At 73.5% G+C, this 230,686-nt stretch carries 180 protein-coding genes, 7 tRNA genes and 3 pseudogenes (2 of these 190 cut by a window edge); 78 read left to right on the forward strand and 112 right to left on the reverse strand.

The genetic code is table 11. From position 1 onward, the window contains the following. Window positions 1-409: the 5' portion of an IclR family transcriptional regulator gene (locus ACH499_RS02950; protein WP_356197001.1), read on the reverse strand. 365 nt of this gene lie to the left of the window's left edge; the window shows 409 of its 774 coding nt (coding positions 1-409); it begins with the start codon at window positions 407-409; its stop codon lies beyond the left edge, outside the window. A 158-nt stretch (window positions 410-567) separates the two neighbouring features. On the opposite strand from ACH499_RS02950, the gene ACH499_RS02955 reads away from it, so the two are divergent. The 3 genes from ACH499_RS02955 to ACH499_RS02965 all read left to right on the forward strand — a co-directional run bounded on the left by ACH499_RS02955 (window position 568) and on the right by ACH499_RS02965 (window position 4,231). After that, window positions 568-1,167 (forward strand): hypothetical protein, encoded by a 600-nt coding sequence (locus ACH499_RS02955; protein WP_399013472.1) that lies wholly within the window; start codon window positions 568-570, stop codon window positions 1,165-1,167. A 228-nt stretch (window positions 1,168-1,395) separates the two neighbouring features. Beyond that, window positions 1,396-2,874 carry an acyl-CoA synthetase gene (locus tag ACH499_RS02960; protein ID WP_399013474.1) on the forward strand — a complete coding sequence of 493 codons (1,479 nt, stop codon included), beginning with the start codon at window positions 1,396-1,398 and terminating at the stop codon, window positions 2,872-2,874. Next, on the forward strand, window positions 2,867-4,231 hold the full coding sequence (locus ACH499_RS02965) for a carboxyl transferase domain-containing protein (protein WP_399013475.1): 1,365 nt from the start codon (window positions 2,867-2,869) through the stop codon (window positions 4,229-4,231). Before ACH499_RS02960 ends, ACH499_RS02965 begins: the two co-directional genes overlap by 8 nt. Window positions 4,232-4,462: 231 nt before the next feature. On the opposite strand, the gene ACH499_RS02970 is transcribed toward ACH499_RS02965, so the two are convergent. After that, the gene (locus ACH499_RS02970; protein ID WP_399013477.1) at window positions 4,463-8,101 is read right to left on the reverse strand and encodes a S8 family serine peptidase; all 3,639 of its coding nucleotides are present in this window, start codon (window positions 8,099-8,101) and stop codon (window positions 4,463-4,465) included. A gap of 407 nt (window positions 8,102-8,508) precedes the next feature. On the opposite strand from ACH499_RS02970, the gene ACH499_RS02975 reads away from it, so the two are divergent. The 4 genes from ACH499_RS02975 (at window position 8,509) to ACH499_RS02990 (ending at window position 12,064) form a co-directional block, all read left to right on the forward strand. After that, window positions 8,509-9,546 (forward strand): rod shape-determining protein, encoded by a 1,038-nt coding sequence (locus ACH499_RS02975; protein ID WP_356196988.1) that lies wholly within the window; start codon window positions 8,509-8,511, stop codon window positions 9,544-9,546. Window positions 9,547-9,567: 21 nt separating this feature from the next. Beyond that, a complete protein-coding gene (locus tag ACH499_RS02980) occupies window positions 9,568-11,013 on the forward strand; it encodes a GAF domain-containing protein (protein WP_399013479.1) in 1,446 nt (481 codons plus the stop codon). A gap of 147 nt (window positions 11,014-11,160) precedes the next feature. Further along, on the forward strand, window positions 11,161-11,838 hold the full coding sequence (locus ACH499_RS02985; protein WP_399013480.1) for an ANTAR domain-containing response regulator: 678 nt from the start codon (window positions 11,161-11,163) through the stop codon (window positions 11,836-11,838). Between the two features lie 79 nt (window positions 11,839-11,917). Next, complete coding sequence (locus tag ACH499_RS02990; protein WP_356196981.1) at window positions 11,918-12,064, forward strand: hypothetical protein; 147 nt, start codon at window positions 11,918-11,920, stop codon at window positions 12,062-12,064. Between the two features lie 100 nt (window positions 12,065-12,164). Here the strand turns inward: ACH499_RS02990 and ACH499_RS02995 are convergent, their stop codons facing one another. Together ACH499_RS02995 and ACH499_RS03000 are read right to left on the reverse strand one after the other, a co-directional pair. After that, a complete protein-coding gene (locus ACH499_RS02995) occupies window positions 12,165-12,881 on the reverse strand; it encodes a hypothetical protein (RefSeq protein WP_356196979.1) in 717 nt (238 codons plus the stop codon). A gap of 102 nt (window positions 12,882-12,983) precedes the next feature. Then, window positions 12,984-13,838 (reverse strand): hypothetical protein, encoded by an 855-nt coding sequence (locus ACH499_RS03000; protein ID WP_399013482.1) that lies wholly within the window; start codon window positions 13,836-13,838, stop codon window positions 12,984-12,986. Between the two features lie 288 nt (window positions 13,839-14,126). On the opposite strand from ACH499_RS03000, the gene ACH499_RS03005 reads away from it, so the two are divergent. From ACH499_RS03005 to ACH499_RS03020, 4 genes are all read left to right on the forward strand, one after another. Continuing rightward, window positions 14,127-16,907, forward strand: coding sequence for a TIR domain-containing protein (locus ACH499_RS03005; protein ID WP_399013483.1), 2,781 nt, complete (start codon window positions 14,127-14,129; stop codon window positions 16,905-16,907). Between the two features lie 247 nt (window positions 16,908-17,154). Then, the gene (locus ACH499_RS03010) at window positions 17,155-17,628 is read left to right on the forward strand and encodes a hypothetical protein (protein ID WP_399013484.1); all 474 of its coding nucleotides are present in this window, start codon (window positions 17,155-17,157) and stop codon (window positions 17,626-17,628) included. Beyond that, a complete protein-coding gene (locus ACH499_RS03015) occupies window positions 17,625-20,519 on the forward strand; it encodes a hypothetical protein (RefSeq protein ID WP_399013486.1) in 2,895 nt (964 codons plus the stop codon). The genes ACH499_RS03010 and ACH499_RS03015 overlap by 4 nt, the downstream gene beginning before the upstream one ends. 41 nt (window positions 20,520-20,560) lie before the next feature. Further along, window positions 20,561-21,232, forward strand: a complete 672-nt coding sequence (locus ACH499_RS03020; protein WP_399013487.1) for a hypothetical protein — start codon at window positions 20,561-20,563, stop codon at window positions 21,230-21,232. 1 nt (window position 21,233) lies between these two features. Here the strand turns inward: ACH499_RS03020 and ACH499_RS03025 are convergent. The 3 genes from ACH499_RS03025 to ACH499_RS03035 all read right to left on the reverse strand — a co-directional run bounded on the left by ACH499_RS03025 (window position 21,234) and on the right by ACH499_RS03035 (window position 21,672). Continuing rightward, window positions 21,234-21,310 (reverse strand) — tRNA-Ile (locus tag ACH499_RS03025). Between the two features lie 211 nt (window positions 21,311-21,521). After that, window positions 21,522-21,594 (reverse strand) — tRNA-Asn (locus tag ACH499_RS03030). A gap of 5 nt (window positions 21,595-21,599) precedes the next feature. Then, a tRNA-Asn gene (locus ACH499_RS03035) sits at window positions 21,600-21,672 on the reverse strand. Between the two features lie 148 nt (window positions 21,673-21,820). On the opposite strand from ACH499_RS03035, the gene ACH499_RS03040 reads away from it, so the two are divergent. The 4 genes from ACH499_RS03040 to ACH499_RS03055 all read left to right on the forward strand — a co-directional run bounded on the left by ACH499_RS03040 (window position 21,821) and on the right by ACH499_RS03055 (window position 27,427). Then, the gene (locus ACH499_RS03040; protein WP_356196966.1) at window positions 21,821-22,126 is read left to right on the forward strand and encodes a YtxH domain-containing protein; all 306 of its coding nucleotides are present in this window, start codon (window positions 21,821-21,823) and stop codon (window positions 22,124-22,126) included. Between the two features lie 55 nt (window positions 22,127-22,181). Then, on the forward strand, window positions 22,182-23,636 hold the full coding sequence (locus tag ACH499_RS03045) for an FGGY-family carbohydrate kinase (protein WP_399013490.1): 1,455 nt from the start codon (window positions 22,182-22,184) through the stop codon (window positions 23,634-23,636). Between the two features lie 129 nt (window positions 23,637-23,765). Then, window positions 23,766-25,499: an ABC transporter ATP-binding protein gene (locus tag ACH499_RS03050; RefSeq protein ID WP_399013492.1), complete on the forward strand. Its 1,734-nt coding sequence runs from the start codon at window positions 23,766-23,768 to the stop codon at window positions 25,497-25,499. Then, window positions 25,499-27,427 (forward strand): ABC transporter ATP-binding protein, encoded by a 1,929-nt coding sequence (locus tag ACH499_RS03055; RefSeq protein ID WP_399013493.1) that lies wholly within the window; start codon window positions 25,499-25,501, stop codon window positions 27,425-27,427. Before ACH499_RS03050 ends, ACH499_RS03055 begins: the two co-directional genes overlap by 1 nt. 64 nt (window positions 27,428-27,491) lie before the next feature. On the opposite strand, the gene ACH499_RS03060 is transcribed toward ACH499_RS03055, so the two are convergent. The 5 genes from ACH499_RS03060 to ACH499_RS03080 form a co-directional block, all read right to left on the reverse strand. Beyond that, window positions 27,492-28,793: a sigma-70 family RNA polymerase sigma factor gene (locus ACH499_RS03060; RefSeq protein WP_399013495.1), complete on the reverse strand. Its 1,302-nt coding sequence runs from the start codon at window positions 28,791-28,793 to the stop codon at window positions 27,492-27,494. A gap of 66 nt (window positions 28,794-28,859) precedes the next feature. Next, a complete protein-coding gene (dnaG, locus tag ACH499_RS03065) occupies window positions 28,860-30,788 on the reverse strand; it encodes a DNA primase (protein ID WP_356196960.1) in 1,929 nt (642 codons plus the stop codon). Window positions 30,789-30,817: 29 nt separating this feature from the next. Further along, window positions 30,818-32,083 carry an FAD-dependent oxidoreductase gene (locus ACH499_RS03070; protein ID WP_356196958.1) on the reverse strand — a complete coding sequence of 422 codons (1,266 nt, stop codon included), beginning with the start codon at window positions 32,081-32,083 and terminating at the stop codon, window positions 30,818-30,820. A 93-nt stretch (window positions 32,084-32,176) separates the two neighbouring features. Further along, on the reverse strand, window positions 32,177-33,451 hold the full coding sequence (locus ACH499_RS03075; RefSeq protein ID WP_399013498.1) for a deoxyguanosinetriphosphate triphosphohydrolase: 1,275 nt from the start codon (window positions 33,449-33,451) through the stop codon (window positions 32,177-32,179). A 132-nt stretch (window positions 33,452-33,583) separates the two neighbouring features. Next, the gene (locus ACH499_RS03080; RefSeq protein WP_399013499.1) at window positions 33,584-34,423 is read right to left on the reverse strand and encodes a sirohydrochlorin chelatase; all 840 of its coding nucleotides are present in this window, start codon (window positions 34,421-34,423) and stop codon (window positions 33,584-33,586) included. 380 nt (window positions 34,424-34,803) lie between these two features. On the opposite strand from ACH499_RS03080, the gene ACH499_RS03085 reads away from it, so the two are divergent. After that, entirely contained in the window at window positions 34,804-35,490 is a 687-nt protein-coding gene (locus tag ACH499_RS03085) for a vancomycin high temperature exclusion protein (RefSeq protein WP_399013501.1), read from the forward strand. A gap of 102 nt (window positions 35,491-35,592) precedes the next feature. Beyond that, window positions 35,593-37,698 carry a molybdopterin oxidoreductase family protein gene (locus ACH499_RS03090; protein WP_399013503.1) on the forward strand — a complete coding sequence of 702 codons (2,106 nt, stop codon included), beginning with the start codon at window positions 35,593-35,595 and terminating at the stop codon, window positions 37,696-37,698. Here the strand turns inward: ACH499_RS03090 and ACH499_RS03095 are convergent. Next, the gene (locus tag ACH499_RS03095) at window positions 37,649-38,149 is read right to left on the reverse strand and encodes a gamma-glutamylcyclotransferase family protein (RefSeq protein ID WP_399013810.1); all 501 of its coding nucleotides are present in this window, start codon (window positions 38,147-38,149) and stop codon (window positions 37,649-37,651) included. The two genes, ACH499_RS03090 and ACH499_RS03095, sit on opposite strands and share 50 nt — an antisense overlap. A 52-nt stretch (window positions 38,150-38,201) precedes the next feature. Next, window positions 38,202-38,789, reverse strand: coding sequence for an NAD(P)H-dependent oxidoreductase (locus ACH499_RS03100; RefSeq protein ID WP_356196945.1), 588 nt, complete (start codon window positions 38,787-38,789; stop codon window positions 38,202-38,204). A gap of 285 nt (window positions 38,790-39,074) precedes the next feature. On the opposite strand from ACH499_RS03100, the gene ACH499_RS03105 reads away from it, so the two are divergent. Together ACH499_RS03105 and ACH499_RS03110 are read left to right on the forward strand one after the other, a co-directional pair. Further along, window positions 39,075-39,608: a hypothetical protein gene (locus tag ACH499_RS03105; protein ID WP_356196942.1), complete on the forward strand. Its 534-nt coding sequence runs from the start codon at window positions 39,075-39,077 to the stop codon at window positions 39,606-39,608. A 110-nt stretch (window positions 39,609-39,718) separates the two neighbouring features. Continuing rightward, window positions 39,719-40,339, forward strand: coding sequence for a class F sortase (locus ACH499_RS03110; protein WP_365592036.1), 621 nt, complete (start codon window positions 39,719-39,721; stop codon window positions 40,337-40,339). Window positions 40,340-40,372: 33 nt separating this feature from the next. On the opposite strand, the gene ACH499_RS03115 is transcribed toward ACH499_RS03110, so the two are convergent. After that, window positions 40,373-41,155: a TSUP family transporter gene (locus tag ACH499_RS03115; protein ID WP_356196937.1), complete on the reverse strand. Its 783-nt coding sequence runs from the start codon at window positions 41,153-41,155 to the stop codon at window positions 40,373-40,375. A 223-nt stretch (window positions 41,156-41,378) separates the two neighbouring features. On the opposite strand from ACH499_RS03115, the gene ACH499_RS03120 reads away from it, so the two are divergent. The 3 genes from ACH499_RS03120 to nirD are packed head-to-tail and all read left to right on the forward strand — an operon-like array spanning window position 41,379 to window position 45,552. Next, window positions 41,379-42,596, forward strand: a complete 1,218-nt coding sequence (locus ACH499_RS03120; protein ID WP_399013505.1) for an NAD(P)/FAD-dependent oxidoreductase — start codon at window positions 41,379-41,381, stop codon at window positions 42,594-42,596. Continuing rightward, a complete protein-coding gene (nirB, locus tag ACH499_RS03125; protein WP_399013508.1) occupies window positions 42,596-45,199 on the forward strand; it encodes a nitrite reductase large subunit NirB in 2,604 nt (867 codons plus the stop codon). Before ACH499_RS03120 ends, nirB begins: the two co-directional genes overlap by 1 nt. Beyond that, window positions 45,196-45,552, forward strand: coding sequence for a nitrite reductase small subunit NirD (gene nirD / locus ACH499_RS03130; protein ID WP_399013509.1), 357 nt, complete (start codon window positions 45,196-45,198; stop codon window positions 45,550-45,552). The genes nirB and nirD overlap by 4 nt, the downstream gene beginning before the upstream one ends. Window positions 45,553-45,986: 434 nt before the next feature. Here nirD and ppdK read toward each other — a convergent pair whose 3' ends face one another. Together ppdK and dusB are read right to left on the reverse strand one after the other, a co-directional pair. Next, a complete protein-coding gene (gene ppdK, locus ACH499_RS03135) occupies window positions 45,987-48,734 on the reverse strand; it encodes a pyruvate, phosphate dikinase (protein ID WP_365592053.1) in 2,748 nt (915 codons plus the stop codon). 576 nt (window positions 48,735-49,310) lie between these two features. Beyond that, window positions 49,311-50,477: a tRNA dihydrouridine synthase DusB gene (gene dusB, locus ACH499_RS03140; RefSeq protein WP_399013511.1), complete on the reverse strand. Its 1,167-nt coding sequence runs from the start codon at window positions 50,475-50,477 to the stop codon at window positions 49,311-49,313. A gap of 116 nt (window positions 50,478-50,593) precedes the next feature. On the opposite strand from dusB, the gene ACH499_RS03145 reads away from it, so the two are divergent. Further along, a complete protein-coding gene (locus ACH499_RS03145) occupies window positions 50,594-52,039 on the forward strand; it encodes an MFS transporter (RefSeq protein ID WP_399013512.1) in 1,446 nt (481 codons plus the stop codon). Between the two features lie 411 nt (window positions 52,040-52,450). On the opposite strand, the gene ACH499_RS03150 is transcribed toward ACH499_RS03145, so the two are convergent. Beyond that, a complete protein-coding gene (locus ACH499_RS03150) occupies window positions 52,451-56,782 on the reverse strand; it encodes an HAD-IC family P-type ATPase (RefSeq protein WP_399013514.1) in 4,332 nt (1,443 codons plus the stop codon). Between the two features lie 9 nt (window positions 56,783-56,791). Beyond that, on the reverse strand, window positions 56,792-57,622 hold the full coding sequence (locus tag ACH499_RS03155) for a hypothetical protein (protein ID WP_399013516.1): 831 nt from the start codon (window positions 57,620-57,622) through the stop codon (window positions 56,792-56,794). Window positions 57,623-58,195: 573 nt separating this feature from the next. Between ACH499_RS03155 and ACH499_RS03160 the strand changes: the two genes are divergently transcribed. Further along, the gene (locus ACH499_RS03160; protein WP_356196916.1) at window positions 58,196-59,260 is read left to right on the forward strand and encodes a chitinase; all 1,065 of its coding nucleotides are present in this window, start codon (window positions 58,196-58,198) and stop codon (window positions 59,258-59,260) included. A 75-nt stretch (window positions 59,261-59,335) separates the two neighbouring features. Here ACH499_RS03160 and ACH499_RS03165 read toward each other — a convergent pair whose 3' ends face one another. Next, the gene (locus ACH499_RS03165; RefSeq protein ID WP_356196915.1) at window positions 59,336-60,718 is read right to left on the reverse strand and encodes a glycine--tRNA ligase; all 1,383 of its coding nucleotides are present in this window, start codon (window positions 60,716-60,718) and stop codon (window positions 59,336-59,338) included. Window positions 60,719-60,867: 149 nt separating this feature from the next. Between ACH499_RS03165 and ACH499_RS03170 the strand changes: the two genes are divergently transcribed. From ACH499_RS03170 to ACH499_RS03185, 4 genes are read left to right on the forward strand one after another with little or no spacing between them, the layout of a single operon-like run. After that, window positions 60,868-61,860: a metal ABC transporter substrate-binding protein gene (locus tag ACH499_RS03170; protein ID WP_399013519.1), complete on the forward strand. Its 993-nt coding sequence runs from the start codon at window positions 60,868-60,870 to the stop codon at window positions 61,858-61,860. Window positions 61,861-61,889: 29 nt separating this feature from the next. Further along, window positions 61,890-62,657 carry a metal ABC transporter ATP-binding protein gene (locus ACH499_RS03175; RefSeq protein WP_399013521.1) on the forward strand — a complete coding sequence of 256 codons (768 nt, stop codon included), beginning with the start codon at window positions 61,890-61,892 and terminating at the stop codon, window positions 62,655-62,657. Then, the gene (locus tag ACH499_RS03180; protein WP_356196908.1) at window positions 62,657-63,559 is read left to right on the forward strand and encodes a metal ABC transporter permease; all 903 of its coding nucleotides are present in this window, start codon (window positions 62,657-62,659) and stop codon (window positions 63,557-63,559) included. Before ACH499_RS03175 ends, ACH499_RS03180 begins: the two co-directional genes overlap by 1 nt. A 60-nt stretch (window positions 63,560-63,619) precedes the next feature. Continuing rightward, on the forward strand, window positions 63,620-64,039 hold the full coding sequence (locus tag ACH499_RS03185) for a transcriptional repressor (protein ID WP_356196906.1): 420 nt from the start codon (window positions 63,620-63,622) through the stop codon (window positions 64,037-64,039). A gap of 75 nt (window positions 64,040-64,114) precedes the next feature. Here the strand turns inward: ACH499_RS03185 and ACH499_RS03190 are convergent, their stop codons facing one another. From ACH499_RS03190 to ACH499_RS03235, 10 genes are all read right to left on the reverse strand, one after another. Continuing rightward, window positions 64,115-64,951 carry an isoprenyl transferase gene (locus tag ACH499_RS03190; RefSeq protein ID WP_356196905.1) on the reverse strand — a complete coding sequence of 279 codons (837 nt, stop codon included), beginning with the start codon at window positions 64,949-64,951 and terminating at the stop codon, window positions 64,115-64,117. A 31-nt stretch (window positions 64,952-64,982) separates the two neighbouring features. Then, window positions 64,983-65,732 (reverse strand): DNA repair protein RecO, encoded by a 750-nt coding sequence (gene recO, locus ACH499_RS03195; RefSeq protein WP_356196902.1) that lies wholly within the window; start codon window positions 65,730-65,732, stop codon window positions 64,983-64,985. A 22-nt stretch (window positions 65,733-65,754) separates the two neighbouring features. Continuing rightward, window positions 65,755-65,967, reverse strand: a complete 213-nt coding sequence (locus tag ACH499_RS03200; RefSeq protein ID WP_365592084.1) for a hypothetical protein — start codon at window positions 65,965-65,967, stop codon at window positions 65,755-65,757. After that, window positions 65,967-66,173 (reverse strand): hypothetical protein, encoded by a 207-nt coding sequence (locus ACH499_RS03205; RefSeq protein WP_356196896.1) that lies wholly within the window; start codon window positions 66,171-66,173, stop codon window positions 65,967-65,969. Before ACH499_RS03205 ends, ACH499_RS03200 begins: the two co-directional genes overlap by 1 nt. A 297-nt stretch (window positions 66,174-66,470) precedes the next feature. Then, entirely contained in the window at window positions 66,471-67,661 is a 1,191-nt protein-coding gene (locus tag ACH499_RS03210) for a hypothetical protein (protein ID WP_399013524.1), read from the reverse strand. 68 nt (window positions 67,662-67,729) lie between these two features. Then, window positions 67,730-68,707, reverse strand: coding sequence for an SCO2521 family protein (locus ACH499_RS03215; protein ID WP_399013525.1), 978 nt, complete (start codon window positions 68,705-68,707; stop codon window positions 67,730-67,732). Window position 68,708: 1 nt separating this feature from the next. Next, window positions 68,709-69,674: an SCO2522 family protein gene (locus ACH499_RS03220; RefSeq protein ID WP_356196889.1), complete on the reverse strand. Its 966-nt coding sequence runs from the start codon at window positions 69,672-69,674 to the stop codon at window positions 68,709-68,711. Further along, window positions 69,671-70,588 carry an SCO2523 family variant P-loop protein gene (locus tag ACH499_RS03225; RefSeq protein ID WP_356197441.1) on the reverse strand — a complete coding sequence of 306 codons (918 nt, stop codon included), beginning with the start codon at window positions 70,586-70,588 and terminating at the stop codon, window positions 69,671-69,673. The genes ACH499_RS03220 and ACH499_RS03225 overlap by 4 nt, the downstream gene beginning before the upstream one ends. A gap of 2 nt (window positions 70,589-70,590) precedes the next feature. After that, on the reverse strand, window positions 70,591-72,435 hold the full coding sequence (locus ACH499_RS03230) for an SCO2524 family protein (protein ID WP_356196887.1): 1,845 nt from the start codon (window positions 72,433-72,435) through the stop codon (window positions 70,591-70,593). A gap of 71 nt (window positions 72,436-72,506) precedes the next feature. Beyond that, window positions 72,507-73,256, reverse strand: coding sequence for an SCO2525 family SAM-dependent methyltransferase (locus ACH499_RS03235; protein WP_356197439.1), 750 nt, complete (start codon window positions 73,254-73,256; stop codon window positions 72,507-72,509). 331 nt (window positions 73,257-73,587) lie between these two features. Here ACH499_RS03235 and ACH499_RS03240 point away from each other — a divergent pair, with 331 nt between their 5' ends. Next, the gene (locus ACH499_RS03240) at window positions 73,588-74,142 is read left to right on the forward strand and encodes a GNAT family N-acetyltransferase (RefSeq protein ID WP_356196884.1); all 555 of its coding nucleotides are present in this window, start codon (window positions 73,588-73,590) and stop codon (window positions 74,140-74,142) included. A 32-nt stretch (window positions 74,143-74,174) separates the two neighbouring features. Here ACH499_RS03240 and ACH499_RS03245 read toward each other — a convergent pair whose 3' ends face one another. Further along, complete coding sequence (locus ACH499_RS03245) at window positions 74,175-74,870, reverse strand: TerB family tellurite resistance protein (protein ID WP_356196881.1); 696 nt, start codon at window positions 74,868-74,870, stop codon at window positions 74,175-74,177. Between the two features lie 184 nt (window positions 74,871-75,054). Then, a complete protein-coding gene (leuA, locus tag ACH499_RS03250) occupies window positions 75,055-76,776 on the reverse strand; it encodes a 2-isopropylmalate synthase (RefSeq protein ID WP_356196879.1) in 1,722 nt (573 codons plus the stop codon). A gap of 333 nt (window positions 76,777-77,109) precedes the next feature. Here leuA and ACH499_RS03255 point away from each other — a divergent pair, with 333 nt between their 5' ends. From ACH499_RS03255 to era, 9 genes and pseudogenes are all read left to right on the forward strand, one after another. Next, a complete protein-coding gene (locus ACH499_RS03255; protein ID WP_356196877.1) occupies window positions 77,110-78,180 on the forward strand; it encodes a M4 family metallopeptidase in 1,071 nt (356 codons plus the stop codon). A gap of 21 nt (window positions 78,181-78,201) precedes the next feature. Beyond that, window positions 78,202-78,468, forward strand: a complete 267-nt coding sequence (locus tag ACH499_RS03260) for a protealysin inhibitor emfourin (protein ID WP_356196874.1) — start codon at window positions 78,202-78,204, stop codon at window positions 78,466-78,468. A 57-nt stretch (window positions 78,469-78,525) separates the two neighbouring features. Beyond that, a pseudogene (locus tag ACH499_RS03265) lies at window positions 78,526-78,899 on the forward strand (family 1 glycosylhydrolase); the annotation flags it as partial. A 245-nt stretch (window positions 78,900-79,144) separates the two neighbouring features. Then, entirely contained in the window at window positions 79,145-80,224 is a 1,080-nt protein-coding gene (locus ACH499_RS03270; RefSeq protein WP_356196871.1) for a PhoH family protein, read from the forward strand. Between the two features lie 12 nt (window positions 80,225-80,236). Then, entirely contained in the window at window positions 80,237-80,734 is a 498-nt protein-coding gene (gene ybeY / locus ACH499_RS03275) for an rRNA maturation RNase YbeY (protein ID WP_356196870.1), read from the forward strand. Further along, window positions 80,731-82,035: a hemolysin family protein gene (locus ACH499_RS03280; protein ID WP_356196868.1), complete on the forward strand. Its 1,305-nt coding sequence runs from the start codon at window positions 80,731-80,733 to the stop codon at window positions 82,033-82,035. Before ybeY ends, ACH499_RS03280 begins: the two co-directional genes overlap by 4 nt. Continuing rightward, on the forward strand, window positions 82,032-82,391 hold the full coding sequence (locus ACH499_RS03285; RefSeq protein WP_399013529.1) for an MmcQ/YjbR family DNA-binding protein: 360 nt from the start codon (window positions 82,032-82,034) through the stop codon (window positions 82,389-82,391). The genes ACH499_RS03280 and ACH499_RS03285 overlap by 4 nt, the downstream gene beginning before the upstream one ends. A 67-nt stretch (window positions 82,392-82,458) precedes the next feature. Further along, entirely contained in the window at window positions 82,459-82,812 is a 354-nt protein-coding gene (locus ACH499_RS03290; protein WP_399013531.1) for a cytidine deaminase, read from the forward strand. Between the two features lie 72 nt (window positions 82,813-82,884). Next, window positions 82,885-83,838, forward strand: a complete 954-nt coding sequence (era, locus tag ACH499_RS03295; RefSeq protein ID WP_356196862.1) for a GTPase Era — start codon at window positions 82,885-82,887, stop codon at window positions 83,836-83,838. Window positions 83,839-83,877: 39 nt separating this feature from the next. Here the strand turns inward: era and ACH499_RS03300 are convergent, their stop codons facing one another. Beyond that, window positions 83,878-85,062, reverse strand: coding sequence for a carbohydrate kinase family protein (locus tag ACH499_RS03300; RefSeq protein ID WP_399013534.1), 1,185 nt, complete (start codon window positions 85,060-85,062; stop codon window positions 83,878-83,880). Window positions 85,063-85,375: 313 nt separating this feature from the next. Here ACH499_RS03300 and ACH499_RS03305 point away from each other — a divergent pair, with 313 nt between their 5' ends. Then, complete coding sequence (locus tag ACH499_RS03305) at window positions 85,376-86,719, forward strand: MFS transporter (protein ID WP_399013535.1); 1,344 nt, start codon at window positions 85,376-85,378, stop codon at window positions 86,717-86,719. Between the two features lie 18 nt (window positions 86,720-86,737). Here ACH499_RS03305 and ACH499_RS03310 read toward each other — a convergent pair whose 3' ends face one another. From ACH499_RS03310 to ACH499_RS03330, 5 genes are all read right to left on the reverse strand, one after another. Then, on the reverse strand, window positions 86,738-87,736 hold the full coding sequence (locus ACH499_RS03310; protein WP_356196856.1) for an adenosine deaminase: 999 nt from the start codon (window positions 87,734-87,736) through the stop codon (window positions 86,738-86,740). A gap of 20 nt (window positions 87,737-87,756) precedes the next feature. Continuing rightward, window positions 87,757-88,662, reverse strand: coding sequence for a ribonuclease Z (locus ACH499_RS03315; RefSeq protein WP_399013536.1), 906 nt, complete (start codon window positions 88,660-88,662; stop codon window positions 87,757-87,759). 16 nt (window positions 88,663-88,678) lie between these two features. Beyond that, a complete protein-coding gene (locus ACH499_RS03320) occupies window positions 88,679-89,032 on the reverse strand; it encodes a histidine triad nucleotide-binding protein (RefSeq protein ID WP_356196852.1) in 354 nt (117 codons plus the stop codon). Between the two features lie 213 nt (window positions 89,033-89,245). Continuing rightward, the gene (locus ACH499_RS03325; RefSeq protein ID WP_399013811.1) at window positions 89,246-92,392 is read right to left on the reverse strand and encodes a S41 family peptidase; all 3,147 of its coding nucleotides are present in this window, start codon (window positions 92,390-92,392) and stop codon (window positions 89,246-89,248) included. Between the two features lie 147 nt (window positions 92,393-92,539). Next, a complete protein-coding gene (locus tag ACH499_RS03330) occupies window positions 92,540-93,073 on the reverse strand; it encodes a hypothetical protein (protein WP_356197435.1) in 534 nt (177 codons plus the stop codon). A gap of 71 nt (window positions 93,074-93,144) precedes the next feature. Here ACH499_RS03330 and ACH499_RS03335 point away from each other — a divergent pair, with 71 nt between their 5' ends. Beyond that, window positions 93,145-93,501: a hypothetical protein gene (locus ACH499_RS03335; RefSeq protein WP_399013538.1), complete on the forward strand. Its 357-nt coding sequence runs from the start codon at window positions 93,145-93,147 to the stop codon at window positions 93,499-93,501. Between the two features lie 9 nt (window positions 93,502-93,510). Here the strand turns inward: ACH499_RS03335 and ACH499_RS03340 are convergent, their stop codons facing one another. The 4 genes from ACH499_RS03340 to hrcA all read right to left on the reverse strand — a co-directional run bounded on the left by ACH499_RS03340 (window position 93,511) and on the right by hrcA (window position 97,612). Further along, complete coding sequence (locus ACH499_RS03340; protein ID WP_399013540.1) at window positions 93,511-94,260, reverse strand: 16S rRNA (uracil(1498)-N(3))-methyltransferase; 750 nt, start codon at window positions 94,258-94,260, stop codon at window positions 93,511-93,513. Then, a complete protein-coding gene (locus tag ACH499_RS03345; RefSeq protein WP_356196844.1) occupies window positions 94,257-95,342 on the reverse strand; it encodes a nitronate monooxygenase in 1,086 nt (361 codons plus the stop codon). The genes ACH499_RS03340 and ACH499_RS03345 overlap by 4 nt, the downstream gene beginning before the upstream one ends. A gap of 113 nt (window positions 95,343-95,455) precedes the next feature. After that, on the reverse strand, window positions 95,456-96,595 hold the full coding sequence (gene dnaJ / locus ACH499_RS03350) for a molecular chaperone DnaJ (protein WP_356196842.1): 1,140 nt from the start codon (window positions 96,593-96,595) through the stop codon (window positions 95,456-95,458). After that, window positions 96,596-97,612, reverse strand: a complete 1,017-nt coding sequence (gene hrcA, locus ACH499_RS03355) for a heat-inducible transcriptional repressor HrcA (protein ID WP_356196838.1) — start codon at window positions 97,610-97,612, stop codon at window positions 96,596-96,598. A 161-nt stretch (window positions 97,613-97,773) separates the two neighbouring features. On the opposite strand from hrcA, the gene ACH499_RS03360 reads away from it, so the two are divergent. Continuing rightward, window positions 97,774-98,499 (forward strand): MBL fold metallo-hydrolase, encoded by a 726-nt coding sequence (locus tag ACH499_RS03360; protein WP_399013544.1) that lies wholly within the window; start codon window positions 97,774-97,776, stop codon window positions 98,497-98,499. A 34-nt stretch (window positions 98,500-98,533) separates the two neighbouring features. After that, entirely contained in the window at window positions 98,534-99,346 is an 813-nt protein-coding gene (locus tag ACH499_RS03365; RefSeq protein WP_399013545.1) for a DUF3097 domain-containing protein, read from the forward strand. Window positions 99,347-99,439: 93 nt separating this feature from the next. Here the strand turns inward: ACH499_RS03365 and hemW are convergent, their stop codons facing one another. The 4 genes from hemW to lepA form a co-directional block, all read right to left on the reverse strand. Continuing rightward, window positions 99,440-100,672 carry a radical SAM family heme chaperone HemW gene (gene hemW / locus ACH499_RS03370; protein ID WP_399013547.1) on the reverse strand — a complete coding sequence of 411 codons (1,233 nt, stop codon included), beginning with the start codon at window positions 100,670-100,672 and terminating at the stop codon, window positions 99,440-99,442. A gap of 52 nt (window positions 100,673-100,724) precedes the next feature. Next, the gene (locus ACH499_RS03375; protein WP_399013548.1) at window positions 100,725-102,899 is read right to left on the reverse strand and encodes a SpoIIE family protein phosphatase; all 2,175 of its coding nucleotides are present in this window, start codon (window positions 102,897-102,899) and stop codon (window positions 100,725-100,727) included. 195 nt (window positions 102,900-103,094) lie between these two features. Continuing rightward, window positions 103,095-104,972 (reverse strand): AMP-dependent synthetase/ligase, encoded by a 1,878-nt coding sequence (locus ACH499_RS03380; protein WP_399013550.1) that lies wholly within the window; start codon window positions 104,970-104,972, stop codon window positions 103,095-103,097. Window positions 104,973-105,298: 326 nt separating this feature from the next. Beyond that, window positions 105,299-107,167 (reverse strand): translation elongation factor 4, encoded by a 1,869-nt coding sequence (gene lepA, locus ACH499_RS03385; protein WP_356196824.1) that lies wholly within the window; start codon window positions 107,165-107,167, stop codon window positions 105,299-105,301. Window positions 107,168-107,418: 251 nt separating this feature from the next. On the opposite strand from lepA, the gene rpsT reads away from it, so the two are divergent. Then, complete coding sequence (gene rpsT, locus ACH499_RS03390; protein WP_019326438.1) at window positions 107,419-107,685, forward strand: 30S ribosomal protein S20; 267 nt, start codon at window positions 107,419-107,421, stop codon at window positions 107,683-107,685. Window positions 107,686-108,174: 489 nt separating this feature from the next. Here the strand turns inward: rpsT and holA are convergent, their stop codons facing one another. The 18 genes from holA to ACH499_RS03480 all read right to left on the reverse strand — a co-directional run bounded on the left by holA (window position 108,175) and on the right by ACH499_RS03480 (window position 125,025). After that, window positions 108,175-109,164, reverse strand: coding sequence for a DNA polymerase III subunit delta (gene holA, locus ACH499_RS03395; RefSeq protein WP_399013552.1), 990 nt, complete (start codon window positions 109,162-109,164; stop codon window positions 108,175-108,177). Window positions 109,165-109,273: 109 nt separating this feature from the next. Continuing rightward, window positions 109,274-109,519, reverse strand: coding sequence for a hypothetical protein (locus ACH499_RS03400; RefSeq protein WP_399013554.1), 246 nt, complete (start codon window positions 109,517-109,519; stop codon window positions 109,274-109,276). Window positions 109,520-109,561: 42 nt separating this feature from the next. Beyond that, on the reverse strand, window positions 109,562-110,443 hold the full coding sequence (locus ACH499_RS03405) for a YceI family protein (protein ID WP_399013555.1): 882 nt from the start codon (window positions 110,441-110,443) through the stop codon (window positions 109,562-109,564). A gap of 207 nt (window positions 110,444-110,650) precedes the next feature. Continuing rightward, the gene (locus ACH499_RS03410; RefSeq protein ID WP_399013557.1) at window positions 110,651-113,407 is read right to left on the reverse strand and encodes a ComEC/Rec2 family competence protein; all 2,757 of its coding nucleotides are present in this window, start codon (window positions 113,405-113,407) and stop codon (window positions 110,651-110,653) included. Then, window positions 113,404-114,507 carry a helix-hairpin-helix domain-containing protein gene (locus tag ACH499_RS03415; protein WP_399013559.1) on the reverse strand — a complete coding sequence of 368 codons (1,104 nt, stop codon included), beginning with the start codon at window positions 114,505-114,507 and terminating at the stop codon, window positions 113,404-113,406. The genes ACH499_RS03410 and ACH499_RS03415 overlap by 4 nt, the downstream gene beginning before the upstream one ends. A 138-nt stretch (window positions 114,508-114,645) precedes the next feature. Then, window positions 114,646-115,491: a DegV family protein gene (locus tag ACH499_RS03420; protein WP_356196817.1), complete on the reverse strand. Its 846-nt coding sequence runs from the start codon at window positions 115,489-115,491 to the stop codon at window positions 114,646-114,648. Between the two features lie 81 nt (window positions 115,492-115,572). Beyond that, entirely contained in the window at window positions 115,573-116,301 is a 729-nt protein-coding gene (locus ACH499_RS03425) for a hypothetical protein (protein ID WP_399013560.1), read from the reverse strand. Between the two features lie 168 nt (window positions 116,302-116,469). Next, window positions 116,470-119,355, reverse strand: a complete 2,886-nt coding sequence (gene leuS, locus ACH499_RS03430) for a leucine--tRNA ligase (protein ID WP_356196813.1) — start codon at window positions 119,353-119,355, stop codon at window positions 116,470-116,472. 421 nt (window positions 119,356-119,776) lie between these two features. Beyond that, a tRNA-Ala gene (locus ACH499_RS03435) sits at window positions 119,777-119,849 on the reverse strand. 139 nt (window positions 119,850-119,988) lie between these two features. After that, entirely contained in the window at window positions 119,989-120,222 is a 234-nt protein-coding gene (locus tag ACH499_RS03440; RefSeq protein WP_003976229.1) for a hypothetical protein, read from the reverse strand. A gap of 3 nt (window positions 120,223-120,225) precedes the next feature. Continuing rightward, window positions 120,226-120,399: a hypothetical protein gene (locus ACH499_RS03445; protein ID WP_356196812.1), complete on the reverse strand. Its 174-nt coding sequence runs from the start codon at window positions 120,397-120,399 to the stop codon at window positions 120,226-120,228. Between the two features lie 197 nt (window positions 120,400-120,596). Continuing rightward, window positions 120,597-120,669, reverse strand: a tRNA-Ala gene (locus ACH499_RS03450). 120 nt (window positions 120,670-120,789) lie between these two features. Further along, window positions 120,790-121,467, reverse strand: a complete 678-nt coding sequence (locus tag ACH499_RS03455; protein WP_399013812.1) for a histidine phosphatase family protein — start codon at window positions 121,465-121,467, stop codon at window positions 120,790-120,792. After that, a complete protein-coding gene (gene rsfS, locus ACH499_RS03460; protein WP_356196810.1) occupies window positions 121,458-121,904 on the reverse strand; it encodes a ribosome silencing factor in 447 nt (148 codons plus the stop codon). The genes ACH499_RS03455 and rsfS overlap by 10 nt, the downstream gene beginning before the upstream one ends. Window positions 121,905-122,005: 101 nt before the next feature. After that, window positions 122,006-123,811 (reverse strand): LCP family protein, encoded by a 1,806-nt coding sequence (locus tag ACH499_RS03465; RefSeq protein ID WP_399013564.1) that lies wholly within the window; start codon window positions 123,809-123,811, stop codon window positions 122,006-122,008. Between the two features lie 16 nt (window positions 123,812-123,827). Then, complete coding sequence (gene nadD, locus ACH499_RS03470) at window positions 123,828-124,514, reverse strand: nicotinate-nucleotide adenylyltransferase (RefSeq protein WP_356196808.1); 687 nt, start codon at window positions 124,512-124,514, stop codon at window positions 123,828-123,830. Window positions 124,515-124,571: 57 nt separating this feature from the next. Continuing rightward, on the reverse strand, window positions 124,572-124,736 hold the full coding sequence (locus ACH499_RS03475; protein ID WP_356196805.1) for a hypothetical protein: 165 nt from the start codon (window positions 124,734-124,736) through the stop codon (window positions 124,572-124,574). Window positions 124,737-124,863: 127 nt separating this feature from the next. Continuing rightward, complete coding sequence (locus tag ACH499_RS03480) at window positions 124,864-125,025, reverse strand: hypothetical protein (RefSeq protein ID WP_356196803.1); 162 nt, start codon at window positions 125,023-125,025, stop codon at window positions 124,864-124,866. Window positions 125,026-125,167: 142 nt separating this feature from the next. On the opposite strand from ACH499_RS03480, the gene ACH499_RS03485 reads away from it, so the two are divergent. Next, window positions 125,168-126,334, forward strand: a complete 1,167-nt coding sequence (locus tag ACH499_RS03485; RefSeq protein WP_399013813.1) for a M48 family metallopeptidase — start codon at window positions 125,168-125,170, stop codon at window positions 126,332-126,334. 13 nt (window positions 126,335-126,347) lie between these two features. Here ACH499_RS03485 and ACH499_RS03490 read toward each other — a convergent pair whose 3' ends face one another. The 5 genes from ACH499_RS03490 to proB all read right to left on the reverse strand — a co-directional run bounded on the left by ACH499_RS03490 (window position 126,348) and on the right by proB (window position 131,366). Then, on the reverse strand, window positions 126,348-127,412 hold the full coding sequence (locus tag ACH499_RS03490; RefSeq protein ID WP_399013567.1) for a hypothetical protein: 1,065 nt from the start codon (window positions 127,410-127,412) through the stop codon (window positions 126,348-126,350). Between the two features lie 85 nt (window positions 127,413-127,497). Then, window positions 127,498-128,067: a hypothetical protein gene (locus ACH499_RS03495; RefSeq protein ID WP_399013568.1), complete on the reverse strand. Its 570-nt coding sequence runs from the start codon at window positions 128,065-128,067 to the stop codon at window positions 127,498-127,500. Window positions 128,068-128,269: 202 nt separating this feature from the next. Then, complete coding sequence (locus ACH499_RS03500; protein WP_356196796.1) at window positions 128,270-129,556, reverse strand: glutamate-5-semialdehyde dehydrogenase; 1,287 nt, start codon at window positions 129,554-129,556, stop codon at window positions 128,270-128,272. Window positions 129,557-129,616: 60 nt separating this feature from the next. Beyond that, window positions 129,617-130,129, reverse strand: a complete 513-nt coding sequence (locus ACH499_RS03505) for a hypothetical protein (protein WP_356196794.1) — start codon at window positions 130,127-130,129, stop codon at window positions 129,617-129,619. Between the two features lie 133 nt (window positions 130,130-130,262). After that, window positions 130,263-131,366: a glutamate 5-kinase gene (proB, locus tag ACH499_RS03510; RefSeq protein WP_399013814.1), complete on the reverse strand. Its 1,104-nt coding sequence runs from the start codon at window positions 131,364-131,366 to the stop codon at window positions 130,263-130,265. 545 nt (window positions 131,367-131,911) lie between these two features. Between proB and ACH499_RS03515 the strand changes: the two genes are divergently transcribed. Next, window positions 131,912-134,257, forward strand: coding sequence for a CDP-glycerol glycerophosphotransferase family protein (locus ACH499_RS03515; protein WP_399013571.1), 2,346 nt, complete (start codon window positions 131,912-131,914; stop codon window positions 134,255-134,257). A gap of 82 nt (window positions 134,258-134,339) precedes the next feature. Here ACH499_RS03515 and obgE read toward each other — a convergent pair whose 3' ends face one another. The 18 genes and pseudogenes from obgE to ACH499_RS03605 form a co-directional block, all read right to left on the reverse strand. After that, on the reverse strand, window positions 134,340-135,776 hold the full coding sequence (gene obgE / locus ACH499_RS03520) for a GTPase ObgE (protein WP_356196790.1): 1,437 nt from the start codon (window positions 135,774-135,776) through the stop codon (window positions 134,340-134,342). Between the two features lie 103 nt (window positions 135,777-135,879). Further along, window positions 135,880-136,134 (reverse strand): 50S ribosomal protein L27, encoded by a 255-nt coding sequence (rpmA, locus tag ACH499_RS03525; protein WP_003976205.1) that lies wholly within the window; start codon window positions 136,132-136,134, stop codon window positions 135,880-135,882. A gap of 14 nt (window positions 136,135-136,148) precedes the next feature. Then, a complete protein-coding gene (gene rplU / locus ACH499_RS03530) occupies window positions 136,149-136,469 on the reverse strand; it encodes a 50S ribosomal protein L21 (RefSeq protein ID WP_004931419.1) in 321 nt (106 codons plus the stop codon). A 301-nt stretch (window positions 136,470-136,770) separates the two neighbouring features. Continuing rightward, a pseudogene (locus tag ACH499_RS03535) lies at window positions 136,771-137,082 on the reverse strand (iron-containing alcohol dehydrogenase); the annotation flags it as partial. 120 nt (window positions 137,083-137,202) lie between these two features. After that, window positions 137,203-141,333, reverse strand: a complete 4,131-nt coding sequence (locus ACH499_RS03540; protein ID WP_399013573.1) for a ribonuclease E/G — start codon at window positions 141,331-141,333, stop codon at window positions 137,203-137,205. Window positions 141,334-141,608: 275 nt separating this feature from the next. Next, window positions 141,609-142,391, reverse strand: coding sequence for a TIGR03936 family radical SAM-associated protein (locus ACH499_RS03545; protein WP_356196786.1), 783 nt, complete (start codon window positions 142,389-142,391; stop codon window positions 141,609-141,611). 48 nt (window positions 142,392-142,439) lie between these two features. Continuing rightward, window positions 142,440-143,498 (reverse strand): hypothetical protein, encoded by a 1,059-nt coding sequence (locus ACH499_RS03550; protein WP_399013575.1) that lies wholly within the window; start codon window positions 143,496-143,498, stop codon window positions 142,440-142,442. A gap of 65 nt (window positions 143,499-143,563) precedes the next feature. After that, on the reverse strand, window positions 143,564-145,507 hold the full coding sequence (locus tag ACH499_RS03555) for a TIGR03960 family B12-binding radical SAM protein (protein WP_399013577.1): 1,944 nt from the start codon (window positions 145,505-145,507) through the stop codon (window positions 143,564-143,566). Beyond that, on the reverse strand, window positions 145,480-147,078 hold the full coding sequence (locus ACH499_RS03560) for a CHAD domain-containing protein (protein WP_399013579.1): 1,599 nt from the start codon (window positions 147,076-147,078) through the stop codon (window positions 145,480-145,482). The genes ACH499_RS03555 and ACH499_RS03560 overlap by 28 nt, the downstream gene beginning before the upstream one ends. A 92-nt stretch (window positions 147,079-147,170) precedes the next feature. Then, a complete protein-coding gene (rodA, locus tag ACH499_RS03565) occupies window positions 147,171-148,370 on the reverse strand; it encodes a rod shape-determining protein RodA (protein ID WP_356196777.1) in 1,200 nt (399 codons plus the stop codon). Then, window positions 148,367-150,616 (reverse strand): penicillin-binding protein 2, encoded by a 2,250-nt coding sequence (gene mrdA / locus ACH499_RS03570; RefSeq protein WP_399013582.1) that lies wholly within the window; start codon window positions 150,614-150,616, stop codon window positions 148,367-148,369. Before mrdA ends, rodA begins: the two co-directional genes overlap by 4 nt. A 110-nt stretch (window positions 150,617-150,726) precedes the next feature. Beyond that, window positions 150,727-151,398, reverse strand: coding sequence for a rod shape-determining protein MreD (gene mreD / locus ACH499_RS03575; RefSeq protein ID WP_356196772.1), 672 nt, complete (start codon window positions 151,396-151,398; stop codon window positions 150,727-150,729). A 13-nt stretch (window positions 151,399-151,411) separates the two neighbouring features. After that, window positions 151,412-152,368: a rod shape-determining protein MreC gene (gene mreC / locus ACH499_RS03580; RefSeq protein ID WP_356196770.1), complete on the reverse strand. Its 957-nt coding sequence runs from the start codon at window positions 152,366-152,368 to the stop codon at window positions 151,412-151,414. Between the two features lie 197 nt (window positions 152,369-152,565). Then, the gene (locus ACH499_RS03585; RefSeq protein ID WP_030381728.1) at window positions 152,566-153,585 is read right to left on the reverse strand and encodes a rod shape-determining protein; all 1,020 of its coding nucleotides are present in this window, start codon (window positions 153,583-153,585) and stop codon (window positions 152,566-152,568) included. Window positions 153,586-153,903: 318 nt separating this feature from the next. Then, window positions 153,904-154,317, reverse strand: coding sequence for a nucleoside-diphosphate kinase (ndk, locus tag ACH499_RS03590; protein ID WP_365592236.1), 414 nt, complete (start codon window positions 154,315-154,317; stop codon window positions 153,904-153,906). A gap of 76 nt (window positions 154,318-154,393) precedes the next feature. Then, window positions 154,394-154,750 (reverse strand): DUF4233 domain-containing protein, encoded by a 357-nt coding sequence (locus ACH499_RS03595; RefSeq protein WP_356196765.1) that lies wholly within the window; start codon window positions 154,748-154,750, stop codon window positions 154,394-154,396. 6 nt (window positions 154,751-154,756) lie between these two features. Continuing rightward, entirely contained in the window at window positions 154,757-156,277 is a 1,521-nt protein-coding gene (locus ACH499_RS03600) for a bifunctional folylpolyglutamate synthase/dihydrofolate synthase (protein WP_399013585.1), read from the reverse strand. A gap of 239 nt (window positions 156,278-156,516) precedes the next feature. Next, entirely contained in the window at window positions 156,517-159,141 is a 2,625-nt protein-coding gene (locus ACH499_RS03605; protein ID WP_356196761.1) for a valine--tRNA ligase, read from the reverse strand. A gap of 137 nt (window positions 159,142-159,278) precedes the next feature. On the opposite strand from ACH499_RS03605, the gene ACH499_RS03610 reads away from it, so the two are divergent. Beyond that, window positions 159,279-160,244, forward strand: a complete 966-nt coding sequence (locus tag ACH499_RS03610) for a hypothetical protein (RefSeq protein WP_356196758.1) — start codon at window positions 159,279-159,281, stop codon at window positions 160,242-160,244. A gap of 69 nt (window positions 160,245-160,313) precedes the next feature. On the opposite strand, the gene clpX is transcribed toward ACH499_RS03610, so the two are convergent. The 5 genes from clpX to ACH499_RS03635 form a co-directional block, all read right to left on the reverse strand. Further along, window positions 160,314-161,600 (reverse strand): ATP-dependent Clp protease ATP-binding subunit ClpX, encoded by a 1,287-nt coding sequence (gene clpX / locus ACH499_RS03615; protein ID WP_356196757.1) that lies wholly within the window; start codon window positions 161,598-161,600, stop codon window positions 160,314-160,316. Window positions 161,601-161,788: 188 nt separating this feature from the next. Next, window positions 161,789-162,469, reverse strand: coding sequence for an ATP-dependent Clp protease proteolytic subunit (locus ACH499_RS03620; RefSeq protein ID WP_356196755.1), 681 nt, complete (start codon window positions 162,467-162,469; stop codon window positions 161,789-161,791). A gap of 50 nt (window positions 162,470-162,519) precedes the next feature. Continuing rightward, on the reverse strand, window positions 162,520-163,125 hold the full coding sequence (locus tag ACH499_RS03625) for an ATP-dependent Clp protease proteolytic subunit (protein WP_029393242.1): 606 nt from the start codon (window positions 163,123-163,125) through the stop codon (window positions 162,520-162,522). 359 nt (window positions 163,126-163,484) lie between these two features. Beyond that, window positions 163,485-164,879, reverse strand: coding sequence for a trigger factor (gene tig, locus ACH499_RS03630; RefSeq protein WP_399013589.1), 1,395 nt, complete (start codon window positions 164,877-164,879; stop codon window positions 163,485-163,487). A 205-nt stretch (window positions 164,880-165,084) separates the two neighbouring features. Next, window positions 165,085-165,161 (reverse strand) — tRNA-Pro (locus ACH499_RS03635). Between the two features lie 163 nt (window positions 165,162-165,324). On the opposite strand from ACH499_RS03635, the gene ACH499_RS03640 reads away from it, so the two are divergent. Continuing rightward, window positions 165,325-165,395: transfer RNA gene (locus ACH499_RS03640), tRNA-Gly, on the forward strand. A 96-nt stretch (window positions 165,396-165,491) separates the two neighbouring features. On the opposite strand, the gene ACH499_RS03645 is transcribed toward ACH499_RS03640, so the two are convergent. Continuing rightward, window positions 165,492-165,686 carry a hypothetical protein gene (locus tag ACH499_RS03645; protein WP_167998140.1) on the reverse strand — a complete coding sequence of 65 codons (195 nt, stop codon included), beginning with the start codon at window positions 165,684-165,686 and terminating at the stop codon, window positions 165,492-165,494. A 666-nt stretch (window positions 165,687-166,352) separates the two neighbouring features. On the opposite strand from ACH499_RS03645, the gene ACH499_RS03650 reads away from it, so the two are divergent. Then, window positions 166,353-167,525 (forward strand): acyltransferase family protein, encoded by a 1,173-nt coding sequence (locus tag ACH499_RS03650; protein WP_356196712.1) that lies wholly within the window; start codon window positions 166,353-166,355, stop codon window positions 167,523-167,525. Between the two features lie 27 nt (window positions 167,526-167,552). Here ACH499_RS03650 and ACH499_RS03655 read toward each other — a convergent pair whose 3' ends face one another. After that, on the reverse strand, window positions 167,553-168,044 hold the full coding sequence (locus ACH499_RS03655; RefSeq protein ID WP_356196709.1) for an HD domain-containing protein: 492 nt from the start codon (window positions 168,042-168,044) through the stop codon (window positions 167,553-167,555). Window position 168,045: 1 nt separating this feature from the next. Beyond that, window positions 168,046-169,233 (reverse strand): PP2C family protein-serine/threonine phosphatase, encoded by a 1,188-nt coding sequence (locus ACH499_RS03660; protein ID WP_356196707.1) that lies wholly within the window; start codon window positions 169,231-169,233, stop codon window positions 168,046-168,048. 162 nt (window positions 169,234-169,395) lie between these two features. Here ACH499_RS03660 and ACH499_RS03665 point away from each other — a divergent pair, with 162 nt between their 5' ends. Next, window positions 169,396-170,664 carry a GNAT family N-acetyltransferase gene (locus tag ACH499_RS03665; RefSeq protein WP_356196704.1) on the forward strand — a complete coding sequence of 423 codons (1,269 nt, stop codon included), beginning with the start codon at window positions 169,396-169,398 and terminating at the stop codon, window positions 170,662-170,664. A gap of 48 nt (window positions 170,665-170,712) precedes the next feature. Here ACH499_RS03665 and ACH499_RS03670 read toward each other — a convergent pair whose 3' ends face one another. Both ACH499_RS03670 and ACH499_RS03675 read right to left on the reverse strand, forming a co-directional pair. Next, entirely contained in the window at window positions 170,713-171,546 is an 834-nt protein-coding gene (locus ACH499_RS03670; RefSeq protein ID WP_399013590.1) for an Fpg/Nei family DNA glycosylase, read from the reverse strand. Window positions 171,547-171,658: 112 nt separating this feature from the next. Then, window positions 171,659-172,144: a ribose-5-phosphate isomerase gene (locus ACH499_RS03675; protein WP_399013592.1), complete on the reverse strand. Its 486-nt coding sequence runs from the start codon at window positions 172,142-172,144 to the stop codon at window positions 171,659-171,661. A gap of 206 nt (window positions 172,145-172,350) precedes the next feature. On the opposite strand from ACH499_RS03675, the gene ACH499_RS03680 reads away from it, so the two are divergent. Further along, window positions 172,351-173,778 (forward strand): amino acid permease, encoded by a 1,428-nt coding sequence (locus tag ACH499_RS03680; RefSeq protein ID WP_356196698.1) that lies wholly within the window; start codon window positions 172,351-172,353, stop codon window positions 173,776-173,778. A gap of 91 nt (window positions 173,779-173,869) precedes the next feature. Here the strand turns inward: ACH499_RS03680 and ACH499_RS03685 are convergent, their stop codons facing one another. Beyond that, window positions 173,870-174,451 (reverse strand): biotin transporter BioY, encoded by a 582-nt coding sequence (locus ACH499_RS03685; RefSeq protein WP_356196696.1) that lies wholly within the window; start codon window positions 174,449-174,451, stop codon window positions 173,870-173,872. Window positions 174,452-174,841: 390 nt separating this feature from the next. On the opposite strand from ACH499_RS03685, the gene ACH499_RS03690 reads away from it, so the two are divergent. Both ACH499_RS03690 and ACH499_RS03695 read left to right on the forward strand, forming a co-directional pair. Continuing rightward, on the forward strand, window positions 174,842-176,224 hold the full coding sequence (locus tag ACH499_RS03690; protein ID WP_356196694.1) for an amino acid permease: 1,383 nt from the start codon (window positions 174,842-174,844) through the stop codon (window positions 176,222-176,224). A gap of 145 nt (window positions 176,225-176,369) precedes the next feature. Further along, window positions 176,370-176,746: pseudogene (locus tag ACH499_RS03695) on the forward strand (superoxide dismutase). 125 nt (window positions 176,747-176,871) lie between these two features. Here the strand turns inward: ACH499_RS03695 and ACH499_RS03700 are convergent. Continuing rightward, window positions 176,872-177,657, reverse strand: a complete 786-nt coding sequence (locus tag ACH499_RS03700) for an SAM-dependent methyltransferase (protein WP_356196690.1) — start codon at window positions 177,655-177,657, stop codon at window positions 176,872-176,874. A 122-nt stretch (window positions 177,658-177,779) separates the two neighbouring features. On the opposite strand from ACH499_RS03700, the gene ACH499_RS03705 reads away from it, so the two are divergent. Next, the gene (locus tag ACH499_RS03705; RefSeq protein ID WP_399013595.1) at window positions 177,780-178,007 is read left to right on the forward strand and encodes a hypothetical protein; all 228 of its coding nucleotides are present in this window, start codon (window positions 177,780-177,782) and stop codon (window positions 178,005-178,007) included. Here ACH499_RS03705 and ACH499_RS03710 read toward each other — a convergent pair. Beyond that, window positions 177,994-178,632, reverse strand: a complete 639-nt coding sequence (locus tag ACH499_RS03710) for a DsbA family protein (RefSeq protein ID WP_356196684.1) — start codon at window positions 178,630-178,632, stop codon at window positions 177,994-177,996. The genes ACH499_RS03705 and ACH499_RS03710 overlap by 14 nt on opposite strands. 148 nt (window positions 178,633-178,780) lie before the next feature. Between ACH499_RS03710 and pepN (ACH499_RS03715) the strand changes: the two genes are divergently transcribed. The 3 genes from pepN (ACH499_RS03715) to ACH499_RS03725 all read left to right on the forward strand — a co-directional run bounded on the left by pepN (ACH499_RS03715) (window position 178,781) and on the right by ACH499_RS03725 (window position 186,277). Then, window positions 178,781-181,363: an aminopeptidase N gene (gene pepN, locus ACH499_RS03715; RefSeq protein ID WP_356196681.1), complete on the forward strand. Its 2,583-nt coding sequence runs from the start codon at window positions 178,781-178,783 to the stop codon at window positions 181,361-181,363. 253 nt (window positions 181,364-181,616) lie between these two features. Next, complete coding sequence (locus ACH499_RS03720) at window positions 181,617-182,663, forward strand: hypothetical protein (protein ID WP_399013597.1); 1,047 nt, start codon at window positions 181,617-181,619, stop codon at window positions 182,661-182,663. A gap of 314 nt (window positions 182,664-182,977) precedes the next feature. Beyond that, window positions 182,978-186,277, forward strand: coding sequence for a S8 family serine peptidase (locus ACH499_RS03725; protein WP_399013599.1), 3,300 nt, complete (start codon window positions 182,978-182,980; stop codon window positions 186,275-186,277). Between the two features lie 68 nt (window positions 186,278-186,345). Here the strand turns inward: ACH499_RS03725 and ACH499_RS03730 are convergent, their stop codons facing one another. Both ACH499_RS03730 and ACH499_RS03735 read right to left on the reverse strand, forming a co-directional pair. Then, window positions 186,346-187,074, reverse strand: a complete 729-nt coding sequence (locus ACH499_RS03730; protein ID WP_356196674.1) for a hypothetical protein — start codon at window positions 187,072-187,074, stop codon at window positions 186,346-186,348. 1 nt (window position 187,075) lies between these two features. After that, window positions 187,076-187,606, reverse strand: coding sequence for an RNA polymerase sigma factor (locus ACH499_RS03735; RefSeq protein ID WP_399013601.1), 531 nt, complete (start codon window positions 187,604-187,606; stop codon window positions 187,076-187,078). A gap of 112 nt (window positions 187,607-187,718) precedes the next feature. On the opposite strand from ACH499_RS03735, the gene ACH499_RS03740 reads away from it, so the two are divergent. Both ACH499_RS03740 and ACH499_RS03745 read left to right on the forward strand, forming a co-directional pair. Further along, window positions 187,719-190,064 (forward strand): TerD family protein, encoded by a 2,346-nt coding sequence (locus ACH499_RS03740; RefSeq protein WP_399013602.1) that lies wholly within the window; start codon window positions 187,719-187,721, stop codon window positions 190,062-190,064. A gap of 118 nt (window positions 190,065-190,182) precedes the next feature. Next, window positions 190,183-191,202 (forward strand): aspartate-semialdehyde dehydrogenase, encoded by a 1,020-nt coding sequence (locus ACH499_RS03745; protein ID WP_356196668.1) that lies wholly within the window; start codon window positions 190,183-190,185, stop codon window positions 191,200-191,202. Window positions 191,203-191,241: 39 nt separating this feature from the next. Here ACH499_RS03745 and ACH499_RS03750 read toward each other — a convergent pair whose 3' ends face one another. After that, the gene (locus ACH499_RS03750) at window positions 191,242-192,456 is read right to left on the reverse strand and encodes an MFS transporter (RefSeq protein WP_399013603.1); all 1,215 of its coding nucleotides are present in this window, start codon (window positions 192,454-192,456) and stop codon (window positions 191,242-191,244) included. Window positions 192,457-192,554: 98 nt separating this feature from the next. Here ACH499_RS03750 and ACH499_RS03755 point away from each other — a divergent pair, with 98 nt between their 5' ends. Next, entirely contained in the window at window positions 192,555-193,424 is an 870-nt protein-coding gene (locus ACH499_RS03755; protein WP_399013604.1) for a LysR family transcriptional regulator, read from the forward strand. A 21-nt stretch (window positions 193,425-193,445) separates the two neighbouring features. Here ACH499_RS03755 and ACH499_RS03760 read toward each other — a convergent pair whose 3' ends face one another. Further along, window positions 193,446-193,925: a DUF1203 domain-containing protein gene (locus ACH499_RS03760; protein ID WP_356196660.1), complete on the reverse strand. Its 480-nt coding sequence runs from the start codon at window positions 193,923-193,925 to the stop codon at window positions 193,446-193,448. A gap of 112 nt (window positions 193,926-194,037) precedes the next feature. On the opposite strand from ACH499_RS03760, the gene pepN (ACH499_RS03765) reads away from it, so the two are divergent. Beyond that, window positions 194,038-196,611 carry an aminopeptidase N gene (gene pepN, locus ACH499_RS03765; protein WP_399013605.1) on the forward strand — a complete coding sequence of 858 codons (2,574 nt, stop codon included), beginning with the start codon at window positions 194,038-194,040 and terminating at the stop codon, window positions 196,609-196,611. A 90-nt stretch (window positions 196,612-196,701) separates the two neighbouring features. On the opposite strand, the gene ACH499_RS03770 is transcribed toward pepN (ACH499_RS03765), so the two are convergent. The 3 genes from ACH499_RS03770 to ACH499_RS03780 are packed head-to-tail and all read right to left on the reverse strand — an operon-like array spanning window position 196,702 to window position 199,579. Continuing rightward, complete coding sequence (locus ACH499_RS03770) at window positions 196,702-197,607, reverse strand: LysR family transcriptional regulator (RefSeq protein WP_356196656.1); 906 nt, start codon at window positions 197,605-197,607, stop codon at window positions 196,702-196,704. 9 nt (window positions 197,608-197,616) lie between these two features. Continuing rightward, a complete protein-coding gene (locus ACH499_RS03775) occupies window positions 197,617-198,591 on the reverse strand; it encodes a DMT family transporter (protein ID WP_399013815.1) in 975 nt (324 codons plus the stop codon). Window positions 198,592-198,631: 40 nt separating this feature from the next. Further along, window positions 198,632-199,579, reverse strand: coding sequence for an EamA family transporter (locus tag ACH499_RS03780; RefSeq protein ID WP_399013606.1), 948 nt, complete (start codon window positions 199,577-199,579; stop codon window positions 198,632-198,634). Between the two features lie 135 nt (window positions 199,580-199,714). On the opposite strand from ACH499_RS03780, the gene ACH499_RS03785 reads away from it, so the two are divergent. Further along, entirely contained in the window at window positions 199,715-200,236 is a 522-nt protein-coding gene (locus tag ACH499_RS03785) for a MarR family transcriptional regulator (protein WP_356196651.1), read from the forward strand. A 123-nt stretch (window positions 200,237-200,359) separates the two neighbouring features. On the opposite strand, the gene ACH499_RS03790 is transcribed toward ACH499_RS03785, so the two are convergent. The 3 genes from ACH499_RS03790 to ACH499_RS03800 form a co-directional block, all read right to left on the reverse strand. Beyond that, entirely contained in the window at window positions 200,360-200,635 is a 276-nt protein-coding gene (locus tag ACH499_RS03790; RefSeq protein ID WP_356196649.1) for a hypothetical protein, read from the reverse strand. Window positions 200,636-200,706: 71 nt separating this feature from the next. Further along, window positions 200,707-202,809, reverse strand: coding sequence for a 4-alpha-glucanotransferase (gene malQ, locus ACH499_RS03795; protein WP_356196647.1), 2,103 nt, complete (start codon window positions 202,807-202,809; stop codon window positions 200,707-200,709). Then, on the reverse strand, window positions 202,810-203,124 hold the full coding sequence (locus tag ACH499_RS03800) for a hypothetical protein (RefSeq protein ID WP_356196644.1): 315 nt from the start codon (window positions 203,122-203,124) through the stop codon (window positions 202,810-202,812). A gap of 339 nt (window positions 203,125-203,463) precedes the next feature. Here ACH499_RS03800 and ACH499_RS03805 point away from each other — a divergent pair, with 339 nt between their 5' ends. The 4 genes from ACH499_RS03805 to ACH499_RS03820 all read left to right on the forward strand — a co-directional run bounded on the left by ACH499_RS03805 (window position 203,464) and on the right by ACH499_RS03820 (window position 209,093). Then, window positions 203,464-206,346 carry a beta-N-acetylglucosaminidase domain-containing protein gene (locus ACH499_RS03805; RefSeq protein WP_399013609.1) on the forward strand — a complete coding sequence of 961 codons (2,883 nt, stop codon included), beginning with the start codon at window positions 203,464-203,466 and terminating at the stop codon, window positions 206,344-206,346. Window positions 206,347-206,503: 157 nt separating this feature from the next. Next, window positions 206,504-207,037, forward strand: a complete 534-nt coding sequence (locus ACH499_RS03810; RefSeq protein WP_365592335.1) for a PadR family transcriptional regulator — start codon at window positions 206,504-206,506, stop codon at window positions 207,035-207,037. After that, complete coding sequence (locus ACH499_RS03815) at window positions 207,034-207,729, forward strand: ATP-binding cassette domain-containing protein (RefSeq protein WP_356196637.1); 696 nt, start codon at window positions 207,034-207,036, stop codon at window positions 207,727-207,729. The genes ACH499_RS03810 and ACH499_RS03815 overlap by 4 nt, the downstream gene beginning before the upstream one ends. Then, window positions 207,726-209,093: an FtsX-like permease family protein gene (locus ACH499_RS03820; RefSeq protein ID WP_399013612.1), complete on the forward strand. Its 1,368-nt coding sequence runs from the start codon at window positions 207,726-207,728 to the stop codon at window positions 209,091-209,093. Before ACH499_RS03815 ends, ACH499_RS03820 begins: the two co-directional genes overlap by 4 nt. A 159-nt stretch (window positions 209,094-209,252) precedes the next feature. Here ACH499_RS03820 and ACH499_RS03825 read toward each other — a convergent pair whose 3' ends face one another. Beyond that, a complete protein-coding gene (locus ACH499_RS03825; protein WP_356196632.1) occupies window positions 209,253-209,789 on the reverse strand; it encodes an HNH endonuclease in 537 nt (178 codons plus the stop codon). Between the two features lie 331 nt (window positions 209,790-210,120). On the opposite strand from ACH499_RS03825, the gene ACH499_RS03830 reads away from it, so the two are divergent. The 11 genes from ACH499_RS03830 (at window position 210,121) to ACH499_RS03880 (ending at window position 226,882) form a co-directional block, all read left to right on the forward strand. Continuing rightward, window positions 210,121-211,215 carry a mechanosensitive ion channel family protein gene (locus ACH499_RS03830; protein WP_356196629.1) on the forward strand — a complete coding sequence of 365 codons (1,095 nt, stop codon included), beginning with the start codon at window positions 210,121-210,123 and terminating at the stop codon, window positions 211,213-211,215. A gap of 445 nt (window positions 211,216-211,660) precedes the next feature. Further along, window positions 211,661-212,872 carry an ROK family protein gene (locus tag ACH499_RS03835; RefSeq protein WP_399013614.1) on the forward strand — a complete coding sequence of 404 codons (1,212 nt, stop codon included), beginning with the start codon at window positions 211,661-211,663 and terminating at the stop codon, window positions 212,870-212,872. 43 nt (window positions 212,873-212,915) lie between these two features. Then, entirely contained in the window at window positions 212,916-214,181 is a 1,266-nt protein-coding gene (locus ACH499_RS03840) for a 6-phospho-beta-glucosidase (RefSeq protein ID WP_399013615.1), read from the forward strand. Further along, window positions 214,172-215,143 (forward strand): N-acetylglucosamine kinase, encoded by a 972-nt coding sequence (locus ACH499_RS03845; RefSeq protein WP_399013617.1) that lies wholly within the window; start codon window positions 214,172-214,174, stop codon window positions 215,141-215,143. The genes ACH499_RS03840 and ACH499_RS03845 overlap by 10 nt, the downstream gene beginning before the upstream one ends. Window positions 215,144-215,335: 192 nt before the next feature. Beyond that, complete coding sequence (locus ACH499_RS03850; protein WP_399013619.1) at window positions 215,336-216,784, forward strand: hypothetical protein; 1,449 nt, start codon at window positions 215,336-215,338, stop codon at window positions 216,782-216,784. A gap of 59 nt (window positions 216,785-216,843) precedes the next feature. Next, complete coding sequence (locus ACH499_RS03855; RefSeq protein ID WP_356196616.1) at window positions 216,844-217,890, forward strand: glutamate ABC transporter substrate-binding protein; 1,047 nt, start codon at window positions 216,844-216,846, stop codon at window positions 217,888-217,890. Between the two features lie 58 nt (window positions 217,891-217,948). Beyond that, window positions 217,949-219,283: a hypothetical protein gene (locus tag ACH499_RS03860; protein ID WP_356196613.1), complete on the forward strand. Its 1,335-nt coding sequence runs from the start codon at window positions 217,949-217,951 to the stop codon at window positions 219,281-219,283. 61 nt (window positions 219,284-219,344) lie between these two features. Next, on the forward strand, window positions 219,345-222,065 hold the full coding sequence (locus tag ACH499_RS03865; RefSeq protein ID WP_399013622.1) for a tetratricopeptide repeat protein: 2,721 nt from the start codon (window positions 219,345-219,347) through the stop codon (window positions 222,063-222,065). A 3-nt stretch (window positions 222,066-222,068) separates the two neighbouring features. Then, window positions 222,069-223,568, forward strand: coding sequence for a PP2C family serine/threonine-protein phosphatase (locus ACH499_RS03870; RefSeq protein ID WP_399013625.1), 1,500 nt, complete (start codon window positions 222,069-222,071; stop codon window positions 223,566-223,568). Window positions 223,569-223,695: 127 nt separating this feature from the next. Continuing rightward, entirely contained in the window at window positions 223,696-225,042 is a 1,347-nt protein-coding gene (locus ACH499_RS03875) for a VWA domain-containing protein (protein WP_356196606.1), read from the forward strand. Window positions 225,043-225,097: 55 nt separating this feature from the next. Then, entirely contained in the window at window positions 225,098-226,882 is a 1,785-nt protein-coding gene (locus ACH499_RS03880) for an FHA domain-containing protein (RefSeq protein ID WP_399013627.1), read from the forward strand. A gap of 16 nt (window positions 226,883-226,898) precedes the next feature. Here the strand turns inward: ACH499_RS03880 and ACH499_RS03885 are convergent, their stop codons facing one another. Further along, a complete protein-coding gene (locus ACH499_RS03885) occupies window positions 226,899-227,873 on the reverse strand; it encodes a methyltransferase domain-containing protein (RefSeq protein ID WP_399013630.1) in 975 nt (324 codons plus the stop codon). A gap of 85 nt (window positions 227,874-227,958) precedes the next feature. On the opposite strand from ACH499_RS03885, the gene ACH499_RS03890 reads away from it, so the two are divergent. Then, entirely contained in the window at window positions 227,959-228,372 is a 414-nt protein-coding gene (locus ACH499_RS03890; RefSeq protein ID WP_356196598.1) for a globin, read from the forward strand. Between the two features lie 147 nt (window positions 228,373-228,519). Beyond that, a protein-coding gene (locus ACH499_RS03895; RefSeq protein WP_399013632.1) for an FtsX-like permease family protein crosses the window boundary here: on the forward strand, window positions 228,520-230,686 show its 5' portion. It continues 1,112 nt past the right edge of the window; 2,167 of the gene's 3,279 nt are visible here — the first part of the coding sequence; its start codon is at window positions 228,520-228,522; its stop codon lies beyond the right edge, outside the window.

The following is a 230,686-nucleotide window of genomic DNA, read 5'->3' on the forward strand; positions in this document are numbered from 1 at the left end:
GGGCGGGCAGCCTGCGGCCGGCCGCCGAGACCATCCGCACCGCGTGCGTGGAGTCGACCTTGGCGATGTAGATGACGTCGGTGTCCTCCAGGATCGCCACGTGCACTGTCTCGTCGCAGGTCTCGGCGACGGCCCGGGCGACCTGCTGGCCCTCGGCGGCGAGGTCGAGGTGCTCGGCGTAGCGGGCGCCGAGCTGGTACGGGCGCACCCCCAGCCGGTACCGTCCGGGCCGGCCGGGCACGGGGGCGATGTACTTGCGGGCGGCGAGCGTGGTGACCAGCTCGTGGACGGTGGTGCGCGGCAGTTGGAGCCGGCGCACGATGTCGGGCGCGGAGAGCGTGCCGTCCCCGTCGAGGAAGAGCTCCAGTATGTCGAGAGCCCGGGTCACGGCTGGTACGAGACGGCCCATGTCCGCCCCCTCCCTTGATGTGTCGGCGCCTGCGGTCGCAACAGCCGGTGTTCGAGATATCAACAGGCGATCGGAATGGCGAACATAGGCTACTCACACCGTGTTTGCCGGGGCAATGGCCGCGCGCCCGGTCCGTCGGGCTGCGCGACGATGGACGCATGCCCTCCGCGAAGCGCTCCGCCGGCCCGTTCACGCCGCTCGACTTCCAGCTCGTGCTGCTGCGCCGCATGGCCGACCACCAGCCGGGCCTGGTCGAGGACGCGCGCCGCGAACTGGACGCGTCCGCCGCGGACATGAGGGAGGCCAACCGGCGCTGGCAGGCCATGGTCCGCGCCGCGCGCTCCCGCTCGGCCGCCTCCCGCTACCGCTCGGTCCTGGGCGAGCCCGAGTCGGCCGTCCCGCGCCGGGTCGGCGACCTGGAGTGCGAGGCCCGGCAGTGGCGGCTCCCGCTCTGGCCGGATCTGCGCTTCGAGGTGCTCGTCGGCGACGGGGGCGCGGTCTGGAACGAGTGGCTGGTGCGGGCCCCCGGCGCCGCCACCCCGGGGCTGCGCACGCTGGACGACCTGACGCCGTGGTCCTGCACGGTCGACGAGGCCGCCCGCGCCTTCGCACCGGCCCGCCCGCTCCAGGGCTCGGCGCCCACCCGGTGGGGCCTGGCCTTCACCGCGCCGGACGCGGCGGGGGCGCCGCACGAGGTGGTCGCGGAGTTCACCTGGGGCCTGCTCCAGCGGACGGCGGTCGACGGCCGTCCGGCCTGACGGCGCCCGCGCCCCGGCGCCGCACCGGGCGCCGCGGACGGCGACGCGCCGACGGAAGCGGCCGGCGACGGCCCGGCGGCGACCGGTCTCGACGTGACCGGCTTCGTAGTGACCGGCGTCGACGTGACCCGCGTCGAAGTGACCCGCGTCAATCCGTCCCGGCGTCGGATCGCGCCGGGGCCGGGGTAGGAACGGGGTGTCCGCCGCCCCCGGCCCCCAGGAGTCCCCGTGTCCTCCCTCTTCCCCGCCCTGACCGACGCACCGGACGGCCGGCCCGCCCTCCGGTTCGGTGCACGCTCCCTCGGCTACGCGGAGCTGGCCGCGGCGGCCGGGGCCGTCGGTGAGCGGGTGCGCGGGGCCGGACGGGTGGCCGTGTGGGCGACACCGGAACCGGAGACGGCCGTCGCCGTGGTGGGCACGCTGCTCGCCGGCAGCGCCGCCGTGCCGCTCAACCCCAAGTCGGGCGGGAAGGAACTGGAGCACATCCTGTCCGACAGCGCCCCGGCCCTGGTGCTGGCGGCGCCGGGCGACGAGCTGCCCGAGCCGGTGGCCGGGCTGCCCCGGGTGGACGTCGACGTGCGCGCCGCGGGCCCCCTCCTCGTGGACGGCGGCGGGCCGGAGGACCCCGCGCTGATCGTCTACACCTCCGGCACCACCGGCCCGCCCAAGGGCGCCGTCCTCCCCCGGCGGGCGCTCGCCTCCACCCTGGACGCGCTGGCCGACGCCTGGCGGTGGACCGGCGACGACGTGCTGGTGCACGGGCTGCCGCTGTTCCACGTGCACGGGCTGGTGCTCGGCGTCCTCGGCCCGCTGCGGCGCGGCGGTTCGGTGCGCCACCTCGGCCGGTTCGGCACCGAGGGCGTGGCGCGGGAGCTGAACGACGGCGCGACCATGCTGTTCGGGGTGCCGACGATGTACCACCGCATCGCCGAGGCCCTGCCCGACGACGCGGAGCTGGCCAAGGCGCTCGCGGGAGCACGGCTGCTGGTGTCCGGGTCGGCCGCGCTGCCCGTGCACGACCACGAGCGGATCACCGCGGCGACCGGCCGGCGCGTGGTCGAGCGGTACGGCATGACGGAGACCCTCATGCTGTGCTCGTCCCGGTGGACACCCCCGGACCCCCGGCCGGGCGAGCGCGCCGACGGCGAGCCGCGCGCCGGGACCGTGGGCGTGCCGCTGCCGGGCGTCGAGCTGCGGCTCGTGGAGGAGGACGGCACGGAGATCACCGCGTACGACGGCCATACCGTCGGCGAGATCCAGGTGCGCGGCGCCAACCTCTTCACGGAGTACCTCAACCGGCCCGACGCCACCGCCGCCGCCTTCACCGGGGACGGGTTCTTCCGCACCGGCGACATGGCGGTGCGCGACCCGGACGGCCACGTCCGCATCGTCGGCCGCAAGGCCACCGACCTGATCAAGAGCGGCGGCTACAAGATCGGGGCCGGTGAGATCGAGAACGCCCTGCTGGAGCACCCCGGCGTGCGGGAGGCCGCGGTCACCGGGGAGCCGGACGCGGACCTGGGCGAGCGGATCGTCGCCTGGGTCGTGCCGGCCGATCCGCAGGCCCCGCCGCCCCTGGAGGAGCTGGCCGGGCACGTGGCGGGCCGGCTCGCCCCGCACAAGCGGCCCCGCACGGTCCGGTATCTCGACGCCCTGCCCCGCAACGACATGGGGAAGGTCATGAAGCGGGCGCTGAGCCATGGCTGAGCGGCTGCCGGCGCGCGCCTTCCTCGCGCTGCTCACCGACGACTTCACCGAACTCCCGCCGCCCGGGGACGAGTCGGAGCCGGACGGCCCGCTGGGCTGGCCCGGCCACGACGCCTCGCTCGCCCGCGCCGCCGCGCGCACCGGCGAGGAGGAGTCCGTCGTCTGCGGGACCGGGAGCGTGGCGGGCACCCGGGCCGTGCTCCTCGCCTTCGAGTTCGGCTTCCTCGGCGGCTCGCTGGGCCGGCGCGCGGGCGACCGGCTGGTGGCGGCGTACACGTACGCGCGGGAGCACCGGCTGCCGGTCGTGCCGCTCGTCGCCACCGGGGGCAGCCGGATGCAGGAGGGGATGCTCGCGCTGACGCAGCTCCACCGCGTGGCACGGCAGTCGGCGCTCACCCGTCAGGCGGGCCTCGCGCAGGTCGCCGTCCTGCGGGACCCGACCACCGGGGGCGGGTGGGCGACGCTGGGCGCGGGCGCCGACGTGGTCCTCGTCCTGCCCGGCGCCCAGGTCGGCTTCGCCGGTTCCCGGGTCCGGCCGGCGGACGCCGACCCGGCGGCGTACACGGCCGAGGCGCAGGTGGCGGCGGGCAGCGCGGACGCCGTCGTACCCCCCGGGGAGCTGCGGGCGGCTCTGGGGCGCTGGCTGCGGCTGCTGACGGCGCCGTCCGAGGCTCCGGCGCCGGTGCCCGAGCCGCTGGGGGCGACGGACCTCCCGGCCACCGGCTGGGACGCGGTCCTGCGGGCCCGCGCGCCCGGACGGCCCCGCGCCGGGGCCTATCTGGACGCCTACTTCACCGACCGCGTCGCCCTGTCCGGCGACCGCTCGGGCGGCACGGACCCCGACGGGATGCTGTGCGGCTTCGGCGAGCACGCGGGGCGGACGGTGGCCTACGCCGCCCAGACCGGGACGGCGACCCGGCCCGCCGGGTACCGCACCGCCGCCCGGCTGATCCGCCTCGCGGACCGGCTCGGCATCCCGGTGCTGACCCTGGTGGACACCCCGGGCGCGGCGGGCGACGCCGAGGCGGAGCGGCAGGGGGCGGGACCCGCGATCGCCGACCTCTTCGCCGCGGTGGCCTCGGCGCGGGTGCCGGTGACCACGCTGGTGATCGGCGAGGGCGGCTCGGGCGGCGCCCTGGCACTGGCCGCGCCCGGCAGCACCTGGGTCACGCCGGACGGCTACTTCTCCGTCATCGCGCCGGAACTCGCGGCGGCGATCCTCAAACGCCCGCCGCGGGAGGTGGCACGGACGGCTTCCCAACTGCGACTGCGGCCACAGGACTTGGCCGATCTGGGGGTGGCCCGCCTTCGAACAGGGGAGCAGTTGTTCCCTGGAACAGGTGATCGTCGCTCATGAGATCGCACGGTGCCCACGCGGCCGGAGATACTTACGGTGCGCAAGCGACGGGCTGCAGACCGTAGTTGCGCTGGTCCCAACACATGTAAAAGCGCAAGGAGCTGCACGAACATGAACCTTCTCACCGACATCCTCGCCGGCCTCGTCCACTTCGTCGGCTGGCTGGTCTGACGGTCAGAGAGACACGACGGCGCCGCCTCCCCGTCCCAGGGGTGCGGCGCCGTCCGCGTGTCAGCGCACGCCCGCGGCCCGCACGATCTCCTGCGTGACCGACCCGCCCCGGTCGTCGTGCGCCGACGCCCGCAGCGACACGGACGCGGCGCCGCGCGGCACGCTCAGCGTCCCCCGCCAGGACGCGCCGTCGGCGGCGCCGAGGGGGACGTCCCGCCAGGTCCTCCCGTCGTCGTAGGAGACCTCCAGCGCCCCGCCGCCGATCGTCCCGGTGCCCGTCGCGCCGGGCACGTACCGCGCCCCGATCCCGACGCGCACCTTCTTCCCGCCGCGCACCTCGCCCGCGAGGTCGGTGGGGAGGTCGAAGGAGAGGTTGATCAGCGGCAGCCGGGTCCAGCCGTCGTCGGGCGTCGCCGCCGAGCGGAACGTCCACTCGGCGTGCCCCTCCGTCCCCCGCCCCCAGCGGTCCGCGTCCAGCGCGGTGTCCGTGACGAGCCGGTACGTGCGCTCGTCGGCCGGGGCGTCCTGCACGAAGGCCGTGGGGCCGGTCGTACGGTCGACCGGCTCGCCGTCCAGGTACACCGCGGTGGTCTGCGACAGGCCGCTGTCCGCGCTGTAGACGTCGCCGGAGCCCGTGTGGTCGGGGCCCGAGTCGCCGAAGCCGGGCACGTTGAACTGGAGCCGGTCGCCCGACCGCTCCTGGCCCCAGGCCAGTCCGGTGCCGAGCCACGGGTGCCACACGGGTCTGAACCAGTTCAGCACCGGGCGCGTGCCGCCCTCGTAGCGGACCGGGCCGCCGCGCTGCTCCAGCGCCCCTCCGGCCAGGTCCACGGACTCGTGCCAGAGCTGGCCGGGGCCGGTCGAGACGTACTCGGTCCGTTCAGCGGGAAAGCCGATCCGCTCCTTGAAGCCGAGGCCGACCGGGAAGGTGTCGGTGATCGAGTACCGGAACCCGCCGCCGCTCGCCGGCACCGGAGCGTGGTACCGGGCGCGCACCTCGGCGAGGTCGCCCCTGCCGGGCGCGTAGGTCAGGTCCCGGTCGGGAATCCCGCCGGGATACCCCCGCGCCAGGTCGTACACGTACGGCGTGTCACGCGTGCCGGTCATGTCGACGCGGCCCGCCGCGCGCAGCTTCGCCGCGTCGGCGGCGGAGACCGTGGCGATCTGGAGGGGCCGGTCGGCGTTGTCGTCCGTGCCCCACCAGGCCGTCAGCCGGCCGGGCGCGTCGTCCGTCACGAACAGGGCCTTCGCCCCCGCGTCCTGCGCCCGCTGCGCGAGCGCCACCGGGTCGCCGCCCCCGGCGAGCCGGGCGAGGACCGCCTTGCCCTCCACCCCGGTGAGCGGACCGTCGCCGACGTCGGCCAGCGGCAGTCTGCTGCGCCCCTCGATCAGGGTGCCGCCCGACTGGACGACGGCCTCGCCGATCCCCCTGACCTCCAGCGACGGCTTGCCGAGCCGCCACACGGTCCGGTACTCGAAGCCGCCCTCGGTGACCTTCCCGGTGGGCGCGGCGAAGACGCTGTCGTAGGCCGGGGGCACCTGGACCGCGCCGAACTCGTGGGCGCCGTTCGCCGCACGGTCGTACTCCATGATCAGTTGCCGCGTCTCGGTGCGCCGGCCGACATCGGCCCGGATCTCCCGCAGCTCCCGGCCGTCCAGGGTGACGTCGCGGTCGCGGTCCAGCACGACCTCGGGCGCCGCGAGGAAGCCGAGTCCGAGCGAGTCGGCGCCGTGGCTGCCGCGCACGTCGAGGAAGGACGTCAGGCTGTACGTCCCCGGCGCCAGCCGCAGCTTGAGGGTGCCGGACCCGCCGACCCCGGCCGGGAGGGGGTCGGCGCCCTCGGCCAGGCGCTGCACCGTCACGTCGGCGCTCGCGGGCGCGCCCGAACGGTTTTTGACGTGCAGGGTGAGTGTGTACCGCTCCTCCTCCTTGACCAGCCCGAACGCGGTGTGCGCGACGGGCGCGCCGCCGGCCGAGGCCACGATCCGCCCGGAGGTGGTGCCGACCGGCGCCTTGCCGCCGTCCCCGGTGACGGTCGTCGTGGCGGTGCCGTGCGCGGGCACGGTGAGGGTGGTGTCGGCGAGTGCGGCGACGCCGTCGGGCGCCCCCTCGACGGACAGGCTCAGCTCGACGGGGGCGTCGGAGGAGTTGGCGTAGGCGAGGGTCCGCACGACCGGCTCGTTCGCGTCATGGGGCCAGGGGTGGAAGCCGAGGTCGACGCTGCCGGTCGCGGTGATCCGCGCGGCCAGGGCGCCGGGCACGGCCACCCGGCCCGCGCCCAGTAGGTGGGCGGGGGCGTCGAGCGGCTTCGACGTGGACATCAGCGCGTCCTTGAGCCGTGCGCCGTTCCAGTCGGGGTGCTTCTCGGCGAGCAGCGCGGCCACCCCGGCGACGTGCGGGGCCGCCATCGACGTACCGCTCATCGCGGTGTAGTCGCCGCTGCCCGCGCCGAGCCGCGAGCGGGCGGCGAGGATGCCGACGCCGGGGGCGGACAGGTCGGGCTTGAGGGCGTTGTCGCCGAAGCGGGGGCCGGCGCTGGTGAACCAGGCGGCCCGGTCCGCGGAGTCGACGGCGCCGACGGTCAGCGCGGCGTCGGCGGCGCCCGGCGAGCCTATGGACGAGGGCGCGCCGGTGTTGCCGGCCGCGACCACGAAGAGCGCGCCGGTCTCGCGGGACAGGGTGTTCACGGCCGTCGCCATGGGGTCGGTGCCGTCGCTGGGCTCGGTGGATCCGAGGCTCATGGAGACGATGTCGGCGCCCACCTCCCGGGCCGCCCACTCCATCCCCGCGATGACCTCGGACTCGCGGCCCGAGCCCTGGTCGTCGAGGACCTTGCCGACGGCGAGCAGGGCCCCGGGGGCGACGCCCTTCTCCTTGCCGTCGGAGGCGGCGCCGCTGCCGCCGACGGTGGAGGCGACGTGCGTCCCGTGGCCGTAGCGGTCGGCGACCTCCTCGCCCGCGACGAAGCTGCGGCCGGCGGCGATCCGTCCGACGAGGTCGGGGTGGCCCGCGTCCACGCCGCTGTCCAGCACGGCCACGGTGACGCCCTTGCCGGTCAGCCCGGCCTTCCAGGCGTCGGGGGTGCCGATCTGGGCGTTGCTCTCCGCCATGGCGGCGCCGACCCGGCCGTCGAGCCACACGCCGTCCATGCCGGCGCCCCGCCGGGTGAACGCCCGCCAGAAGGTCCGCCCCTTGTCCGCCGCGACGGCGGCACCGCGCACGCTGGGCAGCTGCCGCTTCCGTTCGGTGCCCCGCGGCGTGCCCGCCCGCAGGCCCTCGGCGTAGGTGACGATCAGCGGCAGTTCGCCGGTCTCGGCGTCGGCGAGGTCCTGGCGCAGCAACTCGTCCACGTCGAAGAGCCGTTCGTCGAGGCTTCCGTCGCGCAGATACGGCAGGGCCTCGTCCGGTACGACGGTCGTCCGGCCGCCGGAGCCGCGGGTGTGCACGGCGCCGGTGGCCCCCTCGGGCCGCTCCACCGTGACGGTGCGCCTCCCGCCGCCGAGTTCGGTGACGGTGACGCGGTCGCCCGTGACGAGGGTGACGGTGCGGGCGGCGGAGGGGGCCTCGGCCGAGGGCGCGGCGGGGGGTGTGCCGGGTGCCGCGTCCTGCCGCGCCGTCGCCGGGCCGGCCGGCAGGAGTGCGATCAGGAGCCCCGCGGACAGCAGGGCCGCCCCGCGTCCGACTGGTCGTCTGCTCATGCACGTCTCTCTTCGTGGGGTCGTGAGCGTGGTGGGCGAGTGCTGCGAAGAGTCTCACGGGCCGTGTGGCACAAGGGAGTTGAGAGTACGTGGCGGATTGGCGCCCCGGGCGGGTTCCCGCCACCGCCCGGCTTCCGCATCCGCGCGACACGTCCCGTCCTCCCGGCCGCGCCCCCGGCGCCGCCCGGGACTGCCCCTTCGATCCGCGCCCGGGGCGCCTGCTTCCCCTCGCCCGGGGCGGCTCCTTCCCCCGCGCCCGGGGCGGCGGCTCCTCCCCCGCGCCCCCCATTCAGCGGCCCCCCGCCCGGCCCCCTCCGAAAGGCGCCCGCTCCCGCCCCCGCGCACGATGCCTAGGAGACCGGCCACCCGCCGGCCCCGCACGGTCTGCGCTCTCGGGAGGAACTGCCATGACCGCCACTCTGGAGCAGCTACGCCGCTGCCACTTCGGCGTCGACCTCGGCGCGTCGAGGACCCGGGTCTACGTGAAGGGCGCCGGACTCGTCGTCGACCAGCCGTCCGCCGCCGCGGTCAACACCCGCACCGGCGCGCTCATCGCGGTGGGCGAGCTGGCGGAGAAGATGACGGGCCGCACCCCCGGCTACATCCGCGTCGTACGTCCCGTCTCCGGCGGCACGGTCGTCGACATCGAGATGGCGCAGCGCATGCTGCGGCACCTGCTCGGCGACAAGATCCGCCGGGCGCTGCGCCGCAAGCCCCGGCTGCGCGCCGCCGTGTGCACACCGCACGACGCCGATCCGCTGGCCCAGCGGGCGGCGATCGAGACGCTGGTCGGACTCGGTGCCCGGCGGGTGGAGCTGGTCGACACCCTGATCGCCGCCGCGGTCGGCTGCGGACTCCCGGTGGAGCATCCCGAAGCCACGATGATCATGGTGTGCGGGGCGCACGCCACACAGGTCGCGGTGCTCTCCCTCGGCTCCATCGTCACCGCCGAACGCATCCCGGTCGGCGGTGAGGCCGTCGACCACGCGATCGTCCAGCACCTGCGCCACCAGCACGAACTGGTGCTGCCCAGCCAGTCGGTGCGCCCGCTCCAGCTCGCCCTGTCCGGCAACGGGCTCACCGCGCAGGGGCCCACGTCCACCGAGATCCACGGCCGGGACGTGGCGACGGGACTGGCCCGCAGCGTGCGGGTGGACACCGCCGCGGTCCGCAACGCCATCCAGACGCCGCTGACGGGCGTGCTCGACGGCATCGGCAAGGTGCTGCGCGACTGCCCGCCGGACCTGGTCGCGGACCTCGCCGACCGCGGGATCATGATGGTCGGCGGCAGTGCCCTGCTGCCCGGCTTCGACCAGATGCTGCGCCAGGCGACGGGCATGCCGGTGCACATCGCGGAGCGGCCCGACGTGTGCGCCGTGCAGGGCCTCGGCACGATGCTGGAGGGCCAGGTCGAGCCGCTGGTGCTGGACCCGCTGGCCGACTGAGCCGCACCGGCGACCGACGGCATGACCGCCCGGCCCGCGTCCCGGCTGACCCGCCTCCTCGACGCCGTCCTCGGCGTCGGCACCGACCTCGACCTGCGCAGCACCCTCCAGCACTTCGTGGAGGGCGCCGCCGAACTCATCGACGCCGCCTCGGCGGAGCTGCTGCCGGCGGACCCGGGGCGGGACGGGCTCACGGAGATCCGCACCCCGGCACCGGACCGCCCCTCCCGAACCGGCACCCCGGCACCGAAGGACGCACCCGCGCACCGGCTGCGGGTGCCGATCCACGTACGGGACGAGAAGTTCGGCGAGCTGCACCTGGCCGGCCGGCCCGGCGGCCCCGCCTTCACCGCCGCCGACGAGCAACTGCTGCGGGTACTGGCCACCCAGGCCGGCATCGCCATCGGCAACGCCCGCCTGTACGAGGCGGCCCGGCAGCGCGAGCGCTGGATCGAGGGCGCCGCCGCCGTCACCACCGCGCTGCTCACCGGCGAGAGCGCCGACGACGCGCTGACGACCGTCGCCGAACGGGCCCGGCTGCTCGCCGACGCCTCGGCCGGCGTGATCCTCCAGCCGACGCCCGAGGGCGGCATGGAGATCGTGACCGCCTCGACGCCCGACGACCCGGACGCCATCGTCGGCGCGACCATCGCCCCGGGCAGCCCCGTCCTCGCGCAACTGCTGGGCGGTGAGCCGGTGTTCATCGCGGACTCCGCGACCGACCCGCGCATGACGACGCACGTGCGGCACCGCTTCGGCCCCAGCATGATGCTCCCGCTCCAGGCGAGCGGCAGGCTGATCGGCACCCTCGCGCTGCCCCGCCGCCGCGGGGACCGCCCGTACACGGCCGCCGAACGGCTGCTCGCCACGCAGTTCGCCTCCCAGGCCGCGCTGGCCCTCGTCCTCGCCGACGCCCAGCACGGCCGGGAGCGCCTCGCGGTCTACGAGGACCGCGACCGCATCGCTCGTGACCTGCACGACCTGGTGGTGCAGCGGCTGTTCGCCACCGGGATGATGCTGGAGTCCACCCGGCGCCGCCCCGGCGCGGAGGACGTCGGCGACATCCTCGGCCGGGCGGTGGACGAGCTGCGCTCCACGGTCCAGGAGGTGCGTACGGCGATCATCGCGCTCCAGCAGCCCCCGGCCGGTCCACCCGCCGGCCTGCGCGGCCGGGTGCTGCGCGAGACCGCGTCCGCCGCCGCCGCGCTCGGCCTCCCTCCCTCCACCCACTTCACGGGCCCCGTCGACACCCGCGTACCGGACCCGGTCGCCGACCGTCTGCTGACCGCCCTGCGCCGTGCCCTGGCCGCCGCCTCCCGCGCTCACGACGTGACCCGCGTCGAGGTCGCCGTCGACGCGACCGCGTCCCTGCCGGACGGGCGCGACGCGGTGCGGCTGACGGTCTCGCACGACGGCACACCCGGTGGGCAGGAGCCGGCGACGGTCACCTGGCAGTACCCCCTGTGACGGCCCGCGCCCCTACCCGTCTCTCCCCCGGTCATTCCCCTTCGCCGGGTGTACTCCGCCGGGCGGCGGGCAGGCGGACCAGCACACGGGGGCCGCGCGACGTGGCGAACGTCGCCGGGGACCGACGAGGTAGGACAAGGCGGTGACATGACCTCAGCGGCACCACCACGTCCGGCGGGGAGGCCGGCCACCCTGGTGATCGACGGCCACGTGGACGGGGGCCGGGCGCTGCTCGTCCCCCGGGGAGAGCTGGTCCACGGGTGCGCGGCGGCCCTGGGCGAGGCCCTGGCCGGACTGCCGGCGGGCGTCGAACGGGTGGATCTGGACATGCGCGACGTGGTCTTCATGGACACGGCCGGGCTGCAGTTCCTGGAGCTGCTGCGCGACTACGGCCACCGGTGGTCGGTGCCGGTGACGGCACGGAACTGGACCGGCCAGCCCCGCAGGATCCTCGAACTGCTCGGCCTGGACGCCACCGCCCCCCTGCACACCGCCCCGGACCCGCCCGCCCCGGCTCCGGTGCGCTCGGCGGTGGCGGCGGAGCGGTCGGAGCGGCTGCACGTGCTCCAGGAGGAGGTGGAGCAGCTTCGGCACGCGATCGCGTCCCGTCCTGTCATCGACCAGGCACGCGGCGTGCTCATGGCCCTGCACTCCTGCACGCCGGACGAGGCGTGGCACATCCTGCGGGAGGCGTCCCAGCTCTCCAACACCAAGCTGCGCACCGTGGCCGCCGCGGTGACCGCCGGCGCCCGCGTCGACGGCCCGCCGCCACCGCCCGAGGTGCGCACGGCCCTGCGGACGGCCCTGGAGCGGGCGGGCCGCTGAGGGGCCGGGACCGGTGGCGTGCCGGCCGGCCGGGCGGGGGTACTCGGCGCGGGAAGCCGCACGGACAGGAGGTGCCGCCATGACCGATCAGACCCCGTCCCAGGCGGAGGGCGAGCGCGACGACGAGTGGGAGCCCGCCGACAACCCGGCGCAGACCACTCCCTCGCAGGCGGAGGGCGAGCGCGACGACGAGAACGGCGAGGACGTCGGCGAGGGCGGCCGGTGACCCGTACCGGAGGTGGTGCGGCGCCGCGCCACCTCCCCCACCGCACCGCACACTCGCGGTGATCCGCCGTCACGCTCTGCCAGGAACGGAGTCGGCCCGGTCACCCGCCGTGGCCGCCGGGCGGGTCCTGCGCCGGAACCCCCACCGCGACGCGGGAGCCGTGCCACGCGGACCTGCGGAGATGGCGTTCGGGGTCACGGACGCCCGCGATCTCGCCCAGGCCGATGATGTACGGCCGCAGACCGAGCTGGAGTTCCCGCAGGGCCTGCCGGAATTCCGCGTTCTGGCTCCAGGCCGACTCGTCCTCGCCGGGGTGTGCCTCCTCGAACGCGCGCAGCCGGGGATGCCAGGTGGCGAGGAACGGTGCGAGTTCGAAGTTCAGGATGTCCAGGACCAGTTCGTGAACGGAGTCGCCCTCCGCGGGAGGCGGCGGGGCGCCCTCGGACTCCAGGGGTTCGCGGTACAGGTCGAAGAGCGTCTTGAGGGACGTGAGGGCTTCCCGGAGATTGCCGCTCCCGTCGTCCAGCGGCCTGGTCGCCACGCGCGTCGCGGCCTGGAAGAACATGCGGAGCGCCGCCTGCCGCATGTCCGTGTTCGTCCTGAACGTCATCTCGCTGCCGGGAAGCACGAGGCGCACCTCGGTCAACTGGACGGATCGCCGGTACAGATCGGCCCCCAGCACCAGAGCCAGGCCGACGATCGCACCCACCACGACGGAGAGGACCTGCCCGCCCGTCTGGCTGATGGAGTAGGCGGCCACACCGACGACCGCGCCCACGACCGCGGCCAGCGACGCCCTCCCCGCCGTGCGTAACACGCCCGTTCCGTCACGTCTTTGACGCACCGCCACCTTCTGCCTCTTTCCCCGTCACGTGTTGTGTGCACCGCACGTCGTCCGCGCTGGGGGGAACCTACCGGGTCACGTGCCCCCGCGCAGGCGTCCGAGCCCCCGGGCCACCAGGGCGGCGATCCGGTGCGGGTCCCGGCAGCCGGCCAGTTCCCGGGTCTCCGCCCCGGTGAGTCCGTTGCCGGGCGGCACCTGCCGTGCCGGAGCGTCCGCGAGGGCACGCAGGCGGGCCAGGCCGTCGAGGAACCGGGGGTCGGGAGGGGACGCGTCGGCGGGATCGGGCACCACCGGTGCGCCGCTGACGCCGAGGGCGTGCGCGATCTCGGCGGTGACCCCGCCGTAGCCTGCCGCGAGATGGACGGGCCGCCCCGCCTCCAGTGCCAGGAACGCTTCCTCCATGAGCCCCGGAAGGGCTCCGGCGAAGCCGCTGCGCCTGCCGCCGAGGAAGAGGTGCGCGTCCGTGTGCCGCGTCAGGTGGCGTCGCATTCCGGTGAGCGCCCGCCGCCGGATCTCCGGGGCGAAGGCGGACACGGGCTCCTCGCCCCGGCCGGCCGCGGGGTCCACGGGGGTGCCGTCGGCGTCCAGACAGACGATCTCCGCCGGCTCACCGAACTGGTCCCGTCGCCGCTGGAGTTCCGACAGGGGCAGGCGACGGTGCTCGGTCCACGCCAGGCAGCAGAGCAGGGCCCGGCGCCCGTGCGCGTACGCACGCGCCCGCTCGACCAGGAAGGGCGTGTAGCCGTCCGGGCTCAGGTTCCCTCCGTAGGCCAGTTCACCGCCCGCCGGCACGACGATGCGGACGAGTTCGCCGAGCACGGCGCGGAAGTCGGTCTCGGCCAGGCCCAGACGGTCCAGGTCCGCGCTCGGCGCGACCGAGACACCGATCCGCGTTCCCTTCAGGGCGTCGGGTGGCAGTACGTGGGACATGGTGCGGCTCCTCCCCCTCCGCCCTGAGCCTGTCCGTTCGCGTCCGGGGGAAACACACCGCCGCGCCCGGAGCATGCATGACCGTCCCCGGTCGGAGTGAACTTTCCTCGCTCCAGCTCCATCGGACCACCGTGGCCGCTATGTTTCTTCCCCTCTTCGTGATGGGAACGGGAAAGTACGGAGTGTGACCGGAGGCCTCGTGGCACGGACGCGTCGGGGAGCGGACGAGCGGATGGGTACGCAGTGATACCGCCTGCCTTACGGCCCGGCCGTACGGGGGACGAGGGGGTGGCGGACCGGACGACGGAGTACGACGCCTTCATCTCGTACAGCCACGCCTGGGACAGGGAGGTCGCGCACGCCCTGCACCGCGCCCTGCAGAACTTCGGCCGTCCCTGGTACCGGCCCAGAAGCCTGAAGCTGTTCCGTGACGAGACCAACCTGACGGCGAGTCCCCATCTGTGGCGGGACATCGAGCAGGGGCTGCGCCGCTCCCGCTGGCTGGTGGTGATGGCGAGCCCGGCGGCCGCGGCCTCCCCGTGGGTGCGCAGGGAGATCGCCTGGTGGCTCACCCACCGGTCGGCGGACACCCTGCTCCTCGCGTGGACCGACGGCACCCTGGCCTGGGACCCGGAGCGCGCTTCGTTCGACTGGTCGAGGACCGACGCGCTGCCCCGGGAGGAGATGGCCACCGCGTTCGTCGACGAGCCGCGCTGGGTCGATCTGCGCTGGCTGCGCGACCCCGAGCAGACCAGGTCGGATCCGCGTCTGCTCGACAGCGTGGCGCAGTTCGTCGCCCCCCTCACCGGCCGGTCGAAGGACGCCCTGATCGGCGACCACGTACGTCAGCGCAGGAGGAACCGCCACTGGCTCCAGGCGACGCTCAGCATCCTCACCGTGCTGCTCCTGACCGCCGTGGCCGGTGGCGTCACCGCGTACCAGCAGCGCAACCACGCCCGCGCGCAGACCCTGGTCGCGCAGTCCCGGCAACTCGTCGCCGAGGCCTCGTCGATCAGCGACACCCACCCCGACCTGGCGCGCCAGTTGATGGTGCAGGCCTACCGGTTCGCCCCGACGGCCGAAGCGGTCGGCGCGCTCGTCGAGAGTTTCGCGATGCCCCGGATCGTCCCGTCGCGGGGCTCCGTCCGCGCGGCCGCGTACAGCAGCCGGGGACTTCTCGTGGTGGCCGACCGGAGCGTCCACCTGTTCGACGCCGGCCGTCCGGACCCGCCGGTCACGCTCGACGTGGGCAAGCGGCGGGTGACGGCTGCCGCCTTCAGCCCGGACGGCCAACTGCTGGCGCTCGGTTCGGCCGACGGGCGGATTCACCTGCTGGAGATGACGGACGGCGGCCGTCCCCGCCGCGCGGCGACGGTGCCGGGCCCCGCCGTCGGTACGGAGATCCTCACCCTCGTCCTCACCTCCGGCGGCCGGCTGGTCGTCATGACGGTGAAGGGCGGCGCGATTCTCGACGTCCGCGACCCCACGCGCACGCGGACGGTCGCCGGCCTGTCCGAGGCGTCGGTCGCCACGAGCCCCGACGGCGATCTGCTGGCCACGGCGCGGGCGGACGGGCGTCTGTGGCTGTGGGACCTGTCCGGCGGCGGACGGCCACGGCAGGTCGCCGCGCTCACCGCGCCCCCCGGCAGCAACGAACGGACGCCGCAACGGGCCGCGTTCAGCCCGGACGGCCAGACCCTGGCCGTCGCGGGCAAGGACAGCAGGGTGCGCCTGTGGGACGTCACCGCCCCGGCCCGCCCCGTCGCCCGGCCCGAGCTCTACGCGCAGAGCCGCGGCGGTCTGCGCACCGTGGCGTTCTCCCCCGACGCGACCACCCTGGCCGCGGGAGACGGTGACGGCACGATCGCCCTGTGGGACGTGTCCGATCCCCCGCGTCCCCGCCCGGGCGCCCGGCTCACCGGTCACACGGCGACGGTGCACACCCTCGCCTTCAGCCCGGACGGGCACACCCTGGCCTCCGTCGGCGTGGAGCACACCGGGAGCAGCGCCCTGCGGCTGTGGTCGGTCTCGGGGACCGAGCGGACCTCCGCGTTCACCGTCCTGCCGACCTCGGGCTCCTCTACGCCGTCGTTCAGCGCGGACGGCCGTCTCCTGGCCGCGGGCGGCCTGCCCACCACCGTGTGGCGGGTGGAGGACCCGCGCACCGCGCACCTCACGACCACGGTGGAGACCGTCCCCGTCAACGGACAGGCGGCGGCCTTCGGCCCCGACGGGCACACCCTGTTCTCCGGACTGCCGGTGAAGGCATGGGATCTGAGTGACCCGGCGAACGCCCGCGACCTCACCCCGGGAACGATCCGCACATGGGGTGCGAGCGACATCGCGGTCCATCCCGAACTGCCGCTGCTCGCCGTGGCCACCCGGGTCGGCGACGCCGTGGAACTGTGGAACGTCGGCGACAGGGAACGGCCCGCGCGGCTCGCCAGGCTCGACTCGCTCGACACCTCGGCCCAGGCCCTGGCCTTCAGCTCCGACGGGTCGCTGCTCGCCGCGCCGGCCCACGAGGGCGGCTCCGTACAGCTCTGGAAGGTGACCGGGCATTCCCGGCCCACGCACGCGGGAGAGGTACCGACGACGGACCGGGTCAAGGCCACGGCGCTGGCCTTCGTCCCCGGCCACCGCACCCTGCTCCTGGGGGACGAGAGCGGAACGATCACCCTGTGGGACGTGTCCGATCCCGGCCGGCCGGTGCGCCGGGGCGCCTCCACCCGGCACACCGGCGCCGTCAGCGGCGCCTCGTTCCACCCCGGTGGTGAACTCGCGGCCACCTCGGGCCAGGACGGCCGCATCCGCCTGTGGAACGTCGCGGATCCCCGGCGGCCCGTCGAGGTGACCTCACTGAGCAACGGGGGTTTCTACCCCGCCGCCTCCGTGAGCTTCAGTCCGGACGGACGTCTTCTGGCGGCCGGCGGGGACCGTGGCCTGCGGCTGTGGACCGTGGACCCGGCCGGCATCCTGCGCCGGCTGTGCGCGGAGTCCACCGGTATCAGCCGCGACGAGTGGGCCGAGTACCTCCCGGACCGCCCCTACGACCCGCCCTGCGCCTGACGGCCCGCCCCTCGCCCCACCTCAGACGGAGGACCCCGTGCCAGATCGCCCACGACGCGCCGCCCCACTAGCCGCGCTCCTCGCTCTCCTCACCCTGTCCGGGGCATGCGGCAGTCCGAGCCCCGCCCCGCCCGTCACGTCGGCGTCCGAGAGCCCGTCCGCCTCCGCGTCCGCGAGCAGGTCCCCCACCGCGCGGTCGGCGGCCGGACCGGTGGTGGTCGGGCGCGCGCCGGCGGACCTGCGCGACGTGGACTGGAAACAGGTCCCCGTCCCGGGCGAGTTCTGCGGCGTGCCGGGACTCGTGCGCTTCGGCTCCGGGAACGAGGCCAGGGCCACCTCCACGGTGTGGGGGCAGGTGGAGATCGTCCGCGGTCTGCGCGTCCAGTACGGGGACAGCGACGAAGACGGCCGCGACGAGGCCGTCCTCTCCGTGGGCTGCAGCGACGAGGTGACCATGAACGACCAGGTCGCCATGGGCTTCGTCGTGTACACCCACGCGGGGAACGACCTCGCCGTCCTCGGCTCGATCACCCCCCGGCGGAAGACGGATCAGTACACCACGCTGCTCACGGGCGTGGAGTTCGCGCCGGGGCGGATCATCGTGCACGAGAAGTGGTACCGCCCCAACGACGCGCACTGCTGCCCGAGCGGCGACGCCACCACCGTCTGGCTCCGCGAGGACGGCCGGCTGACGCCGGGCACGACCCGGGTCGCCTCTTGACGGGCACCGCGGCCCCCGGGGCGGAGCACGGCCGGGCGGCCGGGAAGCCGGCGGACGGGGACGGAGGACGGCGCTACGACGTCTTCGTCTCCTACAGCCAGAACCTCGACCGCGACGTCGCGACCGTCTTCCAGCGGGGCATGGAGAACTTCGGGCGCCCCTGGTACCGGCCGACGCGGCTGCGGGTGTTCCGTGACATGACGCATCTCAGCGCCAGTCACGACCTTCAGGGCGACATCGAGGACGCGCTGGCACGTTCGAGCTGGCTCGTCGTGATGGCCTCCCCCCTCGCCGCGGCGTCCCCCTGGGTCCGCGCCGAGATCGACTGGTGGGTGGCCAACAAGCGGGTCGAGCGCATGCTGCTCGCATGGACCGACGGCCACCTCGAATGGAGTCCGGCGGAGCGGAACTTCGACTGGTCCCGGACAGACGCCCTGCCCCGCGAACAGATGGAGAGGGCGCTGGCCGCCGCACCCGGGGCACCCCGGTGGGTCGACCTCAGATGGCTGCGCGCCCAGATCGACGAGCGCGGCTCCGTGCCCCCCAACGATCCCCGGCTGCTGGCGGACGTCGCGGAGTTCGTCGCCCCGATCCAGGGCCGGTCGAAGGCCGAACTGATCGGGCACCACCTCCGGCTGAGGAAGCGGCGGAACCGGCTCGTCGCGGCGACGGTCGTGGTCCTCGGCGCGCTGCTGGCCGCGGCCACGGGGCTCGGTCTCGCGGCCGACCGCCAGCGGGACGTGGCGACCGAACGCCGGCTGGCCGCCACTTCACGGCAGTTGGTCGCCGAGGCCACGTCCATCCAGTACGCGCGTCCCGATCTGGCCCGTCAGCTCCTCGTGGAGGCGTACCGCCTGGCGCACACGGAGCAGGCCGTCGGCGCCCTGCTGGGCAGCGCGAGCATTCCCCGGGTGCTGCGCACCGACGGCGCCTCCCGTGCCGTCGCGTTCAGTCCGCGGGGACGGCTGCTGGCGGCCGCCTCCGTCGGCGGCGTGACGTTGTTCGACGGTGCGACGGGGAGCGTGGTCTCCACCCTCCGGGGCCAGGGCAACACGGCGGCCCTCGCCTTCAGCGCGGACGGCGGTCTGCTGGCCGCGGGCGACTCGGAGGGACACGTGCGCCTGTGGGACGTGTCGGACGCGCGCGAGCCCGGGCCGGCCGGCTCCGCGCGGCCCGTCGCCGACGTGAAGGAGCTTTCCTTCGCGGGAACCTCCTCCCTGCTGGCGGTGGGCAACGGTCTGCGCGTCGTGGTCCTCGACACCCGCGATCGGGGCCGCCCCGAAGTGACCGACTACTCCTCCGCGTTCGACTCGGCCCTGGGCTTCGGTGCGGACACGAGCCCGGACGGGAAGCTGATCGCGACGGGTGCGGGAGACGACCGCGTACGGATCATGGGCCTGTCCCCGACCGGACGGCTGTCGACCGTCAGCACCCTCGACACGCCGTCCTCCGCGGTGGTCTTCAGCCCCTCCGGCCACCTCCTCGCCACCTCCGGTGAGGACGGCACCGCCCGTCTGTGGGACATCGCGGACCCCCGGCGCCCGGTGCCGCGCGCCACGCTCAACGGCGCGAACTCCTCGCGCACCCTGGTGGCCTTCACCGAGGACGGGAAGACGCTGGCCGTTGGCACGGGCGACGGGGCCGTCCAGTTGTGGGACATCTCCGACCCCGTCCGTCCCCTCCAGGGCGACCGACTCTCCGGGCACACGGGCACCGTCAGCTCCCTCGCCTTCGACCCGGACGGGCGCACTCTCGCGTCCGTGGGCCTGGGTGACGCCTCCACCCCGGCCGAGGCACACCGGGCCAAGGGCGTCGTGCGCCTGTGGAACGTCCACGGCTCCCGAAGCTCGTCGGCCTACGCGTCGGTGCCCGCCGGACAGTTGTCCTCCCAGCCCTTCGGCCCGGGGGGCCGGATCCTCGTGACCGGCCGGCCCGGCGCCCTCTACCGTCTGGGCACAGGTCAGGAACCACCCCGGCGCCTGGCCACGCTCCCCTCCTTCCGAAGCGGCGGCCAGACGTACTCCTTCAGCCCGGACGGACGCACCCTGGCCACCGGACACCCGTCGGTCCTCTGGGACGTGAGCGACCCCGCACACCCGCGCGAGCGAGGCCGCGTCGAGGAGGTGCAGGACCCGCACGGGACGGTGTACGAACCCGGCGGCGCGGTCCTGGCCGCCGCCGAACCGCTCAGCCCCGTCCGCCTCTGGGAGGTGAGCGATCCGGACCGTCCCCGGGACCTCGGCACACTGCCCGGCTCCGGGCCCGGCCCCGGGCCGTACTGGGGGACCGCGCCCGCCGCCTTCGCCGCGGACCGCGGCCTGGTGGCCGTGACCGGCGAGGACGGCACGACGGTCCACCTGTGGGACCTCGGCCGCGATGGCCGCCGGTACGACCCCGTGCGGACGGACGTGATCGCGCTCGAGGACGCCCGCGTGGGCGCCCTGACCACGAGCCCGGACGGCAACACCCTGTACGTCGGGGACTCTCAGGGAACCCTCACCGTCTGGGACATCACCGATCCGCACCGCCCCAGGGCCAGGGGTGCCTCACAGAGGCACGCGAGCCAGGTGACCCACCTCGCGGCGGACCCCGCCCGGCCCCTCCTGGCGAGCGCGGACCACCACGGGGCCGTGCGGCTGTGGGACGTCGGCAAGGCGTCCGCGCCCCGCGAAGTGGCCCTGCTCGCCACCAACGAGCGCTACTCCACCACCGGGGTCGCCTTCAGCCCCGACGGTGGCCTGATCGCGGTCTCCACCTACGACAGCACCCAGTTGTGGCGCACGGACCTCGACGCCGTGCTCGGGCGACTGTGCGCCGAGTCCGTACCCCTCACCGAGTCCGAGTGGAAGCAGTACCTCCCGGACCACGCCTACGACCCCCCGTGCGCGTAGCACGGCCTGCCGCTCCACCCCGCCGACCCACAGGAGGCCCCGTGCACCGCCCCGGGACGCTCGTACCCCTGACCGCGCTCGTGCTGGCACTCGGTGGGGGGTGTTCGTCCCCCGCTCCCGACCCCAAGGTCCCCCGCGCCTCCCAGCCGGCGTACACCCAGACGTCCGAACCGGCCGACAGCCCGACCTCGGCCGGCAAGGTGCTGAACGAGGCGCCCGACGACCTGCGCGGCCTGGACTGGGCACGCACCGCGGTCCCGGGCGACTTCTGCCACGTACCGGGTCTCATCCGCTTCCGGTCCGGCAAGGCACCGGTGCGGTCCGACGAGTGGGGCAGTGTCCGTGCCGAGCACTTCCCGGACGACGTCGTCTACGGCGACGTCGTCGGGGACTCCCGCGTCGAGGCCGCCCTGCGGGTGGGCTGCGACACGGGCGGTGACACGGCAAGCGGCCGGCTCGTGTGGGCCTACCTGGTCTTCACCAGCGAGGACGGGAAGCTCGTGCTCCTGGGAACGATCACTCCCCAGCAGTACGCGGGGGGTCAGGCCAGCAGCTTCGAGAGCATCGACCTGGCGCGCGGGCGGGTCACCGCCCACGAGAGCTGGCACCGGCAGGCGGATGCCGTCTGCTGCCCGTCGGGCAAGGCCGTCACCGTCTGGCGGGTGGGCGACGACGGCACCCTCGAGGCGGGGGCACCGCGCGTCACTGCGTGAGTGGTGGGGCGGGTGGGACTCGAACCCACGGCCGACGGATTATGAGTCCGCTGCTCTAACCGGCTGAGCTACCGCCCCATAGACGGCGTGTCGCGTACATGTGTGCGCGCCGTCTGCCGCAGCATAGCCGGTCATACGATCTCCCGCCTCGGATGGTCGGCCCGGCGCGACGCCCGCACGACCTTGAGGACTCCGCGGCGTGCCGCGCGGTTCCCGCCGGTTCCCGGCAGATTCGAGGGCATGAGGCCGGACATGAAAAAGGACCCCCAAGGGGTCCTCGTTCACGATGCTCCCCCGACTGGACTCGAACCAGTAACCTGCCGGTTAACAGCCGGCTGCTCTGCCAATTGAGCTACGGAGGACCGAGCTCCCCCGACTGGACTCGAACCAGTAACCTGCCGGTTAACAGCCGGCTGCTCTGCCAATTGAGCTACGGAGGAATGCCTCGTCGCATCGAACGCGTCTGCCTGGGTAGTCGCCAGGGGGCGCGCGCTCGCTGCGACACATACATTAGCGCAAGCAGGGGGGTGCTCCGCCAATCGGTATCCCCCCGCACCGACAGAGCTACGCAAGGGAAGGGTGGCCGCCATGCGTTACCGGCTCACATTCGTCGTCGGACTCGCCGTGGGCTACGTGCTGGGCACGAAGGCCGGCCGCGAGCGTTACGAGCAGTTGAGGAAGTCCGCGCGGCAGGTCGCACAGAACCCGGCCGTCCGCAACACCGCCGAGTCGGCGGCCCAGCAGGGCAGGCACTTCGCGGACAAGGCGTACCACGTGGTGAGCGACAAGGTCGGCGACCGGATGCCCGACTCCGTCGCCCAGCGGGTGCGGTCGCTGCGCGAGCGCAACGCCAACGGTTCCGGCGCGGACGACTGGGGCACCAGCAACACCTGAGTCACGTGCCCCCACCCGGTACGGACAGCGTGCGCCGTGCGGCAGAATTTCGGGCATGGGGATAGTCGCCGGGTTGGACAGTGCGCCCGATTTCACTCGTATCGTCGTCTGTGATGCGGACACGGGTGCCGTGCTCCGGCAGGGATACGCGCCGCATCCGGTCGAGAGCCCCGAGGGCGGGGGCCGTCCCTCCGACGTCGACCCGCAGGCCTGGCTGCTCTCCCTCGGAGAGGCCGCGGGCGGCGGGCTGCTGGAGGGCGTGCAGGCCATCGGGGTCTCGGCCCAGGCCAACGCGGTCGTACCGCTGGACCACCAGGGCAACACCGTGCGCCCGGCCATCGTGGGCGGCGACAAGCGCTCGCAGGTGGCCGCGGCCGATCTGATCGACGCGCTCGGCGGGCGCGAGGCGTGGGCGCAGGCCGTGGGCTGTGTGCCGCAGGCCCCGCAGCCGGTGACCAAGCTGCGCTGGCTGGCCCGCACCGAGCCCGACGCCGCCGCGCGCACCGCCGTGCTCATGCAGGCCCACGACTGGCTGGTGTGGCAGCTCCTCGGCCGGCCGGCCCGCAGGACCACCGACCGGGGCGGCGCCTCCGGGACCGGGTACTGGTCGCCGGCGACCGGCGGTTACCGGCCCGATCTGGTCGAGCTGGCGCTCGGGCACCAGGCGATGCTGCCCGAGGTGATCGGCCCGGCCGACGCGGCCGGCACGACGCCGGAGGGGCTGCTGATCTCCGCGGGGACCGGCGAGACGATGGCCGCCGCCTTCGGGCTCGGGATCGGGCTCGGCGACGCGGTGGTCTCCCTCGGCGCCTCCGGCTCCGTGATGGCCGTGCACCCCGAGGCGCTCGTCGACCAGAGCGGCATGATCACCTCCCTCGCGGACGCCACCGGCATGCACCTGCCGGTCGTCACGACCCTGAACGCCGTCCGGGCCCTGCGCGGCACCGCCGAACTGCTCGGCCTGCCCGACCTGGAGAGCCTGTCCGACCTGGCGATGAAGTCGACGCCGGGCGCGCACGGGCTGGTGCTGCTGCCGTACCTGGAGGGTGAGCGCACGCCGAACCTGCCGCACACCGCGGGGACGCTGGCCGGGCTGCGACGCGAGTCCATGAAGCCCGAGCACCTGGCGCGGGCCTCGTTCGAGGGGATGCTGTGCGGCCTCGCCGACGCGCTGGACGTGCTGCGCGGCCGGGGCGTGGACGTGCGGCGGGTGTTCCTGCTGGGCGCGGCGGCCGAGCTGCCGGCGGTGCAGGCGGCGGCCCCGGGACTGTTCGGGGCGCAGGTCGTCGTACCGCAGCCGGCGGACTACACGGCGATCGGCGCGGCCCGGCAGGCGGCGTGGGCGCTGGGCGTCTCGCGCGGCACGCTGGACCCGCGCACTCCCCCGGCCTGGCAGGGCGCGGTCGCCAAGGTGCTGGAGCCCGGCGAGGAGCTGGCGGTGGGACAGGCGGTGCGCCAGCAGTACGTGTCGGTGCGGGAGCAGACGCACCCCGGGGCGCTGCGCGCCTAGGGCCGCGTTCCGCACGGCCGGAAGTACCGCACCGCCGGATTAATCGGTTGAGGTAACGCGGGTGGAGTGTCCGACGATGGGGGCCAGGGGCAACCACCCGCCCCCGCCGCCGACTCCGAGAGACCCAGCGTGCTCATAAGACTGCTGCGGGCCTACCTGAGGCCCTACAGGAAACCCATCGCCCTGCTGGTGGGTCTGCAGTTCCTGCAGACCTGCGCCAGCCTCTACCTGCCGACCCTGAACGCGGACATCATCGACAACGGTGTCGTCAACGGCGACTCCGGCTACATCCTGTCCTACGGCGCCCTGATGATCGGCATCTCGCTGGTGCAGGTCGTGTGCAACGTCGGTGCCGTCTACTACGGCGCCCGCACGGCATCGGCGCTGGGGCGGGACCTGCGGGGCGCGGTCTTCGACCGGGTGCAGTCCTTCTCCGCACGCGAGGTGGGCGGCTTCGGCGCGCCCTCGCTGATCACGCGGACGACGAACGACGTGCAGCAGGTGCAGATGCTGGCGCTGATGACGTTCACGCTGATGGTCTCGGCGCCCATCATGTGCGTCGGCGGCATCGTGATGGCGCTCGGTCTGGACGTGCCGCTGTCCGGGGTGCTCGTCGGGGTCGTGCCGGTGCTGGCGGTCTGCGTGACGCTGATCGTGCGGCGGCTGCGCCCGCTGTTCCGGGCCATGCAGGAGCGGCTGGACACGGTGAACCGGGTGCTGCGCGAGCAGATCACCGGCAACCGGGTCATCCGGGCGTTCGTGCGGGACGAGTACGAGCAGCAGCGGTTCCGGAAGGCCAACGCCGATCTGACGGACGTGGCGCTGGGCGCCGGCAATCTGCTCGCGCTGATGTTCCCGGTGGTCATGACGGTGGTGAACCTGTCGTCGATCGCGGTGGTGTGGTTCGGCGCCCACCGGATCGAGAGCGGCGGGATGCAGATCGGCGACCTGACCGCCTTCCTCGCCTATCTGATGCAGATCGTCATGTCCGTGATGATGGCCACCTTCATGTTCATGATGGTGCCGCGCGCGGAGGTGTGCGCCGAGCGGATCCAGGAGGTCCTGGAGACGCAGAGCAGCGTGGTGCCGCCGGTGGCGCCGGTCACCGAGCTGCGCCGGCACGGGCACCTGGAGATCCGGGGCGCCGGTTTCCGGTACCCGGGCGCCGAGGAGCCGGTGCTGAGGCACGTGGAGCTGGTGGCCCGGCCGGGCGAGACGACCGCCGTGATCGGCTCGACCGGCAGCGGCAAGTCCACGCTGCTGGGGCTCGTGCCCCGGCTGTTCGACGCCACCGACGGGCAGGTGCTGGTCGACGGGGTGGACGTGCGGACCGTCGATCCGAAGGTGCTGGCCCGGATCGTGAGCCTGGTGCCGCAGAAGCCGTATCTCTTCGCGGGCACCGTGGCGACGAACCTGCGCTACGGCAATCCGGACGCCACGGACGAGGAGCTGTGGCACGCGCTGGAGGTGGCGCAGGCCAGGGAGTTCGTGGAGCGGCTGGAGGGCGGGCTCGACGCGCCGGTCGCGCAGGGCGGGACCAACGTCTCCGGCGGTCAGCGCCAGCGGCTGTCCATCGCCCGGACGCTGGTGCAGCGCCCGGAGATCTACCTCTTCGACGACTCCTTCTCGGCCCTCGACTACGCCACCGACGCCGCGCTGCGCGCCGCGCTGGCCCGGGAGACGGCCGAGGCGACCGTGGTGATCGTGGCGCAGCGGGTGGCGACGATCCGGGACGCGGACCGCATCGTCGTGCTGGACGAGGGGCGGGTGGTCGGCGTGGGGCGGCACCACGAGCTGATGGCGGACAACGAGACCTACCGGGAGATCGTGCTCTCCCAGCTCACGGAAGCGGAGGCTGCCTGATGGCGGGGCCAGGGGGGCGCATGATGGCCGGGGGCGGACCCGACCAGCGTTCGATGGACTTCAAGGGGTCGGGCAAACGGCTCGTCGCGCGGTTCCGGCCGGAGCGGGTGACGATCTGGGCGCTGCTGGCCTGTGTGGTGGTCAGCGTCGGCCTCAGCGTGGTCGGGCCGAAGATCCTCGGCCGGGCCACCGACCTGGTCTTCGCGGGCATCGTCGGGCGGGACATGCCGTCCGGGGCCACGAAGGAGCAGGTCCTTCAGGGGATGCGGGAGCGCGGCGACGGCGCCGTCGCCGACATGCTGCGCAGTACGGACTTCACGCCGGGCGAGGGCATCGACTTCACCGCCGTGGGGCACGTCCTGCTGCTGGCGCTGGCGGTGTTCACCGGGGCGGGGCTGCTGATGGCGGTGGCGACGCGGCTGGTGAACCGGGCCGTGAACCGGACGATGTTCCGGATGCGCGAGGACGTGCAGACGAAGCTGTCCCGGCTGCCGCTGTCGTACTTCGACAAGCGTCAGCGCGGTGAGGTGCTGTCGCGGGCGACGAACGACATCGACAACATCGGGCAGACGCTCCAGCAGTCCATGGGCCAGTTGATCAACTCGCTGCTGACCATCGTCGGCGTGCTGGTGATGATGTTCTGGCTCTCGTGGATCCTCGCGCTGGTGGCGCTGGTGACGGTGCCGCTGTCGTTCGTGGTCGCCACGCGGGTGGGCAAGCGGTCCCAGCCGCAGTTCGTGGCGCAGTGGCGCTCGACGGGCAAGCTGAACGCGCACATCGAGGAGATGTACACCGGTCACGCGCTGGTGAAGGTGTTCGGGCGGCAGGAGGAGTCGGCGCGGGAGTTCGCCGAGCAGAACGAGGCGCTGTACGAGGCCGGGTTCAGGGCGCAGTTCAACAGCGGGATCATGCAGCCGCTGATGATGTTCGTGTCCAACCTGAACTACGTGCTCGTCGCGGTCGTCGGCGGTCTGAGGGTCGCCTCGGGGGCGCTGTCCATCGGTGACGTGCAGGCCTTCATCCAGTACTCCCGGCAGTTCTCGATGCCGCTGACGCAGGTCGCGTCGATGGCGAACCTGGTGCAGTCGGGCGTGGCGTCGGCGGAGCGGATCTTCGAGCTGCTGGACGCGGAGGAGCAGTCGGCGGACCCGATCCCCGGTGTCCGGCCCGAGGAGCTGCGGGGGCGGGTGGAGCTGGAGCACGTCTCCTTCCGCTACGACCCCGACAAGCCGCTCATCGAGGACCTGTCGCTGACGGTGGAGCCGGGGCACACCGTGGCCATCGTCGGGCCGACGGGCGCCGGCAAGACCACGCTGGTCAATCTGCTGATGCGGTTCTACGAGGTGTCCGGCGGGCGCATCGCCCTGGACGGCGTGGACATCGCGAAGATGTCGCGGGACGAGCTGCGGGCCGGCATCGGCATGGTGCTCCAGGACACCTGGCTGTTCGGCGGCACCATCGCGGAGAACATCGCCTACGGGGCCTCGCGGGAGGTCACGCGCGGCGAGATCGAGGAGGCGGCGCGGGCCGCGCACGCCGACCGGTTCGTCCGGACGCTGCCCGACGGCTACGACACCGTGATCGACGACGAGGGCACGGGGGTGAGCGCCGGTGAGAAGCAGCTCATCACCATCGCGCGGGCGTTCCTGTCCGACCCGGTGATCCTGGTGCTGGACGAGGCGACGAGTTCCGTGGACACCCGGACCGAGGTGCTGATCCAGAAGGCGATGGCCAAGCTGGCGCACGGGCGGACGTCGTTCGTGATCGCCCACCGGCTCTCGACGATCCGGGACGCGGACGTGATCCTCGTCATGGAGAACGGGTCCATCGTCGAGCAGGGCGCCCACGCCGAGCTGCTGGCGGCCGAGGGGCCCTATGCGCGGCTGTACAGGGCCCAGTTCGCGCAGGCGGTCGCCGAGGTCGACTGACCCCGGCCCCGCGGCGCCGGGACGGTCCGGACGACGGGTCCCGGGTCCCGGCGCCCCGCCTGGTTCAGTCCAGGTAGCCCCTGAGCTGGTCCGCGTAGGTGTGGTCGCGGAGTTTGTTCAACGTCTTGGACTCGATCTGGCGTATCCGCTCGCGGGTCACGCCGAAGATGCGGCCGATCTCCTCCAGGGTGCGGGGGCGGCCGTCGACGAGGCCGTAGCGGAGCTGGACGACCTTGCGCTCGCGTTCCCCGAGCGTGGACAGCACCGCCTCCAGGTGCTGGCGCAGCAGCAGGAACGCGGCCGACTCGACGGGGCTGGCGGCGTCGCCGTCCTCGATCAGGTCGCCGAGGGCGACGTCGTCCTCCTCGCCGACCGGGGCGTGCAGGGAGACGGGCTCCTGTGCCAGGCGCAGCACCTCGCCGACGCGCTCGGGGGCCAGGTCGAGGTGGGCGGCGACCTCCTGCGGGGTCGGTTCGTAGCCGCGTTCCTGGAGCATCCGGCGCTGGACGCGGACGACCCGGTTGATCAGCTCCACGACGTGGACGGGGACGCGGATGGTGCGCGCCTGGTCGGCCAGCGCCCGGGACATCGCCTGGCGGATCCACCAGGTCGCGTACGTGGAGAACTTGTAGCCGCGGGCGTAGTCGAACTTCTCCACGGCCCGGATCAGGCCCAGGTTGCCCTCCTGGACCAGGTCGAGCATGGTCAGGCCGCGTCCGACGTACCGTTTCGCCACCGAGACGACGAGCCGCAGGTTCGCCTCGATGAGGCGGCGTTTGGCGAGGCGGCCCATGACGACCAGCCGGTCGAGGTCGTGGGCGAGGCGGCTGTCGAGGTCGGGGGTGAGCCGCAGCTTCTCCTCGGCGAACAGCCCGGCCTCCACGCGCCGTGCCAGGTCGACCTCCTCGGCCGCGGTCAGCAGCGGGATCCGGCCGATCTCCCGCAGGTACTGGCGGAACAGGTCGGAGGAGGGCCCGCCGGTCTCGGTGCGGGTGGGCGGCGGCGGTTCGACGGTCTCGTCGGCGGCCTCGGGGCCTTCGGCGCCGGGGGGTGCGGCGGTTTCGGCCGGGGGCTGTCCCGGGTGGTCCGTTCGCGGGTGGCGCACGGCGAGGGGCCGCGGGGGCAGCGCGACGAGGACGCCGGTGTCCGTGTCCGGCTCCGCGCCGTCGGTATGCGCGTCGGTCTGGGTGAGGGTCTGGGTCTGCACCGGGGCGACCTCCAGGATGGACGCTGCCGACGGGGGCGGCAGCGGTGCTTCGGGGGCGGAGCCGGCGGCCTCGCCGCCGTCCGTTCCGCATGCGGTGAACACGGCCGTGGCCGCACTGCGAAGGCTCAGGCACCGACCCCAGTGTGGAGTACGACACATCGCCGCCACGAGGGGCGTGCGGTGACTTTTTGCGTCCGGACGTAACCGGGCGGTGACCTGCCGGGGCTACAGCGCGGCGGCGCCGTGCTCGCGCAGGGTCTGGTCGTACTGCTGGAGGATCCACAGCTCGTTCTGCACGGCCGCCAGTTCGGCGGGGTCGCCGTGGCCGCCCAGGCGGGTGAGGCGGCCGGTGATGTCGCGGATGCGGCGCTCGACGGCGCGGCGGCGGACGGTGACGAGCTGGGCCCCCGCGTAGACCTCGTCGACGTCCTTCACGCCGCGGTGGAGCATGATCGCCTCGACGGCGAGTTCGGTGACCATGGCGCGGACGGCGTCGTCGGGCGCGGCCTCGCGGACGCGGACCAGGTAGTCCTGCGGGTCCTGGACGCCGGACTCGGCGCCGCCCGCCTCCAGGATCGCCTGGCGTACGGCCGCGTAGGGCGGGGCGGTGAACTCGTCGACCCCGTAGGCGTCGAAGGCCGGGGAGACCAGCTCGGGACGCTGGAGGGCGAGCTTGAGCAGCTCGCGTTCGGTGGCGAAGACCGGGTTGCGCAGGTTCAGCGCCGGGCCGCGCGGGGCCGGCCGGTCGGCGGGCGCGTACTCCTGCGGGCCGGTGCCGCCGCGCCGCTGCCGCTCGGGGGCGGGGCCCTTGCCGCCGCGGTCGCGGGCCCAGCGGGCGAGCTGGGCGACGCGCTTGACCACGAACTGGGTGTCGAGGATGCCGAGCATTCCGGCGAGCTGCACGGCGACCTCGTGCTGGGCACCGCTGTTCTTGATGCGGGCGACGACCGGGGCGGCCTCGTCGAGGGCCGCCGCCCGGCCGGCCGGGGTGTCCAGGTCGTAGCGGGAGACGATCTGGCGCAGCGCGAACTCGAACAGCGGGGTGCGCGGTTCGACCAGGTCGGCGACGGCGTCGTCGCCCTTGGCGAGGCGCAGGTCGCAGGGGTCCATCCCGTCGGGGGCGATGGCGATGTAGGTCTCGGCGGCGAACTTCTGGTCGTCCTCGAAGGCGCGCAGGGCCGCCTTCTGGCCGGCCGCGTCGCCGTCGAAGGTGAAGATCACGCGGGCCGAGCCGTTGTCCATCAGCAGTCGGCGCAGGATCTTGATGTGGTCGCCGCCGAAGGCCGTGCCGCAGGTGGCGATGGCGGTGGTGACGCCGGCCAGGTGGCAGGCCATGACGTCGGTGTAGCCCTCGACGACGACCGCGCGGGACGCCTTCGCGATGTCCTTCTTCGCCAGGTCGATGCCGTAGAGGACCTGCGACTTCTTGTAGATCGCGGTGTCGGGGGTGTTGAGGTACTTGGGGCCGTTGTCGGCCTCGTAGAGCTTGCGGGCGCCGAAGCCGACGACGTCGCCGCCGATGTCGCGGATGGGCCACATCAGCCGGCCGCGGAAGCGGTCGATGGGGCCGCGGCGGCCCTCCTGGGCGAGGCCGGAGAGGACCAGTTCCTTGTCGCTGAAGCCCTTGCCGCGCAGGTAGCGGGTGAGGTGGTCCCAGCCCTGGGGGCTGTAGCCGACGCCGAAGTGGGCGGCGGCGGCCTGGTCGAAGCCGCGCTCGGCGAGGAAGGCGCGGCCGGCGTCCGCCTCGGGGCCGGTGGCGAGCTGCTCGGCGTACCACTCGGCGGCGATCTTGTGCGCCTCGACCAGGCGGATGCGCTCGCCGCGCTGGTGGGCGGGGTTGTAGCCGCCCTCCTCGTAGCGCAGGGTGATGCCGGCCTGGCCGGCCAGCCGCTCGACCGCCTCGGAGAAGGTGAGGTGGTCGATCTTCATCACGAACGTGATGGTGTCGCCGCCTTCCTGACAGCCGAAGCAGTGGAAGAGACCCTTGCTCGGGCTGACCTGGAAGGACGGGGACTTCTCGTCGTGGAACGGGCACAGGCCCTTGAGGTTGCCGCCGCCCGCGTTGCGCAGCTGGAGGTACTCCGAGACGACGGCGTCGATCGGGACCGCGTCCCGTACCGCCTTCACGTCCTCGTCGTTGATCCGTCCTGCCACGCGTGAATTCTACGGGGGCGGCCGGAGGATCAGGCGCCGAGGCTTTCGAGCGGGACGCGCGGATCGGCGAGGGCCTCCGTGTTCACGGGGGTCTTCGAGCGGATCAGCCGCTGGACGGTCTCCGTGACGTCCCACACGTTGACGTTCATCCCGGCGAGGACCCGGCCCTCCTTCACCCAGAAGGCGATGAACTCGCGCTTCGCGGCGTCCCCGCGGATCACCACCTGGTCGTACGACCCGGCCGGCGCCCAGCCCGAGTACTCCATGCCGAGGTCGTACTGGTCGGAGAAGAAGTAGGGCACGCGGTCGTAGGCGACGTCCTGGCCGAGCATGGCGCGGGCCGCGGCGGGGCCGCCGTTGAGGGCGTTGGCCCAGTGCTCGACGCGCAGGCGGGTGTCGAAGAGGGCGTGCGGGAAGGACGCGACGTCGCCGGCGGCGAAGATGTCGGGGTCGGAGGTGCGCAGCCGTTCGTCGACGACGATGCCGCCGCCGTGCGCACGGTCGGCGATCTCCAGGCCGGCCGCCTGGGCCAGCGCGGTGCGCGGGGCGGCGCCGATCGCGGCGAGCACGTCGTGCGCTGGGTGCTCCTCGCCGTCGTCGGTGCGGGCGGCGAGCACCATGCCGTCCTGGCCGACGATCTCGGTCAGCTTGACGCCGAAACGGAAGCGGACGCCGTGCGCCTCGTGCAGTTCGGTGAAGACGGAGCCCAGCTCGGGGCCGAGGACGCCGTGCAGCGGGGTGGGTGCCGGTTCGACGATCGTGACCTCGGCGCCGTACTGCCGGGCGGCCGCCGCGACCTCCAGGCCGATCCAGCCGGCGCCGGCGATCACGAGGTGGCCGTTGTCCCGGCCGAGGGAGGTGAGGACGCCCTTGAGGCGCTCGGCGTGGGCGAGGCGGCGCAGGTGGTGGACGCCCGCGAGGTCGGTGCCCGGCACGTCGAGACGGCGGGGCTCGGCACCGGTGGCGATGAGCAGCTTGTCGTACCTGGCCTGGGTGCCGTCGTCGCCGTAGTGGACGGTCTTCGCGGCGCGGTCGACGGCCACGACGGTCTGGCCGAGGTGCAGCTCGATGTCGTTGCGCGCGTACCAGGCGGGCTCGTGCACGAAGACGCTGTCGCGTGCCTCCTTGCCGAGCAGGTACCCCTTGGACAGCGGCGGGCGCTCGTAGGGCTGGTCGCGCTCGTCGCAGATGAGGATCACCCGGCCGGTGAAGCCCTCCGTGCGGAGCGTCTCCGCCGCCTTCGCGCCGGCCAGGCCTCCTCCGACGATGACGTATGTCTGATCCGCGTCGACCACTTGTTGCCTCCTCGTCAGGTGCCGCGACTGCGAGCGTCCCGCACACGGCGTGGCGCGGGAAGAGGGAGTGACCCGATCAGGCCAAGGCCAGTCTCAAGGATGGCCCGTCAATCGGGCGTGAAGCGAGCGCGCCGAGGCGTCCGTGAGGGAGGCGATCTGGTCGACGATCACCCGTTTGCGGGCACGGTCGTCGGCGGCGGCGTCGAACAGGGCGCGGAACTGCGGGTCGAGGCCGTCGGGGGCGCGGGCGGTGAGCGCCTCGGCCAGTTCGGCGACGACGACGCGCTGGTCGGCGCGCAGGCGTTCCTGTTCGGCGCGCTGCATGACGTACCGGTCGGCGACGGCCTTGAGGACGGCGCACTCCATGCGGGTCCCGCGGGGGACGACCAGTTCGGCGGTGTACCGGGTGAGGGGCCCGCTCCCGTACGCGGCCCGGGTGGCGGCCTCGGCGGCGAGGCAGAAGCGGCCGATGAGCTGGCTGGTGGCGTCCTTCAGCCGGGCCTGGGCGACGGCCGAGCCGTCGTAGCCGTGCGGCCACCAGTCCTGGGCGAGGAGGCGGTCGAGGGCGGCGGCGAGCTCGGCGTGTTCGGTGCCGGCGGGCACGTAGCGGCCGACGGCGACCTCGAAGACCGCCTCGCGCTCGGGGTCGGCGAGCAGGCAGTTCGGGTCGATGTGGCCGGCGTGCAGGCCGTCCTCCACGTCGTGCACGGAGTACGCCACGTCGTCGGACCAGTCCATCACCTGCGCCTCGAAGCAGGTCCGGGTGCCGGGGGCGTCGGCGCGCAGCCACGCGAAGACGGGCCGGTCGTCGTCGTACACGCCGAACTTGGGGGACGCCGGGTCCGTGGGGTGGGCGCCGCGGGGCCAGGGGTACTTGGTGGCGGCGTCGAGGGCGGCGCGGGTGAGGTTGAGGCCGACGGAGCCCTCCTCGGTGAACCGCTTGGGCTCGATGCGGGTGAGGAGCCTGAGGGACTGGGCGTTTCCCTCGAAGCCGCCGCAGTCCTCGGCGAACTCGTTGAGCGCGGCTTCGCCGTTGTGGCCGAAGGGCGGGTGGCCGAGGTCGTGGGAGAGGCACGCCGCCTCCACCAGGTCCGGGTCGCAGCCGAGGGCGGCGCCGAGTTCCCGGCCGACCTGGGCGCACTCCAGGGAGTGGGTGAGACGGGTGCGGGGACTGGCGTCCCACACGGGGCTGGACTCCCCCGGCGTGACGACCTGCGTCTTGCCGGCGAGGCGGCGCAGGGCGGAGGAGTGCAGGACGCGGGCGCGGTCGCGCTGGAAGGCGGTGCGCCCGGGGCGCTTGTCGGGTTCGGGGGCCCAGCGGGCGACGGACGCCGGGTCGTACGGGGGCGGGGGTGCGGTGCCTTCCATGTCAGGAACAGTATGCGGTGAGTGTGACAGTGGGGGCCCTTTCGTCTGCGGGGTCCTGTGGTGCGGGGCCTGCAGGCCGTGTGGCTCGTCGCGCCCACGCCGCGGGGCCGCACGCCGCTGCCGCCCCGCCCCCTACAGGGTTGCCGCCGCCCGGCGCTTCATGCCGCTGCCGGACCTCCGTGCCTGGTCGTAGCGGTGCAGCAGCAGGTGGGCCATGGCCGGGTGGGTGCCCAGGGGGGCGGACGCGATCCAGGGGGCCGCGGCCGCGCACTCCGTCGCGAAGCGGCCCGGGGCAGTGAAGTTCGAGGCGACGGCGATGCGGCGGTGGCCCCGGGCGGTGAGGGCGCGGATCGCGTCCGGCACCGTCGGTTTCGCCGCCGAGGCGTACGCGGGGACCACCGGGACGCCGAGGCGGGCGGCGAGGAGCGCGGCCGTGCGGGCCGTGTCGGCCGTGGACCGCGGGGCACGTGAGCCCGCTGAGGCGAGGACGACGGCGCCGTTCCGGGGGGCGCGGGCGGGCCAGCCGGCCTCGGTGAGGCGGTCGTGCAGGGCCTGCGCGAGCAGCGGGTGCGGGCCCAGCGGGGCGGCGACGCGGGTGCGGGCCGGGGAGGTGGCCGCCATGCCGGGGATGTCCCGTTCGGCGTGGTGGCCGTGGCTGAGCAGCAGCGGAACGAGGACCGCGGGCCCGTCGCCGAGGGCGGCCAGCGTGTCGGGCAGCAGGGGGGCGTTCAGCTCGATGTGCCCGAGGTGCACCGCCAGCCCGGGGCGCAGGGCGCGGACCCGGGCGAGGAGAGCCCGTACGGTGCTCACCGCACGCCGGTCGCGGCTGCCGTGGGCGACGACGACGAGGGCGGGCGGGCGACCTGGGCCCGCGGTGACGGTGCCGGTCGCTCGGGGCGTGGGGGTGGCCGGGGGCGTCGCGGAGGTCAAGACCGTCAGGGGCGTCGCGGTCGCCGGAGCCGACGCGGTCATCGCACCCGGCGAAGGCGCCGGAGCCCTCACGGTCGTCGCGGAGGTCGGGGCTGTCGCGGGCCCCGGGGGCGTCGCGGTCGTCACCGGCGCCGGGGACGTCGCGGTCGCCGGGGCCGTCACGGACCTCGGAGCCGTCGCGAGCGTCGGGGTCGTCGGGGTCGTCGCCGTCATGCGGTGATCGTGGCGGGGCTGGATTGCCCGGCCGTTGCGCGGAGGTCACGGCTTTTTTCCACGGGTTCACGGCGCGCGGGTGCGTGGCTGTGAGGGAGCCGGCACACGGGCACGCACCGCGCGTGAGGCCGGTCACCCGGTGGGAGCCGAACCGGACGGCGGGCCCGGACGTCCCTGGGGGCAGGAGACGACCGGGGAGGGGACGACCGATGCGCCGCTGGAGACCTCGCAGACCGCGCCTGCCGCGCACCCGCCGGGGGCAGCGGCGGCTGGTCCAGGCACTGGCGGCCGGGTGCGTGCTGGCGCTGCTGCCGGCCACCTGGATGCACCTGGTGACCGGCGACCGGCTGCGCACCACGGCCGACGTGCCGCGCACCGAGGTCGCCGTCGTCTTCGGCGCGGGGCTCTGGCAGGGGGAGCCGTCGCCGTACCTGGCGCATCGGCTGGACGCGGCGGCCGAGCTGTATCGCGCGGGCCGGATCGACGTGGTCCTGGTCACCGGCGACAACAGCCGCGAGGAGTACGACGAGCCGGACGCGATGCGCGCGTACCTGGTCCGCCACGGGGTGCCCGACGGGCACATCGTCAGCGACTACGCGGGCTTCGACACCTGGGACTCCTGCGTCCGCGCGAAGAAGATCTTCGGGGTGGACCGGGCCGTGCTGATCAGCCAGGGCTTCCACATCCGGCGGGCGGTGGCGCTGTGCCGCGAGGCGGGGGTGGTGTCGTACGGCGTCGGGGTGGACGAGCGGCACGACGCGACCTGGTACTACGGGGGCGTGCGGGAGGTCTTCGCGGCGGGCAAGGCGGCGCTGGACGCGGTGTTCGAGCCGGATCCGCGCTTCCTCGGGCCGAAGGAGCCCGGCGTGGCCGAGGCGCTGGCCGACGCGGGATGAGGCGCCCCTCACCGCGGCCGGCGGGCGGCGGGGAGGTCACCGTCCCGGGGGTGTAACAGACCGCCGCCCGGTCGCGTAACACGGGCGGCGCACGCTGACGCCATGCAGAACACCGCCACGCCCACGCACTGCCCGTACTGCGCGCTGCAGTGCGGGATGAATCTGACGCCCACCGCCGGCGGGGGCGCCGAGGTGACCGAGCGCGCGGACTTCCCGGTGAACCGGGGCGCGCTGTGCGGCAAGGGGCGTACGGCCGCCGCGGTGCTGGCGCCGGGCGTCCGGCTGACCTCGCCGCTGGTGCGTTCCGGCGCCGGGGAGCTGGTGCCGGCCTCGTGGGACGAGGCGCTGGACCGGATCGCCGGGAACCTGGCGCGCACGCGGGAGGAGTACGGCGCGGACGCGCTCGGGGTGTTCGGCGGGGGCGGGCTCACCAACGAGAAGGCGTACGCGCTGGGCAAGTTCGCCCGGGTGGTGCTGGGCACCTCGCAGATCGACTACAACGGGCGGTTCTGCATGTCGTCGGCCGCGGCGGCCGGCACGAAGGCGTTCGGGCTGGACCGCGGGCTGCCGTTCCCGCTGGAGGACATCCCGAGGACCGGGTGCGTGATCCTCGTCGGGTCCAACCCGGCGGAGACGATGCCGCCGGCGCTGCGGTACTTCCACGAGCTGCGCGAGAACGGCGGCACGCTGATCGTCGTCGACCCGCGCCGCACGCGCACGGCCGAGCAGGCCGACCTGCACCTGGCGCCCCGGCCCGGCACCGACCTGGCCCTCGCGCTGGGCATGCTGCACCTGGTCGTCGCCGAGGGGCGGGTGGACGGGGCCTACGTCGAGGAGCGCACGTCCGGCTGGGAGGAGGCGCGGGCGGCGGCGATGGCGCACTGGCCGGAGTACGTGGAGCGGATCACGGGGGTTTCCGTGCCCGAACTCCGGGAGGCCGTGAGGCTGTTCTGCGCGCCTCGGGCCGCGATGGTGCTCACCGCGCGCGGGCCGGAGCAGCAGGCGAAGGGCACCGACACGGTGGGCGCGTGGATCAACCTGTGCCTGGCGACCGGGCGGGCCGGGCGGCCCCTGTCCGGGTACGGCTGCCTGACCGGTCAGGGCAACGGGCAGGGCGGGCGCGAACACGGGCAGAAAGCCGACCAGTTGCCGGGCTACCGCAAGCTGACCGACCCGGCGGCGCGGCGGCACGTCGCCGGGGTGTGGGGCGTGGACCCGGACGCGCTGCCGGGACCGGGGCGCAGCGCGTACGAGCTGCTGGACGCGCTGGGAACGGAGATCAGGTCGCTGCTGGTGATGGGCTCCAACCCGGTGGTGTCGGCGCCGCGCGCCGCCCATGTCGAGGGACGGCTGCGGTCGTTGGGCTTCCTGGCCGTGTGCGACGTGGTGCTGTCGGAGACGGCGGCGCTGGCGGACGTGGTGCTGCCGGTGACGCAGTGGGCGGAGGAGACGGGGACCACGACCAGCCTGGAGGGGCGGGTGCTGCTGCGGCGGCGCGCGCTCACGCCGCCGGACGGGGTGCGCGGCGACCTGGAGGTGCTGCGTGACCTGGCCGGCCGGCTCGGTGTGGACAGGGGTTTCCCGGCCGATCCGGAGGAGGTGTTCGAGGAGCTGCGCCGGGCGAGCGCGGGCGGGCCCGCGGACTACTCGGGGATCAGCTACCGGCGGCTCGCGCGGGAGGGCGGGGTGTTCTGGCCGTGCCCGGCGCGGGACGGGGCCCTTGGGGCGGACGCCCACCCGGGCACCCCGCGCCTGTTCCTGGACCGCTTCGCCACCGACGACGGCCGGGCCCGCTTCGTCCCCGTGACGCACCGCCCGAGCGCCGAGGAGCCCGACGACGAGTACCCCGTGCTGCTGACGACGGGGCGCGTCGTGGCGCAGTACCAGTCCGGCGCGCAGACCCGGCGGGTCGCCGAGCTGAACGCCGCCGCGCCCGGCCCCTTCGTGGAACTGCACCCGCGCCTCGCGGCCCGGCTCGGCGCGGCCGAGGGCGACCCGCTGGCCGTCGTCTCCCGGCGGGGCCGCGCGGTGGCCCCGGCCCGCATCACCACCGCCATCCGTCCCGACACCGTGTTCATGCCCTTCCACTGGCCCGGCGAGGGCCGCGCGAACACCCTCACCAACCCGGCGCTGGACCCGACGTCGCGGATGCCGGAGTTCAAGGTGTGCGCGGTGCGGCTGGAGGCGGCGGGGCCGGTGGAGCCGTAGCGGCCGAGGGGCCCGGCGCCGACAGGTCCGGACGGGCACCGGCCCTCCCCCACCAGTCGCCGCCGGCGATGCGGACGCCGCGCGCCCGCAGCCGGGCGGCGACGGCGGGGGCGGCGAGGTACACCCAGGCCCGGACGGGCACCCCGTCGGCGTCCCGCACGACGTCCCTCTCCACGCGGTGGTAGAGGCTGCGCGGGTCCCCGGGCACGTACTCCTCCAGCCGGTCGAGCGCGTCCAGCAGGTCGCCGTACACCTGGGCCCGGACGGTGACCAGCTCCCCGCGCACCACCCCGCCGGCCTCCTCGACGGCGTACGGGAAGCCGGGCCCGTCGAAGAGCACGGCACCCCCGAGCCGGGCCGGCTCCTCCGCGTCGGTCCGCCCGCGCAGGAACCGGTCGTGGTTGGGGCCACCGGGCCGGAGGGTGCCGTACACGAAGAACGGCGGGGTCACAGCGTCCACGGCAGGCATTGTCCCCCGCGTCGGGGGCGGTGCCCGAGGGCGCTCACACGTCGTCGTAGGGGCGCTTCTCCTTCGCCTCGCGCAGGGCCCTGCCCCACCACACCACTTCGTCCAGCATCGTCTTGACCGCCGCGTCCGGGCCGGTGGGGTCCGTGAGGGCGCCCTCGTCGTCGAAGGACGCGCCCGCGTTGTGGAAGGAGACCGTGTCCCGGACGGTGACGGCGTGGAGTTCGGCGAAGACCTGGCGCAGGTGCTCCGTGGCGCGCAGGCCGCCGGCCAGGCCGCCGTAGGAGACGAGGCCGACGGGCTTGGCGCGCCACTCGGCGTAGTGCCAGTCGATGAGGTTCTTCAGGCCGGCCGGGAAGGAGTGGTTGTACTCGGGGGTGAGGACGACGAACGCGTCGGCGCGCGCCAGCCGGGGGGTGATCTCCGCGAGGGCGGCGGTCGCCTCCGGGGTCCGGGCGAAGGACGTGGGCAGGTCGGCCGCGGCCACGTCCACGACCTCGGGGACCAGGTCGTCGCGTCTGCGGAGGCGGTCCAGGAGCCAGTCGGCGACGACGGGACCGAAGCGGCCGTGCCGGTTGCTGCCGACGATCAGGGTCACGTGGAGCGGAGAGGGCGTCGTGTTCATGCGGGACAGCCTGGTACCTCGACTTTACTTGAGGTCAAGCGCGGGGCCGCCGGGGCCGTTCGGGGGCGCCGGTCACCCGTTCACACCTCCGCCCCGTGCCCTTCGGCATCTTTTCCCCTGACGCCCCGCACGCCCCCGGTGACCTGCAAAAACGCCGTCGCGGACGAGCGGGCGGGGCCGGGCGGTGACACCCGTTCATCCCATTCGCGGCGCCCGCTCGGGGAGCGGGCCGCGTCCGGTGCCAGTTACCTCGGTAGGGCAGGGGCCACCGAACAAGGAGCACCGATGCGACGTACCGCCCGCCTGCTGACCGGTACCGCGCTGGCCGTCGCGGCCGCGGGTCTCACCACCGCGGGGCCCGCGCAGGCCCGGGACACCTCGGCCGCCGGCACGCTGGAGGTCTTCCCCTCCTCGGTCGTGCCGGGCGACGAGGCCACGGTGACGACGGCGGCGTGCGGCGAGGACGGTTCGGGCGCGGGGGACGCCAGCGCGGTGGGCGCGGGCCGTTTCCCGCTGGCGCCGGACACCCCCGGCGACGAGGCGGTCGGGCGGTTCGACGTGCCCCCGGGCGCGCAGCCGGGGACGTACGAGATCGTCGTCACCTGTGCGGGGGACGACCGGCGGGTCGCGGGCGACCTGGTGGTCACGCTGACCGCCGCGCGCGAGCAGGTGCACCCCAGAGGAAGCGTCAAGACGGGGGTCGGCGGCGCACTCGGCCCCGATCCCGTGCAGACCGCGGCCGGTGTGGCGGCTCTCGCCGTCGCCGCCGCGGGCGGTACCTGGCTCCTGCATCGCCGGGCGAGAGGCGACGGGATCTGACGGGCACCCTCCGCTGCCCGTCCGCCGGTACCGCACTTCCCCACCCCCTCCGGGTCCGATGCCCCTCGCGGCCCGGAGGGGGCCGGGGTTTCCGAGGGAGAGGGGACGTCATGCGCAGGGTCGGCGACACCGCGATAGCGGCCGTGACGGCGGTCGCCCTGTGCACCGGGGCGTGGCTGCTCGCCGGCGGCACCGGCGCGAAGGCCCCGCCGCAGCCGTCGGCCGCGCAGGCCCGCACCGCGCAGACCGGCCGGGGCGCCGCCGCACCGGCGCTGCCGCCCTCCCCGCCGGACCGCGTCCGCATCCCGGCGATCGGTGTGGACGCCCCGATGACGGGCCTCGGGCTGACGGAGACCGGCAGCCTCGACGTGCCGCCCGCGGAGGACGAGAACCTGGCCGGCTGGTACGAGGCCGGCACCACGCCCGGCGAGAGGGGCACCGCGATCGTCGCCGGGCACGTCGACAACGCGCGCGGCCCCGCCGTCTTCTACCGGCTCGGCGCGCTGAAGAAGGGCGCCGTGATCGAGGTCGACCGGCGCGACGGCGGCGTGGCGGTGTTCACGGTGGACGCCGTGGAGGTGTACGCCGCGAAGGACTTCCCCGACGCGAAGGTGTACGGCGCGGCCGACCGCCCCGAACTGCGGGTCATCACCTGCGGCGGCGGCTACTCGCGCTCCACCGGCTACCAGGGCAACGTGGTCGTCTTCGCCCATCTGACCGGCAGCCGGTGAGTCTCCCGGGCCGCCCGGGTCCGGCGGGGCGGCCTACGCCACCCACTGCTCGTACGCCATGTTCGCCACCAGCGCGAACACCACCGTCAGCAGCACGACGCGCACGAAGCCGCTGCCCTTCTTGAGGGCCGTGTGCGCGCCGAGGGTGCCGCCCGCCAGGTTGAAGACGGCCATCAGGACGGCCAGTTGCCACAGCACCGCGCCCTGCCAGGCGAAGGTGGCGAGGGCGCCCGCGTTGGTGCAGCAGTTGACGATCTTGGCGGTGGCGGAGGCCGTCACCAGGTCGAGGTGGAGCACGGCGGTCAGCGCCAGCACCAGGAACGTGCCCGTGCCGGGGCCGATCAGGCCGTCGTAGAAGCCGATGCCGAGGCCCGCGAGGCCGATCGCGGCGAGGATCTGGCGGCGGGTGGCCGGGCCGGGGGCGGGGGCGGTGCCGAAAGCGGGGCGCAGGATCACGAAGGCCGCGACGGCGAGCAGCACCACCATGATCACCGGCTTGAGCACCTCGGTGCTCATCCCCGCCGCGAAGAACGCCCCGCCGGACGATCCGGCGAGGGCCGCGAGCCCGATGCGCACGGCGGTGCGGACGTCCACCGGGGCCTTGCGGGCGTACGTCACCGCCGCCCCCGTGGTGCCGACGATGGCGACCGCCTTGTTGGTGCCCAGCGCGTGCGCGGCCGGGGTGCCGGAGGGCAGCCCGAGCAGCAGCGCGGGCAGCAGCAGGAGCCCGCCGCCGCCGACCACGGCGTCGATCCAGCCGGCCGCGAAGGCCGCGAGGCAGAGCAGGACCACCACGGTCAGCGATATGTCGGGCATGATCATGACCCTATGGACGTGACAGGTGCCCCGTCCATCGAGATGAGGGACTTCTGAGGTTCCCCCGCCCTGCTCGCGACCCGCCCCCTGGCGTGCTCACCTCCGGCCCCCTGGCCTGCTCGTATACGCCTCACATCCGCCCCCCGCCCCCGCTGAGGGCAGCGTTCCCCGCGGGAAACAGCGGGGATGCCGCCGGGAAACACCCGCGCCGCACGCTCGTGCCATGACCTCGACAGCGCGTGTGGTGGTGATCGGCGCCGGGCTCGCGGGCGTGACCCTCGCCCGCCGGCTCGGCGAGCTGGGCACGCCCGCCCTGGTGGTCGGCGACGAGGAGCACCGCCCGTACAACCGGGTGCTGCTGGCCGAGGTGCTAGCCGGACGGTTCGGCCCCGAGGTCACCGCCCTGCCGGCGCCCGCGGCGCTGACCCGCGCCCGGGTCACCGCCATCGACCGGGACCGGCGGACGGTGCGCTGCGCCGACGGCACGCTGATCGCCTACGGCACGCTCGTCCTGGCCACCGGCTCCAACGCCGTACTGCCGCCCCTGCGCGGCCTGTTCACGGCGGAGCGCGAGCTGCCCGAGGGCGTCCACGCCTTCCGGACCATGGACGACTGCCTGGCACTGTCCGAGGCGGTGCGCCCGGGGATGCGGGCGGTGGTCGTCGGGGGCGGGCTCCTCGGGGTCTCCGCCGCCCGCGCGCTGGCCGTGCGCGGGGCGCGGGTCGTCCTCGCCCAGCAGGCCGAGCGGCTGATGGAGAGCCGGCTCGACCCGGCGGCCTCCGCGCTCGTCCGGCACCATCTGGAGGGCCTCGGCGTCGAGGTGCACACGGAGTGCCGGATACGGGACGTGCGCACGGCCGGCGGGGCGGTGCGGTCGGTGGTGCCGGCCGACGGATACGTCCTCGGCACCGACCTGGTCGTCCTCGCCTGCGGGGTCCGCCCGCGCGTCGGACTCGCGCGACGGGCGGGCCTGGACGTCGGCACCGGCGTCGTCGTCGACGACGAGCTGCGCACCAGCGACCCGCACATCCGTGCCGTCGGCGACTGCGCCGAGCACGCGGGACGCGTGTACGGGCTGGCCGCGCCCGCCCTCGAACAGGCCGGCGCGCTCGCCGCACTGCTCGCCGGGAGCGGCACCGCCCGCTACACCGGCACCCGCTCGCTGACCCGGCTCACCCTCACCGGGCCGGGCCGCCCCTTCGACCTCGCCGCGTTCGGCGAGACCGACCCCCGGCCCGGCGACCACGTCGTGCGGCTCGCCGACGCCACCCGGGGCACCTACCGCAAGGTCGTCGTCCGGGACGACCGGCTCGTCGGCGGGGTGCTGGTCGGTGAACTCGGCACCGTCGGCGCGCTCGCCCGCGCCTGGGAGGGAGCGGAGCCGCTCCCGTCCGCCGGCGGCCCCCCGCTCCACCTGCTCACCAACGACGGAGGCTCCTGATGACCGCCACCCCGGGGCCCACCCCCACGATCGTCCTCGTCGGCCACGGCATGGTCGGCCAGCGCTTCCTCGAAGCCCTGGCGGAACGCGGCCTCACCGCCACGCACCGCGTCGTCGTGCTGTGCGAGGAACCGCGCCCCGCCTACGACCGCGTCCACCTCACCTCGTACTTCTCGGGGAAGACCCCCGAGGACCTGTCGATGACCGACATGGCGTTCATCGAACGGCACGGCATCGACCTGCGCGTCGGCGACCCGGCGGAGGCGATCGACCGCGAGGCGCGCACGGTGACCGCCCGCTCCGGGCTGGTCGTCGGCTACGACGTGCTGGTGCTGGCCACCGGCTCCCACCCGTTCGTCCCGCCGGTCCCCGGCAAGGACGCCGAGGGCTGCTTCGTCTACCGGACGATCGAGGACCTCCTCGCCATCGAGGAGTACGCGAAGGGCGCGACCACCGGAGCGGTGGTCGGCGGCGGGCTCCTCGGGCTGGAGGCGGCGGGCGCGCTCCAGGGCCTCGGGCTCATGTCCCACATCGTGGAGTTCGCGCCCCGGCTGATGCCCGTCCAGGTCGACGAAGGCGGCGGCGCCGCGCTGCTGCGCACCGTCGAGGAGATGGGCCTGTCCGTGCACACGGGCGTCGGCACCCGGGAGATCGTGACCGGCGCGGACGGCGCCGTCACCGGCATGAAGCTGTCGGACGGCTCGGAACTCGCCACCGACCTCGTGGTCTTCAGCGCCGGTGTCCGCCCCCGCGACCAGCTCGCCCGCGCCTCGGGACTGCCGGTCGGCGAGCGCGGCGGCATCAGCGTGGACGAACAGTGCCGTACGGTCGCGGACCGGCGGGTGTTCGCCATCGGCGAGTGCGCGCTGGCCGCCGACGGCCGGGTGTACGGGCTGGTGGCGCCCGGGTACGAGCAGGCCGAGACGGCCGCGGCCGCCATAGCCGGGGACCAGGCCGCCTTCACCGGCGCCGACCTGTCCACCAAGCTCAAGCTGCTCGGCGTGGACGTGGCGTCCTTCGGCGACGCCCACGGCACCTCGGAGGGCTGCCTCGACGTCGTGTACTCCGACTCCCGCGCCGGGCTCTACAAGAAGCTGGTCGTCGGCCGGGACGGCACGCTGCTCGGCGGCGTCCTGGTCGGGGACGCGGAGGCGTACGGCACGCTGCGGGCGCTGACCGGAACGGTGCCGCCCGTCCCGCCGGAGGCCCTCGTCCTGCCCGCCGGCGCCGGGGCGCCCGCCGCGCTGGGGCCGTCCGCGCTGCCCGACGAGGCGGTGATCTGCTCCTGCCACAACGTCACCAAGGGGGCCGTCCGCGCCGCGGTGACCGAGCACGGGTGCACGACCGTGCCCGAGGTGAAGACGTGCACGCGGGCCGGCACCGGCTGCGGCTCCTGCGTGAACGTGCTCGGCCGGCTCGTCACCGCCGAACTGGAGGCGGGCGGCGTCGAGGTCGACAAGGGCCTGTGCGGCTGCTTCGCCCTCGGCCGCGAGGAGCTGTACGAGATCGTCCTCGCCCTGCGCGTCACGTCCTACCGCGAACTCCTCGACCGGTACGGCCGCGAGGACGCCCGGGGCGGCGACGGCTGCGAGGTGTGCAAGCCGGCGGTCGGCTCGATCATCGCCTCCCTCGCCCCGGCGATCGGCGCGAGCGGCTACGTCCTGGACGGCGAGCAGGCCGCGCTCCAGGACACCAACGACCACTTCCTGGCCAACCTCCAGCGCAACGGCTCGTACTCGGTCGTCCCGCGCATCCCCGGCGGCGAGATCACCCCCGAGAAGCTGATCGTCCTCGGCGAGATCGCCCGGGACTTCGGGCTCTACACGAAGATCACCGGCGGCCAGCGCATCGACATGTTCGGCGCCCGCGTCGAGCAACTGCCGCCGATCTGGGCACGCCTGGTGGACGCCGGCTTCGAGTCCGGGCACGCGTACGGCAAGTCGCTGCGGACCGTGAAGTCCTGCGTGGGGCAGACCTGGTGCCGCTACGGCGTGCAGGACTCGGTGCGCATGGCGATCGGCCTCGAGCTGCGCTACCGGGGCCTGCGCTCCCCGCACAAGCTGAAGTCGGCGGTCTCCGGCTGTGCCCGCGAGTGCGCGGAGGCCCGCTCCAAGGACTTCGGCGTCATCGCCACCTCCCAGGGCTGGAACCTCTACGTCGGCGGCAACGGCGGCGCCTCCCCGCGCCACGCCGACCTGCTCGCCCAGGACCTGTCCGACGCCGAACTGGTCCGGCTGATCGACCGGTTCCTGATGTTCTACATCCGCACCGCCGACAGGCTGGAGCGCACCTCCGCCTGGCTGGAACGGATCCCCGGCGGCCTGGACCACGTACGGGACGTGGTGGTGCACGACTCGCTCGGCATCTGCGAGGAGCTGGAGTCCCTGATGGCCGCCCATGTCGCGCACTACCGCGACGAGTGGGCCGAGACCCTGGACGACCCCGGGAAGCTCGCCCGGTTCGTGTCCTTCGTCAACGCCCCAAACACCCCCGACCCGGTGGTCGCCTTCGTCCCCGAACGCGACCAGATCAAGCCCGCCCTGCCCCTGCCGGCCGTCTCTCCGCGACCGGCCGGCGACCTCCTGGAAGGAAGCTCCCGGTGACGACCACGGCACTCGACACCACCGGCCCGAAGGTCCGGCTCCGCCTGGACGGGGACTGGGTCCCGGTCTGCGGCCTGAGCACGCTGCTCCCCGGCCGCGGAGTGGCCGCCCTGCTCCCCGGCGGGCGCCAGGCCGCCGTCTTCACCGACCGCACCGGCCGGCTGTACGCCATCGACAACCGCGACCCGTTCACCGGCGCGGCGGTCCTCTCCCGCGGCCTGACCGGCACCCACCGAGGCCGCCCCTTCGTCGCGTCCCCGCTGCTCAAGCAGCGTTTCGACCTCGCGACCGGCGCGTGCCTGGACGACCCGGCGGTGAGGGTGGCGGCGTACGAGGTGCGAGCCTCGCACTGAGGCGGGCAACCCCGCGCGGACGGGGCGCATCTTCCCGTGCGGCGCGCGGACCGAAGGCGCCGTGCGCCATGGGCAGATCACCGGCCGGCCCGGCGCCGGTCCCGTTCCCCAGGGGGCACCTTGGCACTCCCGGCGGTTCTCGTCCTGCTCGTCGCGGCGGTCTCGCTCGCCGTCTTCCGCGCCGCCCGGCGCCGCCCGGGCACCGGCGGGGCGCTCGCGGTGGCCGCCGGGGCCCTCTGCGGCCGGCTCGCCCGGTCTGTGGATCACGGCGGAGGCCGCGCTGTCCACCATGGGCTGAGCCCGCCCGCGGGCACACGAACGGGCGGCACCCCCGCACAGGGTGCCGCCCGTTCTTCGTGAGCCGGAGCCGCCGCCGATCGGTGAGGGTGGTCGGGTGACAGACGGCGGCTCCGGGGTCCGGTTCCCCGCGGGGGTCAGCGGTGGTCGCTGCCCCGCGAGGTGACGGCCGCGCGTCCGGCCTCCAGCCGGGCGACGGGGATGCGGAACGGCGAGCAGGAGACGTAGTCCAGCCCCACCTCGTGGAAGAAGTGGACCGACTCCGGGTCACCGCCGTGCTCGCCGCAGACGCCGAGCTTCAGGTCGGGGCGGGTGGCGCGGCCGGCCTTCGCGGCGGCGGCGACCAGCGAGCCGACGCCGTCCTTGTCGATCGTCTCGAACGGGGAGACGCCGAAGATGCCCTTCTCCAGGTACGCGGTGAAGAAGCTGGCCTCCACGTCGTCGCGGCTGAAGCCCCACACCGTCTGGGTCAGGTCGTTGGTGCCGAAGGAGAAGAACTCCGCGGCCTCGGCGATCTGGCCGGCGGTGAGCGCGGCGCGCGGCAGCTCGATCATCGTGCCGATCGCCAGCTTGAGCCTGGTGCCCGTGGCCGCCTCGACCTCGGCGATGACCTGGTCGGCCTCGTCGCGGACCAGTTCCAGCTCCTGGACGGTGCCGACCAGCGGGATCATGATCTCGGCACGCGGGTCGCCCTTGGCCGCCCTGCGCTCGGCCGCGGCCTCGGCGATCGCGCGGACCTGCATGGTGAACAGGCCGGGGATGACCAGGCCGAGGCGGACACCGCGCAGACCCAGCATCGGGTTCTGCTCGTGCAGCCGGTGCACGGCCTGGAGCAGACGCAGCTCGTTCTCGTGCGGCTCCTGACGGGACTCGGCGAGGGCCACGCGCACCGACAGCTCGGTGATGTCCGGCAGGAACTCGTGCAGCGGCGGGTCGAGCAGGCGGACGGTGACCGGGAGGCCGTCCATCGCCTCGAACAGCTCGACAAAGTCCTGCTTCTGGAGCGGCAGCAGCTCCTTGAGGGACTCCTCGCGCTCGGCCTCGGTGTCGGCCAGGATCAGCCGCTCCACCAGCTCGCGCCGGTCACCGAGGAACATGTGCTCGGTGCGGCACAGGCCGATGCCCTGGGCGCCGAAGCGACGGGCGCGCAGCGCGTCCTCGGCGTTGTCGGCGTTGGCGCGCACCCGCAGCCGGCGCTTGCGGTCGGCGAAGGCCATCATCCGGTGGACGGCCTCGACCAGTTCGTCGGCGTCGTCGGCGCCCGGGTGCATCCGGCCCTCGAAGTACTCCACGACCGGGGACGGGACGACCGGGACCTCGCCCAGGTAGACCTTGCCGGAGGAGCCGTCGATGGAGATCACGTCGCCCTCCTCGACGACGTGCCCGCCGGGCACGGTCATCCGGCGGCGCTTGGTGTCGACCTCCAGCTCCTCGGCACCGCAGACACAGGTCTTGCCCATGCCGCGGGCGACGACGGCCGCGTGGGAGGTCTTGCCGCCGCGCGAGGTGAGGATGCCCTCGGCGGCGATCATGCCGTCCAGGTCGTCGGGGTTGGTCTCACGGCGGACCAGGATGACCTTCTCGCCGGAGCGGGACCACTTCACGGCGGTGTAGGAGTCGAAGACCGCCTTGCCCACCGCCGCGCCCGGCGAGGCCGCGATGCCCCGGCCGACCTTCTCGACCTTGGCGCTCTCGTCGAAGCGGGGGAACATGAGCTGGGCGAGCTGGGCGCCGTTGACGCGGGTGAGCGCCTCGGCCTCGTCGATCAGGCCCTGGTCCACGAGCTGCGTGGCGATGCGGAAGGCCGCGCCCGCGGTGCGCTTGCCGACCCGGGTCTGGAGCATCCAGAGCTGGCCGCGCTCGATCGTGAACTCGATGTCGCACAGGTCCAGGTAGTGGTTCTCCAGCGTCTCCATGATCTGCATGAGCTGGTCGTACGACTTCTTGTCGATGCGCTCCAGGTCCGCGAGCGGCACCGTGTTGCGGATGCCCGCGACGACGTCCTCGCCCTGGGCGTTCTGGAGGTAGTCGCCGTAGACGCCCTGCTGGCCGGAGGCGGGGTCGCGGGTGAAGGCGACGCCGGTGCCGGAGTCCGGGCCGAGGTTGCCGAAGACCATGGAGCAGATGTTGACGGCCGTGCCGAGGTCGTGCGGGATGCGCTCCTGGCGGCGGTAGAGCTTGGCGCGCTCGCCGTTCCACGAGTCGAAGACGGCCTTGATGGCGAGGTCCATCTGCTCGCGCGGGTCCTGCGGGAAGTCCCGGCCGGCCTCGGTCTTGACGATCTTCTTGAACTTGGTGACGAGCTTCTTGAGGTCCGCGGCCTCCAGCTCGGTGTCGACCGTGACCTTCTTGGCCGCCTTGGCCGCCTCCAGCGCCTCCTCGAAGAGGTCGCCGTCGACACCGAGGACGGTCTTGCCGAACATCTGGATGAGGCGGCGGTAGGAGTCCCACGCGAAGCGGTCGTCGCCGGCCTGCTTGGCCAGGCCCTGCACCGACTTGTCGGACAGGCCGATGTTGAGGACGGTGTCCATCATGCCGGGCATGGAGAACTTGGCACCGGAGCGGACCGACACGAGGAGGGGGTTGTCGGCCTGGCCGAGCTTCTTGCCCATCTTCTGCTCGAGGGCGTCGAGGTGCGCGCTCACCTCGTCACGCAGTGCCGCGGGCTCCTCGCCGCTGTCGAGGTAGGTCTTGCAGGCCTCGGTGGTGATGGTGAAGCCCGGAGGCACCGGAAGTCCCAGGTTGGTCATCTCGGCGAGGTTGGCGCCCTTGCCGCCGAGAAGGTCCTTGAGGTCCTTGTTGCCCTCGGTGAAGTCGTAAACGAACTTCACGCCCTCAACGCCGGCGCCCTGCTCGGCTACCTGGGGTTCTTTGTTTTCCGACACGGGTCTCGACTCCTCGAGGACGCGGTGGCTGCCCTGACGGCGAGGAATGTACCCAGATCGAAGGCATCTCGGTACGTCCACTTGCGCGTCGTGCGCCTGTAACCACTCGTCCGCCAGCGGATTGAAAGTCAAGGCTTGGCAAGCGACCGACGAGTTATGTTTTCACTTCTTGAACGCATCCGCTCCCGGAAGCGCACCCGATCGCTCAATGAGCGGCATTCTCCACGTCTGAGTTCGATCGATGAACGATCAAGCCCTGGCACTGAGTGCCACACTTTGGAGAAGTGGATTCGCTCAAGATCCGCTCATCTGAGCACCGCCCCTATCAGAGGTGGCGAGAATCACGCTGCCACAGCCTGCCGGATTTCACCATGCGGACGTCCGTCCGAACGTGATCACACCTGGCTGAACGCTTCGCGCGTGCGGCACGTACGACGGTGCGGCGGGCCCGGACACCACGCCGGGTCCGCCGCCTTCCGCGGTGCCATGGGTTCCCCGGAAAGGGCACCGGGTGCCTACGTTCACCCGTTCGGGCGCACGACCCGCCCGCGCGGCCCCGGGGCGTGAGGGATCCGGTCAGCCGCCGGAGGTGTCCAGCTCGGCTTCCTCGCCGACGCCCGCGCAGTCGTACGGGTCCTTCAGCCAGCCGTCGGGCAGGACCACCCGGTTGTTGCCGGAGGTGCGGCCGCGGGGGCCGTCGGCGCCGGCGGGCCAGGGCTGGCCGAGGTCCAGCTCGTCGAGGCCGGCCCGCAGTTCCTCCAGGGAGGAGGTGATCGCGAGCCGCTTGCGCATCTCGGAGCCGACCGCGAAGCCCTTGAGGTACCAGGCGACGTGCTTGCGGAAGTCGATCACGCCGCGGGATTCGTCGCCGATCCACTCCCCCAGCAGGGTGGCGTGCCGGACCATCACGTCGGCGACCTCGCGCAGGGTCGGCCGCACGAAGGCGTCCGTGCGCCCCTCGAAGGCGGCGACCAGGTCGGCGAACAGCCACGGGCGCCCGAGGCACCCGCGCCCGACCACCACGCCGTCGCAGCCGGTCTCGCGGACCATGCGCAGCGCGTCCTCGGCGGACCAGATGTCGCCGTTGCCGAGCACGGGGATCTCCGGGACGTGCTCCTTGAGGCGGGCGATGGCGTCCCAGTCGGCGGTGCCGCCGTAGTGCTGGGCGGTGGTGCGGCCGTGCAGGGCGACGGCGGTCACGCCCTCCTCGACGGCGATGCGGCCGGCGTCGAGGTAGGTGAGGTGGTCGTCGTCGATGCCCTTGCGCATCTTGATGGTGACGGGCAGGTCGCCGGCGCCGCTCACGGCCTCGCGCAGGATCGCCCGGAACAGGTTGCGCTTGTAGGGCAGCGCGGAGCCGCCGCCCTTGCGGGTCACCTTGGGCACCGGGCAGCCGAAGTTCAGGTCGATGTGGTCGGCGAGGTCCTCCTCCGCGATCATGCGGACGGCCTTGCCGACGGTCGCCGGGTCGACGCCGTAGAGCTGGATCGAGCGCGGCTTCTCGGTCGCGTCGAAGTGGATGAGCTGCATGGTCTTCTCGTTGCGCTCGACCAGCGCCCGGGTCGTGATCATCTCGCTCACGAACAGGCCCTTGCCGCCGCTGAACTCCCTGCACAGGGTGCGGAAGGGCGCGTTGGTGATCCCGGCCATCGGCGCCAGCACCACGGGCGGGGCGACGGTGTGCGGGCCGATCCGCAACGGCGGGTTCGCGGTGACGGGGGCGGGCGTGGTCGGCGTGGACATTCCTCCATTGTCCCGTACGCGCGGGGGTGCGGAGGCTGCGCGGGGGTGCGGGACGCAGAGGATCATGTACCAGTCATTAGTTAACCGCACTATCGAAACGGCGTAGGATGGCGACCATGCCCGAGCTCACCCGTCGCCGCCGTCTGCTCGTGCTGGCCATCTGCTGCATGAGCCTGCTCATCGTGAGCATCGACAACACGATCCTGAACGTGGCCCTGCCCGTGGTGCAGCGGGATCTGGACGCGAGCACGTCGGGGCTCCAGTGGGCCGTCGACGCGTACACGCTGGTGCTGGCCGCGCTGCTGATGCTCGCGGGCTCCACGGCCGACCGGATCGGCCGCAAGCGGGTCTTCATGACGGGCCTGCTCGTCTTCACCGCCGGCTCGCTGCTGTGCTCGCTGGCGCCGGACCTGTCGTCGCTGGTGGTGTTCCGGATGGTGCAGGCGGTGGGCGGTTCGATGCTCAACCCGGTCGCCATGTCGATCATCACCAACACCTTCACCGACCCTCGGGAGCGGGCCCGCGCGATCGGGGTGTGGGGCGCGGTCGTCGGCATATCGATGGCCGCCGGTCCGCTGGCCGGCGGCCTGCTGGTGGAGTCGGTCGGCTGGCGCTCGATCTTCTGGGTCAACCTGCCGGTGGGGCTCGCGGCGCTCCTGCTCACCCTGCGGTTCGTGCCCGAGTCCCGCGCGCCGAGGGCCCGCCGTCCCGACCCGCTGGGCCAGCTCATGGTGATCGTGCTGTTCGGCTCCCTGACGTACGCGATCATCGAGGCGCCGAACGCCGCCTTCACCGCGGTGCTCCCGTACGCCGTCCTGGCGCTCGCCGCGCTGCTCGGGCTGCTGCTCTACGAACCCCGTCGCGCCGAACCCCTCATCGACCTGCGCTTCTTCCGGTCGGCGCCGTTCAGCGGGGCCACGGTCATCGCCGTCAGCGCCTTCGCCGCGCTGGGCGGGTTCCTGTTCCTGTCCACGCTGTACCTCCAGAACGTGCGCGGTCTGAGCGCCCTGCACGCCGGTCTGTGGATGCTGCCGATGGCCGTGCCGACGTTCCTGTGCGCCCCGCTGTCCGGGCGGCTGGTCGGCAGCCGGGGGCCACGGCTGCCCCTGCTGGTCGCGGGCGGGGCGCTGACGGCGAGCGGGGTGCTGTTCGCCGCGTTCGAGGCGGAGACGTCGGACGTCACCCTGTTCCTCGGGTACGTGCTGTTCGGCGTCGGCTTCGGTTTCGTCAACGCGCCCATCACCAACACGGCGGTCTCCGGGATGCCGCGCGCCCAGGCGGGCGTCGCCGCCGCCGTCGCCTCCACCAGCCGCCAGCTCGGCCAGACCCTCGGCGTGGCGGTGGTCGGCGCGGTGCTGGCGGCGGGCGTGGGCGCCTCGTCCTACCACGACGCGTTCGTGTCGGCCGCCCGCCCCGGCTGGTGGATCCTGGCCGCCTGCGGCCTCGCGGTCCTCGTTCTCGGCGCCGCGACGAACGGCCCGTGGGCCCACCGCACGGCCCGGCGGACGGCGGAGCGCCTGGAGTCGGCGGAGGTACGGGAGACGGCCGATCTGAAGGCCTGACGGAACGGACGGAGCCCGCAGCCCGCGGCGAGGAGCGGCGACGGCCCCTCCCGGGGGCCGGCGGGATCGGCCGCGCCCGGCCCCGGCGAAACCCGGCGGGCAGCCGCAGCCCGGCTCGCCCGGAGCCAAGGGCGGACGGCACCACGACCCGCTCGGCCGGACCCGGCGACCGGCGCCGCGGCCCACAGCGACCGGGACGGCCACGCGCCCCCCTCCAGGGCGGACCCGGGCCGGATCAACCACGCCCCGGACCGGCGACGCTTGGCGGGCGCCCCAGCCGCAGCCCGGCGGCGGGAATCTGGCCCGGCGGAGCCGCGAGCCGTGTACCCGCGGCCTCCTCGGCCGAGCGAGACCGGCCCGGCGACGGGTGGCCGCTTCCCCGCTCGGCCGGGCCGGCGGGCCGCCGTTCGGTCAGCCGAGGCCCGGTAGCCGGTTGGCCAGGCCCGTCACCCGGGGCCAGTACGTGACCAGCATCTCCTCCACGCGCGGCAGGGCCCGCTGGCCGACCAGGGCCAGGGTGATCGCCGCGGCGACGCCCGCCCAGGCGGCCGGGCCGAGGGGCGTGCAGCCGAAGAGCTGGCTGGCGCCCGGGGTCTGCACCAGGGCGACCAGCGCGGCGGCGGAGCCCAGCGACGTCACCTGCACCAGGCGGCTGCCGCGCCGGTCGGCGAGGGTCTGGGCGAGCTGGGTGCCGACCACCGCGCACAGGGCCATCGTCGTCGAGCGGCGCCGCGTGCCGGGGGTGAACCGGCCGAACAGCCAGGCCGCCGTCGCGCCCAGCGCCGTCGTCACGGCCCGGTGCCGGATCTGCCGGATCAGGGGCTCGCCCAGCACCGCCGTACCCAGCGGCGCGCCCGCGTCGGAAGCCTCCCGTTCCGCGTCCCCCGTCTCCGTCACCGCCACGGCCATCGCCGGGAACAGGTCGGTGAAGAGGTTGACCAGCAGCATCTGCCGGGTCGACAGCGGAGCGGAACCGCCGAGGACGGTGCCGAGGATGCCGAAGCCGACCTCGCCGGCGTTGCCGCCGATCAGGATGGCGATGGCGTCCGCGACGCTGTGCCACAGCGCCCGGCCCTCCCGCACCGCCTCCACCAGCACCAGCAGGTCGTCGCCCGTGACGACCAGGTCGGCGGCGTTGCGGGCGGCGGCCGAGCCACGGGCGTTGATGCCGACGCCGATGTCGGCGGCGCGGATCGCGGCCGCGTCGTTGGCCCCGTCGCCGACCATGCCGACGACCCGCCCGGCGTCCCGCAGCGACTCCACGACCTGGAGCTTCTGCTCGGGCGCCACCCGGGCCACCACGTCCGCGTCGCGCAGCATGCGGGAGCGGCCCGAACGGTCGGCGGCGGCCAGCTCGTCGCCGGTCACGACGACCGCGTCCTCGGGCCAGCCCAGGTCGGCGGCGATGGCGCGGGCGGTCTGCGGATGGTCGCCGGTCAGCACCACGGGCCGTACGCCCGCCTCGCGCAGCCCGCGCACCAGCGCCGGGGACGTCTCGCGCGCCACGTCGGCCAGTGCGAGCAGCCCGGCGAACTCCAGCCCGGACAGCGGCTTCTCCAGGACGTCGGCCGGCCGTTCGTCCGCGCGGAGCGGGCGCCGGGCCACCGCGATGATGCGCAGCCCCGCCCCGGCGAGTTCGTGCGCCGCCTCGGAGGCGTGCGCGAGAGGACCGGCGCAGGCGGGCAGGACGGTCTCGGGGGCGCCCTTGACGACCAGCACCGGTGCGCCGTCCGCGCCCCGGCCGACGGCGGCGGCGTAACCGCGGGAGGTCTCGAAGGGCAGCCCCTCGTCCTGCCTCCACTCGGGGTCCGGCCCGGCGGCGTCGAGGACGGCCTCGTCGGTGGCGTGGGTGGTGCGGGCACCGTCGCCGTTCAGCCGGGGACAGGCCCGCGCCGCGATCCGCACGGTGCCGGCGGCGTCCGGGTCGCCCGCCCGGCGCACGGTCCCGTCGGTGTCCGCGACCCGGGTGAGGCGCAGCTTGTTCTCGGTGAGCGTGCCGGTCTTGTCGAAGCACATGGTGTCCATGCGGCCCAGCGCCTCCAGCGTGCGCGGGGTGCGTACGAGGACGCCGTGGCGGCTGAGCCGACGGGCCGCCGCGAGCTGCGCGACCGTCGCCACCAGCGGCAGCCCCTCGGGCACGGCGGCCACCGCCACCGACACACCGCCGGAGACGGCCTGCCGGATCGGCGTGCCGCGCAGCAGCGACAGCCCGGTCACCGCGGCGCCGCCCGCCATCGTCAACGGCAGTGCCTTGCGGGTGAGTTCCTGGAGCCGGGCCTGCACACCGGCGGCCGACGGGGTACGGGCGGCCAGCGCGACCGCCCGGGCGGCCTCGGTGTGGTCGCCGGTGTCCACGACGACGGCCCGCGCCCGCCCCGCCACCACGGTCGTGCCCTCGAAGACCATGCAGTGCCGCTCGGCGACGGGAGCCTTCGGCGCCGGGTCGACGCTCTTGTCCACCGGCAGCGACTCGCCGGTCAGCGCGGACTCGTCCACCTCCAGCCCGTCCTCCCACAGCAGCCGGGCGTCGGCGGGCACGACGTCGTCCGTGTTCAGCTCGATGATCTGGCCCGTGTGCAGCTTGGCGGCGTCCACGAGCCGCGGCTCGGCCTGCGGGGACGCCTCCTCGGCCACCCGCGCCTTCCGCTTCTGCTCCGCGAGCAGCCCGGACAGCGCCCGTTCGGCCCGCAGCCGCTGGAACCCGCCGACCAGGGCGTTCAGGTCGAGCGCGCCGACCACCAGGGCCGCGTCCACGACCGAGCCGAGGATCGCGGAGGCCGCCGAACCGACCGCCAGCACCGGGGTGAGCGGATCGTCCAGCTCCCCGCGCACCGCCCGGGCGAGCTGCCACGACCACTGCAACGGCGCCAAGGCCCGTACACGGCCCGCCCGTTCGGCCAGCTCGCGCACCCGTGCCGTGGCGTGCTCGACGGCGGTCGCCTCCGGCTCGATCTCGTGCTCCAGCCGGTCGCGCACGTCGGCCAGGTCCAGCGCGTGCCACGCCACCCGCGGCCGGGGGTGCGGGGCCCGGGCCGCCGCCACGCCTAGTGCGGCGCGCGTCCCGGACAGCAGGGCCGCCGCCGCGCTCGCGTCCACCGGCGCGTGCCGCAGGCCGGGCAGCGGCGAACCGGCGCCCCTGCCGCGCGCCTCGCCGACCGCGACCAGCAGCCCGGACAGCGCGGCACCGGCCCGCGCCAGGGTCTGCGAGCGCCGTCCGACCGCGCGGGCCGCGGGCACCGCCCGCAGCAGCCGCCACACGTCGGCCAGGCCGCCCGGGGCGAGTACGTCCGCGCCCCACGCCACCGGCGCGTCCCCGTCGGCCAGCGCGACGGCCACGTCACCGGCCAGCAGCCCGGCGAGCACCGTCCCGTCGTCGCCGGGCCCGGGGCGTACGACCGTGATGACGCCGCCGTCCTCGGCGCGCAGCGCGTCGACCACGTCCCGCAACGGGCGTCGGGCGCTGACGACCTGGTCCGCGAGTCCGGTGAAGTCGGCCAGCGCCGGGTCCTCGACCATCACCACGCGCAGCCCGGCGCGCCGGGCCGCGTCCAGGACGTCCTCGGTCCACGGGTCCGCCCCGGCGTGCGGGGCGCGCAGCGCGCTGGGGTGCAGGACGACCGTGCCGGACATCTCCAGTTGCCGCAGCCGCTCCTGGTCGCGGACGAGCACCCCGGTGCGGGACAGCGCGGTGCTCAGCACGGCGTTGAAGACGGCGGGGCCGTAGCGCGCGGCCTTGGGCGAACCGGCGAGCACCGCCTCGGCGGCCTCGGCGAGGTCGTGCTTGACGAGCAGGGTCGCCGCGGCGCCCGCCACGCTGCCGGTCGAGGCGTGGGCGGCGTAGTCCTGGGCCGGGGAGGTGCGCAGCGGCGGGCGCAGGGAGGGGTCGGCGGGCAGACTGCCCCGGTGGGGCGCGCACAGCCGGTCGTGGACGGTCTCGAAGGTCGCCGTGCGGGCCACCGCCTCGCCCAACTGGCAGGCGCGCAGCGCTCCGTCGAGCACCAGCGAGGTCGGGGTCTGGCCGGCGCCGTGCACGGCCGCGTTGGCGGCGGCCAGCGCGACGTCCATGCGGTGGTCGCCGAGCCGCTCGCGCAGCCAGGCGCGGAACCTGGGGTTCTCGCGCAGCAGCGTCGCCACGGCGGTCACCAGCCGCGGCGAGGGCGGAAGCCGCAGGGCCGATCCGGTGAGGGCTGCGGCGATGCCGAGGGCGTCGGCGCCGAGGGCGGTCGCGGCGACCCGCACCGAGGCGGGGTCGCCGGGGTGGGCCAGCTCCTCGATGTCGTTGTCCGCCCGGACCAGCCCGTGCTGTGCGGCGAGGCCGGTCGCGCGGTCCACGACCCGGTCGGTGAACTCGTCCTCGGTCGCGGTCACGACCAGCCGGGCCAGTCCGTCGTCCCAGTAGGCCAGCGCCACCTCGGGGTGCTCGGCCAGGGCCGCCGCCACGCGCCGCGCGACGTGTCCCGTGCCGCCCGCCCGGCGCACCTCCTCCGTCACGGCCGGCCGCAGCGCGAGGTGCGCCCGGGGCCCGGCCCGCCAGTGCCGGGGGCCGCCCGGCAGTGCGGCGCGGGCGACGCGGGCCGCCCGCGCCGCGAAGTCCGCGCCGCGCACACCGGCCCGTGCGGTGCCCGCAACGGCGCCGGCCGCGGCGCCCACCGCGGGGGCGGTGCCGCGCGCGACGAGACGGGGGCCGGCCAGGACGATCCCGGCGACGGCGGCCTGGGAACGCGTGAGGAGTCCACCGGTCATCGCTGTGTCTCAGCCCGCCTTCCGGGTGCGCGACGCGGACGCCGCCTTGCCGCTCGTGCTCCCGGCCGAACCGGTGGGCCGACCGGAGGACGTCTTGGTTCCCGACCGGGTCCTGGCCCGGGTGGGTGACGCGGTGGACGTGGTGGTCTTCCGAGCCGCCGTCTTCGCCGCCGCCGTCTTCGCCGCGGCGGCGGTCTTCGCGGCGGTGGCGGACTTCGCGGCGGCGGACTTCGCGGTGGTGCTCTTCGCGGCGGCGGACTTCGCCGCGGCGGACTTCGCGGCAGCGGTCTTCGGGGACGCGGGCGTGGCGGAGGTGGACTTGGCCGCGGTGGACTTCGCGGTGGACTTCCGCGCCGCCGTCTTCGCGGCCGCGGCGCTCCCGCCCGCGCCGCCCCCGGCCGCCGTGCTCTTGCGCGCGGCACTCTTCTTGGCGGCGCCGGCCTGGGCCGCCGCGCTCCTCGTGGTGGTCTTCTTCGCGGCGTTCTTCCGCGCCGCGGCCGTACCCGCGGTGGAGCCCGCGCCGGCCTCCTCCGCCCCGTCCGTGTCCGCCGCGGTGGCGGCGCCCGCGGCCTGCTGGTCCTGCCGCTTCCGGGGCTGCGTCAGCCACGCCACCGCCGCCCCGGTGAGCGCCACCGGCCACTCCACCACTCCGGCGACGCCGAGCACCCCGGCCCCCGTGTAGACGACCAGCCGCCGCCCGCGCGGGGACACGGCCCCGATCCTGTCCAGCGCGCCCTCGGCCACCCGGCCGACCGTTCCGGCGCCCGGCACCTTCCGCAGCGCCGATCCGACCGCGTGCAGCGGCCTCGGAAGCGTCTGCGCCGACTTCTGCTCAGCCATGACTGTCCTCGCCCTGTGCGAACTGACGAAACCCTGGGAACATCACCTTCCGCACTCCTGCGGGTTCCCGCACTTCGGGCGGTCATCCCGGCGAGGGCGCTCCGCGCTTCGAGGAGTCGCGCACGCCTCGCGGCACCGGCACCGACCGGGCCGCTCAATCCCGGCCGACGAGCCCGCCCCTCTCCGGTCCCGCCGACCGACGACCCGCCCCTTCTGCCCCCGTCGGCCGACGCCCCCGTCCCCCGGTGGTCACCGTCGGCCGACGCCCTCGCCCCCGGTGTGGTCCGCCCCCCCTGGTCCCCGCCGGCCGATGGGCCAGGGCCCACCCGAGCCCCGCCGCACGGACGCCCGTCGTCCCGCCGCCCGGGCCGCCACCACGGGAGGCTCACCGTCCGCGCGGCCCCCTCAGCGGCAGCCTCGGCCCGGCCCCGATGCGCGCCCGACGGCGGTACGCACGGCGGCCGACGCCGAACACCCGTCGGCCGCACCGCCCTTGAGGCCCTTGACGAATGGTCTGGACCAAGGGATTGTCATGCCTGCGCCACCTCACCCCCACGTCAGGAGGCAAGCCGCATGACCCACCGCAGACTGCGCCTGTTCGCCGCCGCCCTCGCGGCCACCGTCCTCGCCCCGTTCGCGGCCACCACCGCGTCCGCCGCGCCCGCGCCCGCGCCCGCCGCCGACACCTGCGCCGTGAAGTCGAAGCCCGCCGGCAAGGTCCTCCAGGGCTACTGGGAGAACTGGGACGGCGCGGCCAACGGCGTCCACCCGCCCTTCGGCTGGACCCCGATCACCGACTCCCGCATCGCCGCCCACGGCTACAACGTGCTCAACGCCGCCTTCCCGGTCATCCGCTCCGACGGAACCGCCCTGTGGGAGGACGGCATGGATACGGGCGTGAAGGTGGCGACGCCCGCGGAGATGTGCGCGGCCAAGGCGTCCGGGCAGACGATCCTGCTCTCCATCGGCGGCGCGACGGCCGGCATCGACCTCAACTCCACCGCCGTCGCCGACCGCTTCGTCGAGACGATCGTGCCGATCCTGAAGAAGTACAACTTCGACGGCATCGACATCGACATCGAGACCGGCCTGACGGGCAGCGGCGACATCAAACGGCTCTCCACGTCCCAGGCCAACCTGATCCGCATCATCGACGGCGTCCTCGCCGAGATGCCCTCGAACTTCGGCCTCACCATGGCCCCCGAGACCGCCTACGTCACCGGCGGCAGCATCGTCTACGGCTCGATCTGGGGCGCGTACCTGCCCGTCGTCAAGAAGTACGCCGACAACGGCCGCCTGTGGTGGCTGAACATGCAGTACTACAACGGCAGCATGTACGGCTGCTCCGCCGACTCCTACCCGGCCGGCACCGTGCAGGGCTTCACCGCCCAGACGGACTGCCTGGACAAGGGCCTGGTCGTCCAGGGCACCACGATCCGCGTGCCCTACGACAAGCAGGTGCCGGGTCTGCCCGCCCAGCCCGGCGCGGGCGGCGGACACATGTCGCCGTCCCTGGTCGCCCAGGCCTGGAACCACTACGGCGGCGCCCTCAAGGGCCTGATGACCTGGTCGCTCAACTGGGACGGCTCGAAGAACTGGACCTTCGGCGACAACGTGAAGGCACTCCAGCGCCGCTGACCCCGGACGCGGAAAAAACCGCCCGCCCCTCACCCGACCGGGTCGGACGAGGGGCGGGCGTACGCCTCGGCAGGCTCAGCAGCCGACGAGCCGCGCCGCGAGGTAGCCCTCGATCTGGTCCAGCGACACGCGCTCCTGCTTCATCGTGTCCCGCTCGCGCACCGTCACCGCGTTGTCGTCGAGCGTGTCGAAGTCCACGGTCACGCAGAACGGCGTACCGATCTCGTCCTGGCGGCGGTAACGACGGCCGATCGCGCCGGCGTCGTCGAACTCGATGTTCCAGTTCTGCCGCAGCGTCTGGGCGAGGCCCTTGGCCTTGGGCGACAGCTCCGGGTTGCGGGAGAGCGGCAGCACGGCGACCTTCACCGGCGCGAGGCGCGGGTCGAGGCGCAGCACCGTGCGCTTCTCCATCTTGCCCTTGGCGTTGGGCGCCTCGTCCTCGACGAAGGCGTCGAGCAGGAAGGCGAGCATCGCCCGGCCCACACCGGCCGCCGGCTCGATGACGTACGGCGTCCAGCGCTCGCCGGCCTCCTGGTCGAAGTAGGAGAGGTCCTGGCCGGAGGCCTTGGAGTGGGCGCCGAGGTCGTAGTCGGTGCGGTTGGCGACACCCTCCAGCTCGCCCCACTCGCTGCCGCCGAACTGGAAGCGGTACTCGATGTCGGCGGTGCGCTTCGAGTAGTGGGAGAGCTTCTCCTTGGGGTGCTCGTACCAGCGCATGTTCTCTTCACGCAGGCCCAGGCCGGTGTACCAGTTCCAGCGCTGCTCCATCCAGTACTCCTGCCACTTCTCGTCCTCGCCCGGCTTGACGAAGAACTCCATCTCCATCTGCTCGAACTCGCGGGTGCGGAAGATGAAGTTGCCGGGCGTGATCTCGTTGCGGAAGGACTTGCCCATCTGGGCGATGCCGAACGGCGGCTTGCGGCGCGAAGTGGTCTGCACCTGGGCGAAGTTGGTGAAGATGCCCTGGGCGGTCTCGGGCCGCAGGTAGGCGACGGAGCCGCTGTCCTGGGTCGGACCGAGGTGGGTGGAGAGCAGGCCGGAGAACTGCTTGGGCTCGGTGAAGGTGCCCTTGTTGCCGCAGTTGGGGCAGTTGAGGTCGGCGAGGCCGTTCTCGGGGGCGTGACCCTTCTTCTCCTCGTACGCCTCCTCCAGGTGGTCCGCGCGGAACCGCTTGTGGCAGGAGGTGCACTCGGTGAGCGGGTCGGTGAAGGTGGCGACGTGACCGGAGGCGACCCAGACCTCGGGGGCCAGGATCACGGACGAGTCGATACCGACGACGTCCTCGCGCGAGGTGACCATGTAGCGCCACCACTGGCGCTTGAGGTTCTCCTTGAGCTCGACACCCAGCGGACCGTAGTCCCAGGCGGCGCGCTGTCCGCCGTAGATCTCACTGCAGGGGAATACGAAGCCACGGCGCTTGCTCAGGCTGACGATGGTGTCGATCTTGTCGGCGGCCACGGTGCTCTCTTCATTACGACGACGGGCGACGAAGCGAGATGCTTCCAGAGAATGCCTCAGGTTACCGGCGCGGGACGCCCCGCGGCCAAATCGGGGGGCCGTCGGAGGCTTGTTGACAACGGTTTCCATATTAGTTGAAAATGAGAGTCATGAACGTACGACGACGCCGCATATCCGGCATAGCAGTCACCGCGGTCGCCGCGCTCGGCCTCGGTACCCTCTCCGCCTGCTCCGGCGACAGCGCGGCGGCGGGCAACACGGACAAGTTCGACGTCGTCGCGTCGTTCTATCCCATGGCCTTCCTCGCCGAACAGATCGGCGGCGACCACGTCAACGTCACCAGCCTCACCGCCCCCGGCCAGGAGCCGCACGACCTGGAGGTCAGCACCAAGCAGCGGGCCCAGCTCGAGGAGTCGGACGCGGCCCTCTTCCTCAAGGGCCTCCAGCCCGCCGTCGACGAGGCCGTCACCCAGTCCGGGATCAAGACGAAGATCGACGCGGCCACCCTCACCTCCCTGGAGGCGCACGGCGACGAGGCCGGCGGCCACGCGGAGGAGGAGCACGCCGAGGAGGGGCACGCCGAGGACGAGCACGGGCACGACCACGGCGACGAGGCCGGCGGCAAGGACCCCCACATCTGGCTCGACCCGGTCAAGTACGCCGAGGTCGCCGAGGGCGTCGGCAAGACCTTCGAGAAGGCGGACCCCGACCACGCCGCCGACTACCGCAAGAACACCGAGGCCCTGGTGAAGCGGCTCGGTGAGCTGGACACGAAGTTCGAGACCGGGCTGAAGGACACGAGGACCCGCGTCTTCATCACCACGCACGCCGCCTTCGGCTACCTCGCCGAGCGCTACGGCCTCACCGAGGAGGCCATCAGCGGCCTCGACCCCGAGTCCGAGCCCAGCGCCGCCCGGATCAAGGAGCTCGAGAAGACGGCCCGGGCCGACGGCGTGTCCACCGTCTTCTACGAGACGCTCGTCAGCGACAAGACGGCGAGGACGGTCGCCAAGGACGCGAAGCTGAAGACGGACGTCCTCGACCCGATCGAGGGCATCACCGGCAAGTCCCGGGGCGACGACTACTTCCAGGTCATGGAGGCCAACCTCAAGGCCCTCCAGACGGCCCTGGGCGCCAAGTGACCGACCAGACCGACCAGCCGGAGGGTGGCATGACCGAGCCCGTCATCACACTGCGCGGCGTCCGCGCCGACCTCGGTTCGCGCCCCGTCCTGCGCGGCATCGACCTCACCGTGCGCCGGGGCGAGGTCGTCGCCCTGCTCGGCGCCAACGGCTCCGGCAAGTCCACGGCCGTGCGCACGATCATCGGCCAGGTGCCGCCCGTCGCCGGGGAGATCGAGCTGTTCGGCACCCCGCGGCGCCGGTTCCGTGACTGGGCGCGCGTGGGCTACGTCCCGCAGCGCACCACGGCCGCGGGCGGCGTCCCCGCGACGGTCACCGAGGTCGTCTCCTCCGGGCGGCTCTCCCGCGCCCGCTTCGGCCTCCTGCGCAAGGCCGACCACGAGGCCGTACGCCGGGCCCTGGACCTGGTCGGCATGGCGGACCGGGCCAAGGACTCCGTGAACGCCCTCTCCGGCGGCCAGCACCAGCGCGTGCTGATCGCCCGCGCGCTCGCCTCCGAGCCCGAGCTGCTGATCATGGACGAGCCGATGGCGGGCGTCGACCTGGCCAGCCAGGAGGTGCTGGCCGAGACGCTGCGCGAGCAGGTCGCGGCCGGCACCACCGTGCTGCTCGTCCTGCACGAGCTGGGCCCCCTGGAGCCCCTGATCGACCGGGCCGTCGTCCTGCGCGACGGCTGCGTCCTGCACGACGGCCCGCCCCCGAAGGCCGTCGGCCAGCACGCCCTGCCCGGCCACGACCACGTACACCCGCACGCACCCGCGGGCGCCGAACCGATGCGCACAGGACTGCTGAGCTGATGGAACTGTTGAACTACGCCTTCATGCAGCGGGCGCTTCTGGCGGCCGTGCTGGTCGGCATCACCGCCCCCGCCGTCGGCATCTACCTCGTCCAGCGCCGCCAGGCCCTCATGGGCGACGGCATCGGCCACGTGGCGATGACCGGTGTCGGCCTCGGCTTCCTGCTCTCCTGGTCGCCGGTGTGGATGGCGACGCTGGTCTCCGTGCTCGGCGCCGTCCTCATGGAGCTGATCCGCTGGTACGGCCGCACCCGCGGCGACATCGCCCTCGCCATGCTCTTCTACGGAGGCATGGCCGGCGGCGTGATGTTCATCAACCTCGCGCCGACCGGCTCCAACGCCAACCTCACCTCGTACCTGTTCGGCTCGCTGTCCACGGTCTCCGAGTCCGACGTGACCGCGATCTGCGTGCTGGCGGCCTTCGTCGTCCTCGTCACCCTGGGTCTGCGCCGGCAGCTCTTCGCCGTCAGCCAGGACGAGGAGTTCGCCCGGGTCACCGGCCTGCCGGTGCGGGCGCTGAACCTGCTGACGGCCGTCACCGCGGCCGTCACGGTGACGGTCGCCATGCGCGTCGTCGGCCTGCTGCTGGTGTCCGCGCTGATGGTGGTCCCGGTGGCCGCCGCGCAGCAGCTCAGCCGCAGTTTCGCCGCGACCTTCGCCATCGCCGTCGCGATCGGCGTGAGCGTGACGATCGGCGGCACCGTGACGTCCTACTACCAGGACGTGCCGCCCGGTGCGACGATCGTGCTGCTGACCATCGGCGCGTTCGTCGTGCTGACGGCACTGGCCACACCGCTGGCCCGGCGACGCGCGCGGGCCGCCGCCCTCGCCCGGTCCGCCGGGGATCCCGCGGAGTGCAGGGTTCCGGCCGGCCGGGGGGCCGACGGCGAGGTCGGAGTCTGACCGCTGACGGACCGGGCTGGCACAATGGCCCCGGCAGTGCAGACGTGAGGAGGCATCCCCGTGACGACCGCTGGACCGCCTGTGAAGGGCCGCGCCACCCGGCAGCGGGCCGCCGTGGCGGCGGCTCTCCAGGAGGTCGAGGAGTTCCGCAGCGCGCAGGAGCTCCACGACATGCTCAAGCACAAGGGCGACTCGGTGGGGCTCACCACGGTCTACCGCACGTTGCAGTCCCTCGCCGACGCCGGTGAGGTCGACGTCCTGCGCACCGCCGACGGCGAGTCCGTCTACCGCCGCTGCTCCAGCGGCGATCACCACCACCACCTCGTGTGCCGCGTCTGCGGCAAGGCCGTCGAGGTCGAGGGCCCGGCGGTGGAGAAGTGGGCGGAGGCCATCGCCGCCGAACACGGCTACGTCAACGTGGCCCACACCGTGGAGATCTTCGGCACCTGCGCGGACTGCGCGAGTGCCTCCGGCGGCTGAGCCGCCAAGGGCCCGGGGTGGCACCCCGGGCCCCTTCTCCGGCCTGACGGCCTCGTCCTCACGCTCCGGACGGGCTCACTTCTGCGCGCTGCCGCCCTCCATGGCGAGGAGCTCCTCGTTCGGGATCGCGCCGCCGAAGCGGCGGTCGCGGGAGGCGAACTCCAGGCAGGCCCGCCACAGGTCGCGCCGGTCGAAGTCCGGCCACAGCACGTCCTGGAACACCATCTCGGCGTACGCGCTCTGCCACAGCAGATAGTTCGACGTGCGCTGCTCGCCGCTCGGCCGCAGGAACAGGTCCACGTCCGGCATGTCCGGGTAGTACAGGTGCCTGGCGACGGTCTTCTCGCTCACCTTCGCCGGGTCGAGCCGCCCGGCCGCCACCTCCTCGGCGATGGCCTTCACCGCGTCGGCGATCTCGGCCCGGCCGCCGTAGTTCATGCAGAAGTACAGCGTGAGCCGGTCGTTGTCCTTGGTCTGCTCCTGCGCGACCTGGAGCTCCTTGGCCACCGACTTCCACAGCTTGGGCATCCTCCCCGCCCAGCGCACCCGCACCCCGAGCTCGTCGAGGGTGTCGCGGGACTTGCGGATGAAGTCGCGGTTGAAGTTCATCAGGAAGCGCACCTCCTCCGGCGAGCGCTTCCAGTTCTCGGTGGAGAAGGCGTACAGCGAGACGTTGCCGACGCCGATCTCGATCGCCCCCTGGAGGACGTCCATGACCTGCTCGGCACCGACCTTGTGCCCCTCGGTGCGTGGCAGCCCGCGCTCCTTGGCCCAGCGCCCGTTGCCGTCCATGACGATCGCCACATGCTCCGGCACCAGCTCACCGAGCTTCGGGGGCCGCGCGCCGGACGGGTGCGGCTCCGGCGTCCTGTACTCCCGGCGCTGACGCCCCAGGAAACCGCGTACGGCCATGTGTCTCTCGTCTCCTCGTGCTTACCTGTGTCTAGGACTTCTCGACGTACCGCAGGGAGCGCAGGCCGCGCTCCAGGTGCCAGTGCAGGTACGCGGACACCAGCCCGCTCCCCTCCCGCACGTACCGCGGCTCGCACGCGTCCGCGGTGCCCCAGTCTCCCGCGAGCAGTGCGCCCAGCAGTTCCAGGGCCTGCGGCGAGGGTACGACGCTTCCGGGCACCCGGCAGTCGGCGCAGACGGAGCCGCCCGATCCGACCGAGAAGAACCGGTTCGGTCCCGGCATGCCGCACTTCGCGCAGTCGCCGAAGGTCGGCGCGTACCCGTTCACGGCGAGGGAGCGCAGCAGGAACGCGTCGAGGACGAGGTTCGGCGCGTGCTCGCCGCGGGCGAGGGTGCGCAGCGCGCCGATCAGCAGCAGGTACTGCTGCACGGCCGGCTCGCCCTCGTGGTCCGTGAACCGCTCGGCGGTCTCCAGCATGGCCGTCCCGGCGGTGTAGCGCGCGTAGTCCGTGACGATCCCGCCGCCGTAGGGCGCGATGGTCTCGCTCTGCGTGCACAGCGGCAGCCCGCGCCCCACCAGCTCGCTGCCCTTCGAGAAGAACTGCACGTCCACGTGCGAGAACGGCTCCAGCCGGGCCCCGAACTTCGACTTCGTCCGCCGCACCCCGCGTGCCACGGCGCGTACCCGGCCGTGACCGCGCGTGAGCAACGTGATGATCCGGTCCGCCTCACCCAGCTTCTGGGTGCGCAGCACGATGCCGTCGTCGCGGAACAGACTCATGGCGTCCATTCTCGCGCATGCCTCAGGGCACCTCGCCCCGGCTTCTGGCGTTGGTGTACGCCGTCGCCGCGCTGAGCCGCTCCGCGGTGGTCGCGTGGCGCACGTCACCCGGTTCGGCGTCCCACTCGCGGCCCCCGCCGTAGGGCCGCATCTGGACGTACGGCCCCTCGTGCCCCATGACGACGCCGACGCGTCCGGTACGGACGTCGACCGCGTGGGCACCGACCTGCGGCATCACCGCAGCACCGCCGCGAGCCGCCGCGCGGTCTCCACGGAGCACCGGCCCAGTTCGACGAGCGGACAGGGTGCCTCCCGCGCGAGACTCACCGGGTCCACCCCGAGCGAGGGCAGGACGATTCCCGCCCTCACGAGCGCCGCGCGCAATTCCTCCACCGCCGCCTCCGCCGCTTCGACGCCGCGCGCCGAGTGTTCCGCCTCCACCCTGCTCCCCTTCCCTTTTCCGGTTTCACTCTTCGTGTCTCCAGAATGCCCCTGCGTGCCCGCCCTCGGCGGGAGTCCGCGCAGGACAAGTGCGGGTCGCAGCGGAAGGGTTGGTTATGGCCAACGGTTTACGCCGGGCGGCGCGGGAGTTCTCCGGCGGAAACTCAAACGCCGGCGCGAAAACTCGAACAGACAATTCACGAAACGGGGTTGGGGTGTTCCCGGGTATTGACGACCGGATTCCCTCCGGGGTGGCGGGCGGGTGCCGTCACTCCCGTGGGAGCAACGGCACCCGTGTCAGGCGCGGTCGACCATCCAGTTGCCGTCCTCCTCGGCGTCCACCCGGACCTCCAGCTCGCGCAGGCCCATGCCCGCGTCCCACAGCTCCTTGAAGCGCTTCATCCGGTCCCGTACGTGGTCCTGGCGGGCGATCAGCCGGGTCCGGACGTTGACGTCGCGCAGGTCCTGCTCGATCTCGAACGACACCTCCTCGTCGTAGAGGATGAAGTCGTTGGTGGTGCCGCGCTGGACGTGCGGGGGCAGTTCGGGCAGGACGGCCGCGCGCACCTCGATGTGCCGCAGCTCCTGTTCCTCGCACAGCCGCAGCAGCCGGTCGTCGAGCTCCCGGGCGCTCTCCAGCAGGAACAGCCGGCGCACCGACACGCCCTGCTCGTCGACCGCCTCCTGCTGGGCCTCCAGGTAGCGGCTGGCCGGCTCGCTGTTCCAGAACTCGCGGTCCACGGAGGTGCTGGTGGCGCAGATGGAGTGCTCGGCGGCACGGGTGAGGGCGAGCATCCAGTCGTGGTTCTCGCCGGGGCACTCGGCGACCAGATTGGTGAGGTCCGCCATGTGGCCGACGACCCGGGTCATCTCCAGGCGGACGAACGTGTAGAGGATCGACGGCCCGGGGGCGAGCACCTCCGCGAAGCTCTTGGCCAGTTCGGGTACGCCGTCGATGCGGGCCCGGTCCAGCGGCGGGTAGGGCTCGGTGCGGCGGCCCGCCTGGGCGAGGTGGGTCTCGACGAGCTGCCTGACGTCCTCGGTGTGCCGGACCAGGACGGTCCTCAGCTCGTCGTCGTACCGGTTCAGGCCGTCGCGCACGGCGGCGGCGTGCTCGGCGAGCGCGCTCTCCACCCGGCGGGTGTGCTCCTCGACCCGGCGGGTGTGCTCCTGAACGCTCGCGTCCCGGTCGTGGGCGTCGCCCGCGCGCGGGTCCTCGGTGTGCCGGTCCGGGCCGGTGACGTACAGGACGAGCACCGCGGCGCAGGCGCACAGCAGGGCGGTCGCGAGCTGCCGCAGCGGGCCGCTGTCCGGGTTCAGCAGGGCGGTGACGCTCCAGGCGAGGGCGCCGAGGACGAGGCCGGCCAGCAGCCGGCGCGGCCATGGGGACTCGCCCGTCGGGGCCGTGCGGCCGGGGTCCGCCCGGCCGTCGGTCCGGCCGGGCGGGCCGGCCGTGTCGTCGGGCCGGGGTGACTGTGCCGTGCTCATCTCGCTTCTCCCCCCGTTGGGATACGCGTCGGATCGGGGTGCGGGGATGTGCGGGGACGTGGCGCGCTTCAGGGAGCGGGCTCCACCTCCCGGTGCGCCGCGGGGATCGCGTGCAGCGTCAGCTGGTCGCGGATGCGCTGCACCAGCGTCTGCCACTGGCGGGTGAACCCGGGCCGCTCCTCCAAGGGGTCCCACAGCGCGGCCAGGTCCCTGGAGACCCTGGCCCGCGGCATCCACAGGTGCAGCAGGTGGTTGACGGCCGGGCGCAGCGCCTCGACGACGGCGGTCCCGTGTTCCGGGCCGGCGCCGACGCGGATCCCGTCGAGCATCCGGACGACGGTGGTCAGCAGCCAGTCGTGCAGGGCGAGGTCGTCGCACAGCCCCGCGATGTCGGCGCCGGCGGTGTGCTCGGGCACCCTGAGGCGGACGGTGCGCAGTTCGTCCTCGGCGAGCGTGAACCGTTCGATCGACGGGCCCTCGCCCGGCGCCGCGGGCAGGGCGGCCCAGCGCAGCCGGGTCTGGCGGGACCTGAGGGGCGGCCGGTGGTCGAGGAGGGGGTGGCGCAGCAGCCGGGTGAGCAGTCCGTCGGCGATCAGACCGACGTCGAGGTCGCCGTGCCGTCCGCCGCCGAGCACGCCCTGCGCCACCGCCTCGCGGGGCAGCTTGCCGAGCGGTTCGACGACGCCGGGCCGCACGAGGTAGTGGCCCCAGGGCCGCCGCTGGTCGGGCCCGGAGGCGGGGACGCGGAAGTGGGCGGAGGTCTGCAGGACGCGGCCCTCGGTGAGCGCGGCCCGCGCGGTGACCGTGCCGACGGCGCGGATCCGGGCGCCGTTGGCGCTGGGCAGGTGGCAGTCGACGCCGGTGAGGGTGTCGGGGGAACGCGCGTAGAGGTTGGGGCGCTCGGAGAGCAGGACGCGTTCGTCGGCGCGCAGGCCGAGGAGCTGGGCGGCGGCCCGGACGTCGAGGGACTGCCGGGTGGGCAGCAGGCAGGTGCGAACCTCTCCGCAGGCGAGCACGGGGCCCGGCGCGCTCTGGTTCGGCGCCATGTCAGAGCCCCGCGTAGTAGACGTAGGAGATGCGGTCGGCCACCGAGTCGGGGACGGCCGCCTTCTCGCCGGCGGAGCGTCTGGCGACCTGGTCGAGCGCGTGCGGGTCGACCTCGATCTGGTCGAGGATGACGCGGACGGCGTGCTCGACGGGCAGGAACCGGGTGGGCAGCACGGAGCAGGTGCGGTAGGCGGCGAACGGGTCCGCGCGGGCGTTCAGCCGTACCAGGGAGGGCAGTTCGTCCCAGTCGTCGGGGAACCCGGCGGCCGTGTGCGGCTGGGGGACGAGGACGGCCTCGCCCTGGTTGCGCAGCAGGCCGAGGCGGGCGAGCTGCCACACCGCGGCGAGGAAGGGGCAGGACCAGGTGCGCTGCCCGTCGGCGTCGTCGCTCCACAGCTCGACGTCGAGGAAGACGGAGTGGCGGCGGGCCGCGGTCTCCTGGGGCGGCTGCCAGGTGGCGGCGCGCTTCATCGCCTGGGGAGCGCGGGCGACGGGGCTGCGTTCGCCGTTGGCGAGCCAGCCGGTCTGCAGGGTGGGCGGGCGCATGCCGTAGCTGCCGGGCGGCGGCGACTCGACGATGCGGGCGGCCACCGCCTCGGCGACGGGCACCTTGCCGGTGACGGCGCAGCCGGACTCGCGGGCCAGGTAGTCGACGCCGAGCCCGGCCCGGTCCGCCTCGGCCAGCAGCATCGGGACGACCTCGGCGGGCGTGGCGAAGCGGGTGAAGTAGTCGTCGATGAGGAAGCAGGTGCTGATCCGGGGGCGCTTGCCTCCGCTGCGGGCGGTGGCGGCGGCGCGGGCCGCGTCCACCCAGGGCCGGACCTGGGCGAAGTGGTCCCGCAGGCGCTCGGGGCCGGCCTCGAAGTCCTCCATGTAGAGGTGGCCCAGCTCCAGGGAGAGGTGGGCCAGCGGCACGGCCTCGGTGCGCGGCTCGGCGGCGGTCTCGCGGAACCCGGTCTCCGTCACGGCCGCCCCCAGTGCGTGTCGTCCGTCAGGCGCCGGGCGATCTCCTCCAGCGCCTCCAGGGTCTCCTTGTTGGCGATCTGGGTGGAGAGCACGTCCTCCTCGGTGATGAGCTGCTCGCGCCACTGGAGTATGGGTTCCAGCGGTACGACGCCGAGGACGACGCTGTCGCCGATGCGGTGTTCGGCGGCGAGCCGGCGCAGCGCCTCGTCGCAGGCCTGCATCCAGGCGGCCTGCGCGGGCGAGCCCTGGGACCACAGCGGTGACTCGGGGTCGGGCACGGCGGCCCGTACGAAGCGGATGGCGGCGCGCAGCGCCTCCTCCTCGTGGCCGCGGTCCACGCCGCCGCGGATGATGCCGTGCTCGGCGTGGACGAGCCCGGAGGCGGCGATCACGTGCTGGCGGGTCCAGCGGTGGAAGACGAGCCAGCGGAACGGGACGAACCGCATCCGGGGGTGGGCGGTCGCCGCGAGGACCATGTCGACGGCGTAGCTGCGGCCGGCGCTGAGGTCCACGACGATCAGGTCGAACTCGGCGTTCAGCCGCAGCAGCAGGTCGACGCAGCGTTCGAGGGCGTCCTCGCCGGTGGCGAACTCGCCGCCGCCCGCGTCGCCGGGGAACAGGACCAGTCGCCCGGACTGGTTGGGGCGGGCGCGCAGCAGGGGGTGCTCGGTCTGCCGCCAGACGTCGATCCGGACCGGCTCGGCGGTCTCGCCCTCCAGGTAGGAGTGGAGGCCGCGCTCCTCGGTGCCGCGCATGGCGCCGGGCACGTCGAAGACGGCGGCGGCGGTGGGCGAGCCGAAGTCGAAGTCGACGTAGGCGACGTGGTCGCCGGTGAGGGCGCGCTGATAGGCCAGGTTGGCGCTGGTCACCGAGCGCCCGGTGCCCCCCTTGTCGGAGGCGGCGAAGACGAGCACGCTCACACCTCCTGTGCGGCGGCGCCCCTGGCCTGGGCCAGGGTGTCGAGTTCCTGGAGGACGGGCAGGGCCAGGGCGAAGGCGGTGGCGGGCCGTTCGTCGACCAGGCTGCGGGCGTGGTCGAGGCGGCTCTCGATGCTGCGCATCGCCCGGGCTCTGCTGCCGTCGGCGGCGGCGGAGGCCTCCAGTTGTTCCTTGCCGAACAGGTGGGTGGCCTCACTGAGTAGTTCGCGGGCCAGTTCGGCCAGTTCGGGGCTGCGGATGGGCTGCTGCTCGTACAGGTTGCGAGCGGCGACGAGGCACTCGGTGACGCGCTCGGTGATGCTCCAGGACATGCGCAGTTCGGCGTCGCGCGCGTCCGGGTAGACGGCCTGGACGTTGTCCCAGAGTCCGGCGCCGTCGTCGTCCTCTATCCGCCGGTTCCACAGGTGCTCGAAGGTCTGCTCGGCGAGACGGAGCAGCCGGTCCTGGGCGCCGATGTTCCGGGAGAGCTCGGCGAGTTGGATGATCCGCTTGAGGAGCTGGGCCGAGAAGTCGGTCATCCGCCACAGCAGGAGGCCGCCGGAGCGTTCGGACCCGGCGAGCGGCATGGTGACGCCGGGGTTGTGCAGCCGGATGATCGGGTCGTTCCTGGTCATCCGGCTGGTGACGCGGCCGCGGTCGGCGAGGCGTTCCATGATGGCCACGGTGCGGGTGAGGTCGTCGTCGGTGGCCTTCCGGCGGACCAGGTCGTGGACGAGGATGGCGGCGACGGTGAGGGAGAAGTACTCGGACTCCAGCCTGAGGCCGGTGGTCTGCCAGGGCAGGTCCTCCAGCGGCCAGCGTTCGGAGCCGAAGCGGGCGATGGCCGACCAGTACTGCTGGCTCAGTTCCCAGCGCAGGCGCAGGGCCTCGGCGAGTTTCTGCTGGTCGGCGTCGAGCAGCCCGAGGGTGAGGGTGCGGTCGGAGAAGAGGTCCTGGATGCCGTCGAGGGCGACGACGGTGAAGTACACGTAGGGCAGCCGGTCGGCGATGCCGTCGGGCTGGCCGGGGACCGGTGTGTCCAGGTCGGTGACCTTGGGCGCGTCCTGGACGATGCCCCAGGCCCAGCCGCACTCGAAGAGCTGGCTCTCGTCGCGGATGCCCTCGTCGAACTGGATGCCGCGGGTGAGGCTCTCGATGATGGTGGCGCGCAGCGGCCGTAACCTGCGGGAGAACTGCTGGAGGGCGATGCGGTCGGACTGCTTGCCCTGGCCGATGACCTGGATCAGCCGGCGGCCCTGTTCGGACTCGGCGTCGAAGACGTTGACGGTGAACGAGCGCAGCAGGCTGATCATGGCGGAGGTCAGCCGGGCGTTGGTGGCCTCGCGCAGCTCGGCGATCGCCTGGAGCATCTCGGGCCGGGTGGTGGTGGTCTCGTAGACCTTGAGGTACCCGAGGGTGGCGAGGCAGAGCGTGACGGACATGGAGTAGGAGTCCACCACGCCCAACTGGCTCTGGGCGTAGGTGATCTGCCCGTCCGGTTCGGCCGGTTTGAAGTAGTGCCCGCCGGAGAAGGTGGGGCTGTCGTCCGGGCCGGTGTGGGTGCGCATGAACTGGGTCAGCGCGGTGATCAGGTTGGCGGGGATCTCCAGCCGGGTGCCGACCCTCTCCAGCGCGCGCAGCACGTCCCGTTCGGTGGTGTCGGGCTGGTCGAGGCGGAACGCGGGCACCTCGGTCGCCGGATACAGCAGGCAGAGCAGCCGCTCCGCGTCCGCGACGCTGCTCTGCCCGTCGGTCTCCCCCTGGACCAGCTTTCCCCCGTCGAACGAATGACGGGCCATGGCGTGCCAGATGTCCAGCAGGTGCTGGCGTGGCTTGATCTGCATCCCCGTACCCCTCGTACAGATCTCGTTGCCGGTGTTTCAGGACCCCGTGTGTGCAGACATGGTCCCCGTTCTCAGACGGCGGCAACCTCCGCGTTGCGCCGCCCCAGGGCGAGGAGCATGCCCTCGTGTCCCGGGCGCACCATGTGGTGCAGGTCGTGGATCTCCAGCTCGGTGGTGAAGCCTTCCAGGCTCTCCCTGACCCGGTCCTCGTTCACCCGGTAGGCCGGATACTGGTGCTCGCCGACCTGGTATCCGACCGATTCCTTCATGAAGGCGGCCGCGAACGGCGCCTTCTCGTTGAGCGCGTTCATGAAGCACCGCACGCCGCGGCGGAACTCCTCGGGGCACTCGGACATGGAGTCGGCGACGAAGAACATCGTGCCGAGGTCCCAGCGGCGCTGTCCGTCGAGGTCGAAGAGGTTGGCGCGCTCGACCCGGACGATGTCGCCGAACCGGGCCCGCGGGTCGAAGCCGCGGTAGGCCTCGTCCTCCTGGAGCACTTCCCAGAACGCGTCCCACGCCGTGTCGTATCCCCGGGGGGAGGTCTGCCGCTCCAGGTACGCGACGTTCGGGTCGGCGTACTCGAGCAGCAGCACCTTCTCGCACCAGGGCAGCATGGACAGGGCGGGATAGAGATTGGCACCGGCGCCGACGTCGACACCCCGGACAGCCCCCGGCGCGGCACCGGCGAAGCAGGTGCTGAAGTGGTCGCGCATCAGCCGCACGATCTGCCGGTCGACTTCCAGCGGGGTCCGGTAGTTGTTGTCGACATACACCTCTGGATCGAACTTCGACCAAGGCGCGTCGGCATTTCGGTCCATAGTCACCCTGCCGCGTTCCGTTCGTTGGTGGACAAGACCGTGCGCCGCGAGCGCGGGGGTCCTGTGGACGCCGACCGGTGGAGAGAGGCGTCTCCTTGCTCGCAAGATAGGACGCTTCAGCACATTCGGACAGCCGGGAACCCGCCAGTCCTCATGCGCCGGGCGCACGTCAGGCGCACCGTTGCACACCCTAACTCTCCCTTGCACGGCGGGAGTTGGGCGCTCACTCTAGCCAGAAGGCGCACCGGCCGCCAGCGGGACCCCTCACTCCATCGGGGGTGGCGGCGATGCCCCGTCGAGTTGACGACCGCAGATCCCGACTGGGGGTGGCATGACCGCCGAACCACTGGAACGCTCCTTGGACCGCCACGAGCGACTGATGGAACGGGTGCCCTTGCCGGACACCCCTCCCCTGGTCCTGCGGACGGCGCGGGAGTCCGACCTGCCCGAGCTGCGGCGCCTGGACGAGGAGGTCTTCCAGGAGGTGGCCTTCCCGGGCTTCCTGCTGCGTCAGCTCTACGACATGTACGCCGAGCACTTCCTGGTCCTCGACGACGGCCGGGGCCGGCTGCGCGGTTATGTGCTGGCCGCCACCACGACCGAGGCGCTCGGCCGGGAGAGCTGGATCCTCGGGCTGTGCGTGACGCAGGACCGGCGGCGCCACGGGCTGGGGCGGGAGCTGATGACGGAGATCCTGGCCCGGCTGCGCCGGGACGGCATCGAACGGGTCCGCCTCACCGTGGAGCCCGCGAACCACGCGGCTCTCCTGCTCTACCGCTCGCTGGGTTTCGCACCCGAGGAACCCGACGCAGGGCTGCGCCGGGACTACTTCGGGCCCGGCATGGACCGCTGCGTGCTGCGCCTGGACCTCACCGGGGCCCGCTGAGGCATCCCCCGCCCCCGCCCCCCGCGCCCGGGTCAGGACGGCGTGCCCGCCGACTCCAGCAGCCGGGTCACGTCGTCGGAGCGCAGGGTCAGGGCCGCCCCGACGGTCGCCAGGGCGTCGCGCTCGGCGGGGGTGTACGGGCCGTCGGCCAGGGCGATGCGGGCGCCCTGGAGGAGGATCGACTCACGGCCGACGGCGGCGAGGTGCGGGGCCAGCGGGTCCAGCGCCTCGTGCAGCTCTATGGCCAGGCCGGGCACGCACGGCTCGTCGCGCACCCGTCCGGTGTCCGCCTCCAGCGCCTCGACCAGTGCGCTGAGCTGCTCCTCGGTGCAGTCCTCGAAGCCGGCCGCGCGCACCGCGGCCGCCGCCGTCTCCAGGGCCGTGCGGGAACAGGTGCCGCCCGCGGCCAGCACCGCGAGGGCGACGGTGTGGACGGCGTCGCGGAGCATCGCGGAGAAGCGGGTGGTGGTCGGGTGGTCGAGGACGTCGGTGCCGTAGTGGCGGCGGCAGGCGGCGCACTCGACGGTCGGCGCGGACTCCCCGCGCGGCAGCAGCGGCACGCCGAGCAGGGTGAACCGGCGGCGGCCGGTGAGGCGCTGGTAGTTGCGGTCGCCCCCGCAGCCGGGGCAGAAGAACTCGCCGTCGCCCACGGGCGTCCAGGCGGTGCGGGTCCCCAGGATGCGCGGCAGTCGGGCAGCTCGGCCGTTCGGTCCCCGTCCAGGCAGCACGTCGCACCTCCGTAACCGCGCGGCCACGTCGCCGCGCCTGCGTGATGTTAGCCACATCGCCGACGTGGAGTCAGTACCCCGGAGGAGACCTTTCCGTGACCTCTCCGTGGAGATGGCCGGTATATGACGGGGCCCCGCCCGCCTGTTGTGGGCGAGCGGGGCCTCAAACCACCGATTGGGCTGGTCAGCGAGACGCGCGGTTGACGGCGGAGACGACCGCCTTCAGCGAGGCGCGCGTGGTGTTCGCGTCGATTCCGATGCCCCACAGGACCTTGTCGCCGATGGCGCACTCGATGTAGGAGGCGGCCTGCGCGGAAGCGCCCTCGCTCATCGTGTGCTCCTGGTAGTCCAGCAGGCGCACGTCGATGCCGATGCCCTGCAGCGCGTGGAAGAACGCCGAGATCGGGCCGTTGCCGGAGCCGACGAGGGTGCTCTCCGTGCCGTCGACCGTGGCCTCGACGGTGAGCGTGTCGACGCCGTCGCGGTCGGTCGTGGTTTGGCCGTTGGCGACCTGGATGCGGCCCCAGGGGTTGTCGGGGTTGGGCAGGTACTCGTCCTGGAAGACGTCCCAGATGGCCGCCGGGGTGATCTCGCCGCCCTCGGCGTCCGTCTTCGCCTGGATGATCTTCGAGAACTCGATCTGCATCCGGCGCGGCAGGTCCAGCTTGTGGTCGTTCTTCAGGACGTAGGCGATGCCGCCCTTGCCGGACTGCGAGTTGACGCGGATGACCGCCTCGTAGGAGCGGCCGACGTCCTTGGGGTCGATGGGCAGGTACGGCACGGCCCACTCGATGTCGTCCACCGTGACGCCCCGGGCCTTCGCGTCGGCCTCCATCGCGTCGAAGCCCTTCTTGATGGCGTCCTGGTGGGAGCCGGAGAAGGACGTGTAGACCAGGTCGCCCACGTACGGGTGGCGCGGGTGGACCTCCATCTGGTTGCAGTACTCCCACGTACGGCGGATCTCGTCGATGTCGGAGAAGTCGATCTGCGGGTCGACGCCCTGGGAGAACAGGTTCATGCCCAGGGTGACCAGGTCGACGTTGCCGGTGCGCTCGCCCTGCCCGAACAGGCAGCCCTCGACGCGGTCGGCGCCGGCCATCACGGCCAGTTCGGCCGCCGCGACGGCGGTGCCGCGGTCGTTGTGCGGGTGGGCGGACAGGCAGACGTACTCGCGGCGGGAGAGGTTGCGGTGCATCCACTCGAAGCGGTCGGCGTGCGTGGACGGCGTCGAACGCTCCACCGTGGCGGGCAGGTTCAGGATGATCTCGCGGCCGGGACCGGGCTGGTAGGTGTCCATCACCGCCTCGCAGACCTCCAGGGCGAAGTCCAGCTCGGTGTCGGTGAAGATCTCGGGGCTGTACTGGTAGCCGAACTCGGTCTCGGGGCCCAGCAGTTTCTCGGCGTACTCCATGACCAGCCGGGTGCCGTCGACGGCGATCTGCTTGATGTCGTCCCGCGAGCCGCGGAAGACGACGCGGCGGAAGACCGGGGCGGTGGCGTTGTACAGGTGGACGGTGGCCCGCCTGGCGCCCTTCAGGGACTCCACCGTGCGCTCGATCAGGTCCTCACGGGCCTGGGTCAGTACGGAGATCGTGACGTCGTCCGGGATCGCGTCCGGGTCCTCGATGATCGAGCGTACGAAGTCGTAGTCGGTCTGGCCGGAGGCCGGGAAGCCGACCTCGATCTCCTTGTAGCCCATCTTGACCAGCAGGTCGAACATCGCGCGCTTGCGGGCGGGCGACATGGGGTCGATCAGTGCCTGGTTGCCGTCGCGCAGGTCGGTGGAGAGCCAGCGGGGGGCGGTGGTGATGCGCTGGTTCGGCCAGGTGCGGTCGGGGATGTCGACCTGCTCGTAGCCGCGGTACTTGGTGGTCGGCATCGAACTGGGCTGCTGGCGGTTGGCCATGGTCGCGTGGGCTCCTCTTGATGTCCGCGGTGTCCGCGTGTCCGGAAGGACGGCCGACGCGCATCACCAAGCACCGCGGGGAGGGAGTCGGCCTCTACAGGCCCTCGCCGCGGCAGCTAAGGAGAAGCAGCCCGAATCGCATGATGCCCAGCACCTTAACCGAGCCGCGCCGGTCACGCGGGTGCGTATCAGTATGCGGGACCAGGGAGGGAACCGGGACAAAAAGTGCCGTATACCACTTCCGGGTGCCCGCCGGGCCGTCGCGGCGGCGCTTTGCGCCGATCGTGGTTGCGAGTAGTGACAGCACGGTCACGGAGTGCGATGGTTCCGGACATGACGACCAACGGGGGCTTCCAGCCCGTCTTCTGCGCCATCGTGCCGCCCCACGTCCTCGACCGGCTCGCCCGGAACGAGGACCCGGTGCTCGCCGGGCCCGCGCGCCGCACCCTCCAGCGCGACGCCGCCGAACGCACCCGCCGCGGCCTGACCACCGTCATCGGCGCCCCCACCGTGACCCCGCGCGCCGGCGCCGAGGCCGGCAAGCCGCACCGCACGATCTTCGACGCCCGGCACGGCACCGACCTGCCCGGTCGCAAGGTGCGCGGCGAGGGCGACGAGCCGGGCCGTGACGCCACGGTCAACCGCGCCTACGCGGGGCTCGGCGCCACCTTCGAGCTGTTCCTGAAGGCGTACCGGCGCGACTCCATCGACGGCGCCGGGCTGCCGCTGGACGCGACGGTGCACTACGACCGCGAGTACAACAACGCCTTCTGGAACGGCGAGCAGATGGTCTTCGGCGACGGGGACGGGGAGATCTTCCTCGACTTCACCATCCCCGTGGACGTGATCGGCCACGAGCTGGCCCACGGTGTCACGCAGCACACCGCCAACCTGACGTACTACGGCCAGCCCGGCGCGCTGAACGAGTCGGTGTCGGACGTCTTCGGCTCCCTCATCAAGCAGTACTCGCTCGGCCAGAGCGCCTCCGAGGCCGACTGGCTGATCGGCGCCGGGCTGCTCGCCCCGCGGGTGACGGGAGTGGCGCTGCGCTCGATGAAGGCGCCGGGCACGGCGTACGACGACGACGTCCTCGGCAAGGACCCGCAGCCCGCGACGATGGACGACTACGTGCGCACCGGCCGCGACAACGGCGGCGTGCACATCAACTCCGGCATCCCCAACCACGCCTTCTACCTCTTCGCCAAGGAGCTGGGCGGCAACGCCTGGGAGCGGGCCGGACAGGTCTGGTACGACGTGCTGACGGGGGGCGAGCTGCGCGAGGACGCGTCGTTCACGGACTTCGCGACGCTGACGGTGAAGGCCGCCCGCGAGCGCTACGGCGACGCGGACGAGCTGGAGGCGGTGGGCAAGGCATGGGAACAGGTCGGGGTGCGCACGCTGTAGTTCCGTACTAGACACGGTCCCATGCGGATTCAGGTGAGGCGCACAGGAGGCTTCGCGGGCATCGAACGCCACGCGGAGGTCGACACCGCGGGACGCTCCGACGCGGCCGAGTGGCACGCCCTGGCGGAGCGGGCCGTCGCGGACGGCCGGGGCACCCCGCCGGTGGGGGTGCCGGACGGCTTCAGCTACCAGATCACCGTGGACGGGAAGACGGTCTACGCGTCCGACCCCCGGCTGACGGACGAGCAGCGCAGGCTGATCTCGCGGGTGCTGAAGGAGGGCGCGTAACGCCGTCGCCGCGCACGGGCGTCGACTTCCATTACCGCGGGTACGGACGATCCGCGCATGGCGACGAACCCGGTACCCCGCTTCCCGGACGGCTTCCTGTGGGGCGTGTCGACCTCGGCGCACCAGATCCAGGGCGCGGCGGAGCTGCGCGAACGCTCGGTGTGGGACGCGTTCACGGACGAGCCGGGGCGGGTGAGGGACGGCTCGACGGCGGCGGTGGCCTGCGACCACTGCCACCGCCACCGCGAGGACGTGGCGCTGCTGGCCGGCCTGGACGCGTACCGCTTCTCGCTCTCCTGGGCGCGGGTGAACTCCCCCGGCGGCCTCGGCCTCCACGACCGCCTGGTGGACGAGCTGTGCGCGGCGGGGATCCGCCCGGTGCCGACGCCGTTCCACTGTGGTCGCTGCTGGACAACTTCGAGTGGGCCGAGGGCTAGCGCGGCGCTTCGGGCCGGTGCGCGTGGACTTCGCCACCCCGGCCCGCACGCCCGAGGCGTCCTACCGCTGGCACCGGGACCTGGTCCGCGCCCAGCGGTGAGCGGCGGTCCCCGGCGGCGGGCGGCCCGGAAAAGCCCTCGGTGCGGCCGCCGGTGGAGTCGTACGCTGGAGACAGCAGACACACCCGTCACGCGGCACACGCCGCAGAGGAGGACATGCAGGCCTCGAGCGCCGGCCCATGACTCAGACACCCTCAGCTCACACCCCCGCGCAGGGGCAGGCGAGAGCACAGTTCACGGTCCCCGCCCGGCACCCCATGGTCACGGTGCTGGGGTCAGGCGACTCCCTCCTGCGCGTGATCGAGACGGCCTTCCCGGCGGCCGACATCCACGTCCGGGGAAACGAGATCAGCGCGGTCGGCGACGCCCATGAGGTCGCCCTGATCCAGCGCGTGTTCGACGAGATGATGCTGGTGCTGCGCACGGGGCAGCCGATGACGGAGGACGCAGTGGAACGCTCGATCGCCATGCTCAAGGCGAGCGAGAACGGGGAGAGCGACGGCCAGGAGACCCCGGCCGAGGTGCTCACGCAGAACATCCTGTCCTCGCGCGGCCGCACGATCCGTCCCAAGACGCTGAACCAGAAGCGCTACGTCGACGCGATCGACAAGCACACGGTCGTCTTCGGGATCGGTCCGGCGGGCACCGGCAAGACCTACCTGGCGATGGCGAAGGCGGTGCAGGCCCTGCAGTCCAAGCAGGTCAACCGCATCATCCTGACCCGTCCGGCGGTCGAGGCCGGCGAGCGGCTCGGCTTCCTGCCGGGCACGCTCTACGAGAAGATCGACCCGTATCTGCGCCCGCTGTACGACGCGCTGCACGACATGCTCGACCCGGACTCGATCCCGCGGCTGATGGCGGCCGGGACGATCGAGGTGGCGCCGCTCGCGTACATGCGCGGCCGGACGCTGAACGACGCCTTCATCATCCTGGACGAGGCGCAGAACACGAGCCCCGAGCAGATGAAGATGTTCCTCACCCGCCTCGGCTTCGACTCGAAGATCGTGATCACGGGCGACGTGACGCAGGTCGACCTGCCCGGCGGCACCAAGTCCGGTCTGCGACAGGTCCAGGAGATCCTGGAGGGCGTCGAGGACGTCCACTTCTCCCGGCTCACGTCCCACGACGTCGTCCGGCACAAGCTGGTGGGCCGTATCGTCGACGCCTACGAGCAGTACGACAGCAGGAACGGCACCGAGAACGGCGGCCACAACGGCGGCCGGACACCGACAAGCGGTGCCAAGGCCAAGGGGAAGTAGACCAGCACGACCATGTCGATCGACGTCAACAACGAGTCCGGAACCGAGGTCGACGAGCAGGCGATCCTCGACATCGCCCGCTACGCGCTCGCGCGGATGCGCATCCACCCGCTCTCCGAGCTCTCGGTGATCGTCGTGGACGCCGACGCCATGGAGCAGCTCCACGTCCAGTGGATGGACCTGCCCGGCCCCACGGACGTCATGTCCTTCCCGATGGACGAGCTGCGGCCCCCGTCGAAGGACGACGACGAGCCGCCGCAGGGGCTGCTCGGCGACATCGTGCTGTGCCCGGAGGTCGCCGCCAAGCAGGGCGCCGACGCGGCGACGCGGCACTCCATGGACGAGGAGCTCCAGCTCCTCACCGTCCACGGGGTGCTGCACCTGCTCGGCTACGACCACGAGGAGCCCGACGAGAAGGCCGAGATGTTCGGCCTCCAGGCGGCCATCGTGGACGGATGGCGTGCGGAGAAGGGCCTGACCGGCCCGTCCCCGGCCCCGACCGTCTCATGAGCCTCCCGCTCGTAGCCGGAGCCGTCGCCCTGGTGGTGGTCGCCTGGCTCGCCGCCTGCGCGGAGGCGGGCCTCGCGCGGGTGTCCGGCTTCCGCGCCGAGGAGGCGGTGCGCTCCGGGCGGCGCGGCAGCGCCCGGCTGGCCAAGGTCGCCGCCGACCCGACGCGCTACCTCAACGTGGCGCTGCTGGTCCGCGTCGCCTGCGAGATGGCCGCCGCCGCGCTGGTCACGTACGCCTGCCTGAAGCAGTTCGACGGGACCGGTGAGGCGCTGGTCGTCGCCATCGCGGTGATGGTGCTGGTGTCGTACGTGGCCGTGGGGGTCTCCCCGCGGACCATCGGGCGCCAGCATCCGGTGAACACGGCGACGGCCGCGGCGTACGTGCTGGTGCCGCTGGACCGGGTGATGGGCCCGATCCCGTCGCTGCTGATCCTCCTCGGCAACGCGCTCACCCCGGGCAAGGGCTTCCGCCGCGGCCCCTTCGCCTCCGAGGCGGAGCTGCGGGCGCTGGTCGACCTGGCCGAGAAGGAGTCGCTGATCGAGGCCGAGGAGCGCCGCATGGTGCACTCGGTGTTCGAGCTGGGCGACACGCTCGTGCGGGAGGTCATGGTGCCGCGCACCGACCTCGTGGTCATCGAGCGCTACAAGACCATCCGCCAGGCCCTCACCCTCGCCCTGCGCTCCGGCTTCTCCCGGATACCGGTCACGGGTGACAGCGAGGACGACATCGTCGGCATCGTGTACCTCAAGGACCTCGTCCGCAAGACGCACATCAGCCGTGAGGCGGAGGGCGACCTCGTGTCCACGGCGATGCGCCCGGCGTTCTTCGTGCCCGACACCAAGAACGCCGGCGACCTGCTGCGCGAGATGCAGAAGGAGCACAACCACGTCGCCGTCGTCATCGACGAGTACGGCGGCACGGCCGGCATCGTCACCATCGAGGACGTCCTGGAGGAGATCGTCGGCGAGATCACCGACGAGTACGACCGTGAGCTGCCGCCCGTGGAGGAGCTGGGCGAGGGCCGCTACCGGGTCACCTCCCGCCTGGACATCGGCGACCTGGGCGAGCTGTACGGGCTGGAGGAGTTCGACGACGAGGACGTGGAGACCGTCGGCGGTCTGCTGGCCAAGGCGCTCGGCCGGGTGCCGATCGCCGGGGCCACCTCGGTGGTCGAACTGCCCGACGGGCGCGGGCTGCGGCTGACGGCGGAGGCCGCCGCGGGCCGCCGCAACAAGATCGTCACGGTGCTGGTGGAGCCGGTGCCCGCCGCGCGGTCCGGCGACCGGGAGGCGGTGGAGTGACTCCCGGGCGGCTGCGCGCGTTCTGCCTCTCCTTCGACGCGGCGGTGGAGGACTTCCCCTTCAACCCGGAGACCTCGGTCTTCAAGGTGGGCGGCAGGATGTTCGCGCTGACCGCCCTCGACGCGCGCCCGCTCACGGTCAACCTCAAGTGCGACCCGGACGACGCGATCCGGCTGCGCCGCGAGCACGAGGGGCTGATCGTGCCCGGCTGGCACATGAACAAGCGGCACTGGAACACGGTGGCCGTGGACGGCGGGCTCCCGGACCGCCTCGTCCGGGAGCTGATCGAGGACTCCTACGACCTGGTCGTCGCGGGTCTGCCGCGCGCGGAACGGCTCCGCCTGGACCGGCCCTGAGGCCCCGCCGCCGGACGACGTACCCGGTGGCGGGATGGGCGCCGCGGTGCCTCCGTATGCTCTGACCATGACCGACATCACCGCCCTCGGCCCCGAGGACCGCAAGATCGTCACCCTGGCCCGCTCCGCCCGCGCCCGCAACGGCGTCCTGGAGGGCGCCGCCGTACGCGACGAGACCGGCCGCACGTACGTCGCCGGGACCGTCGGCCTGGCCTCGCTGAAGCTCAGCGCGCTCAGGACCGCGGTGGCGATGGCGGTGGCGTCCGGGGCGACGTCGCTGGAGGCGGCGGCCGTGGTGACCGAGGCGGAGTCGGCGTCGGCCGAGGACCTGGCGGCCGTCGGCGACCTGGGCGGCGCGGGGACACCGGTGTTCCTCGCCTCACCGGACGGGACCGTGCGTGCCACGGTGGACGCTGGCTGACGCGGCCCCTCCCGCCGGCCCGTGCACGGCGGTGGTACGGCGGGGCTCCGGGGATCAGGGACAATGGGCGCCATGAGCGTTCGTACCCAGTCATCCGAAAAGCCGGCCGAGGCTGTCCACCGGGCCGGCTTCGCCTGCTTCGTGGGCCGCCCCAACGCCGGCAAGTCCACTCTCACGAACGCTCTGGTCGGGCAGAAGGTGGCGATCACCTCCAACCGCCCGCAGACCACCCGGCACACCGTGCGGGGCATCGTGCACCGGGAGGACGCCCAGCTCATCCTGGTCGACACCCCGGGGCTGCACAAGCCGCGCACCCTGCTGGGCGAGCGGCTGAACGACGTCGTGCGCACGACGTGGGCCGAGGTGGACGTCATCGGCTTCTGCCTCCCGGCGAACGAGAAGCTGGGCCCCGGTGACCGCTTCATCGCCAAGGAGCTGGCCGGGATCAAGAAGACCCCGAAGGTCGCGATCGTCACCAAGACCGACCTGGTGGACGGCAAGACCCTCGCCGCGCAGCTCATCGCCATCGACCGGCTCGGCGAGGAACTGGGCATCACCTGGGCGGAGATCGTCCCGGTGTCGGCCACCGCGAACAAGCAGGTCGGCCTGCTCGCCGATCTGCTGACCCCGCTGCTGCCCGAGGGGCCCGCGCTCTATCCCGAGGGCGACCTCACCGACGAGCCCGAGCAGGTCATGGTGGCCGAGCTGATCCGCGAGGCCGCGCTGGAGGGCGTGCGCGACGAGCTGCCGCACTCCATCGCCGTGGTGGTGGAGGAGATGCTGCCGCGCGAGGACCGGCCCGCCGACAAGCCGCTCCTGGACATCCACGCCAACGTCTTCATCGAGCGTCCCAGCCAGAAGGGCATCATCATCGGCCCCAAGGGCAAGCGCCTGAAGGACGTCGGCATCAAGTCCCGCAAGCAGATCGAGGCCCTGCTCGGCACCCCGGTCTTCCTCGACCTGCACGTCAAGGTCGCCAAGGACTGGCAGCGCGACCCGAAGCAGCTCCGGCGGCTCGGCTTCTGAGGCTCCCCGGCCCGGCCCGGCCCGGCCGGACGGACGCGGTCACGCCGGGCGGCGGAAGCCGATCGTGGGGACCGCGCGGCGCAGCGGCCACGGCCTGACCGGCTCGTCGGGGACGAGGTCCGCCAGGAACGCGTACCGGCGCAGCGCCGCCGGGTCCTGGCCCGGCACCGACTGGACCTTGCGCCACCAGGTCGCGATCTCGGACCACCCCGGCGCCGACAGCGATCCGCCGAACTCCTGCACCGACAGGGCCGCCGTCAGCCCGGCGAAGGCCAGGCGGTCGGCGAGCGGCCAGCCGGCCAGGGTGCCGGTGACGAACCCGGCGACGAACACGTCCCCCGCGCCGGTCGGGTCCAGGGCCTCCACGGCGATGGCCGGGACCTCGGCGCTCTCCCCCGTGCGCCCGTCCACCGCGTAGGCACCCTCCGCGCCGAGCGTGACCACGGCGAGCGGTACGTGCGCGGTCAGGGCGTGCGCGGCGGCGCGGGGACAGGTGGCGCCCGTGTAGCGCATGGCCTCCTCGGCGTTCGGCAGGAACGCCTCGCAGTGCTTGAGGTCGGCCAGCCCGGACAGGTCCCAGGCGCCGGTGTCGTCCCAGCCCACGTCGGCGAAGACGCGGGTGCCCCGCGCGGCGGCCTGCGCGATCCAGGGGGCGCTCACGCCGGGTGTGAGGGAGGCGACGGCGGCACGCGCACGGGGCGGGCAGTCGGGGGACGGCTCCTCGGGCGGGGGCTCGTGGCCGTGGGAGACCATCGTGCGCTCCCCCTCGTACGCCATCGAGACCGTCACCGGCGAGTGCCAGCCGGGCACGGTGCGCGAGGGGGTCAGGTCGATGCCCTCGCCCTGCGCGAGGGCGTCCCAGCAGTAGTCGCCGTAGTGGTCGTCGCCGAAGGCAGCGGCCAGCGAGGTGCGCAGGCCGAGGCGGGCCAGCGCGGTCGCCATGTTGGCCACGCCGCCCGGGCTCGACCCCATGCCGCGGGCCCAGGACTCGGTTCCGCGCACGGGGGCGGAGTCGAGTCCGGTGAAGATGAGGTCCAGGAAGACCGTGCCGGTCAGGTAGACGTCCCAGGGCGGGTCCTGGGGGGTGCGCAGGGCGGCCAGCGGATCGGCCTGCGCGTGCCGGTGCGAGCCGTCGCCCGGCGGGGGGCGGTGGGTCCGCTCGTCGGCGGACACGGAGGTCATGACGGTCACGTCGGACGCGGTGGACACGGAGGACGCTGTCACGGTGCGCTCCCTGGCATGGTGCGGATCAGGCCAGTGTGCACCACGCCGCGGGCAACCCGGCGCCGTCGCGCCCCGTGGTGCCGGACCACCGCGCGGGGCGGCGTCGCCGGCCGTTCACGGCCCCGCTCACGGGCGTGGACGCCCACTGCTACCCAGTCCCCGAGATCACAAACTCATGTGTGATTCAGTTCACACCCCCTCGCCTGTTTCGGTGCTCCTCGCGCTTGATACAAATTGCGCGCGCGTTCCTGTCCGTCGACGGTCGTCGCCCCCTCCCCCTCCCACGTCCCTTTCGCATGCCCTGGGAACGCCCGTGTTCGCCCGCCGCACCACCCCCTGGCCCCTCGTCGCCCTTTTCACGGCCGGGTACCTGCCCGCCTATCTGCTGCCCACCACCGTCGGCAGACTCGGCACCAGCCTCTCCCTGACCGCCACTCAGGCGGGCGCCGTCGGCAGCGCGCTGCTGCTGAGCTCGGCGAGCGCGGGCTTCGTGCTGGCCTCCCGGCTGCCGCGGATCGGCGCCCGGACGGCCGCCCGGGCCGGGCTGGCCCTGGCCGCGCTCGGCTACGGCACCGCCGCGCTCACCACCACCGTCTGGCTGGTCGTCGCCGGCGCGGTCGCCGGAGGCTTCGGGTCGGGTACGGCCACCACGGTCGCCGCCACCCGGATCGCCGCCGAACGCGACCCGCACCGGGCCTCCACCATGGGCCTGCTGAGCGTGTCCGCGCTGGCCGGCGCGGTGTACCTGACGGTTCCTCACCTCGGTCCGGCGCACGGGCTGCCGCTGGCCGCGATCGCGCTCACCGTGCTCGCCGTGTGGCCGCTGACGGGCCGTCTGCCGGGCGGGACGGCCGCCTCCCCGGCCGCGCACGAGACCACGGCGCCGCTCCCCCGCCGCCGCTCCGGCCCGGTCCTCGCGGCCACCGTGCTGTGCTGGTCCATGGCGCAGAACTCGCTGTGGGGCGTCAGCGGCCGGATCGGTCTGACGCAGGCGCACCTGGGCGACGCCGCCCTCGGTGCCGTCTTCGCCGTGGCCCTCGGCGCGGGACTCGTGGGCGTGCTGGCGGCGGGCCTGCTGGGCTCGCGGCTCGGCCGTGCCGTGCCCATCGGGGCGGGCACGGTGCTCATCGCCTGCTGCATCGCGCTGAGCGCGTCCGCGACCTCACCCGCGTCCTTCGCCACCGGCGAGATCGCCTGGAACACCCTGTACCCGGTGGTGCTGTCGTACCTGATCGGTCTCGCGGCCTCGCTGGACCCGCGCGGCCGGTGGGCGGTGTTCGTCGGTTCGGCGTCCTCGCTGGGGACGGCGGCCGGCCCGCTGACCGGCAGTGTGCTGTCGGCCGAGGCCGGCTACCGGGGCATGGGCCTGATCCTGGGCGCCGGGCTGCTGCTGGTCGCCGTGCCGATGACGGCCGTCGCCCTGCACACCGGCGGACGTCCGCTGCTGCCCGGCGCGGTCCGCCGCCGCGGCGGCACCCCGGCCGCCCTGGTCGCCGCCACCACCGGCACGCCCAGCGGTGCCGTGCCCGAGGTCGGCGCCGCGGAGCAGCCGGTCGTGGAGATCCCCGTGGACGCCCCCGCCGCCGCGGTACAGCGCGCCTACGACACGGCCGGACCCCGGCAGGCCGCGGCCACACCGGGGTCCGGGACGGGCTGACGCCCTCGGGTGCCCCGCCTAGGAGGCCGGGAACGCGTAGGCCTCGACCTCGGCCAGGCAGCGGGCCCGCAGTTCCTCGTCGTCCTCCAGGAAGGAGGCGAGGAAGGAGTTGCGGGCCAGCTCCCGCAGCCGCTCGCCGGTGAGCCCGAGCGCGTCGCGCACGGCGTCGAAGTTGTCGCCTGCGTAGCCGCCGAAGTAGGCCGGGTCGTCGGAGTTGACCGTGCACATCAGTCCGGCGTCCAGCATGGCCGGCAGCGGGTGGTCGGCGAGGGTGTCGACCGTGCGGAGCCGGACGTTGGACAGCGGGCACAGGGTCAGCGGTACGCGGTCGCGCACCAGCCGCTCCACCAGCGCCGGGTCCTCCATCGAGCGCAGACCGTGGTCGATCCGCTCGACGCCGAGCACGTCCAGGGCCTCGGTGACGTACTCCGGCGGCCCCTCCTCGCCCGCGTGCGCGACCCGGCGCAGGCCGAGGGCGGCCGCGGCCTCGTACACCTCGCGGAACTTGGCCGGCGGATGCCCGACCTCGGCGGAGTCCAGGCCGATGCCCGTGATGCGGTCCAGGTACGGCTTGGCGGCGTCGAGCGTTTCGAGGGCCGACTCGGCGGACTCGTCGCGCAGGAAGCACATGATCAGCCGGGTGGAGACGCCGTGCTTCTCCCGGCTGCGGCCGAGCGCCCGCCACAGCCCCTCCACCACGGTGCCCATCTCCACGCCCCGGGCCAGGTGCGCCTGCGGATCGAAGAAGATCTCCGCGTGCCGCACGCCCTGCTCCGCGGCGCGGGCCAGGTAGGCGTCGGCCAGGTCCTCGAAGTCCCGCTCGGTGCGCAGGACCGCCATCAGCGCGTAGTACAGGTCCAGGAAGGACTGGAGGTCCTCGAACCGGTACGCCTCGCGCAGCGCGTCCGTGTCCGCGTAGGGCAGCTCCACACCGTTGCGGGTGGCGAGCTCGAAGGCCAGCTCGGGTTCCAGCGTGCCTTCGACGTGGAGGTGCAGTTCAGCTTTGGGAATGGGCATCGGAGCATCGTACGGCCGTCTCAGCGGCGCTTCGGAACCGGCACCCTCAGGAGGTCCCGGGCCACGGTCAGCTCCCCCTCGTAGCCGGCCGCCCTCGCCTGCCGCTCGAACTCCTCGGGGTCCGCGTAGCGCTGGCTGAAGTGGGTCAGCACGAGATGGCGTACGCCCGCCTCCCGCGCGGCCCGCGCGGCCTGGCCGGCGGTCAGGTGGCCGTGGTCGGCGGCGAGCGTGGCGTCCTCGTCCAGGAACGTGGACTCGATGACCAGCATGTCGCAGTCCTCGGCCAGTTCGCGCACCCCCGCGCACATCCGGGTGTCCATGACGAACGCGAACCGCTGGCCCCGGCGCACCTCGCTGACCTCGTCCAGTCGGACCCCGCCGAGGGAGCCCTCGCGCTGGATGCGGCCGACGTCGGGGCCCGTGATGCCGTGCGCGGCCAGGCGCTCGGGCAGCATGCGGCGGCCGTCGGGCTCGGTGAGCCGGTAGCCGTACGACTCGACGGGGTGCGAGAGGCGCCGGGCCTCCAGCGTGTAGGCGGGGGTGACCGCCAGGGGGCCGTCCGCGTCGACCGGCGCCTCGGTGATCCCGACCGTCTCGCGGTAGGCGGTGGCGTACCGCAGACGGTCGAAGAAGCGCTGCCCCGAGCGGGGGTAGTGCGCGGTGACCGGGTGCGGGACCTGGTCGAGGTTGATGCGCTGGATCACTCCGGCGAGGCCGAGGCTGTGGTCGCCGTGGAAGTGCGTGACGCAGATCCGGTCGAGGTCGTGGGCGGCGACCCCGGCGCGCAGCATCTGGCGCTGCGTGCCCTCGCCGGGGTCGAACAGGATGCCCTCGCCGTCCCAGCGCAGCAGATAGCCGTTGTGGTTGCGGTGCCGGGTCGGGACCTGGCTGGCGGTGCCGAGGACGACCAGTTCGCGTACGGACACGGTGTCTTCGCCCGGTCTATCCGGGGGGCCACTCGAGGCCGCGGCCGCCGAGGACGTGGGCGTGGGTGTGCCACACGGTCTGGCCGGCGCCGGTGCCGGTGTTGAAGACGATGCGGTAGCTGTCGAGCTGCTCCTCGTCGGCGACGGCCTGGGTCTCGCGCAGCACGTCCGCGGCGAGTTCCGGGGCGGCGGCGGCGAGGGCGGCGGCGTCGCGGTAGTGGGCCTTGGGGACCACCAGGACGTGGGTGGGCGCCTGGGGGTTTATGTCGCGGAAGGCGACGGTCGTGTCCGTCTCGCGGACGATCGTCGCGGGGATGCGGCCTGCGACGATCTTGCAGAACAGGCAGTCGTCCTGTGGCTCGCCGGGCATGGGGCGGCTCCTTACGGTGGTGATCTTCTGGGGGCATCGTAGCGAGGCCGTGCGGGGCCGGGGCGGTGTCGGGCGGGCTTGCCGGCGCCCGGGGGTGCTGGGCGTTTCGGTGGCCGTCGGGTGGGTGCGCCCGCCGGCACCGGCAGGGTGCCTCCCCGCTCTCGGCTCCTCGAGCGGGGAGGCGTCACTGCCCGCAGCCAGGCGGCCGCGCGGCTAGGACGGGAGCGCGGGCGGGGTTTTGGCCGGGCTGGTCTCCAGGGCCGCCAGGGCCAGGCGGATGGCCTCGTCCAGTTGGGGGTCCCGGCCGGCCGCGTGGTCCTGGGGGCGGTGGGGGACCTCCACGTCCGGGTCGACGCCGTGGTTCTCCACGCCCCAGCCGAGGCCCTCCAGCCAGAACGCGTACTTGGGCTGGGTGATCAGCGTGCCGTCGACCAGCCGGTAGCGGCTGTCGATGCCGATGACCCCGCCCCAGGTGCGGACGCCGACGACCGGACCGATGCCCAGAGCCCTGATCGCCGCGTTGACGATGTCGCCGTCCGAGCCGGAGAACTCGTTGGCGACGGCGACGACCGGTCCGCGGGGCGCGTCGAGGGGGTAGCTCTGGGCCCTCATGCCGCGCGGCAGGTCCCAGCCGACGATGCGCCGGGCCAGCTTCTCCACGACGAGCTGGGAGGTGTGGCCGCCGCGGTTCTCGCGGACGTCGACGACCAGTCCCTCCCTGGCCACCTCGACGCGCAGGTCCCGGTGGATCTGGGCCCAGCCGGGCGCCTGCATGTCGGGGACGTGCAGGTAGCCGAGCCGGCCGCCGGACTTCTCGTGGACGTGGGCGCGGCGGTCGGCGACCCAGGCGTGGTAGCGCAGCGGCTCCTCGTCGGCGAGGGGGACGACGACGGCGTGCCGCAGGTCTCCGCCGCCGGCCGGGGAGACGGTCAGCTCGACCGGCTTGCCCGCCGTGCCGACGAGCAGCGGGCCGGGCCCGGTGACCGGGTCCACGGACCGTCCGGCGACCGCGACGATCGCGTCCCCGGCGCGCACGGCGACCCCGGGCGCGGCGAGCGGGGAGCGGGCGTCGGGGTCGGAGGTCTCCGAGGGCAGGACACGGTCGACGCGCCAGGCGCCGTCCGGGTGGCGGGAGATGTCCGCGCCGAGCAGGCCCTGCCGGGCACCGCCGCCGTGTCCGCCGCGCGGGGTGACGTAGGCATGCGAGGTGCCCAGTTCGCCGTGCACCTCCCACAGCAGGTCGACCAGGTCGTCGTGGGTGGCGACGCGGTCCAGCACGGGCCGGTAGCGGTCGAGCACGCCGTCCCAGTCGACGCCGTTCATGTCGGGGCGCCAGAAGTTGTCCCGCATGACGCGGCCGGTCTCGTCGTACATCTGGCGCCACTCGGCGGCCGGGTCGACGAGCTGGCGGACCCGGCCCAGGTCGACGGTGATGTTGGTGTCGCTGTCCTCGTCGCCGGAGGCCCGCCGGTCGCTGGGGACGACCTTGAGGCGTCCGTCGGTCCACAGCAGCACCCGCTTGCCGTCGCCGCTGACCTCGAAGTGGTCGGCGTCGGGGGCGAGGTGCTCGACGCGCTGCTGGACGAGGTCGTAGCGCTCCAGCTCGGTGTGCGGGTCGGGGTCCTCGGGATTGGCTCGGGAGGCGCCGAGGACGCCGATGAGCGGGTGGCGCAGCCACAGCACCCCGTCCTTGGCGGCGCGCAGCCCGGAGTAGCGGGCGGCCTCCACCGGGAAGGGCACGATGCGGTCGGCGAGGCCCTCGATGTCGATGCGGGTGGTGGGGGTGCCCTCGCTGTCGGGGGTCTCGTCGCGGTCCGGGGTCTCGAAGGGGCGGCCGTGGCGCTGCGGGCCGAAGGGCGAGGGGGTGGTCGCCGCGAGGGTGATCAGGTAGGGGCGGGCGCCCTCGACGAAGGCCAGGTCGAAGACGTGCTCGTCGTAGACCGGGTCGAAGGAGCGGGTGGAGAGGAAGGCGAGGTGCTTGCCGTCGAGGGTGAAGGCGGGCGCGTAGTCCTTGAAGCGCAGCGGGGTCGCCTCACTGACCGACAGGTCGGTGGTGCTCGCGAGCTTGAGCTGGCGCAGCGGGGACGGACCGGGGTGCGACCAGGCGAGCCAGGCGGAGTCGGGCGAGAAGACGAGGCCGGTGGCGTCTCCGTCCTCGCTGCGGTCGACCTCGCGGACCTCGCCGGTCTCCCGCTCGACGAGCAGGATCCGGCCGTCGTGCGAGGCGACGGCGGCGCGGCTGCCGTCGGGCGCCATGGCGAGGGACAGGACGCGGCCGAGCTGCCCGGCGGCGAGGCGGCGCGGGACGGCACCGGGCACGAGGCCGGTGGCGGGCGCGAACTCCAGCGCGTCGTCGCCCTCGGCGTCCGTCACCCACACCACCCATTCCTCGCCGTCGGCGCGGAAGGCGCGCGGCAGCCGGGCGCGCACGCCGGGCGTCGCCTCCAGGGCGCGGGCCGGTCCCGAGCGGTGGGTGACCCAGTGGACGCCGCCGCGTACGGAGACCGCACTGCCGCGCGCGGTGTGGTCGGGGGACGCGGAGCCGAACCAGCGGGCGGCGTTGACGGGGTAGGGCTGGAGGTCGGTGCGGGAGCCGCCGAGGCGGATGTCCAGGCGGCGCGGTTCGGCGCCGTCGAGGTCGTCCAGCGTCCACAGTTCACCGGCGCTGGAGTAGACGACGCGGGTGCCGTCGGTGGCGGCGTGCCGGGCGTAGAAGCCGCCGAGGGGGGTGTGGCGGCGCAGGTCGGTGCCGTCGGCGAGGGAGGAGTAGAGCGCGCCGGTGCCCTCGTGGTCGGAGAGGAAGGCGATCCGCTCGCCCACCCAGAACGGGTACTCGATGTTGCCGTCGAGGTCGCCGTGCAGCCGTACGAACTCGCCGTCGTCCTCGGCGTCGATCCACAGCTTGCCCGCGGTGCCGCCGCGGTACCGCTTCCACCAGGCCGCCTCGCGGCCCATCGGCGCGGACAGCAGCACGGTGCGCGGGCCGTACGCCACGTCGCCGACGGGGCCGTGGGGCAGGGTGCCGGCGGGTCCGCCGTCGAGCGGGACGGCCCGGGCCGTGCTGCGGCGCAGGCTGGCCTGCCCGTACGCGCTGAGGGCGAGCACCCGTCCGTCGGGGGTCCAGCCGCGCACCTGTGTCTTGAGGTTGCCCCAGTGGGTGAGGCGCCGGGAGGGGCCGCCGTCGACGGGGGCGATGTGCACCTCGGGGGCGCCGTCGCGGGTGGAGGTCCAGGCGACGGTGGTGCCGTCGGGCGAGACGCGCGGGTGGTTCACGGGCACGTTGTCGGCGCTGACCCGCCAGGCGCGGCCGCCGTCGAGCGGGGCGAGCCACACGTCGTCCTCGGCGGTGAAGGCGACCAACTCGCCGTGCGGGTGCGGAAAGCGGAGGTAGGCAGGCGCTGCGGGCTGAGTCACCCCACCACCCTATGCAGGGGCGGGTCCGGCCGACAGAGGTTCCGATCAGTTGCCGCCCCGGCGCGCGGGAGCCCGACGGCGCGCCGGGTGCGGCTACTTGCCCTCCACGGGCCGGCAGTGCGGGTCGCCCGGGCACCAGATGGTGCGGGTGACGGTGACGGTGGGGCCCGGCCGGTCCCGGGCGGGGCCCTCGCCGGGAGGGGGCGTGGTCGCGTCGCAGTCGCCGAGGCCCTTGACGTCGAACCACCGCTTGCCGTCCACCTTCGCGGTGAGATCGCCGCGCACGCAGGCGCCGTTGACGACGCGGGTGACCTTGCCGTCGACGGTGATGTCCGCCCCGCCGTCGGTCTTGCCCTCGCAGTGGACGGAGGCGACGGCGCTCTCGCCGGCCGAGGCGGTGCGGCCGGAGTCGCCGTAGGAGGCGGTGCAGGTCAGCCACCGCACGTCGGCGTCGCGCCGGTCGAGTTCACGGGTCACGGTCTGGTCGGTCGTGTACGCCACGGACGCGGAACTGAGCCCGCCCGGGTCGCAGGCGGCGAGTCCGCCGACGGCGACGACCGCGCTCCCGGCCGCCAGCACCACCCGCCGGCCCCGCGGCCGGTACCGAATCCGCCTCAACGCCCACATGTACGGCAGCCTGCCACCGGTGCGGGGGCTCGCGGTAGGGCGCATACGGCCACTCCGGCTACCGTGGGCGGATGCGCGGCGACCGTCGTACGAGAAGGCTCGTGGTGGACGGGACGGCCGTCCACCTGTGGTCGGTGCGGCACCGGCACAGGACCGACGGGCCCTGCGCGGAGGTGCTCACCCTGCGCCGGGACGGGACGGCGACGCGCCTCGTCTTCCAGGGCGGCGAGGGGCGGTTCGTCCCGGACGGCTTCCCGCACTCGGGCCAGGTGGCCGTCGCAGACGCGGCGCTCAACCTGCACCAGCCCAGTGTCGTACGGGGCTTCGTCGACGAGGCGGCCCGGCGCGGCCTGCTGGACGGGCCCGCGGAGCTGGACGGCTGGGAGCTGTTCCCGGCGGTCGCCGCCGCCCGCGCCGCGGACGGCTGACCCGATCCGTCAGGACCAGCGGCCGGTGCGGGCGAGGAGGACGGCGGCCGCGGCGGTGCCCGCGGTGGAGGTGCGCAGGACGCTGCGTCCCAGCCGGTAGGGCCGCGCACCGGCCTCGGCGAACAGCGCCAACTCCTCCGGGGACACGCCCCCTTCGGGACCGACGACCAGCACGATGTCGCCGGACGCGGGGAGTTCGGCGGCGGCCAGCGGCTCCTCGCCGCTCTCGTGGAGTACGGCGGCGAAGTCCGCGTCGGCCAGAAGTGAGGCAACCCGCTTGCTCGTCGCCGCGTCCGCGACCTCGGGGAAGCGGACCCGGCGGGACTGCTTGCCGGCCTCGCGCGCCGTCGCCCGCCACTTGCCGAGCGCCTTCTGGCCGCGGTCGCCCTTCCACTGCGTGACGCACCGGGAAGCGGCCCACGGCACGATCGCGTCGACGCCGACCTCGGTCATCGTCTCGACGGCCAGCTCGCCGCGGTCGCCCTTGGGCAGAGCCTGGACGACGGTGATGCGGGGCCGCTCCTCGGGCTCCTCGTGGACGCGGTCCAGGCCGGCGACGACCAGGCGGTCCTTGCCCTCGGCGGCCTTCACCGCGCCCTCGGCCCAGCGTCCGCGCCCGTCGGTGAGGACGACGTCCTCGCCGGGCCGCAGCCGCTTCACGGAGACCGCGTGCCGTCCCTCGGGGCCGTCGAGGACGTACTGGCCGCCGGGCAGGTCGCCGGGCAGCAGCGAGTCGACCACGAACACCGGAGCCGTCATCGCTCCGTACCTCCCGTCACGTACCGCGTCAACGCCGCCTGGGCGGACGCGAGTTCGGCCACCAGAACCTCCACCAGCTCACCTGCGGGCAGTTCGCGGGCCATCCGGTGGCCCTGTCCCGCCCACAGCGCCACGCCCTGGGCGTCCCCCGCCTTCGCCGCCGCCTTGCGCAGCGGCGCCGTGAGGTGGTGCACCTCCGGGTAGGCGGCGGGGGCGTAGGGGCCGTGCTCGCGCAGGAACCGGTTGACCAGGCCGCGGGCGGGGCGGCCGGAGAAGGCGCGGGTCAGTTCGGTGCGGACGAACAGCGGGTTGGTCAGCGCCTGCTTGTGCAGGGCGTGCGCCCCGGACTCGGGGGTGGCGAGGAAGGCGGTGCCGAGCTGGGCCGCGCCGGCACCGGCGGCGAGCACGGCGGCGACCTGACCACCGCGCATGATGCCGCCGGCGGCGACGACGGGCAGGCTCACCGCCTCCCGGACCTGGGCGACCAGCGACAGCACCCCGATCCCGGCGGCGTCGGTCTCCGGCTGGTCGCGGTGGGTGCCCTGGTGGCCGCCGGCCTCGACGCCCTGCGCGATCACCGCGTCGGCGCCGGCCCGCTCGACGGCCCGGGCCTCCTCGGGGGTGGTCGCCGTGACCAGCACGAAGGTGCCCACGCGGTGCAGGGAGTCCACGGCCTCGCGGCTCGGGACGCCGAAGTGGAACGAGACCACGGGCACCGGGTCGTCCAGCAGCACGGCGAGCTTGGTGTCGTAGCCGTCGTCCCGTCCGCAGTCGGGGTCGCCCAGCTCGGTCTCGTACCAGGCGGCCTCACCGGCGAGCTGCTCGGCGTAGACGCCGACGGCGGAGGGGTCGGCGGTCTCCGGCTGCGGCATGAAGAGGTTGACGCCGAAGGGGCGGGAGGTCAGCCCCCGCACCTGCTTGATCTCCTGGTACATCCCGTCCGCGGTCTTGTACCCGGCGGCCAGGAAGCCCAGCCCTCCCGCCTCGCAGACCGCGGCGGCGAGCTGCGGCACGGAGACGCCGCCCGCCATGGGAGCCTGCACGATCGGGTAGGGGAAGAGATCGGTCAGCGCGGAGGACATGACCGCATGGTGTCACGTCCTTCGGACGAGTCCGAATCCGGGCTTCCGTCGGCATACGCCAGGAGCATCCGCATCCCGCGGGCCCGGGGGACGGCCCCGGGCCCCGGCACCCGTCAGCGCCCGTTGAACGCGTCCTTCAGTCGGGAGAACAGGCCCTGCTGGCCCGGCTGGAACTGGCCCTGGGGCCGTTCCTCGCCGCGCAGCTTGGCCAGCTCGCGCAGCACGCGTTCCTGGTCGGGGTCGAGCTTGGTGGGGGTGGTGACCTCGACGTGGACGATGAGGTCGCCCCGGCCGCCGCCGCGCAGATGCGTGACGCCCCGGCCGTGCAGCGGGATCGACTGGCCTGACTGCGTGCCCGGGCGGATGTCGACCTCCTCCATGCCGTCGAGGGTCTCCAGCGGCACCTTCGTGCCGAGGGCCGCCGCCGTCATCGGGATGGTGACCGTGCAGTGCAGGTCGTCGCCGCGGCGCTGGAACGTCGGGTGCGGCAGCTCGTGGATCTCCACGTACAGGTCGCCGGCGGGGCCGCCGCCGGGGCCGACCTCGCCCTCGCCCGCGAGCTGGATCCGGGTGCCGTTGTCGACACCGGCCGGGATCTTGACGGTCAGGGTGCGCCGGGAGCGGACCCGGCCGTCGCCCGCGCACTCCGGGCACGGGGTCGGCACGACCGTGCCGAAGCCCTGGCACTGGGGGCAGGGGCGCGAGGTCATGACCTGGCCCAGGAAGGACCGGGTGACCTGCGACACCTCACCGCGGCCGCGGCACATGTCGCACGTCTGGGCGGAGGTGCCCGGGGCCGCGCCCTCGCCGTTGCAGGTGTTGCAGACGACGGCCGTGTCGACCTGGATGTCCTTGGTCGTGCCGAACGCGGCCTCGTCCAGTTCGACCTCGATGCGGATCATGGCGTCCTGGCCCCGGCGGGTGCGCGAGCGCGGTCCGCGCTGCGACGCCGTGCCGAAGAAGGCGTCCATGATGTCCGAGAAGTTCCCGAAGCCGCCCGCGCCGAAGCCTCCGGCACCGCCGGCACCGCCGGCCTGGGACAGCGGGTCGCCGCCGAGGTCGTAGACCTGCTTCTTCTGCGGGTCCGACAGCACCTCGTAGGCGGCGTTGATCTCCTTGAACCGCTCCTGGGTCTTCGGATCGGGGTTGACGTCCGGGTGCAGCTCGCGCGCGAGCCTCCGGAACGCCTTCTTGATCTCGTCCTGGGAGGCGTCGCGGCGCACGCCGAGTACGGCGTAGTAGTCCGTGGCCACCTACGACTCCGCCAGGATCTGTCCGACGTACCGTGCCACTGCGCGTACCGCTCCCATCGTTCCCGGGTAGTCCATGCGGGTCGGACCGACCACGCCGAGCTTGGCAACCGCCTCGCCGCCCGAACCGTAGCCCACCGACACGACGGACGTGGAGTTGAGTCCTTCGTGGGCGTTCTCATGACCGATACGGACGGTCACGCCCGGATCCTTCGCCTCGCCGAGCAGCTTGAGGAGCACGACCTGCTCCTCCAGCGCCTCCAGGACGGGCCGGATCGTGAGGGGGAAGTCGTGCCCGAAGCGGGTGAGATTGGCGGTGCCGCCGATCATCAGCCGCTCCTCGTTCTCCTCGACCAGCGTCTCCAGGAGAGTGGAGAGCACGGTGGAGACCGTACCGCGGTCCTCGGCCTCGAAGGCCTCGGGCAGGTCCTCGACCAGGCTCGGCACGTCCGCGAACCGGCGGCCCGCGACCCGGCTGTTGAGCCGTGCCCGCAGGTCCGCGAGCGACGTCTCGCCGAACGGCGCCGGGCAGTCGACCATCCGCTGCTCGACCCGCCCGGTGTCCGTGATCAGCACGAGCATCAGGCGCGCGGGCGCGAGGGAGAGCAACTCCACGTGCCGCACGGTCGAGCGGGTCAGCGAGGGGTACTGCACGACGGCGACCTGCCGGGTGAGCTGCGCGAGCAGCCGCACCGTGCGGGCCACCACGTCGTCGAGGTCGACGGCGCCCTCCAGGAAGTTCTGGATGGCGCGCCGCTCGGGCGCGGTCATCGGCTTGACGCCGGCCAGCTTGTCGACGAACAGCCGGTAGCCCTTGTCGGTCGGGATGCGCCCGGCGCTGGTGTGCGGCTGGGCGATGAAGCCCTCGTCCTCCAGGGCCGCCATGTCGTTGCGCACGGTGGCCGGGGAGACGCCGAGGTTGTGCCGCTCGGTGAGGGCCTTGGAGCCGACGGGCTCCTCGGTGCCGACGTAGTCCTGGACGATCGCGCGCAGCACCTTCAGCCTGCGTTCACTGAGCATCGCGCACACCTCCAGAAGTCGTCCGCCCGGTGTTCTCCCTGGCACTCACCGTGTACGAGTGCCAGACTTCCCCGGCCCAGTGTACGGCCGTCGGGTACGCCCCCGGCAAGGCCGGGGCACCGCCGCGTGCCCGGGGGCCGTACGGCGCTAGCGTCCCGGTCATGACGACGACTTGGGAAGAGCTGGGCTGGGAGCGACTGGCGGCCGGGGTGGGCCGGTGCCGCCTGCCGGTGTGGGACTGCACGGCGGGGCTGATCGCCGGCACCGACGCGGCGCTGGTGGTGGACGCGGGGTCGAGCCTCGGCGAGGGCGCGCGGCTGCGCGGCGCGGCGCAGGCGCTCGCCGGGCGCCGTGTGACGCATCTCGCGCTGACCCACGCGCACTTCGACCACGTGCTCGGGGCGGCGGCGTTCGCGGGCGCGGAGGTGTTCGGCGCGGCGGGGGCGGCCGCGGTGCTCGCGGAGGGCCGGGAGGAGCTGCGGGCGGACGCGGTGGCTCACGGTCTGGACGCGGGGGCGGCCGAGGAGGCGGCCGGCGCCCCGGTCGCCGTCCACCACGAGGTGCGCGGCGAGCGGACGCTCGACTTGGGCGGCGGCAGGCACGCGGTGCTGGCCGACGTGGGTCCCGGACACACGGGGCACGACCTCGCGGTGCTGGTGCCGGGCGAGGTGACCGTCGTCTTCTGCGGGGACCTGGTCGAGGAGTCCGGCGAACCGCAGGCGGGCCCCGACGCGGTGCCGTCGCGCTGGCCCGCCGCCCTGGACCGGCTGCTCGGCCTCGGCGGCGAGGACGCGCTGTACGTGCCCGGTCACGGAGCGGTGGTGGACGCCGCGTTCGTCAGGGCCCAACGGGACGCCCTGGCCGCCCGGTTCGGCGTGTCGCGGTGATCACCGCGGGGGCGTTCCTCGTATCGTCGGCAGAATGCGCCAGTACTCCGCCGACCTGACCCCTCCGTGGAAGAAACCGCAGCCGGTGCCCGAGGTCCCGGCCGAACCGGGCCTGGTGGTCGAGGAGCCCGGCACCGGGTTCTGCGGCGCCGTGATCCGCTGCGAGGCGGGCACGGTCACGCTGGAGGACCGCTTCGGCAAGCACCGGGTCTTCCCGCTGGAGCCGCGGGGCTTCCTGCTGGAGGGCCGCGCGGTGACCCTGGTCAGGCCGGCCGCGGGCCCGCTGCGGCCCACCCGCACGGCGTCCGGCTCGGTCGCCGTCCCCGGCGCACGCGCGCGCGTCGCCCGCGCCGGCCGTATCTACGTCGAGGGCCGGCACGACGCCGAACTGGTCGAGAAGGTCTGGGGCGACGACCTGCGCGTCGAGGGCGTGGTCGTGGAGTACCTGGAGGGTGTGGACGACCTGCCGTCGATCGTCTCCGACTTCGCGCCGGGCCCGGACGCGCGGCTGGGTGTCCTGGTGGACCACCTGGTGCCGGGGTCGAAGGAGTGGCGCATCGCGGAGGCGGTGACGAGCGAGCACGCGCTCGTGGTGGGGCACCCGTACATCGACGTCTGGGAGGCGGTGAAACCGTCGTCCCTGGGCATCGACGCCTGGCCGCGGGTCCCGCACGGCCAGGACTGGAAGACGGGGGTGTGCCGCGCGCTGGGATGGCCGACGGAGAACACCGGCGCGGTGTGGCAGGCGATCCTGGCCCGGGTCCACTCGTACAAGGACCTCCGGCCGGAGCTGCTGGGGCGGGTCGAGGAGCTGATCGACTTCGTGACGGCCCCGCCGGGCGCGTAGCCGCGGGCGGTCGTGGCACAGGGCGGCACGGTGGGCGCGGCGGTCCCGCGACGGGCCGCGCACCTCGCCCCGCGTCGGCCCGCACGCCGGGCGTCAGTCCACCAGGTCCCGCACCACCGCGTCCGCCAGCAACCGCCCCCGCAGGGTCAGCACGGCCCGCCCCTCCCCGTACGGCCCGTCCTGCAGCAGCCCCTCGGACAGCGCCCGGCGCGAGGCGGCGAGGCCCTCCTCGCGGAGCAGGGACAGCGGCACCCCCTCCCGCAGCCGCAGCTCCAGCAGGATCCGCTCCACCCGCCGGTCCTCCTTGGTCAGGACCTCGCGCCCGGCCCCCGGCGACCTCCCCGCCGCCAGCGCCGCCGCGTACGCGCCGGGATGCTTCACGTTCCACCACCGCACCCCGCCCACGTGCGAGTGGGCGCCCGGCCCCGCGCCCCACCAGTCGGCGCCCCGCCAGTACAGCTCGTTGTGCAGGCAGCGCCCCGCCTCGGAGGTCGCCCAGTTCGACACCTCGTACCAGTCGAAGCCCGCCGCGGACAGCGTCTCCTCGGCGATCAGGTACCGGTCGGCGTGCACGTCGTCGTCGGTCATCGGGACCTCGCCGCGCCGGACCCGCCGGGCGAGCTGCGTCCCCTCCTCCACGATCAGCGCGTACGCCGAGACGTGGTCGGGTCCGGCGCCGAGCGCGGCGTCGAGGGAGGCGCGCCAGTCGTCGTCGGACTCGCCGGGGGTCCCGTAGATCAGGTCGAGGTTGACGTGCTCGAACCCGGCCGCGCGGGCCTCGGCGACGCACGCCTCGGGGCGCCCGGGGGTGTGGGTGCGGTCGAGGACCTTCAGGACGTGCTGCCGGGCGCTCTGCATGCCGAAGGAGATCCGGTTGAAGCCGCCCTCCCGCAGCGTGGCCAGGTACGCGGGGTCGACCGACTCCGGGTTGGCCTCCGTCGTCACCTCCGCGTCCGCCGCAAGGCCGAACTCGTCCCGGACCGCGCGCAGCATCCGCACCAGGTCGCCGGCGTCCAGCAGGGTGGGCGTGCCGCCGCCGACGAAGACCGTGCGGACCTCACGGGGGTCGTCGCCGAGGACCTCGCGGGCGAGGCGGACCTCGTCGGCGAGCGTCTCGGCGTAGTTGTCGCGGGAGGCGAGCACGCCGCCGGTGCCGCGCAGCTCGGTCGCGGTGTAGGTGTTGAAGTCGCAGTAGCCGCAGCGGGTGGCGCAGTACGGGACGTGCAGGTAGAAGCCGAGGGGGCGGTCAGCGGCCCCGGCGAGCGCGGACGCGGGCAGCGCGCCGTCGGCGGGGACGGGCTCGCCGTCGGGGAGTGCGGAGGGCATGCGTTCCATTGTCCCGTACGCCCGGCGTTTCCCGGCCCGCGCGCCCGGAGCGCTACTCGGCCTGGAGCACCATCAGCGCGAGGTCGTCCTCCGGCGGCCGGGGACCGAACTCGTGGACCAGCCGCCGGATGCGCTCGGCGACCAGTCCGGCGTCCAGCCCCGCGCACCCGGCGAGCGCTGCGGCGAGCCCGTCGCCGTCGTCGAACTGGCGGGAGCCGCTGCGCCGCTCGGTGACGCCGTCGGTGACGCACAGCAGGGTGTCGCCGGACCGCAGCTCGAAGGTCTCGCTCGTGTACGTCGCGTCCTCGACGACCCCGAGCAGGGTCTGCGGCTGCGCGACCGCGCCGACGGTGCCGTCCGGGGACAGCAGCAGCGGCAGCGGGTGGCCGGCGGAGGCGAGGGTGCAGCGGACGACGCCGTCGCCGACGGGGACGAGTTCGCCGTAGAGCAGGGAGAGGAAGCGGGTCTGCGGTCCGTCGCCCGGGGCAACCGGTCGGCCGCCGACGGCGACCAGGGCGCGGGCGGCGGCGTCCGCGGCCTCGGTGGCGTCGTCGAGGAGGAGCTGGTTGAGGCGGTCGAGGACGTCGGGGACGCCGTATCCCTCGCGGGCCAGCAGCCGCAGCCAGGGCCGGGCGAGCCCGATGACGACGGCGGCCTCGGGGCCCTTGCCCTGGACATCGCCGACGGTGAAGCACCAGCGGCCGTCGCCGGCCGGGAAGAGGTCGTAGAAGTCGCCGCTGGGGCCGCCCTTGTCGCAGGGTTCGTAGACGAGGGCGCTGCGCACTCCGGGGATCTCGGCGACGGCGCCGGGCAGCAGGCCGCGCTGGAGGACGGCGCTGATGGTGGCCTGGCGGGCGTACTGGCGGGCGGCGCCCACGGCGAGCGCCACCCGGCGGCTGAGGTCCTCGACCAGACCGCTGATCTCCTCGGGGAAGGCCGGGACGCCGGCCCGTCCGATGACGAGGGTGCCGAGCGGCCGGCCGCCGGCGACCAGGCGGTAGGCGAGCGCGGCGCCGTGCTCGGCGTGCGGGCCGAGCGCGTCGCCCGGCCAGGGGTGGGAGACGGGCCCCGAGCGCCACGGGTCGCGCGCGCGGGGCGGGTCCTTCTCCAGGGCCGTCCGCAGTTCGTCGACGCGGCTCTCGCAGGCGTGCCAGACGCGGGCCAGCCGCGCTCCGAGGGAGGCTCCGGGGTCGTCGCCCCAGGCTCCGCCCCGGCCCAGGGACTCGTCCTCCAGCCACACGGCGCACCAGTCGGCGAGCCGGGGCACGACGAGCTGGCCGGTGAGGGAGGCGACCAGTTCCTCGTCGAGCTGTCCGGCCAGCAGGTCGGAGGCCTCGGCCAGGAAGGACAGGGCGCCGCGGCCCAGCCAGTCCCGGTCGCGGACGCCACGCCGGCCGGGCTCCTGCGCGCCGTCCCCCCAGTCCGGCCACTGCGGGCCGTCGCCCCCGTCGGGTCCGTCCGCACACGCGCCGTGCGCCGGGACGGCCGGGGTGTGCGCGGCGTCCGGGTGCGCCGTGCCCGACGGGACGACGGGAGTGCCGGCCCCGTCCGGGCGCATGGTCCCCGCCGGGGCGGGGGTGCCCGCCGCGTCCGGGCGCGCGGTCCCCGCCGGGGCGGCCGGAGCGTCCGGTGCTTCCGCCGCGGGGCCCGGCAGGGCGGGCGGGAGGCCGTGCCGGACGGAGCCGCGTTCCCCGGCGTGCGCCTCGATCCGCTCGTCGTCCTCGCCGCCCGCCGCGGGCAGCCGCGCCCACACCGTCTTCGCGCCCGGCCGGTAGGTGATGCCCCAGGCCTCCGAGAGGGAGGCGACGAGACGCAGGCCGCGTCCGTACTCGGGGATCTCGTGCGGCGTGACGGGCTCGCCGCCCCTCGGCGCGCGGGAGGGGCGGTGGTCGGTGACCTCCACGACGAGCGTGCCGCTCTCCTCCAGGCGGCAGGTCACCTCGACGTCGGTGCCGGCGTGCACGACGGCGTTGGTGACCAGCTCGCTGACGACCACCAGCGCGTCGGCGGCGAGGTGGCCGGTGAGCTGCCGGGAGCCGGGCAGGCCGAGCTCCGCCCAGTCGGCGAGCGCGGCGCGGACCATCGCGCGGGCGGCGCCCGGCGCCAGGGAGCTGCCGAGCAGGACCACGTGCGCCCGCGCGCACTCCGGGGCCGTCACCCCGGCGGCGGGCGCGGGCGCGCCGATGGCGCAGGAGACGGTTTCCCGTTGCGTCGGAATGGCACCCATGGACGGCTCCCCGGGCAGGTCGTGCGATGGCTCGCAGTCGTTGCCGACAGAGTGGCAGACCGAGACCAGCCATAAGCACCGAGTTACCGAAGTGAGCCGCCCCGGAGGAGATCCGCGCCAGGCACATGCTCGAACACGGCCACGGAACGGACATGTTCGAGCATGTGCCGTGCACATTGCGTCCCCGAGGGGGCGCTACGCCTCGCGCGCCCCCTCGTACATCTCCTCGATCAGATGCTTGTACTCGCGCTCCACCACCGGCCGCTTCAGCTTCAGGCTCGGGGTGATCTCGCCGTGCTCGACGTCGAGGTCGCGGGGCAGCAGGCGGAACTTCTTGATGGTCTGCCAGCGCTGGAGACCCTCGTTGAGCTGCTTGACGTAGCCGTCGACCAGCTCGACGGTCGCGGGCGCCGCGACGACCTCCGCGTACGTCCTGCCCTCCAGGCCGTTCTCCTTGGCCCAGTCCATGATCGCCACCTCGTCGAGCGCGATGAGCGCCGTGCAGAAGTTCCGGTCGGCGCCGTGGACCAGGATGTTGGAGACGTACGGGCAGACCGCCTTGAACTGGCCCTCGACCTCGGCGGGCGCGATGTACTTGCCGCCGGAGGTCTTGATGAGGTCCTTCTTGCGGTCGGTGATGCGCAGGTAGCCGTCGGGCGAGAGCTCGCCGATGTCGCCGGTGTGGAACCAGCCGTCGGACTCCAGCACCTCGGCGGTCTTCTCGGGCAGCTTGTGGTAGCCCTCCATGATGCCGGGGCCGCGCAGCAGGATCTCGCCGTCGTCGGCGATGCGGACCTCGGTACCGGGCAGCGGCTTGCCGACGGTGCCGGTGCGGTAGGCCTCGCCGGGGTTCACGAAGGACGCGGCGGAGGACTCGGTGAGGCCGTAGCCCTCCAGGATGTGGATGCCGGCGCCGGCGAAGAAGTAGCCGATCTCGGGCGCGAGGGCGGCCGAGCCCGAGACGCAGGCGCGCAGCCGGCCGCCGAAGGCCTCGCGGATCTTGGCGTAGACGAGCTTGTCGGCGACGCCGTGCTTCGCGGTCAGGCCGAAGGGGGCGCTCGCGGTGCCGGTGCGCCGGAAGTTGTCCTGGGTGACCTTGGCGTACTCGCGGGCGACGCCGGCCGCCCACTGGAAGATCTTGTACTTGGCCCCGCCTCCCGCGCGGGCCTTGGCGGCGACGCCGTTGTAGACCTTCTCGAAGATGCGCGGCACGGCCGCCATGTAGGTCGGCTGGACGACCGGCAGATTCTCGATGATCTTGTCGACGCGGCCGTCGACGGCGGTGACGTGGCCGGCCTCGATCTGGCCGGAGGTCAGCACCTTGCCGAAGACGTGCGCGAGCGGCAGCCACAGGTACTGCACGTCGTCCTTGGTGACCAGGCCGGTCGCGGCGATCGCCTTCGCCATGTACGACCAGTTGTCGTGCGGCAGGCGCACGCCCTTGGGTCGTCCGGTGGTGCCGGAGGTGTAGATGAGGGTGGCGAGCTGGTCCTTGGTGAGCGCGCCGACCCGCTCCTTGATGAGCTGGGGTTCCGCCTCCAGACGTGCCGCGCCCCGGCGCTCCAGCTCGTCGAGGGTGAGGATCCAGTCCTCGCCGGTGTCGGCGCCGCTCGCGTCGATCACCACCACGTGGGTGAGGTCGGGCAGCTCGGCCCGCTTCCGGCGGGCCTTGGCGAGCTGGGCTGCGTCCTCGGCGATGAGCACCCGGCTCTCGGAGTCGGACAGGATGTACGCCGACTCCTCGGCGTTGGTCTGCGGGTAGACCGTGGTCGTCGCGGCCCCGGCGCACATGATGCCGAGGTCGGCCAGGATCCACTCGATGCGCGTGGAGGAGGCCAGCGCCACGCGCTGCTCCGGCTCGACGCCCAGCTCGATCAGGCCGGCCGCGATGGCGTAGACCCGCTCGGCGGCCTGCGCCCAGGTGAGCGACTTCCAGTCGTCCGGGCCCTCACCGGAGGCCGGCGGCACCGGGTAGCGGTACGCCTCGGCGTCCGGCGTGGCCGCCACCCGCTCCAGGAAGAGTCCCGCCACGGAAGGGGGACGGTTCTCGATCAGTGTCTGTGTGTCGCTCACGACATCCTCCGGGCCCGCGACGGTGCGGCTGGCTCAGTGCGGCTGGTTTCACTCTCGGGCGGTTGTTCAGATGCTTGTACTGATGATCAGGCTGCTGCCCGGCCGCCGCTCGGGCTGGTGCGCCCGGCGCCTTCCGGGCCGTTGTTTAACTCACGAGTAACTAGGGGGCAGGCATCAGAGTAGAGGGCGACCGGCCCGCGCGTAAGTCTCCGCGCCCCGCCACTTCCTCCGCGGACCGCCCGTGACATGCGGAAGGGCCCGGCGCGCTTTCGCACGACGGGCCCTTCCTGGTCCGGTTTGCCCGGACCGGGCGCGACGGTCCGCGGTTACTTCTTGGCCTTGCCCGACCCCGCGCTGTCGTCACTGGACAGGACGGCGATGAAGGCTTCCTGCGGGACCTCCACGGAACCCACCATCTTCATCCGCTTCTTGCCTTCCTTCTGCTTCTCCAGCAGCTTCCGCTTGCGGGAGATGTCACCGCCGTAGCACTTGGCGAGGACGTCCTTGCGGATGGCGCGGATGGTCTCGCGGGCGATCACGCGGGAGCCGATGGCGGCCTGGACGGGCACCTCGAAGGCCTGCCGCGGGATCAGCTCCTTGAGCTTGGCGACGAGCCGCACGCCGTACGCGTACGCCTGGTCCTTGTGGGTGATCGCCGAGAAGGCGTCCACCTTGTCGCCGTGCAGCAGGATGTCGACCTTGACCAGGCTGGAGGTCTGCTCGCCGGTGGGCTCGTAGTCCAGGGAGGCGTAGCCGCGCGTCTTCGACTTGAGCTGGTCGAAGAAGTCGAAGACGATCTCCGCGAGCGGCAGGGTGTAGCGGATCTCCACCCGGTCCTCGGAGAGGTAGTCCATGCCGAGCAGGGTGCCGCGCCGGGTCTGGCACAGCTCCATGATCGCGCCGATGAACTCGGTCGGCGCGAGGATCGTGGCGCGCACGACCGGCTCGTACACCTCGTTGATCTTGCCTTCGGGGAACTCGCTCGGGTTGGTGACGACGTGCTCGCCGCCGTCCTCCATGACCACCCGGTAGACCACGTTCGGCGCCGTGGCGATCAGGTCGAGCCCGAACTCGCGCTCCAGGCGCTCGCGGATCACGTCGAGGTGCAGCAGGCCCAGGAAGCCGACGCGGAAGCCGAAGCCGAGGGCCGCGGACGTCTCCGGCTCGTAGACCAGGGCGGCGTCGTTGAGCTGGAGCTTGTCGAGGGCCTCGCGCAGCAGCGGGTAGTCGGAGCCGTCCAGCGGATACAGGCCGGAGAAGACCATCGGCCGCGGGTCCTTGTACCCGCCGAGCGCCTCCTCGGCGCCCTTGTGCTGGGTGGTGACGGTGTCGCCGACCTTGGACTGGCGGACGTCCTTCACGCCGGTGATCAGGTAGCCCACCTCGCCGACGCCGAGGCCGTCGGCGGCGAGCATCTCGGGCGAGTTGGTGCCGATCTCCAGCAGCTCGTGCGTGGCGCCCGTGGACATCATCCGGATGCGCTCGCGCTTGTTGAGCTGGCCGTCGATGACACGGACGTAGGTGACGACGCCCCGGTACGAGTCGTAGACCGAGTCGAAGATCATCGCGCGGGCGGGGGCGTCCTTCACGCCCACCGGCGCGGGGATCTCGGCGACGACCTTGTCCAGCAGCGCGTCGACGCCGAGCCCGGTCTTGGCGGAGACCTTGAGCACGTCGGAGGGGTCGCAGCCGACCAGGTTGGCGAGCTCCTCGGCGAACTTCTCGGGCTGCGCGGCCGGCAGGTCGATCTTGTTCAGCACGGGGATGATCGTGAGGTCGTTCTCCATCGCCAGGTACAGGTTGGCGAGGGTCTGCGCCTCGATGCCCTGGGCGGCGTCGACGAGGAGGATCGTGCCCTCGCACGCGGCCAGCGACCGCGACACCTCATAGGTGAAGTCGACGTGCCCCGGGGTGTCGATCATGTTGAGGATGTGCGTGTTGCCCTTGTCGTGGGTGGGGGCCCACGGCAGACGCACCGCCTGGGACTTGATCGTGATGCCGCGCTCGCGCTCGATGTCCATGCGGTCGAGGTACTGGGCGCGCATCTGCCGCTGCTCGACCACGCCGGTGAGCTGGAGCATCCGGTCGGCGAGCGTGGACTTGCCGTGGTCGATGTGCGCGATGATGCAGAAATTGCGGATCAGAGCCGGGTCGGTACGGCTCGGCTCGGGCACATGGCTAGGGATCGCGGGCACGCAGGGTCCTGATTCTTGAGGCGTCCGCAGTGTCTGCGGTCTCGGGTCGGATCGATACGTAGCCTCCATGGTCCCACGGGCGGGGACCATGGAGGGGTTTGGGAGGGGTTGGGGACGGGTTTGGGCCCGTCAACGGGCCGCTGGTAGTGTGGGTGGCTGTGTCTCATGCCCTCTCAGCGCGAGGCACTCCTCAAGAAATCACCGGCCCGGGACCCGTGCGGCCCCGTGCCTGAACCTGAAAAGGCTCATTCGTGGCGAACATCAAGTCCCAGATCAAGCGGAACAAGACCAACGAGAAGGCCCGGCTGCGCAACAAGGCCGTCAAGTCCTCTCTGAAGACCGCGATCCGCAAGGCTCGTGAGGCCGCTGCCGCGGGCGACGTCGAGAAGGCCACCGAGTACCAGCGCGTCGCCGCGCGTCAGCTCGACAAGGCCGTCTCCAAGGGCGTCATCCACAAGAACCAGGCCGCCAACAAGAAGTCGGCGCTGGCGCAGAAGGTCGGCGCTCTCAAGGGCTGAACCCCTTATCTGGTCTGATCGCCGGGAGGAACCAGGGCGGGCCCTCTCTCATCCGCCCCCGACCGGCACCCCGGATCCATGCGCGGCCTGCGTTCGCCACGCGGGCATGGATCCCCGAGCTTGATCCGAAGGCCCCGGTGCCCGTCCTCCCCAGGACGGGTGCCGGGGCCTTCGGCATGGGCGGGTCCCGGGGGCGGGGCGGGCGGGGTTCGCCACGGGCGGCTGCGCGGTCCTGCGCGGGGCGAGGCGGACGCCGGGCCGTGGCGGTGGCCGGCTTCACGGCGGGGCGGGTCCGGGGTGGGGCGCGGTAGTGACCTGGGCTGGGCTCGGGCGGCTTCCCGGCTCGGTCACTTGCGGGCGTGGCCCGCTTCGGGACCGGTCGGCTTCGGGCTCGGCCCGCTTCCCGGCTCGGTGGCCGTCCGGGACCGGCGCGCGTCCGGCTCGGCCCGCTTCGGGACCGGTCGGCTTCGGGGGTGCGCCGCCGCTGACCTACGCCCGTCCCCGTGAACGCGCCGCCCTGGCGATGGTCACCACGGCCTTCTCCAGCGCGTACTCCGGGTCGTCGCCGCCGCCCTTGACGCCGGCGTCCGCCTCGGCGACGGCGCGCAGGGCGACGGAGACGCCGTCGGGTGTCCAGCCGCGCATCTGCTGCCGGACACGGTCGATCTTCCACGGCGGCATACCGAGCTCGCGGGCGAGATCGGCGGGGCGTCCACCCCGGGCGGACGACAGCTTGCCGATGGCCCGGACGCCCTGCGCCAGGGCGCTGGTGATCAGTACGGGGGCCACCCCGGTCGCCAGCGACCAGCGCAGCGCCTCCAGCGCCTCGGCCGCCCGTCCCTCGACCGCCCGGTCGGCGACCGTGAAACTGGAGGCCTCGGCGCGCCCGGTGTAGTACCGCCCGACGACCGCCTCGTCGATCGTCCCCTCGACGTCCGCGACGAGCTGGGTCACCGCCGACGCCAGCTCGCGCAGGTCGCTGCCGATGGCGTCGACCAGCGCCTGGCACGCCTCGGGGGTGGCCGACCGCCCGGCGGTGCGGAACTCGCCCCGTACGAACGCCAGCCGGTCCGCGGGCTTGGTCATCTTCGGGCACGCCACCTCACGGGCCCCCGCCTTGCGCGCGGCGTCCAGCAGGCCCTTGCCCTTGGCGCCGCCCGCGTGCAGCAGGACGAGGGTGATCTCCTCGGCGGGTGCTCCCAGGTACGCCTTGACGTCCTTGACCGTGTCGGCGGACAGGTCCTGCGCATTGCGTACGACGACGACCTTGCGCTCCGCGAAGAGCGAGGGGCTGGTCAGCTCGGCGAGCGTGCCGGGCTGGAGCTGGTCCGGGGTCAGGTCGCGTACGTCCGTGTCGGCGTCGGCGGCCTTCGCGGCGGCCACCACCTCCCGCACGGCACGGTCGAGCAGGAGGTCCTCCTGGCCCACGGCGAGGGTCACCGGGGCGAGAGGGTCGTCATTCGCAGTCTTCCTGGCCATCGCGTCAAGCATCGCACGGGCCACTGACAACGAATGCCGCCCCGCCGCCCGCACGACGGGACCCACGGATCCGGCGGCCGGGCGGGCCGCGCGGCGGTGGAACGAGCGGCTACGGCTCCTCGCGCCAGCCGTCCCACTCGCGCGCGAACTCGTCGAGCGCGCCGGCGTCCAGCCGTTCGTCCTCGTCCCGGACGACGACCAGCCACTGGGCGTCCTCGGCGTCGTCCTCGCCGGCCAGGGCGTCCCGGACGAGCCGCGGCTCCTCGTCGAGCCCGAACCGCTCCCCGAGCGCCTGGGCCGCCTCTTCCGCGGCGTCGCGGTCGGGCAGCACCAGCACATGTCTCACATCGCTCACGCGCCCCATTGTCGGCCACCGCCCGGACGGCGAACCGCCAGGTCAGCCCTTCCGCACGATCTGGACGTCGAGGTCGATGCGGATGCTGGGGCCGACCACGGCGATACCGCGCGCCAGCATCGTCTGCCAGCTCACCGTGAAGTCGTCGCGGTGCAACTCGGTGGTGGCGCGGCAGGCCGCGCGGACCTCGCCCTCCATGCCGTTGCCGAGGCCGAGGTACTCGGTGTCCAGCGTGACCGTGCGCGTCACGCCGTGCAGCGACAGGGCGTCGGTGACGGCCCACCGGTTGCCGCCGCGGTGCGTGAACCGGTCGCTGTAGAACTCCAGGGTCGGATACCGCTCGACGTCCAGGAAGTCCGCGGACCGCAGATGGTCGTCGCGCATCCTCACGTTGGTGTCGATGGACGCCGCGTCGATCACCACGTGCATCGCCGACCGCTCCATGTCGTCCGCGATGCGCACGGCTCCGGCGAAGGAGTTGAACCGGCCGTGGATCCGGGCCAGGCCGATGTGCCGCGCGGTGAACGCGATCGAGGAGTGCGCGGGCTCGATCTCCCAGTCGCCCGGCGCCGGCAGCTCCGGGGGCGGGGCCACCTGGAGCGTCACGTCACCGAGCGAGGCGAGGGAGTCCTCGAGGACGGTCGCGGAGGCGCGGTAGGGGGTGTAGCCCTCGGCGGACACCGCCAGGCGGTACTCCCCCGCCGGCACCGTCGCCACGAACGACCCGAAGGGGTCCGTGCCGCCGCCGACCACCTTGCGCCCCATGGCGTCGCTGACGGTGAACTCGGCCCGCGGCACCGGCTCGCTGACCGGGTCGAGCACCCGGCAGCTCAGCACCCCCGCACGGGGCGGGGTCCGCACCGCCGCCAGAGGACCCGTCCGTTGCATCCGCTTCGTTCGGCTTTCCAGCCAGCGGCCGATCATCTGCGACACCCTCTGTGCGAAGTGAAACACTCTTAAACGACATCGCATTCGATCACCGATGGGGCTTTCGAGGCAACACGGGGTCAGATCACGGGAAACCGGCGCATGTGCCGGCAGTTCTCACGAGTGGGCGCATGTGGAACGGATTGGCCGCTCCGAGCGGCATTTCCCACAATTGCGGCACCGCCGCCGCACCGCTCCACCGCCTCAGCCGCCCGCCACGCGCAGCGCGCCCCGCGTGCCCGCCACGGCCAGCGCTCCGTCCCGGTCGGTCCGCAGCACCCTCGCACCCTGGGCACGCAGCGCCGCCACCGTGCCCGGATTCGGGTGCCCGTACGGGTTGTCCTCGCCGCAGCTGATCAGCGCCAGCCGGGGCGCGACCCGCCGGACGAGGCCGGGATCCTGGTGGGCGGAGCCGTGGTGGGCGACCTTGAGCACGTCGACCCCCTCCAGCTCCGCCGCCACCGGTGACCTCGCCAGCTCCCGCTGGGCCGGCGGTTCGAGATCGCCGAGAAGCAGCAGGCGCAGGCCCGCCGTTTGCACCAGCAGAGTCACGCTGGCGTCGTTGGGGCCCTCCGCTCCGGGCGGAGGATGGGGCACCGGGCCGGCCGGCGGGGCGTGCGCGGTCGTCGGGGCCGACGGGGCGTGCGCGGTCGCCGGGGCCGGCGGCGGCCACACCACCTGCCAGGACAGCCCTCCCACCCTCCGCCGCTCGCCGGTGACGGCGTGCCGCAGGGGGATCCGCCGTGCCGCCGCCTGTTCCCCGACGAACGCGGCCTGTTCCGCGGGCTCCTCGTAACCGGTCGTCTCGATGGCGCCCACCGGGCGTCCCCGCAGCACGCCGGGCAGCCCCGCCACGTGGTCGGCGTGGAAGTGGGTGAGCACGACCAGCGGCACCCGGGTGATGCCGAGCGAGCGCAGACAGCGGTCCACGAGCACCGGGTCGGGACCGGCGTCCACGACCACACCCGCACCCGGTCCCGCGGCGAGCACCAGGGCGTCCCCCTGCCCCACGTCGCACACCGCCATCCGCCAGCCCGGCGGCGGCCACCCCGTGAGCATCCGCGGCACCGGTCCCGGCTGCACCACCGCCAGCACCAGCAGCAGCGCGCAGACGGCGCACCACCAGGGGTGCCGCAGCAGCCGCCGCCCGACGAGCAGCACGCCCGCCGTGACGAGGGCGAGCAGCGCCGCCCCGGTCCAGCTGCCCGGCCAGTCCACTCCCGCGCCGGGCAGCGCGGCCCCGGTACGGGCGATCCCCGCGATCCAGCCGGCCGGCCACCCCGCGCACCACGCGAACGCCTCGGCCACCGGCATCGCCCACGGCGCCGTCGCCAGGGCGGCGAACCCCAGCACCGTCGCCGGCGCGACCGCGAACTCCGCGAGCAGGTTGCACGGCACCGCCACCAGGCTCACCCGGGCCGACAGCACGGCGACGACCGGCGCGCACAGGGCCTGCGCGGCACCGGCGGCGGCCAGCGCCTCCGCGAGCCGGGGCGGCACCCGGCGCCGGCGCAGCGCCGCGCTCCACCGTGGCGCGAGGGTGAGCAGGGCACCGGTGGCCAGCACGGAGAGCAGGAAGCCGTAACTGCGGGCCAGCCACGGGTCGTACAGCACCAGCAGCAGTACGGCCGTCGCCAGCGCCGGGACGAGGGACCTGCGGCGTCCGGTGGCCAGCGCGAGCAGCGCGACGCCTCCGCAGGCGGCGGCCCGCAGCACGCTCGGATCGGGCCGGCACACGACGACGAAGCCGAGCGCGAGGGCGCCGCCGAGCAGCGCGGTCGTCCGCAGGGAGAGGCCGAGGCGGGGCGCCAGTCCCCTGCGTTCGCTGTGCTGGGCCAGCCCGGGCGGACCGAGCAGCAGAGCGAGCAGGATGGTGAAGTTCGCCCCGGACACGGCCAGGGTGTGGGCGAGGTCGGTCTCCTTGAACGCCTCGTCCAGCTCCGGGGTGATCCGGGAGGTGTCCCCGACGACCAGGCCCGGCAGCAGGGCGCGCGGGTCCGCCGGCAGCCCGTCGGTGGCCTCCCGCAGCCCGGCGCGCAGCCGCCCGGCCAGCCGTTGCGCACCCGACGGCCCCTCCACCACGTCCGGCGCCGCCCGGCCCCGTACCCGCAGCACGGCGGCGACCCGGTCCCCGCTCCGCCTCGGCGGCGCCGCCCGCGCGACGACCCGCAGCCGGGTGCTCGGCAGCAGGGCGAGCCAGCGCTGGGCGGCCGGTCCGGCACGGGGGGCCTGGGACGGTCCGCCGTCGGAGGGACGGGACGGTCCGCTCCCCGGGGCCGGCGGCCCTTCGCTCGTGGCGGACTCCCGCCCGCCCGTTCCCCCCGGCTCCGCGTCGACGAGCACCAGTACCGGCGTCCGCGTGGCCACCATCCTCCCGTTCCTCTCCGTGACCCGGCGTACGTCGGCCTCGATCAGCACGGTCGGCGGCGCCGCACGCTCCCCGAGGACGCGGGGCCGGGTGAGCCGGGGGTCAGCGGTGATCTCCACCTCGGCGGTGACGGTGGCGTACTGCCGGGCCGACGCGGGCACGGGGCCGCGGCGCAGGTCGGCGCCGTGCAGCGCGGCCGAGGCGGCGGACGCGGCCACACAGAGGAGCACGGCCGCGACCGCCACGGGCGCCCTTCGGGCCGCGGTGCGCCGACGCCCCGTCAGGAGGAGCGCGCAGGCCGCCGCCAGGCAGCCGAGCACCACGGCGACGGCCCACCGCGGCGCCAGGTCCACGGCGAGCGCGGCCGTCGCCCAGGCCGCCAGGGCGGGCGGCACGAGCCGCAGGTCCGTGGGGCCCTCCCGCCGGGGCCGGGCGGCGCCGAGCCGGTGCCCGGAGGCGGCGTGCACGGGTGCCCGCGCGGGGACCGGACCGCCGGTGTATCCAGCCCCGCCCGCCCGGCCCTCCCCCGCCGAGGTGTCCGCCGCCCGGTCGTCCACGCCCGCGCCGGCCGCCGCGCCCCCGGACGCGCTCATGGCCTCACCAGGTCCCGCAGATCGGCGAACCGGCGCTCGCCGATGCCGTTGACCTCGCGCAGTTCGTCCACCGACCGGAAGCCTCCGTGCCGCGTGCGGTAGTCGACGATGTGCTGGGCCAGGACGGGGCCGACGCCCGGCAGCGTGTCGAGCTGCTCCACGGTCGCCGAATTGAGGGAGACCGGGGCCGCCGGGCTCGCCCCCGCCACCGTGCCGGCCGGTGCGCCCGGTCCGCCCGCCGCCGTGCCGCCCGGGCCGGGGCCCGGCGCGCCGACGACGATCTGCTCGCCGTCGACGAGGAACCGGGCCCGGTTCAGTCCCTCGGTCTTCGTGCCGGGCCGCACTCCCCCGGCCGCACGCAGGGCGTCCTCGACCCGCGAACCGGCGGGCAGTCGGTGGACGCCGGGCTCGCGCACCCTGCCTCCGACGTCCACGACGATCTCGGCGCCGGCCGAGGCCGTCGCCGCGGCCCCGGGCGCACCGGGCCCCGTCCCCTCCCCCTCCGAAGTCCCGCCCTCACCCCGCGCCTCCCCGGCGGGGGCCTGCCGCACCACCTCGGGAGCCGCGACCGTCTCCGTACGCCCGGCCCAGAAGTGCTGCGCGGCCAGGACCGCGGCGACGACCAGCAGCACCGTGAGCGCGGCCACGCTGCGCCGCTCCATCCCGCACCGGTTCTGCAGCCACACCGGCATCCGCTCCCGCAGCGCCGCCCCGGCCCGCTCCCGCCGGGTCGGGGCGAGGAGTCCGACGTCGTCGTCGGCGCCACCGGAACGCACCGGACCCACCGGCGAGCCGCCCACGCCCGGCCCGTCGCCGGGATCACCGGCACCGCCCCCACCGGGCGGCGCCTCCGCCCCCGGCTCCCCCCACGCCCCGGCCCGTTCACGGGACAACACGTCCGCCCGTTCACCGGACGGCGCATCCGTCCGTTCACCGAACAGCGCGTCCGCCCGCCGACGGACCTCCGCCGCCGACGCATGGCGGTGCCTGCCGTGTGTGCGTGGTCGACGGCGGGGACGGCGGACACGGCCGTCGGACGCCGGTCCACGGCCCGGGCCGCTGCTCGCGGCCGCCGTGCGGGGGTGTGATCGAAGAGCCATGCGCCGAGGATCGGACACCTCGGCCCCACCGCGATGATCATGGTCCATTCCCGTGGAGGGCCGAAGCGTTGTGGAAAACTCCGCCCCCCGCGCGGGTGACGCAAAGACCCGGCGCCTTCCGGCGCCCTCCTCGCGCCCCTACCGCGCAGAGACCACGACCCCCAGCAGCCCGGGCCCCGTGTGCGCGCCGATCACCGCGCCGACCTCGCTCACATGCAGGTCGGCCAGCCCCGGCACTCTCTCCCGCAGCCGGTCCGCCAGCACGGACGCCCGTTCGGGGGCGGCGAGATGGTGGACGGCGATGTCGACCTGAGCGCTGCCTGCCCGGTCCGCGGCGATCTCCTCCAGGCGGGCGATCGCCTTCGTCGCCGTGCGCACCTTCTCCAGTGGTTCGATGCGTCCGCCGGCGAGCTGGAGCAGCGGCTTCACCGCGAGCGCGGAACCGAGCAGGGCCTGGGCCGCCCCGATCCGGCCGCCGCGGCGCAGGTAGTCGAGGGTGTCGACGTAGAAGTAGGCGGCCGTCTGGGAGGCCCGCTTCTCCGCCGCGGTGACGGCCTCGTCCACCGTGCCTCCCGTCTGCGCCGTCTCGGCGGCGGCGAGCGCGCAGAACCCGAGGGCCATGGCGATCATCCCGGTGTCCACGACCCGTACCGGGACCGGTGCCCGGCGCGCGGCGACGACCGCGGCGTCGTAGGTGCCCGAGAGTTCGGCGGACAGGTGGAGGGAGACGATGCCGTCGGCGCCCGACTCGGCGATCCTCCGGTAGGTCTCGGCGAAGACTTCGGGGCCGGGGCGCGAGGTGGTGACCGGGCGTCGCTTCTGGAGGGCCTGCGCGAGCGAGCGGGTGGAGATCTCGGTGCCCTCCTCCAGGGCCCGGTCCCCCAGGACCACCGTCAGGGGCACCGCGGTGATGCCGTGCCGTTCCATCGTCCGGGCCGGGAGGTAGGCCGTTGAATCCGTGACGATAGCGACATGGCGGGACATGAGCTGGAGGTTACCTGGCGTACTGCCCGGAGGGCAGACCGGGCCCGACGACCGTGCGGCACCGGGCCGCGAGGACGCCCGTCAGGCCGTGTTCTCCGGGCGGGCCTGCTTCTGCCAGGGGTGCACGGGCCGCGGGCCGGGCGGGGTGATGGCGGGCCGCGTCGGATCCTGGGCCTCGTCGTGCCGCGGGGCCCGCGGCCGGCTGCGCCCGTCGGCCGGGGTGTCGGCGGCCGGCGCCTCGGGCCAGGACGCCGGGGCCGGCTCCGTCTCCGTCCAGTGCCGCAGGGCACCGGCCTCGACGTCGATCTGCGCGCTGAGCGAGTCCAGGTCGTCGTCGGCGAAGCGGCGGGCGCGGTCGCGGGCCGCCCAGCGCAGCGACTCGGCCGACCGGGCGATGCGCTCGGTGCGCTCGCGCAGCTCGGGCAGGCGCTCGGCGACCGTGGCCCGGTCCGGGTCGGACTCCAGGCGCCTGAGCTCGGCGTCCAGTTCGAAGCCGTGGGCGCTGAGCCGGTCGAACAGGGCGAGGGACTCCTTGAGGGACGCGTCCTCGGCCACGCCCGCGTGCAGCGCGTCCTGCGTGGCGCGCATCGAGGTGCGCAGCGTCAGGCGGAGCTGCGCAAGTTCGGCCGCGGGGCCGGTCTGGACGAGAGACTTGGCCCGCAGGGTGTGGTCCTCGACCGTGCGGCGGGCCTGCGTGATGCCCCGGTCCACGCTGCGCTTGGCCACGCCGACGGCCTTCACCGTGGCGTAGACGCCCAGCACGACGGCGAGCACGAAGAGCAGGGCGAAGACTGCGATCACTGCTTCCACGAAGCTCCTCCTCGAACCGTCCGGTCGCCCGGCGGCAGGCCACGGCGCCCGCCGCGCCGCTCTTCCACGGTAAACGCAACGGGCAGGCCCAGGGTTCCGCCGGAACCCCGAACCTGCCCGTAGGGGACTACCCCGAACCGCCGACCGGTCACCCGGACCGCCGGCCCGTCACGCCGGGACGATGTTCACCAGCTTGGGTGCCCGCACGATGACCTTGCGGATCCCGGCGCCGTCCAGCGCGGCCACGACCTTCTCGTCGGCCAGCGCCGCCTTCTCCAGCTCCTCGTCGGAGATGGACGGGGCGACCTCCAGCCGGGCCTTGACCTTGCCCTTGATCTGCACGACACAGGTCACCGTCTCGTCCACGACGTACGCCGGGTCGGCGACCGGGAAGTCATGGTGGACGACGGAGTCGGTGTGACCCAGCCGGCGCCACAGCTCCTCGGCGACGTGCGGGGCCAGCGGCGCGACCAGCAGCACCAGCGGCTCGGCGACCGAACGGGGCAGCGCGCCGCCCGTCTTGGTCAGGTGGTTGTTCAGCTCGGTGACCTTGGCGATGGCGGTGTTGAACCGCATGGCCTCCAGGTCGCCGCGCACCCCGTCGATCGCCTTGTGCAGGGCGCGCAGGGTGTCCTCGTCGGGCTCGGCGTCGACGACCGTGACCTCGCCGGTGTTCTCGTCGACGACGTTGCGCCACAGCCGCTGCAGCAGCCGGAACTGGCCCACCACCGCGCGCGTGTCCCACGGCCGGGAGACGTCCAGCGGCCCCATGGCCATCTCGTACAGGCGCAGGGTGTCGGCGCCGTACTCGGCGCAGATCTCGTCCGGGGTGACCGCGTTCTTCAGGGACTTGCCCATCTTGCCCAGCAGCCGGGAGACCTTCTCGCCCTGGTACCAGTAGGCGCCGTCGCGCTCCTCGACCTCGGCGGCCGGCACGGCGATGCCGCGGCTGTCGCGGTAGACGTAGGCCTGGATCATGCCCTGGTTGAACAGCTTGTGGAACGGCTCGGCCGAGGACACGTGTCCCAGGTCGAACAGGACCTTGGACCAGAAGCGCGCGTACAGCAGGTGCAGCACGGCGTGCTCGGCGCCGCCGACGTACAGGTCGACGCCGCCGTGCGGCAGGCCCTCGCGCGGGCCCATCCAGTACCGCTCGTTCTCCGGGCCGACCAGACGCTCGCTGTTGTGCGGGTCCAGGTAGCGGAACTCGTACCAGCAGGAACCGGCCCAGTTGGGCATGGTGTTGGTCTCGCGGCGGAACCGGCGGGGGCCGCGCCCGTCGCCCAGGTCCAGGGTGACGTTGACCCAGTCCTCGTTGCGCGACAGCGGCGTCTCGGGCTGCGTGTCGGCGTCGTCCGGGTCGAAGGTGCGCGGCGAGTAGTCCTCGACCTCGGGCAGCTCCAGCGGCAGCATCGACTCGGGCAGGGCGTGGGCGACGCCGTCCTCGTCGTAGACGATCGGGAAGGGCTCGCCCCAGTAGCGCTGGCGGCTGAACAGCCAGTCGCGCAGGCGGAAGTTGACGGTGCCCTCGCCGGTGCCGGTGCGCTCCAGCCACTCGGTGATGCGCGCCTTGGCGTCGGTGACGCCCAGGCCGTCCAGGGAGATCTCACCGTTCGACGAGTTGACGATCTTGGCGTCGTAGGAGGCGAAGGCGTCGTCCCACGTGGCCGTGTCGGTGCCGCGGCCGTCCGTCGGCTCCACGACGCAGCGGACGGGCAGCTCGAAGGCGCGCGCGAAGGCGAAGTCACGCGTGTCGTGCGCCGGGACGGCCATGATCGCGCCGGTGCCGTAGCCCATCAGGACGTAGTCGGCGATGAAGACGGGGACCCGCTCGCCGTTGACCGGGTTGACGGCGAACGAGCCGGTGAAGACGCCGGTCTTGTCCTTGGCCTCGGCCTGCCGCTCGACGTCGGACTTGGAGGCGGCCTGCGCCCGGTACGCGGCGACGGCCTCGGCGGGAGTGGCGTGACCCCCGGTCCACACCTCGTGGGTGCCCTCGGGCCAGGCGTCCGGGGTGAACTTCTCGACCAGCGGGTGCTCGGGCGCCAGCACCATGTAGGTCGCGCCGAACAGGGTGTCGGGACGGGTGGTGAAGACGGTGATGCGCTCGCCGTCGATGGGGAAGTCGACGCGGGCGCCCTCGGAGCGGCCGATCCAGTTGCGCTGCTGCAGCTTGATGGCCTCGGGCCAGTCCAGCTCCTCCAGGTCCTCCAGCAGCCGGTCGGCGTAGGCGGTGATGCGCATGTTCCACTGGCGCAGCTTGGCCTTGAAGACCGGGAAGTTGCCGCGCTCGGAGCGGCCGTCGGCGGTGACCTCCTCGTTGGCCAGCACGGTGCCCAGGCCGGGACACCAGTTGACCGGCGCGTCGGAGGCGTAGGCCAGGCGGTACTCGCCCAGCACGTCGGCGCGCTCCGACTCGCTCAGCTCGTTCCAGGAGCGGCCCCCGGGCAGCGCGCGCTCACCGGAGGCGAACTGGGCGACCAGCTCGTCGATGGGGCGGGCCTTCTTCGACTCCTCGTCGTACCAGGAGTTGAAGATCTGCAGGAAGATCCACTGGGTCCACTTGTAGTACTCGGGGTCGATCGTGGCGAACGACCGGCGCTTGTCGTGGCCCAGGCCCAGCCGGCGGAGCTGGACCTTCATGTTCTCCATGTTGGCCTCGGTCGACACGCGCGGGTGCGTGCCGGTCTGCACGGCGTACTGCTCGGCGGGCAGGCCGAATGCGTCGAAGCCCAGGGTGTGCAGGACGTTGTGGCCGGTCATCCGCTGGAAGCGGGCGTAGACGTCCGTGGCGATGTAGCCCAGGGGGTGACCGACGTGCAGTCCCGCACCGGAGGGGTACGGGAACATGTCCATGATGAACTTCTTGGGCTTGGCGACCAGCTCCGGGTCGCCCGCCAGGTCGCCCTCGGGGTTCGGCGCGGCGTACGTCCCCTCGGCGTCCCAGAAGTCCTGCCAGCGTGCCTCGATCTCGGCGGCCATGGCAGCCGTGTAGCGGTGCGGCGCGGCGTCCGCCGACACAGGGGCGGTCGCCGCGGGGTTCGTCTCGCTCATGATCCTCAAAGCTCCATCGATCGTCTGCGCCAGCGGCTGCGACTTTCCAGAAATGAAAAATCCCCTCGCACAGGAGGGGACGCCGCGCCGATTCCGGCCACCGGACTACGACCGGGGCCGGGACTGATCAGCGCGGCTCGCTAAGCAGAAGGCGTACGGCACGCATGGCGTCAGGGTACCGCAGTCGCCGATCGGGCCGCGACGCGCTTCACCGCCACCTTCTTTTGACAACGACGCGATCACTCAATCCTCGTACTCGCGGCGCTCGCCCTGCCCATCGAGGAGGACCGCCGCGCCGGGGCCCCACCCCCGCGCAACCTGTGTCCCTCCCCCGGGCCGGGGACACCGGGCGCGCGGACGCCGAGCGGAGACGACGGAACGAGAGAACCCCCCGGATCGATGATCCGGGGGGTTCTTCCTGTGGAGCTAAGGAGAATTGAACTCCTGACCTCCTGCATGCCATGCAGGCGCTCTACCAACTGAGCTATAGCCCCTTGTTTCCTTCGTTCCGCCCGGTTTCCCCGGCGGCGACGCCAACATTACACGGTCCACCGGGTCCAACACCAAATCGTTTCCAGTTTGCCCGATTTGCCCTCTTGTGACGGCCGCTACACCCTCCCGTGGAGGTCGGCGCTAGGCCGTCACGAAGGAGTAGAACCGCTTGAGCGTGCAGTGCTCCTCAAGGAGCCGGCCGTAGATCGGCTCGCCCTCGAGTTCGCGGTACGTCTCGATGGGGTCGCCCTTTATGATCAGCGCCCGCGCGCACTCCTCGCACCAGTACTGGTAGTCCGGGTTGACCGGCTCCATGTCCCGCACGATCGGGGTGCCGCTCCCGCACCAGTCGCACTTCCGCCTGTGTGCACCCATCGGTCAGCTCCAGGTGTGGCCGCAGGCCGTGCACACGTACGAGATGCCGCCGTTGTCACCGAGGACCTGGGCGACGTGCGCGGAACCGCAGGAAGGGCAGCGAAGACGGGTGGCCGTGTTCCGTGTCACCGCTCCGTCGAGGAGGTGACCGACCTCCTCGAGGATGCTCGCAGGCATCGCCACTCCCTCCCGTCGGGCCGCGGTCCCCTTCCGGCCGTTTGATTCTGCCACGACCTGGCCAATACGGTCAGCGACGCCTCGGTACCGGTCCGGACACGGAGTTCCCGGGTACGCCCGCGGGGGCGAGATCGCTCAACCGTCGGGGCAACGAAAAATCCCGCCCCCCGAAGGGGACGGGATTCGTCCGTGGACTGTGGAGCTAAGGAGAATTGAACTCCTGACCTCCTGCATGCCATGCAGGCGCTCTACCAACTGAGCTATAGCCCCTTGCTACCACCCGGCCGGGCCGTGTGGTGTTTCCCCCCGCTCGGCGGGGCGAACAAGAAGAACTTTAGCCTGCGACCTGCCAGAAAGTGAAATCCGGGTCCCCGGGACCCCGGCCGGGGGTCAGTCGTCGTCGCCGAGCACCGGTTCCGGCAGCGTGCCGGCGTTGTGCTCCAGCAGACGCCAGCCCCGGGCGCCCTCGCCCAGCACGGACCAGCAGCAGTTGGTCAGGCCGCCCAGGCTCTCCCAGGTCTGCGGCTCCAGCCCGAGGAGCCGGCCGATGGTGGTGCGGATGGTGCCGCCGTGGCTGACCACGACGAGCGTGCCGTCCTCGGGGAGCTTCTCGGCGTGCCGGAGGACCACGGGAGCGGCCCGGTCGGCCACCTCGGTCTCCAGCTCGCCGCCGCCCCGGCGGACCGGCTCGCCGCGCTTCCACGCCGCGTACTCGTCGCCGTACCGGGCGATGATCTCCTCGTGCGTCAGCCCCTGCCAGACGCCCGCGTAGGTCTCCCGCAGGTTCTCCTCCAGGGTCACCTCCAGGCCGGTGAGCGCGGCCAGCTCGGCGGCCGTGCTCGCGGCCCGGCCGAGGTCGGAGGAGACGATGGCGTCCGGCCCGAGGGCGACCAGCAGCCGGGCGGCGCGGCGGGCCTGGGCGACGCCTGCCGCGGTCAGCTCGACGTCCGTGGTGCCCTGGAAGCGGCGCTCCACGTTCCACGAGGTCTGGCCGTGCCGCCACAGGATGACGCGGCGGCCGCGGCCCTGCCCGCCGGCCGCCACCTCGCCGGTGGCGCTCACCGCCAGTCCCCGTCGGTCTCCGTCGCCTCCTCGGCGGCCTGGAGCCGGGCGTGCTCCTCCGCCTTGCCGCGGGTCTCCTTGGCGTCGGCGGGCAGCTCCAGCTCGGGGCAGTCCTTCCACAGGCGCTCCAGCGCGTAGAAGACGCGCTCCTCGCTGTGCTGGACGTGGACGACGATGTCGACGTAGTCGAGCAGGACCCAGCGGGCCTCGCGGTCGCCCTCGCGGCGGACCGGCTTGGCGCCGAGCTCCTTGTTCAGGCGCTCCTCGATCTCGTCGACGATCGACTTGACCTGGCGGTCGTTGGGGGCGGAGGCCAGCAGGAAGGCATCCGTGATCGACAGCACGTCGCTGACGTCGTAGGCGATGATGTCGTGCGCGAGCTTGTCGGCTGCCGCCTGCGCGGCGGTGTTGATGAGTTCGATGGAGCGGTCGGTCGCGGTCACTGCGTGGCTTTCGGTCGGCGGTCGGTTGACCTCAAGGGTCTCACGACCGCCGACGGGTCCCCACGGGATAACGCCGGCGCCGGACGGGCGCCGGCGCCCGGCTACGTCGCCGGCTCGTAGTCCCGGCCGAGGACCACCGAGACGTCCGCGTTCGCCGTGACCTTGCCCTGGGTGACGGAGCCGGCGGGCAGGCCCAGCGTCTTGGCGACCTCCACCGCGTTCTCCTTGCCGGCCGCGTCCGCGTACAGGACCTGCGAGGCGGACGCGGTCCCGGAGGCGGTGCCACCCTCCAGGAAGGTGAAGCCGCCGTTGAGGAGGGCGACGCGGGCCTGGCCGGCGCGGTCCTCGACGCCGGTGGCGTTGCGGACCGAGACGCTGACCGCCGCGTCCTTGTCGGGGCTCTTGGCGGTGCCGCCGAGGACCTCCTTGACGACCTTGTCGCCGGCCTCGGCGCCGAGCCGTCCGTCGCCGCCGACCGGCAGCAGCGTGGTGCCGAAGTCGCCGCCCTTGGCGAGTTCGGAGAGCCCGGCGAGGAAGGAGCCGAGGTCCTTCTCGGTGAGCGGTGGGTCCAGGACCAGGCCGAGGGTCTGGACGGTGGTCGTCGCGGCGTCCGGGTCGGAGGACATCTTGCGCAGCACCCCGTGCATGACCTGCCCGAACCGCTCGAGCTGGGCGTCGGCGGACTCGCCGGAGCCGCGGTGGGTGGCGTAGGCGACGGCCATCTTGCCGCCGAGGGTCTGCTTCTGTCCCTTGTGCACGAGGGGCGCGGCGCCCTTGTCCTTGGCGTCCGGGTCGGGCACGTCGGTGTCGGTGTCGATCTCGATGTTGCCGACGAGGTCCACCAGGATCTGGAGGAAGGGCGTGTCGAGCCGCCAGGTGCCCTCGATGTCGGTACCGAGGACCGAGTCGAGCGCGGTCCGGGTGGCGTCGGGCCCGGCGTCCTCCACGGACTCGGCGAGCGTGGTCGTGGTGCCGTCGTCGCCGGTCAGCGCGAGGGAGTTGGGCAGCAGCACGGTGGTGCCGCGCTGGGTGGTGGTGTTGTTCACGAGCAGGGCCGTGGAGGTGCCGCCGCCCGCGGTGTCGTGCAGGTGGACGGCGATCACGTCGCGTTTCTGGGCGCCCGCCGCCGTCGCCCCGCCGGTCTCGGTGTCCGACGAGGACAGGCCGGGCAGCTTCCCGGCGTACCAGAGGTAACCGACGCCGCCGACGGCCACGAGGGCGAGGGCGACGACCAGGGCGAGGACCCGGGTGCGGGCGCGGCGGCGGGCCTCCTCGCGGCGCTCGGTGCGGTTCTCGGTGAACTTGAGCCAGTCGATGACGTCCTCGGAGTCGTCTGTCGGCTCCTCGACGAAGGCGAACTGCTCGGTCCGGTACTCCTGTTCCGGTTCCGCGTGCTCCGCCGCCTCCGGCTCCTCGGACGGGCCGGGCTGCTGCGGGATGCGGGGCGCCTGCTCGGCGACGAGGGGCTGCCGGCCGCCCGTCGCGGCCTGGCCGAACGCGTCGTACGAGGACTGCGCGGCGCGGCCGTGGCCGTCGTACCGGTCGGGTCCTGCGGCGGGGGCGGGCTGCTGCTGCCCCGTGTCGTAGCCGCCCTGGGCGCCGTAGGGGTCGTAGGGCGCGGCGGTCTGCGGGGTGCCCGTGACGTACGGGTCGTGGCCGTAGCCCTGCCCGTACTGGCCCTGCTGTCCGTAGCCGCCCTGCTGTCCGTAGCCGCCCTGCTGCCCGTACTGGTCCTGCTGTCCGTACTGCCCCTGCTGCTGCCCGTACGGGTCGTACGTCTGCTGCGGGCCGGGGGTGCCCGGGAGCTGGGCCTGGCGGTACACCGGCCGGCCGTACTCGTCGTAGCCGACGAGTTCGTACTGGTCGGCCTCGCCGTTGCCGTATCCCGCGTCGTATCGGTCGTTCACCGGTGCCCCTCTCGGCTCAGTCGCCGCGGTAGAGCTGGCGCTTGTCGATGTAGCGCACGACTCCGTCCGGCACGAGGTACCAGACGGGCTCGCCCTGGGCGACCCTCGCACGGCAGTCGGTGGAGGAGATGGCGAGGGCGGGGACCTCGATCAGCGAGACGCCGCCCTTGGGAAGTCCGGCGTCCGACAGCGTGTGACCGGGCCGGGTGACGCCGATGAAGTGCGCGAGGGAGAACAGTTCCTCACTGTCGCGCCAGGTGAGGATCTGGGCGAGGGCGTCGGCGCCGGTGATGAAGAACAGGTCCGTGTCCGGGTTGAGCGCGCGCAGGTCGCGCAGGGTGTCCACGGTGTAGGTGGGGCCGCCGCGGTCGATGTCGATGCGGCTGACCGAGAACTGCGGGTTCTCCACGGTGGCGACGACCGTCATCAGGTAGCGGTCCTCCGCCGCGGAAACCGCGCGGTGGCTCTTCTGCCACGGCTCCCCGGTGGGGACGAACACCACCTCGTCGAGGTGGAACTGCGCGGCGACCTCACTGGCCGCGACGAGGTGCCCGTGGTGGATCGGGTCGAAGGTCCCGCCCATGACGCCGAGGCGGCGCTTGCCCGTTCGCGCCGGGCCGTTCCCCGGACCGGGCAGCGAGCGGTCGCGCGAGCCCCTGACCGCGCCGTGCGCCGGACCGGTAGGCATGTCCTGCTCTCCCATGCGTGCAGACCCTACCGGCCCGGCTCCGGAGCCCCGGCCGCCAGACCCCCTTCGTGCTCAGCGGTCGCGGTTGAAGCGGGTGGTGACCCACAGCAGGAGCAGCAGGATGAACAGCGCGGCGCCGCCGGTGAGGTAGGGGCTGAGGCTCTGGTGGTTGCCGCCGTGGCCCTCGCCCTCGGCAGCGAGGGTGACCAACTGGGCAGCAGTGCTGTGGAAGCTCATCTTCGGCAGGACCTATCAGGTGTGGGCGGGATAAGGACGTCCGGTCATCGTATGCGGGCGCCCCGCGGGCGATCACGCCGACTCCGCCGTTGGGGACGGTCCCCGGCCGGGGAACCTTCCGCCTGCCTCAGTCGTCCTTCCGCTTGTACCCCCGCAGCAGGAACCACGCGGTCAGCACACAGCCCACCACCATCACGATCAGGACGACCCGGAGCAGATTGCCCGCCCCTTGCTGCTCTGCCGCGGTCACCGCCTCGGCGAGCCATGCGGTGTGGGGGGTGTGCTCCATGACGGTGACTCCTTCGCTGTACTGCCCGTCCACGGTATCCCCGCCCAGGCTGGGCCCGGCTCCAGGGGCGCAAAGGACAGCACAAGGGTTCGCAAAAGGCCTTACTCACCTACAGGCCACATCCACGCACATGGGGGAAGACATGTCCGACGGCCACCAGCACAACGGGCACGGGAAGGTGCCGGGCAGGCAGCGCAGGCGCTTCCCGGGGATCTCCTCGCGTGCGTACGAGCATCCCGCCGACCGCAGTGCCCTGGTGGCGCTGCGCAAGCTGAGCGGTTTCGACACGGTGTTCAAGGCCCTGAGCGGCCTGCTGCCCGAGCGGAGCCTGCGGCTGCTGTTCCTGTCCGACTCGGTGCGCGTCTCGGACCGGCAGTTCGCGCACCTCAACGACATGCTGCGGGACGCCTGCTACATCCTGGACCTGGAGAAGGTCCCGCCGATGTACGTCAACCAGGACCCGAACCCGAACGCGATGTGCGTCGGCCTGGACGAGCCGATCATCGTCGTCACCACGGGTCTGGTCGAGCTGCTGGACGAGGAGGAGATGCGGGCGGTCGTCGGCCACGAGGTCGGGCACGCGCTGTCCGGCCACTCGGTCTACCGGACCGTCCTGCTCTTCCTGACCTCGCTCGCCGTCCGGGTCGCCTGGATCCCGCTGGGCAATGTGGCGATCATGGCGATCGTGACCGCGCTGCGCGAGTGGTTCCGCAAGTCGGAGCTGTCGGCCGACCGCGCGGGGCTGCTGGTCGGCCAGGACCTCCAGGCGTCCATGCGGGGCCTGATGAAGCTCGCGGGCGGCAACCACCTGCACGAGATGAACGTGGACGCCTTCCTGGAGCAGGCCGACGAGTACGAGGCCGGGGGCGACCTGCGCGACTCGGTGCTGAAGATCCTGAACGTGCTGCCCCGCTCGCACCCCTTCGCCACGGTGCGCGCCGCCGAGCTGAAGAAGTGGGCGGCCTCCCGCGACCACCAGCGGCTCATGGACGGCCACTACCCGCGGCGCGAGGACGACAGGGACACGTCGGTGCGGGACTCCTTCCGCGAGTCGGCGTCCAGCTACGCCACTCAGGTGCGCAGCTCCAAGGACCCGCTGATGAAGCTGGTGAACGACATCGCGGGCGGCGCCGGCGACCTGGGCGACCGGATGCGCCGGGGCTTCGGCGGCTTCACGTCCTCCCCGCCGAGGTCGCCCAAGGACCCGGACGGCACCCCGGGCGGTACGGGGCGCGAGGGCACGGACGGCGGCGACGGGCCGGGCGGCCCCTCGGCGCCGGACGACCGGCCGCCGCGCGACGGCGCCTGAGCCGGCCCCGCGCTCACGCCGCCGGCTGGGCGCCCGAGGCCAGGGTGCCGCAGACGGCCGCCCCGCCGCCGCTGGTGAACGGGTCGGTGACGGCGGGGCCGCCGCCCTTGGCGGTCTGGCCGGCGAGCAGTGGCCGCAGGTGGCCCGCCGAGTCCTCGGCGCAGGACAGCGGCCCGGCCTGGACGTAGGAGGCCACGAGCTGCGTCTGGTGCAGGCGCAGGTCGTCGCGGTCGAAGCGGAAGACCAGCTCGCGCCGGACGGTGAACAGGGACACCTCGGCGCGGGCGTCGCCGGCGGCCCGCAGCGGATAGACCATCGTGTGGTCGGCGGTGACCTCCAGGGTGGACGCGTCGCTCTCCACGGCCCGCAGGGTGCCGCGCACCCGGATCTCGTCGCCGGCGAGCTGGGCCCGGGCGCGGTCGAAGCGCACCAGCCATCCGGTGGGCGCGTGCCGGCCGTCGGCGGCGGGGTGGGCGAAACTCGCGTCGAACTGCTCGAGCTGATCGGGGTCGAGCAGCACCCGGACCGAGCGGACCTCGCCGCCGCCGAGCACGCCGGGGTCGAGCGCCGAGCGGACGATGTAGTTCTTGGCGGTGGTCAGCGCGTTCGTCACCTGGTCGTCCGAGAAGTGCGCGGTGCGCCGGGCGCCCGGCAGCGGCACACCCTCGGCCCCGGCCGCGAAGTGGGCGGCCGGGCTGCGCGCGTACAGGGCGGCGGCGTCCGCGGCGCCGGGGACCTTGCCCCGGGGGGCGAGCGGGACGACGGTCATCCGTGCCTGCTCGGCGGCCTGCTGGGCGGCGGGGCTCTGGTACGGGTGCCGTACGCCCATGTAGATCGCGGTGCCGAAGGCGAGGGTGATCAGCACGAACAGGAGGAGCACCTGCCGGGACACGCCCCGGCGCAGCGGCGGGCGGCGGCGTACGGCGGGCGCGTGGTCGGCCATGCGCTCGCGCGCGGAGAATTCCTGCAGGCGGGCAGCGCGCACGAACGACTCGTCGAAGACGACGGATCGGTATTCGTCCTCTCCGCCTCCGGGGGCGCCCTCGGGCCCTCCCGGCGGGTCGCCAGGGCCTGCCATATCTTCAGGGTAGGTCCGGGAGGAGCCCCGTAAACGCGGTGGTACGGGTCAAGTTGGGCCGGCTCGGCGCCGCCGGTGCGGCAGGTCAGGGGCTGCGCGGGATCACCGGGACGGCGGGCCCGGAGTGGCCGGCCGAGGCCGAGGGCGCCGTCGTGGCGCCCTGTTCCGAGCCCGTCGAGGCGGGCGCGGGCACCTGCTGGGGGCTGCCGCCCGAGGAGGCGCCGCGGTAGACCGCCGCGAAGGCCAGGGCGACCATGCCGACGCCCATCAGCAGGGCGAGCAGCCAGGCGACGGGCCGGTGCCAGCGGACCTGCTTGCCGGTGGCCGGCGGCGCGCCGTAGGGGCGGTCGAGGAGGTCGCGGTCGTCGTCCGGGTCGTCGAGGTCGGGATCATGGCCGAGATCGCCGTACCGGTCGTCGTAGCGCTCGACTCCGGCGCGGCCGCGGCGGGCCGCTTCCGCCTCGGTGGCCTCGGCACGGGCCTCGGCGGCGGCCAGGAGGCGTTCCACGGCGGTCGGCTCGTGCACCGCGGCCGCCCGTACGAAAGCCTCGTCGAAGACCACGGAGGCGAACTCTTCGTCCGACACCCCGCGGTCGTGGTCGTCGTCGGGCTCCCAGCCGTCCGGGAACGGCGTGCCCCCCACGTCCTCCGGCACGGGACCAGCCTAGACGCGGGGGGTCGATTTGGGCAGACGGCGGGGAAATTCATCCGGTGGGTGAGATGCCCCGATCGGTGCGGCTGCGCCCGGCAGGGGCGTGCCTCCCGCATATGCCCCTGCCCGAACCCCGTTCGCGCCCCCAAAACCCGTAACGCGCTCGGCGTGCCCCGGCGCACGGGGGTGCGCCCCGGCGCGTGCGTCAGCGCCGTACGTGCCCGTCGCCGGTGACGATGTACTTGGTGCTGGTCAGCTCCGGCAGCCCCATCGGGCCGCGGGCGTGCAGCTTCTGCGTGGAGATGCCGATCTCGGCGCCGAAGCCGAACTGGCCGCCGTCGGTGAAGCGGGTGGAGGCGTTCACGGCCACGGTCGTGGAGTCGACCAGTCGGGTGAAGCGCCGGGCGGCCTGCTGCGAGGTCGTCACGATGGCCTCGGTGTGGCCGGAGGTCCACAGCCGGATGTGCTCGACGGCCCTGTCGAGGGAGTCGACGACCGCGGCGGCGATGTCGTACGACAGGTACTCCGTCTCCCAGTCCTCGGGCGTTGCCTCGACCACGGTCGCCCGGGAGTCCTTGGCGTACGCCATGACCCGCTCGTCGGCGTGCACGGTGACCCCGGCCTCCCCGAGGGCGTCCAGGGCGCGGGGCAGGAACTCGGCGGCGATGTCCTGGTGGACGAGGAGGGTCTCGGCGGCGTTGCAGACGCTGACGCGCTGGGCCTTGGAGTTGATCAGGATGTCGACGGCCGTGTCGATGTCGGCCTGCGCGTCGACGTAGACGTGGCAGTTGCCGGTGCCGGTCTCGATGACGGGGACGGTGGACTCCTGCACGACCGTGTTGATCAGCGAGGCGCCGCCGCGCGGGATCAGCACGTCGACCAGGCCGCGGGCCCGCATCAGCTCCCGCACGCTCTCACGGCTCTCGCCGGGCACGAGCTGCACGGCGTCGGCGGGCAGCCCGGCCCCGCCGACGGCGTCGCGGACAACCCGGACGAGGGCGGTGTTCGACCGGTAGGCGGAGGAGGAGCCCCGCAGCAGCACGGCGTTGCCGGACTTCAGGCACAGGGCGGCGGCGTCGACGGTGACGTTGGGCCGGCCCTCGTAGATGATGCCGACCACGCCGAGCGGCACCCGGACCTGGCGCAGGTCGATGCCGTTGGGGAGGGTGGATCCGCGCACGACCTCGCCGACCGGGTCGGGCAGGGCGACGACGTCGCGCACGTCGGAGGCGATGGCGCGGACCCGCTCCGGGGTCAGGGTCAGCCGGTCGACGATGGCCTCGCTGGTCCCGGCGGCGCGGGCCTTGGCCACGTCCTGGGCGTTGGCCTCGACGATCTCGCTCGTGCGGACCTCCAGGGCGTCCGCGACGGCGAGCAGCGCGTCGTCCTTCGCGGCCCGCGGCAGCGGCGCGAGGTCGGCCGCGGCGGCCTTGGCCCGGTAGGCGGCCCGGGTGACCGGGGACATCGAGTCGTACGGCGAGAGCGTGGTCATGGGGGAAGGGTAGTGCGCCGGGCGGGGGCGTTCACTGGTCGTCCCACACCGCGAGATGGGTCAAAACGGGTGAACGCCGACGGGGGTCGCCGGGGCCGGTCCGTAGCCGGCGGCGATGCGCTGGTGGTAGGTCGCCCGGTCGATGACCTCCAGGCCGACGATCTCCCAGGGCGGCAGTCCCGCGGTCCGCCGGTGCTCGCCCCACAGGCGCAGGGCGACGGCGGCGGCGTCGTGCAGGTCGCGGGCCTCCTCCCAGTACCGGATCTCGGCGTGGTCGTCGGCGTAGCGGCTGGTCAGCAGGAAGGGGTGGTCGTGGGCGAGTTGCTCCAGGGCGCGGCGCACCTCGGACAGCGGGGCGCGGGCGCCGGAGACGCTGAGCGTGACGTGCCACAGCCGGGGGGCGTGCGCCGGGTCCTCGCCCCGGAAGCGGTCGCCGGCCGCGACGCTCGTCAGGGCGCGCTCCTCGCCGGCCGCGCCGCGGGCACCGCCACGCGCGCCGGCGCGAGGTCCGGTACCGCCCCGGGAGCCGGTACCACCGCGGGACGCCGGCGTCCCAGGGCGCACTCCGCTCACGACGGCCTCCTCCACGCGCACGGCTCGCCCGGTCGTCGGCCGGGCTTTCCCTGAGGAAAGTTGAGCAGGCCGCACGGGATCCCGTGGCGGTTTTGCGGAACGTCCACCACCGATTCGGGGACGTTTCGACCTATTACGGGTGCAGGATCACCAGATCGTCCCTGTGTACGACCTCACGTTCGTACGCCGGTCCGAGTTCGCGCGCCAGCTCCCGGGTGGAGCGGCCGATCAGCCGCGGGATCTCCTTGGCGTCGAAGCCGACCAGCCCCCGGGCGACCGCGTGCCCGGCGCCGTCGCGCAGTTCCACGGGGTCGCCCGCGGCGAACTCGCCCTCGACCCCGGCGATACCGGCCGGCAGCAGCGACTTGCGGCCCCCGACGACCGCGTGCACCGCCCCGTCGTCCAGGACGAGGGCGCCGCGCGGGGTGGAGGCGTGCTGGAGCCACAGCAGCCGGTCGGTGGAGCGCTTGCCGGTGGCGTGGAAGTAGGTCCCGGTGTCCCCGCCGGCCAGGGCGTCGGCCGCGTGGACCGCGCTGGTCAGCACCACGGGGATGCCCGCGGCGGCGGCGATGCGGGCCGCCTCGACCTTGGTGACCATGCCGCCGGTGCCGACCCCGGCCTTGCCCGCGCTGCCGATCTCGACGTCCGCGAGGTCGGCCGGGCTCCTCACCTGCGCTATCCGCGAGGTGCCGGGCTTGCCGGGATCGCCGTCGTAGACGCCGTCGACGTCGGACAGGAGCACCAGCAGGTCGGCGCGGACCAGGTGGGCGACGAGGGCGGCCAGCCGGTCGTTGTCGCCGAAGCGGATCTCGTCGGTGGCGACCGTGTCGTTCTCGTTGACGACCGGGAGGGCGCCCATCGCCAGGAGCTTGTCGAGGGTGCGGGAGGCGTTGCGGTGCTGGGAACGGCGGCTCATGTCGTCGGTGGTCAGCAGCACCTGGCCGACGCGGACGCCGTAGCGGGCGAAGGAGGCGGTGTAGCGGGCGACCAGCAGGCCCTGGCCCACGCTGGCCGCGGCCTGCTGCCGGGCCAGGTCGCGCGGCCGGCGGCGCAGCCCGAGGGGGGCGAGGCCGGCGGCGATGGCGCCGGACGAGACGAGGACGATCTCCTTGTCGCCGCCGCGCGCCTTGGCGAGGACGTCGACGAGCGCGTCGACACGGTCGGCGTCCAGGCCGCCCGCCGCCGTGGTCAGCGAGGAGGACCCGACCTTGACGACGATCCTGCGCGCCTGCGTCACCCCGTGCCTTGCCACTGTCACCTGCGTCGTCCTCACTCGGCTGTTCCCGCGCCCTGCTCCGGGCGGCGCGGCCAATCTACGCGAGCGGGGCCGACCGCCGCCCGCGCGTTTCGGGAGGTGGACACCGCCGCCCCCGGCGTGCGCGCGGCTTCGTGAAGTCACCGGTGTCCGCCGGCCCGGGGCCACCCCCTCGGCGGTCACGGCCTTCGGAAGTCCCCGGACCTCATGACTCCGGGATTTCCGTCGTGATACGCAGAGTCATCCACCGGCGACGGAAATATCGAGTCTGGCATAAGGGCAGAAACCAAAAAGGGCGCAACAAAACCGAACGTACGGAAGTTCGGTCCGGACGCCGGCCGGGCCGCCCTCGCCACCCCGCATTACGGTGGGTGCGTGCCCGCATCGGGTCGGCCCACCGCCCTCACGGAAGCTTCACGTGAATCCCTTAGGCTGATGCGGCGGCGCGCTCGGGCCGACCGGCGCCCGGACGCGCTCCGGCCCCAGCCCGCGCTCCCGTGGTCCAGTCTCGGAAACAGGTTTTCAGGATGCCCAAGCTCTCTCTCGTCGTTCCCGTGTACAACGTCCGGGGGTACCTCGCCGAGTGCCTTGACTCCGTGCTGAGTCAGGACTACACGGACTTCGAGATCATCGCGGTCGACGACTGCTCACCCGACGGGTCCGGCGCAATTCTCGATGAATATGCGCAACGGGACGACCGTATTCATGTGATTCATCTCATGGAAAATGTCGGTCTGGGGCGGGCGCGTAATGCGGGGCTGGAAAAGATTCAAGGTGAGTACGTGCTCTTCCTCGACAGTGACGACACACTGTCCGACGGGGCACTCAAAGCGATCGCGGACCGTCTCGAGGCCACCGGGAACCCCGAGATCCTGATCTACGACTACGCCCGCACCTACTGGGACGGCGGCGTCCGCCGCAACGCGCGGGCGGAGCTGCTGACGCACGACGGCCCCGACACCTTCTCCCTCGCCGACCGGCCCCACCTGCTCGACCTGCTCCAGATCGTCTGGAACAAGGCGTACCGGCGCGACTTCGTCACCCGGACCGGGCTCACCTTCCCGCCCGGGTACTACGAGGACGCCCCCTGGACGTTCTGTTCGATGATCAGCGCCGAGCGGATCGCCGTACTGGACCGCGTCTGCGTGTTCTACCGGCAGCGCCGTGAGGGCGGCAACATCCTCAAGACGGTCAGCCGCAAGCACTTCGACGTCTTCGACCAGTACCGCCGTGTCTTCGCATTCCTCGACGAGCACCCGGAACTCGACCGGTGGCGTGCTCCGTTGTTCCGCAAGATGGTCGACCACTACCTGACCATCCTGGAGCGCCCCGGCCGGCTGCCGCGCGACGCCCGTGCGGAGTTCTTCCACCAGGCCGCGGCCGACTACCGTGCGCGCCTGCCCCAGGACTTCGAGCCGCCGGCCGGCCGGCGCCGTCACAAGTACACGTTGCTCCAGCGCGACACGTATCCCGTCATGATGGGCACGCTGACCGCGCTGCGGGCCCGCCAGGGCGTCCGCAGGCGCACGCGCCGCACGATCAACCGGTCCAAGCGCGCCGCGATGAAGGTCTTCTACGGGTCGCAGCTACGGCTGCCGCTGGACGAGAACCTCGCGGTCTTCTCGGCCTACTGGAGCCGCAGCGTCTCCTGCAACCCCGCGGCCATCGACGCCGAACTGGCCCGTCTGGCCCCGCACGTCCGCCGGGTGTGGGCCGTGCGGCCGGACGCCGTGAAGCACGTACCCGAGGGCGTGGAGTACGTACGCGTGGGCTCACGGGAGTTCTGGGCCGCCGTGGCGCGCGCCAAGTTCTTCGTCAACAACGTGAACTTCGGGGACTCGGTGGTGAAGCGGCAGGGCCAGATCCACGTGCAGACCCACCACGGCACCCCGCTCAAGACCATGGGCCTGGACCAGCAGAAGTACCCGGCGTCCACCAAGATGGACTTCCGCAAGCTCCTCCGGCGCTGCGACCGCTGGGACTTCAGCATCAGCTCCAACCGGTTCTCGACCAGCGTGTGGGAGCGGGTCTACCCCAGCTCGTACACCTCTCTGGAAACCGGCTACCCGCGCAACGACATCCTCCTCACCGCCGGGGCCGCGGAGGTGCGCGCGGCCCGCGAGGACCTGGGGCTGCGCGACGGCACCACGGCGTTCCTCTACATGCCAACGCACCGCGAGTACCAGGACGGCTTCGTGCCCCGTCTCGACCTGGAGCGGCTCGCCGAGCAGCTCGGACCGGACGTCACGCTGCTGGTGCGCGGCCACTACTTCTACGGCGGCTCCTCCCGGCTCACCGAGCTGCAGTCGGCCGGGCGGATCGTCGACGTGTCGGCCCACCCGTCGGTGGAGCGGCTGTACCTGGCCTCCGACGGCCTGATCACCGACTACTCGTCGGCCATGTTCGACTACGCCAACCTGGACCGTCCCATCGTCGTCTTCGCCGACGACTGGGAGACGTACTCCATGGTCCGCGGCACCTACTTCGACGTGCTGCGGCAGCCTCCGGGCGCCGTGGCCACGACGCAGGAGGAACTGACCGACCTGCTGCGCTCCGGGGCGTGGCGCGACGAGCGGGCCGCCGAGGCCCGGGACCGGTTCCGGCGGCGTTTCTGCGACTTCGACGACGGGCACGCGGCCGAGCGGGTCGTGCGGCACGTCTTCCTCGGTGAGCCGCTCTCCGACCTGCCGCCGATCGTGCCGCTGGACGAGCGGGTGCCCGCTCCGCTCCCCGGCTCCGACGTCGCCGCGTCCGACCCGATAGCCGGGCCGGGGCCGACGCCCGGCGCGACGTCCCTGACGCCGCCGAGCGCGACGGCGCCGGCCGCGACCCCGGACTCCTCCGGCGCGAGTTCCTCGCCGACAACGGCCTGAGGGCTCCGCGCCCTCCCTCAAACCCGGGAACCGGGGGCGGGACAGATGTCCTCGCCCCCGGTTCTCCGTGGGTCCTCCCTGGTCAGAACGGGTCGAACCCGTCGAACTCCCGCTGCGCCTCGTCCCGTTCGGCGTCCCGGTCCCGGCGCCGCTGGGCGGCCGGGCGGGGCGCCTCGAAGCGGTGGTCCTCGCCACGGCGGCCGAGCATCTCGGCGCCCGCCGTCATCGAGGGCTCCCAGTCGAAGACGACCGCGTTCTCCTCGGGGCCGATGGCGACGCCGTCGCCGCCGCGGGCGCCCGCCTTGACCAACTGCTCCTCGACACCGAGGCGGTTGAGCCGGTCGGCGAGGTAGCCGACGGCCTCGTCGTTGTTGAAGTCGGTCTGGCGCACCCAGCGTTCGGGCTTCTCACCGCGCACCCGGAACAGGCCGTCCTCCTCGCGGGTGACGGTGAAGCCGGTGTCGTCCACGGCCTTGGGCCGGATGACGATGCGCGTGGCCTCCTCCTTCGGCCGGGCGGCACGCGCCCCGGCCACCAGCCCGGCCAGCGCGAAGGACAGCTCCCGCAGCCCGGTGTGGGCCACCGCCGACACCTCGAAGACCTGGTAGCCGCGCGCCTCCAGGTCCGGCCGGACCATCTCCGCGAGGTCCTTGCCGTCGGGCACGTCGATCTTGTTGAGGACGACGATCCGGGGCCGGTTGTCCAGGCCGCCGTACTCGCGCAGTTCGGCCTCGATGATGTCCAGGTCGGAGACCGGGTCGCGGTCGGACTCCAGCGTCGCCGTGTCCAGGACGTGCACCAGCACGCTGCACCGCTCCACGTGCCGCAGGAACTCCAGGCCGAGGCCCTTGCCCTGACTGGCGCCCGGGATGAGGCCGGGGACGTCCGCGACGGTGTAGACGGTCTCGCCGGCCGTCACCACGCCCAGGTTCGGCACGAGCGTCGTGAAGGGGTAGTCGGCGATCTTGGGCTTGGCCGCGCTGAGCACGGAGATCAGCGAGGACTTGCCGGCGCTCGGGTAGCCGACCAGCGCCACGTCGGCGACGGTCTTCAGCTCCAGCACGACGTCCCGGAGGTCACCGGGCTCGCCGAGCAGCGCGAAGCCGGGAGCCTTGCGCCGCGCGGAGGCCAGCGCCGCGTTGCCGAGACCGCCCCGGCCGCCCTGGGCGGCGACGAAGGAGGTGCCGTGCCCGACCAGGTCGGCGAGGACGTTGCCCGCCTTGTCGAGGACCACGGTGCCGTCGGGCACGGGCAGGACCAGGTCCTGCCCGTCCTTGCCGGAACGGTTGCCGCCCTCTCCGGGCTTGCCGTTGGTGGCCTTGCGGTGCGGGGAGTGGTGGTAGTCGAGGAGCGTGGTCACCGACTGGTCGACGGTGAGGATCACGTCGCCGCCACGGCCGCCGTTGCCGCCGTCCGGGCCGCCGAGCGGCTTGAACTTCTCACGGTGGACGGAGGCACAGCCGTGGCCTCCGTTACCCGCGGCGACGTGCAGCTCGACGCGGTCCACGAAGGTGGTCATGGAAAGTGCCTCCAGTTACTGCGCGAATGTCTCTTGGGTAACAAGCGAAAGGCGGACCCGCTTCCCGTGGGGGAAGTGAGGTCCGCCTCGCTGGAGTTTCCGATCAGGCGACCGGAACGATGTTCACGACCTTGCGGCCACGGTGGGTGCCGAACTGCACCGCACCGGCCTGCAGCGCGAACAGCGTGTCGTCGCCGCCACGGCCGACGCCCGCACCCGGGTGGAAGTGGGTGCCGCGCTGGCGGACCAGGATCTCACCCGCGTTGACGGCCTGACCGCCGAAGCGCTTCACGCCGAGCCGCTGGGCATTGGAGTCGCGACCGTTCCGAGTGGACGATGCGCCCTTCTTGTGTGCCATCTGTTCTCAGTCCCTTACTTCGCAGCCGCGGGGATCTCAGTGACCTTGATCGCCGTGTACTGCTGGCGGTGGCCCTGACGGCGGCGGTAGCCGGTCTTGTTCTTGTAGCGCAGAATGTCGATCTTCTGGCCCTTGTGGTGGTCCACGACCTCGGCCTGGACCTTGATGCCGGCCAGCACCCACGGGTCGCTGGTCACAGCGTCGCCGTCGACAACGAGCAGGGTCGAGAGCTCGACCGTGTCGCCGACCTTGGCGGTGGAAATCTTGTCAACCTCAACGATGTCGCCGACAGCAACCTTGTGCTGGCGACCACCGCTGCGCACGATGGCGTACACGCGGATCTCACTCTCTCGCTCGGGAACGGCACCCCCGCAGTCCAGCCGCCCGGCGGCACGCGCGAACGGCCTCTCCCGGTCGTGGCCCACGGCCGCACCCGGAAGGAAGAGGTTTACGGGGATGTGACGCGTCAGTCGACACGCCGACGGTCAAGATTACGGGCCCCGTCCACAGGGGTCAAACCGGGCCGCCCGCGTGAGGCCGAGGTGCTCCAGGACGGTGTACCGGCCGGGCCGGGTGAGCGGGGCGAACTCCACGGCCCGGACGAACTCGTCGTCGCCGAAGCCGATCTCCTCGGCAGAACTTGGCGCAGTCGACGACCCTGCCGCCGCCGAGGCCCACGACCGCGTCGTACCGGCCGGCGCTCAGGGCGTCGGCCGGCCGCACGGCGTCGTCCAGGGCGCCGCCGCCCGCCTCGAACCAGTCGGTGCCCGGCAGGGACGGCGACAGCCGCCGGCGCAGGACCGCGCCAAAGCCACCGCTGACGGCGACGGCCAGCCTGCCCGCGCGGGAGATCCGCCGGTCGGCGAGGACCTCCGCCAGGTCCGCGAGGGCGCCTCGCCGGATGTCGACGACGACCGGCGAGGGGATGAGCCGCGTCAGGACCGGCACGGGCTGCCTCCTCGCGGGCGCTCGACGGCACGCCTGTGGATGATGCGCGCGCGGGGGCTCGCACAAACGTGTGGCCCTGCCCGGAAGGACAGGACCACACGTTTTCCGACAGGGAGCGGATCAGCCCTCGTCGGTGGCGGCCGTGACGGAGGACGGAGCCTGCTGCCCGGCCGCCGCGGTCTTCTTCGACGCCGTCTTCTTGGCCGTGGCCTTCTTGGCGGTCGTCGTCTTCGCCGCCTTCTTGGCCGTGGCCTTCTTCGCGGTCGTCGTCTTCTTGGCCGCCGTCTTCTTGGTGGCGGCCTTCTTCGCCGTGGCCTTCTTCGCCGTCTTGCGGGCCGCCGCCTTCTTGGCCGGGGCGGCCTCCTCCGGCTCGGCGGCCTCGGCCGTCTCCTGCCCGGCCGGTGCCGGCTCGGCCTGCTCCGCCTCCGCCGGGGCCGACGGGACGACCACGACGGCCGCCTCCTCGGGCGCGGTCGAGGTGGTGGGCTTGCGCACGGCACGGCGGCGCGGACGGGCCGGGGCGGCGCTCTCGGCGGCCGGGGCGGCCTCAGGGGCCTCCTCGGCGGCCGGGGCCTCGGCCTGCGGCGCGGGCTCGGCGGGAGCGGCCTCGGGGACCGTCAGCACGGCGGCCTCGGCACCCGCGGGCGATCCGGCCGGTGCGGACACCTTCCGGGTGGCCCGGCGGCGCGTACGGCCCTTGGGCGCGGCCTCCTCGGCGGCCGGGGCCTCGGTGGCGGCCGGGGCCGGGGCGCCGGAGACCGCGTCCTCGACGGCGGCGGGCTCCGCCAGCACCTCGGCGGCCGGCTCCTGCACGACGGGACGCTCGACCTCTTCCGCGACGGTGACGTCCTGCGCGGTCGGGGCCGCCTCGGCCTTCGGGGCCTTCGGGGCACCCGCCGGGGCGGACGCCCGGCGGCTCGCCCGGCGCCGGCCACGGCCGCGCGCTGCGGCGGCCTCGGCCTCGGCGGCGCTGCTGTACAGCTCCTCGTCCGGGGTGAACTCGGGCGCCGGCAGGGCGACCGGCTCGGCCACCTCGGCGGCGACCTCGGCCTCGGCCTCGGCCTCCTGCTCCGCCGTCGGCGCCGTCTCCACGCCGGCCACGGCCTCGTGCTCGTGCTCACCGGCACCCGCACGCGCCCGCTTGCGGCGCTTGCCACCGCCGCCGCCTGCGGCCGCCGGCTGGTCGAGGTGGACGATGACGCCGCGTCCGTTGCAGTGGACGCAGGTCTCGGAGAAGGACTCCAGCAGGCCCTGGCCGACCCGCTTGCGGGTCATCTGGACCAGGCCCAGCGAGGTGACCTCGGCGACCTGGTGCTTCGTACGGTCCCGGCCCAGGCACTCCAGCAGGCGCCGCAGCACCAGGTCCCGGTTGGACTCCAGCACCATGTCGATGAAGTCGATGACGATGATGCCGCCGAGGTCGCGCAGCCTGAGCTGGCGCACGATCTCCTCGGCCGCCTCCAGGTTGTTCCTGGTGACCGTCTCCTCGAGGTTGCCGCCCTGGCCGGTGAACTTGCCGGTGTTGACGTCGACGACGACCATCGCCTCGGTCCGGTCGATCACCAGCGAACCGCCGCTGGGCAGCCAGACCTTGCGGTCCAGCGCCTTGGCGAGCTGCTCGTCGATCCGGTACGTGGCGAAGACGTCCACCTCGGAGGTCCACCGGGACAGCCGCTCGGCGAGGTCCGGGGCGACGTGGGAGACGTAGCCGTGGATGGTCTGCCAGGCGTCGTCGCCGCTGACGACGACCTTGGAGAAGTCCTCGTTGAAGATGTCCCGCACGACCCGGACGGTCATGTCGGGCTCGCCGTACAGCAGCGTCGGGGCGTTGCCGTTCTTGGCCTTCTTCTGGATCTCCTCCCACTGCGCCTGGAGCCGCTCGACGTCGCGGCGCAGCTCGTCCTCGCTGGCGCCCTCGGCGGCGGTGCGCACGATGACGCCCGCGTCCTCGGGGACGATCCGCTTGAGGATGGTCTTCAGCCGGGAGCGCTCGGTGTCGGGCAGCTTGCGGCTGATGCCGGTCATCGAGCCCTCGGGCACGTAGACCAGGTAACGGCCGGGCAGGGAGACCTGGCTGGTCAGCCGGGCGCCCTTGTGGCCGATCGGGTCCTTGGTGACCTGCACGAGGACGGACTGCCCGGACTTGAGGGCGGACTCGATGCGGCGGGGCCCGCCGGACATGCCGAGCGCCTCGAAGTTGACCTCGCCGGCGTACAGGACGGCGTTGCGGCCCTTGCCGATGTCGATGAAGGCGGCCTCCATCGACGGCAGCACGTTCTGCACCTTGCCGAGGTAGACGTTGCCGACGTACGAGGTGGCCTGCTCCTTGTTGACGTAGTGCTCGACGAGCACGCCGTCCTCCAGGACGCCGATCTGCGTGCGCTCGCCGTGCTGGCGCACGACCATGACGCGCTCGACGGCCTCGCGGCGGGCCAGGAACTCGGCCTCGGTGATGATCGGCACGCGCCGGCGGCCCTGCTCGCGGCCCTCCCGGCGGCGCTGCTTCTTGGCCTCCAGGCGGGTGGAGCCCTTGATGGACTGCACCTCGTCGGACGGCTCGGCCTTCGGCCGGGGCTCGCGGACCTTGACGACGGTGCGCTCGGGGTCGTCGGCGGACGTCTCGGCCTCGCCGGAGGCGTCCCCGGCGCGGCGGCGACGGCGACGGCGGCGACGGCTGCTGCTGGAGCCGCCGTTCTCGCCGGTGGCCTCCTCGGCCTCCTCGGCGTCCTCCTCCGCCTGCTCGGCGGTGTCCTCGGCGTCCTGGGCGGCCTGCTCCTCGGCGGCGTGCTCGAGGTCGCCGTCCGCGGGCTCGTCGGAGCCCTCGGCCAGGTCGCCCCGGCGACGGCGACGGCCGCCCCGGCGACGGCGGCGGCGCGAGCCGTACTCCTCGGAGCCCTCGGCGTCGTCACCGTGGTCGTCACCGGACTCGTCGCCCTCGGACTCGGCGTCGGCCTCGTCCTCGGCGGCGGCCGGGGCGGCGGCCGGGGCGGCGGTGCGCTCCTCGGCGGTCTCCTCGGGACCCGCGCCACGGCGACGGCGGCGACGGCGGGAACCGGCGGCCTCCTCCGGGTGGTCCTCGGTGGTCGCGGCGGCCGGGGTCACCTGCTCCGGCTCGGCCTCGGCGGCCTCGGCGGCGGCTTCCGCGGCGGCCCGCTCGGGCGTCTGGAACTTGGGCTCGGCGAAGACCGGGGGCTGGAACAGGGCGACGGCGGGACGCGCCGGGCGCTTGGGGGCGTCGCCCTCGTCGGACGCGGCGGCGGTGGTCCGGGCCGGCTCGGCGAAGCCGCCGGCGGCCTTGCGGGTGGACCGGCGGCGCGCACGGCGCGGAGCGGCCTCCTCGGCGCCCTCGGCGGGAGCGGGCGCCTCGGCGGGCGCGGGCTCGGCGGCGGGCGCGGCGGCCTCGGCGGCGGGCGCGGGCTCGGCCACGACCTCCGCCGTCTCCGCACCGGCGGGGGCACCGGCCGGTGCGGACGCGCGGCGCGTGGCACGACGACGCGTACGGCGCGGAGCCGCCTCCTCGGCGTCCCCGGCGGGCGCGGGCGCCTCGGCGGGAGCGGGCTCGGTGGCGGGCGCGGCGGCCTCGGCGGCGGGAGCGGGCTCGGAGGCCGGGGCGGCGGTCTCGGCCACGACCTCCGCCGTCTCCGCACCGGCGGGCGCGCCGGCCGGAGCGGACGCGCGGCGCGTGGCACGACGACGCGTACGGCGCGGAGCCGCCTCCTCGGCGTCCCCGGCGGGCGCGGGCGCCTCGGCGGGAGCGGCCTCGGTGGCCTCGGCGGCGGGCGCGGGCTCGGAGGCCGCGGCGGCGGTCTCGGCGGGCGAGGTCACCGTGCGGGTGGCGCGGCGGCGCGTGCGGCGCGGAGCGGCGTCCTCGGTGGCCGGGGCCGGCTCGGGCTCGGCCTGCGTCTCGGCGGCGGGGGCCGCGGGAACGACGGTCTCGGCGGCCTCGGCGGCCGTCGGCGACCCGGCGGGCGAGGAGGCACGGCGCACGGCACGGCGCCGCGGGCGGGCGGCGGGCTCGGGCTCGGCGGCCGGAGCGGCCGTCTCGGCCGCCTCCTGCGGCTCCTCGGCCGCGGCGGTCGCCTCGGTCGGAGCGACGGCCTCCGCCTGCGTGCCGGAGGCACCTGACGGCGGTCCCGCCGGGCGGGACGCGGCCCTGCGGCGGCGGCGCGGCGGCAGGGTGTCGCTGGGGGTGTTCGTCTCGGAGTCCGTCGAGGACGTCGCGGACTGCGCGGGTTCGGTCGGTTCGAGCATGCGGGGGTTTCTCCCGTCAGGCTCCCGGGCGCCGCGCCCGGTCCGGCGTTCGATCGTGTCGACCGCCGGTGACGTCCGCGGCTCGCGCGATGCGCGGTCGCCGCCGTCCGGGGCGCGGGCGCCGCTCGGGAGCTCTCCGTGTCTTGTCTCGCCGGTTCCGTACCCCTTGTCGTGCACGGCCTGGCGAAAGTCTTGTGGTCGGTGCGCTGCCCGACCCAGGTGGCTCCCGAGTTCGAGGGCGGCGCTACGACGCTCGTCCCTGCGCGGAACCTTCCTTACGCCGGCGCCTTCGCGGCGGCAGTCGCGGCGGCCGGTTGCGGCTCGGGCGCTGCTGCCTCGCGGTCGGGCGCGAGCGGGTCGGTCACCGTGCCGGTCTCTTCATCGAACAGCCCCTGCGCCAGCCTGGTCACCGCTGCGGGGACCGGCGGCGCCAGGTCGGCCACGGCGCGGAGACCGGACAGGACGTCGTCGGGTCGAACGGCAGGCGTCACGTGCCGAACAACCAGCCGCAGTATCGCACAGGGCCGGTCGGTCGGCCTATCAGCCGGCGAACCGTTCGTGGTGGTGGTCGCGTTCTCGAGGCTCACGACGGCGGAGCGGGCGTCGAAGGTGCGGACGCCGTTCTTGGTGCGGCGCTGGACCTCGACGGTCTCGGCCGAGTCGAAGGCCGCCACGGCGCGCTCGGCGTCCGCGGCCTCCACGCCGTCCAGCCGCAGCTCCCACACGGAGGCCGTCAGCCGGTCGGCGAGCCCGGAGGTCCGGGCCTCGACCGCCTCGACGATGTCGAGCCCGGCGGGCAGCGACTCGTCGAGGAGCAGCCTGAGCTGCTCCGGGTCGCGCGCTTCGGTGAGCGCGATCTCCAGGTATTCCGCCTCACTGCCCGTGCCGGTGGGTGCGGCATTGGCGTACGACACCTTCGGGTGCGGGGTGAACCCCGCCGAGTACGCCATGGGCACCTCGGCGCGGCGCAGCGCACGCTCGAAGGCGCGCTGGAAGTCACGGTGGCTGGTGAACCGGAGGCGGCCGCGCTTGGTGTAACGCAGTCGGATGCGCTGCACCGCGGGTACGGGCGGCGGGCCTTCGGGCTGTCGCTTGCCCAGTGTCGTTCAGTCCTTCGTGAGAGCGGTCGTACTGCTACCAAGAGTACGTGCCCCGGCCGCGGATGGTTCCCCCCGGCCCACCGCCCGCTTCCCGGCCGGGTCCCCGAACAGCGCCCGCCGCACGTCGGCACGCGCCTGTCGCGCCGACAGCCGGGCGGCGTCGAGGGCCCGGCGGACCGCCCGGCCGGCCCCGCGCGAGGCCTCGGCGAGGGGCCGCCAAAGCACGTCCCGCACCAGGTGCCCGGCCGGCGTCAGCAGGGTCCGGTACACCCAGCGCGCCGGGTCGGCGACGAGCCACCGCAAGAGGGCCGCCAGGCCCCGGCCGACGGCGAGGGAGAGGTGGCCGGCGATCCGCCAGGCGTGCGCGAGGGCGTCCCCGGTCTCGCGGCCGACGACGGCGAGGCCCCGGCCGACGGGCGCGAGCACCCACCGCCACAGGGCGACGGCGGGCAGCACCAGGAGGATCCGGGCGGTCCAGTACAGGGCGGTGCCGACCCCGGCGACGACCGCGGCCAGACCCCGGGCGACCGCGCGTGCGCACCAGGCCAGTCCCCTGCCGCACCGGGCGAGGACGTGCCCGACGGGTGTGAGGACCCACCGGTGGAGCCAGGCGGCGGGAAGGACGACGAGGTACCGCCCGAGCCAGGCACCGACGGCGTACAGGCCGCGCCCGGCGGCGGCGAGCCCCGCGCCGATCCCGAGGGCCGCCCACGCGAGCGCGTGCCCGACCGGCGTCAGCACCCAGCGGTACAGCCACACCGCCGGTACGACGAGCAGGACGCTCCCGAGCCAGGCGGCGCCCCTGCCCAGGGGCACGAGGACGTACCGCCACACGCCGACGGCCGGCCACACGAACAGGGCCCGCCCCAAGGGCCGCAGCACCGTGTCGCGCAGGAACCGGCCGGCGACGACGAGCGCGTCCCATGCCAGGCGCACCGGGACGACGACCACCAGGGCGACGATGCGGACGGGGATCCGGATCGCCACCGTGAGGCACCCCTCGGCCTCCGACTGCCGGACCGGCTCCCGCGGACCCCCGCCGTACGGCGTTTTCTCCAGACGCATACCTGGACGGACGCAGCCGGGGCGGGTCCGGATCCGGACCCGCCCCGATTCACCGCGCCGAAGCGCTACTTGACCACGGACAGCGGCAGCAGCTTCTTGCCGGTCGGGCCGATCTGGATCTCCGTGTCCATCGCGGGGCACACGCCGCAGTCGAAGCACGGGGTCCAGCGGCAGTCCTCGACCTCGGTCTCGTCGAGGGCGTCCTGCCAGTCCTCCCAGAGCCAGTCCTTGTCGAGGCCGGAGTCCAGGTGGTCCCAGGGCAGGACCTCCTCGTAGGAGCGCTCGCGCGTCGTGTACCAGTCGACGTCCACGCCGAAGGGCTCCAGGGCCTTGTCGGCGCAGTGCATCCAGCGGTCGTACGAGAAGTGTTCGCGCCAGCCGTCGAAGCGGCCGCCGTCGTCGTAGACGGCGCGGATGACGGCGCCGATGCGGCGGTCGCCGCGGGAGAGCAGGCCCTCGACGATGCCGGGCTTGCCGTCGTGGTAGCGGAAGCCGATGGAGCGGCCGTACTTCTTGTCGCCGCGGATCTTGTCGCGCAGCTTGGCCAGGCGCTCGTCGGTCTGCTCGGCGGAGAGCTGCGGCGCCCACTGGAAGGGCGTGTGCGGCTTGGGCACGAAGCCGCCGATCGAGACGGTGCAGCGGATGTCGTTGGAGCCGGAGACCTCACGGCCCTTGGCGATCACGCGGGTGGCCATGTCGGCGATCTGCAGGACGTCGTCGTCGGTCTCGGTGGGCAGGCCGCACATGAAGTACAGCTTCACCTGGCGCCATCCGTTGCCGTACGCCGTGGCGACGGTGCGGATCAGGTCCTCCTCCGAGACCATCTTGTTGATGACCTTGCGGATGCGCTCGGAGCCGCCCTCGGGGGCGAAGGTGAGGCCGGAACGGCGGCCGTTGCGGGTCAGCTCGTTGGCGAGGTCGATGTTGAAGGCGTCGACGCGGGTGGACGGGAGGGACAGGCCGATCTTGTCCTCCTCGTACCGGTCGGCGAGGCCCTTGGCGACGTCGCCGATCTCCGAGTGGTCCGCGGAGGACAGCGACAGCAGGCCGACCTCCTCGAAGCCGGTCGCCTTCAGGCCCTTGTCGACCATCTCGCCGATGCCGGTGATGGAGCGCTCGCGCACCGGGCGGGTGATCATGCCGGCCTGGCAGAAGCGGCAGCCCCGGGTGCAGCCGCGGAAGATCTCCACGGACATCCGCTCGTGGACCGTCTCGGCCAGCGGGACGAGGGGCTGCTTGGGGTAGGGCCACTCGTCGAGGTCCATCACCGTGTGCTTGGACACGCGCCACGGCACGCCCGAGCGGTTCGGCACGACACGGGCGATCCGGCCGTCGGGGAGGTACTCGACGTCGTAGAAGCCGGGGACGTACACCCCGCCGGTCCTCGCCAGGCGCAGCAGCAGCTCCTCGCGGCCGCCGGGGCGGCCCTCGGCCTTCCAGGCACGGACGATCGCGGTGATCTCCAGGACGGCCTGCTCGCCGTCGCCGATGACCGCGCAGTCGATGAAGTCGGCGATCGGCTCGGGGTTGAACGCCGCGTGCCCGCCGGCGAGGACGATCGGGTCGTCGATCCCGCGGTCCGCGGCCTCCAGCGGGATGCCGGCCAGGTCGAGCGCGGCCAGCATGTTGGTGTAGCCGAGCTCGGTGGAGAAGGAGAGCCCGAACACGTCGAAGGCCTTGACCGGACGGTGGCTGTCCACCGTGAACTGCGGGACGGCGTGCTCCCGCATCAGGGCCTCCAGGTCCGGCCACACGCTGTAGGTGCGCTCGGCGAGGACGCCCTCCTGCTCGTTGAGCACCTCGTAGAGGATCATGACGCCCTGGTTGGGCAGGCCGACCTCGTAGGCGTCCGGGTACATCAGAGCCCAGCGGACGTCGCAGGATTCCCAGTCCTTGACCGTGGAGTTGAGCTCTCCGCCGACGTACTGGATCGGCTTCTGCACATGCGGGAGCAGAGCTTCGAGCTGCGGAAAAACAGACTTCACAGACTCGGCGGCTTCGGCAGGCATCTCACGGAACCTTCGTGTGCTGACAGGGGTGACCATTCAGCGTAACCCGGCCGGCGAGGTCCCCCGCACCCCTCACGTCCGGTACGGGCCCGCACGGCCTCCCACACGCCGGGCAGCGCGGCCTCGTCCCGCGCGGCCCGGTGCTCCTCGCGGCCGTACAGCACCCCGTAGGTGAAGGTGCTCTCCCCCGCCGCGTGCGCCTCGCCGGCCAGCTCGCGCAGGGCCTCGCGGGTCATGACGCTGTCCTGGTGGTCGCCGAGCAGTTCCTGGAGCGACTTCACGGACCGGGCCAGCGCGCGTGCCGGGTCGCCGAGCGCCGCGCCGGCCGCCTCGGCCGCGTACCGCGTGCGCTTGGCCTGCTTGCGGGCCGCGTGCAGGGCGAGGTCGCGCTCGGGCCCCGGGGGCAGGGCGAGGGCCCGGCCGATCCGTGCGGACAGCCGCTTCACGTCCTTGCGCACGGCCTCGCCGAGCGCCCGGTCCGGCGGGTGGGCGGCCGGTCCCCGCAGCGGCGGGTCCGCGACCAGGGCGTCGAGCGCGTCGAGCAGGGCCAGGTGGCGGTCGCCGTCGAGCACGGCGGCCAGCCGGCGCCGGGAGGCTCCGTACCGGGCCCGCGACCAGGTCCGCAGGCGGGCGCGGACGGGTCCGGTGACCAGGGCGGGCGGCAGGTCGTCCAGGGCCGCGGCGAGGCGTTCGGTGAGCACCTCCTGGTCGCGTCCGGCGCCGAGTTCCGCGGCCAGCCGGGCGAGTTCCGCGCCCACGGGACCGGTGACGGCCGGGTCGAGGATCTTGGCGTAGGACCGGAAGGCGCCACGCAGCCTGCGGGTGGCGACGCGCATCCGGTGCACGGCGTCGGGCAGGTCGCGGCGCACGGCCGGGTCGAGGGCCACGAGGGCGTCCCGCTGGGCGCGCAGATGGGCGAGGACGTGGTCGCCGGCGGTGACGGGCGGCGGGGCCTCCGGCTCGCGGCGCTGCTCCGGTGCCGTCGCGGCGAGGGCGCGGGCCAGTTTGGACGCGTGCGCGCCGGGGCGCAGGCCGGCAGCGAGCAGCCGTGCGCCGACGGTGTCGAGGAAGGCGGGGTCGCCGCCCTCGGCGAGTTCGGCCTCGATCTCGGTCCACCGGACGGTGCGGGCGGCGCCGGTGAGCCGGTCGGCGCGCACCGCGTCGGCGCTGACCTCGGCGAGGAGGCGGCCGTCCGCGTCGACGAGGTGGCGGACGTCGCGGTCGGTGCGCAGGCGGACGACGGGCAGCAGCGGGCGGTCGCGGACGCGGGAGCGGACCAGGGCGGCGAGGGCGCCGGGGACGTCGTCGCCGAGCGGGGCGCGGATCTCGTCCCGTACGCCGGGGGCGACGGGGAGTTTGAGGTGCCAGCCCGCGTCGGAGCCGCCGGTGCGCCGGCGCAGGGTGACCGAGGAGGCGGCGAGGCGTCCGTCGGCGGTGTCGTAGTAGGTGGCGTCGAGGTGGGCGACGCCCCGGTCGACGACGGCCGCGACACCGGGGACGCCGGTCAGGTCGGGGAGACCGCCGCCGTCCGACTCGTACTTCCGCTCGATCTCGCGCTCGGTGTGCGCCATGGTCCGAATCTAGTGGCGGCGGCCGCCCGGGTCACGGGGTGCGGCCGCGGGCGGAGGAGCGGGCCCCGGGGCACTCGCCCCACCGCGCTCGGCTAGGCCGACATGGGCCGTTGCACCTTGATCGACTGAAGCAGCCCGACCGCCATCCACACGGCGAACATGGAGGAGCCGCCGTACGAGACGAAGGGCAGCGGCAGGCCGGTGACCGGCATGATGCCCAGTGTCATGCCGATGTTCTCGAAGGCCTGGAAGGCGAACCAGGCGACGATCCCGGCGGCCACGATCGTGCCGTACAGGTCGGTCGTGTCCCGGGCGATCCGGCACGCCCGCCAGAGCACCACACCGAGCAGGACGACGATGAGGCCGGCGCCGAGGAAGCCCAGTTCCTCGCCGGCGACGGTGAAGACGAAGTCGGTCTGCTGCTCCGGCACGAAGCGGCCCGTGGTCTGGGAGCCGTGGAAGAGCCCGGAGCCGGTGAGGCCGCCCGAGCCGATGGCGATGCGCGCCTGGTTGGTGTTGTAGCCGACGCCGGCCGGGTCGAGCTCGGGGTTGGCGAAGGCGGCGAAGCGGGCGATCTGGTAGTCGTCCAGGATGCCGAGCTGCCAGACGGCGAGCGCGCCGGCGGTGCCCGCGCCCAGGAGCCCGAAGATCCAGCGGTTGGAGGCACCGGAGGCGAGCAGGACGCCCAGCACGATGATGACCATGACCATGACCGAGCCGAGGTCCGGCATGAGCATCACGATCAGCATGGGCACGGTGGCCAGGCCGAGCGCCTGGAGCACGGTCCGGTGGTCGGGGTAGGGCCGGTCGCCGGCGTCCACGCGGGCCGCGAGCAGCATCGCCATGCCCAGGATGATCGTGATCTTCACGAACTCCGACGGCTGGAGCGAGAAGCCGCCGGGCAGCTTGATCCAGGAGTGGGCGCCGTTGATGGTCGAGCCGAGCGGCGTGAGCACGAGCAGGATCAGGAAGACCGAGGCCCCGTAGAGCACCGGTACGGCCGTGCGCAGGGCGCGGTGGCCGAGCCAGAGCGTGCCGACCATCAGGGCGAGTCCGATGCCGGTGTTGAGCAGATGCCGCGTCAGGAAGTAGTACGGATCGCCCTGGTTGAGCTCGGTGCGGTTGCGGGTGGCGGAGTAGACGAGCAGCGAGCCCAGCAGGGACAGCGCCACGGCCGACAGCAGTATCGGCCAGTCGAGCCGCCGGGCCATGGAGTCGCGGGCGAGCAGGCGGGTCCAGCCCGCCCGCTTCGGTCCGTATCCGGAGACCTGGAAGCTGTTGGCTCCGGTCATGCGCATACCCTCCGCTTCCGCCTGCGGGTCTGCCGGTTCCCGGTGTCGGGCGGGTTCACGGTGGCCTGCTGGTTCTGGTCCTGCTGCCCCGCGGGGGCGTTCCCGCCCTCCTCCGCGGCCTTCTGCTGCGACTGGAGGTCCTTCACCGGGTCCTTGGAGACCTTCGGGGAGGTGATGGTGCCGTCCGCCTTGATCTTCGGCAGGCTCTTGGCCGGCTGGGGCAGCAGCGCCTTCTTCCTGTCGATCGACCCGTCGCTCTGGACGCCGTACAGGGCGTTGTAGATGTTGCGGACGGCGGGGCCCGAGGCGCCGGAGCCGGTACCGCCCTGGGAGATCGTCATGACGATCGCGTAGTCCTTGGTGTACGTCGCGAACCACGAGGTGGTCTGCTTGCCGTAGACCTCGGCGGTACCCGTCTTGGCGTGCATCGGGATCTCGTCCTGCGGCCAGCCGCCGAACCGCCAGGCGGCGGTACCGCGGGTGGCGACGCCGGCGAGGGCGTCGTCCATCTTGGCCAGCGTGGTCTTGCTTATGGGCAGCTTGCCGTGCGCCGTGGGCTTGATCTCCTCGACCCGCTTGCCGTCGGGGCTGACGATGGCCTTGCCGATGGTCGGGTCCCACATGGTGCCGCCGTTGGAGAGGGCCGCGTAGACGGTGGCCATCTGGATGGGGGTGACGAGGGTGTCGCCCTGGCCGATGGAGTAGTTGATGGAGTCACCGGCGCGCATCTTGTTGCCCTCGAGGCAGTTCTCGTACGCGATCTTCTCGACGTAGGAGCCGTCCTTCTTGCCCGTCTTGCACCAGGCGTCCTTGTTGGCCTTCCAGTAGTCCTGCTTCCACTTGCGGTCGGGGACGCGGCCGGAGACCTCGTTGGGGAGGTCGATGCCGGTCTCCTTGCCGAGGCCGAACTCGTGGGCGGCCTTGTAGAAGTAGTCCTTCGGGTTCTTGGGGTTCATCCCGCCGTCCTTCTTCCACTGCTCGTGCGCGAGCCGGTAGTAGACGGTGTCGCAGGAGAGCTCCAGGGCGCGGCCGATGCTGATGGAGCCGTTGTCGGCGGACTCGAAGTTCTTGAAGACCTGGCCGCCGACGGAGTAGGAGCTGGAGCAGGCGTAGCTGCCGTCGAAGTCGTAGCCGGCCTCCACCGCGGCGGCCGAGGAGACCACCTTGAAGATGGAGCCGGGGGCGGCCTGGCCCTGGATGGCCCGGTTGAGGAGCGGGTAGTTGGAGTCCTTGCCGGTGAGCTTCTTGTAGTCCTTGGCGGAGATGCCGCCGACCCAGGCGTTGGGGTCGTACGTCGGGTTGGAGGCCATGGCGACGACGCGGCCGGTCTTGGCCTCCATCACGACGACGGCGCCGGCGTCGGCCTCGTAGGTGCGGCCGGTGTTGCGGTCCATCTCCTTGCGGGCGGCCTTCATCGCCTCGTTCAGCTCGTACTCGGCGACGCGCTGGACGCGGGAGTCGATGCTGGTGACGAGGTTGGAGCCGGGCTTGCCGGGGTCGGACTCGGCCTCGCCGATGACCCGGCCGAGGTTGTCCACCTCGTAGCGGGTCACGCCGGCCTTGCCGCGCAGCGCCTTGTCGTACTGGCGCTCCAGCCCGGAGCGGCCGACCTGGTCGGAGCGCAGGAAGGGCGAGTCGGTGTCCTGGGCCTTCTGGATCTCCTCGTCGGTGACCGGGGAGAGGTAGCCGAGGACCTGAGCGGCGTTGGACTTGCCGGGGGCGGCGTAGCGGCGTACGGCCATGGGCTCGGCGGTGATGCCGGGGAAGTCCTCGGCGCGCTCGCGGATCTGGAGGGCCTGCTTGGGGGTGGCCTCGTCCGTAACCGGGATCGGCTGGTAGGGCGAACCGTTCCAGCAGGGCTGCGGCGTCTTGGCGTCGCACAGCCGGACCTTGTCCATGACCTCCTGCGGCTGCATGCCGAGGACGCCGGCGAGCTTGGTGAGGACCGCCTTGCCGTCGTCCTTCATCTTCAGCAGCTCGGTGCGGGAGGCGGAGACGACGAGGCGGGTCTCGTTGTCGGCGAGCGCCACGCCGCGCGCGTCCAGGATCGAGCCGCGGGTGGCGGGCTGGACGACCTGCTGGACGTGGTTGCCGGAGGCCTCCTTGGCGTACTCGTCGCCCTGCCGGATCTGGAGGTACCAGAGGCGGCCGCCGAGGGTGCCGAGGAGGGAGAGGACGAGGATCTGGATGACGACGAGGCGGGTCTGGACGCGGGTGTTCCGGCCGGTCTCGGGGATGTTAGTCATGGGCGCAGCCCATTCCGTTGAAGGTGGTGGCGGGCGACGGGTGGGAATGCGTCACTGCGGCTGCTGCCCCCTCGCGAAGTGTGTGCTGCTCGTCGTGTGCTGCCGCTCCGTCACAGCCGCTTGACCCCCTTGATGCGTCCGGCCCGGGCCACCCGTGCCCGCGCCGCCTTCACGCGCAGCCCGCCGCGCTGCTGCCCGATGCGCAGTCCGGTGCCCGAGGACAGCCAGCCGGAGGAGATGTCGGTGCCCTGGGCGGGAGAGCCCGCGTCGGCCAGCGGGTCGTTCTCGGCGCGCCGGGCGAGCGCCATGATGCCGGGGACGACGAAGGGCGCGAGCAGCAGGTCGTACAGCGCGGCCGTGAACAGCAGGCCGGGCAGGCCGACGTGGCGGGCGGCGGTGTCGCCGACGAGGGCGCCGACGCCGGCGTAGAGCAGGGTGGTGCCGACGGCCGCGGCGACCACGACGACCATCGGACCGGTGGCCGACCTGAGCCGGCCGTTGTCGGGTTTGGCGAGCCCGGCGAGGTAGCCGATGACGCACAGCACCAGGGCGTAGCGGCCGGCGGCGTGGTCGGCGGGCGGGGCGATGTCGGCGAGGAGTCCGGCGCCGAAGCCGACGAGGGCGCCGCCGACATGGCCGTAGACCAGGGCGAGGCCGAGGACGGTGAGCAGCAGCAGGTCGGGGACGGCGCCGGGCAGGTGGAGACGGGCGAGGACGCTGACCTGGATCACCAGGGCGACGACGACCAGGGAGACGGACAGCAGGATCCGGTTGACGCGCATGGGGTGAAAGCTCCTACTGCTCGGGCTGCTCGGTCTGCGGCTGTCCGTCGGCGGGGGCCTCGGCGGACGGCGTCACGGTCACCGTCACGGTGGGCGTGGGTTTCGGCTGCGGCTTGTCCGGGAGCACCGTGTCGCGCGGGTCCTTCCGCGGGGCCTGGACGACGACGCCCACGATGTCGAGCTTGGTGAAGGAGACGAACGGCGTGACGTAGAGCGTGCGGGTCAGGTCGCCGCCCGAGGGGTCGACGCGGGTGATGGTGCCGACCGGGACGCCGGGCACGAAGGGCTTGTCGGCCTGGGAGCCGAAGGTGACCAGGCGATCGCCCTTCTTCACGTCGGCCTTGCCGTTGAGGAGTTCGACGCGCAGCGGGCGGTCGCCCTGGCCGGAGGCGAAGCCGAGTTCGTCCCCGGCCTCCATGCGGGTGCCGACGGTGAAGTCGGGGTCGTTGGCGAGCAGCACGGTGGCCGTGTCGGGGCCGACGGTGGTGACGCGTCCGACCAGGCCGTCGCTGTTGAGGACGGTCATGTCCCGTTCGATGCCGTCGTTGGCACCGGCGTCGATGGTGACGGTCCAGGAGAAGCCCTGGGCCGCTCCTATGGCGATGACCTGGGCGCCCTTGATGCCGTACTGTCCGGCGCCGGCGAGGCCCATCATCTTGTCGAACTGCTTGAGGCGGCTGCGGCCGCGCTCGTCGCTGCCGAGCTTCGCCTTGAGGGCCGCGTTCTCCGTCTCCAGGGCTGCGAGCCGGTCGTGCCGGTCGCCCGAGTCACGGATCGCGGAGACCGCGTTGCCGACCGGGTCGACCGCGGACGACACCCCGTTCTCGATCGGACCGAAGACGGTGGCGGCGGCCTGTCGGGCACCGTCGACCGGTGAGTCCTCCCCGCCGCGGATGTCCACCGTGATCAGTGCGAACGCGACGGCGATCAGCAGCACCAGGAGCAGCCGGCTCTCTTTCGTGTCCCTCACGTGCGACGGCCGTGCCTTCCTCGTCGGAATTCGGGAATTACGTTGCGATGTTCAGGAATTCTCGGGATTCAAGGCGGACGCCCCACGGCGTCCGATGCGGGCGCCTTGGGCGGCTCGTGTCCCGTTCTTGTGTCTCTATATCAACGATCCGCCGCACGAGAGGAGATCGTCTCGTACGGCGGAACCGAAGTGTGACGTCATCTGCGGGGCTGGGCGTCCAGCACCTGCTGGAGCGCCTCGAACTCCTCGACGCACTTTCCGGAGCCGAGCGCCACGCTGTCCAGCGGGTCCTCGGCGATGTGGATCGGCATACCGGTCTCCCGGCGCAGCCGCTCGTCGAGACCGCGCAGCAGCGCGCCGCCGCCGGTCAGGACGATGCCCCGGTCCATGATGTCGCCGGACAGCTCCGGCGGACACTTGTCGAGGGTCGTCTTGACGGCGTCGACGATCGCGTTGACCGGTTCCTCGATCGCCTTGCGCACTTCGGCGGCCGAGATGACGACGGTCTTGGGCAGTCCGGAGACGAGGTCCCGGCCGCGGATTTCGGTGTGCTCGTCGGAGTCGAGGTCGTACGCGGAGCCGATCGTGATCTTGATCTGTTCGGCGGTGCGCTCACCCAGCAGAAGGCTGTACTCCTTCTTCACGTGCTGGATGATCGCGTTGTCCAGTTCGTCACCCGCGACGCGGATGGACTGGGCGGTGACGATGCCGCCGAGCGAGATGACCGCGACCTCCGTGGTGCCGCCGCCGATGTCGACCACCATGTTGCCCGTGGCCTCGTGGACCGGCAGGCCCGAGCCGATGGCCGCGGCCATGGGCTCCTCGATGATGTGCACCTGCCGGGCACCGGCCTGGGACGACGCCTCGATGACGGCGCGGCGCTCGACGCCCGTGATGCCCGAGGGCACACAGACGACGACCCGCGGACGAGCCAGATAACGCCGCTTGTGGATCTTCAGGATGAAGTAGCGGAGCATCCGCTCGGTGATCTCGAAGTCGGCGATCACGCCGTCCTTCAGCGGACGCACGGCGACGATGTTGCCCGGCGTGCGGCCGATCATCTTCTTCGCTTCGGCGCCGACCGCGAGGATGCCACCGGTGTTGGTGTTGATCGCGACGACGGACGGCTCGTTGAGTACGATCCCGCGACCCCTGACGTACACCAGCGTGTTGGCGGTCCCGAGGTCGACAGCCATGTCACGGCCGATGAACGACATTGAGTTCCCCATCAGGATTCGACTGGCCTTCCCAGGAGCTTTTGAGGGCTTTTCAGGTCGGCGAGGTGGGTGCAGTGACGCGTGGAGGCTTCCATCGTAGACGCGCTTTCACGAACACTGCGCGAGGGTCTTCGCCATTGTCAGCAGATGACGCGGCGCCTCGCTTGTGGAGACGGGCCAACGGTGGCATCCGTTCCCCCGATCAGGCGCGCATATGCCACAGGGCGGTCGCTTTTACGCGACCGCCCCGCTCCACCGTAGGCCATTCGCCTGACGAAGTGTCAGAAAAAAGTCCGTCCGGCGTGTTGCGGCACGGGATCAGGCCCGGCCCGGGAAGAAGATCTTCAGCTCGCGCTCGGCCGACTCCTCGGAGTCGGAGGCGTGGATCAGGTTCTCCCGGACGATGACGCCGAAGTCGCCGCGGATGGATCCCGGGGCCGCGGCGATCGGGTCGGTCGGGCCGGCCAGGGCGCGCACGCCCTCGATGACCCGCTCGCCCTCGACGACCATGGCGACGACCGGCCCGGAGGACATGAACGCGACCAGCGGCTCGTAGAACGGCTTGCCCTTGTGCTCGCCGTAGTGCTGCTCCAGGGTGTCGATGTCCAGGGTGCGCAGCTCCAGCGCGGTGATCTGCCAGCCCGCCTTGCGTTCGATACGGCTGATGATCTCGCCGGTCAGGCCACGACGGACGGCGTCGGGCTTGAGGAGGACGAGGGTGCGCTGGCTCACGAGGGCTCCTTGGGCTGTACGAGTGTGCGGTGGTACAAGGTGATGACTGAGGTTACCGGGCGTGTCGCGACGTCCGTCACGCAGCGTCAGCCGCGGCGGCCTCGGCCTGGGCCGCGAACCTCGCCTTCGCCTCGTCGATCTTCCGCCCGTAGTGCACCGATGCCCACCACAGGGCGGCGAACACCGCGCCCAAGAAGAACATCGTCGGCACGAAGACGCCGGAGGCGATCAGGGCGATCTGCAGGGCCCAGCCGAAGGCGACACCGCCCGGCCGGGTCACCACGCCGCACAGCAGCACGCACAGGAACATCGCGACACCGCTGACCGTCCACACGGTGCCCATGGACAGGTCGGGGTCCTTCATGGCGACGAGTCCGGCGAAGCCGATCACGAAGAACTCGCCGATCAGGGTCGAAGCGCAGAGCGTACGCACGGTTTCTCAGCCCCTCCCCAGGAGCAGTCGGGCCTCACCGACGGTGATGACGGAACCGGTGACGAGCACGCCGCCGCCGGCGAACTCGCCCTCCTCCTCGGCCAGCGTGATCGCGGCCTCCAGGGCGTCCGGCAGCCTCGGCTCCACCTGGACGCGGTCCTCGCCGAACACCTCGACGGCGATCGCGGCCAGCTCGTCGGCGTCCATGGCGCGGTGGCTGGAGTTCTGGGTGACGACGACCTCGGCGAAGACCGGCTCGAACGCCTCCAGCAGCCCGCGCACGTTCTTGTCGCCGCTCGCGCCGACCACTCCGATGAGCCGGCTGAACTGGAACGCCTCCCCGACCGCCTCCGCGGTGACGCGGGCGCCCGCCGGATTGTGCGCGGCGTCCAGCACGACGGTCGGCGAACGCCGTACGACCTCCATCCGGCCCGGCGAGGCGACGGCGGCGAAGGCCTTGCGCACGGTGTCGAGGTCCAGCGGCTCGGGGCGCTCGGCGCCGACGCCGAAGAACGCCTCGACCGCGGCCAGCGCGACCGCCGCGTTGTGCGCCTGGTGGGCGCCGTGCAGCGGCAGGTAGACCTCGGGGTACTCGCCGCCCAGCCCGCGCAGGGTCATGAGCTGGCCGCCGACGGCGACCTGCCGGGCGACCACACCGAACTCCAGCCCCTCGCGCGCCACGGTGGCGTTCACGTCGACGGCCTTCTTCAGCAGCACCTGCGCCGCGTCCACCGGCTGCTGGGCCAGGATCACGGTGGCGTCCTGCTTGACGATCCCGGCCTTCTCGCCGGCGATCGCGCCGGGCGTCTCACCGAGTCGGTCGGTGTGGTCCAGGTCGATGGGGGTGATGACGGCGACGTCGCCGTCGATCACGTTGGTGGCGTCCCAGGAGCCGCCCATCCCGACCTCGACGACGGCCACGTCCACGGGCGCGTCGGCGAAGGCCGCGTAGGCCATGCCGGTCAGCACCTCGAAGAAGGACAGCCGGTACTCCTGCTGCGCGTCCACCATCTCGACGTACGGCTTGACGTCCTCGTACGTCTCGACGAACCGCTCGGCGGAGATCGGCGCGCCGTCCAGGCTGATGCGCTCGGTGATCGACTGCACGTGCGGCGAGGTGTACCGGCCGGTGCGCAGCTCGAAGGCGCCGAGCAGGGCCTCGATCATGCGGGCGGTGGAGGTCTTGCCGTTGGTGCCGGTGATGTGGATGGACGGGTACGAGCGCTGCGGCTCGCCCAGCACGTCCATCAGCGCGGCGATCCGGGCCACGGAGGGCTCCAGCTTGGTCTCGCCCCAGCGGGTGGCGAGCTCCGCCTCCACCGAGCGCAGCGCCTTGTCCACCTCGGGGTCCTCGGGGCGCGCCGGCACGTCGGCCTGCGGCGGCCCGCCCTGCGTGCGCAGGGTGCGGCTGCCGGCCTCGATGACCGCGAGATCCGGGTCGCGTTCGGTCTCGGCGGCGACGATCTCTTCGAAGGAGCCGACCGGGTCGGACTCCTCGTTACTGTCACGCGGGGGGAGCTCACTCACGAACCCCAGTCTACGGAGCACCACCGCCCTCCGTGGCCGCGGGCAGCCCGTAGGCCCGTGGGCGCGGGCCGTCGTGCCCCGGGGCGGCACGGGTGGGCGGCGGGGCACCCCCGCTCGAGCGGAGCCGGGACGGGGGAGGCGCCCGCCCGCGCCGGGCCCGCACAGCGCCCCCACGGCGCCCGAAGGCCCCGGAGCCGGACAAGCCCCGGGGCCTTCACGCACGTACGGCGGCGTCCGGACTACGCCTGCGGCAACCGCTCGAGCTGCGCGGCGATCCGCGCGATGTCGTCCTCCGCCTTGGCCAGTCGCCCCCGGATCTTGTCCACGACATGATCCGGCGCCTTGGCCAGGAACGCCTCGTTGCCGAGCTTGCCCTCGGCCTGCGCCTTCTCCTTCTCGGCGGCGGCGAGGTCCTTCGCCAGCCTCTTCCGCTCCGCCGCGAAGTCGATGACCCCGGACAGGTCCAGCGCGACCTCGGCCCCCGCCACGGGCAGCGTCGCCGTGGCCGTGAAGGACTCCCCCTCCGGCTGGAGCCGCAGGAGCTGCCGGATCGCCGCCTCGTGCGGGGCGAGCGCCGTGCCGTCCACCGTCAGCCGGGCCGGCACCCGCTGCCCCGGCTGGAGGCCCTGGTCCGCCCGGAACCGCCGCACCTCGGTGATGACGGACTGGACCGTCTCGATCTCGCGCTCGGCGTCCGCGTCCCGGAAGCCGCTGTCGGCCGGCCACTCGGCGACGACGACCGACTCGCCGCCCGTGAGGGTGGTCCACAGCGTCTCGGTGACGAAGGGGACGACCGGGTGCAGCAGCCTGAGCGTGACGTCCAGGACCTCACCGAGGACCCGCTTGGAGACCTCGGCGGCCTCGCCGCCCGCCTGGAAGGTGGTCTTGGACAACTCGACGTACCAGTCGAAGACCTCGTCCCACGCGAAGTGGAACAGCGCGTCGGACAGCTTGGCGAACTGGAAGTCGTCGTAGTACGCGTCCACCTCGGCGACGACCGAGTTCAGCCGCGACAGGATCCACCGGTCGGTGGCGGACATCGCCGACGGCTCGGGCAGCGGGCCGTCGACCGTGGCGCCGTTCATCAGCGCGAAGCGCGTGGCGTTCCAGATCTTGTTGGCGAAGTTGCGCGAGCCCTGGACCCAGTCCTCGCCGATCGGGACGTCCACGCCCGGGTTGGCACCACGCGCCAGGGTGAAGCGCAGGGCGTCGGAGCCGTACTTGTCCATCCAGTCCAGCGGGTTGACCGCGTTGCCGAAGGACTTCGACATCTTCTTGCCGAACTGGTCGCGGACCATGCCGTGCAGGGCGATGGTGTGGAACGGCGGGGTGCCGTCCATCGCGTACAGGCCAAACATCATCATCCGGGCGACCCAGAAGAAGAGGATGTCGTAGCCGGTGACCAGGACGGAGTTCGGGTAGAACTTCGCGAGCGACTCGGTCTGTTCGGGCCAGCCCAGCGTGGAGAAGGGCCACAGGCCGGAGGAGAACCAGGTGTCGAGGACGTCGGTGTCCTGGTGCCAGCCCTCGCCCGTGGGGGCCTCGTCGTCGGGGCCGACGCAGACGACCTCGCCGTTCGGGCCGTACCAGACGGGGATGCGGTGGCCCCACCACAACTGCCGCGAGATGCACCAGTCGTGGAGGTTGTCGACCCAGTCGAAGTACCGCTTCTCCATCTCCTGCGGGTGGATCTTGACCCGGCCGTCGCGGACCGCGTCGCCCGCGGCCTTGGCCAGCGGGCCGACCTTGACCCACCACTGCATGGACAGGCGCGGCTCGATGGTGGTCTTGCAGCGCGAGCAGTGGCCCACCGAGTGGACGTAGGGCCGCTTCTCGGCGACGATCCGGCCCTCGGCGCGCAGCGCGGCGACGATGGCGGAGCGGGCCTCCAGCCGGTCCAGGCCCTGGAAGGGGCCGTGGACGGTGATGACCGCGTGCTCGTCCATCACGGTGAGGGACGGCAGGTCGTGCCGCTGGCCGATCTCGAAGTCGTTCGGGTCGTGCGCGGGCGTCACCTTGACGGCGCCCGTGCCGAACTCGGGGTCGACGTGCTCGTCGGCGACGACCGGGATGGAACGGTCGGTCAGCGGGAGCTTGATGAGCTTGCCGACGAGGTGCTTGTAGCGCTCGTCGCCGGGGTGGACGGCGACCGCCGTGTCACCGAGCATCGTCTCGGCACGGGTGGTGGCGACGACGATGGTCTCGTCCCCGTCGCCGTACTTCATGGAGACGAGCTCGCCGTCGTCGTCCTGGTACTCGACCTCGATGTCGGAGATCGCGGTCAGGCAGCGCGGGCACCAGTTGATGATGCGCTCGGCGCGGTAGATCAGCTCGTCGTCGTAGAGCCGCTTGAAGATGGTCTGGACGGCCTGGGACAGGCCCTCGTCCATCGTGAAGCGCTCACGCGTCCAGGCGACGCCGTCACCGAGGCGGCGCATCTGGCCGGAGATCTGCCCGCCGGACTCGCCCTTCCACTTCCAGACGCGCTCGACGAAGGCCTCGCGGCCGAGGTCGTGGCGGGACTTACCCTCCTTGGCCAGCTCCCGCTCGACGACGTTCTGCGTGGCGATGCCGGCGTGGTCCATGCCGGGCTGCCACAGCGTCTCGTAGCCCTGCATCCGCTTGCGGCGGGTCAGGGCGTCGATGAGCGTGTGCTCGAAGGCGTGCCCGAGGTGCAGGCTGCCCGTGACGTTCGGCGGCGGGATGACGACGGTGAACGGCGGCTTGTCGCTCTTCGCGTCCGCCTCGAAGTAGCCCCGCTCTACCCAGCGCTCGTACAGCGGCCCCTCTACGTCGGCCGGCGCGTACTGGGTCGGCAGTTCGGTGTCGGGCGCTGGTGGCTGCTGCTGAGCGTTCTCGGTCACGCGCTCAGTTTAAGGGCGTCACGACCGTGTCCCGAAACGCCTTTCCTTTGTAACGGTGCGGGCCCCCGGTGACCTGCGCACGCCAGGTCTGCGTCAGGATGTCAGCACCACGTAAACATCTGGAGGGGAACCCAGGAATGAGTCAGAACCAGCCGGGCCCGTACGGCGGGCAGCCCCAGCAGCCCGGGCCGTACGGCCAGCCGGGACCGTACGGCCAGCAGCCGCAGGCCCCCCAGCCCGGCTACGGCTACCCCCAGCAGACGCCTCCCGCGCAGCCCGGCTACGGCTACCCGCAGCAGGCACCCCCCGCCCAGCCGGGTTACGGCTACCCGCAGCAGCCCGGGCAGGGCGGCGTCCCGCCGCAGGCCCCCTACGGCCAGCAGCCCTACGGCATGCCCCAGCCCCCGGCCCCGGCCGGCGGCAAGAAGAAGACGGGCCTGATCATCGGCGCGGTCGCGGTCGTGGCGGCGATCGGCGTGGGCGCGTACTTCGTGATCGGCGGGGGCGGTGGCAGCAACGCGGGCGGCATCCCCGACGACGGCCCCCACAAGCTGACGACCCCGGCCACGGTGCTCGGCGAGTACAAGAAGTCCGAGAGCGACAGCAACACCATGGACGAGAGCGACATGAAGGACGCCGAGAACTGGGGGGTGAAGAACCCCAAGGACGTCAGCGCCGGTTACGAGGCGAAGAACGAGGAGAACCCGCTGGCCTCCAAGATGCTCTCGTTCGGCGGCGTCTACGGCACGATCGACGACCCGGAGAAGGCCGTCGACGCGATGTTCGCCCACATGAAGAAGGAGAGCCAGGAGGGCGGCGAGGACGAGGACGTCTCCCTGGTCGGCGACCCGAAGGAGTACAAGCCCTCCTCCCTCGACGGCGCGGTCATCAAGTGCCAGGAGGCCAAGGTCGACAACTCCGACGGCGGCGCCAACGAGCCGAAGTCGATGACCATGACGTACTGCGTCTGGGGCGACCACAGCACGCTCGGCTTCGTCATGCCGATGAACCTGCTGGACATCGCCGGGGGCAAGACGACCGACCCCGGCGAGGCGGCCGAGATCACGGCCAAGCTCCGCAAGGAGGTCCGCGTCAAGGCCTGACGCGGCGGGTGCGGAACGGAAGGGGCCCGGTCGGTCGACCGGGCCCCTTCCGTGTGTGTACGGCGACGGCTACGCCGTCTTCTGCTCGCCCGGGCCGCGGCCCCGCGAATCCCGGGGAATGAGCGTCGGGTTGACGTTGGAGAGGACCACGTCGGCCGTGATGACGACGCGGGCCACGTCCTTGCGGGACGGGACCTCGTACATGACGCCCTGGAGGACTTCCTCCATGATGGCGCGCAGGCCGCGGGCGCCGGTCTGGCGCAGGATGGCCTGGTCGGCGATGGCCTCGAGGGCCTCGCGCTCGAAGTCCAGCTCCACGCCGTCGAGTTCGAACAGGCGCTGGTACTGCTTCACCAGCGCGTTGCGCGGCTCGACCAGGATCTGGAGCAGGGCCTCGCGGTCCAGGTTGTGGACCGAGGTGATGACCGGCAGCCGGCCGATGAACTCCGGGATCATCCCGAACTTCACCAGGTCCTCGGGCATGACCTGCTCGAACTGGTCCTTGGACTCGATCTCCCGCTTGGAGCGGATCGTCGCGCCGAAGCCGATGCCCTTGGCGCCGGCCCGGCCCTCGATGATCTTCTCCAGGCCCGCGAAGGCACCGCCCACGATGAACAGCACGTTCGTCGTGTCGATCTGGATGAACTCCTGGTGCGGGTGCTTGCGTCCGCCCTGCGGCGGGACGGAGGCCGTGGTGCCCTCGAGGATCTTGAGCAGGGCCTGCTGGACGCCCTCGCCGCTCACGTCGCGCGTGATCGACGGGTTTTCACTCTTCCGCGCGACCTTGTCGATCTCGTCGATGTAGATGATCCCGGTCTCGGCCTTCTTGACGTCGTAGTCGGCGGCCTGGATCAGCTTCAGCAGGATGTTCTCGACGTCCTCGCCGACGTACCCCGCCTCGGTGAGCGCCGTGGCGTCGGCGATGGCGAACGGGACGTTCAGCATGCGGGCGAGGGTCTGGGCGAGCAGGGTCTTGCCGGAGCCCGTGGGGCCCAGCAGCAGGATGTTGGACTTCGCCAGCTCGATGGCGTCCTCACGGCCCTGGGCGCCGCCGTTCTCGCCTGCCTGGACGCGCTTGTAGTGGTTGTACACCGCGACGGAGAGGGCCTTCTTGGCCGCCTCCTGGCCCACCACGTAGCTCTCGAGGAACTCGTAGATCTCGCGGGGCTTCGGGAGCTCCTCCCAGCGCACCTCGCTGGTCTCGGCGAGCTCTTCCTCGATGATCTCGTTGCAGAGATCGATGCACTCGTCGCAGATGTACACACCGGGCCCTGCGATGAGCTTCTTGACCTGCTTCTGGCTCTTGCCGCAGAACGAGCACTTGAGCAGATCGCCGCCGTCACCGATGCGTGCCACGGTGTGCTTCCCCTTCGCCTGGGAGACGCCCGGACGTCGACGCGTCAACGTCCGGCTGACTCCTGGTGCTGCCTTATGTCCGACGGTACCTTGCCGGGCCCCCCGTCCGGGCCCCCCTTGGCACGGTTCGCTTCGGCGTGAACCGCGCCGAACCGTGCCAAGGGGCGGCAGACGTTACCGCCTCCCGCCTAGCGCAGGGAGGAGTTGTCCATCTTCCGGGTGGTGATGATCTGGTCGATCAGGCCGTAGCTCAGCGCGTCCTCGGCCGTCAGGATCTTGTCACGCTCGATGTCCTCGCGGATCTTCTCGACCGGCGTGGTGGAGTGCTTGGCCAGCATCTCCTCGAGCTGCGCGCGCATTCGCAGGATCTCGTTGGCGGCGATCTCCAGGTCGGAGACCTGACCACGCCCGGTCTCGCTGTACGGCTGGTGGATCAGGACGCGGGCGTTCGGCAGCGCCATGCGCTTGCCGGGCGTGCCGGCGGCCAGCAGCACGGCCGCGGCGGAGGCGGCCTGGCCCATGCAGACCGTCTGGATGTCCGGCTTCACGTACTGCATCGTGTCGTAGATGGCCGTGAGCGCCGTGAAGGAGCCGCCGGGGCTGTTGATGTAGACCGAGATGTCGCGGTCCGGGTCCATCGACTCCAGGCACAGGAGCTGCGCCATGACGTCGTTGGCGGAGGCGTCGTCGATCTGCACGCCGAGGAAGATCACGCGCTCCTCGAAGAGCTTCGCGTACGGGTCGTACTCGCGCACACCCTGGGAGGTGCGCTCGACGAAGCGCGGAATGACGTAGCGGGACTCGGCGGTCGCGCCGGTGTACTCGGCACGCGAGCGGTCGTACAGGCCGCTGCCGGGGAAGTCGTTCACAGTGTCTCCTGTAAAGAGGCTGAGGCGGTCGGCTCGGGGCGGGGGAAGGCTCAGGCGCCCGTGCCGCCGCCACCCGGCATACCGGCGGCGGTCGCGATGACGTCGTCGATGAGGCCGTACTCCTTGGCCTCGAAGGCGTCGAACCAGCGGTCGCGGTCCGAGTCGCGGGTGATCTGCTCGACCGTCTGGCCGGTGTGCTGGGCCGTGAGCTCGGCCATGCGCTTCTTGGTGTGCAGCAGCCGCTCGGCGTGGATCTTGATGTCCGACGCGGAGCCGGCCAGGCCGGCGGAGGGCTGGTGGATCAGGATCTCGGCGTTCGGCAGGGCGAATCGCTTGCCGGGGGTGCCCGCGCTGAGCAGGAACTGTCCCATCGAGGCCGCGAGACCCATGGCGATCGTCACCACGTCGTTCTTGATGTACTGCATGGTGTCGTAGATCGCCATGCCGGCCGTGATCGAACCGCCGGGGCTGTTGATGTACAGGAAGATGTCCTTGTCCGGGTCGGAGGCAAGGAGCAGAAGCTGCGCGGTGATCTTGTTGGCAATGTCGTCGTCGACCGGCTGGCCGAGGAAGATGATCCGCTCGCCGAGCAGCCGGTTGTAGACCTGGTCGCCGAGGCCGCCACCGATGGAGGGCTCGCCGGCGGCTGAGGGCATCAGATTCGTCACGTATCCACCTGCTCGTCTTACGACGGCGCCGGGCCGTCTCACGTTTCCCTGCGGGGCTGGAAGCCGATTCGGAGACTCCCCTGCCCTCGTATTCATGGACCCTAACGCGGTGGGCCTGCGCGGCCATCCCGGTTCCGCGGGTGTTCGCCGGGGGCGTAGCGCTCCGCGGGGCGCGGGTGCGGCATCCCGCCGTGCGGGTGCGCGCTCGTCGCCGGGGCGCGGATGCGGTGTGGTTGCCCGCGCGGTGCCCGCGCCCCTCGCGGGGCCCGTCCACCGTATGCGGAACGGGCCCCGGCACTGATCGTCCGGGGCCCGTTCTGCGTCCGTCTGAGGGAAGCGCCGGGGGATCAGCCCTCGGTCTTCTCCTCGGCCTTGTCGTCACCGGACTCGGTGGACTCGGCGGCGGCCTCGGCGGCCTCCGTCTCCTCCTCCTCGTCGTCCAGGTCGACGATCTCACCGTTGGTGTCCTTGACCGTGGCCTTCTCGACCACGGCGGCCAGGGCCTTGCCGCGGGCGACCTCGCCGACGAGGAGCGGGACCTGGCCCTGCTCGACGACGGCCTGGGCGAACTGGTCGGGGGACATGCCGGAGGAGGCGGCGCGGCGCATGAGGTGCTCGGTGAGCTCCTCCTGGCTGACGTTGAGGTTCTCCTGCTTGACCAGCTCGTCGAGGACGAACTGGGTCTTGATGCCCTTGACCGCGGCTTCGCGGGTCTCGGTGTCGAACTCCTCGGCGGTCTTGCCCTGGAGCTCGAGGTACTTCTCGAGGGTCAGGCCCATCTGGCCGAGCTGGTGGTGCTCGAGGTTGTGCTTACGGGTGTTGATCTCGTCCTCGAGGAGCTTCTCGGGGACCGGGACCTCGACCAGCTCGAGCAGCTTGTCCAGCACGCGCTCCTGCGCCTGCGTGGCCTGGTCGTACTGCTTCATGTTGGCCAGGCGCTTGCGGCTGTCGGCCTTGAGCTCGTCCAGGGTGTCGAACTCCGACGCGAGCTGCGCGAAGTCGTCGTCCAGCTCGGGCAGCTCGCGCTTGGCGACCTGGGTGACCTTGACGGTGACCTCGGCCTCCTTGCCGGCCGCCGAGCCGCCCTTGAGCTCGGAGGTGAAGGTGGCCTCGCCACCGGCCTCCAGGCCCTTCACGGCGTCGTCGATGCCGTCCAGCAGCTCACCGGAGCCGATGGTGTACGAGACACCGTCGGCCACGCCGTCCTCGAGGACCTCGCCGTCGACCTTGGCCTTGAGGTCGATGGTGACCACGTCGCCCTCCTCGGCGGCGCGCTCGACCGGGGAGGTGGAGGCGAAGCGCTCGCGGAGCTGCTCGACCGACTTCTCCACGTCCTCGTCGGTGACCTCGACGGCGTCGACCTCGACCTCGATGCCGGAGTAGTCCGGGATCTCGACGGTCGGGCGGACGTCGACCTCGGCGGTGAAGTTCAGCGTCTCGCCGTCCTTCAGCTCCGTGATGTCGACCTCGGGCTGGCCGAGCGGGTTCAGCTCGGCCTCGTTGACCGCGTCGGTGTAGAACTTCGGAAGCGCGTCGTTGACCGCCTCCTCCAGGACCGCACCGCGGCCGAACCGCTGGTCGATGACCCGGGCCGGGATCTTGCCCTTGCGGAAGCCCTTCACCGTGACCTGCTGGTTGATCTTCTTGTACGCCGCGTCGAGGCTGTCCTTGAGCTCCTCGAAGGGCACCTCGACAGTGAGCCGAACCCGGGTCGGGTTCAGGGTCTCCACGGCGCTCTTCACGGTTCGGTCTCCTTGTGGCTGACTTCTTGGGTTCTGCCGGAGCCCGTGGGGCGTCCGGCGGATTTCGCCGCCCGGAGACTGCAGACTCTGAGACACACGGGCGTGCAGCTTGCATAGTAACGGCAGCGACTAGACGCCCCCAAAGGCGATCACCCCCGATCGCCGTCGGTGACCCGCCGATGATCGCGGGGAACCGGCCGGTGGATGGTCGGGGTGGCGGGATTTGAACCCACGGCCTTCCGCTCCCAAAGCGGACGCGCTACCAAGCTGCGCCACACCCCGTCTGGTGCGACACGTAGGGTACATGCCGCAAGCCGCCGGGACCGCTGTGTTTCCCGCGCGCCCGCGAAGGTCCGGCGCGGACGGGGAAGGGGTGTGCGGGCAGGGGGCGCGACCCGCTACGATGCCTGCAGTGCCGCGGTCACCGACCCGCGGCGCGCGCTGTGCGGGCGTAGCTCAATGGTAGAGCCCCAGTCTTCCAAACTGGCTACGCGGGTTCGATTCCCGTCGCCCGCTCCGAGAGGCCTCCGGCCCGGTCCCCCCAGGGGAGCCGGGCCGGAGGCCTTTGTGCGCCCGGGGCGCCGGGAGCGTCGGGGGCGCGCGGGGCGCGCCCTAGAACTGGATGGAGTTGATCGTCTCCGCTATCGAGTTCAGGAAGCGCTGGATGTCGTCGGCCATGCCCGTCGAGGCCAGGAAGAAGCCGAAGAGGATCGCGACGATCGCGGGGCCCGCCTTGATGGAGCCTCCCCGCAGCAGCACCACCAGGATGATCGCCAACAGCAGCACCACTGACAGTGAAATGGCCACAACTGATCACACCCTAGGTCGGTCCGCTCTCCCGGCCCGGGGACGCGATCTCTCGCACCCCCGCCAGAACCATCGTGCCACCAACAGGCCTCCGCTATGCGGCCGGTGACACATCGTCCGCCCGGATCCGGGCGGCCGCTTCTCCCCCGCCGCCCGCGCCGGTACACAACTCTCCCGACTGGCACAGGAATTCGACAGGACACTCGTGCGGGGAATTCCCGTCATTCCGTTTCCATCTCCACACAACGTGTCCGCAGATATTTCGCATTGCCGCGAGGACCACGTCGAGGGACACGTCACAGCGGAGCCGACGTCCCGCCGACGATCCCCGTAAGGGCATTGAAGGGGACATTCCACGGGAGTCGCCTGCCGGTCTTATGCGCCGTTTAGTCGTGATGAGTCATGACAAGTGGACCGGTTCCGGGGCGGCTTCGGAGGGAGACGGCCTCCGTGACTGTGGTCGCCGTCACGCGCCCCGAGAGGTCGAGTTCCCCGAATTCGGGGGTACTCGCACGGAGTTCGAGACGTGAATACGGGAATGACGTCGAGGGTTTTACGGAATCCCAGGGAGAACGCTAGGGTGCCTCAGATGTTCTACGCTGCACCGTCCCCCATCAGAGCAGCCAGGTCTTGTGACGACTCGCCGATTGATCGGCGGGGGGTCGTATGACGGACTCGCTGCGACCGCACGGCGGCCGGAAGACGCCGTCCCCCTCGGCCGCGCGAGCCCGGCCGGGCCGGCAGCGCGACGCGTTCTTCGACAACGCCAAGTACCTGGCCATCGTGCTGGTCGGCGTCGGTCACGCCTGGGGACAGATCCTGGACGGGAACCGGGCCGTGGAGACCCTCTACCGGGTCGTCTACACGTTCCACATGCCGGCGTTCATCATCATCTCCGGCTACTTCTCGCGCAGCTTCGACATGAGCCCCAGACGCGTCAAGCGGCTGATCACCGGCGTCGCCGTCCCCTACCTCGTCTTCGAGGTCGCCTACGCGCTGCACCGCCGCGTCAGCGAGGACCCCTCCAACGACATCAGCCTCCTGGACCCCACCTATCTGCTGTGGTTCCTGTGCGCGCTGTTCGTCTGGCGGCTGACCGTCCCGATCTGGCAGACGGTCCGCTGGCCGCTCCCCATCTCCCTGGCCGTCGCCGCGCTGGCCTCCGTGACGCCGACCATCGGCAACGACCTCAACATGCAGCGCGTGCTCCAGTTCCTGCCGTGCTTCGTGCTGGGCCTCGTCCTGCGGCCCGAGCACTTCCAGCGGGTGCGGCGCCGCTCGGTGCGGATCCTGTCCGTGCCGGTGGCCGCGGCCGCGGTGGCCGTCGCCTGGTGGTCCGTGCCGCGCATGGAGACCGGCTGGTTCTACCGCAACGCCGCCGTGCAGGACACGGGCGCCCCCTGGTGGACCGGTCCCGTCCTCACGCTCGCGCTCTTCGGCTGCTCGCTGGTGCTGTCCGCCTGCTTCTTCGCCTGGGTGCCGGGCCGGCGCATGTGGTTCACGGCGCTCGGCGCGGGCACGATCTACGGCTATCTGCTGCACGGCTTCCTGGTGAAGGAGGGCACCTTCGCCGGCTGGTTCTCCCACCCGGTGCTGGACCGGCCGCTCGGCCAGATCGGGCTCACGGTCCTCGCGGCCGCCGTCATCACCCTGCTGTGCACCGCGCCCGTGCGCCGGGTCCTGCGGTACGTGGTGGAGCCGAGGATGGAGTGGGCCTTCCGGCGCGATCCGGGCGAGAGGGCCCGGGGCCGCGAGCGGCGGGAGACGGACGGGGCGCGTGAGGCGCGGGTCCCGGACGGCGCCGGGGAGAAGGCTTCCGGCGAGAAGGTCTCCGTCTAGCCGCCGTCCCGCCGCCGCCCCGCCGTGTCAGTCGTCGTCCGGGCCCGCCAGGCCGAGAAGGGCGCGCATCCGCGCGTACTTCTCGGTCAGCCGGGTGCGGGTGGCCTCGTCGAGGACGGCGAGCCGGGCCGGGTCGGCGTTGTGCGCCAGGTCCGCCTCCTTGACCAGCCGTGCGCCGGGGGTGGCCAGGATGCGCGCGGCGTACGCCTCGGGAGGCTCTCCGGGCCTCTTGGTGAGGGCGAGGACGATGTCCTTGGTGCGGCGGCTCAGCGCGGCCTCGTTCAGCTCGCCCTCGGACAGCGCGTCGTCCTCGACGGCGTCGTGCAGCCAGGCCGCGGCGATCTGCTCGTCGTCCCCGCCGCGCCGCTCCACTCCCTCGGCGACGGCCCTCAGGTGCTCGGCGTACGGGCGTCCCGCCTTGTCGGTCTGCCCGGCGTGCGCGGCGCGGGCGACGGCCTCGACCTCGGCCGGGGAGAGGCGCGGGGCGGGCGGCGGGGTGCCGGGCTGCGTCGGTGGCACGTCAGTCCGCCTCGGTGCGGGACAGCGCCGTCGGGCCGTCCCGGCAGATCAGCAGGAGCGCCCGGTCGTCGTTGACGTCCTTGGCCACGGCCTCGATCAGATGCCAGGCGGCTCCGTGGAAGCCGCCGGCGACATAGCGGTCGGCCTCGCCGGTGAGGCGGTCGATGCCCTCGGTGATGTCGCGGTCGGAGGTCTCCACCAGACCGTCGGTGAACAGCATCAACACGTCTCCGGGCCGCAACGTGCCCTTCACCGGGTCGAACTGGGCACCGTCGTACACACCGAGCAGCGGTCCCTCGGCGGTCTTCTCCTCCCAGCGGCCGGTGCCCGCGCTGAGCTGCAGGCCCGGCGGGTGCCCGGCGGAGTACAGCTCGTAGTCGCCGGAGTCGAGTTCCAGGACGAGGTGGATGGAGGTGGCGAAGCCCTCGTCCCAGTCCTGGCGGAGCAGATAGCCGTTGGCGGCCGGCAGGAACGCGTGCGGGGGCAGGCTGCCCAGCAGGCCGCCGAAGGCACCCGACAGCAGCAGGGCCCGCGAGCCCGCGTCCATGCCTTTGCCGGACACGTCGGTGAGGACGACCTCCAGGGTCCGGCCGCCGTTCGTCCGGGCCGCGACCACGAAGTCGCCCGAGAAGGACTGGCCGCCCGCCGGGCGCAGCGCCATCTCACGGTGCCAGCCCGTCGGCAGTTTGGGCAGTTTGCTCTGCACGCGGATGCGTTCGCGCAGGTCGAAGAGCATGGTGCCGCCGCGCCGCCAGGGCACGCCGACCCTGCTGCGGAACTGGGCGAGCAGCAGCCCGAAGAAGCCGCAGGCCGCGACGACCAGGACCACGCCGGGGGTGACCCGGGAGGGGCCCTCGGTGTACGGGCCGAGTTGTACGGACTCCACGATCAGTGCCGTGGCCGCCGCCGCGTACAGGCCGAGCAGGCTCGCCGGGCGCAGCAGCAGGCCGCCCGCGACGATCGGCAGCACCAGCGCGGCCGGTGAGCACCACACGGAGTTGATCATCGTGGTGGCCGCGATCACGGGGATCATCAGCAGCAGTCCGGCGAGCGCGATCCAGTCCGAGCCGTCGCCGCGGAAGTAGTCGACGGCGGAGCGGCGCATGCCGACGCGGGCCCGGTGCCACTGCTTGTTCAACCGGGCCGTGAACGTCTCGGCTTCCGCGCGCCGCTGTCGTCCTGCTGCCATTAGTTCGGGACCCTATCCATCGGACCGGCCGCTCGGCACGGGAGGTCCCACTTGTCCCCCGTCCGAGGCCGGACTTCACAGTGAACTTCACGAACGGCCGTCGCGCCGCAACCTGGCGGAAATTCCCTCGCCCGCCTCGGGGGGCACTGGTAGGCATGGGCCATGGGCAATGACGGCATCCGTGACATCGAGGCTCCGGTCACCGCGGGCGGTCCGCGCGTTCTGCGGCGGGACGAATGGGACACCTGGTACGGGACGTTGCTCCGCGCCTTCGGCGGGATCCCGGAACCGGCCGAGGTGTTGGAGGTGTACCGGGAGCTGACGCAGACCGACCGCTCCCTCGGCGTGTGGGACGGCGACGAGTGCGTCGGGACGGCGGGCGCCTTCGCCTTCCGGATGACCGTGCCCGGCGGTGCGGCCGTGCCCGCCGCGGGGGTCACCATGGTCGGCGTGGCCGCCACGCACCGGCGCCGGGGTGTGCTGACGTCGATGATGCGCCGGCAACTGGACGACGTGCGGTCCTGGGGCGAGCCGCTGGCCGTGCTGACGGCCTCGGAGCCGGAGATCTACGGCCGCTTCGGCTACGGTGCCGCGACCTTCCAGCTCAACGCCGAGATCGAGACCGACCGGGTCCGTCTGTCGGTGCCGGACGGGACGGACGACGTGCGGGTGCGCTACGCCGTGCCCGCGGACGTCCTGGACGCGTGCGAGGCGGTGTTCGCGCGACTGGTGCCCGGGCGGCCGGGGATGATCGAGCGGCGGCCCGGCTGGGCGCGGCTGGACGTGCTCGACCCGGCGGACGGGCGGGAGGGCGCGTCGCCCCTTCAGTGCGTGGTGGCCCGGCGGGACGGGGAGGTCACGGGCTACGCGCGGTTCAGGGTGCGGCCGGAGTGGGGGCCGTCCGGGCACAACGGCACGGTGGTCCTGCAGGACCTGGCCGGACTGGACCCGGCGACGGAGGCGGCGCTGTGGCGGTTCCTGTTCGACGTCGACCTGACGAGGCGGCTGAGCGTGCGCGCGCGGCCGGTCGACGAGGCGTGGCAGTACCAGGTGTCCGACGTGCGGCGGTGCCGGCCGCAGTTGCGGGACGCGCTGTACGTGCGGCTGGTGGACGTGGGGGCGGCGCTTCAGGCGCGGACGTACCAGGCGCCGGTGGACGTGGTGTTCGAGGTCGAGGACGCCTTCTGCCCCTGGAACGAGGGGCGTTGGCGGCTGACGGGCGACGCGAAGGGGGCGTCCTGCGCGCGTACCTCCGACGCCGCGGACCTCTCCCTCGGCGTACGGGAGTTGGGGGCGGCGTATCTCGGAGGCGTGTCCCTGGGGGCGCTGGGCGCGGCCGGGCGGGTGCGGGAGCTGCGGCCGGGGGCACTGGCGGAGGCGTCGATCGGGTTCGCCTCGGACGTGGCGCCTTGGCTGCCGTACGGGTTCTGAGGCACGGGGTGCGCAGGTTCCGCGGACAAGCCCGGTCCGCGGGCGGCCCTAGTTCCGCGGGCGGGGTTCGTTCCGCTGGCAGGCCGGGCACCAGAAGAGGTTGCGGGCTGCCAGCTCGGCGGTGCGGACCGCGGTGCCGCACAGGTGGCAGGGCTGGTCGGCCCGACGGTAGACGTACACCTCTCCGCCGTGGTCGTCGACGCGCGGCGGGCGGCCCATCGCCTCGGGGGTGTGCTCCGGGCGGACGGTGTCGATGCGGTTGTTGCGGACGCCCTCGCGCATGAGGGCGACGAGATCGCGCCAGACGGCGTCCCACTCGGCGGGGGTGATGTCCCTGCCGGGGCGGTACGGGTCGATGCCGTGCCGGAAGAGGACTTCGGCGCGGTAGACGTTGCCGACGCCGGCGACGATCTTCTGGTCCATGAGCAGCGCGGCGATGGTGGTGCGGCTGCGGGAGATCCGGGCGTAGGCGGTGCGGGGGTCGTTGCCGTCGTCCTGCGGGCGCAGCGGGTCGGGGCCGAGGCGGTCGTGTATCGCCCGCTTCTCGGGGTCCGTGATCAGGGCGCAGGTGGTGGGGCCGCGGAGGTCGACGTACGCGGTGTCGTTGACGAGGCGGAGGCGGACGGTGTCCGTGGGCGGGGGCGCGGGGGCGGCGCCGAGGGCGACCTTGCCGAAGAGGCCGAGGTGGATGTGGACCCAGCTCGCGCCGAAGCCGAGGAAGAGGTGCTTGCCGTGCGCGTCGGTGCCGGTGAGTTCGGTGCCGTCGAGCAGGGCCGCGGCGTCGGAGAACTTGCCCTGGGGGCTGGTGGCGCGCACGGCCGTGCCGGCGAAGGCGGCGGCGTAGTCCTGCGCCAGCCTGTGGATCGTGTGGCCTTCCGGCACGGAGTGGTCCTTTCCTGGCCTTCCGCCACGGCCGGCACCACCCGGCCGGGAAGCGGGGCGCGAGCCGGCCGGCCCTCCCCGATGCGGCGGGGAGGGCCGGCCGGGGGTTGCGTTACTGCTGGGGGTGGTGGGCCGGGACGGGCGGGAGGTCGCCCGTCGTCTCGTACGACGTCAGCATGTCGATGCGGCGGATGTGGCGCTCGTCGCCGGAGAACGGGGTGGCGAGGAAGGTCTCGACGAACTTCGTCGCCTCGTCCCGCGAGTGCATGCGGGCGCCGACGGCGACGACGTTGGCGTTGTTGTGCTGCCGACCCAGCTCGGCGGTCTCCACGCTCCAGGCCAGCGCCGCACGCACGCCCTTGACCTTGTTGGCCGCGATCTGCTCGCCGTTGCCGGAGCCGCCGATCACGATGCCGAGGGCGTCGGGGTCCGCGGCCGTGCGTTCGGCGGCGCGCAGGCAGAAGGGCGGGTAGTCGTCCTGGGCGTCGTAGATGTGCGGCCCGCAGTCGACGGGGTCGTGGCCCGCCGCCTTGAGCCACTCGACGAGGTGGTTCTTGAGTTCGTAGCCCGCATGGTCGGAGCCGAGATACACGCGCATGTGTCGAGTGTGACACGCGGGGCGCGGGGCAGACGCGTCGGGTGCCGGGTCGGTAAAGAGCCGGTGAAACTACAGAAAGTTACACAAAAGATCAAGTAACGATCCGGAATCAAAGGTTCCAGAAACTGTTCACCTCCGTTTCACTGGTCCGGCTCGTACGCCGCTCGTACGGGCGAGTGAACGACCGGCGCAAAGGAAACCACCCCATGACTTCGCAGCCGACACTGACCGAGGCCGAAAACGGCCCCGCGGGCCCGGGAGAACCCGGGCCCGGACTTCAGGCCGGACTCAAGAACCGTCACCTCTCGATGATCGCCATCGGCGGTGTCATCGGGGCCGGGCTGTTCGTCGGATCCAGCACGGGCATCGCCACCGCGGGCCCCGGCATCCTCCTGTCGTACGCCCTCGTCGGCACGCTCGTGGTGCTGGTGATGCGGATGCTCGGTGAGATGTCCGCCGCCAATCCGACCTCCGGCTCCTTCTCCGCGCACGCGGACCGCGCGCTCGGCCCCTGGGCCGGCTTCTCGATCGGCTGGCTCTACTGGTTCTTCTGGGTCGTCGTGCTCGCCGTCGAGGCGACGGCCGGCGCGACGATCCTGGAGGGCTGGATACCGGCCGTGCCCCAGTGGGGCTGGGCCCTGATCGTGATGGTGGTGCTGACCGCCACCAACCTGGCCTCCGTCGGCTCCTACGGCGAGTTCGAGTTCTGGTTCGCCGGGATCAAGGTCGTCGCCATCGCCGCGTTCATCGTCATCGGCGGACTGGCCGTCTTCGGCGTGCTGCCCGGCGTGGACAGCGAGCAGGCGGGCCTCGGCAACCTGACCGAGCACGGCGGTTTCCTGCCGCACGGGGCCGGTGCCGTCCTGACCGGTGTGCTGCTCGTCGTCTTCTCCTTCATGGGCAGCGAGATCCCCACGCTGGCAGCCGGTGAGTCCGAGGACCCGCAGAAGGCCGTGACCAAGGCGACGAACAGCATCATCTGGCGCATCGCCGTCTTCTACCTCGGGTCGATCTTCGTCGTCGTCACCCTGCTGCCCTGGGACTCCCAGTCGATCATCGACAAGGGCTCCTACGTCGCCGCCCTGGACTCCCTCGGGATCCCCAACGCCGGCCAGATCATGAACTTCATCGTGCTGACGTCCGTGCTGAGCTGCCTCAACTCCGGCCTCTACACGGCCTCCCGCATGGCGTTCTCACTCGGCCAGCGCGGGGACGCGCCGAAGGCGTTCGCCCGGACCACCCGGCGCGGGGTGCCGCAGACGGCGATCCTGTCGTCCGTGGTCTTCGGCTTCGTCGCGGTGTTCTTCAACTACGAGTTCCCCGACTCCGTCTTCCTCTTCCTGCTCAACTCCTCCGGCGCCGTCGCCCTCTTCGTCTGGCTGGTCATCTGCTTCTCGCAGCTCCGCCTGCGGAAGATCATCCAGGCCGAGGCGCCGGAGAAGCTGGTCGTGCGGATGTGGCTGTACCCGTACCTGACCTGGGTGACCGCCGCCGTCATCGTCTTCGTCCTGGGTTACATGCTGACCGACACCGAGCACGACGGGCGCACCACCGTGCTGCTGACGATGCTCGTCACGGCGATCGTGGTCGCCCTCGCCGTGGTCAAGCAGAGGGTCCTGGCGCGCAGGGGCTGAGCGCTCCCCGCCGCGGGGCGGGAGAAAGCGAGAGGCTCGCCGGGTCGCGGTGCGACCGGGCGAGCCTCTTCGTGTACGGGCGGCGGGGGCGTCAGCGCCTGCCCACCAGCTTCCAGGCGGCGGGCAGCGCACCCATCGCCAGGGCGGCCTTGAGCGCGTCGCCGATCAGGAACGGCGTGAGGCCCGCCGCGACGGCCGCGCCGAGGGACAGGTCGGCGGCGAGGGCCAGGTACGGGACGCCGACGGCGTAGATGACCGCCTCGCCGAGCAACATCGTGCCGGCGGTGCGCAGCACCGAGCGGTCGGCGCCGCGGCGGGCGAGGGCGCCCACGACCGAGGCGGCGAGCATCATGCCGAAGACGTAGCCGAGGGACGGGGCGCCGGTGCCGGAGCCGCCCTCCGCGAACCACGGCACGCCCGCCATGCCCACCAGGGCGTACAGCGCGAGCGAGAGCAGGCCGCGGCCGGCGCCGAGGGAGGTGCCGACGAGCAGCGCGGCGAAGGTCTGGCCGGTCACCGGCACGGGCGAGCCGGGCACGGGCACGGCGATCTGGGCCGCGATGCCGGTGAGCACGGCGCCGCCCGCCACGAGCGCGACGTCCCGGACTCGGGAGGAGGGGATGAGGTCGGCGAGGACCTGCCCGGTGCGGGCGGGGACGGCAGCGGTGCTCATGGGGACTCCGCGGTGGTGTGGACATGTCGGACAGGGCGACGCTATCCCAGCGGGCCGGGGTGATCACGGGCAGCGCCCGACAAAGGCGGGATCGGGGACTTGGTGGGCTCCCGACAAAGGACGCGGGGCACACGTGATCCGGGGTGACACCGGTCACTGAGGTGGCGAGGTGAACGTCACCCGGGCCTCCCCCGGGGTGCGACGAGCGGTGTCTGTGGGGTTCCGCCAAAGCCACCCACCCGGAGACGGAGGTTCCGGTGAGTTACCTCTTGATCACCGTCCGCGGCGGTGGCGTCCGCATCGTGGGCAACCGCTGTCGCGGGCCGAGGGCAGCGCGGAGACTGTGGGCGTTTTTACCCCCGTCCCCCCACGCATCGGACGAGCCGCCCCATGTCCCAGAGCACCAGCACCGAGGCACCGCCGCAGTCGGACGGCGTCTCCCTCTCGCACGGCCTCAAGCAGCGCCATCTGTCGATGATCGCCCTCGGTGGCGTGATCGGCGCCGGGCTGTTCGTCGGCTCCGGCGCGGGCATCGCCGCCGCCGGTCCGTCCATCGTCGTCGCCTACACCCTCTCCGGCCTCCTCGTGATGCTGGTGATGCGGATGCTGGGCGAGATGTCGGCCGCCCATCCGTCGTCCGGCTCCTTCTCCGCGCACGCCGAGCGGGCCATCGGCCCCTGGGCGGGCTTCACCGCGGGCTGGTCGTTCTGGGTGCTGCTGTGCACGGCCGTCGGCCTGGAGGGCATCGGCGCGGCGCAGATCGTGCACGGCTGGCTGCCGGGCACGCCCGAGTGGGCGTGGGTGGCGCTGTTCATGGTGGTGTTCTGCGGGACGAACCTGGCCGCCGTGAGGAACTTCGGCGAGTTCGAGTTCTGGTTCGCCGCCCTCAAGGTCGGTGCGATCTCGCTGTTCCTGGTGCTGGGCGTGCTGGCCATCGCCGGTGTCCTGCCGGGCACCGACTCGCCGGGCGCCTCGAACCTGTCCGACTTCCTGCCGAACGGCGGCAACGGCCTGATCATCGGCCTGCTCGCCTCGGTGTTCGCCTACGGCGGCCTGGAGACGGTCACCATCGCGGCGGCCGAGTCGGAGAACCCGGTCAGGGGCGTGGCGAGCGCCGTGCGCACGGCGATGTGGCGGATCGCGCTGTTCTACATCGGCTCGATGGCGGTCATCGTCACGCTGGTGCCCTGGGACTCCGCGGAGGTCGTGGAGAAGGGCCCGTACGTCGCCGCCCTCGACGAGCTGGGCATCCCGGGCGCCGGGCAGCTCATGAACGTGGTCGTGCTGGTCGCGCTGCTGAGCGCGATGAACGCCAACATCTACGGCGCCTCGCGCATCGGCTACTCGCTGGTCGAGCGCGGCCAGGGACCGAAGGCGCTGGGCCGGGTGTCGGGCGGGGTGCCGCGGATCGCGGTGCTCGTCTCCTCCCTCTTCGGCTTCGGCTGCGTGCTGCTCAGCTACTGGCGGCCGGACGACGTCTTCTCCTGGCTGCTGAACATGATCGGCGCGGTGATCCTCGTCGTCTGGATCTTCATCGCGGTCTCCCAGCTCATGCTGCGCCGCCGTCTGGAGCGGGAGGCGCCCCAGAAGCTGGTGGTGCGCATGTGGCTGTTCCCGTGGCTGACGTGGGTGGCGCTGGCGGGCATGGCCGCGGTGTTCGTGCTGATGGCCCGCGAGCCGGACACCCGGGTGCAGCTCTACTCGACGGGCGGCATGACCCTCGTGCTGGCGGCCGTCGGCTACGCCTGGCAACGGCGGCGGGCGCGCGTCTAGTACCCCCGAAAAGCCCCGAAGGGCCCTCGTGCGGAAGCGGATCCGCGCGGGGGCCCTTTCGCGTGCGCGGCCCACCCGGAGCTCTTTCTGCTGCTAGCGTGCAGTTGCAATCCCTTTGCAATAATAGGTTCGGAGGGGATCCGCCATGTCCGTCTACACGCTTCCTGAACCGCCGTACGACTACGCCGCGCCGGCCCCCGTGATCAGCCCCGAGATCATCGAGCTGCACCACGACAAGCACCACGCGGCGTACGTGGTCGCCGAGGCGCGGGACACGGGCGTGCTGGCGTACGAGCCGGGCGGCTGATCGTCGAGCAGGTCTACGACCACCAGGGCAACGTCGGCCAGGGCGCCACCCCGGTCCTCGTCTTCGACGCCTGGGAGCACGCCTTCTACCTGCAGTACAGGAACCAGAAGGCCGACTTCGTCGAGGCGATGTGGCAGGTCGTGAACTGGCAGGACGTGGCGCGGCGCTACGAGGCCGCCAGGTCCCGCACCGACGCGCTGCTGCTCGCGCCGTGAGGACCTGACTCCCCCGGTCGTCCCGCCTCGTGATCGTCTTCTCACCCTTCACGGCGGCGGGCGGAAATGAGGGAGGCCCCCGTGAGGACGTGACTCACGGGGGCTTTCCGCGTCGGGGTCCGGGGTCAGGGCTTGCGGGCGAGACCGCCGTGCTGGCCGATGGGGCGCGGCGGCGTGCCGTCCGGGGACGGGTCCGGGCGCCACAGCGGCACCGACACCACGCCGGGGTCGACCAGGTCGAGCCCCTCGAAGTAGGCCTCGATCTGCTCGACGGGCCGCAGGAAGTAGGGCACGGCGCCCGTCTCGTTGTAGCCGTCCTGGGCCGCCTCGTAGTCCGGGTCGGTGCCCCGGGAGCCGTCGTTGACGCACAGGTGGCTGCCGGAGGGCAGGCCCGCCATCAGGCGGCGGACCAGGTCGCGGGCCACCTCGTGGTCGCCGACGTGCCCCAGGATGCCGCTGAGGATCAGCGCGGTGGGGCGGGACAGGTCGAGGGTGCGGCCGGCCGCCTCCAGGATCCGCTCCGGCTCGTACAGGCTCATGTCCTCGTACGCCGTCACTCCCTCGGGCGTGGAGGTGAGCAGGGCGCGGGCGTGGGCGAGGACCAGCGGGTCGTTGTCGACGTAGACGATCCGCGCCTCGGGGGCGTACCGCTGGGCGACCTCGTGGGTGTTGTCGACGGTCGGCAGCCCGGTGCCGACGTCCAGGAACTGGCGTACGCCCGCCTCCCGCACCATGTACCGGATGGAGCGGCCGAGGAAGGCCCGGCTGCTGCGGGCGATGGTGACGATGCCGGGGAAGACGGCGGTGTAGGCGTCGCCGGCCGCCTCGTCCACCGGGTAGTTGTCCTTGCCGCCCAGCCAGTAGTTCCAGATCCGGGCCGAGTGCGGCACCGAGGTGTCGATCTCCGTCATGGGATGGGGCTCGCCTCCAGTAGATGGGGGCCTCCATGTTCCTACGGAAGACGCGCCGGCGGAACGGATGACCGAGTTCGCGCCTGCTTCCGGCGGAGGGCGCCGCGGGCCACAGTGGCCGCATGGGTCTTCCGAACAGGCGGTGCCCCGATTGCGGGGACACGCACCAGGACTTCCGGCCGCTCGACGCCGCCGAGAAGGCGTACGCGCTCGCGGCGGCGCTGGTGCCCAGGGCCGACCTGGGCACCTACCGCCGCTGCGCCCGGGAGGGGTGCGTGCGCGTGCAGTCGTACTTCGACTGGAGGTCCGGATTCGACCTGCCGGAGTCGTTCCGGTCTACAGATTGCTGAAGTCCGGGCCCTTGGTGCGGGTGCGCTTGATCTCGTAGAAGCCGGGGACCGAGGCGACCGCGAGCGTGCCGTCCCAGAGCTTGACGGCGTCCTCGCCCCTGGGCGCCGGGGTGACGACGGGGCCGAAGAAGGCGAGCTGCCCGCCGTCGGCGCCGGGGACGGCGATGACGGGCGTGCCGACCTCCTGGCCGACCTTGTCGATGCCCTCCTTGTGGGAGGCGCGGAGCTGGGCCTCGTAGGGGGTGGAGTCCCAGTGGTCCATGAGCGACTCGGGCAGACCGGCGTCCCGGAGGGCGGCGGCGACCGTCTCCCGGCCCGGGCCCTCGCCCTGGTTGTGGATGCGGGTGCCGAGGGCCGTGTAGAGATCGCCGAGCACCTCGGCGCCGTGCTCCTCCTGGGCGGCGATGACGACCCGGACCGGCCCCCACGCCTTGGTCTCCAGCATCTCCCGGTACTCGTCGGGCAGCTCGTCGAGCTTGTCCTCGTTCAGGACGGCGAGGCTCATCACGTGCCAGCGGACCTCGATGTCGCGGAGCCTCTCCACCTCCAGGACCCAGCGGGACGTCATCCAGGCCCAGGGGCACAGCGGGTCGAACCAGAAGTCGACGGGAGTCTTGTCCGACATGTCTCTCCTCATGAGGCACACACAACCGAGCTGTTTCCCGTGGCAACGTCTCCGCTCGCCCCGGCCATTCCCCGCTGACGCCCGTCAGGACCGCATGGCAGGATCAGTGCTGTCCGCATACTGAACACCACCCTAGGGAGTGCCGCCCGTGCCCGGTGAGAATCTGTCCCGCGACGAGGCCCGGGAGCGGGCCGCCCTGCTGTCCGTCGACGGGTACGAGGTGTCCCTCGACGTGCGCTCGGCCATCGGTGACCAGGAGGGCGAGGGGCCGCGCACCTTCCGCTCCGTCACCACGATCCGCTTCCGCTGCAACGAGCCCGGCGCGAGCAGCTTCGCCGACCTGATCGCGCCCGGCGTGACCGCCGTGTCCCTCAACGGCCGCGACCTCGACCCGAGCGAGGTCTTCGACGGCTCCCGGATCGTCCTCGAGGACCTGGCCGCCGACAACGAACTGATCGTCGACGCCCAGTGCGCCTACTCCCGCACCGGTGAGGGCCTGCACCGCTTCGTCGACCCCGAGGACGGCGAGGTCTACCTCTACACCCAGTACGAGCCGGCCGACTCGCGCCGGGTCTTCGCCACCTTCGAGCAGCCCGACCTCAAGGCCCCGTTCCGCTTCGAGGTGCGGGCGCCCGAGGAGTGGACGGTGTGGAGCAACGGCGCCGGGGAGCGCGTGGACGGGGTGTGGCGCTTCGCGGAGACCAAGCCGATCTCCACGTACATCACGTGCGTGGTCGCGGGGCCGTACCACTACGTCACCGACTCCTACGAGCGCGTGTTCGAGGACGGGACGCGGCTGGAGATCCCGCTCGGCGCGATGTGCCGCAAGGGTCTCGCGCCGCACTTCGACGCCGACGACGTCTTCCTGGTCACCAAGCAGGGCCTGGACTTCTTCCACGACCACTTCGACTACCCGTACCCCTTCGGGAAGTACGACCAGGCGTTCGTGCCCGAGTACAACCTCGGCGCGATGGAGAACCCGGGGATGGTGACCTTCCGGGAGGAGTACATCTTCCGCGGCAAGGTCACGCAGGCGTCCTACGAGGCGCGCGCCAACGTGATCCTGCACGAGATGGCCCACATGTGGTTCGGCGACCTGGTCACCATGGAGTGGTGGGACGACCTGTGGCTCAAGGAGTCCTTCGCCGACTTCATGGGCGCGTTCTCGCTGGTCGGCGCGACCCGCTTCACCGACGGCTGGATCACCTTCGCCAACCGCCGCAAGGCCTGGGCCTACCGCGCGGACCAGCTTCCGTCCACGCACCCCGTCACCGCCGACATCCGCGACCTCCAGGACGCCAAGCTCAACTTCGACGGCATCACGTACGCCAAGGGCGCGTCGGTGCTCAAGCAGCTCGTGGCGTACGTCGGCCAGGACGCCTTCCTCGAGGGGGCCCGGCGCTACTTCAAGCGGCACGCCTACGGCAACACCCGCCTCGGCGACCTGCTGTCGGTACTGGAGGAGACCAGCGGGCGGGACATGGCCGCCTGGGCGCGGTCCTGGCTCCAGACGGCCGGCGTCAACTCGCTGACCCCGCAGGTGCTGCTCGACGCCGCGGGCCGCGTCGACGAACTGGCCGTCGTGCAGGAGGCCGCCGAGTCGCATCCCGAACTGCGCCCGCACCGGGTGGCGGTGGGCCTGTACCGGCGTACGGACGGCGGGGCGCTGGAGCGGTACGCGCGTGCCGAGGTGGACGTCGAGGGGCCGCGCACGGTCGTGACGGAGCTGGCCGGTGCCGACGCGCCCGAGCTGGTCCTCGTCAACGACGACGACCTGACGTACTGCAAGACCCGCTTCGACGAGACCTCGCTGGCCACGCTGCGCGAGCACCTGGGCGCCCTGACCGACCCGCTGGCCCGTGCCCTGTGCTGGTCGGCGCTGTGGAACATGACGCGGGACGCGCTGCTGCCCGCGCGGGACTTCACCGGCCTGGTGCTCCGGTTCGCGGGCCGCGAGTCCGACATCGGCGTCCTGCAGATGCTGCACGCCTGGGCGGACTCGGCGCTGGTGCACTACGTGGCCCCCGAGCACCGCGAGGCCTGCGGCCGGCAGCTCGGCGAGGGCGCGCTGCGGGAGCTGCGGGAGGCGGCGCCGGGCAGCGAGCAGCAGCTCGCGTGGGCGCGGTTCTTCGCGTCGGTGGCGTCCGACGACGCGGAACTGGGCCTGCTGCGGGGGCTGCTGGACGGCACGGAGAAGATCGACGGGCTGGACGTGGACCAGGAGCTGCGCTGGGCGTTCCTGGAGCCGCTCGCCGCGCACGGAGCGGCCGACGAGCAGGTGCTGGCTGCCGAACTGGCCCGCGACGACACGGCCTCCGGCAAGCGCCACCAGGTCCGCTGCCTGGCCGCGCGGCCCTCGGCGGCGGTGAAGGCGCAGGCCTGGGCGCAGGTCGTCGAGTCCGACCTGCTGTCCAACGCCCTGGTCGAGGCGACCATCGCGGGCTTCGTCCAGCCCTCGCAGCGGGAGCTGCTCGCGCCCTACGCCGAGAAGTACTTCGCGGCGATCGAGCGGGTGTGGAGCGAGCGGTCCATCCAGATCGGGATGGACGTGGTGCGGGGCCTGTTCCCGTCGCTGCGGGACTCCCGGGAGACGCTGGACGCGACGGACGCGTGGCTGGCGGCACACGAGGACGCCGCGCCCGCGCTGCGGCGGCTGGTGCTGGAGGCCCGGGACGACCTGGCCCGGGCGCTGCGCGGGCAGGCCTGTGACGGGGGCTCCGCCGGGGCGTGAGGCGGGGTGACCGGGACGCCGCCGCCGACCGGTCGCCCTCAGCCCCCTTGACCCTTGACCCTTGGCCAAAGATTGGGCTGTCCGTCATCGTTACGGAATTCGGTCAATCGCAGCCGTAACCCCTGGTCCGCACCAAGCCGGACCAGGGGTTTTCGGCATCCGAACAACCGTCCTTCAGGGGGAGTTGTCCCGGTTCGGCGATGGACTCGTAACAACGGTTAAGGAGCGGATCGGGCGCGGGAGATTGCCGGTCATGACGCACAACACCCCGCTCTCCCGCCGCCCCCTCCCCCACCTGGCCGACGCCCGGCGCCCGCTGATGACGCTCGCTCAGCTCCGGGCGCAGGGGGTCTCGGCCGCCCAGACCGACCGGCAGTGCCGGCCCGGGGGTCCCTGGCAGCGGCTCCTGCCGAACGTCGTACTGCTCCACCCGGGGCCGCCGACCAGCGAGGAGCGCCTGCACGCGGTCCTGCTGTACGCGACGCGGGAGCGGCCCGCCGGTCCCGCCGGGGTGCCGGCCCAGCCCGGCGCCGAGGACGCGCCCGAACCCGGCTACGCGGAGGCGATGATCACGGGCCTGGCCGCGCTGACCCTCCACGGCTTCCGCAGCGCTCCCCCGCTGCCGTCCCTGGAGGCCATCGACGTCCTGGTGCCGCGGATGCGCCGGCTGCGCTCGACGGGCTGTGCGCGGATCGTGCGCGCGGCGGCGCTGCCGTGTCCCGAGCAGGTGACCGGGGTGCCGGTGGCGCCGGTGGCGCGGGCGCTGGCCGACGCGGTGGCGGAGTCGGCGGACGCGGGCGCCGTGCGACGGCTGCTCACGGAGGCGGTGCGCGGGGGTCACTGCGAACCGGCCGCGGTGGTGCGGGAGCTGAACCGGGCACGGCTGCTGGTCCGGCCGCACGTGCGGGACGCCGTGGACTCGCTGGTGGCCGAGGGGCGCTCGCTCGCCGAGCAGCGGCTGTACCGGATGGTGCGCGAGCACGGACTGCCGGACCCGGTCTGGAACGTCGACCTGCGGCTGCCCGGCGGTCCCCACCTCGGCTCCCTGGACGCCTACTGGCCCGAGCAGGCGGTCGCCCTGGAACTGGACACCCGTGCCCACCGCCGGGAGGACGACGCGGTGTGGGCGGAATACGCGCGCAGACGCGAGCACTTGGAACGACTGGGCATCACGGTCGTGCACATCACGCCGCGGGGGCTGCGGGAGTCGGCGGAGCAGCAGGCCGCCGTCGTCCGTACGGCGTTGACCACGGCGGCGGACAGGGAACCCGCCGCGTACGTCGTGGTGCTGCCCCGGTAGGAACCGGGGCCGTACCAGGAGGGGAGAGGAGGGACCGGCGGGGCGCGCCCCGCCGGTCCCTCCTCATGTGCGCACGCCGTCCGTGTGCCTCATGTGTGCGCTCCCCCACAGGATTGTCACAGGCCGCCCCTTAAGTCCCCGGTGGCGTATGGCGGAAGTACGCCATGGCAAGGACCGTCACAGACAACTCTCCCCAAACATCGATCTCTTGCGTAAGGCTGAGCGGTCATCCGGAATCGCATTCCGGACTGCCGCGGCCGAGATCGATCGGCCTCGGTCGTTCACGCTCGTTCCTTCACTGACAAGGGATGCCGATGACCCACACCCCCCAGCGCGAACCCATACCGGGCGCGAGACGCGCGGCCCGCATCGCCGTGGCCGCGGGCCTCGTCGCCGCGCTCTCGGCGGCCGGGCCGGTACCGCTGGCCTTCGCCGCCGACGGTCCCGGCACCGGAGCCGTGCCGCCGGCCGACGCCGCCGTCAAGCCGGGGCACGACAAGCTCGGTTCGGACGACGCGGACCGGCTCGCCGAGGCGAAGGCCGACGGCGCGAAGAACGTCACGATGATGGTCGCCACCGCGCCGGGCCAGACCGAGCAGGTCGCCCGGGAACTGGACGCCGTCGGCGGCGGCTCCGTGGGCCGCACCTACGACCGGCTCGGCTACGTCCGCGCCACCGTCCCCACCGGCAAGGCGGACGCGGCCATCGCCGCCGCGGCGAAGCTCTCCTCCGTGCAGGGCATCGACCTGCGCGAGGAGATCCCGCTGGACGACCCGACGCCGAGCGCGGACACGGCTCCCGGCACCGCGAAGAAGGGCGGCTCCTACCCGGCACCGGACCGCCGGACCCCCGCCGAGAACCCGTACAACCCGTCCTTCGAGACGGGCGCCGTCGACTTCGTGGAGGAGAACCCGAAGGCAGACGGCCGCGGCGTCACCATCGGTGTCCTCGACTCGGGCGTCGACCTCGCCCACCCGGCGCTGCAGAAGACCACCACCGGCGAGCGCAAGATCGTCGACTGGGTCACAGCGACCGACCCGGTCGTCGACGGCGACGCCACCTGGCGCCGCATGGACACCGGGGTCTCCGGCCCCTCCTTCACCTACGGCGGCGAGAGCTGGACCGCGCCCGCCGGGGACTACCGGATCAACGTCTTCCGCGAGGCGGTCACCGCCGGCGGTGACGCCAAGGGCGACGCCAACCGGGACGGCGACACCACCGACTCCTGGGGCGTCCTGTACGACGCGAAGGCCGGCACGGTCCGGGTCGACCTGAACGACAACCACGACTTCGGCGACGACACCCCGATGAAGCCGTACAAGGACGGCTTCCAGATCGGGTACTTCGGCACCGACGACCCGAGGACGGACGTCGCCGAGCGCCAGCCGTTCGTGGTCGAGATCCGCAAGGACGTCGTTTACAACGCCTCCGGTGCCAAGGCCGACTTCGTCAACATCGGCGTCATCGAGTCCGAGCACGGTACCCACGTCGCCGGTCTCACCGCGGCCAACGGCCTGTTCGGCGGCCGCATGAACGGCGCGGCGCCGGGCGCGAAGATCGTCTCCTCGCGCGCCTGCACCTGGTCCGGCGGCTGCACCAACGTCGCGCTCACCGAGGGCATGATCGACCTCGTCGTCAACCGCGGTGTCGACATCGTCAACATGTCCATCGGCGGCCTGCCGGCGCTGAACGACGGCAACAACGCGCGGGCCCTGCTCTACACGCGGCTCATCGACACCTACGGCGTCCAGCTCGTGATCTCCGCGGGCAACTCCGGCCCCGGCGCCAACACCATCGGCGACCCGGGCCTCGCCGACAAGGTCATCTCGGTCGGCGCGTCCATCTCCAAGGAGACCTGGGCCGCCAACTACGGCTCCCTGGTGGAGAAGAAGTACGCCATGATGCCGTTCTCCTCGCGCGGTCCGCGTGAGGACGGCGGCTTCACGCCGACCCTGACCGCGCCCGGCGCGGCGGTCAACGCCATCCAGACCTGGCTGCCCGGCGCCCCGGTCGCCGAGGCCGGCTACGACCTGCCCGCCGGCTACGGCATGCTCCAGGGCACCTCGATGGCCTCCCCGCAGGCCGCCGGCGCCTCCGCGCTGCTGCTGTCCGCCGCCGAGCGCGAGGGCATCGACCTCACCCCGGCGAAGCTGCGCACCGCGCTGACCTCCACCGCCGACCACATCCCGGGCGTGCAGGCGTACGAGGAGGGCGCGGGCCTGATCGACGTGCCCGACGCCTGGCGCGCGATCAAGCGCGGCGCCGCCGCGCACGAGTACACGGTCAAGGCGCCGGTCGACACCGCGATCGACCAGTTCCTGAAGACCCCCGGCTTCGGCACCGGCCTCTACGACCGCGAGGGCGGCCTGAAGGCGGGCGAGAAGAAGACGTACGAGATCACGCTCACGCGTACCTCCGGCGCCGACAAGGCGATCCGGCACGAGCTGCACTTCGAGAACAACGCCGGACGGACCTTCCGGATCGTCGGCTCGGACGAGGTGAAGCTGCCGCTGAACCGGCCGGTGACCGTCAAGGTCGAGGCGCGGCCGGGCTCGGCGGGTCTCAAGAGCGCGATCCTGGAGGTCGACGACCCGCGCACCGAGGGCATCGACAAGCAGGTCATGACCACGGTCGTGGTCTCCGCCCCGCTGAAGTACACCTTCTCCGCGCAGGACTCGGTGCAGCGCAACAGCACCCGGTCGTACTTCGTGACCGTCCCCGAGGGCGCGAAGACGCTCGAGGTGGCGATGAGCGGGCTGAAGGACCGGAGCCAGACCCGGTTCATCTCCATCCACCCGTACGGTGTCGCGGTCGACCCCACCTCCACGCCGTACTGCTACCACAACTACCTCGACGGCAACGGCTGCCGGCCCGACGTGCGCGCGTACGCCGACCCGCAGCCGGGCGTCTGGGAGATCGAGGTCGAGTCGCGGCGCACCTCGCCGCTGCTCGACAACCCGTACCGGCTGGACGTCGCGGTCCTCGGTGCCGTCTTCGACCCCGAGGTCGTGACGGTGCCCGAGGCCGAGGCGGGCACCCCGGCGGGCGTGTCCTGGACGGTGACGAACCGGTACGGCGCCCTGGAGGGCAAGCTGGTCGGCGGCCCGCTCGGCTCGGCCGAGACGTCCCGCCCGACGATCCGGCAGGGCGAGACGAAGGTGTCCACGGTCGAGGTGCCCGCGGGTGCCACGTCGCTCGACGTCTCCATCGGGGGCGTCTCCGACGCGGCCTCCGACCTGGACCTGACGGTCTACGACAAGAACGGCGCGCTCGTCGGCCAGTCCGCCGACGGCGACTCGGAGGAGTCGGTGTCGATCCCGTCCCCGGCCGCCGGTACGTACACCGTGAAGGTCGCGGGCTACTCGGTGCCGTCGGGCACCACCGAGTACGACTACCGGGACGTGTACTTCGCCGCTTCCCTCGGCTCGGTCTCCGTGGACGGCTCGGCTCCGGTGAAGCTCGGCACGGGCGACTCGGCGACGGTCACGGCGAACGCCACCGCGCTGGCCGCCGCCCCGGAGGGCCGTGAGTTCTTCGGCCGGGTCCAGCTCGTGAACGGTCACGGTACGGTCGCGGGCCTCGGCAGCGTCCGGATCGGCAAGGTCGTGCCGTAGTCCGGTACGGCACCACAGGGGGCGGGCGCTCCGCGGGGCGCCCGCCCCTTCGCCGTGTTACGGCGGCTTCAGTCGCAGGTGAGCGTGCGGGCCTCGGGCAGGGACGCGGTGACGGCGGCTCGGGCGCCGGCGATGTCCCGCGCCCCGGTGATCACGGTGTCCGGCGCGGCCCCGCCCCGGGGAACGCCGACCAGCACCTGGTCGCCGGGGTTCAGCCGGGCGACGGTGTCGTCCAGCAGGAAGGTCCTCCGCCCGGTGTCCCCGTCCGGTGTGTACGCGTGGGTCACCCGGAGCGTGATCCGGTGCCACCCGGCCCCCGGCACGGGTTCGGCGCCGGTCACCGTGCCCTCCGCGACCAGACGGGCGCAGGCCAGGTAGCGGGGGGTGCCGAAGGCGGATCCGTCCTTCTGCCCGGCCGCCACGTCCCGTCGGTCGGCGCCCGAGGCGGCGCTGTCGGCCGTCGTGCCCCCGGCGCCGCCCGCGCCCCCCACCACCAGCCAGCCGAGACCGGCGACCACCGCGCCGGCGCAGGCCGCGGCGAGCGTGCCCAGGGCGAGGCGGAGCGGACGGCGCCGGGGGCGGGCCGCGGGCGCGGGCCGGGCGGCGGTCTCCGGTGCGCGGGGCGGCTCGCCGAGGGCGTGTCCGAGGATGCCCAACTGCTCGCGCAGCAGCGCGACGTCGGCCCTCGCCGACCGGTACGCGTCGCGGGCGTCCGGGTCCGCCCCGGGCGGCAGGGGCTCGTCCGTGATCGCCGCCATCAGCGGGTCGGGCCCGCCGGGGTGCCGTTCGGCGGCCATCTCACACCACCTCGTCCTCGTGCAGGCGGGCCCGCAGCGCCCGTACCGCCGTGTGCAGCCGGCTCTTGACCGTGCCCTCCGGGAGGCCGAGTTCCTCGGCGATGGCGCGCACCGGCAGGTCGGCGTAGAAGCGCAGGACCACGACCTGCCGCTGGGTGTCGGGGAGGCCGTCCAGGCCCTGGGCCACGGCGAGGGAGAGGACGCTGGTGTCCTCCCCGGAGGGCTGGTCGGACTGGCGCAGCGCCGCCAGGCGCTCGCCGAGGCGGTCCTGCCGGTGCCGGGCGCGGTGCCAGTCCATGGCCAGGTTGGAGGCGACGACCGCCGCCCACGCGGACACGTCCCGCGGCGCCTCGTGCCCCCGCGCGGCCCGCTCCAGCAGCCGCAGGCGGACCTGCTGCACCCCGTCCGGCAGGTCCGCCTGCGGCACGCCGCCGAGCGCGAGCACCGCCCGCACCCGGCGTTCCTGGGCCGCGTCCAGGGGATCGTCGCGTACGGCTTCCCCCTGGCCGCGGCGGCCCTTTCCGCGCAGCACGGCCACCCCTCCCCTCGCCGCGTTTCCCCTATGACGCCGGTCCGCGGCGGAACGTTCGGCTCCGCACTGGAGATCTTTTCTTCACACTGTCTTCACTGTCACGATGTGCCCCATGACGCACATCACCAAGGGTGCCAACGCCCCTGTACCGACCGCACCGTTGCGGGTCGCCGTGGGCCGCAACCGGGTGCCGGGGACGCCCGCCGTGGAGGCCGCCGCCCTGCTGCTCGACGCGACCGGCTCGGTGCGCGGCGACGCCGACATCGTCTTCCACGGGCAGGTCGCCCATCCGTCCGGCGCCGTGCGGCACGTGGGCACCGGGGAGGGCGGCGGGCAGCTCGCCGAGTGGCTGGAGCTGGATCTGCCGCGGATCGAGCCGGCCGTCCAGCGGGTGCTGATCGCCGGGTCCTGCGACGACGGGGTGTTCGGGCAGGTTCCCGGCCTGTACGCGCAGGTGGTGGCACCCGGCGGCGCGGTGGTGGCGCACTACGACGTGACGGACGCGTCCAGCGAGACGGCCTTCGTGCTCGGGGAGTTCTACCGGCGCGACGGGGCGTGGAGGTTCCGCGCGGTGGGCCAGGGCTACGACTCGGGGCTGGCGGGGCTGGCGACGGACTTCGGGGTGGTGGTCGCGGAGCCCGCGGCTGCCGCGCCGGGGGCTCCGGCGGTGGCGCCGGGTGCGGGGCCGATGGTGTCGGGGGCTGCCGCGCCGGTGTCCGGGCCCGTGCCGCTGACGGGCGTGGGCAAGACGGGGGCGGTGCCCGCGGGGGGCGCCGCGTCCGCGCCGTCCGCGCCCGCCGTTGCGGAACCCGCCCTGCCGGGGACCGCCGTCCCGGCGTTCGCGCCGCCCGCCTCCACCCCGGCGCCCGTACCCGCGGCCTCGGCACCCGGGCCCGCCGGCACCGTACCCACCGTGCCCGCCCCGTCGCCCACCGCCGCCGTACCGGCACCCACCGCCGCCGGGGCCGTACCCCCGGTCACCGTCCCGTCGCCCGCCGCCGCGCCCGACGTCACCGTCCTGGCCGACGCGGACGCTCCCTCCTGGGGCGGCGAGCCCTTCGAGTTCGAGCCGCTCACCTTCACCGGCGAGAACGGGAAGACGATCATCGTCGACCTGCCGTTCCCGCCGGACTCGGGACCGGTGATCCTGGAGGCGAAGGTCCAGGAGTTCCACTTCCTCCACGTCCAGATCCCCGGCCGCGAGGACGACGTCTTCTGCACCGACCTGCCCGACTACTACGGCCGCGCCCTGCTCGTGCCGCCGCGCAAGGGCGGCCCGGTGAAGCTGAAGGTGCGCCACTCCGGGAAGTGGGAGCTGACCGTCCTGCCCCTGTCGGCGGCCCGCCGGCTCGGCGCGGGGACCATCGAGGGCAGCGGCCGCGACGTGTTCCTCCACACGGGCCCCGCGTCCGAGCTGAAGGTGCGGGCCACCGACCGCCACAACGGCTGGTTCCAGCTCAACTACCACGCGGGCGACACCCTGGACGAGCTCAGGCGCCCCGCCGAGGAGCTGGTCCACGCCTGGAACGGCCGCCGGGTCAAGGAGACCGTCCGCATCCCCGAGGGCCCCCTCCTGCTCGTGATCGACAAGAGCCGCCACCAGTGGGAGCTGACGGTCGAGCCGGAGAAGACCCGCTCCGCGTCGAAGCGGCGGGCGACCGGCGTGTACGAGGGCAAGGGCGACACGAAGATCACCCTGGTCAGCCCCCGCCCCGGCCGGCCGTCGCTGGTGCGGTACGAGTTCCAGGACGCCGGGCACAGCTACGGCGTCGAGGCCCGCGCGGTCGACGAGTTCGGCGACGAGACCGACTGGCTGAACACCTACGCCCACGGCGTCCGCGGCACCGGGCTGACCTTCGGCTCGGGCGCGGCCGCCAGAGACGTGCGGATCAAGCACTCCGGGCAGTGGAGCCTCCGGCTCCTGCCCGAGGAGCAGGCGCCGCTGATCACCGGCCCGGTCGAGGGCAAGGGCACCACCGTGCTGCGCTACCAGGGCCCGCCGACGCTGATGACCGTGCGGCGGACCTCCCGGAAGAAGGAGGGGAGGCTGACGGTGCACGCCTGGAACCACCCGTACGGGAAGTCGGCGATCATCGCCGACGTCAGTGACCGGCACCGTCCCGCCCTCGGGCCCGTCTGGGTCGATCCGGGCGGCACCTGCTTCGTCCTCGTCGGCTGCCCGGAGTCCACGAAGTGGCGGCTGGAGCCCACCGCCTTCACCGAGGCGCCCCTGCTGGGCGCGCGGACCCAGGGCACCGCGTATGGAGTCGTACGTCACACCGGGCCCGGCACCGAGGTGTCGTTCGTCTCCACGGGCGGTATCCAGCACCTCTACCAGCTCGACGAAAATCTGTTCCCGCGGCGGAAAGTCACCGCAACTTCCGGCCCCCTGCACATCTCGGAGGGAATTCTCCACGTACGGGCGATCGGCGACTGGGTGATCGAGAAGCGAACCTGACAGGGTTGCCCGTCCGTCCCTCGGGCAAACGATTGGACACACCGGCCGGGACTCCCCGCATGATGGAAGGGCCCCGCCCGCCCGGCCGGGTGCACGCACGCCACGAGAAGGAGTCACCGTGAGGGTCGGAATCGTCGGAGCCACCGGTCAGGTCGGCACGGTCATGCGAAGGATCCTCACGGAGCGGAACTTCCCCGTCACGGAGCTGCGCCTGTTCGCCTCGGCCCGCTCGGCCGGCAAGGAGCTGGACGGGGTGACCGTGGAGGACGCGGCCACCGCCGACTACTCCGGGCTGGACATCGTGCTGTTCTCCGCGGGCGGCGCCACCTCCAGGGCGCTGGCCGAGAAGGTCGCCGCCCAGGGCCCGGTCGTGATCGACAACTCCTCCGCCTGGCGCCGCGACCCCGAGGTCCCCCTCGTGGTCTCCGAGGTGAACCCGCACGCGATCGCCGACCGCCCCAAGGGCATCATCGCCAACCCGAACTGCACCACGATGGCCGCGATGCCCGTGCTGCGCCCGCTGCACGCGGAGGCGGGCCTCCAGGCCCTCGTCGTCGCCACCTACCAGGCGGTCTCCGGCTCCGGGCTGGCCGGTGTGGACGAGCTGTTCGAGCAGGTCCAGAAGGTCGGCGCGGACGCCCCCAAGCTCACCCACGACGGCTCGGCGGTGGAGTTCCCGAAGCCGGACAAGTACGTGGCGCCGATCGCGTACAACGTGCTGCCGCTGGCCGGCTCCATCGTCGACGACGGCCTGCACGAGACGGACGAGGAGCAGAAGCTCCGCAACGAGTCCCGCAAGATCCTGGAGATCCCGGAGCTGAAGGTCTCCGGCACCTGCGTGCGGGTGCCCGTCTTCAGCGGCCACTCCCTCCAGATCAACGCCCGTTTCGCCCGCCCGATCAGCGTGGAGCGCGCCAAGGAGCTGCTGGCCGGCGCCCCCGGCGTGGCGCTCACCGAGGTGCCGACCCCGCTGGAGGCGGCCGGCCAGGACCCGTCGTACGTGGGCCGGATCCGCCGGGACGAGACCGTGGACAACGGCCTCGCCCTGTTCGTCTCCAACGACAACCTGCGCAAGGGCGCGGCCCTGAACGCGGTGCAGATCGCGGAGCTGGTGGCCGCCGAGCTGTCCGGCAAGTAGGACTGTCCGGCAAGTAGGACACCCGTCCCGAGGGGGCGGTCACCGGATGCCGGTGACCGCCCCCTCGGCGTGCCCGGCGCGGGCGACGGCCGCCAGGGCGAGCAGCGCCAGCCCGGCGCCCAGGCCGAGGACCGGCCCGAGGCCCGGCCCGTCCGCGATCCGGCCGCCGGTGAACGCGCCGAGCGCGATGGCGGCGTTGAACACCCCGGCGAACAGCCCCGACGCCGCTTCCCGCGCCCCGGGGGCGGCGGCCGCCAGCCAGTTCTGGGCGGACACCGAGACACCCCCGTACAGCAGCCCCCAGGCGACGAGCAGCGCGGTGGACGCGGCGAGCGAGCCGCCGGCGGGCACCAGCAGGGCCACGGCGGCGGCGATGCCGGCCGAGACCGTGAGCAGCGCCCGGCGCGGGTCGCGGGCGGCGAGCGTGCCCAGGGCGAAGGTGCCGGCGACGCCGGCCAGGCCGTAGACGAGGAGCAGGGGGCTGATCAGACCGGCTCCGACGCCGGGGACCCGTTCGAGGACGGGGCGGACGTAGGTGTACGCGGCGAAGTGGCCGGTCACCAGCAGCGCGACCGCCAGCAGCCCGCGGGCGAAGCGCGGGGAGCGCAGCAGCCGCCCGAACGCGCCGGGACGCACCGGCTCCTCGGCGGCCAGCGGCGGCAGCACGAGCGCCAGGAGCCCGGCGACGACGACGGCGAGCAGGGTGAGCGCGGCGAACGCCCACCGCCAGCCCGCCAGTTCCCCCAGGAAGGTGCCCGCGGGCACGCCGAGCACCGAGGCCACCGCGATGCCGCTGAAGACGATCGCGGTGGCCCGGCCGACCGAGGCCGCCGGCACCAGCCGTACGGCGAGCCCCGCCGCCACCGACCACACCCCGCCGATGCACGCGCCGACCAGGGCGCGGGCGGCGAGCAGGACGGCGAAGTCGGTGACGAGCGCGCAGAGCAGGTCGGCGGCGGCGAGCAGGAGCATCAGCACCCACAGCACCCGGCGCCGGTCGGCCCGGCGGGCGGCGACGGGCAGCAGCAGGGCGGCGGCCGCGGCGACCAGTCCGGGCAGGGTGACGGCCAGACCGGCCGTGCCGGGCGAGACACCGAGGCCGGCGGAGACGGACGTGAGCAGGCCGACGGGGAGCATCTCGGTGGTGACGACGGTGAAGGTCGCGGCGGCGACGGTGAGCACGGCGGCCCACGGGCGGCGGGGTGCGGCGGACGGGACGCCGGGCGGAGGGGAGTTCGTGGTGGTGGAGGACATGCCCTCCACCCTTCGGCGGGCGGGCGGCGGGAACAACGGCGGACTGCTCACCCTTCCATGAGCGTGACTCATCGATCGAGAAGGGGAGGCCGGCCGTCGTGGCGGGACTGGAGACGCGGGAACTGGAGTGCTTCCTGATCCTCGCCGAGGAGCGGCACTTCGGCCGGACGGGCGAGCGGATGTACGTCTCGCAGAGCCGGGTGAGCCAGCTCCTGCGGTCGCTGGAACGGCGGATCGGGGCGACCCTGGTGCACCGCACCAGCCGCCGGGTGGCGCTGACGCCGCTCGGGGAGCGGTTCCTGGCCGATCTGCGTCCCGCGTACGAGGCGCTGCGGGCGGCGGTGCAGGACGCGCGGTCGGCGGCGCGGGACGTCGGGGGCACGCTGCGGCTCGGCTTCCAGGGGACGGCGGACGCCCGGTTGGTGCGGGCGGTCACGGCGTTCCAGGCCGCGCACCCGGGCTGTGAGACGGAGCTGGTGGAGATCCCGCTCGCGGACCCGTTCGGCGCGGTGCGCGACGGGGTGGTGGACGCCTCCGTGGTGCTGCTCCCGGTCGAGGAGCGGGACCTGGTGCTGGGCCCGGTCTTCTCCCTGCGCCAGCAGACGGTGGCCGTCCGCGCGGGTCATCCGTTCGCGGGCCGCGCCTTCGTCACCGTCGCCGAGCTGGCGTCCGTGCCGCTGGTGCGCCCCGCTGCCCCGGCGCCCGCGTACTGGCGGGCCGTGCAGGCCCCCGGCGCCCTGTCCGGGCCCGAGGTGACGACCCTCCAGGAGGGGCTGAGCCTGGTCGCGGCGGGGCGCGGCGGGCTGCTGCTGTGCCGTCCCACGGCCGCGCACCACCGCCGGGAGGACGTCGCCTTCGTCCCCGTCGAGGGGCTTCCGGACTCGGCGCTCGGCCTGGTGTGGCACCGGGACCGGGAGACGGAGACGGTACGGGCCTTCGCCCGGGCGGTGGCGGCGCAGCCGGACTGATCCCGGCGCGGGAGGGCCGGGCTAGGGCCGGCGGACCTCGTAGAGGAAGCAGCCGTACTCGACGGCCCGGACGTGGACGAGGGCCACCGCCGGGTCGGCGAAGGCCTGTCCGAGGGCCGCGCCGAAGTCCCCGCCCGCCTCGACGAGGTGCCCGCCGAGGATGCGTCCGTCGGCGGAGTAGCGGCGCAGGGTGCGGTGGCTGTCGGTGAACGGCAGCCCGTCCCCGCCCTCCGGCCCGGCGCACCGCCCGGCGTGGACGAAGACGGGGCCCTGCTCGTCGTAGGGGCCCGGGTCGGCACCGGTCGAGGCGGCCCAGCGGCGCAGCGGGGCGTAGGAGACCAGGGCGATCTCCTCGCCCGGGCGGCTGCGGCGCAGGCAGCAGCGCAGGGGGGCGCCGCCCTCGTCGTCGGTGGCGGGGACGGGGACGCGGCCCGCGTCGTCGGCGGCGCGCAGCTCGGTGAGGACGGCCGGGGGGATGGGGCGTGCGGTGGGACTGCTCATGGAACCAGGTTCGCGTGCGCCCGTTGCGCGCACCGGCGGGAAACGGACATCGCATTGTGCGCAGGTCACGTGGAAGGATGGCGCAACCCACACATAACGAGGAGATGACCGCGTGCCTGGCACAAACCTGACTCGCGAAGAGGCGCAGCAGCGGGCGAAGCTGCTGACCGTTGACTCGTACGAGATCGATCTCGATCTCACCGGCGCGCAGGAGGGCGGCACCTACCGGTCCGTGACCACGGTGCGCTTCGACGTCGCCGAGGACGGCGCCGAGTCCTTCATCGACCTGGTGGCGCCGGCCGTCCACGAGGTCACGCTCAACGGCGACGCGCTGGACGCCGCCGAGGTGTTCCGGGACTCCCGCATCGCCCTGCCCGGGCTGCTGGAGGGCCGCAACGTCCTGCGTGTGGTCGCCGACTGCGCGTACACCAACACCGGTGAGGGACTGCACCGGTTCGTCGACCCGGTCGACGACCAGGCCTACCTCTACACCCAGTTCGAGGTGCCGGACGCCCGCCGGGTCTTCGCCAGCTTCGAGCAGCCGGACCTGAAGGCGACCTTCCAGTTCACCGTGAAGGCGCCCGAGGGCTGGTCGGTCATCTCCAACTCGCCCACGCCCGAGCCGAAGGACAACGTCTGGTCCTTCGAGCCGACCCCGCGCATCTCGACGTACATCACGGCGCTGATCGTCGGCCCGTACCACTCCGTGCACAGCGTGTACGAGAAGGACGGCCAGTCGGTGCCGCTCGGCATCTACTGCCGCCCCTCGCTCGCCGAGCACCTGGACGCGGACGCCGTCTTCGAGGTGACCCGGCAGGGCTTCGACTGGTTCCAGGAGAAGTTCGACTACGCGTACCCGTTCAAGAAGTACGACCAGCTCTTCGTGCCCGAGTTCAACGCGGGCGCGATGGAGAACGCGGGCGCGGTCACCATCCGCGACCAGTACGTGTTCCGCTCCAAGGTGACGGACGCGGCGTACGAGGTGCGGGCGGCGACGATCCTGCACGAGCTGGCGCACATGTGGTTCGGCGACCTGGTCACCATGGAGTGGTGGAACGACCTGTGGCTGAACGAGTCGTTCGCCACCTACGCCGAGGCCGCCTGCCAGGCCGACGCGCCCGGCTCGAAGTGGCCGCACTCGTGGACGACGTTCGCCAACCAGATGAAGACCTGGGCGTACCGGCAGGACCAGCTTCCGTCCACGCACCCGATCATGGCGGACATCCGCGACCTGGACGACGTGCTCGTCAACTTCGACGGCATCACCTACGCCAAGGGCGCGAGCGTGCTGAAGCAGCTCGTGGCGTACGTCGGTGAGGACGCGTTCTTCCGGGGCGTGCAGGCGTACTTCAAGCGGCACGCGTTCGGCAACACGCGCCTGTCCGACCTGCTGGGCTCGCTGGAGGAGACCTCCGGCCGCGACCTGAAGACCTGGTCGAAGGCGTGGCTGGAGACGGCCGGCATCAACGTGCTGCGCCCGGAGATCGAGACGGACGCGGACGGCGTCATCACCTCCTTCGCCATCCGCCAGGAGGCCCCCGCGCTGCCCGCCGGCGCCAAGGGCGAGCCGACGCTGCGCCCGCACCGCATCGCGGTCGGCGCCTACGACCTGGACGACGACGGCAGGCTGGTGCGCGGGGACCGCGTCGAGCTGGACGTCGACGGGGAGCTGACGGCCGTACCGCAGCTCGTCGGCAAGCCCCGTCCGGCGGTGCTGCTGCTCAACGACGACGACCTGTCGTACGCCAAGGTCCGCCTGGACGAGCAGTCCCTCGCGGTGGTCACCGAGCACCTCGGCGACTTCACCGAGTCGCTGCCGCGCGCCCTGTGCTGGGCGTCGGCGTGGGACATGACGCGCGACGCGGAGCTGGCGACGCGGGACTACCTCTCCCTGGTGCTGTCCGGCATCGGCAAGGAGTCCGACATCGGCGTCGTGCAGTCGCTGCACCGCCAGGTGAAGCTGGCCGTCGACCAGTACGCCGCCCCCACGGCCCGCGAGGCGCTGCTGACCCGCTGGACGGAGGCCACGCTGGCCCACCTGCGGTCGGCCGAGCCGGGCAGCGACCACCAGCTCGCGTGGGCGCGTGCCTTCGCGGCGACGGCCCGGACGCCGGAGCAGCTCGACCTGCTGGACGCGCTGCTGGACGGCGGGGAGACCATCGAGGGCCTGGCCGTCGACACCGAGCTGCGCTGGGCCTTCGTGGAACGGCTCGCGGCCGTGGGCCGGTTCGACGAGGCGGAGATCGCGGCCGAGTACGAGCGGGACCGGACCGCCGCCGGTGAGCGCCACGCCGCCACGGCGCGGGCCGCCCGCCCGACCGAGCAGGCGAAGGCCGAGGCCTGGGCGTCGGTGGTGGAGTCCGACAAGCTGCCGAACGCCGTGCAGGAGGCGGTCATCGCCGGCTTCGTCCAGACCGACCAGCGGGAGCTGCTGGCGCCGTACACGGAGCGCTACTTCGAGGTCCTCAAGGGCGTCTGGGACTCCCGCTCGCACGAGATGGCGCAGCAGATCGCGGTCGGCCTGTACCCGTCGGTGCAGGTGTCCCGGGACACCCTGGACCGCACGGACGCGTGGCTGGCCTCCGCCGAGCCGAACGCGGCCCTGCGCCGCCTGGTCTCGGAGTCCCGCTCGGGCATCGAACGCGCCCTGCGCGCCCAGGCCGCGGACGCGGCGGCGGCCGAGTAGGCGGTGCTTCCCCGAGGGCGCCCGGCCCCGCGCCGGGCGCCCTCGGCGTTCCTGCGGGGCACCCACCCGTGCGGTCGAGGCGGGGCGGGGTCAGGTCTCGCGGTCGGTCGCGGCCCGGCGCAGGGCGTCCAGGACCCTGCTCACCGCGCCGCCCTCCCCCGCGCCCTTGCGGACGGCCGCGACGACGTGGCGGACCGGGCGGTCCTCGCGCAGGTCGCGCATGACCACGCCGGTGCGGGGGACGGCCGCCATGCGGGGCACCAGGGCGACGCCCATGCCCGCCTCGACCATCGCCAGGATCGCCGTCCAGCCGGCCGCCGCGTGGCCCTGGTGGGGGCGGAAGCCGGCGGCCTCGCAGGCGCCGCGGGTGATGTCCGACCAGGGGCCGCTGCCCCCGAAGATCCACGGCTCGGCGGCGAGGTCGGCCAGCCGCAGCCCGGCGGCCCCGGCGAGCGGGTGGTCGCGGGGCAGGGCGACGTCCAGCGGGTCGGCGAGCAGGGGCACGCGGGTGAAGCGGGGGTCGCCCGCGGTGGGCGCCTGCGCGGCCAGGGACAGGGCGAGGTCCACCTCCTGGGCGGCGAGCAGCTCGTACGCCTCCTGCGCCTCGGCCTCCCGCACCCGCACCGTGATGCCGGGACGCGCCGCCCGCAGCGCGGTCACCGCCGGTACGACGAGCGCGGGTACGGCGGTGGAGAAGGCGCCGACCCGCACCTCGCCGGCCTCCCCGTCGACGTATGCCGCCAACTCGGTGTCCGCACGCTCCAGTTGCTCGAAGACCGCCTCGGCGTGCCGCAGGACGAGCCGGGCCGCGTCCGTCAGCCGGACCCGCCGCCCCTGGGCCTGGAGCAGTTCCACCCCGAGCTGCCGGGAGAGGTTGGTGAGCTGCTGGGACACGGCCGACGGCGTCATGTGCAGCGCCTCGGCCGTCGCGGTCACCGTGCCCCGGTCCCGCAGCGTGCTCAGGATCTGGAGCTTGCGGATGTCCCATTCGGCCATGACGGCAACCTACCGGCGTGCCCCCGCACCCAGGACCACCCCCCCGAGGATCAGCGCCATGCACCCGGCCTGCGCCCAGCCGACCGGTTCGGCCAGCAGCACCCAGGACAGCAGGGCCACGCAGACGGGCTGGAGGTAGTAGACGACGCCCGCGCGGGTCGGGCCGATGAGCGAGATCGCCTTGTTCCAGGCGAAGAACGCCACGGCCGAGGAGGCGACGCCGACGTAGAGGAGGGGCAGGACGGTGCCGGGCGTCAGGGCGAAGCCGCCCTGGACGGCGAGGCTGACGCCCTGGGCGGGCAGCAGCAGGACCGTGCCGACCAGGAAGGTGGTGAACAGGAAGGCGGAGCCGTCGAGCCCCGCGGGCCGGCGGCGCAGCAGCGCGCTGTAGGAGCCGAAGCAGCAGGCCGCGGCGATCATCCACAGGTCCCCGGCCGAGAAGGACGCCCCGTCTCCCCCGACCAGCAGCAGCACGCCCGCGCAGGCGATGAGCAGCCCGGCGACCCGGCGGGCCCCGAGCCGAACGCCGCCGGCCCGCTCGTAGACCGCCATCAGCACCGGCGAGGCGGCCATGATCATGCCCATGTTGGCGGCGGGCGTGGTGACTCCGGCCTGGTTGACGAGGGTGTTGTAGACGGTCACGCCGAGCAGGGACGCGAGGACCACGAAGCCGAGGTTGCCGCGGATCAGCGCGCGCTGCCGCCAGGCCGCCCGGGCACCGAAGGGGGCGACGACGGCGAGGGCCACCACCCAGCGCCAGAAGGCGTGCTGGACGGGCGGGACGCTGTCGCCGAGGGCGCGGGAGGTGACGAAGCTGCCGGACCAGACGAGGGTGGCGAGTACGGCGAGCGCGAGGCCGACGGCGACCGGCGCCCCCGGCCTCGGTGTCGCCTGGGCGGCGGGTTCCTCGGCGGTGGACGCCGTGGTGCCGGCCGGGGTGGCGGCGGGTTCGGCTGCGTCTGCGGGGGTCGCGCGGTCGGCTATGGCCACGAAGGTCCTTCCCTGGTCGGAGGCCGGGCTGGCGTCAGCGTCGCAGGCCCGGACCCGTCAGGTCCATCGAATCTTTTCGACGGTTCTTTGAAGGAGAACTGAACGATACGGCCCCCTCGACCCGCCTGGCCGGCAGGAGCTGCCCCGCGACGGTCGCACCGAAGGCCAGGGCCATCCCCGCCAGTTGCACGGGCGTCAGCGCCTGGCCGAGCGCCGCCCAGCCGACGACGGCGGCGGTCAGCGGGGAGAGCGGACCGAGGAAGGTGACCTGGGTGGCGGAGAGCCTGCCCATGCCGCGGAACCAGAGCCAGTACGCCACCGCCGTGTTCGCCAGCGCCAGGTAGAGGTAGCCGCCGATCGCCGGGCCGTCCAGCGCGGGCGGGGCGCCCTCGACCAGGAGCGCGAGCGGTGCGATGAGCAGCCCGCCGGCGGTGAGCTGCCAGCCGGTGAGGGCGAGCGGGCCGACGCCGTCGGGGCGTCCCCACCGCTTGGTGAGGACGGTGCCGAAGGACATGGAGGCGGTGGAGGCGAGGGCCGCGAGCACGCCGAGCGGGTCCAGAGCACCGGCCGCCTTCAGCACGACCAGGCTGACGCCGAACGCGGCGACGACGCCGGTGACGACGGAGCGGGCCGTGGGCCGCTGCCCGAGCAGCAGCGCGGAGAGCCCGACGACGAAGAGCGGGCCGACCGAGCCGACGACGGCGGCCATGCCGCCCGGCAACCGGTACGCGGACAGGAACAGCAGCGGGAAGAACGCCCCGATGTTCAGCGCGCCGAGCACCGCCGCCTTCCCCCACCAGACGCCGCGCGGCAGCACCCGGGCGAGGGCGAGCAGCAGCAGCCCGGCGGGCAGGGCCCGCATCAGACCGGTGAACAGGGGGCGGTCGGCCGGGAGGAACTCGGTGGTGACGGCGTAGGTCGTGCCCCAGGAGATGGGGGCGAGGGCGGTGAGAGCGATGAGGGCGGTGCGGCCGGCGGCCATGGAGGCACCCTTCGGGAGGAGAGCGGGACCGAAGCCCCTGCCCTGATTAGCTCGGTTGAAAGTAGCTTAGCTCTAAGCAAGTTTTCGTCAAGCTACTTTCTTGCGGCCGAGCGGAAGGCCACCGATACTCGTCCCATGACTGAGCACCCCGAACCGAGGCCCGCACAGCGCAGGGACCCCGTCGACGCGATCATCGACCAGTGGGCGGCGGTGCGGCCGGACCTGGACACGGCCGCGATGGAGGTGTTCGGCCGCGTCTACCGGCTCTCGCGCGCCATGGGCGACCGGATCGAGAAGGCGTACGCCGCCTACGGGATCTCACGCGGGGAGTTCGACGTCCTCGCGACCCTGCGCCGCTCCGGTGAGCCCTACGCGCTCTCCCCCCGGCAGCTCTCGGCCACGCTGATGCTCACCACCGGCGGCATGACGGGACGCCTCGACAAACTGGAGCGGGCGGGGCTGCTGAGCCGCTCCCCCGACCCGCACGACCGCCGGGGGCTGCGGGTGACGCTCACCGAGCGGGGACTGCGCCTGGTCGACGAGGCGGTCGGCGCGGGGCTCGCCGTCCAGACGGAGGCGCTGTCCGCCCTGGACGGGGAACGGGCGGCACTGCTGGCCGAGCTGCTGCGGGACCTGCTGCTGGCGACCGAGCGGTAGCTCCCCGGTCCGCCGGTCCGCCCCCGCGCGCCGGCCCCGCACGCACCGAGGGCGCCGGCCCCCGCGCGTACGGCTGGCACGTACGCGCACGGGTCGGCGCCCTCGGTGGGACGGATGTGGGGATCAGGCCTTGGAGTCGGCCCTGGTCTTCACGTTGCGGCTGGTCACGCGGTGCTTCTCCTGGGACCTGTCCAGGACCATGACCAGACCCGCGATGATCACGAACAGCGCGATCGGGGCCAGGACGTAGTAGCCCAGCGTCTCGATGACGCTCAGGCCCGTGCCGGGGTCGTCACCGTCGTCGCGGGTCAGCGCGAGCGCGGGGGACGACATGAGCAGCATCATCAGCGTCGTACCGGCTGCCAGGGCGCCGGCGCGCAGGGCGTTCTTCTTGTCCACGGTGCAAAGTTAGCGAACGGCCGAACGGGACGCGCGCCCGGGGTGCCGTACGGGGCCGGGGGACGGGGTGTTCAGCGGGGCGCGCGGTCCCGCATCACCTCGATCAGGGCGTGCAGGCGCGGGGACGCGGCGAGTTCCTCCAGGGTGACCGGGCGGCCCTGCGCGTCGGCCACGGGCAGGCGCCAGTTGGGGTACTGGTCCCAGGTGCCGGGGAGGTTCTGCGGGCGGCGGTCGCCGACCGTGTCGGGAAGCCAGAGGCCGACCATGCGGGCCGGGGTGCGCAGCAGGAAGCGGTGCACCGCCTGGATCTCCGCCTCCTCCGAGGAGGTGTCGGCACCGCCGGCGGCGCCGTCCAGCAGGCCGAGCCGGGCGAGCTGCTCGAGCCATTCGGCGGTGTCCGTGGCCGCCTCGGCGCGTTCCCGCTCCAGCGGGCGGGTGAGGAGGCCGAGGCGGTCGCGCAGGGCGACGTGCTCGCCGGTGAGCCGGGCGGCGGTGGACGGCAGGTCGTGGGTGGTGGCGGTGGCCAGGCAGTCGGCGCGCCACTGCTCGGGGGGCAGGGGGCGGCCGTCGCCGGCCCAGTCGCGTTCGAACCAGAGCACCGAGGTGCCGAGCACCCCGCGGTCGCGCAGCGTCTCGCGCACGCCGGGTTCCACGGTGCCGAGGTCCTCGCCGATGACGACGGCGCCGGCCCGGGTGGCCTCCAGGACGAGCACGGCGAGCAGGGCCTCGGCGTCGTAGCGGACGTAGGTGCCCTCGGTGGGCGGGTGGCCCTCCGGGACCCACCAGAGCCGGAACAGGCCCATGACGTGGTCGATGCGCAGGGCGCCGGCGTAGCGGAACAGGCCGCGCAGCAGGCGACGGAAGGGCGTGTAGCCGCACTCGGCCAAGCGGTCGGGGCGCCAGGGCGGCAGGCCCCAGTCCTGGCCGCGGGCGTTGAAGGCGTCGGGGGGCGCGCCGACCGACATGCCGGCGGCGAAGTACTCCTGCTGGGCCCAGGCGTCGGCGCCCCTCGGGTGCACGCCGACGGCGAGGTCGTGGACGATCCCGACCGGCATCCCGGCCTCGCGGGCGGCGCGCTGGGCGGCGGTGAGCTGGGTGTCGGTGAGCCAGGCGAGGCGGGAGTGGAAGTCGACGCGGTCCATCAGCTCGCCGCGGGCGCGGGCGGTGCCGTCCGAGCGCGGGTCGCGCAGGGCCTCGGGCCAGCGGTGCCAGTCGGGGCCGTGGACCTCGGCGAGCGCGCACCAGGTGGCGTGGTCCTCCAGGGCGGTGCCCTGTTCGGCGAGGTAGTCGCAGTAGGCGGCGCGGCGGCCGGGCCCGAGGGGCACCTCGCCCAGCAGTTCCAGGGCGGCGCGCTTGAGGTCCCAGACGGCGTCCCGGTCGATGAGGGCGCCCTCGCCGAGCACGGCCCCGCGCAGCCGTCCGGCGCGTTCCCGCAGCGTGCGCAGGGGTGCGGGGTCGGCGACGTAGGCGTACTCGGGCACGTCCTCGACGCGCAGGTGGACGGGGTCGGGGAAGCGCCGGGAGGAGGGCCGGTAGGGGGAGGGGTCGGTGGGGGCGCCGGGGACGGCCGCGTGCAGGGGGTTGACCTGGACGAACCCGGCGCCGAGGGAGCGTCCCGCCCAGGCGGCCAGTTCCCCGAGGTCGCCGAGGTCGCCCATGCCCCAGGAGCGGTGGGACAGCAGGGAGTAGAGCTGGACGAGGAGTCCGTAGGAGCGTCCGGTGGGGGCGGGCAGCCGGTCGGGGGCGACGATCAGGTGGGCGTGGGCCGCCCGGCCGTCGGGCGCGGTGGCGGTCACCCGGTGGTAGCCCGGCGGGAGCCGCCCGGCGTCGGTGCGCGTCTCGCCCTGCTCGGTCTCGACGCGCAGCCGGGTGCCCTCGGGCAGCGCGGCCAGGGCGGCCGGGGTGCCGCCGCCGGCGCGGGCCGCGACGGTGGGCGGCAGCAGGCGTTCGCGCAGTTCGTCCTCGCGGGCGGCGAGCGCGGCCCGCACCTCCGCGGGCCCGCCCGCGTCGACGCCGAGGGCGGCCAGGGCGAGGGTGACGGCCGTGGCCGAGGCCGCGACGGTGCGCTCCGGGGACGGGCTGTAGGACGTGGCGACGCCGTGCAGTGCGGCGAGCCTGGTCAGTTCCTCGGGCAGGTCCTCGGTGGGGGGCTCGGCCGGCCGGACATCTGTCATCTACGGCCTCGAAGCCCTCGTCGGTTCCGGTACGGCGAAGGACGGGCCGCCCTGCTCGGGCACGACCGCGGTGAGTTCCGGGGAGGATTCGCTGGTCAGCGGGACGGCGTCGGCGAACGGCGACTCGCTGGTGAGGGGTTCGGCGTCGGGCAGCGGCGGTTCGCTGGTCAGCGGGGTCTCGGCGGTGCTGCCGGTGGCACCGAAGACGCAGTAGTGGGGGGTGCCGGAGTCGGCGGAGGGCTCCGCCCAGGGGGTGGACGGCTCCGCCACGGGTTTGGAAGGGGCCGGGAGCAGCAGGGGTGCCATGACGGCCACGGAGGTCTCCTTCGTGTCGCGTGCGCTAGTCGGTGGGTTACGGCAGCCCTACCCAGTCGGCGCGCGGACAGACGCCCCCGGACGGACAACGTGACCCTGGTCACATTCTGCCCTCGGCAAACGCTTCCGGTTCAGGGAAGGGGGCGCCGGGCTCGCCGCCGGTCCGGGCAAACCGGTCACAGCGGCCACCGTCGTTGACACCGCCACCACCCGAGTGGTGGGCTCACTCGTGATCCAGACGTGACACAGGCGTGATGTGGCGGGCGTGACGCCCCCGCGACACGGCCGGCGCGGCACCCCCGGCGGGCGGGGCCGCCCGGCGACGAGCAGGAGGGGTCCGTGCAGCCACGGGGCAGGAGGAGGGCGACGGCCCTCGCGTTGGCCGTCCTCGCCACGAGCCTGGGCGCGGTGGGCGTCGCCCCCGCCGCGACGGCCGGCCCGTCCTCGCCCGCGGGCCCGGCGTCCGCGTCGCCCGGCCGGGCGGCCGGCGCCGGTGTCGCGGTGTGGCCGCGTCCGCAGTCCCTGCGCCCGAACGGCGCCGCCGTACGGGTCACCGAAGAGGTCGCGCTGATCACGGACGCGGCGGCGGACCCGTACGCCGTCGACGCCCTGCGCGCGCTGCTGCGCGGGGCGGGCGCGCGCAGGGTCACGACGCCGGCGGCCGGTGAACGCCCGCCCTCCGGGGCGCTGGTGGTGCGTGCGGGGACCGAGGAACCCGCCGCCGGCTCCCGGCGCGGACTGCCGTCCGGCGGGTACCGCCTGACGGTCGGGAGCGGCGGCGTCACCCTGGCCGGGACGGGCCCGGACGGCCTGTTCCACGCCGTGCAGACACTGCGCCAGCTCGTCCGGCCGGGCGACGGGACGCTCGCGGCGGTGGTCGTCGAGGACTGGCCCGGCACCGCCGTGCGCGGGATCACCGAGGGCTTCTACGGCACCCCGTGGACGCACCAGGAGCGGCTGGCGCAACTGGACTTCCTGGGCCGCACCAAGCAGAACCGCTACCTCTACGCCCCCGGCGACGACCTCTACCGGCAGGCCCGCTGGCGCGAGCCCTACCCGGCCGACCAGCGGACCCGGTTCCGGGAGCTGGCCGAGCGGGCCCGCGCCAACCACGTCACGCCGGCCTGGGCGGTGTCGCCGGGCCAGGCCATGTGCTTCTCCTCGGCCGAGGACGTACGGGCGCTGGCGGGGAAGCTGGACGGCATGTGGGCGCTGGGTTTCCGGGCGTTCCAGCTCCAGTTCCAGGACGTCAGCTACAGCGAGTGGCACTGCGGCGCGGACGCCCGGGAGTTCGGCTCCGGGCCCGGTGCGGCGGCGCGGGCGCAGGCGCGGGTGGCGAACGCGGTCGCCCGGCACCTGGCCGAACGGCATCCCGGGGCGCCCGTCGATCTGACCGTGATGCCGACCGAGTACTACCAGGACGGCCCGACCGCCTACCGCCGGGCGCTGGCCGCGGCCCTGGACGACCACGTCCAGGTGGCGTGGACCGGGGTCGGCGTGGTGCCCCGGACCATCACGGGCCGCGAACTGGCCGAGGCCCGCGAGGTGTTCGGGCATCCGCTCGTCACCGTGGACAACTACCCGGTCAACGACTACGCCCCCGGCCGTCTCTTCCTCGGCCCCTACCAGGGCCGCGAACCGGCGGTCGCGGCCGGCTCGGCCGCGCTGCTCGCCAACGCGATGGAGCAGGCGGAGGCGTCCCGCATCCCGCTGTTCACCACCGCCGACTACGCCTGGAACCCGCGCGCCTACCGCCCCGGCGAGTCCTGGCGGGCCGCGATCGACGACCTCGCGGGCGGTGACGCGCGGCGCGGACGCGCGCTGACGGCGCTGGCCGGCAATGACGCGTCCTCGGTGCTCGGCACCGAGGAGTCGGCGTATCTGAGGCCGGCGATCGAGGCGCTTTGGCGGGAGGGCTCGGGCGGGCCGGCGGAGCGGCGGCTGCGGGCGGAGTTCGAGGTGCTGCGCACGCTGCCCGAGCGGCTGCCCGGCGCCCTGGCCGCCGAGGTGGCCCCCTGGTCGCGGCAACTGGCCCGCTACGGCGAGGCCGGCACGACGGCGCTCGACATGCTGCGCGCCCAGCACGACCACGACGCCGCGGCGGCCTGGACGGCGTACCGGCACCTGGCCGACCTGCGCGAGCGGCTCGGCGACGCACCGGTGACGGTGGCGGAGGGCGTGCTGGACCCGTTCCTGCGGCGGGCCGGGCAGGCGTACGAGGCGTGGGCCGGCCTGGACCGGAAGCCGGACGCCGGGCAGGGCGGCTCGGTCCGCTTCGCGCACGCACGGCCGCTGGCGTCGGTGACGGTGCTGGCGGAGCCCGGCACGCACGGCGAGGTCGAGGTCCGCTCCCCCGGCGGCGCGTGGCGGCGCGTCGGGGCGCTGGCGGAGGGCGGCGCCACCGAACTCGCCGTGGCCCGGGAGGCGGAGGCGGTCCGGGTGACCGGCCCGGACACCGGCCGGGTCCGCCACGTGGTCCCGTGGTTCGGCGACGGTGCCGACGCCTCCCTGGACCTTCCGGGCACGAGGACGGACCCCGGGGCGGGCGCGGTCACGGACGCGGAGATCGGCGCCGCCGGGCGCCTCACGGTCCGGCTGGGCTCGCAGCGGCCCCGGGACGTGCGCGGCACGCTCACCGCCGAGGCGCCGAAGGGCGTGGACGTCCGCGTCCCCGAGGGCGCCCTGACGCTGCCGCGCGGCCGGCGGGTGGACGTGCCGGTGGAGGTGCGGGTGGCGCCGGGGACACCCGCGCGGCCGTACGCCGTCCGGCTCTCCTTCGGCGGCGCGAGCCGCACCCTCACCGTCCGCGCGTTTCCGCGTACCGCCGGCCCCGACGTGGCCCGCGCGGGCACGGCGCGCTCCTCCGCGGACGAGACGCCCGACTTCCCGGCACGGGCGGCGAGCGACGGCGACGGCCGGACGCGTTGGTCGTCCCCGGCCGACGACGGCGCCTGGTGGCAGGTGGAGTTCGCCCGGCCGGTGCGGCTCGGGCGGGTCGTACTGAGCTGGCAGGACGCGTACGCCTCCGCGTACCGCGTCCAGGTCTCCGCGGACGGCCGCCGGTGGCGCACCGCGGCGTCGGTGCGGGACGGGCGGGGCGGCCGGGAGAGCGTCCGCATGGACGAGCGGGACGTGCGGTTCGTGCGGGTGCAGGGCGAGAAACGGGCGACGCGGTACGGGTATTCGCTCTGGTCGGTGGAGGCGTACGCCGTGGCGGACTGAGGCCCCCGGGCCCCGCCCGGTCCTCGGCCCCCCGCCCCGCCCGGCTTCCCCGCTCCCGCCCTCCCCCCGATCCCGCCGGGCCCGGCGCGGCACTGTGCGGAAACTTTTCCGGGCCGACTATTCACTCAGTACATGTACGTGATGAATACTTGGCGCCATGAGCACCCGTCACATCCTGCTGGGGCTGCTCGCCTCGGGACCGAGCCATGGCTACGACCTGAAGCGGCGCCACGACGAACGCTTCCCGCAGGCCCGCCCGCTGGCCTACGGGCAGGTCTACACGACCCTTCAGCGCCTGGTGCGGGACGGCCTCGCGGAGGTCGAGGGCACCGGGTCGGACGGCGGCCCGGAGCGGACGGCGTACCGCGCGACCGAGGACGGCCTCGGCGAACTGGCGCGCTGGGCCGGGGAGGTCGCACCGCCCGCGCCCTTCGTGACGAACGAGATCTTCGCCAAGGTCGTCGTCTCGATCCTCACCGGCGGTGACGCGGACGCCTATCTGCTGGCCCAACGCGCCGCCCACATGGGGCGGATGCGGGAGCTCACGGCGCTGAAGACGGCCCCGGGCGCGGATCTGACGACCGTGCTCTCGGCCGACTACGCCCTCAACCACCTCGACGCCGACCTCCGTTGGATGACGACCACGGCGGCCCGGCTCACCACGTTGACCGCGGAGGTCTGCACGACATGACGAACGGCGACACGAGCGGGCCGCTGCTCGCGGCCACCGGCCTGGTGAAGGCGCACGGCAGGACGCCCGCCCTGCGCGGCGCCGGTGCCGAACTGCGGGCCGGCGAGATCCTCGCCGTCACCGGGGCCAGCGGCAGCGGGAAGTCGACGCTGCTGCACTGTCTGGCCGGCATCGTCCGCCCGGACGCCGGCACGGTGACGTACGCCGGGCAGCGGCTGGACGGGCTGCCGGAGAAGCGGCTGAGCGAGCTGCGGCGCACGGAGTTCGGTGTGGTCTTCCAGTTCGGGCAGCTCGTCCCGGAGCTGACGGCCCTGGACAACGTGGCGCTGCCGCTGATGCTGGCCGGCACCGGCCGGGCCGAGGCACGGGCGCGGGCCGCCGAGTGGCTGGAGCGGTTCGGGGTGCGCGGGCAGGAGGAGGCGCGGCCGGGCGAGATGAGCGGGGGCCAGGCGCAGCGGGCGGCGCTGGCGCGGGCCCTGGTAACCGGGCCCCGGGTGGTCTTCGCGGACGAGCCGACGGGCGCGCTGGACTCGCTGGCGGCCGAGCAGGTGATGACCGCGCTGTCGCGGGTCTCCCGCGAGTCGGGCACGGCGGTGCTGCTGGTCACCCACGACGCGCAGGTGGCGGCGTACGCGGACCGCGAGGTCCGGCTGCGGGACGGGGCCCCGGCGCCGCTGGAGGTGGCGGCGTGAGCGGGTTCGGCGCCTCGGTGCTCTCCGACGCCCGGCTGGCCCGGCAGCTCCTGCGCGGCTCCGACCGGCGGGAGTGGTGGCGGATCGCCCTCACGGCGGTGGGGGCGGCGCTCGCCACGGGCTTCGCGCTCGCGGCCGTCGTCCTGGCGACGGTCCCGGACGGCCACACCGTGTCCCTCTTCCACGGCCTGCTGAGCGAACCCGGCACACGCTCCGGGGTCATCGCCGGCCTGCTGCTCCTGCTGGTCCCGGTGCTGGCCTTCCTCGGCCAGTGCGCCCGGATCGGCGCCGTGCACCGGGACCGGCGGCTCGCCGGGCTGCGGCTGGCCGGGGCGACGCCGTGGCAGGTGCGGCGGATCGCGGCCCTGGAGACCGGGCCGGCCTGTCTGGCGGGCTCGGCGGTGGCGACCGCCGGCTCGGTGCTCGTGCTGCTGAGCCTGTGGACCGCGCCGACCGGACCGACCTGGGCGGGTGTCGCGGTGGTCGCCGTCGGCGTGCCGGTGCTGGGCACGGCCGCGGGCGCGCTGGCGCTGCGCCGGGTGGTGGCGTCGCCGCTGGGCCGGGTGCGCCGCGTGGGTCCGGTCACGGGCCGGGGGCCGGTGCTGCTGAGCCTGTCCGCGCTGGTGGTGTCGGCGGGGGTGGGGGTGCTCGCCCTGACCGCGCAGCGGGGCCCGGGTCCCCGGTCCGCCTGGCAGGCACCGCTGGGCGTGTCCTGCCTGGTCCTCGCGTTCGGCGCGGGCTCGGTGTGGCTGGCCGGCGCGGTGGCGCGGGCGACGGGGCGGCTGATCGCCCGGCGGGCCCGGAGCGCGGCGCCGCTGATCGCGGCGGAACGGCTGCGGGAGGACCCGTGGGCCCCCGCCCGTACGCACGCCGCCCTGCTGGTGGTGACGGTCGCCGCGACGGCCTTCCTCGGCATCCGGCACACCATGCTCACCGGGCTGCGCTCCGACGAGCAGACCGGTGCCGACGCGGCGTACTACACGACCGGCCTGGACCTGACCGGCGCCGCGCTCCTCGTCGCCCTCCTGATCGCCCTGTCGGGGCTCGCCGTGGGCACCGCGGAGTCGCTGGCCACCCGGCGCCGGACGCTGGCCGCCCAGGTCGCCGCCGGGGTGCCGCGCGCCGTGCTGAACCGGGCCCTGCTGCTGGAGACCGCCCTCCCGCTCGCCCCCGCCCTGCTGCTGGCCGGCGCCGGCGGCACCGCGGCCGGCCTCTGGTACTCCTCGCTCACGGGCGACGGGACGCTGCCGTGGACGGCCGCGCTGGTCGCGCCGTCGGTGTACGCCTCCTGCCTGCTGGCGGCGGCGACGGCACTGCCCCTGCTGGGCCGCACGGTACGGCCGGGGGAACTGCGGTACGCGTGAGGGGTGCGGGCGGAACGCCCCGCGCACCGCGCCGAGAACCGCCGGGCCCACGCCGCAACCGGCGTCCCGGGCCGGCCGGGACCGCTCCCGGCGCCCGGCCCCCGAGGGACCGGGAACGCCGGGCGGGACCGGCCCGGGGTGCGGAAAGGCCCGGATCGGTCAGGCCGATATGCCGTCGATCCGGGCCATCGCGTCGTCCGCGCCGTACGGCTGCAAGTACGGCAGCCAGCGCGGATCCCGATGGCCCGTGCCGATGATGCGCCAGGCCAGACCCGTCGGCGGGGCGGGCTTGTGGCGCAGGCGCCAGCCCAGCTCGACCAGGTGCCGGTCGGCCTTGACGTGGTTGCAGCGGCGGCAGGACGCGACCACGTTGTCCCACACGTGCTGGCCGCCGCGGCTGCGCGGGACGACGTGGTCGACGCTGGTGGCCACGCCACCGCAGTACATGCACCGGCCTCCGTCGCGCGCGAACAGCGCACGCCTGGTGAGAGGGACGGGCCCCCGGTAGGGGACCCGCACGAATCGCTTGAGCCGGACCACGCTGGGTGCGGGGACGGTGACGGTCGCGCTGTGCAGGAAGGCGCCGGACTCCTCGAGGCACACGGCCTTGTTCTCGAGGACGAGGACGAGCGCGCGGCGGAGCGGTACGACGCCGAGTGGCTCGTACGACGCGTTGAGAACCAGGACATGCGGCACGGATGCCTCCTTGTACGCCGGCGGCGCGTGGCTCGCGCCGGGACGATCCGTAGTCAGTCTCCCCTCATGCCTGGTGGACGCGCCACCATGTCCCGGTAACGGGCTGGGAGTGTTTTCGACCACACCTGATGCATCCCCCGCTTCCTGACCAGTTCAAGCGGGGGTGAGCACGGTCTCTCCCGCGGACTTCACGCCGATCCCCACAAGGTGCCCCGTTAGTGTGGTTGTCCTGCCCGTCCGGTGACCTTCCCGTGACCTCGGACCAGACCCCTGGACCACGGTCGCCCGGTCGCGCGCCGCGGACGGGCCGTCGCACCTGGAGGTATCCGCCGTGTCCTTGTCCGCCGCCGTCCTGCCGGCCGCCGGTGAGCCGCCGTCACCCTCGCCGTCCCCGACGGCCCCGGCGGTGCCCACGCTCCAGGACGCCCAGGAGCACGCGACGAACGCCGCGAGCTGGGTGGAGCAGAACTGGTCGACGTGGCTCGCGATCGGGCTGCGGGTGGTGCTGATCCTGGTGATCGCCACGGTTCTGCGGGCGGTGGTCCGGCGGGCGATCACCAAGCTGATAGACCGGATGAACCGCACCGCGGGCGCGGTGGACGGCACCGCGCTGGGCGGGCTGCTGGTGAACGCCGAGCGCCGCCGGCAGCGGTCGCAGGCCATCGGCTCGGTACTGCGGTCCGTGGCCAGCTTCCTCATCCTCGGCACCGCGGCCCTGATGATCCTCGGCACGTTCCAGATCAACCTGGCCCCGCTGCTGGCGTCCGCCGGTGTCGCGGGCGTGGCGATCGGTTTCGGCGCCCGCAACCTGGTCACCGACTTCCTCTCCGGCGTCTTCATGATCCTGGAGGACCAGTACGGCGTCGGCGACACCGTCGACGCGGGCGTGGCCTCCGGCGAGGTGATCGAGGTCGGGCTGCGCGTGACCAAGCTGCGCGGCGCCGACGGCGAGATCTGGTACGTCCGCAACGGCGAGGTCAAGCGGATCGGCAACCTCTCCCAGGGCTGGTCGACGGCCGGCGTGGACGTGACGGTCCGCTCCGACGAGGACCTGGACAAGGTGAAGCAGACCATCGACGCGGTCGCCGAGCGGATGAGCAAGGAGGAGCCCTGGAACGAGATGCTCTGGGGCCCGATCGAGGTGCTCGGCCTGGACAGCGTCCTGCTGGACTCGATGGTCGTGCGGGTCTCGGCGAAGACCATGCCCGGCAAGTCCCTCACCGTGGAGCGCGAGCTGCGCTGGCGCATCAAGCGGGCCTTCGACGCGGCCGGCATCGCCATCGTCGGCGGTGCCACGGTCCCGGTGGACGGCACCACGGCGGCCGACCCGACCGCGGGCGTCGCCGCCCCGTCGGCGTACGCGAGCACCGTGTCGCCGCAGTCGGTGGCCGCGTCCCCGATCCCCCCGCCGAGCACCACGAAGTAGCTCCGCCGGCCACCCTTCCCGCCCCCGGCACGACCACCGCGTCGCCCCGGGGGCGGTCTGTTTCCTCACGGGCAGCGGGGTCCTTCGCGCGGCCCACCGGGACTCGCCCTGGCGCCCGCGGGGCCGTCCCGGCGCGGTCCGCCGGGACGGCCTCTTCCCGCGCTCCACCGGGACAGGCCCTCCCGCGCTCCGCAGGGGCGGTTCCTGGCGCGGAGGGCGGGGACGGCTGCTGGCGAGGCCCGCCGGAACGGCCGCTCGGCCGGGGCCCTCCTCGGCGCGTCCCGTCGGGGACGGCCAGTCGGAGCGGTCCACCGGTACGTGCCCCGCGGCCCGCCGGGCAGTCTCCGCGCGGTCCGCGTCGGGCCCTTGACGGCTCGCGCCCGGCGGGCCTACCTTCCTCAGCCAACAGGAAAGTTTCCTAACAGTGGGCAGGTGCGGCGCACACATGGCAGGAACCGTCGGTACGCCCGGCACACCGCGCGTGCTGCGCGCCATGAACGACCGGGCCGCCCTGGACCTGCTCCTGGAGCACGGGCCGCTCTCCCGCACCCGGATCGGCAAGCTCACCGGCCTGTCCAAGCCGACCGCCTCCCAGCTCCTGGCCCGCCTGGAGGCGGCGGGACTGGTGCTGGCGGGCGGCACCACCGAGGGCCGCCCGGGGCCCGGCGCCCGGCTCTACGAGGTCAACCCGGCCGCCGGGTACGCCGCCGGACTCGACGTCACCGCGGACCGCCTCCTCGCCGCCGTCGCCGACCTGACCGGCCGCACGGTCGGCCGGTACGAACTGCCCGTCCCCCCGAGGCGCGCCGCCGTCCCCGTCGTCCGGCAGGTCACCGACGCCCTGGACGGCGCGGCGGAGGCCGCCGGACTCTCCCTCGACGACGTGCGCCGCCTGGTCGTCGGCACGCCGGGCGCCTTCGACCCGAACACCGGACGGCTGCGCTACGCCGCCCACCTGCCCGGCTGGCACACCCCGAGCCTCCTGGACGACCTCGCCGCCGCCCTTCCGATGCCGGTCGAGTACGAGAACGACGTGAACCTCGTCGCCCTCGCCGAGCAGCGCCTCGGCGCGGCCCGCGGCCACGAGGACTTCGTGCTCCTGTGGAACCAGCAGGGCCTCGGCGCCGCCCTGGTCCTCGGCGGCCGGCTGCACCGCGGCTGGACCGGCGGCGCGGGCGAGGTCGGCTTCCTGCCCGTGCCGGGTGCCCCGCTGGTGCGCCAGGTCGCGCGCACCGGCAGCGGCGGCTTCCAGGAGCTGGCCGGATCCCAGGCGGTGTCGCGCCTCGCCCGCGACCTCGGCATCGCCCCGGTTCCCTCCGGCCCGCCCCCCGAGGCCGCCGCCCTGCTCGCGCGGGCCGCCGGGGCCGGCGCCGACGAGCCGCACCGGCGCCTCCTCGACGCGTACGCCACCCGCCTGGCGACCGGTCTGGCCTCCCTCGTCTCCGTCCTCGACCCCGAACTGGTCGTCCTCAGCGGCACCTCGCTCACCTCCGGCGGGGAGGTGCTGCGCGACCTGGTGCGCGACGAGCTGGCCGAACTGGCCGCCTCCCGGCCCCGGCTCGTCCTCGGCTCCGTCACCGAGCACCCCGTCCTGCGCGGCGCGCTGGAGAGCGCGCTGGCGGCCACCCGCGACGAGGTCTTCGACACCTCGCGCTGACCCCGTACCAGGCCCCGTACCCCAGCGAAGGGTTGATGTCCCCATGAAGCTCACCGTGGTCGGCGGCGGTTCGACCTACACCCCCGAACTCGTGGACGGGTTCGCCCGTCTGAGGGACACCCTGCCGGTCGAGGAGCTGGTCCTCGCCGACCCGGCGGCGGACCGGCTCGAGCTGGTCGGGGGTCTCGCCCGCCGCATCTTCGCCAGGCAGGGACACGACGGCCGCATCGTCACCACCGGTGACCTGGACGCGGCCGTGGACGGCGCCGACGCGGTCCTGCTCCAGCTCCGCGTCGGCGGGCAGGCGGCCCGCGAGCGGGACGAGACCTGGCCGCTGGAGTGCGGCTGCGTCGGGCAGGAGACCACCGGCGCGGGGGGCCTGGCCAAGGCGCTGCGCACGGTGCCGGTGGTGCTGGACATCGCCGAACGCGTCCGCCGCGCCAACCCGGACGCCTGGATCATCGACTTCACCAACCCGGTCGGCATCGTGACCCGCGCCCTGCTCCAGGCCGGTCACAAGGCGGTCGGCCTGTGCAACGTGGCGATCGGGCTCCAGCGCAAGTTCGCCGCGCTGCTCGGGACGGCGCCCGCCGGCGTGCACCTGGACCACGTGGGCCTGAACCACCTCACCTGGGAGACCGCCGTCCGCCTCGGCGGCCCCGGGGGCGAGGACGTCCTGCCCCGGCTGCTGGCCGAGCACGGCGACACCGTGGCCGCCGACCTCCGCCTGCCCCGCCCGCTGCTGGACCGCCTCGGCGTCGTCCCGTCCTACTACCTGCGCTACTACTACGCGCACGACGAGGTGGTGGACGAGCTGCGCACCAAGCCGTCCCGCGCCGCCGAGGTCGCCGCGATGGAGCGGCGCCTGCTGGAGATGTACGCCGACCCCGCCCTGGACGAGAAACCGGCGCTGCTGGCCAAGCGCGGCGGCGCCTACTACTCGGAGGCGGCCGTGGACCTCGCGGCGGCCCTGCTCGGCGGCGCCGGCTCCCCGTACCAGGTGGTGAACACCCGCAACGGCGGCACGCTGCCCTTCCTGCCCGACGACGCGGTCATCGAGACGCAGGCCGCGGTGGGCCGCGGGGGCGCGACGCCCCTGGCCGTGCCGTCCGTGGACCCGCTGTTCGCGGGGCTGATGGCGAGCGTGACGGCGTACGAGGACCTGGCGCTGGACGCTGCCCTGCGCGGCGGCCGGCAGCGGGTGTTCCGGGCGTTGCTCGCCCACCCCCTCGTCGGCCAGTACACCTACGCCGAGCGGCTCACCGACCTGCTGGCCGCCAACAACCGGGAGCACCTGACGTGGGCGTGAGCGCGAGCGTCCTCGCCGTGGACGCGGGCAACAGCAAGACCGACGTGGCGGTCGTGGCGGCGGACGGGCAGGTCCTCGCCACGGCCCGCGGCGGAGGGTTCCGGCCCCCGGCCGTGGGCGTCGGCCCGGCCGTGGACGGCCTCGCGGAGACGGTGGCGCGCGCCTTCGCCGCGGCCGGCGTGACCGGCGTCGGCCATGTCTCGGCGTGCCTCGCCAACGCCGACCTGCCCGTGGAGGAGGAGGAACTGTCCGCCGCGCTGCACGCGCGCGCGTGGGGGACGAGCGTGGAGGTGCGCAACGACACCTTCGCCATCCTGCGGGCCGGTGTGACCGAGCCGCGCGGCGTCGCGGTGGTCTGCGGCGCCGGCGTCAACTGCGTCGGCATGCGCCCCGACGGCCGCACCGCCCGCTTCCCGGCCCTGGGGCGGATGTCCGGCGACTGGGGCGGCGGCTGGGCCCTGGCCGAGGAGGCGCTGTGGCACGCGGCCCGCGCGGAGGACGGGCGGGGCGAGCCGACCGAGCTGGCACGGGCCCTGCCGGCGCACTTCGGGCTGGACTCCGTGCACGCCCTGATCGAGGCCCTGCACCTGCGGCGCATCGAGCCGGTGCGCCGCCACGAGCTGACCCCCGTCCTGTTCGCCACGGCGGCCGGCGGCGACCGCGTGGCCGGCGCGCTGGTCGACCGGCAGGCCGACGAGGTGGTGGCCATGGCCACGGTGGCGCTGACCCGGCTCGGCCTGCTGGGCGAACCGGTGCCGGTCCTGCTCGGCGGCAGCGTCCTGGCCGCACGGCACCCCCGGCTCGACGGCCGGATACGGGAGCTGCTGGCGACCCGCGCGCCCATGGCGGTGCCGAGGGTGGTGACGGCTCCCCCGGTGCTGGGCGCGGTGCTGCTCGGGCTGGACCGGACGGGGGCGGACGAAGGGGCGCACGAGCGGGCGCGGGCACACTTCGGCGCCTGAGCGGCCCCGAGGGGAACCGATCCGGTTCGGCGGACGTATTCATGGGCAGGGGCTGAGGAGTTCCACCGGCCGGGCACCGCCGGGGAGGGGGTGCCCGGTGCCGCGATCGCAGCGGGATCGGGCGAAGGCCGGTGCGAAGCCCGGTGCGGGGCGCGATACTTGCGGCGACGGATGACCATGGGGGAGGTCAGAGTGACTCGACCGCCGGAGGGCAGCGCGGCGCCGCCGCCGGGCGCGGGCACGCCCGCGCCGCCCGCAGTGCCGCCCCGGTCCCTGCCCCCGCAGCGCTCCGGCGGGGTCCCTGCCTCCTCCCCGCCGCCCGCGCCCCGGCGCACCGCGTTCGCCGAGGGCCTGGACCGCCTGCGCGCCGCGGCCACCACCGAGCCCGGCCGGCTGCGCGTCATCGGCGCCGTGCTCGCCGCGCTCGTGATCGCCTTCGGCGCCGTCACCGCCTGGCAGACGAGCGAGCGGTCCGCCGCCGCGGACGACGTGCTCCACCGCAGCCAGCCGCTCAGCTCCGCCGCCGCCGACATCTACCGCTCCCTCGCGGACGCCAACACCGCGGCCTCCAGCGGCTTCCTCGCCGGCGGCCAGGAGACCAAGGCGTCCCGCGACCGGTACGAGAAGGGCGTCCGCACGGCCGCCGAGAAGCTGGTGAAGGCCGCCGCCGGCTCCGACGCGGACTCCCCCGCCGGGAAGACCGTCGCCGAACTCAACCGCCTGCTGCCCGAGTACAAGGGCCTGATCGAGCGCGCCCGCACCTACAACCGCCAGGGCTTCCCGGTCGGCGGCGCCTATCTGCGGTACGCCAACGAGAAGATGCAGCGGCAGATGCTCCCGGCGGCGGAGGATCTCTACACGAGCGAGAAGGACCGGCTGAGCGACGACTACGCCGACGCCGAGCCGTACCCCTGGGCGGCGATCGCCCTCGGCGTGCTCGCGCTCGCGGCCCTCGGATGGGCGCAGCACCGCACCTACCGGCGCACCAACCGGGTCCTGAACCACGGCCTGGCCGCCGGGACGGCCGCCACCGTGATCGTCCTGCTCTGGCTGGTCGTCGGCCACAGCGTCGCCCGGTCCGGCCTGGGCGCCTCCGACACCCACGGCGTGCGCTCGCTCAACGCCCTGCACGAGGCCCGCATCGCCTCCCTGAAGGCGCGGGGCAACGAGAACCTCACGCTCGTGGCGCGCGGCGCGCAGACCAAGAAGGTCGGCGGCACGACGTACGACGCGTACGACTACGACTTCGGCAAGAACATGGGCACCCTCGCCAAGGGCCTGGCCGAGGCACGCCGGCTCGCCGACGACGACGCGGGCGGCAAGCCGGTCGCGGCGGCCGCGAGCGACATGACGGAGTGGAAGAAGCGCCATGCGGCGGCCCGCGAGCAGGACGAGAGCGGCAACTACCGTCAGGCGCTGGACCTGGTGATCGGCGACAAGGGCGCCACCGTCGAGTGCTTCGACGGGGTGGACGCCTCGCTGGCCGAGGCCATCGCGCACGAGGAGGCCGAGTTCCGCACGGCGGCGGGCGACGGTCTGGGCGCGATGAACCACCTGCCCGAGGGCGGCGCCGTCCTCGCCGTGCTGGGCGCGGCCGCCGCGCTGCTGGGCATCGGCCGCAGGCTGTCGGAGTACCGGTGAGGCGGGACGCGGGCCCGGCGAGCGGGTGGGAAGGGGTACCCGTGGAAGGGGGCGTGAGGATGCGTGCGCGAGGGCTGCGGGCCCGCCTGAAGGGCTGGGGCGGGGTGGGCGCGATGGCACTGGCCTGTGCCCTCGCGGTGGTCTTCGCCCTGCTCCTGCCGATGGTCCGCTCGCACAGTGAGGGCGGTGGCGCGGTCACCGGCGGCCAGGGCGTCGCCCAGAGCCGCCAGGCCAGGGCCGCCGAGGAGTGCGCGGACCCGGAGAAGCAGACCCTGCCGCCGAGCGGTGCGGACGGCCCCACCATCGAGGCCATCAAGAAGCGTCAGGGCGCCAAGCGCAAGCTGATCGTCGGCGTCGACCAGAACAGCTACCACTGGGGCTACCGGGACCCGAACAGCGGCGGCGACGCCGCGCTGGAGGGCTTCGACATCGACCTGGTGCACCGCATCGCCCAGGACATCCTCGGCGACCCGGACGCCGTGCAGTTCAAGGCGATACCCACCGACCAGCGCATCCCGGCCATCAAGGACGGTCGGGTCGACATGGTCGTGCGCACCATGACCATCAACTGCGACCGCCTGGCCGACGTCGCCTTCTCCGCGCCCTACTTCAGGACCGGCCAGCAGGTCCTGGCGCCCAAGTCCCCGGAGATCACCGGGTACGACGGGTCGCTGGCCGGCAAGAGGATCTGCACGGCGGCGGGTTCGACGGCACTGAGCACGCTGCGGCAGGACCAGCTCGACGGCAGGCTCGCCGCCGACGCCGACCTGAGCACCACCGTGCCCAGCCAACTGGACTGCCTGGTGCGGCTCCAGCTCGGCGAGGTCGACGCGGTGGTCACCGACGGCGCGCTCGCCGCGAGCCAGGCCGCCCAGGACCCCACGGTCGAACTGAAGGGCGAGGCGTTCACCACCGAGTACTACGGCGTGGCGATGAAGAAGGACGCCGGTGATCTGGTACGCCGGGTCAACCAGGTCCTCGTGGAGTGGCGCGCGGACAAGGCCGGGGGCTGGCAGCACTCGTACGAGAAGTGGCTGTCCCCGACCATGGGCGGGAACCCGGCGAAGTCGGTCCCGCCCGAGCCGCGGTACCTGGGCGGGAGCTGAACGGCCGCCGCGCCGCAGGGAAGAGCACGCACGGATCCGCGACAGCGAAAGGTGATCGATGGGCGACACGGGACCCACCGGGCCGGTGATGGACCGGGACGAGGTGGACCGTGCGCTGGCCCGGCTCGGCGCGGAGCACGAGGCGATCGAGACCTCGCTCCTCGCCCTCCAGGACCACGCGGGCCGCAGACTCCTGGAGGGCGCCGAGCTGACGGGCGTGACCAGGGAGCGCTGGGCCGCCGCGGAGGCGTCGATCACCCTGCTGTGGGCCTACTTCGACGCGTACTCGGGCACGCTGCGCACCGCCCGGGAGATCCGCGCCCGGCGCCGCTGGTCCAGCCGCGAGGACCTGGCGGAGCTGACGGAGCTGTTGCGCGGCGAGGCGGTCACGGTCGCCGGGAGCGCCGCCGCCACCGCCAACGCGCCCACCGTGCACGGCGGCCCGGGCCGGCTCAGCGAGCGCTACTCGCTGGCGGCGCTGGTCGACCGGATGAACGAGCTCTACGCGTCCTCCCTCGACCTGGTGGTCGCCGCCGACGCGGTGTGGTCGGCGTTGCCCGCCCGCATCGATCTGCTGGCCGCCGAGCTCGGGCGCACCCGCCGGCTCGCGCACTCCGTGGGGGTGCGGCCCGGCGAGCACCCGGCCGGCGACGACCTGGAGCGGATCACACGCACGCTGACGAAGCTGCGCGAGCGGGTGGTGTCGGACCCGCTGGCCTTCTGGCTGCCCACCGAGGGCAGTTCGGCACCGGGCGGCGGCCGGCCGGACACCGCGGTGTACGACCGGGAGGCGCGCGCCCTGGAGGACGTGCGCCGTGAGATCGACGCGGTGCTGGCCGTCCGCCAGGACGCCGAGCAGCGGATCGTGCGGCTGCGGGACGTGCTCTCGCGCGCCGACCGCACGCTCGCCGAGGCCCGCACCGCCCGCGGCGAGGTGCTGGCGAAGATCGCCGCGACGGAGGTTCCGGTGGTCAGCGGGCCGCCGACCGCGCTGCAGGAGCAGCTCGCGGCGGCCGCCGAGTACCGCAGGCACGCCCAGTGGCACCGCCTGTCGCCGCTGCTGGAGTCGCTGGAGGAGAAGGCGGAGGAGGAACTGCTGCGCGCACGCGAGTCGTTGTCGGCGGTCACCGCGCCGCTCGCGGTCCGCGCCGAGCTGCGCGGCCGGCTGGACGCCTACAAGGCGAAGGTCGCCCGGCTGGGCTTCGCGGAGGATCCGGAGCTGGTCGAGAAGTACGAGAAGGCGCGCCGCATGCTGTGGAGCGCGCCCTGCGACCTGCGGGTCGCCGAGCAGGCCGTGCTGCGCTACCAGCGGGCGGCGGCCGAACTGCTCGGCTCCGCCCCGCGCGTGCCCGGCCAGGGCGGCCCGGTGGACCGGACGGGGCCGGGCGCGTGAGCGGCATCGGCGTCGCGGGCAGCGGCGGCACGCACGGCGCGGGCAACGGGGAGGCGGCGGCATGAGCCAGGAGCGGCGGACCTGTCAGCGTCCGGGCTGCGGCGGGACCTACGAGGACGTGGGCGGCGGCGAGCTGTACTGCGACACCTGCGGGCTCGCACCGGTCGTCGCGGCCGACGGCATGGTGGGCTCGGCGCCGACCGGGACGACCGGCGGGCCCGGTTCACGGGGGTCGGCCGGCTCCCGCGGCTCGGCGGGCGGGGCCGGTTCGCGCTCCAGCGGCCGCAGCGCGCGGACGTCGTCGCAGTCGTCGAAGTCCCGGCGCTCGGTGTCGGGGCGGCTGTCCCGGTCCGTCTCGGGCCGGTCCACGGGCCGCTCGGTGTCGGTGCGCAGCTCCGGTTCGCCCGCCGGCTCCTCGGGGCGCGGGCGGCTCGGCGCGGGACTGGTCGAGGTCCCGCCGATCCCGCGGCCCGACCCGCGAGCGATGGTCCTGGACCGCCCGGAGGTGCCCGAGCGCAAGCGGTTCTGCTCCCGCTCGGACTGCGGGGCGCCGGTCGGGCGGGCCCGCGGGGACCGGCCGGGCCGCACGGAGGGCTTCTGCACCAAGTGCGGCCACCCGTACTCGTTCGTGCCCAAGCTGAAGGCCGGGGACGTGGTGCACGGCCAGTACGAGGTCGTGGGCTGCCTCGCGCACGGCGGGCTCGGCTGGGTCTACCTCGCCGTCGACAAGGCGGTCTCCGACCGCTGGGTGGTCCTCAAGGGCCTGCTGGACACCGGCGACCAGGACGCGATGGCGGCGGCGATCTCCGAGCGGCGCTTCCTCGCCGAGATCGAGCACGCCAACATCGTCCGCATCTACAACTTCGTCGAGCACCTCGACCAGCGCACCGGCTCCCTCGACGGCTACATCGTCATGGAGTACGTGGGCGGCAAGTCCCTCAAGGAGATCGCCAACGCCCGCCGCACGTCCGAGGGCCGGCGCGACCCGCTGCCGGTGGAGCAGGCGTGCGCGTACGGCATCGAGGCGCTGGAGGCGCTCGGCCACCTGCACAGCCGCAATCTGCTCTACTGCGACTTCAAGGTCGACAACGCCATCCAGACCGAGGACGAGCTCAAGCTGATCGACATGGGCGCGGTGCGCCGCATGGACGACGACGAGTCGGCGATCTACGGCACGGTCGGCTACCAGGCGCCGGAAGTCGCCGACGTCGGCCCGTCGGTGGCCTCCGACCTCTACACGGTCGGCCGCACGCTCGCGGTGCTGACGTTCGACTTCCAGGGCTACACCACCGTCTACGCCGACTCCCTGCCGGACCCGGACACCATCGAGGTGTTCCGGCAGTACGAGTCGTTCTACCGGCTGCTGGTACGGGCCACCGATCCCGACCCGGACCGCAGGTTCGCCTCCGCGCAGGAGATGGCCGAGCAGCTCACGGGTGTGCTGCGCGAGGTCGTCTCGCTCCAGACGGGGCGTTCCCGGCCCGCGCTGTCCACGCTGTTCGGACCGGAACTGCGGGTCACGGACACGGAGTTGTTCCCCCGGCTGGACGGGGAGGTGTCGCGGCTCGGGGCCCGGCCGGTCCGTGGGCGAGGGAGCGGGGCCCGGCGGACTCCGCGGGGCGCGGCCGGCTCCGCACTCGTGGGCGGCACGGGGACCGGCCCCGCGCTGCCCGCAGGGGCGTCCGTGGCCGTCGGAGCGCCGGGCGGGACGGTGCCGGGCGCCCGGACCCACGGCGGGCCGGTCACGGGCGCCGTGCCGGCCGGGCCCGCGGGCGCGAGTGCCGGGCAGCCCGCCGCCGTGGGCGCCGTCGGTGGTGCCGGGGCGGGCGGGTCCGGCCTGGTGAAGGCCGTCGACGCCCCCGCCGCCGCCCTCGCGCTGCCGGTCCCCCGCGTCGACCCCGGCGACCCCAACGCGGGTTTCCTGGCGGGCCTGATGGCGTCCGCGCCGGGCGACCTGCTGACCGCCCTGGCCGCCGTGCAGGCGCCGTCGACCGAGACCCGGCTGCGGCAGGTCCGGGCCCTGCTGGAGCGGGGCGACGCGCCGGGCGCGCTGGAGAACCTGGTGGCGCTGGAGCGCGAACGGCCCGACGACTGGCGGGTGGTCTGGTACCGCGGTCTGGCCGCGCTGGTCACCGGCGACCACGAGAGCGCCGCGCTCGCCTTCGACGCCCTCTACGACGCCTTCCCGGGGGAGATCGCGCCCAAGCTGGCGCTCGGCCTGTGCGCGGAGGTGCTGGGCCAGCTCGACAACGCCGCCGAGTACTACCGGCTGGTGTGGTCGGCCGACCCCAGCCATGTGAGCGCCGCCTTCGGGCTGGCCCGGGTCCAGTTGGCCGGGGGCGACCGGTCCGGCGCCGTCCGGACGCTGGAGTCGGTGCCCGAGTCGTCCGTCCACTGCGCGGCCGCCCGCGTGGCGACCGTACGGGCACGGCTGCGCCGTCGCACCGCCGCGCCCGGCGACGTCGCCTTTCTGGACGATCTCACCGCGGCGGCACGGCAGGTGGAGGCCCTGGAGGCGTACGGTCTGGACCCGGCGCGACGCGAGCAGTTGTCGGTCGAGGTCCTCGGCTGTGCCCTGGACTGGGTACTCTCCGGGGGCCGGGGTTCCGTTCCCCCCGCCGCCGGGGGACGGACGCTGCTCGGCAGCGGTCTGGACGAACGCGGCCTGCGTTTCGGCCTGGAGCGTTCGTACCGCACGCTGGCACGGCTGGCGCGGGGCGGCGAAGAGAGGATCGACCTGGTGGAACGTGCCAATCGTTACCGCCCCCGGACGTGGGTGTAGTTGATGTCGCAGATGCCCCAGCAGGCCGCTGTGTCCAAGTGCCCGATCTGCGAGGAACCCCTCGAGTCGGGCGACCGCTTCTGCGGTGCCTGCGGATACGACCTGTCGGCCGTGCCCGCACGGCCGGAGGACAGTCCGACGATCGCGATGAACGGCACGGTGCCCGCCCCGTCGTCGTCGCCGGACGGTTCCGGCCGGGCCGCGCCCCCGTGTGCGCCCGCCGGCGCGCCGAACACGGACACGGGCGGCTCCCCGCCGCCTCCGCCGCCCCCACCCCCGCTCGCGCCGCCGCCCCCACCCCCGCTCGCGCCGCCGGCCGCACCGCCGTTCGCGTCACCGGCCGCGCCCGGGGCCGCCGCGCCGCCCCCGCCGCCCGCCGCGCACGCGGCTCCGGCGGGACCGGCCGTACCGGGACCGGCAGCACCGGGGACCGCCGGGTACGAGCCCGCCGCGCCCGAACCCGCCTCCTCCGGCGTGCGGTTCGACCGTCCGAGTGAGCCCGACGAGTACCCGCTCCAGGCGCCCGACCCCCGGCTCGCCCCCGTCCCGTCGCCGTCCCCGGAGCCCGCCGCCGCGCCGCCCGCCGCCGCGAAGGTGTGCGTGGCCTGCCGCGCGGGCCGGGTGGACGGCGACGGCTACTGCGAGAACTGCGGGCACGCCCAGCCCCGTGAACGCGACCGCATGGAGCAGGAGTCGGGCCCCGTCGCCGCCGTCAGCGACCGCGGTCTGCGCCACCACCGCAACGAGGACGCCTTCTGCGTCGGCCACACCGCCCTGCCCGACGGCTCGCCCGCGGCCGTGGCGATCGTGTGCGACGGCGTGTCCTCGGCGACCCGCCCCGACGACGCCTCACTCGCCGCGTCCCGGGCGGCCGGCGAGTCGCTGCTCGCCGTCCTGCCCCGCGGCACGCACCCGCAGCAGGCCATGCACGACGCGATCGTCGCCGCCTCGCACGCCGTCAACGCGCTGGCGGACGAGCCCGAGACGGCCCGCGGACAGGCCCCGCACCAGAACGCGCCCGCCTGCACCCTGGTCGGCGCCGTGGTGGCCTCGGGCCTGCTGGTGGTCGGCTGGGTCGGCGACAGCCGCGTCTACTGGGTGCCGGCGGACCGGAGCACCCCGCCGGCCCGGCTCACCGAGGACGACTCCTGGGCGGCGCAGATGGTCGCCGCGGGGCTGATGAGCGAGGCCGAGGCGTACGCCGACGAGCGCGCCCACGCGATCACCGGCTGGCTGGGCGCCGACGCGTACGAACTGGAGCCGCACACCGCGTCGTTCAAGCCGGACCGCCCCGGCGTCGTCGTGGTGTGCACGGACGGCCTGTGGAACTACGCCGAGTCGGCCGAGGAGATGGCCCGCGCCGTTCCGCTCGACGCCGCCGCGCACCCGCTGCACAGCGCCCGCGTCCTCGTCGGGCACGCCCTGGACGGCGGGGGCCACGACAACGTAACAGTGGCCGTCGTGCCGTTCCCGGCGCCGTCCGCGGGGGCAGGATCCGGCTGAGGCCGAACCGCCGGGCCCGCGCACGGCCGGGCGGGGACGGGGCCGGCCTCGCGGGCCGCAGGGGGCGGCCCGCGCCACCAGCCACCGCCCCACCGCGGTGGCGACCTTGAGGGGGATGCGATCCGGCATGGCCAATTTCTCGAAGTCGAACGTGCCGCAGTTCTCGGTGGACGTCTACCAGAACGAGTACCTGCCCGAGGGCGGCCGCGAGGTCGGCGCGATCGTGACGGTGACCGCGACGGGCGGCGGCACCGTCGGGAGCGCGGTGACCGCGCCCCACCTGTACTCGCCGGGCCAAGGTCCGTCCGCGGCCGTGGCGTTGATGGTCGACTGCTCCGGCTCGATGGACTACCCGCCGACCAAGATGCGCAACGCCCGGGACGCGACGGCCGCCGCGGTCGACACCCTGCGCGACGGGGTGCACTTCACGGTGATCGGCGGCACGCACGTGGCCACCGAGGTCTACCCGGGCGGCGGCCGGCTCGCGGTCGCCGACGCCGCCACCCGCGAGCAGGCGAAGCTGGCGCTGCGCAGGCTCGGCGCGGGCGGCGGCACGGCCATCGGCACCTGGCTGCGGCTGGCGGACCGGCTGCTGTCGTCGGCGGACGTCGCCATCCGGCACGGCATCCTGCTCACCGACGGCCGCAACGAGCACGAGTCGCCCGAGGACCTGAAGGCGGCGCTCGACGCCTGCGCCGGACGCTTCACCTGCGACGCCCGCGGCGTGGGCACCGACTGGGAAGTGAAAGAAGTCACAGCCATCGCCTCCGCCCTGCTCGGCAGCGCCGACATCGTCGCCGATCCGGCGGGTCTCGCCGCGGACTTCACGCGGATGATGGAGACGGCCATGGGCAAGGAGGTCGCCGACGTCTTCCTGCGCCTGTGGACGCCGGTCGGCACCACCGTGAAGTTCGTCAAGCAGGTCGCCCCCACGGTCGAGGACCTGACCGGCCGCCGCACCGAGGCGGGCCCGCGCGCCGGGGACTACCCCACCGGTTCCTGGGGCGACGAGTCCCGTGACTACCACGTCTGCGTGGAGGTTCCGGCCGCGGAGATCGGCCGGGAGATGCTGGCCGCCCGTGTCTCGCTGGTCGTCCCGGAGCCCGGGGGCGACGTCCGGAACCTCGGGGCCCAGGGTCTGGTGCGTGCCGTGTGGACGGACGACTTGGCCGCGTCCACGTCGATCAACCCCCAGGTCGCCCACTACACCGGCCAGGCCGAACTGGCACAAGTCATCCAGCAGGGACTGGATCTACGCAAAGCGGGAGACATCGATGGAGCAACGGCCAAACTGGGCCGTGCGGTTCAGCTCGCGGGGGCCTCCGGAAACGCGGATACCGCGAAACTGCTCGCCAAGGTGGTGGACGTGGTCGACGTGGCGGCAGGTACTGTGCGACTGAAGGCGAAGGTCGAGGAGGCCGACGAGATGACTCTCGAGACCCGGTCGACGAAGACTGTTCGTGTGAAGAAGTGAAGCAGTAACGCAGGACAACACAGCGACAAGCTCCGCAAGAGGGGGAAGCTCCGACATGCCGACCTGCCCGAACGGACACCAGTCGGGTTCCGACGACTGGTGCGAGGTCTGCGGTCACCGCATGGCCGGTGCCGTGCCGCCCCCTCCGCCGCCTCCGCCTCCGGGCGGCGGCTACGGCTTCCCGCCGCCCGCCGGTCCCGGTGGCCAGGGCGGCCCCGGTGGCCCGGGCGGCCCTGGCGGCACCGCCGGGGAACCGCAGCTCTGCCCGCAGTGCCGCACGCCCCGCGAGGGCGCCGCGCCGTTCTGCGAGGAGTGCCGGTGGAACTTCCTCACCAACACCGCCACCTCGTACACCCCCGCTGCCCCGCGCCCGCCGGCGCCCGGCCCGGGTCCCCGGTTCCCGCAGCCGCCGGGCGGACCGTCGTTCGGCGGCGGTGACGCGTACGACTACCAGGGCTCCCGCCCGTCCCAGATCAACCGGCCCGCCGAGCCGATCCCGCCGGGCCCGCCCTTCGGCGGCGACTCGTCGGGCCCCGGCGGCCAGGGCGGCCCCGGCTCGGGCGGTCCGGGCGGCCCGAACGGTCCTTCCGGCTTCCCGGGCCCCGCTGGTCCGGGTGGCCCCGGCGGCCCCAACGGCCCCGGCGGTCCGAACGGCCCCTCCGGCTTCCCCGGACCCGGTGGCCCCGGCGGCTCCGGCCCCGGTGGGCAGGGCGGTCCCAACGGTCCTTCCGGCTTCCCCGGACCCGGCGGCCCCGGCAGCCCGAACGGCCCCGGTAACCCCGGGGGCCAGAGCGGTCCTTCGGGCTTCCCGCGTCCCGGCGGTCCGGGTACTCCCGGCGGTCCCCAGGGCCCCGGTGGGCAGAGCGGCCCCAACGGCCCCTCCGGCTTCCCCGGTCCCGGCGGCCCCGGCGGCTCCGGCCCCGGTGGTCCTGGCGGTCCCAACGGCCAAGGCGGCTTCCCCGGACCCGGCGGCCCAGGCGGTCCCGGCGGTCCCGGTGGCTCCGGCGGTCCCGGTGGGCCGGGCGGCCCCGGCGGTCAGGGCGGTCCGGCCGGCCCGCCGCCCCCGCCCGGCTTCGGTGCCGACCCGTCGCGGCCGGTGCCTCCGCCCCCGGGCCCCGTCCCTCCCCCGTCCGGTCCCGGTGGCACCGGTGGCCCCAGCGGCCCGCCGCAGGCGTTCCAGCAGTCCGGGCCGCCGGCCCCGCCCGGCTTCCCGCAGGAGACCGGCCGGCAGCGGCAGGGCGGACCGTCCTTCGGCGGCGGTGACGACGACTGGGTGCTCTCCCCACCGACGTCCGGCTCCGCGGGCCCCGGCGGCCCGGGAGGCCCCGGCGGACCGGGCAACGGACCCGCGCAGGGCGGCGGCTACGGCTACCCCCAGCCCGGTGCCACCCAGGCCCCGCCCGGCCAGGGCTTCCCGCAGCAGCCCCGGCAGCCGGCGACCTGGACGGCGACCATCGGTCCGGACCGCGAGTACTTCATGGCGATGATGCAGCGCTCCGGCCCCGAGGCCGCGGGCCTGAACCTGCCCGCGTACTCGCCCGAGCAGCAGCGCACGCTCACCGGCAACCAGATCACGATCGGCCGCCGCCGCCACTCCACCGGCGACACCCCGGACATCGATCTGGCCGTGCCGCCGGAGGACCCGGGCGTCTCGCACCAGCACGCCGTGCTGGTGCAGCAGCCGGACGGAAACTGGGCCGTCGTCGACCAGAACTCGACGAACGGCACGACGGTCAACGGCGGCGAGGACCCGATCCAGCCCTTCGTGCCGGTGCCGCTCCAGGACGGCGACCGGGTGCACGTCGGCGCCTGGACGACCATCACCATCCGCCGGGGCTGACGCGGGGCGCGGGCCGTCAGGTGAAGGGCCAGGCGTAGGGGCCCTCCGGGTCGTCCAGCCAGGCCCAGGCCCGCTCTCCGCGGACCGTGATGCCGTAGCGCTCGCGCCGGGGGGCGCCCTCGCGCTCCCACAGGGCGTACGCCTCCTGCGGATCGAGGCTGCCCGGCGACAGGGCCAGCAGGAACCGGAACAGGTCGTCCTCGCGGGCCCGGCGCGGCACCCCGCCGAGGCCCGCCCGCTCCGGCTCGGTCCGTCCGGTGCCGCGCAGCGGCACGAAGAACGCCGGCGTGTGCAGGAACCGCCCCTCGGCGTGCCCGGCGTCGCGGATGGTGAGCAGGACCAGGCCGGTGGCGAGCGGCGTCAGGATCCGGCCGCCCGGCCGGCACTGGGCCACCCAGGCAGGGGGGATCGTCGGCAGCGTGCAGGTGGCGATGATCCGGTCGAAGGGCGCGCGCTCGGGCACCCCGCGCGCCCCGTCCCCGGTGACGACCGCCGGGTGGTACCCGGCGGCGGCCAGGTGCCGGCGGGCCGACTCGGTGATCTCGGGGTCCAGGTCGACGGTGGTGACCAGGTCGTCGTCGCCGAGCCGGTGGGCGAGCAGGGCCGCGTTGTAGCCGGTGCCGGCGCCGATCTCCAGGACCCGGCTGCCGTCCGTCACCCCCAGTTGCGCCAGCATCATCGCCATCAGCGAGGGCTGGCTGCTGGAGGAGAGCAGTTCGCCGTCGCGCAGCCGGGTGGCCAGCGGGGCGTCGGCGTAGGCGCCGAGCACCCAGCGCTCGCGCGCCGCGGGGTCGGGGTGCTCGCCCCAGCGGCGCTCGTAGCCGCCGCGGACGCCTACGTAGTAGTAGGGCACGAACAGGTGGCGCGGGACCGACGCGAACGCCTCCCGCCAGACCGGGTCGGACGCCCAGGCGCCGCTCAGCTCGATCTCGCGCACCAGCGCGGCCCGTGCCGAGGCGGCGAGGCGCTCCAGGTCCTGGTGACCGCCCATGACTCAACAGTAGGGCCCGGGGCCGCCGGCGGTGGGCCCCTCGGTGGTCCTAGGTCCCCGGGCCTATGTCCCGCCGTCTGAGACCATGGACGGCGTGAATGAGATTCGGCGCGGCACGCTTCAGGAGCAGACCTTCTACGAGCAGGTCGGCGGGGAGGAAACCTTCCGCCGGCTCGTCCACCGTTTCTACGAGGGGGTCGCCGGGGATCCGGTCCTGCGGCCGATGTACCCCGAGGAGGACCTCGGCCCGGCGGAGGAGCGTTTCGCGCTCTTCCTGATGCAGTACTGGGGCGGTCCGACGACGTACGGCGAGCGGCGGGGCCATCCCCGGCTGCGGATGCGGCACGCGCCCTTCGCCGTGGACCGGGCGGCGCACGACGCCTGGCTGAAGCACATGCGGGTCGCCGTGGAGGAGCTGGGGCTGTCCGAGGAGCACGAGCGGACGCTGTGGAACTACCTGACGTACGCGGCCGCCTCGATGATCAACACCGAGGGCTGACCACCCGCGGTGGACGAGCGGATTCCGGTCCGGTGTCACCGGAATCCGGTCACGATCGGGTCACTTCCGTTCCTCGGACGGTTTCCGGCGCCCCGTGCCCTCTGACAGCATCACCCGAAGGTCTGGACAACGGTGCCGGGGGGCCGGGTGACGGGGAGCGGGGGACTCGCGGGGTTCGTGCTGCTGCGCGCGCGGGCGCACCGCCTGCTTCTGGCCGCCGCCCTGCTCACCGTCCTGCTGACGACGGCGGTGCTGGCGACCCTGGCCGCCTACTCCGGAGCGGTCGGCGACGCCTCCCTGCGGCACGCCCTCGACGACCCCCGCAACGCCTCCGACACCGCGCTGGTCGTCAAGGCGGACGTGCCCGTCGAGGCCCGTGAGGACGCCGACGCCACCGTGCGCGAGGGCGCCCGGAAGACCTTCGCCGGGCTGCCGGTCACGGTCCGCACGCTGGTGCGCTCGGGGCCGTACGCCCTGCCGGGCACCCTGCGGCCGCGCGGCGAGCGCTCCGGCGACCCGGACCTGACGTTCCTGGCGGCGCCGGACCCGGCGCAGGTGCGGATCACCGAGGGCCGGATGCCGCGCGAGGGCGGCGGGGCGGCCGAGGTGGCGCTGCCGACGGCCGCCGCCGAGCGCCTCGGGGTCCGCCCCGGCGCCCGCTTCACCCTCACCGACCGGCTCGACGGCCCCGCCGTGCGGGTCGAGGTCACCGGCCTGTACCGGCCGACGGAGGCCGCGTCCCCCTACTGGGAGCTGGACGACCTCGGCGGGCGCGGAGTCAAGCGGGGCGGCTTCACGACGTACGGACCGCTGCTCGTCGCTCCCGGTGTGCTCACCGGCGGGAAGGTGAGCACCGGGCCGTCCGGGTGGCTGGCGACGGCCGACTTCTCCCCGGTGACGGCCGCGCGCACGGACGCGCTGCGCGAGGCGGCGCGGGACGGGACGGCGTGGCTGCGCGGACGCCCCGTCCTCAGCGGTACGACGGCCGCGGACACCGCCCTGCCCGAGGTGCTGGACCGGCTCGACCGCTCCCTGCTCGTCTCCCGGTCCACGCTGCTCGTCGTGGCGCTCCAGCTCGCCCTGCTCGCCGCCTGCGCGCTGCTGCTGGTGGCCCGGCTGCTCAGCGCCGAACGCGCGGGCGAGCTGCGGCTGCTGCGGGCGCGCGGCGCCTCCCGGGCCCGGCTCGGCGCGCTGGCCGCGCTGGAGGCGCTGCTGCTGGCCGTCCCGGCCGTGCTGTGCGCGCCGCTGCTCGCGGGTCCGCTGACCCGGCTGCTGGCCGGGCAGGGCGCGCTGGCCCGGATCGGACTGCGGCTGGAGGTGCCCGCCGCGGGCGGGGCGGGGGTGTGGCTGGTCGCCGGGGCCGCGGGCCTCGGGTGCGCGCTGGCGGTGACGCTGCCGGCGCTGGCCTCGTCCCTGGCCGCCGGGGGCCGGGCCCGGCCGCTGCCGGTGCCGTTGCGGGCGGGCGCGGACGTGGGCCTGCTGGTCGTGGCCGGGGTCGCCTACTGGCAGCTCTCCCGGCAGCCCTCGGGCGCGGTGACCGGCGAGGGCTCCGGCGCGCTCGGCATCGACCCGTTGCTGGTCGCGGCGCCCGCGCTGGCGCTGCTGGCCGGCACGGTGCTCACGCTGCGGCTGCTGCCCCCGGTGGCGCGGCTCGCCGAGCGACGGGCGGCCGGCGGGCGCGGCCTGGCGTCGGCGCTGGCGGGCTGGCAGCTCTCCCGCCGCCCGATGCGCGGAGCCGGCCCGGTGCTGCTGCTGGTGCTGGCGACGGCGCTGGGCATGCTGGCGATCGCGCAGGGCGCCTCCTGGGACCGCTCGCAGGACGACCAGGCGGACTTCCTCGCCGGGGCCCCGGTACGGGTGCTCGCGGCCGGCACCGCCGGTCCGGGCCGCACCGAGGCGTACGCCGCCGTGCCGGGCGTGCGGGAGGCGGCGCCCGCGGCCCGTACGACTCTGCCGCTGTCCGGCGACCGGACGGCCACGGTGCTGGCCCTGGACACCGCGCACGCCCGGGACACGATGCTGATGCGCCCGGATCTCTCCGCCCGGCCGGTCCGCTCCCTGCTGGCCCCGCTCGGCCCGGAGGGGGAGACGGCGGGCGCGAAGGTGCCGGACGGCACGGCACGGCTGGGGCTGACGGCGACCCTGCACAGCGCGGGCGACGGCACGGAGCCGGGCTCGGGCACCGACGTGACGGTCACCGTGCAGGACCGCTACGGCATCCCGTACCGGCTGCCCGCCGGCGCCCTGACCGCGGACGGCCGCGAGCACACCCTGGAACTCGCCGTCTCCGGCGGCCCGTTGACCGTGACCGGTC

This window comes from Streptomyces sp. NPDC018947 (assembly GCF_044390505.1).
GTDB lineage: Bacteria > Actinomycetota > Actinomycetes > Streptomycetales > Streptomycetaceae > Streptomyces.

Coding starts and splice junctions, on each gene's coding strand:
- ACH499_RS03115 (WP_356196937.1), bottom strand. CDS start 41,155: ATGCCCGACATATCGCTGACCGTGGTGGTCCTGCTCTGCCTCGCGGCC.
- ACH499_RS03085 (WP_399013501.1), top strand. CDS start 34,804: ATGCGCCGCTGGAGACCTCGCAGACCGCGCCTGCCGCGCACCCGCCGG.
- ACH499_RS03090 (WP_399013503.1), top strand. CDS start 35,593: ATGCAGAACACCGCCACGCCCACGCACTGCCCGTACTGCGCGCTGCAG.
- ACH499_RS03240 (WP_356196884.1), top strand. CDS start 73,588: ATGACCGCCGAACCACTGGAACGCTCCTTGGACCGCCACGAGCGACTG.
- ACH499_RS03675 (WP_399013592.1), bottom strand. CDS start 172,144: ATGCGCGTGTATCTCGGCTCCGACCATGCGGGCTACGAACTCAAGAAC.
- ACH499_RS03040 (WP_356196966.1), top strand. CDS start 21,821: ATGCGTTACCGGCTCACATTCGTCGTCGGACTCGCCGTGGGCTACGTG.
- era (WP_356196862.1), top strand. CDS start 82,885: ATGAGCGTTCGTACCCAGTCATCCGAAAAGCCGGCCGAGGCTGTCCAC.
- ACH499_RS03660 (WP_356196707.1), bottom strand. CDS start 169,233: ATGGCAGCAGGACGACAGCGGCGCGCGGAAGCCGAGACGTTCACGGCC.
- ACH499_RS03480 (WP_356196803.1), bottom strand. CDS start 125,025: ATGGAGCACACCCCCCACACCGCATGGCTCGCCGAGGCGGTGACCGCG.
- obgE (WP_356196790.1), bottom strand. CDS start 135,776: ATGACCACCTTCGTGGACCGCGTCGAGCTGCACGTCGCCGCGGGTAAC.
- ACH499_RS03105 (WP_356196942.1), top strand. CDS start 39,075: ATGCGACGTACCGCCCGCCTGCTGACCGGTACCGCGCTGGCCGTCGCG.
- ACH499_RS03330 (WP_356197435.1), bottom strand. CDS start 93,073: ATGTGGGCGTTGAGGCGGATTCGGTACCGGCCGCGGGGCCGGCGGGTG.
- ACH499_RS03375 (WP_399013548.1), bottom strand. CDS start 102,899: ATGGGTGCCATTCCGACGCAACGGGAAACCGTCTCCTGCGCCATCGGC.
- ACH499_RS03270 (WP_356196871.1), top strand. CDS start 79,145: ATGACTCAGACACCCTCAGCTCACACCCCCGCGCAGGGGCAGGCGAGA.
- ACH499_RS03235 (WP_356197439.1), bottom strand. CDS start 73,256: ATGGACCGAAATGCCGACGCGCCTTGGTCGAAGTTCGATCCAGAGGTG.
- ACH499_RS03780 (WP_399013606.1), bottom strand. CDS start 199,579: ATGGCCGCCGGCCGCACCGCCCTCATCGCTCTCACCGCCCTCGCCCCC.
- ACH499_RS03170 (WP_399013519.1), top strand. CDS start 60,868: ATGAACGTACGACGACGCCGCATATCCGGCATAGCAGTCACCGCGGTC.
- ACH499_RS03815 (WP_356196637.1), top strand. CDS start 207,034: ATGACGAACGGCGACACGAGCGGGCCGCTGCTCGCGGCCACCGGCCTG.
- ACH499_RS03610 (WP_356196758.1), top strand. CDS start 159,279: ATGAGTCAGAACCAGCCGGGCCCGTACGGCGGGCAGCCCCAGCAGCCC.
- ACH499_RS03280 (WP_356196868.1), top strand. CDS start 80,731: ATGAGCCTCCCGCTCGTAGCCGGAGCCGTCGCCCTGGTGGTGGTCGCC.
- ACH499_RS03705 (WP_399013595.1), top strand. CDS start 177,780: ATGGGTCTTCCGAACAGGCGGTGCCCCGATTGCGGGGACACGCACCAG.
- ACH499_RS03335 (WP_399013538.1), top strand. CDS start 93,145: ATGCGCGGCGACCGTCGTACGAGAAGGCTCGTGGTGGACGGGACGGCC.
- ACH499_RS03685 (WP_356196696.1), bottom strand. CDS start 174,451: ATGAGCACCGCTGCCGTCCCCGCCCGCACCGGGCAGGTCCTCGCCGAC.
- ACH499_RS03490 (WP_399013567.1), bottom strand. CDS start 127,412: ATGGCAGGCCCTGGCGACCCGCCGGGAGGGCCCGAGGGCGCCCCCGGA.
- hrcA (WP_356196838.1), bottom strand. CDS start 97,612: ATGCTCAGTGAACGCAGGCTGAAGGTGCTGCGCGCGATCGTCCAGGAC.
- ACH499_RS03155 (WP_399013516.1), bottom strand. CDS start 57,622: ATGGCTGAGCAGAAGTCGGCGCAGACGCTTCCGAGGCCGCTGCACGCG.
- ACH499_RS02970 (WP_399013477.1), bottom strand. CDS start 8,101: ATGAGCAGACGACCAGTCGGACGCGGGGCGGCCCTGCTGTCCGCGGGG.
- ACH499_RS03060 (WP_399013495.1), bottom strand. CDS start 28,793: ATGTGTCGTACTCCACACTGGGGTCGGTGCCTGAGCCTTCGCAGTGCG.
- ACH499_RS03255 (WP_356196877.1), top strand. CDS start 77,110: ATGACGACCAACGGGGGCTTCCAGCCCGTCTTCTGCGCCATCGTGCCG.
- ACH499_RS03880 (WP_399013627.1), top strand. CDS start 225,098: ATGCCGACCTGCCCGAACGGACACCAGTCGGGTTCCGACGACTGGTGC.
- ACH499_RS03365 (WP_399013545.1), top strand. CDS start 98,534: ATGCGCCAGTACTCCGCCGACCTGACCCCTCCGTGGAAGAAACCGCAG.
- ACH499_RS03410 (WP_399013557.1), bottom strand. CDS start 113,407: ATGAGCGCGTCCGGGGGCGCGGCGGCCGGCGCGGGCGTGGACGACCGG.
- ACH499_RS03420 (WP_356196817.1), bottom strand. CDS start 115,491: ATGTCCCGCCATGTCGCTATCGTCACGGATTCAACGGCCTACCTCCCG.
- hemW (WP_399013547.1), bottom strand. CDS start 100,672: ATGCCCTCCGCACTCCCCGACGGCGAGCCCGTCCCCGCCGACGGCGCG.
- holA (WP_399013552.1), bottom strand. CDS start 109,164: ATGGCCAGGAAGACTGCGAATGACGACCCTCTCGCCCCGGTGACCCTC.
- ACH499_RS03415 (WP_399013559.1), bottom strand. CDS start 114,507: ATGGCTCTTCGATCACACCCCCGCACGGCGGCCGCGAGCAGCGGCCCG.
- ACH499_RS03110 (WP_365592036.1), top strand. CDS start 39,719: ATGCGCAGGGTCGGCGACACCGCGATAGCGGCCGTGACGGCGGTCGCC.
- ACH499_RS03445 (WP_356196812.1), bottom strand. CDS start 120,399: ATGCCTGCGAGCATCCTCGAGGAGGTCGGTCACCTCCTCGACGGAGCG.
- nirB (WP_399013508.1), top strand. CDS start 42,596: ATGACCGCCACCCCGGGGCCCACCCCCACGATCGTCCTCGTCGGCCAC.
- ACH499_RS03310 (WP_356196856.1), bottom strand. CDS start 87,736: ATGCCCATTCCCAAAGCTGAACTGCACCTCCACGTCGAAGGCACGCTG.
- ACH499_RS03855 (WP_356196616.1), top strand. CDS start 216,844: ATGCGTGCGCGAGGGCTGCGGGCCCGCCTGAAGGGCTGGGGCGGGGTG.
- nadD (WP_356196808.1), bottom strand. CDS start 124,514: ATGGGAGAGCAGGACATGCCTACCGGTCCGGCGCACGGCGCGGTCAGG.
- mrdA (WP_399013582.1), bottom strand. CDS start 150,616: ATGACTAACATCCCCGAGACCGGCCGGAACACCCGCGTCCAGACCCGC.
- ACH499_RS03345 (WP_356196844.1), bottom strand. CDS start 95,342: ATGTCCTCCGCGCTGACCGATCTCTTCCCCTACCCGATCGTGCAGGCT.
- ACH499_RS03550 (WP_399013575.1), bottom strand. CDS start 143,498: ATGCGTCTGGAGAAAACGCCGTACGGCGGGGGTCCGCGGGAGCCGGTC.
- ACH499_RS03055 (WP_399013493.1), top strand. CDS start 25,499: ATGGCGGGGCCAGGGGGGCGCATGATGGCCGGGGGCGGACCCGACCAG.
- ACH499_RS03475 (WP_356196805.1), bottom strand. CDS start 124,736: ATGAGCTTCCACAGCACTGCTGCCCAGTTGGTCACCCTCGCTGCCGAG.
- ACH499_RS03835 (WP_399013614.1), top strand. CDS start 211,661: ATGGCAGGAACCGTCGGTACGCCCGGCACACCGCGCGTGCTGCGCGCC.
- ACH499_RS03650 (WP_356196712.1), top strand. CDS start 166,353: ATGACGGACTCGCTGCGACCGCACGGCGGCCGGAAGACGCCGTCCCCC.
- malQ (WP_356196647.1), bottom strand. CDS start 202,809: ATGACAGATGTCCGGCCGGCCGAGCCCCCCACCGAGGACCTGCCCGAG.
- ACH499_RS03080 (WP_399013499.1), bottom strand. CDS start 34,423: ATGACCGCGTCGGCTCCGGCGACCGCGACGCCCCTGACGGTCTTGACC.
- ACH499_RS03500 (WP_356196796.1), bottom strand. CDS start 129,556: ATGACCACGCTCTCGCCGTACGACTCGATGTCCCCGGTCACCCGGGCC.
- ACH499_RS03405 (WP_399013555.1), bottom strand. CDS start 110,443: ATGATCGGCCGCTGGCTGGAAAGCCGAACGAAGCGGATGCAACGGACG.
- ACH499_RS03665 (WP_356196704.1), top strand. CDS start 169,396: ATGGGCAATGACGGCATCCGTGACATCGAGGCTCCGGTCACCGCGGGC.
- ACH499_RS03200 (WP_365592084.1), bottom strand. CDS start 65,967: ATGCCGCAGGTCGGTGCCCACGCGGTCGACGTCCGTACCGGACGCGTC.
- ACH499_RS03585 (WP_030381728.1), bottom strand. CDS start 153,585: ATGTCGTTCATCGGCCGTGACATGGCTGTCGACCTCGGGACCGCCAAC.
- ACH499_RS02985 (WP_399013480.1), top strand. CDS start 11,161: ATGACCTCAGCGGCACCACCACGTCCGGCGGGGAGGCCGGCCACCCTG.
- ACH499_RS03740 (WP_399013602.1), top strand. CDS start 187,719: ATGACGCACATCACCAAGGGTGCCAACGCCCCTGTACCGACCGCACCG.
- ACH499_RS03260 (WP_356196874.1), top strand. CDS start 78,202: ATGCGGATTCAGGTGAGGCGCACAGGAGGCTTCGCGGGCATCGAACGC.
- ACH499_RS03160 (WP_356196916.1), top strand. CDS start 58,196: ATGACCCACCGCAGACTGCGCCTGTTCGCCGCCGCCCTCGCGGCCACC.
- ACH499_RS03865 (WP_399013622.1), top strand. CDS start 219,345: ATGAGCCAGGAGCGGCGGACCTGTCAGCGTCCGGGCTGCGGCGGGACC.
- ACH499_RS03360 (WP_399013544.1), top strand. CDS start 97,774: ATGACGACGACTTGGGAAGAGCTGGGCTGGGAGCGACTGGCGGCCGGG.
- ACH499_RS03710 (WP_356196684.1), bottom strand. CDS start 178,632: ATGTCGGACAAGACTCCCGTCGACTTCTGGTTCGACCCGCTGTGCCCC.
- ACH499_RS03725 (WP_399013599.1), top strand. CDS start 182,978: ATGACCCACACCCCCCAGCGCGAACCCATACCGGGCGCGAGACGCGCG.
- leuS (WP_356196813.1), bottom strand. CDS start 119,355: ATGAGCGAGACGAACCCCGCGGCGACCGCCCCTGTGTCGGCGGACGCC.
- ACH499_RS03770 (WP_356196656.1), bottom strand. CDS start 197,607: ATGGCCGAATGGGACATCCGCAAGCTCCAGATCCTGAGCACGCTGCGG.
- ACH499_RS03175 (WP_399013521.1), top strand. CDS start 61,890: ATGACCGAGCCCGTCATCACACTGCGCGGCGTCCGCGCCGACCTCGGT.
- mreD (WP_356196772.1), bottom strand. CDS start 151,398: ATGCGCGTCAACCGGATCCTGCTGTCCGTCTCCCTGGTCGTCGTCGCC.
- ACH499_RS03760 (WP_356196660.1), bottom strand. CDS start 193,925: ATGAGCAGTCCCACCGCACGCCCCATCCCCCCGGCCGTCCTCACCGAG.
- ACH499_RS03870 (WP_399013625.1), top strand. CDS start 222,069: ATGTCGCAGATGCCCCAGCAGGCCGCTGTGTCCAAGTGCCCGATCTGC.
- ACH499_RS02980 (WP_399013479.1), top strand. CDS start 9,568: ATGACCGCCCGGCCCGCGTCCCGGCTGACCCGCCTCCTCGACGCCGTC.
- ACH499_RS03555 (WP_399013577.1), bottom strand. CDS start 145,507: ATGCCTGCCGAAGCCGCCGAGTCTGTGAAGTCTGTTTTTCCGCAGCTC.
- ACH499_RS03485 (WP_399013813.1), top strand. CDS start 125,168: ATGTCCGACGGCCACCAGCACAACGGGCACGGGAAGGTGCCGGGCAGG.
- ACH499_RS03230 (WP_356196887.1), bottom strand. CDS start 72,435: ATGCAGATCAAGCCACGCCAGCACCTGCTGGACATCTGGCACGCCATG.
- ACH499_RS03875 (WP_356196606.1), top strand. CDS start 223,696: ATGGCCAATTTCTCGAAGTCGAACGTGCCGCAGTTCTCGGTGGACGTC.
- ACH499_RS03000 (WP_399013482.1), bottom strand. CDS start 13,838: ATGTCCCACGTACTGCCACCCGACGCCCTGAAGGGAACGCGGATCGGT.
- ACH499_RS03190 (WP_356196905.1), bottom strand. CDS start 64,951: ATGGCCGTACGCGGTTTCCTGGGGCGTCAGCGCCGGGAGTACAGGACG.
- ACH499_RS03180 (WP_356196908.1), top strand. CDS start 62,657: ATGGAACTGTTGAACTACGCCTTCATGCAGCGGGCGCTTCTGGCGGCC.
- ybeY (WP_356196870.1), top strand. CDS start 80,237: ATGTCGATCGACGTCAACAACGAGTCCGGAACCGAGGTCGACGAGCAG.
- ACH499_RS03290 (WP_399013531.1), top strand. CDS start 82,459: ATGACCGACATCACCGCCCTCGGCCCCGAGGACCGCAAGATCGTCACC.
- ACH499_RS03145 (WP_399013512.1), top strand. CDS start 50,594: ATGCCCGAGCTCACCCGTCGCCGCCGTCTGCTCGTGCTGGCCATCTGC.
- ACH499_RS03840 (WP_399013615.1), top strand. CDS start 212,916: ATGAAGCTCACCGTGGTCGGCGGCGGTTCGACCTACACCCCCGAACTC.
- ACH499_RS02975 (WP_356196988.1), top strand. CDS start 8,509: ATGACCGCCACTCTGGAGCAGCTACGCCGCTGCCACTTCGGCGTCGAC.
- ACH499_RS03340 (WP_399013540.1), bottom strand. CDS start 94,260: ATGACGGCTCCGGTGTTCGTGGTCGACTCGCTGCTGCCCGGCGACCTG.
- ACH499_RS03890 (WP_356196598.1), top strand. CDS start 227,959: ATGGACGGCGTGAATGAGATTCGGCGCGGCACGCTTCAGGAGCAGACC.
- ACH499_RS03625 (WP_029393242.1), bottom strand. CDS start 163,125: ATGCCCTCAGCCGCCGGCGAGCCCTCCATCGGTGGCGGCCTCGGCGAC.
- ACH499_RS03515 (WP_399013571.1), top strand. CDS start 131,912: ATGCCCAAGCTCTCTCTCGTCGTTCCCGTGTACAACGTCCGGGGGTAC.
- ACH499_RS03730 (WP_356196674.1), bottom strand. CDS start 187,074: ATGGCCGCCGAACGGCACCCCGGCGGGCCCGACCCGCTGATGGCGGCG.
- ACH499_RS03150 (WP_399013514.1), bottom strand. CDS start 56,782: ATGACCGGTGGACTCCTCACGCGTTCCCAGGCCGCCGTCGCCGGGATC.
- ACH499_RS03320 (WP_356196852.1), bottom strand. CDS start 89,032: ATGCCCGGCGAGCCACAGGACGACTGCCTGTTCTGCAAGATCGTCGCA.
- ACH499_RS02990 (WP_356196981.1), top strand. CDS start 11,918: ATGACCGATCAGACCCCGTCCCAGGCGGAGGGCGAGCGCGACGACGAG.
- leuA (WP_356196879.1), bottom strand. CDS start 76,776: ATGGCCAACCGCCAGCAGCCCAGTTCGATGCCGACCACCAAGTACCGC.
- ACH499_RS03440 (WP_003976229.1), bottom strand. CDS start 120,222: ATGGGTGCACACAGGCGGAAGTGCGACTGGTGCGGGAGCGGCACCCCG.
- recO (WP_356196902.1), bottom strand. CDS start 65,732: ATGAGTCTGTTCCGCGACGACGGCATCGTGCTGCGCACCCAGAAGCTG.
- ACH499_RS03885 (WP_399013630.1), bottom strand. CDS start 227,873: ATGGGCGGTCACCAGGACCTGGAGCGCCTCGCCGCCTCGGCACGGGCC.
- ACH499_RS03540 (WP_399013573.1), bottom strand. CDS start 141,333: ATGCTCGAACCGACCGAACCCGCGCAGTCCGCGACGTCCTCGACGGAC.
- ACH499_RS03045 (WP_399013490.1), top strand. CDS start 22,182: ATGGGGATAGTCGCCGGGTTGGACAGTGCGCCCGATTTCACTCGTATC.
- ACH499_RS03860 (WP_356196613.1), top strand. CDS start 217,949: ATGGGCGACACGGGACCCACCGGGCCGGTGATGGACCGGGACGAGGTG.
- ACH499_RS03075 (WP_399013498.1), bottom strand. CDS start 33,451: ATGGAAGGCACCGCACCCCCGCCCCCGTACGACCCGGCGTCCGTCGCC.
- ACH499_RS03750 (WP_399013603.1), bottom strand. CDS start 192,456: ATGTCCTCCACCACCACGAACTCCCCTCCGCCCGGCGTCCCGTCCGCC.
- rodA (WP_356196777.1), bottom strand. CDS start 148,370: ATGACCGGAGCCAACAGCTTCCAGGTCTCCGGATACGGACCGAAGCGG.
- ACH499_RS03560 (WP_399013579.1), bottom strand. CDS start 147,078: ATGGCGCACACCGAGCGCGAGATCGAGCGGAAGTACGAGTCGGACGGC.
- ACH499_RS03810 (WP_365592335.1), top strand. CDS start 206,504: ATGAGCACCCGTCACATCCTGCTGGGGCTGCTCGCCTCGGGACCGAGC.
- ACH499_RS03215 (WP_399013525.1), bottom strand. CDS start 68,707: ATGGCGCCGAACCAGAGCGCGCCGGGCCCCGTGCTCGCCTGCGGAGAG.
- ACH499_RS03690 (WP_356196694.1), top strand. CDS start 174,842: ATGTCCCAGAGCACCAGCACCGAGGCACCGCCGCAGTCGGACGGCGTC.
- ACH499_RS03700 (WP_356196690.1), bottom strand. CDS start 177,657: ATGACGGAGATCGACACCTCGGTGCCGCACTCGGCCCGGATCTGGAAC.
- ACH499_RS02965 (WP_399013475.1), top strand. CDS start 2,867: ATGGCTGAGCGGCTGCCGGCGCGCGCCTTCCTCGCGCTGCTCACCGAC.
- ACH499_RS03785 (WP_356196651.1), top strand. CDS start 199,715: ATGACTGAGCACCCCGAACCGAGGCCCGCACAGCGCAGGGACCCCGTC.
- ACH499_RS03680 (WP_356196698.1), top strand. CDS start 172,351: ATGACTTCGCAGCCGACACTGACCGAGGCCGAAAACGGCCCCGCGGGC.
- ACH499_RS02955 (WP_399013472.1), top strand. CDS start 568: ATGCCCTCCGCGAAGCGCTCCGCCGGCCCGTTCACGCCGCTCGACTTC.
- ACH499_RS03100 (WP_356196945.1), bottom strand. CDS start 38,789: ATGAACACGACGCCCTCTCCGCTCCACGTGACCCTGATCGTCGGCAGC.
- ACH499_RS03120 (WP_399013505.1), top strand. CDS start 41,379: ATGACCTCGACAGCGCGTGTGGTGGTGATCGGCGCCGGGCTCGCGGGC.
- ACH499_RS03720 (WP_399013597.1), top strand. CDS start 181,617: ATGACGCACAACACCCCGCTCTCCCGCCGCCCCCTCCCCCACCTGGCC.
- rpmA (WP_003976205.1), bottom strand. CDS start 136,134: ATGGCACACAAGAAGGGCGCATCGTCCACTCGGAACGGTCGCGACTCC.
- dusB (WP_399013511.1), bottom strand. CDS start 50,477: ATGTCCACGCCGACCACGCCCGCCCCCGTCACCGCGAACCCGCCGTTG.
- ACH499_RS03210 (WP_399013524.1), bottom strand. CDS start 67,661: ATGAGCACGGCACAGTCACCCCGGCCCGACGACACGGCCGGCCCGCCC.